Here is a 222,130-nt window from a genome sequence, read left to right as displayed (position 1 = left end):
ATCTGCGCGTGCGCCAGACCGACCCGAGCGGGTTCGAGGTCGGCCGGAACATGGCGGTCACACCCGGCGAGGTGGTGTTCCGCAACGACCTGATCGAGCTGATCCAGTACGCGCCCACCACCGACACCGTGCTGAAGCGCCCGTTCCTCATGGTACCGCCCTGGATCAACAAGTTCTACATTCTCGACCTCAACCCCCAGAAGAGCTTCTTCAAGTGGATGGTCGATCAGGGCTTGACGGTCTTCTGCATCTCCTGGGTGAACCCGGATTCGCGCCACGCCGACAAGGACTTCGAATCCTACATGCGTGAGGGGATCGAGGCGGCCATCGACGCGATCGGCGTCGCCACCGGCGAGACTGAGGTCACGGCGGCCGGCTACTGCGTGGGCGGCACGCTGCTCGCCGTGACGCTGGCCATGCAGGCGGCCACGGGCAACCGACGGATCAAGAGCGCGACGCTGCTCACCACCCAGGTCGACTTCACCCATGCGGGCGACCTGAAGGTCTTCGCCGACGAGGAGCAGATCCGCCAGATCGAGGCGCGCATGGCCGACCAGGGCTACCTGGACGGCGCCCGGATGGCCAACGCCTTCAACATGCTCCGGCCGAACGACCTGATCTGGCCCTACGTCGTGAACAACTACATCAAGGGCAAGACGCCCTCGGCCTTCGACCTGCTCTACTGGAATTCAGATGCCACCCGGATGCCGGCGGCCAATCATTCCTTCTACCTGCGCAACTGCTACCTCGACAACACGCTGGCGCAGGGCCGGATGGTGCTCGGAAATGTGCGCCTCGACCTCAAGAAGGTGCAGGTGCCGATCTTCAACCTCGCCACCCGCGAAGACCACATCGCGCCGGCCCTGTCGGTGTTCGAGGGCTCGAAGGCCTTTGGCGGCAAGGTCGACTTCGTGCTCGCGGGCTCGGGCCACATCGCCGGCGTAATCAACCCGCCGGCCAAGCCGAAATACGGCTACTGGACCGGCGGCCCGGTGAAGGGAACGCTGGAATCGTGGATCGCCGCCGCGGTCGAGACCAAGGGCTCGTGGTGGCCCTACTGGTTCCAGTGGATCGAGGCGCAGGCTCCCGAGCGTGTCCCAGCCCGGCAGCCGGGCGGCGACGCGCTGCAATCTCTGGGGCCGGCCCCGGGAACCTACGTCCGGATGCGTGCCTGAGGCGACGCGTTCCTGGGTCGGAACGGGATCAGCTCGGTCACCGCACCGTCATCGCGAGCGGAGCGAGGTGACCCAGGGCAGCGCGACTTCTGTCAGCGTGGCGCTGCCTCTGGATGGCTTCGCTGCGCTCGCAAGGACGACCGAAGCGAAGCGAAGCCATTAAGGCGAACGCCTCAGTACTTCCGCACCAGCGGTGCGGGGGCCGGGGGCGGCGGGGCGCCGAACACGTAGCGGAAGCCCACCGAGACGATGTCGGCGCTGGAATCGACCACGCCCGCGAAGGCGATGTTGCCGACGTTGTAATCGCGGCCGATGCCGGCCAGGATCCGCGACCGGTTCAGGAAAAAGTGCGAGTAGGCGACGTTGAGGGTCAGAGCCTGGCTCCAGCGGTAGCTGGCGCCGACCGAGACGTTGTAGCGGTCGCCGTCGGGCAGGCGCACCGACCGGTTCGTGAAGTCGATTGGCGACGTCTCGTAGGCGAAGCCGGTCCGCAATGTCAGGTTCGCGCTGGCGTCGTACTCGGCGCCGATCGAGTAGGTATAGCCGTCCTTGTAGTTGAGCGGCAGGGAGTTGACCGGCAGGCCCAGCGTCTTCGAGACGATGCCGATATTGCCGAGCCTCGACCAATTGTCCCACTCGAAGCCGAGATTCACGCGGGCCACCGGCGAGATCGCCTGGGTCAGGCCGACGCTCAGCTTCTCGGGCGTGTTCAGCCGCGCGCGGACCTGCCCGGCCAGCGGCGCCAGCGCGACCAGCGGCACGCCGATCGAGCCGTCGATGTCGTGATGCACCGAGGAGCGGTAGCCGATGCCCAGAACCGTCCCGTCGCGCGGCGTCAGCGTGGCGCCGGCGGTAAAGCCCGCCCCCCACGACTCACCCTTGAGGAAGGAACTCGGATAGACGGTCGGCTGGATCCCGGGGATCGGCAGAGCCTGGCGCAAGGTCAGGCGAAAATACTCGACGTTCGGGCCGGCCGCGACCGACAGCCACTCGTTGACCTTGAAGCCGAGCACCGGGTTGATCGCCAGCGAGAAGATCCGCGACGAGCGCCCGTAGACCTCGCCGGCCCACACCTGATGCGGCTTGGTGACGAGGCCGAAGGGGGCTCCGGTCGAGAGGCCGAGCCACAGGCGGTCGTTGAGCTGATAGGAGGTGGCGCCCGCCGGGACCACGGCGCCCTGGCCGATATCGCCCGAGCCGCCCAGCCGCGCGAAACCCGGATTGGTGCCGAAATCCGGACGGATCGTCGAGGACAGGCCGATATAGGTGAAGTTCTGCTCCGCGACGAAGCCCGGGTTCATCGTGATCGTCGCGGGATTCCAGAAGATCGATGAGACGCCGCCGGAGCCGGACGCCGCGCCCGCGAAGGCGAGGCCCTGTGCCTCGGTGCTCTGCTCCCGGATGCCGAAGGCTCCCGCTTGCGCTTCCCCGACGCCGAGGATCGCCACCGTGGCTGCGAGCATCGCCGCGCGCACTGTCCCGCCCATCTTGTCCCCCAGATCCTTGTTCTGCCCGGCGCCGATTGCTTGCCCGAGACCCGTTATCCGGCGCCGTTTCGTGCATGGTGCCGGTTTTACGGGCTGACTCGCAACGATCATCGTCCTATCCAGCGCCAAGACGAGGCGCGGAAGAACGACTGCGATAGACATCCGCGCACAAGCGCAGCGGGACGATCATCAATAGTCACGGCTTTAATCTTGAGTTGTCTCCGACATTCTTCGTTATGAACAATAGGTCCGGAAACGATCAGATCTGCACTTTTCCGCCGGCCTGTTGCGCCGTTGCGACACCCCGCGAGGGCCGGCGACCCGACCCGTGCGCTTGCGCCGGGCCGGGCACCCGGCCATGGTCCCGCCGTCCGGCGCAGACCGGCACCAGGGAAGGATAAGGATTGCGGCGATGAAGCTCTTCCGGCACGGCCCGAGCGGCGACGAGAAGCCCGGCCTCGTGGATGCGAATGGAGGGCTGCGCGACCTGTCGGGCATCGTCCGTGACATCGCCGGCCCGGCGCTGGCGCCCGAGTCGCTGGCGCGGCTGCGGGCCCTCGATCCCGAGACCCTGCCGAAGCTGCCGCCGGACGTGCGGCTCGGCCCCTGCGTTGGCGGCACCCGGAACGTCGTCGCCATCGGGCTGAACTTCGCCGACCACGCCGCCGAGACCGGCTCGCCGATCCCCGCCGAGCCGATCATCTTCAACAAGGCGCCGTCGAGCCTGTGCGGGCCGAACGATACGGTGATCATCCCCAAGAGCTCGCACAGCACCGATTGGGAGGTGGAGCTCGCCGTCGTGATCGGCCGGCGCGCCAGCTACGTTCACGCCAACGAGGCGCTGAGCTACGTGGCGGGCGCCTGCATCTGCAACGACGTCTCCGAGCGCGAGTGGCAGATGAACCGCGGTCCGACCTGGACCAAGGGCAAGAGTGCGCCGACCTTCGGGCCGCTCGGTCCCTGGCTGGTGACCCTCGACGAGATTCCCGACCTGAAGAATCTCGCCATGAGCCTCGACGTGAACGGCGAGCGCCGCCAGACCGGCTCCACCGCGACGATGATCTTCGACGTGCCCCAGCTCGTCGCCTACACGTCGCATTTCATGCTGCTGGAACCCGGCGACGTGATCACCACCGGCACCCCGCCGGGCGTCGGCCTCGGCATGAAGCCGCCGCGGTACCTCAAGGCGGGCGACGAGATGGTGCTGCGCATCGAGCGGCTCGGCGAGCAGCGCCAGAAGGTCATCGCCTTCGACGACTGGACCGCCAAGGTCTCGGCCGGCCAACCGACCGATTGAGCGGGCGCGCAGCCTCCGCGGGGCCCGCTTCGCGCGGAGACGCTTGATTTTTCGTCGCCGATCCCACTCAAGGGAACTATGAGCCAAGCCGCCGACCCGCACGCGACCGATATCCGCCACGACTGGAGCGTGGCCGAGATCCGCGCGATCCACGACCTTCCGCTGATGGACCTCGTCTTCCGGGCCGCGCAGCTGCACCGCCGGCACAACGACCCGGCCGACATCCAGCGCGCCGCGCTCCTGTCGATCAAGACCGGCGGATGCCCGGAGGATTGCGCCTACTGCCCGCAATCGGCGCATCACAAGGGCGCGGGGATCGCCCGCGAACGGCTGATGGCGGTGGAGACGGTTCTGGCCGAGGCCGCCGCCGCCAAGGCCGCCGGCGCCCAGCGCTTCTGCATGGGCGCCGCCTGGCGCCAGCCGAAGGACGGCCCGGAATTCGACGCGGTGCTGGCGATGGTGCGCGGCGTGCGCGGGCTGGGCATGGAAGCCTGCGTGACGCTCGGCATGCTCACACCCTCCCAGGCCGGCCGTCTCGCGGAGGCGGGGCTCACCTCGTACAACCACAATCTCGATACCGGCCCGGATTTCTACGGCGACATCATCTCGACGCGGACCTACGACGAGCGCCTCCAGACGCTGGAGAACGTCCGCGAAGCCGGGATCGGCGTCTGCTGCGGCGGGATCGTCGGGATGGGCGAGGGCATCACCGACCGCGCCGCGATGCTGCAGGTGCTGGCCAACCACGCGCCCCAGCCCGAGAGCGTGCCGATCAACGCGCTTGTTGCGGTGCCCGGCACGCCGCTCGAGGACCAGCCGGCGGTGGATCCGTTCGACCTCGTGCGCATGTGCGCCACGGCGCGGATCGTGATGCCGCGGTCCCGGGTGCGGCTGAGCGCCGGCCGCAAGAGCCTGACCCGCGAGGCGCAGGTTCTGTGCTTCCTCGCGGGCGCCAACTCGATCTTCTACGGCGAGCGCCTGCTCACCACCGCCAATAACGGCCAGGACGACGACGCGGCCCTGCTGGCCGATCTCGGCATCCGCGTCGGCGAGCCGGTTCGCGCCGCGGCCGAGTAGGGCTGCGGACGCGCCGCAGATCAGACATGGCGGTTCGCGCGCGCGCAAGCGAAGCGATGGACATCGCTATCAGATTGATCGTGCCCGCATCGCAACCATGACGGAGACTGGCGGCGCGGACCTTGGGAGCCTCACCGGCACCCGGATGTGGTGAAGCCGCCGTCATTGCGGGGCGCCGCAGGCGAGCCCGGAATGACGGCCCGGCAGATTCTGGGCTCAGCCCTCCGGCAGCGCGATCCGGAACCGCGCCCCCGGCTCACAGCCGTCGAGGCTGAGCGTGCCGCCGTTGATCCCGATCAGCTCGGCGGCGATCGGGAGGCCCAGCCCAGTGCCGCCCGAGCGCATGGATCCCTGGAACGGCGCGAACAGGTTCTCCCGCGCGCGTGCCGGCAGGCCCGGGCCGTTGTCCGCGACCAGGATGGTCACGCGGCCCGGCTCCTCGCGGCAGGCGGTGACCCGCACCTCCGCCCCCTCGACCGCGGCGCCGTCCAGGGCCTGCACGGCGTTGCGGACGAGATTGGCGAGCGCCCGGCTGAGCTGCTCCGGATCGGCCTGGACGCTCAGGCCGTCCGCCGCCACCTGAACGGCGACGGGATGTTCCGCCAGCGCCGCGAGATCCGGAAGCTCGGCGAAGAGCGGCGCCAGCGGTGTGCTGGTCAGGTGCGGCGCCCGCTCGGAGACGCGCCCGTAGGCGAGTGTCGCTTCGCAGAAGCGGATCGCCCGGGCCAGCGTTCCGACCAGACGGGGCGCCACCCGCTGGACGGTCGGATCTGCGGTACCCTCCAGGCGGTCGCCCAGGAGCTGGGCGCCGGTGAGCAGATTGCGCAGCTCGTGGCTGATCTTGCTGACAGCAAGACCCAGCTCGGCCAGCCGCCGCTTCTGGCGGAGCTGGTCGGCGAGGCTGCGCTGCATCCGCCCGAGGGCGAGCTCGGCCTGCCCGATCTCGTCGCTCCGGCGAGACGGGGCGATGATCCGGCCGGCATCCTCCGGATCGTCGGCGAAGGCCGTAATGCTATTTGCGAGCCGCCGGACCGGGCGCACGATCAGAACCTGCAGAACCACGAAGACGAGGCCCGCCGCCGACGCCGCGATGATCAGCGACGAGACCAACAATCGCAGGGCGTAGTCGATCATTGCGGTGCGCAGCGGCCCCTCGTCGAGGATGATCTCGACCCGGTCGAAGCCGATACCTCCCTCTCCGACCACGCGGATCGGTTCACGCACCGGGGCGACGAGCGTGCGCCACGCGCCGCGGATGGCGGACAGGGACGTCACATCCCGCAGATCGACGGTGTCGGCCACGGTTTCCGGCATCGGCTCGATGGCGAGCAGGCGCTGGGCTCCGCCGCCGCGGACCGCGATCGCCCGGGCGTTGACGCCGGCGAGCAGCCGGCTTTCCAGCGCCTCGGAGACCGGCTCGCCGGTCCTGCCGTCCAGGACCAGGGCCGCCACCTGGGCGGCGGCCAGGCGGTCGGACATCCACTCAATGCGGTAATTGGCGACCGCCGGCACGTAGGTCAGAACCTCGGCCACCACCACGAAGGCGACGGTGACGAGGAACAGGCGGCCGGACAGGCCGAGACGCGCCACGCGCCGCTCGAGCCCCTCGCGGGCGGAGGCCGTCCCCGGCGCCGACGGGGCCGCGACCGTGGTGTTGGACTCGAGGGACACGCCGTTCACGCTCCGCGCGGGCTTCGCAGATGGGGATCGGCGGAGTGGAAGTCGCAGGTGCTCGAGCCGGTTCCGGCCTTCGCGGAAAACATGTTCGCAAGCCACAGATTCGCAGGCGGGAATACAGACTCCCGACGGTGAGCACTATACGGCAACCCCCCACAGGCGGTTGCATGTGTTCTTAGACACAGGAACACATGAACCGCTTCGAAATGCGGCGCTCAACAGCGTCGGGCGCGCCGGCTCACCAGCAGGCTCGCCAGGGCGAAGATCGCGAGCAGGGCAAGCCCCGCCACCATTTTCGGCGTGACGAGCGCCCGCAGCGCCAGGGCATTGTCGCAGCCGCCCTCGCCCGCCGCGAGGCACGCCGCCTTGGCGGTCTCGTGAGCGGCAACCACGTCCTCGATCCCGGCACCCGTGGTCGCGTAGACGAGGGCGCCCGGCAGGAGACCGAGGAAGGTCGCGAGGACGAACACGCGCATCTTCACGCCGAACGCGGCCGGCGCGATGTTGGTCACCCAGAACGGGAACAGGGGCAGCAGTCGCAGGATCACGATGTAACCGAAGGCGTCGCGGCGGAAGCCCTCGGCGAGTCCGGCCAGGCGGGTCCCGCCGATCCGGCGGAGCAGATCGGCGCCCGGTCCGCGGCCGATGGCGAACACGATCGCGGCGCCCGTGGTCGCCGCACAGACCGCGGTGAGCGCCCCCGGCAGGATCCCGAACAGGAAGCCGCAGATCATGGTCAGGATCAGCGTGGCCGGCACCGACACCACGACAGCCCCGACATAGAGGCAGTAGGCTGCAACCAGCGCGCGCAGATAGCCGACTTCCACGAAGCCGCGCAGCCATGCGCGCGAGGCGAGGAGTCGATCGAGGCTGAGAAGATGCGCGGCCCCCGAGACGAGCGCGATCGCCGACACGCCCAGGAGCAGCACGAGCGGCAGCCAGCGCAACCACCGACGCCAGCGCCCCTGGGCGACGGGTGCGGGCGCGATGTCCCTCACCCGGGCTTGCGCATCCGCAGGATCTTGAAGAACCCGCCCGGGAAGGTCGGCTTCAGACCGATCACCTCGACGCCGTTGCGCCGGGCCCAGGCCTCGATCCGGGTAGCCTTGAAGTCCGAGGACCAGCCGATCTTGGTGCAGAGCGGTGCCACGATCTCCTCGACGCGGGCGACGGGGCCGTCGCTCTGGCCGAAATGGTTGGCCAGCACGATGCCGCCGCCCGGCCGCACCACGCGCAGGAACTCCGACAGCGCGGCCTCGGGATCGGGCACCAGGGTGATCAGGAACTGCGCCACCACGGCGTCGAAGCTCGCATCGGCATAGCCCAGGTGGCAGACATCCATCACCTGGAGGCCCTTCACGTGCGACAGATTCCGGCGCCGGACCTTGGCGCGGGCGCGCTTGAGCATGTCCTCGGACAGGTCGACGCCGCAGACGAAGCTCGCCTTCGGATAGTAGCCCAACGCCAACCCGGTGCCGACGCCGGCCTCCAGGATGCGCGGCCCGTGCTCGGCGGCGGCCTCGACGGCAGCGCGGGCCGCCGGCTCCGTGAGCTTGTCGTAGACCACGTCGTAGACTGGCGCCCAGCGGGCATAGGCCTTGCGCATCAGGGCCGTGCTCGGCCCGGCCATCTGCGGCTCGCTCAGCATCGTTCGCAATTTCCAGAGGTTGAGATCAGGCGGCCTCGCGGGGCCGGGCCGACAACGCGTCGACGCGCCGGATGGTGCCGCCGCCCAGCACCCGCGCCCGGGGGCCGTCATCCGCGTAGATCGCGCAGGCCTGGCCCGGCGACACGCCGTCCTCAGGCTCGGCGAGCACGATCTCGGCGGTGCCGTCGGGCCCGGCCGTGAGCGTCGCCGGGCGCGGCGGCCGGGTCGAGCGCACGCGCACCGCCACGGGGAGATCGCGCACGGCCTCGATCGGGCCCTCGCCAAGCCAGTTCAGGTCCGAGAGGCGGATGCGGGTCGTGGCCAGCGCGGTGCGCGGACCGACCACCACGCGGGCCAGATCCGGCTCCAGGCGCACCACGTAGAGCGGCTCGGGCCCCGACAGGCCGAGGCCCTTCCGCTGTCCCACCGTGTAGTGAACGATGCCATCGTGTCGGCCGAGCACGTGCCCCGCGAGGTCGACGATCTCGCCGGGCCGCGCCGCATCCGGGCGGAGGCGGGCGATCACGTCGCTGTACCGGCCCTGCGGCACGAAGCAGATGTCCTGGCTGTCAGGCTTCTCGGCGAGCGACAGGCCGAGCTCCTTCGCGAGCGCGCGGGTCTCGGTCTTCTCCAGCTCGCCCAGCGGGAAGCGCAGGAAGTCCAGCTGCTCGGCCGTGGTGGCGTAGAGGAAGTAGCTCTGGTCCCGCGCGGGATCGAGGGCGCGATGCAGTGCCCGCCCGCCGCCCGGCAGCGCGCGGCTCGCCACGTAGTGGCCGGTGGCGAGCGCGTCGGCGTTCAGGTCCCGGGCGAGGCCGAGCAGATCGCGGAACTTCACCGTGCGATTGCACTCGACGCAGGGGATCGGTGTCTCGCCCGCGAGATAGCTCTCGGCGAACTTCTCGATCACCGCGTCGCGGAACCGGTCCTCGTAATCCAGGACGTAGTGCGGGATGCCGAGATGCTCGGCTGCGGCCCGGGCGTCGTTGATGTCCTGGCCGGCGCAGCAGGCGCCCTTGCGATGCGTCGCCGCGCCGTGATCGTAGAGCTGAAGGGTCACGCCGACCACGTCGAAGCCCTGCCGCTTCAGCAGGCCTGCCACCACGGAGGAATCGACGCCGCCCGACATGGCGACGACGACGCGCGTCTCGTGGGGGGCTTTGGGAAGATCGAGGGCGTTCATCATGAAGGTCCGCAGCCGCCGGCTCGGAAGCTTCCAGGCTGCACGGTGCGTCTATAGCGGGACTTCGCCCTGCTTTCCAGGGCAGCCGGCGCGCCCATCCCTGACCGCTCGGCAGATCCTGCCGGGCGCACGGCAGCTTCGGCCTTGAGAGCGCGGCAGCCCGACAAGAGAAGCATCTATTTTTCAAAGACTTATCCGATCCGTTTGGTGGCGCGCGCCTTGCTGTGTGGGATGTCGAAAGGAGCCCGGCATGGCGAGCGGCACAGCGGATCGATTGGATGTCACCGCGTGGATTTCATCCGCGCGGACCGCCTCCACCACGCGTTCGGGCTGGGAAGCAGCGGGTGTCGCGTCCCGTGCCGGAGACTCATCGCAGGACCGGTTCGGCGCCGCCCTGAGCGCCGCCCAGGCCCGGGACGACGCGGTCGAGGTGCGCACCCGGACGGCCGCGCGGCAGGATCAGACCGACGCGGCGCGCGCCCGCCAGACGGCCCAGCGCGATCAGGCCGACGCAGCCCGGACGGCATCGGAGCGCGCGCGGAGTGCGAGCCTGCAGGCTGACGCCCGGGCCGTTGACAGGCGTACAAGCCTCGCCAAGCCGGCAAATGCCTCCGCTCAAGCTTCGGGCGCGTCGCGACTCGGAGACCCGGGCGCGTCGCGAAACCGGGACGAGGCCGCCTCGGCCGCCCCCTCGACGGAGGCGGGAAAAGCGGCCGCCACGACCCGAGCGGCGAGCGGCGATGCGGCTCCGGTCGCGCCGAAAGCCAGCGCGACACCAGCGCCCGCTGGGGAGACAAGCCAGCAAGCGCCCGAGGTGGCGCCCGATCAGGGACGCCAAGCGGAAGCGGCGGCGCAGCCGCCGCAGGCGAACGCCGTACCCCCGGCAGCGACCGCCGATCCCGCAGCCGCGCTGCTGACACTGCTCGCCACGCTGGCCGAGCGCGGCCCGGCCCGCGCGGCCGGCGCAACGGAGGCCGCGGACGGCTCCGAAGTGGCCGCGTCCGGCGCAGTAAAACCCGGACTGCCGGATTCCGGCTCGGTGGCAGGTGACGTCCAGAACGGCATCGTCGGAGCGGCGGGATCTGTCACAGGGGCAGCATCAGTCGCGACGTCGACAGCCTCCGGCAAGGCCGGCAAGAGCACCTCGCCGGTCGAGGTCGTGCAACCCGGTACCGGCGATCCGGCGGCCGCGCCGGTCGCCTCGGCTGGCGAGGGCAAGGATTTCCTCGCGGCTCTTGCCGAGGCCGGTCAGAGAAACGTCGCGGATACGGGTCAGGCCGCGGCCGGAGCGGTGCCGGCTGCGCCTCCGGCAAACGCCGGCGTTCCGCCTGGCGGGGCGTCCAGTGCGGCGCATGCCGCAACCGCTGCCGCGCAGACCGCCGCGCCTATCCACACGGACCCGGCGATCCCCATGGGTCAGGTGCCGATCGCCATCGGCCTGCGCTCGATGAACGGATCGAGCGAATTCCAGATCCGGCTCGACCCGGTCGAGCTTGGGCGGATCGACGTCAAGCTGGAGATCGACAAGGCGCGCGGCACGGTCACGACCCATTTGGTGGTCGACCGCCCCGAGACCCTGGCGATGCTTCAACGCGATGCGGGCCAGTTGCAGCAGGCCCTGTCTCAGGCGGGCCTCGATCCCTCGGCTGGGGGCCTGAACCTGTCGCTGCGCGGCGATGGCAGCGCGCAGAGCGGCGGCGGCGGCCAGCAGGGCGATGCGCCCCGCGGTGGACCGGCCACCTGGACCCGGGATCAGGCCGAGCCCCCGCAGGACATCGCACCGACGCGGTGGCTGCGCGGCTATGGCAGCGTCGACATCAGGATCTAGCCGGTCGCGGGGACCGACACGCAGACATCGTGCATCCGAGCCCAGCGCTCCGATGCGTCATCGGAGAGAACGGCATGACAAGCGGCATATCCAGCCTCACCAGCACGGCGTCCAACACGGGCACCTCGTCGAAGAGCAGCGGCAACGCCACCGAGATCGCCAGCAACTTCACGCAGTTCCTGACGCTGCTCACCACGCAGCTCAAGAACCAGAATCCCCTCGACCCGATGGACACCAACCAGTTCACGCAGCAACTGGTGCAGTTCGCCGGCGTCGAGCAGCAGCTCAAGACCAACGATCGCCTCGACAACATCCTGAGCGCGTCGCAATCGGCGAGCTCGGCCTCTGCCACCAGCTACATCGGCAAGACCATCACGGCCGATGGCAGTTTGGCGCAGCTCTCCAACGGCACGGCCTCTTGGACGCTTTCCCCCGCCCGCGCCGCCTCGAAGGCGGTGATCTCCATCCTGGATTCCAAGAACAACGTCGTGGCCACGCAGACCACCTCGCTGACTGCCGGCAGCCAGACCTACTCGTGGAACGGCAAGACCTCGGCCGGGCTCACTTCCACGGACGGCACCTACTCGATCAAGGTCTCGGCCACCGATGCCACCGGCTCCAGCGTCGCGGTCGACACGAGCCTGACCGGCACGGTGGACGAGGTTGATCTCAGCGGGACGACCCCGGTCCTGATGATCGGCTCGCAGAAGGTGCCGCTGTCCAGCGTGCAGACCATCGGGTTGTCCACAAGTGGCACTTAACGAATCACATCCGAGTGACTCGCTTCAACATCTCTTAAGCGGGCGCAAGTACCTTCAATGCTCGACAGGTCAGTCGAGTGTAGAGCGTATCATGACCGAACCGAGCCGCCCGAGAGTGAAGTACGTGATCGGGCCCGACGGCAGCCCCCTGACGATTGCGGATCTTCCGCCTCCGAGTACCCGCCGCTGGGTGATCCGGCGCAAGGCCGAGGTCGTGGCGGCCGTGCGCGGCGGTCTCCTCAGCCTGGAGGAGGCCTGCAAGCGCTATACCCTGACCACCGAGGAATTCCTTAGCTGGCAGTTCTCCATCGACCAGCACGGCCTCGCCGGCCTGCGCACCACCCGGATCCAGCATTACCGGCACTGAGTCAGGGAATATGCGTGGCGGTCCGTCGTTCCGGGGCGCCGCAGGCGAGCCCGAATCCAGATCCGGGAACGGTAACAGGCCTTGAGCCGCCTGCGTTTCCGGATGCCGGGCTCCGCGTCGCGGCTCCGGAATGACGGAGTGGCCGCAATCGCAAGCGCCCGATCGGGAGACCGCCGATGGCGTCCGCCCGCCGAAATCTTGCAAAGCCGCGTCCAGACCTCGGGCGCGGCTTTTCGGCTTTCCGTCGTGCTCAGACGCAGGCACGACAGGTCATTAACGGCCCGCTAACCATGGACCGGGCAATTTCTGCCGAGCGGGCCACGGCGGTCCGCCTCGCGTTCAGAGTGCAGCGATCCCTCCCGTGAAGCCGGTCCTCGATCTCGTCACGAAGCTCGGACCGGCCCGCATCGCCGCCATGGCGGCGGTGACGTTGACGCTCATCGGCTTCTTCGCCTTCATCATCCTGCGGGTCTCGCGGCCGGACATGGGGGTGCTGTTCTCGGACCTGTCGATGCAGGATTCCGCCACCGTGGTCCGTGAGCTCGACAGCCGCGGCATCCGCTACGAGACCCGGGGCGACGCCGGCCAGACCATTCTGGCGCCCCGTCCCGATCTGCCGAAGCTGCGCATGGACCTGGCTGGCAAGGGCCTGCCGACCCAGGCCGGCGTCGGATACGAGATCTTCGACAAGGGCGACGCGTTCTCGTCCACCAATTTCGTGCAGAACGTGAACCACCTGCGCGCCCTCGAGGGCGAGCTGGCCCGCTCGATCCGCGCCATCGGCCGGGTCCAGGCGGCCCGTGTCCATCTGGTCCTGCCCGAGCGCCGCCTGTTCGAGCGCGACCGCGAGAGCCCGAGCGCCGCCATCGTGCTGAAGCTGATGGGCGACCTCGATGCCGGTCAGGTGCGGGCGATCCGCCATCTCGCGGCCTCGGCGGTGGAAGGGCTGAAGCCCGAGCGGGTCTCGATCGTCGACGAGCGCGGCCGGCTCCTGGCGGACGGCGCCCGGGACGCAAACTCCGACGTCGCCAGCGGTTTCGAGGACCGGCAAGTCACCCTTGAGCGCCGCCTCCGCGGCCAGATCGAGGACGTTGTCGCCGGCATCGTGGGCCCCGGCCGGGCCCGGGTTCAGGTCAACGCGGAGCTCGACCTCAACCGCATCGAGAGCCGCTCCGAGACCTTCGATCCCGAGAGCCGCGTCGTGCGCTCCGCCCAGACCCGCACCGAATCGGCGCTGACCAGCAACGCCGACGGGCAGGTCAGCGTCGGCAACGAGCTTCCGGGCGCCAATGGCGGCGACAAGGCGCCCGCTCCGAAGGATGCGACCAACAAGAACGAGGAGACCACGAACTACGAGATCTCGCGCGTCACCAAGACCGAGATCGCCGAGGGTGGCCGGGTCAAGCGCCTGTCGGTGGCCGTCGTGGTCGACGGGGTCTACGCCACCGCGCCCGACGGCAAGCAGACCTACAGCCCCCGGCCACCCGCCGAGATCGAGCGGATCACCGCCCTGGTGCGCAGCGCGGTCGGGTTCGACAAGGCGCGCGGCGACCAGATCGAGGTGGTGAACCTGCGCTTCGCGGAGGCGCCGAGCGTGCCGCAATTCACCGAGCCGACGCTGATTGAGTCGCTGCTCGCCCCCACCAAGGAGGACGTGCTGCGCATGGCCGAGTTCGCCGTACTGGCCCTCCTGACGCTGGTCGTCCTCCTCACGGTCGTGCGCCCACTGGTGCGTCAGGTGCTCGCGCCGATTCCGGCGCCGCCGTCGCTCGCCGGGCCCGGGATGGGGATCGTCGGCGACGCATCCATGGTCACGGGTCCGGGCGCCACGGTCACGGTCATCGACCGCGACAATCCGACGGCGCGGCTGATGGAGTTTGCCAAGATCAACGGCCAAGTTCAGGCCGAGACGGTCCAGCGCGTGGTCGACATGGTCCGGGCGAGCCCCGCCGAGACCGTCGAGGTGCTGCGCACCTGGATCCAGGAAGAGTAACGCGTAGGGAGGCGAGAGCAGGTCGATGGCGGCAGGATTGGCGGCAGGTCTGGCAAACACCTTGGCAACGGCGGGGGGCGACACCTATGCGGCCATGCCCGGTCCGCAGCGCGCTGCCGCGCTCCTCCTGATGCTCGGCGAGGATGAAGGCGCGCCGATCTGGCAGATGCTCGAGGAGGAGGAGATCAAGAAGGTCAGCGCCGCGATGGTCCAGCTCGGTACGCTGGAGGCGACCACCGTCGACAAGCTGATCATCGAGTTCGTGACGAAGCTCGGCAACAGCGGCGGCATCTCGGCGAATTTCGAGCGGACCGAGGCCCTGCTCCTGAAGATCTTCCCGAGCGACCAGGTCTCGCTGATCATGGCCGAGATCAAGGGCGCCTCCGGCAAGCGCGTCTGGGCCTCGATCGCCCAGGTCGATCCGGAGATTCTCGCCTCGTTCCTGCGCAACGAGTACCCGCAGACCGTGGCGGTGGTGCTCTCGCGGGTGCGAGCCGACTACGCCGCCAAGGTGCTGACCATCCTGCCCGAGGACTTCGCCATCGACTGCCTCAACCGGATGCTGCGCATGGAGACCGTGCAGAAGGAGGCCCTGCGCCACATCGAGGAGACCCTGCGGGTCGAGTTCGTGTCGACCATCGCGCAGACCCAGCGCCGCGACGCGCACGAGATGATGGCCGACGTGTTCAACGCCTTCGACCGGCAGACGGAAGGCCGCTTCCTCGCAGCCCTGGACCAGGCCAACCGCGGCTCGGCCAAGCGCATCCGCGAGCTGATGTTCACCTTCGAGGATCTGCTGAAGCTCGACCCGGGCAGCGTCCAGACGCTGATGCGCTCGGTCGACAACGAAACCCTGTGCCGGGCGCTGAAGGGCGGCAACGAGCGGACCCGGGCCTTCTTCATGCAGCAGATGTCGACCCGCGCGGCCAAGAACCTCACGGACGAGATGGCCTCGCTCGGGCCGGTCCGTCTCAAGGAGGTCGATGAGGCGCAGGCGAAGATGACCGAGATCGCCAAGGACCTCGCCGAGAAGGGCGAGATCATGATCGCGAAGAATAGCGCCGAGGAGGAGCTGGTCTATTGAGCGCCCAATCCGCCCGGAGCGCCAAGCCGTTCCTGTTCGAGACCGATTTCCGCAGCGGCCGCCCGAGCGCCGAAACCCGGCGCGCCGCCGAGGCCACCGCCCACGCCGAGGCGGAGGCGCATGCCCGCGGCGTCCAGGAGGGACGGCTCCAGGCCGAGGCGCAGGTCCAGGGCCGGCTCGCCGACGCTATGACCCGCCTGGCGCTGGCCGCGGCGGGCCTGATCGCCCAGGCCGACGCGCGCGACGCCGAGCGCGAGGCGCAGGCGGTCGAGGTCGCCATGCTGATCGCCCGCAAGGTGGCGGGCGACGCCCTCGACGCCGCCCCGCTCGCCGGCATCGGCGAGGCCGCCCGGACGGCGCTCCAGCACCTGCGCGGCGTACCTCACCTCGTGGTGCGGGTGCACGACAGCCTCGTCGAGGAGGCCGAGGCCCTGGTGAAGCGCCTCGCGCGCGAGCGCGGCTACGAGGGCCGGCTCGTCGTTCTCGGCGATCCCGACATGGCGGCGGGCGACGCGCGCATCGAATGGGCCGACGGCGGCATCGTGCGGGAGCGCGCCCGCATCGAGGCGTGCGTCCTCGATGCCCTCGGCCTCACCCCGAGCCCCTGAAGGAACCCGGATGTCCGACGATTTCAGCCTGCCCCAGCTCGGCGAGCACGACACCGATTACGCGGCGGGTTCGATCCGCGACGCGCCCACCACCCCGAAGACGGCGGCCGACCTGGAGCAGCTCTTCGACGTGCCGGTGATGGTCTCGGCAGTTCTGGGCTCAGCCCGGATGCCGATCGGCGACCTGCTCCGGCTGGCGCCCGGCGCGGTGCTCGAACTCGACCGGAAGGTCGGCGAGGCGATCGACGTGTTCGTCAACAACCGGCTGGTGGCCCGCGGCGAGGTCGTCCTCGTCGAGGACCGGCTCGGCGTCACGATGACCGAGATCGTCAAGGGCGAGTAGCCCGGACGCGTGAGATTACGGCATGGGCGCCGGCGACGGCCGCCCGCCAGTACGGCGTGCAACCCGCGCCAGGATGTTTGAGAGGGACGAACCATGCGGCTCCTGATGATCGGGCGGCTCAACGGCGAGCTGATCACCGCCTCCAAGATCGCCATGCAGCGTGGCGCCTCCGTGACGCAGGCGGATGCCGTGCCGCAGGGCCTCAACGTCCTGCGCGCCCGCGGCGCCGATCTCATCATGATCGACGTTGGCCTGCCGATCCGCGAGCTCGTCACCGCGCTGGAAGGGGAGCGGATCCGCACGCCGGTGGTCGCCTGCGGCGTCTCGGCGGACGCCTCGGTCGCCGTGGCGGCGATCCGGGCCGGCGCCAAGGAATACATCCCGCTGCCGCCCGATCCCGAGATGATCGCCGCGGTGCTGGAAGCGGTTGCTACGGACCGTGCCGCCTTCATCTGGCGCGACCCGTCGATGGAGCGGGTGGTCAAGCTCGCCGAGCAGGTCGCCCGCTCCGAGGCCTCGGTGCTGATCACCGGCGAGAGCGGCACCGGCAAGGAGGTGCTGGCCCGCCACGTCCACCAGAAATCGAATCGGGCCGGCAAGCCGTTCGTGTCGGTGAACTGCGCGGCGATCCCCGAGGCTCTGCTCGAATCCGAATTGTTCGGGCACGAGAAGGGCGCATTCACCGGTGCGGTCGCCCGGCGCATCGGCCGGTTCGAGGAGGCCAACGGCGGCACCCTGCTCCTCGACGAGATTTCCGAGATGGATGTGCGCCTGCAATCGAAGCTGCTTCGGGCGCTGCAGGAGCGGGTGATCGATCGGGTCGGCGGCACGGCCCCCGTGCGGGTGGATATCCGCGTGCTCGCCACCTCGAACCGCAACCTCGTCGAGGAGGTCCGCAAGGGCACGTTCCGCGAGGACCTGTTCTACCGGCTCAATGTCGTCGCCCTGAAGCTGCCGCCTCTGCGCGAGCGGCCGGCCGATATCCTGGAGCTCGCCGCGCATTTCGCCAAGAAATATGCGGCGGTGAACGGCGTCCCGGCCCGTCAGCTCTCCGCGGAGGCGCGCGCGCTGGTGCTGAAGAATCCCTGGCGCGGCAATGTCCGTGAGCTGGAGAACACCCTGCACCGAGCCGTGCTTCTGGCCTCGGGCGACGCGATCGGCCCCGAGGCGATCCTGTCGCCGGAGGGCGAGGCGATCACCGCGCAGGGACCGGCGGCGCGGGCCGCGCAGGCTGCCGAAGCCGCCACCCGCGGCCTCGTCGGCCGAACCGTGGCTCAGGTCGAGTGCGACCTGATCCTCGACACGCTGGATCACTGCCTCGGCAATCGGACTCACGCGGCCAAGATCCTGGGGATCTCGATCCGGACCCTGCGCAACAAGCTTAACGAGTATGTCTCGTCGGGCCTGGACGTGGCCGAACCCGGGACCGTCCGGGCGAGCGTGGCCTGCGGCTGAGCGGATCCCGGGCCGCCGGACCGCGCGAGGCCCGTGGCCGAACGTGTTGCGCCGGGCAACGGGCCCCAAACGGAGATTGGTCGCCCGATCCATCCCCCTCAGCCTGCAGTGCGGCGAAGCCGCCTCGAGGGAGAGATTCAGGGATCGCGAGGCGGCTGGCAGCCTCCGCGGCGCTCCCCCCCCTCTCACGAGAAGAGCGAGGGGTGGATCGCCGGTGTGTCCCATGATGCAGCGCGATCGGGCGCGGCTCTAGCGGCGGCCGGCCTGGGATGTCTTGTCGGCCGCGTTCTGGGCCGCAAAGGCCGCCTCGAGCTTGCGCAGCGACGCGTAGCGGACGACATCGCCCTCCACGTCGCGGATCGTTTCCTCGACGAGATGACGCTGGAGCGCCACGCGCGGGTCGTCGGGCGGCAGCGCCTCCCGCTCCTGCAGGCGGAGCACGGCCTGCCGCACTACGGTATACACCGCCTCGCGCTCCTCCCGGGTCATCGAGGGCTGGATCGCCTTCGCGACGAGATCGGAGAAATCCGACATGGCCTGTTAGACTTCGCTCATTTCACCGGGGCGCCCGGATACCGGGCCGCCTCCCTCTACAGATCGCGCCGAGCGGGATCCAGAGCCGGACTGGGGCCACCTACATCCGCTGGTCGCGGATACCCGCGACCAGGAGCGAGCACGAACTCCAGACCACCAGGAAGCAGAAGAACGCCACGAGGACGGTATGGGCCCGCTCGGGGTAGAGGCTGTCCGTCGGCAGGACCGGGGGCACGAAAGTCGCCAGGAAGATGTGCTGCTTGCTGGCCGCGACGCGGGCGCGGTCGAGCATCCCGCTCGCCGATTCCTCGAGCTTCTCGGCGATCGTGCGTTCGACCAGGAGTCCCTCGTACTGGAGCAGCGCTTCCGTGAGGTTGGGAGCGCCGCCCGCCGCCGCGCCCGTGCTCGTCAACTCGTCCTGCAGCAGCTTCATCTGCTGGTCGATGGCCGTGCCGTTGGCAACCAGCGTCTGGATGGAGCGCGAACGCTCATCGAGGTTCGAGCTGCGCAAGATCTGCAGGTCGTTCTCGTTCTTCAGCTTGTCCTTCCGCAGGGTGTTCAGGGTGGTGAGCGTCCCCTCGGCCGACTTGATCGGGTCGATCACGCCCCATTGGTTGCGGAAGCTTTGCAGCGCGACATGCGCCGTGCGCAAACGTTCCTGCGCCGTCGCGGCGTCGGCCTGAGCCTGAGCGACCATGTCGGCCTGCGCGCGCTTCGAGATCGCGTTGATCAGGGTTTCGGACCGGGCCACCACCTCCCGGGCAATGGTCAAGGCATCTTCGGGGGTGAAGGCGCGCACCGTGAGCCGGATCACGCCCGAGATCGAGTCAATATGCGCTTCGACGTGCTTGCGCCAGTATTTGGTCAGATCCTCGACCGGGTCGCTCGGATCGAAGCGCGTCCAAAAATCGGCCTCGGGCCGCGAGAACATCTTGGAGAGACCGATGCTCTTCTCCAGCGCCTCGACCATGGTCTGGCTGCCGATGTAGTCGCGGACAATGAAGCTGTCCTGGCTGTTGTGCTTCTGAATCAGGTTCGTGTACTGGCCGAGCGAGATGTTCTCCATCGGCTCGACGTTACCGCGGACCGCGAACTGGGTCTCGGCGACGTACTGGTTGGAGGCGAACCCGAACAGGTAAAGCCCGATCACGAGCGTCGGCAGCAGGACGAACAGGCTGACCCGCCGGATGATCCGCGAACCGTAGGTGGACGTGTCCTCCTCGCGCCGGCCGAGGCCCGGCAGGCGCGTCCAGTCCAGGCGCTCGCGAACCGAGGCGATCAGAGCCCGGGCGTTGCGCTTCTCCGGAACCGGACGAATCGTTTCCGCGCTCCGCCGCAGCTCCGGCATGGCCGAGGCGGCGAACGTCACGATCTCGCCTTCGCGCGTGTCGTCCTTGACGTCGTCGAAGCTCATCCGCTCTGTGTTCCTGGGTCTGCGCCGGTTCCGCTGCCGCGGCGCCGGCCGAGGGGCGGCCCGTGCGCGGCTCCGGGATCCCGTTCTTTTAGGCCCTTTTTATGGCGCCTCCGGCTGCCGCACCGCGGCGTCGGGCGCCGTAGCCCAGTCCCCGTATCGGGTCTTAGAGTCTCCGGATGATGACAGAACCTCGTTTCGAGGGCGATGCGGATCGCCGCCCCGCCGGCCGCTCGGCCAAACCCCTGACCAAGCCTTCGACCAAGCCTCTGGCCAAGACTCTGGCCAAGACCAAGTTTACCGAAATCGTGGCGGTGTGCGGAAAATGTGCGAAGCGGCAGGGCCTGCGCCCGCGTGCCGTCCGCGCACTTCTGAAGCGGGCCGGGAAGCAGGCGGCCAAGGATGGGCGGACGGGCAGCCGGACGAAGCTCTGCATCGTGGAATCCGGATGTCTCGGCCCCTGCCCGAAGCGCGCGGTGGCCGTCGCGACGGGGGCAAGCGTCGCGGCCGGTCGCGTCGTTCTTATCGATCCCGCGGCGAGCCCGGAAGAGGCGCTCGCCGCCGTGCTCCAAGCCGGGAGGCCTCGTCCTTCGGCCCCCGAATTCGGCCCCAATACCGCTCTAGCGGCGATGGTTCCCGACGAATCGCCGCCGTCCCGTTGACCGGCCCAGACCTGGAGCTGCCGCTCTTGCCCCCTTCCCGACGCGCAACCCGCACGCCCCGACCGTGATCGGCGACCGCGTCTCCTGGAAGAGCCGGGCCGCCCGGGCCGTTCTGCGCCGCCTGCCCCTGTTCGGCACGCTGATCGGCCTCGGGCTCGCAATCTGGCTCGTGGCGACCAACGATCTCGGCGCCGTCGCCGCCGCGTTCGGGCGGATCGGGGTGGCGGGCTTCGCCGGCGTCACGCTGGTGCGGGCGCTCGTGATCGTGCTGTGCGGCATCGCCTGGGCGCGCATCCTCGACGGGCTGTCGCCCGCGCCGGCTGCGGCCTGCCTGATCCTGCGCTTCGTGCGCGAGGGCATCAACGTGCTGCTGCCCGTGGCCTCGGTCGGCGGCGAGGTCGTGGGCGCGCGCCTCCTCACCTTTTGGGGGATCGCGGGCTCTCTGGCGGCCGCCTCGGTGCTCGCCGACCTCCTGTTCCAGGTCGGAACGCTCGGCCTGTTCGCCGGCCTGGGGGCCGGGCTCCTGACCCGGGTCGAGGGCGCGCAGGCCGCCGAGTTGGCGAACTGGACGCTGCGGACGCTGGCCGTCGCAGGACTGGCGATCGCGGCTTTCTTCGCGCTCCAGCGCACCGGCGTTGTGCGGGTGATCGAGGATCGCGTCGCCGCCCTCGGACGGCGCTTCGTCCCGGAGACCGAGGCCCGGCCCGAGCCGAGCCAGCGCATTCAGGGTGCGCTGGACGCGATCTGGGCGGCGGGACGGCGCGGCCACCTGGCGCAGTCCTGCGCCCTGCACGCGCTGGCTTGGCTCCTCGGCGCGGCCGAGATCGCCGTCGTCCTGGCCTGCATCGGGATCGACCACGTCAGCCTCTCGGAGATCCTGGTGATCGAGGCGCTCAGCCAGGCGATCAAGGCCGCCGCCTTCGTGGTGCCGAGCGGCCTCGGCGTGCAGGAAGGCGGCCTCGTGCTGGTCTGCGGCCTGTTCGGGATCGATGCCGGCACCGCCATCGCCCTCTCGCTCGCCCGCCGTGTGCCCGACGTGGTGCTCGGCCTGCCCGCGCTGCTCGTATGGCAGAACCTCGAGGCCCGACGGGCCAACGTGCGCCCGGCGACACCGACCTGAGATTGCCCGTGACGCCGATGATCGACGTGCCGACCCGCCCGACCTCCACGCGCCCGAACCCGCGCCGCCGACACATCGCCCTGGCTGCCCTGACAGGGCTGGCCGGCGGTCTGCTCGCCGCGGGCCCGGCGCTCGCCCAGAGCGTCACCCTCGATCTGGGTGCCGGCGGCACGACCGAGCGCGCACTCCAGCTGGTCGCGCTGATCACCATCCTGGCGGTCGCGCCCTCCGTGCTGGTGATGGCTACGGCCTTCACGCGGATCGTGGTCGTGCTGTCGATCCTGCGCTCGGCGCTCGGCACACAGACGGCGCCGCCGACCGCGGTGCTCGTCAGCCTCGCGCTGTTCCTCACGGCCTTCGTAATGGCGCCGACCGGGCGGGCGGCCTACAGCGCCGGGATCGAGCCCCTGATCGCCGGACGGATCACGCAGGCTCAGGCCTTCGAGCGCGCATCGGCGCCGTTCAAGACCTTCATGCTGCGCAACGTGCGCGAGAAGGACCTCAAGCTGTTCCTCGACCTCGCGAAGATCCCGACGCCGAAGGGGCCCGAGGATGTCGGTCTCGAAATCGTGACCCCCGCTTTCATGATCTCGGAGTTGCGCCGCGCCTTCGAGATCGGCTTCCTGCTCTTCATTCCGTTCCTGATCATCGACCTCGTGGTCGCCTCGGTGCTGATGGCCATCGGCATGATGATGGTCCCGCCGGCCACAGTGTCCCTGCCGTTCAAGCTGATCTTCTTCGTGCTGGTCGACGGGTGGACCCTGGTGGCGGGCTCACTGGTGCAGAGCTACGGTGGATAACAACTATTAGACTTACCATTGGCGTCTTGAGGGTTTCTTTAACCGACATTTAGCACTCCCATGCAAACAAGGCGCATGTTTTCCATGCGCAGATTTGCTCACGATCGTGGAGGAGCCGCAGCCGTCGAGTTCGCCCTCGTCGCTGGACTATTCATCCTGGCTATCCTGTTTGTTATGACAGTAGCCACCATAATTTTTTTGAACCAATCTCTCGATTACGCCACGACACGTGCCTCGCGGCAGATCATGACCGGCGCTGCCCAGACCCAGGCCATGGATCAGGCCGGGTTCAGGGCAGCCTTGTGCGGCTACCTGCCCGCCGTGCTCAAATGCAGCAACGTCATGATCAACCTCTACGTTGTGCAGCCCGGGGGGTCGCCGAGCGGGTATTACAGCTTCGTCAAGTCGGACATGAGCGGCCTGGCGATCCCGACGCTGACACCGGGCTCAGGGCAGTACACGCTGGGTTCGCGCGGTGCCTATCAGTACCTGCTGGTGATCTACCCGATCACGTTCATGCCCGCGGCCTTCGCGTCGATCCTCGGCAGCAGCGCGACCTTCAATGGCGCGCCCGCCTACCTGACGGTCTCGACGGCGGCTTTCCGCAACGAATTGTACTGATGTCCGCCGGTCTGCCATCGCCGACGCGCGGCTTCATCGGCGACACCCGCGCGGTGTCGGCGACGGAGTTCGCGCTGATCTTCCCGGTTCTGCTGATCCTGATGCTCGCGGGGATCCAGCTCGTCACCTACATCAACGCCACCCGCAAGGTGGAGCTGATCGCGCAGTCGATCAGCCAGATGATCTCCCAGGCGCAGCCGCCGCAGAATTCCACAACGGCCACCGTCAACGCCACGGACCTGCATTTCAGCTTCGACTCGGCCCTCGTCCTGTTCCCCTACCTGATGAGGGACGCGCCCCGGCAGGGCCTGCAATGGTGGCAGGACATCGCGATCACCTTCGCGTCGATCAACTTCACGCAGACCACCTCCAATTGCACGGGCGGCACAGACCCGAGCACTTGCTACACCGCCAAGGTCGTCTGGACGAGCACGGGGACGAGCGGGGGGAACTACCGGCCCTGCACGCCCGCACAGCTCCCGGCCGACAACACGGCGGCGCCGAACCGCGCCACGCTGCCCCGCTCCGTCTTCGGTCCGGGTTCGCTGATCGCGGTCGACGTGGTCTTCACGTTCCGGCCGTCCTTCGGGGCGCGGTTCATCCCGGCCATGCGGATCGCCCGCTCGATGTACGTGCAACCGCGCTACGCCTCGCTCGTCGACCTCGACCCGACGGGCAACGACGGGATCGCCACGAAATGCCCCTGATCCGCAACCCAGCCCGCCGCCTCAGGGACCGGGCCGCGTCCCTGCGCGGCGCCCGATCCGGCAACGTGACGATCATGTTCGCCGTCAGCCTGATCCCGCTGATCGGCTTGGTCGGCTACGGGGTCGATTACGGCGTGGCGATCACCGACAAGGCGAAGGTCGATGCCGCCGCGGACGCGGCCGCCATCGCGGGTGTCGTCGCCACCAAAGCCTATTTCGCCACCAATCCAGGCCAGACCAACCTGAGCGTAAACGCGTTCGCAGCCGGGGCCGCCCAGGCGACCAACGCGTTCACGGTCAACACCGGCAACGTGCCATTCGCGCAGGTCCAGCTCCAGGCACCGCAGATCTCGCGCCAGGGCCAGACGATCACCGCGAAGATCACCTATACGGCCACGGTCAAGAACAACTTCGGCCAGATGTTCCGGACCCCGACCACGACCTTCGGCAACCTCGTCACGGCCACGGCGGACCTCCCGAGCTACCTCGACTTCTACCTCCTGCTCGACGTGTCTGGCTCCATGGGCCTGCCGGCGACGACCGACGGCATGGCGAAACTCGCATCCCAGAACACCGACAATTGGTCGGACTACAAGCAGGGCTGCCAGTTCGCCTGCCACTTCCCGGGCTTCAAGGGTTGGAGCCTCGCTTCGGGCAAGATCCAGCTGCGGTCGGACGCGCTGAACAGCGCGGTCTGCTCCCTCATCACCCGGGCCTCGAACCCGACGATGCAGAACCAGTACCGGGTCGGGCTCTATCCTTTCATCAACCAGATGGGTGTTCTGGCCGACATCAACAGCTCCATCGCGACGCTGAACGCGGCCGCCCAGTGCTCAGGCCAGCCGTGGCCCCTCGCGCTCACGAACCTGCTCGATACCGGCACCACGCAGCTCTACGCGAACAACGACCCGAGCACCGGCACGGGCGCCGGCGGCACGCATTTCGAGGTCGTCCTCCCGCAGATGCAGAGCACCATCACGGCGTCCGGCGGCTTCAACGACGGGTCCAGCGTAGCGGCGCGCAAGCCCTTCGTCTTCCTCGTAACCGACGGCATGCAGAACGGTCAGCACTACTCCATAAATAGCGGCGGCAAATACTATTACCCAGGCAATCCGTCGTCGTTCAGAGGCTACGCAGCCGGGAACTGGGACGGATCCCAGCCCGCTCAGATCGACCCGTCCCAGTGCGCGGCCCTGAAGAAGGCCGGCGCGACGGTCTCGGTCCTGTACATCCCGTACAACATCATCAATTTCACGGATTACGGCGGCGGCATCGCCTGGGAGAACAACCGGGTGAACGGGTTCAGCCCGACGCTGGCGACCCCTCTGCAGAGCTGCGCGTCGCCGGGCTTCTTCTTCACGGCCAATTCCCCGGCCGACATCACGTCCGCCCTCAACGCCATGTTCGACAAGGCCCTGCAGGTCGCCCACCTGACGCAGTAGGCGCGTGTCGGACCGGGTTTCCCGATCCCCAGCAGGTCCCGCAGATCCGCACCGGCGACGAAGTACCCCGTCATTCCGGGGCCGCGCAGCGCAGCCCGGAATCCAGACGCGCTGTCGGTGCAAGATCGTGATGCGCCGGCGGATCTGGTTTCCGGGCTCGCCTGCGGCGCCCGGGAATGACGGGGTGGAAGATCCAGAGCCCTTCGCATTTTGCCGACCGGCTGCCTGCGCGGCAGCGTGGCTTCCACAACCACGTGCGAACTTCCGGGCAACGCCAAGCTCCGCACGACTGGAGCTGGGGATCAGCATGCGTCCCTGCTGAGCCCCACCGCGCCGCTCAACCCGGCGGTGCGCTGGCGTCCGGCGCGGCGCTGCTCTGCTGCTCGGAGCCCGACGGCTCCTGGCCACCCGCGGCCTCCGGCCTGCCCCGGTCCGGCACCGCGTTGTCCGGGTAGCGCTTGCGGTACTCGGCCAGGAATGCCGACAACGTCTGGGCCTTGGTGGCGCGGGCCGCGATGGCGCGGAAGCCCGGGGTCTGGGTCGGGTTGGCGCCGGTGAGCAGCGCGAAGGTGCGCGCGTCCGGGCTCGCCGCCATGGCTTCCGAGAACTTCGCCTTCAGCCGCTCCAGGCCGATCGCCTCGCCCGCGAGATCGTATGCGATCGCGGCGCGCACGGCATCGGAGCGCGCCGTCTCGTCCAGGGGCTGGCCCGACCGCCAGGCCTCACCGAGGAGCCCCTCGTGCGCTTCGCCGGCCTCGCGCCACCGGCGGGCACCCCAGTAGATGTCCGCGCGCAGCCGCTCCATGTCGGGGCCGCTCTCGCCCTCGATCGTCTCCAGCGCGAGATCGGTGCGGCTGAGATCCGAGAGGGCGCGGGCACGGACCAGGCCGCGGGCGCGCTTCAGCTCGCGCGGGAGTTCCGGAAGGTCGGTGGCATCGAGGACCTGCAGCGCCTGCATGGGCTTGTCGTCCATCAGCCGCACCGTGGCGAGCCGCGCCGCGACGGCCGAGCGGGCCGGTCCGGTCAGCCGGTTGTCGATTTGGTACTTGAGGAGGTCGGCGGCCGCGTCCAGAAGGTCGAGCTCGACCAAGCGGTCGGCCAGCCGCCGCACCACCTCGTCGCCGCGTCGCCCGATCGGGCTCATCTCGCGGAAGTCGAAGAAGAGCGCGACGGCGTCGACACCCGAGAGGCTGTCGCCCCTCTCGGTAAGATACAGGCTCTCGAAGGCGGCCTGCGCGTCGCGCGAGAGGGCCTCCGAGGCGGGCGCATTCGGCGCGAGCACGTTCGCCCGGCGCACCGCCGTGAAGGCGTCGCGCCAGCGTCCGGCTGCGAGATAGAGGCGCGCGAGGCCGACCGTGATGCCGTCGTCGATCGGGCCGCGATGCCAAGTCAGGCCGAGGCGTTCCAGCCGCTCGATCGCGGCCTCGGGCGTGAGCTTGCCCGCCGCCCGGGCCAGGAGCGCGCCCCGCAGGCTCGCCTCGGCGGAGACCGGGCGCAATGCGGCGCCCTCCAGGCGGGCATAGGCGTCGAGCGCCGCCTCGGTCTGGCCGGTGGCTTCGGCGACGCGGGCGCGGACCAGGGCCAGCCGGTCGCGGATCCAGGGCTGCAGATCGCGCACATCCTCCGCACGGGCCGCCGCGGTCTCGGCATCGCCGGTCTCGATCGCCGATTCCGCCGCCGCGGCGCGGATCTGCTGGACGAGATCGGCAGGGTAGCCCGCGGCGAGCGGCAGGACCTTGAGGAAGCCGTTCTCGGCGGTCTTCCAGTCTCCCGATCCGGCCGCCGCCATGGCCCGCCACAGGGCGGCCTCGGGATCATCGGCGAGCGTCGGCAGGCTCAGCGCCTTCAGCGCCTCCGCGTTCCGCCCGATCCGGACGAGCGCGATGCCGCGCAGGACAGCGGTATCGCGCTGGGCGGCGAGGAGCGGATCGTCGGTCGCGGCCGTCTCGAGAGCCGCAAGGCCTTCGAGATCGAGACCGTTGGCGAGTTCGGCGCGCGCGAGCGCGAGGCGGGCGGGGCCGCGCTCCGAGGGCGTCGCGGCGGCGGCCGCGTTGGCCAATCCGCGCAGGGTCTGGCGCACGTTCCCGGCCTGCGCCCGCTCCCAGGCCTCCCGCGCGATGGCGAGCGTCCCCGCCTCGGCGAGAACCGGATCGACCTTCCGGGCGGTCGCGGAGGCGGCGAGGCCGCCTTCCCGTCCGATCGTCACGGCATCGAGTTCGGACCGCACCGCGAGGTCGTCGGCCCCGGCGAGCACCGCCAGCCCGTGCCGGCTCGGCAGGATCTCGAAATCGACGAAGCGGCGGTTCTTCGGATTGCCGACGGGCCGCTGTGCCGCGGAGGTGACCACCGCGATGCGCTCGCCGTCGAGATCGAGCCATGTCGCCGAGCCGGGCCGCGGCAGGCCGAGCGAGACGGTGACGCGGCCCGAGGCGTTGGGCTGGCGAACGGGATCGATGCTGTCGCTCGGGCTCAGCGTATCGCCCGCCGACAGCTCCCAGGCGAGACCTTTCCCCGTGGTGACGACGTTGAGGTCGACCAGACGCCCCTGCGGCACGGAGAAACGCAGCACCGTGAGCGGGCCCATCCGTGACGGCGCGCCCAGCGGGACCAGCCCCTGGGTGCTCGCCGGTACGGTAATCGGCTCAGGCGCCTCGAACGCCAGGGTGGCGATGCCGCCGCGTTCGAACAGGACCGCCGGCGGCAGGGACTGGAACGGAAAGACGAGACCGGTCCCCGCTTGGCGCCGGGGAGGCGCTTCGGCGGACGCGCTCGGGACCGCCGGCGCCTCGGTGCGTCTCGGCGTCGCCGCCGGGGGACCCGGCAGAGATGCGGCGGGACCCGGCGGAGCCGCGGCGGCCGGCCCGGGAACCTCGACGGCCGTCTTGGCCGGCTCGGGTGGCTTGCGCCGGACCACGTCGAGGATGAATGCCCCGTCGTCCCGATCCGTGCTGATTGTGGACCCGTCCTCGGGCGTGACCAGAAGGCTGGCCGAAGTCGCATCGGTCTCGGTCGCCAGCTTGGCGATCCCGGGCCGCGGACGTCCGCGGATCTCGCCGGGATCGATGGTCCAGGCTCCGACGACCCGCAGGCGCGTCACCGGACCCTCGCTGGTCACGGTCGTGACGGCATCCGCCGGGACGCGCATCGACAGGCGCGTCAGCGTCGGAAGCCGGGCGAGTTCGACGGACAGGGGCCTGCGCACCGGTTCGGGTATGCGCGCCCTGAGCGCCTCCTCGGCCGCCCTGGCCCGCCGCGCGAGCTCGGCGATGACCTCCGGCGGCAGCGGCGGCGGAAGGCCCGACCAGCCCTCCGGCAGCAGATCGACGAACACGCGCTCGCCAGCCGACTGCACGTTGACCCGATAGGGCCTCTGCAGGGCGACCCGCAGGCCGGTCCCATCGGGATCGCGCCGGACGCTGGACACGTATGCCGGCATCTCGTCGGCCAGATGTTCGGGCCCCTGCGCGACGCGCTCGCCATAGCCGACCAGCAGAACGCCGCCCGCGAGCTTGGCCTTGACCGAAACAGGCTTGTCGAAACTGAGCACGATCCGGCCATAGCCGCCGGAGCCGGTACCGGTCTCGGTGCCCTTGGCCCCGATCAGTCTGGCGGCCAGCGATGGATCCACCGAGGCCAGAAGGGCGAGCGCGGACAGCGCCATGCGCAGGAGCCGCATGACGAACCCTCGACCGATCCAGGGGCGCCCGCCCTCCGATCCCATTGCCTCGCCGATCCGATCCCGGCGCGCGGCACCGGCGGGGCCGCAGCGCGCGGCGCCACATCACGGCGCGATCCTGCAGCCGCCCGGCTAACGCTGCCTTAACCGTATCGGGAAAATCCGCCGGAGCGCCGCATCGGCCGCCGCGGTCTCTTCAGGGGCGCTGCAGGCGAGCCCGGAATGCGGGCTCGCCGATCCTCAGCCGCTCAGGGCGACAGCGCGGTCGAAGGCCTGGGAGAAGCCTTCGAGGGGAACCGTGATGGCGGCGGGATCGGCGCTTCCCGATTTCTGGCCGGTCACGATCAGCTTCTTGGCGGTCCGCATGCCGTCGAGGGCGAGCGACGGGAAGCTGATCGGCACGAAGCAGCCGTCCTGGCTGCAGGCCGTGTAGGGTGCACCCTTGCCGAGGGCCTGCTCGTCGAGCTTGAACGTCACGCCCGGTTCGATGGCGAGGCCGAATGGCATCAGCACGATGCCCTCAGACCGACCGTTCGCCGGCGTCTGGAGCTCGAAACCGAACTTGCGGCGCCCGGTCTGCGAGTCGCCCTGCGATTGCGCCACGATGCAGATCGCCTTCTCGCCGGGCCGCGTGCAGGTCATCGTCCAGTCTCCGTAGCTCTCGCTGACGGAGCTGGCACCCGTGGGCCAAGCGGCATGGGCCGGCGCTGCCGCTTGCGCCACAGCGGGTGCAGCGGTCTCGGCCGGAATGGACTTGGCCGGGGCCGACTTGGCCGCCGGCTTCGGCACGGGCTTGGGACGCGGCTTGGGACGGGCCTGCGCCGGTGCGTCGGCGGGCGGAGCCGACTCCGGCTCGGCATCCTGAGCACGCAGCGACAGGGTCGAGCCGGCCAGGGCCAGCGTCGCGAACAGGCTGACGCGCACCAGCGCGCGATGTGTCGACATGGAATCACGATCCCCCGTGGCCAGAGAGCGGCAGTGCCGCCTAATGCCCAAGCCGGGGGGACGCAATCGCCGAGGCACCCACGATGCGCGGCCGTGACGCTGTCAGAGCGGGTTCGGGCCGCCGACGGCGCGGGCCAGGGCACAGCGCCGGGCGAAGGCGGTCTCACTGCCGCTGCGGACGGCACGGGCGAGGGCAAAAACGAGGGTGAGGAAGCCGGGATCGCGGTCGGCGGACTCGGTGGCCGGACCGGGAATCCGAGAGGTGATGAGCGCGAGCATGACGGTCTCCGAAATCGAGATCTCGAGCGCTTCCGCGAACCCCACTTCTCGAGCCGTCTTGGCGGCCTTGCTGCATCGCAATATGAGACCCGCAGCTGACGCCTGCCATCTGATCAGACGCGCATGACGCATGCACCGAAATCATGCCGCGTTCTGAAATCATGAGAAGAAGCTTAACATTTCCTCGGGCGGTTCCCGGCGCGGCATCCCCTCTGACGGGCCCGCACCGCCGTGGGTCTACAGGTCGAATTCCGACCACGAGCCGAGGCCGCAGCGCGGTTGACCGTCGGCGGCTGAGCCGCCATTGAGCGCGCTTCCGGCGACTCGGCCCCAGGACCGTATCGGCGCCGCCTGCGCGGGCCTGTCGCCGCACTGTCACATGCGCGCCATAACCCGCCCGCCAGCCAGACCCCGCGGATTCACGATCTGTCCGCCCGACCGAGGACTTCCCGCATGACCGACCAGCCGACCCGTCACCCGATCCACGGCCGGATCACCGGCCCCATCGTGATGATCGGCTTCGGCTCGATCGGCCGCGGCACCCTGCCGCTCATCGAGCGGCACTTCGACTACGACCGCGCGCGCTTCACGGTGATCGACCCGGTCGACACCCACCGGGCGCTGGCCGAGAAGCACGGCCTGCGCTTCGAGACGGTTGCGCTGACCCAGGAGAACTACCGCGCCGTTCTGACCCCGCTCCTCACCGAGGGCGGCGGCCAGGGCTTCTGCGTCAATCTCTCGGTCGACACCTCGTCGCGCGCCATTATGGAGCTCTGCCGCGAGCTCGGCGCCCTCTATATCGACACCGTGGCCGAGCCCTGGCCGGGCTTCTATTTCGACAAGTCCAAGAGCCAGGGCGACCGGACCAACTACGCGCTCCGCCAGGACATTCTCGATGCCCGCGCCCAGAAGCCCGGCGGGACGACCGCGGTCTCCTGCTGCGGCGCCAATCCCGGCATGGTCTCGTGGTTCGTCAAGCAGGCGCTCCTGAACATCGCGCAGGATACCGGCCTGCAGCGGCCGGAGCCCAGGACCAAGGCCGAGTGGGCCGGCCTGATGAAGGATCTGGGCGTCAAAGGCGTCCACATCGCCGAGCGGGACACTCAACGCGCCAAGACCCCGAAGCCGCGCGGCGTCTTCGTCAACACCTGGTCGGTCGAGGGCTTCGTCTCGGAGGGCAACCAGCCGGCCGAGCTCGGCTGGGGAACGCACGAGACGTGGAAGCCCGCCAATGCCCGCGAGCAGGAGAAGGGCTCGCGCTGCGCGATCTACCTGCTGCAGCCGGGCGCCGACACGCGGGTGCGCACCTGGGTGCCCACCGCGGGCGCGCAGTTCGGCTTCCTGGTGACCCACAACGAAGCCGTCTCGATCGCCGACTACTACACGGTGCGCGACGGCGAGACGCCGGTGTTCCGGCCGACCTGCCACTACGCCTACCACCCGGCCGACGATGCGGTTCTGTCGCTCCACGAGATGTTCGGCAACGCCGCCAAGGTGCAGGAGCAGCACCACATCCTCGACGAGACCGAGATCGTCGACGGGATCGACGAGCTCGGCGTGCTCGTCTACGGCCACAAGAAGAACGCCTACTGGTACGGCTCGCAGCTCTCCATCGAGGAGACCCGCCGGATCGCACCGTACCAGAACGCCACGGGCCTGCAGGTGACCTCGGCGGTGCTGGCCGGCATGGTCTGGGCTTTAGAGAACCCGGAGGCGGGCATCGTCGAGGCGGACGAGATGGATTTCCGCCGCTGCCTGGAGGTTCAGAGCCCGTATCTCGGCCCGGTCGTGGGCGTCTACACCGACTGGACGCCGCTGACCGACCGCCCCGGCCTGTTCCCGGAGGACATCGACACCCGCGATCCCTGGCAGTTCCGCAACGTGCTGGTTCACGGCTGAGGACAGGCGCGGAACACCTCCGCGAGGGCCACGATGCGCGGACCAACAACCATCCCGTCTTCCCGGGGCCGCACAGCGGAGCCCGGGACCCAGAGCCGCCGAGGCGACTCGTTTTGGAAGCCGCGGTGCCTCTGGATTCCGGCACCCCGGAAAGACGACGCGGGGAGCAACCCGAACGGGCGCGCCTACTCGGCCTGACGCCGGGTCACTAGGATGCGGCCCGGCTCGACCTCGGCGGCATCCTGGCACGGCGGCACGATCGCCCGCAGCCAGCCGCGGATCTCGCGGCCGCCGGCGTTCTACGCGACGACGGCGCGGGTGAGATAAGCCCGCAGGTTCACCGGCCCGAGATTGTACCCGACGAGACCGCCCACCGCGATCTGCCCCGCGGACGGTAGCCGCCCGCGCGCGTCGAAAGATCGGCGGGACTGGAAGACGCCGGACGAAACTACGCGCCGCCGACGACGACGACGCGATCGGCCCGGTAGGTTGCCCCCTCAACCGGATTGGCCACCCAGCGGCACCGGCCGATCCACAGGTCGTGACCCGCGTGGAAATGGCCGGAGATCCATAGGTCCGGCCGTTCGCAATCGGCGAGGTCGTCGAGCGCCGTGGAGGCGTAGAAGGCCGGCACCCACCACGGGACCCCGGGCTCGGGCCGGAACCGATCGGCCGCCAGGGGGCTCGCCGGGTGATGGGTCACGACCACGGTCGGGCCGTCATGGCCGATCCGGAGCGCCGCGTGCAGAGCTGCCCGCTCGATCCGGTGGGCCGCCATCGCGTCTGCCGGCTGCCAGGGGGTGCCGTCGGCCTTGCGGATGGAGCCAAGATATTCCCGGGAGCCGGTGACCGGATCGGTCATGCGCGCGGCCGCGTAAGCCACCGGATCCTCGGGGCGATGGGGCGCATCGGGGCTGAGCCAGCGCCCGGCCAGGGTCCAGTCGCTCCACAAAGTGGTGCCGATGAAGCGCATGCCGTCGATGACGCAGCTCTGCGCGTTCTGAAGCAGGTGGATGCGCGCGCCGAGCCCGTTCACCCGGGCGACCTCCACCTCCAGGGCCGCCAGCAGCTCGGGCGCCGTGCGCGGGTCGCCGGTCGGGGCGTAGCGTTCGTGGTTGCCCGGCACCAGCACGATCGGCCGGCCCTGCGCGAGGTGCAGAAGCGCCGCGAGGCCCCGCTCGGGGTGGCCTTCGTGGAGGTCGCCCGGACAGGCCAGGATGTCGAAGGGCTCGGCCGGCGGCGCGATCAGGTCGAGCCGCCGCCGCTCCAGGTGCAGGTCGGAGATCGGGAAGATGCGCATGGGTGTCGTCATCCGGCGGCCCGGCGCTCGGCCGCCGCGGCCCGGAGGATGTCGGCGGCGGAATCCGCGTTGAGGATCGCGATCCCGGCCGCGGCGACGAGATCCGGCCAGGGCGAAGGGTGGAGGGCGGTCACCAGCCCGGCCGCGATGATCGCGAGGTTGGCGAAGGCGTCGTTGCGGGCCGAAAGATAGGCCGCCCGGGTCAGGCTGCCCGCGCCGGTGCGGTGCCGGGCCAGCATCAGCGCGCAGGCGAGGTTCACCGCCAGCGCCCCGAGGCCGGTGAGGGTCAGCGGCAGCGCCGCGGGAGCCACGAAGTCGGTAGACTTCGCGTAGGCCGCCCAGGCGCCCGCGAGCGCCGGCAGCAGCAGGATGCCCGCCATCGCGGTGCCGAGCCGCGCACGGTTGCGCGCGCTCCAGCCCAGGCCCGCGACGATCAGCAGGTTGATCGCCGCATCCTCCAGGAAGTCGAGGCTGTCGGCGATCAGCGCCACCGAGCCGATGGCGAGCGCCACGGCGATCTCGATGCCGAAATAGCCGAGATTGAGCGCCGCCACGCGGGCGACGATCGGACGGAGGGAGGGCGGCTCGGCCCGTTGCACATCTTCGGCGATCACGGCGCGCGTCTTCGCCGACGGCCGCCCGCCTGTCGAGGCCTGTTGAGAAATCTGCGCCCGCAGCTCAAGAAAGTTCGAGGCTCTTGCGCCTTTGTCCGGGTGGATTCGGCGGCGCGATCGTGCGAGGCGGATTGCAGAGGCCGGCCGCACCACACGGGCGACCGGACGGAACTGGAGGCCTGCCGAGCCATGCTGCCCGAATTGCGCGTGCTCTATTTCGAGGATCTCGAGGTCGGGCTGTCGGAGACTCTGTCGAAGACCATCGCCTCATCGGACGTGGTGGGATTTGCCGAGATCACCGGCGACCGCAACCCGATCCATCTCTCCGAGCACTTCGCGGCGCGCACGCCCTTCGGCACGCGTATCGCCCACGGCCTGTACACGGCGGGGTTGATCTCGGCGGTTCTCGGCACGCGCCTGCCGGGACCGGGGGCCGTCTACATCTCGCAGACCCTGAACTTCCGCGCGCCGGTGCGCATCGGCGACGTCGTCGAGGTCACCGTCACGGTCGCCGAGCTGATGCCCGAGCGGCGACGCGCGCGGCTCGCCTGCCGCTGCGCGGTGGCGGGCGAGACCGTCCTCGACGGCGAGGCGCTGGTGAAGGTGCCGACCAAGGCCGAGGCCGACCCGCTCGCGAGCCGGACCGAGCGCGCGCAGGGCTGAGGTGGCGGCGACCGCGACGGTCCCGGAGACGATCGCCGATCCGGGCGACCCGCGCCTCGACGCCTACGCACGGATGCGCGAGCGCGACCTCGTCGGCCGCGCCGGTCGCTTCATCGCCGAGGGCGAGGTGACCCTGCGCCTGCTCCTCGGCCGACGGAGCCGCTTCTGCGCGGAATCGATCCTGCTCGCGCCGGAGCGCTGGCCGGGACTGGCTGACGCCGTCGCCGCCTGCCCGGAACCGCCGCCGGTCTACTGTGCCGCCAAGGCCGTGATGAGCGCCGTCACGGGCTTTCCGATTCACCGCGGGGTGCTGGCAATCGGCCTGCGCGGGGCAGAGCCCGACGCGGCTACGATCGTGCCGCCGCCACCGGCTCCGGCCCTCGTGCTCGGCCTCTCGGGTCTGACCAACCACGACAATGTCGGATCCGCCTTCCGCAACGCCGCCGCGTTCGGGGCCGACGCGGTGCTCCTCGATGCGGGCAGCTGCGATCCGCTCTACCGCAAAAGCATCCGCGTCTCGGCCGGCGCGGCGCTGATCCAGCCTTTCGCACGCCTACAGGCAGGACGGGACTGGCTGGAGGTTGCGGACGCCCTCGGGCTCCAGGCGCTGGCGCTGAGCCCCGGCGCAGCCGAAACGCTCGAGGACGGCGCCGTACCGGCTCGGGCGCTCCTGATCCTCGGCACGGAAGGCCCGGGACTCGACGCGGCGACGCTCGCCCGGGCGCGCCCGATCCGAATCCCGATGATGGCCGGCTTCGACTCGCTCAACGTCGCCACCGCTGCGGGGATATCCCTGCACGCAATCGCCCGCGCCCAGGGTCGGCTCGACCGCGCGAAACGGGGTGCGAGGCCTCCATCAGGGATTGCCGCAGGGTCGGTCGGCACGCCGGCCGGGCCAGACCACCCGACAGATCCGCGTCTCGACCGCGAGATTGCCCAATCCTTCCGACCAAAGCTGCCGAATGATCTCTGAACAATCAATAGGATTTATGTTTTCGGCGAAAGACCGCTCGGCCTCACCGTCTCGGCCCTCTCGTCGTCCTATGTCCGTGGTGACGAGTCCAACCTGAACCGCAAGCGGAGGCCCTACCATCTGATCAATTGACGACGAAGTACGAAGCCACCAGGAACTTGGAGTTCTTCGGGCTGATCATCAACCTGACGAACAACCGCTACGCGACCTTCGGACGTTGGCGGAGACGGCGTCGGGTAACCTTCCGATCAACGATCCGCAGACCACGACCCTGGCGCAGCCGCGCCCGATCTATACCGGCCTGACCTACAGGTTCGGGGCCAATCCGGTACCGATGGTGCCGCAACCGACCATCCGGAAAGACTGACGCCGGACCGCGCGAGCGGAGACTGAGGCGCCGCGGACGCTGCAATTACTTTTTTTGTCGGGTCCGAATGCACGGGATGACGAGGTGCAGCGGAGTCCGGTGGCGGGATTCTTCCCTGCCGCCGCCCCATCGGCCACCGATCGACGGAGATCGATGTCTGGCCGAGGAAGCGCCCGACGTTTCTCGCGCAGTCGGAGGCGGGCTGCGGACAATCCAGTGCACCGCCTTGAGAGGGCGGCAACTTAATTCCCCCAAAACAATACGTAGATTTTTGGATTCGGCTTGGTCCAAGGATTTGTCTTTGCTACGGCGGACTAGACGTCGTTTTGAGCAAGGAATTTGAGAATGATGCGTACCATCACGGCCGCCGGCGCCGCTTTGATCGCGGCTCTGGCCTTCGTCGGGACTGCGGACGACGCGCGTGCCGGCTGCCACCGCTGCGGCCCGGTGTCGCCCGGCTACCGCGTCAGGACCGTGAATCAGGTCTCGAACCGGACGCAGTATCGGGACGTTCAGCGCACGCACTATGTTCAGAAGACGCGCCCCATCTACAACATCACGCGTGTCCGCCCGATCGTGCGCGTCCATACCGTCACGCGCGTCCATCATCATACGGTGCCGGTGATCCGCAACGTCAACGTGTACAGTGTGCAGCGGCTACCGGCACAGTACATCCAGACCAACAGCGTGCAGAACTACTATCACGGCTGCGGCTGCAACTGAGCCCAGCCTTTATCGGCGGCCTCGCGTCGCCGTGTCCGCGGCCGGCCGCTCAATCGCGGCTGGCCGTTTTCGCGCCCGGATTGAGGCACGCCTTCGGGCAGACGGGAGCGCGACCGAGGAAACGCCCCAGCGCCCCCTGCGTCCGCGCCGCGCACAGCTTGCCCAGGAAATCCTTGTCCTCGTCGCCGAAATCCGGGATCCGGCAGGACGCGACCATCGTGTGCTCGGCCTGCGCCCAGAGGGTCGAGACCGCAGCGGCCGTTCCCGGACGCTTCAGCGCTGCCCAGGCGGCCGGGTCGTTCTCGGCCGTCTCGATGTAGAGCGCGACGAAGCTCATCAGCGCCGCCAATCCATCCCGATGGTGCCGCTGGACGTCCGGATCGCGCCGATCCTTGAGCGCGATCGCGGTGTCGAGGTCGTGCGTGTAGGCGTTGAGTTCGTCGAGCAGGTAGCGGAAGTCGGCCGCCGACGTCGCGCCTTTCGGGCGCAGATACGTGTCCACGAACAGGCTGGATCGGAACTGCCGTGCGATCCGGCCCGGCGCGAACAGAGCCGCGTCCTCGGCCGGCCGCTGGACTGCCCCGCCACCGACGAGCGGGTAGGCGTCGCCGTCCTCGGTGATCAGGTGCACCGATTCGTGCACCGCCGTCGGCAAGCCGTACTGGGCATCGTCGCAATCGAGCCACGTGCGGAAGAACGCCTTGTCCTTGACGGTCCGGAACACGGCGTAGCCGTTCGTAGAAGCGGCTTTCAGAACATCGATGGCCTGGGCCCGGCAGTCGCCGGCAATTGCCGGTCCGACGCTCAGAGACGTCGCGGCCTGCAGGACGAACCCGCACAGGACGGCTCGAACGGTCTTGCGCATCGGCCCGCATCCTCGGAGATGCGGATCCTGTGGTCGGCAGGGTTAAAGAACGGTTCCGGTACTCTTTCCGACAACATCGACCGGTATCGGTCTTACTGTCGACGCATTCAGCCCGCTCTCAATCTTGAAATGGCCGAGCTTGCCTGTCCCGCCGGGGACCGACCGGCTCACACTGATCCGTACGGCCGACCGGTGGACGCGTGCGCGTAGACCCTTCGGCCCCCGAGACATGGGAAGTCCGGAACCATGCTGTTGAACGTTGCGAATGCCGGTGCCGGCGAAACGGACGAGCGCGCGCGGTTCCCCGGTGGCGCCGAGCAACTCAGCCGCCGATCGTTCCTGGTCGGCTCAGCGCTCGGCATCGGCGCGCTCGGGCTCGGCGGTTGCGGGACCTCCGACAGCCTGTTCCTCGCCGAGGCGCGGAACACCTACGGGCCGATGCCCGGCGAGAAATTCCCGATCCCGGCGGTCGATATCAGCAAGGTCGATCCGAAATACTATCGCCGGACCGTCAGCTACGCGACCAAGGAAGCGCCCGGCACGATCATCGTCGATCCGGCCAATTACTACGTCTACCGGGTGGAGGGCGACGGAGCCGCCACTCGGTACGGCGCCAATGTCGGCCGCCAGGGATTCCTGTGGAACGGGGACGCCTATGTCGGCCGCAAGTCCGAATGGGCGACCTGGACGCCCCCAGCAGAGATGATCCGGCGCCAGCCGGAGGCTGCGAAATACGCCCGCGGCATGCCGGGCGGGCTCGACAACCCGCTCGGCGCCCGGACCCTCCACCTGTACCAGAACGGCGCCTACACGCTGTACACGATCTACGCCAGCAGCGACGCCGAATCGATCGGGACGGGCATCACCAGCGGCTGCGTCGGCCTGCTCAGCCAGGACATGATCCATCTCTACGCTCGCACGCCGGTCAAGACGAAGGTCGTCGTCCTGCCCGCGTAGGAGGGCGGATCCGGCCGCCGAGAACAGGCTCCGGCCGGCTTCAGGGCCGGGTTTGCCGCCGGACGGCACCGGACCCGGCATCGGGCAGCGCCTCCCGCGTGCTCCAGCCGGAACGGTCGAACAAGAGCGGTCACATCGGCACGCTGGCACGAATCTCCCATTCACGTCCGCACGGTACGGATGCGTACGTGAGTCTGCGCGCGACAAAGGGCTGCAATTGCCGTGCGCGGATGCAAGGCTAGCTTGGCCGCAGGGGTGCGGAAATTCGGTGAGGAGTCGAGAGCGTTGCTTCAGTCTGGGGATGGGTTGCGGGCGTTGACCGGACGCCGGGTGGCTGTGGTCGGAGCCGGTCCGGGTGGACTGGCAGCGGCCCTGCTCCTGGCCCGCGCCGGCATCCACGTCACCGTGTTCGAGAAGGATTCGCAGGTCGGCGGCCGCACCAAGACCGTCGAGGCGCCGGGCGGCTATCGGTTCGACATCGGCCCGACCTTCTTCCTCTATCCCCAGATTCTCGCCGACATCTTCGCGAGCTGCGGCGAACGGCTTGAGGATCACATCAAGCTCGAACGGCTCGATCCGCAGTATCATCTCGTCTTCGAGGGGCAGGACGGTATCTCCGGCACGATCCGTGCCACCGGCGACATCGCTCGCATGGAGGCGGAGATCGCCCGGATGGCGCCGGACGACGCCCGCAACGTCCAGGCCTTCTTCACCGAGAACCGGACGAAGCTCGGCTACTTCAAGCCGATCCTGCAGCAGGCCTTCCACACCCTGCGCAGCATGGCGAGCCCGGCGATGCTGGCCGCCCTGCCCTACCTGCACCCCGGCCGGAGCGTCGACCGCGACCTCAAGCGCCACTTCGCCGACCCGCGGGTGCGCCTCGCCTTCTCGTTCCAGACCAAATACCTCGGCATGTCTCCGTTCCGGTGCCCGAGCCTGTTCACGATCCTGTCGTTTCTCGAATACGAGCATGGCGTCTATCACCCGGTGGGCGGCTGCGGCGCGGTCTCCGAGGCGATGGCGGGCTTGGCCACGCGGATCGGCATCGACCTGCGGCTCAACACCAAGGTCGAGAAGGTGCTGTTCGATGGCAAGCGCGCCAGCGGGCTGGTGGCGAACGGCGAGACCTTCAACGCCGACGCGGTGCTGATCAACGGTGACTTCGCCAAGGTCGTGCGGGCTCTGGTGCCGGAGCGGCAGCGCCCGCGCTGGCGCGACGCCAAGATCAAGAAGGCCCGCCTCTCCTGCTCGACCTTCATGCTCTATCTCGGCATCGAGGGGAAAATGCCCGACAGTCTCGGGCACCACACGATCCTCCTCGCCGACGGTTACGAGAAGAATATCCGCGAGATCACCGAGGGCACGCTGCCGATGCAGCCCTCCCTGTACGTGCAGCACGCGGGCTACACCGACGGCGGCATGGCGCCCCCCGGTCACACCGCCCTCTACGTGCTGGTACCGGTGCCGAACCTGAAGGCTGGGATCGACTGGAAGGCGATGCGGAAGACTTACCGCGCCCTGATCCTGGAGCGGCTGAAGATCCTGGGCCTGGGCGATCTCGAGTCCCGAATCCGCTACGAACGGATCATCGATCCCACGCAATGGGAGGAGGATTTCGCCGTCCACGAGGGCGCCACCTTCAACCTCGCCCACGACCTGTTGCAGATGCTGTATTTCCGGCCGCACAACCGCTTCGGGCCCGGCCTCTATATCGTCGGCGGCGGCACCCATCCGGGCTCCGGCCTGCCGGTGATCTACGAGGGCGCGCGCATCTCGGCACGGCTGCTGATCGAGGAGCTGGCCGGTGCCCGCGCGACCGCGGCGGCGGGGATTCCCGAGACCGCGCCGCTGGCGACGTCCGGCGAGGCTTCGTGATCGCCCTGCGCGACCGGATCGTCCTGATCGCGACACTCTGCGCGGCTGCCCTGCCTGCTTCGTCCGCGACCGTGCAGGTGGAGGTGGACGGGATCGAGCCGGGTGCCGGCCGGGTGCGCGTCGCCCTGTGCCAGGGTGGCCTCTCGGAAGCCGCCTGCGCCCGCGGTGACGACGGGGCGGCGGCCGCGGGTCGCGCCCTGTTCACCTTCCGGGATGTGGCGCCGGGCACCTATGCGGTGGCGGCCTACCAGGATTCCAACGGCAACGGCCGCCTGGATCGCACCGGCCTCGGCCTGCCGCTGGAACCGTACGGCTTCTCCGGTGCGGTGAGCCGCCGGGCGCGGCCGGATTTCGCCGAGGCCGCCTTCGCCCTGCGGGAGCCTGGCTCCGCCCTGCGGGTGCGCCTCGGCCGCGCCCTGCCGCAGCGGTGAACTGATGCAGGGTCCCCTCGTCCGGATCGAGGGCGTCGGCCTCGACCTGCGCGGACGCCGAGTGCTCGAGCAGGTCGACCTCGACCTTGAATCCGGCGAGACCCTGGCCTTGCTCGGGCCGAACGGAGCCGGCAAGTCCTCGTTAATGCGCCTCGTGGCGGGCCGCCTGAGGCCCGATGCCGGCTCCGTCCGTGTGGCGGGCGCGGACCCGTTCCGGGAGGGCGATGCCCGCCGCGCCATCGGCTGGGTGCCCCAGGAGATCGCCCTCTACCCGAAGCTGACCGTATCGGAGAATCTCGGCGTCTTCGGCCAGCTCGCGGGCGTGCCCCGGCGCGACCGGAAGGCCGCCGTCGAGGCGGCCCTGGACATGGCCGATCTCGCCGATGTTGCCCGTCGGCCGGTCGGCATCCTGTCCGGCGGCTACCGGCGGCGGGTCAACATCGCGGCGAGCCTGATGAACCGGCCCCGGCTGGTCCTCCTCGACGAGCCGACGAGCGGCGTCGACCTTGCCGCGCGGGCCGCGATCCACGCCGTGCTCGATCGGCTCAAGGCGGCCGGCACCGCGATCCTGATCGCGACCCATGATTTTGGAGAAGCGGAGCGCCTCGCCTCGCAGGTCGCCTTCCTGGCGCAGGGACGGATCGTGCGGGCCGGGCGGCTCGCCGATCTGCTGGCGCAACTGCGCACGGGCGCGCCGGAACGGGAGCTGAGCCTCACAGTCCCGGCGGATGGATCGGCGGAGGCGGTGCTGCGCCGCGCCGGCTTCGCGGTCGCCGAGCCCGGCGGCGTGCTCTGGCGTTCGGTGGAGCGCGGCGGCCTCGACGGCGCGGCCCTGCTCGGGAGCCTGCGGGCACAGGGCGTGCCGGTTGCCGAATTGCGGGTCCGCGCACCACGGCTGGAGGCGCTCTATCTCGACGCCCTTCGACCCCGCGGCATCGGCGACAACGATGCGTCACGGGCATCGACGTCGCTGCGGGCGGGAGCGGCCGGGTGATCGGCGCGGCGTTCCGGGTCATGGCGCTCAGCCTCCTGCGCGACCGCGCGGCGTTGGTCATGGCCTTCGTGCTGCCGACCGTGATCTTCTCGATCTTCGCGGCGATCTTCTCCGGGGCGACCGGCGACCGGATCCGCATCCATCTCGGGCTGGCCGATTTCGCTCAGACGGCGGCGACTGGGCGCCTGGTGGACGCGCTGGCCGCCGATCCCTCTCTGCGGGTGACGCGCCTGCCGGCGATGGACATCGAGGCCGTGGCCCAGGCCGTCCGATCGGGCGAAGTCGACGTGGCACTGGCTCTTCGCGGCGACCTGATCGCCACCCCGGCGGGCGACGCGCCCGGCCCAGCCGACCAGCCCGTTGTGCTGGTCGAGAATCCCGCCAAGGCGCTCGCCACCCCGATCGCCCTCGGCCAGTTGCAGCGGGTGCTGAACGAGGCCCTGCCCGACGTGGTGCTCTCCCGGATCGTCGCCGACGTGGAGCGCACCGGCAAGATCGGTCCCGACGAGCGGCGCTTCCTGGAAGACGCCTTCGCCGAGCAGCGGGCCAGGAAGGAGCCGTTCAGCTTCGCCTCCCTGGTCGAGCGGCGCAGCACGGCCGCCGGCACCGCCAATGCCCGCATCAGCTACTACGCCGGCGCGATCACCGCGGTGTTCCTGCTCTTCGCCGCCATGCAGGGGGCGATGTCGCTGGTCGAGGAGCGCGAGACCGGGCTGACCGAGCGGCTGATGGCCGGCCCCGGCGGCCTGCCGGTGGTGGTGCTCGGGAAATTCGGCTTCCTGACGCTCCAGGGTCTGGTCCAGGCCGGCCTGATCTTCCTGGCAGCCGCTCTGCTTTACGGTGTCGAGATCGGCCCGCACTGGCCGGCCTTCCTGGCCGCCTGCCTGCTGGTCTCCGCAATGGCGGCCGGCCTGGCGCTGGCGGCCTGTGCGCTCGCGGCCTCGCGCCAGCAGGCACATCTCGCGTCGACCTTCGGGGTACTGCTGCTCTCCGCAGTCGGCGGCTCGATGGTGCCCCGGTTCCTGATGCCGCCCTGGTTGCAGCAGGCGGGATGGCTCACGCCCAATGCCTGGGCGATCGAGGCCTATCAGAACGCGCTGGGCGAGGGGTTTGCCGCCGCAGCCCCGGCGCTCGCCGTGCTGGGCGCGCTGACGCTGTGCGGGCTCGGTTTCGCGCTCGCGCTGACGGCGCGTCGGACGGCGTAGGGCGGCAATCGCTCCGACCCGGCGCTAATCGACATACACCCCGGCCCCGATGAGCGCCTCCACCCCATCGACACGGGTCGCGCAGACATAGCTCCATTTCACGCTCGGGGCGGACTGGCCGGGCTTCGGGAACATGTAGTCGACCCAGCCGGACCCGGACCGGCTGACGACCTCCACGAAGTCCCGGTGGAACTGCTTCCCGTCGGCATCGCGCTCGTGGAGCAGGTCGCGTCCTTCCCGGTTCGGGTGGGCAGCGTTGAACAGGACGATCCCGCGCAGATCGACGACGAACAGGTAGACGTCCCCGTAGCGCCAGCTGCTGCCCTTGCGCCTGAACGCGTCGAACGCCCCGGTGCCCTGCTCTTCCAGCATCTCGGCCGCCTTGTTGACGAGGGCCTCGATTTCCGCCGCCTGATGCACGGGCGGAGGCGATCTTTTCGCAAAGGCCGGGATCGCCGTCCCCAGGACGAGCAGCACCGGCCATATCAGCAGGGCTCTCAACATGCCGTCGCCTCGCCGACTGAGCCTCGCCTCTGCGCAAGATCTCCGGATCGTGCCGCCGTCGATCGACCGCGGAGCGCACGAACCCGACCGCGCGGAGGCTGCGCGCGTCGGTCAGATCTGACCTTTGGCATCAACGCGCATCGTCCGCATCCAGCGATCCAGGCGCAACCCTCGCGCGTTGGTCAAGCGGGAGATGATGAAAGCGCGGGTGACCGATGCCGTTGTTCTACTTCCACCTGCGCGGCCCAAACGGGCTGGAGCGGGACGACGTGGGCCTAGAGCTTCCCTGCGTGGACGCCGCCTACCTTGGGGCCTGCCGAGCCGTTCCGGGGATGAGCGCGGACTTGGCTCGTGAGGAGACAAACCCGGCCCGTTACGCGTTCGAAATCACCGACGCCTGCGGCAACCTCCTGATGGACGTGCCCTTCACGGAGGTGCTGGACCGCGGGCACAAGCCCGCTGCGCCGGGATCAGGTGCACGCCGCGGCAAAGCTGCGGTCGAGATGGCGCGCACCGCGTCGCTGATCTTCTCGATCAGAGAGGAGCACGCGGCGCTGCAGGTCACCCTGACCGAGACAAGACGGCTGCTGGCCTTGTCCCGGAAGCTGGGTCGCACACCGCTCTGATGCCGGGCGGGGCGTAGTCCCCGGAGGCGGGCGCCAAGAGTCGGAGGGCGGCCACTAGGCCCCAGTCCCCACAAACCGTCCCTCATCGGTTGCGCGCTGACGCAGGAAAGGCCGCCACACCCGCTTCTGAGGGGCAGGCGGACTCACCGCGTTGGGCAGAGCCTCGAACGCCAGGCGGTTGCGGTGCCGCTCGATGATCCGGCTGAGATGCCGGAGCGCCGTGAGACCCTGGTTCGCCATCATGCGATGGCCCTCGCAGGCACCCTTCCGTCTCAGACGATCGAGGGTGCCTTCGGCGCGAGCCAGGATCTCCCGGGCCTCCGCGCAATAAAGCTCCATCTCAGCGAGATCTGGCATTCTGCCCTCCGCGCCGACCGTGTCTCAGAGTTCGACAGCGCATGGGTACCGCCACGGCCGGCCGCCGCACATCACCCATTTGGAGGTGTTGGGCAGCCTCGCGGGGTCGCATGCGCGGCCCGCGGCTCAGGGCAGGTCCGAGATCCGATGCAGCGGCGCGGAGGCCCGGCCTGCCGCGACGATCCGCGCCGTTCCTGCGGCATGCCGCGTACAGCCATACCGGCGTTGATCCGTCACGGCCCCGCTCACCGGAAACCCGAATGCTCCGCCTGCTTATCGCCGACGGCAACGATCGCGCCGCCCGCGAACGCCATGTCACGGCCACGGGCCGAACCTCGGCCGAATCCTACGCCGCGGTGGTGCAGGATCTCGCGCCGGAATCCGCCTGCCGGCACATCAACCCCGCCGATGCCGACGCCGCCCTGCCGGTGGGCCTCTCGGATTTCGACGGGTTGATCCTCACCGGATCGACGCTCAAGGTCTCCGAGGGCACGCCCGCGGTGACCCGGCAGCTCGACCTGATGCGCGCCGCCTTCGAGGCCGGGCTCGCCGTGTTCGGCTCGTGCTGGGGCGTGCAGGTCGCCGCCACGGTGGCGGGCGGCCACGCCGCCGCGAACCCGCGCGGACCGGAATACGGCTTCGCCCGGGCGATCACCCCGACCGAAGAGGGCCGGGCCCATCCGCTTCTCGCAGGCCGGCCGGCCACCTGGGACGCCCCCGCGATCCACTCCGACGCGGTCCTGGAGCCGCCCCCGGGTGCCCGCGTGCTCGCCGGCAACCGCATGCTCGGTATCCAGGCCATCGAGATCCGGCAGGGCAGCGGCTGGTTCTGGGGCACGCAGTACCATCCCGAACTCGACCTCGACGAACTCGCCGCCATGCTGCGGCTCTGCGGCCCGGGCATCGTGGAGGCGGGCCTTGCCGAGTCTTCACAGGCGGTGGCGGCCTATGCCGACGAGATCGCGGCCCTGCAGGGCGGCGACCCCGAGGCGGCGCGCCGCCTCGCCTGGCGCCACGGCATCGGCCCCGAGGTGCTCGAGGCGGATCTGCGGCGCCGGGAGATCGGCAACTTCCTGGCTCGCCTGTCCACAGGCGAGGCCTGACCGGCCGCCGCCGCGACCGGGTGGCGCGTTGACCCGCCCGGTCCCAGGTCTAGCTTCGCTCCTGCGGGCCACACCGTCTCGGGCCCGGGGAGCGACCCAGCAGGATGAGCCAGGATTCTACGGTCGCCGTCATCGGCAGCGGACTCGGCGGACTCGCGGCCGCGTGCGTCGCCGCCGCGCGGGGCCACCGCGTGACGGTCTACGACAAGAACGGCTGGCTCGGCGGCAAGGCGGCGGTGCTCCACGAAGGCGGCTTCCGCTTCGACATGGGCCCGACCATCCTGACGGTACCCCGGGTGCTGGAGCGGATTTTCTCCGAGGCCGGCCGCTCGGTCCACGACTACATGGACCTGCGTCGCCTCGATCCGCAATGGCGCTGCTTCTTCGACGACGGCACCCACATCGACCTGATGCAGGATGTCGAGCGCATGGCGGGCGACATGGAGCGCTTCGCCCCCGGCACCGGCGAGGGCTACAAGAAATTCATCTCTATCTCCGAGCATCTGCACGGCGTCTCAGAACGATTCTTCTTCTGGAAGCCGGTCGAGGACCTGTTCGACACGATCAACATCCGGGCCAACCTGAATCCCGGCACGCTGCGCGACGTGCTGTCGCTGCGCATGCACGCGTCCGTCGCCTCGACGATCCGCGGCAAGGTCAAGGATGCGCGGCTCGCGCAGATGCTCGACCACTTTGTGCAGTATGTCGGCTCCTCGCCCTACGGCGCGCCGGCGGTGCTCTGCGCCATCGCCCACATGCAGACCGCCGACGGGGTCTGGTACCCGATGGGCGGCACCCGCGCGGTGGCGGAGGGGCTGGCGAAGCTCGCCCAGGAACTCGGCGCCACCTGCAAGACCGACACCGAGGTGACCGGGATCGAGACCGCGAACGGCGCGGTGCGGGGCGTGCGCACCGCCGCGGGCGTCACGCCCTTCGACGCGGTGATCTCCAACATGGATTCGGTGCGCACCTACCGCGAGCTCGTCGGTGGCGAGGCCGCCAAGGTCTACGCCAAGAAGAACCCCGAGCCGGCCTGCTCGGGCGTGGTGCTCTATCTCGGGCTGAACAAGCGCTACGAGCACCTGAACCACCACGACTTCGTCTTCTCCCGCGACCCGGAAGAGGAGTTCGACTACATCTACAACAAGGGTGAGCCGGCCCCGGATCCGACCGCCTACCTCGCGGCCCCCTCCTCCACCGATCCGAGCGTGGCGCCTGACGGTGGCGAGGCGCTTTACGTCCTGGTGCACACGCCCTATCTGCGGCCGCACCATGACTGGCGCCCGGACGGGCCGCTGTTCCAGAACTATCGGCGAACGATCCTCGACAAGCTCAAGCGCACGGGCGGCATGCCGGACCTGGAGGAGCGCATCGTTGTCGAGCGCCACCTGACGCCGCAGGACATCCACGAGCGCTACAAGGTCCTGAACGGCGCGATCTACGGGCTCGCCTCGCACGGGCGGGTGATGGGGGCGTTCAAGCCCGGCAACCGCTCGCGCCAAGTGCGCGGCCTCTACCTGGCGGGTGGCGCCGCCCATCCGGGACCCGGCATGCCGATGGTGATGATGTCGGGCTGGATCGCCGCCGACGCGCACGACCAGGATGCGCGCGGCGCCTTGCGCGAGACGGCGTGAGGGCTGCTGAACCTCCCCCTCCTCCCTCTACGGCGGAGGGTGGCCCTTGCGTCAGTGAGGGGCGCGAGAGGGGAGCACCGGTTCCGGAGAGGTCATCCCGGGCGCCGGAGCCCGCACCGTCGCACCGCCCCTCTCCCCCCCTGCTGCGCAGGGTATCCTCCCCCGCAATGGGGGGAGCGAGAGATGCGCATCTCCCCCGCGTCTCCCTGCCAATCCGGAACTTCATGGTGGCGTGGTTCGAGCGCTACCTGCATCGCCATCTTGACGCCCTGCGCCTGCCGCTCTGGAGCGCGCCGCCGGCCCCGGACCATCGCGGCCCGATCGTCGTCTACTGCAACCATCCGGCTTGGTGGGATGCGGCCCTGATCATCGTGCTGGCCGGGCGCCTCTATCCGGAGCGGGTGAGCCGGGCACCGTTCGACGCCGCGATGCTGGCCCGTTACCGCATCTTCGAGCGGATCGGCGCCTTCGCGGTCGACCTCGACACGCCCCGCGGGGCCGCGCAGTTCCTGGCCGCCGCTCGCGCGATCCTGGCAGAGCCCGACGGCATGCTCTGGATCACCGCGCAGGGCCGCTTCGCCGATGCCCGCGCCCGCCCTCTGGCCCTGCGCCCAGGGGTGGCACGGCTGGCCGAGATCGCCCCCGACACCCTGTTCGTGCCGCTCGCGCTCGAATACGCGTTCTGGGACGAGCGCGGTGCCGAGGCTTTCGCGGCTTTCGGGACCGGGACCAGAGGCGTGGACCTCGCCGCCCTGCCCCGGGCGGAGCGGCTTGCCCGCCTGGAGGCCGACCTGACCGCGACCCTCGACCGGCTGAGCGCCGACGTGATCAGCCGCGAGCCGGCCCGCTTCCGCGCCCTCGTGTCGGGCCGCAAGGGCGTCGGCGGGGTCTACGATCTCTGGCGGCGGCTGGCGGCCCGGCTCACCGGGCGCCGCTTCGACCCAGCGCACCGTGCCCTGAACGGCAAGGATCGCGGGCCATGACCCCTTCCGCCCGATCCCGCCCGCATGCGATGCCGGGAGAGCGCCGCCTCCTACCCCGGCACGGACGATGACCGATTCGATCCTCACGGCCCTGGCCCTGGTTTCCCTGGCCGCGGCCCTCCTGCCCGCGGTGCTGGCGGCGGTGAACCTCGCGGTCCTGCGCCGGCCGGCGCCGGAGGCCGATCCCGGTCTGGTCTCGATCCTGATCCCGGCACGCAACGAGGCCGGCAACATCGCGGGCACCGTGCGGGCGGCTCTGGCCAGCACGACGGTGCCGGTGGAGGTGATCGTCGGCGACGATCATTCCACCGATGCGACCGCCGCGATCGTGCGCGCCATCGAAGATCCGCGCCTGCGCCTCGTCGCCGTCCCGGCGCTGCCCGAGGGCTGGACCGGCAAGAATCACGCCTGCAGCCATATGGCCGGCCTCGCGCGCGGCCGCCAGCTCCTGTTTATCGACGCCGATGTGCGCCTCGCACCCGAGGCCGCCGCATGCCTCGCCGCGCAGGCCCGCCGGACCGGCGCGACGCTCGTCAGTGGGGTGCCGCGCCAGCGCACGGAGACGCTCGGCGAGATGCTGACCGTCCCGATGATCGACTTCCTGCTCCTGGGCTACCTGCCGGTGCCGCTGATGCGCCGCCTGCCCGACCCGTCGCTCGGGGCGGCCTGCGGCCAGCTGATCCTCGCCGACCGCGCGGCCTATGATGCCACCGGCGGGCACAGCGCGATCCGAACCTCCCTGCACGACGGCGTGCGCCTGCCCCGACTGTTCCGCGCGGCGGGCTACCGGACCGACCTCGCGGCGGCCGCAAGCCTCGCCACCTGCCGGATGTATGACGGCTTCGCGCAAGCCTGGGCGGGCTTCTCCAAGAACGCCCATGAGGGCTTGGCCACGCCCCGTGCCCTGCCGGTCTGGACCCTGCTGCTCGGCTGCGGGCAGGTGCTGCCGCCGCTCCTCGTCCTTTTCGGCCTGCTCGGCCTGATCCCCGCCGCCGCCCTGGTACCGGCCGCAACGGCCTGGGCTCTATCCCTCGCCACTCGGTCGGCCATCACTCTGGCGACGCGGGCGCCGCTGGCGACGATCCTGCTTCATCCGGCCACCGTTCTGGTCGCGCTGGCGATCCAGTGGAACGTGCTCCTGCGCGGCGAGCGAGCCGGGGCCGCCACCTGGAAGGGCCGAAGCTACCCGGTGAGCGGGGCCTGAGGCCCGCTTCGCCGGAATCCGCTCTTCATCGCGATGCGGGCTGACACGGCTCGGTGGAGGGGGCTGCCGCCTCCGGCTTCTTCAGGGAAACGATGAGTTGCACGTTCGGCACGTCGCCGACCTGCCGGGTCAGGTGCCCGACATGCTTCTCCGGCCCCTGCGGTGTCGATCCCATATCGGCGTTGAACTGCACCTCGCCCGGCCCCTGCTCCAGCACGCTGCCGTCCGTCGCCTCGACCGACCAGCGGCCCGACAGGGTGATCACCCATTGCGGGCCGGGCGCCGCGTGCCATGCGCCGACATAGCCGACGGGCAGCACCGCGTAGCTGATCGATTTCACCTCGCCCGGGGGGATGCCGACGAATTGCGGCGCCGCCGGCGGCGCGTAACTCTTGAAGACAAAGTTTTTCAGGTCGCAATACTGAACATGACTCTGCCCCCGGTCGTCCGCGTAGAGGACGCCGTAGCGCAGGGCAGGCGGGTCGGCCGAGGCGAGGCCGGCCGGGCCGGAGGGCGCCGGCGCGATGGTCATCGGCGGCTCGCCGCCCGTGCCCTCGGCCCGCGCACCCGCGCCGCACGCGACCGAAGCCAGCACCAGCGCGGCCGCGCGACCTGCTTCCTTGGCGCGCATCATGGTCTCGGCCTCCCAACGCTTCGCCCTTGGCGAACGATTCCTCGGCATAGAGGCGCGGCGCCTGACCGGGCCCGGTGATCGGCCAACTCAGGAATGCGTGCCGCGTCTCGGCCTCGTCGATCAGGCGCCCTGATCGGCCGCCGAGACCGCGCCGCCGAGGCCGGTCTCCGTCAGGATCCAGGCCGCCGTATCGGCATCCGCGCCGGCGACCGGCAGGTGCAGGATGATCGGCGTGTCGTAGGGGTGACGGGCCTTGAGGGCGACCGACAGGGCGTCGGCGAGACCCGTGCGGCTCTTCAGGATCGCCGCGACCTCTTCGCCGTGCTCCACCGCGCCCTTCCAGCTGTAGACCGAGCGCATGCCGGGCAGGACGTTGATGCAGGCGATCAGGCGCTCGCGGACCAGGGCCTCCCCGATGTTGAGTGCCGAGGCGGCGTCGGGGAAGGTGGTGTAGACGAGGAGCGGACGCTCCATGCTATGCCTCCGGATGTGCGTGCGTCCGGAGAGTGAGGCGCCTGCAGGGTATGAACGTCAACCGGGCGGTTCGCTCATGAGACTGGAGCCGTGACGTGACACCCGACGCGACCCCGATCCAAACGACCGGCTGCGCCTGAGCCATGCCGCATTTCAAGAAGATCGCCTTCGTGGCGAGCCCGACCGGCCATGCCCGCGAGGCGGCCGCTGCCCTGATGCGGCGCTACGACCACGTCCCGCCCGAGGAAGCCGACGTCGTCGTCGCGCTCGGCGGCGACGGGCTGATGCTTCAGGTCCTGCACCGGTTCATGGACAACCCGAAGCCGATCTACGGGATGAACCGCGGGACGGTCGGATTCCTGATGAACGAGTTCCGGGACGACGATCTGCTGGAACACCTGGAGGCATCGGAGCGCAGCGTCATCCACCCGCTCGTGATGGACGTGCTCGACACCGAGGGCCGCTCGCACCGGGCGCGGGCGATCAACGAGGTCTACCTGCTGCGTCAGACCCACCAGACGGCCAAGCTCAAGATCGAGGTGGACGGACACGTGCGGCTCGACCTGCTGATCGCCGACGGCGTGCTGGTCGCCACGGCGGCGGGCTCCACCGCCTACAACCTGTCGGTCGGAGGCCCGATCCTGCCTCTGGACGCGAAGCTGCTGGCGCTGACCCCGATCTCGGCCTTCCGGCCTCGGCGCTGGCGCGGCGCGCTTCTGCCGGACTATGCCCGGATCCGGATCGACGTTCTCGACGCGCCTCACAGGCCGGTGGCCGCGGTGGCGGACCATATTGAGTTCCGCCGGGTCTGCACGGTGGAGACTTCCCTCGATCGCGCCACCGAACTGGTACTCCTCCACGATCCCGGCCACAGCCTCGACGAGCGCATCCTCCGGGAGCAGTTCGGGTGAGCCTGGAGATCAGACCGGCCCGCGCAGCCGATCGCACGGCGATCGCCCGCATCATCATGCCGACCATCCGCGCCGGCGAGACCTACGCGCTCGACCGCGACCTGAGCGAGGCCGACACCGTCGCCTACTGGACCGGCGCCGACCGCGAGACCTTCGTGGCCGAAGCGGACGGGGCGGTGCTCGGCACCTACTACCTGCGCGCCAACCAGGCGGGCGGGGGCGCCCATGTCGCCAATTGCGGCTTCATGACCGATGCGGCCGCAACGGGGCGTGGGGTCGCCCGCGCTATGGGCGCGCATGCCCTCGACCGGGCGCGAGCCCGCGGCTTCGCGGCGATGCAGTTCAATTTCGTGGTGAGCACCAACGTCCGGGCGGTTCGGCTCTGGGAGAGCCTCGGCTTCGCCGTCGTGGGCCGGCTCCCGGGCGCCTTCGCGCATCCGAGCCTCGGGCATGTCGACGCCCTGTTGATGTTCCGGACGCTCTGAGGGACGGACCGCCCCGAGAAGATCCCGTGCCGGTGTCCCAGCTCCAGCCTCTCCCTGAGGGGTCTGGCAAGAGAGACTCCCCCGGTTCAGGTGAAGCCGGGACGCGCCCCGATCAGCCGAGGGGTGCCTCTACCAAGTCGCTCTCGCGGATTGCCCGCTCCCCGGTCTGGGTGCGGATCCGGTAGCTGGGCTCGCCCGTCTGGTCCTCCGGCATCAGCCGCAGGACCTCGAACACCTCGCCGTCGCCCTTGTCGCCGGGGAGACCGATCCGGGGCCGGCACACGCGCTGGCCGATCTTGAACTTGTGGGACATGCCGGACTCCGGGAGCGAGGTGTCGATGCGGAAGCGCCTCAGCGGCGCTTCTGGGCCTTGGCCTTGCGGGCGAGGTAGCGCGCGTCGCGCTGGAGCTTCTGCTCGGCCTGCAGAGCCTTGGCACGCTCCTGGGCGGCGAGCTGCTCAGCGTGCTTACGCTCGATCTCGGCGAGGCGCTCGGCCTCAGCAAGCTTAGCGGCCTGCTCGATCTCGGCCTGCCGAAGAGCGGCACGCTCAGCCGCCCGGGCCTCGCGGGCATCGACCACCGCGCGGCGGGCGGACTGGCGGGCAAGGACGGTGGGATCGTCGGCCGACGGGCGTGCCCGGAACCGCGCCAGCATCTCGGACCGCGCCTTCGCGGCCGTCTCGAGGCGATCGACGACACCCTGCTTGTTCGGAAAGCTCACAGACGCTCCTGAGTCGGGCGCGGCAGAGACCGGCGCCCCAATGGGGGATTGCAAATGCGAAGAAGCCGCTCTGGAGGGAGCGGCTTCCAAAAGACGGGTCGAACGGCGATCAGGCCGTCTGGAGCTGGCCGGCGGACTGCTTGCCGCTGCGGCGGTCGGTCTCCAGCTCGTAGGTGACCTTCTGGCCCTCGTTCAGGCCACGCAGGCCGGCACGCTCGACAGCCGAGATATGAACGAACACATCCTTGCCGCCGTCATCCGGCTGGATGAAGCCGTAGCCCTTGGTCTCGTTGAACCACTTGACGGTTCCGGTGCTCATGGAAGTCCTTGATCTTCGCAGGCATAGTGAGAGATGGCACCCGCCTACAAGGCACGGAGCCGACATCGACCGATAGCGATAGGAAAGTCAGAACCGCCCTGCGAAGGCGTAACGGTCCAAGATATCCGGACACGTGCCGATAAGCGACGGATAAACCCTTCGGGGCTTCTTGGCAAGAGCGAGGAACTATTTGGCACGGCCACCGGGCCGGCCGATGGTCAGTTCTTACTGGAACAACGCGATCATCCGCGTGCGAACCGCCGCTTCATCGCAGGAGAGCGGAATTTACGCGCGCGGCGTCATTTGAAACCTGTGGTTTTCGTCGTGCCATTTGGCACGCGGTGGATCAGCGATCCGGTCAGGCGGGGACGAGACGCAGCACCCCCTCGCCGCGGCGATGCCCGATCACCGTTACGGCGACCTCCCGGGCGCCGGCATCGGCGACGAGAGCGGCGGCCAGCGCTGCGCCGAACGGGGCCGCCACCTCCAGCCCGTGCCCGATCACGTCCCCGAGGGCGCGCAGCCGCGCCTTGGGCGCGATGCGCCCGAGGGCGTCCCGCTCCTCGGCGGTGATCGGGGCCACGCCGGTCGCACCGGACAGGATGTGGTCGGGCGCCGCGATCCCAGCCTGCCGCCAGAGGCCGTCGAGGCTCGCCGCGACGCTGCCGGGTGCGCGCCGGGTCCGGTCGCTCGCCACGGCATCGAGCCGGGCGAGGGCCCGGGCGCCGCGGGCAGACGCATGGGCCGCCGATTCCAGCATCAGGAACGCCGCGCAGCTGCCGAGGATGAAGCCGCCGGTGTCGCCACGCTGGAAGACCGGGCTGAAGCTGTCGCGGGCGAGGTAGCCGCCCATCTCGTGGATCACCAGCACGTCCGGCCGCTCGGCACTGTACGAGCCGCCGACCAGGATCGCGTCGATCTGGCCCGAAGCGACCCGGGCCTGGGCGATCCGCAGGGCATCGACCCCGGCGGATTCCTCGCCCATGAAGGTGCGCGAGGCCCCCGTGACCCCGTGCACGATGGCGATGTTGCCGGCCAGCAGGTTCGAGAGCTGGGCGAGGAACAGCGTCGGGCGGAGGTCGTTCTGCAGCCGTTCGTTCAGGTAGGCGCCCGGATCGGCCGCCTCCCGCAGGCCCGTCAGGATCGTGCCATCGACCGCGTAGTCGCGCTCGCCGCCGCCCGCCGCCACGACGAGGTGGAGCGCCTGCTTGAAGCCGGCATCGTCCTTCACGCCCGCGGCGTCGAGGGCGAGGCCCGCGGCATAGACGCCGAGCCTCTGCCACGCCTCCATCTGGCGCTGATCGCTGCGCTTGGGGATCTGCCCGTCCCAGGCGATCGCAGGCGCGGGATGCACCGGGTAGGGCGTGAAGGTCTCGGTGTCGGTGTGGGGGGCCGCCTGCGCGTCGAGAGCCGCGAGATGGGCCGCAACCCCCTCGCCCGCACAGGAGACGAGGCCGAGCCCGGTGACGACGACGGCGCGGTTCATGGCGGGCTCACAACTGCGCGGGATCCGGAAACAGACCGATCGCCTGGGCCCGAGCGCGCATCGGCGCGTCGAGCCCGTCCGGGAACGGCATGGTGCGGAAGCGCAGCTCCGCGTCGCACAGCACCTTGCCGGCGTGGCTGATCGCCGCCTTGGTCACCGCGTAGCCCGAGCCGTCATGCTCGAGGCTCGCCGTGACGACCAGGTCCGCCCCCGGCCCGACGAACGAGCGGAAGCGTGCTTTGTCGACGCCGGTGAGGAACGGCATCCGGGCGAAATCCAGATGGGCGAGGACGAGATAGCCAGAGGCCTGCGCCATCGTCTCCGTAAGGAGGACGCCGGGCACCAGCGGATGGCCGGGGAAATGCCCCTCGAAGACGGGGCTCTCAAGCGGCACACGCGCGAGCGCCTCGATCCGCCCGGCGGCCCGGTCGAGGAGCCGCACGGAATCGATCATCTCGAAATATTCGAGGCGCATGGCAGGGCCGGCGTGGCGGGGCGAATCAGAGTGCGGGGGTCAGACCTTGGCAGCCTTCTCGGCCACCAGGCCGTCGATGCGCGCGCACAGGTTCTTGAGGACAAAGTACTCCTCGGCCGGGACCTTGCCCTCGTTGACCTCCTGGGTCCAGCGCTCCAGCGGCAGCTTGATCCCGAAGGCCTTGTCCACCGCGAAGGCGATGTCCAGGAAGGCGAGGCTGTCGATGCCGAGATCGTCGATGGCGTGACTCTCGGGCGTGATCTTGTCGCGCGGGATGTCGGCCGTCTCGGCAATGATGTCGGCCACGCGCTCGAAAGTGGCGCTGCCGTGGGAGGGCTCGTCGGACATGTCTTCTCGCGGGCTGTTCGAATTCCGGATCGGTCAGGCGGGAAGCCCCCTCGCCGCCGGGCAGCCCGGCGCTCACGCCCCGCGCGGCCACCCTACACGTCTTTGGGCCTCATACGCGGCCCCGTTCGGATGGCGGCGACCTCTACACGAGGGTGTCAGGGGCGGCAACCGCAACGGTTCCCCCGGCGTTTCAGCGCGTATCCACAAGCGCGCGTCGCTGCGGGTGAGGACGTGCGGACGCTCCGGCCGCGCGGGCCCCGGCTGACGCGCGCGACCGCGCGTTTCCAGGAGTCAGACGGATGCCACCGATCACCAAACCCGCCGCCCCGCCGGCGCGGATCGAGGCGACGCCGCCGGCGCCCCCGATGGCGCCCCACGAGCGGGCGCGCTCTCAGGGAGCAGCCCGCGTCCTTCTGGTCCTGGCACTCTCCGCGCTCGGCCTATGGATCCTGCACGGCTTCCTGCCGGCGCTGGCCTGGGCGCTCGTACTCGCCATCGCCCTGTGGCCGCTTTACACCCGCCTGGAGCACCGCTTCCCGCCGGGCAAGCACAACATCCTGCTGCCCTCCCTGATGACGGCCGCCGTGGCGCTGGTCTTCCTGGCCCCGCTGGCGATCCTCGGCGTGCAGGCGGCCCGCGAGGCCCACGACGTCGCCGACTTCGTGCGCAACGCGGAGGCCAACGGCATCCCGGCACCCGAATTCCTGCAGCACCTGCCCTACGGCGCCGCGCAGGCAACCGCGTGGTGGAACGACAATCTCGGCCACGCGCAGGCGGGCTCAGACCTGCTGCACCGGTTCGAGAACCATTCGGTGATCGGCGCGTCGCGGAATTTCGGGCGCGAGGTGGTGCACCGGATCGTGCTGTTCGGCTTCAGCCTCGTGGCGCTGTTCTTCCTGTTCCGCGATTGGCGCAGTGTGCGGGACCAGTCGCTGACGGCCTGCCACCGCCTGTTCGGTCCGCGCGGCGAGCGCGTCGCCCGCCAGATGGTCGCCTCCGTGCACGGCACTGTGGACGGACTCGTCCTCGTCGGCCTCGGCGAGGGCTTCCTGCTCGGGATCGTCTACTACTTCGCGGGCGTGCCACACCCGGTGCTGCTCGGCGCCTTCACGGCAGTGGCGGCGATGATCCCGTTCGGCGCTGCCCTCGCCATCGCGATCGCGGCACTCCTGCTGGTGGCGGCCGGCTCGGCGACGGCGGCGATCGTGGTGGCCGTCGCGGGCCTCGTCGTCACCTTCGTGGCCGACCACTTCGTGCGGCCTGCCCTGATCGGCGGTACCACGAAGCTGCCGTTCCTCTGGGTGCTGCTCGGCATCCTGGGCGGCGTCGAGACCTTCGGCCTGCTGGGCCTGTTCGTCGGCCCCGCCGTGATGGCGGCTCTCGTCCTGCTGTGGCGGGAATTCACCGAGGGGCACGACGAGACGGCCTGAGTTCCGTTCTCACCTGGAGCCGTGCCGGATCGATCCGCCATCCGGAACGGCTCCGGATCTCCGCGTTCACCCGCCCCGCCTTACGGAAGGGCGAGACGCCTCGGCGGAGAACACCCTAATCGACCGCGCTTGCCTCGATGCGCTGCCGATCCTGACGCCAGTCGGCCGGCTTCTCGAAGGTGCCGGCCCAGATGCCGCGGCGGGTGGCCCAGGCCTGGCCTTCCTGCCGGATATAGGCCGCCGTGACGTGACGGCTGGCCAAAGCGTGGCCTTGCGCCGCCATCCAGGCGGACAGGTCCTCGCCGTGGACGTGGCAGACGCCGGCGACACGGCCCGCGGCGCCGCCCTCGCGGCGCTCGCAGGTGACCACGCCGCCGCCGATCCGCGTGCGCAGGGCCTGCTCGGCCTGACGGCCGCAGCGATACTCCAGCCCGGACGCCGTCTCGCAGCTCTGCGCCATCTCGGGCGCGTCGATGCCGTAGAGATGGATGCGGGTCCCCTGCACCTCGATCGTGTCGCCGTCGATCACCGAAGCGGAGCCGCTGATCGTGCCCGCCGCCGCGGCGGGGCTGCCGAGGAGGAGCAGGGCGAGCATCGGTCTGATCATCGAGGGATTGTCCACGCGGAGGGCGGTCGAACTGGCGAAAGGGGGCTGGTGAAGCCGGGACGCTGCGCCGCCAATGTGGCGATTTTGCCGGGCGGCCCCGGCGCGGGGTTCGCCTTGAGGCGAAGGTTGCCGCTTCCGGGTTGCGAAAGTGTTCCACCCGACACCACGGGTGCGGCTGCCCGGAGGCGACCATCGTGCGCGATGGCGTTTCGCGAGACCCTGCAGGGCGCGGTGACCCTGTACGCGGCGCTCCTGCTCTGGGCCGCCGAGACGATCGGGCCGGAGCGGTCGGGTTTGAAACCGGCCTGAAGCCTCACGGCCGCGGCAGTGCTGGCCCGCGACGGCATGTCGCCGGACGGTCCGCTGGGTGATGGCCGCCTCGACCGGGCCGCCCTCGACAGGCTCCCCCACGCGGCCTCGGGTGAGCCCCCGGCGGCAGGTGCGGCCGAGAAGCCCGCCGGCTGACGGGCGTATCCCGGTCGCCGGGCCGCGCAGCCATTCCGTCATCCCGAAGGCGGCGCGGCGAGTTCGGGATCCGGACCGACCACCGCTCTTGGATTGTGCGTGTAGATCGGCTGCGTCAGGCCCGGTACTTGCCGTTGCGCTTCACCAACACGCGGGTCCCGACCGGCACCCGCTCGTAGAGATCGGCGATATCCTCGTTGAGCATCCGCACACAGCCCGACGACATCTGCTCGCCGATACTCCAAGGTTCGTTGGTGCCGTGAATTCGGAACAGGATGTCGCGGTTACCCTGGTAGAGATAGAGGGCGCGGGCGCCGAGTGGATTGTCGACGCCGCCCTTGCGAGTCCGCGGCAGGTCCGGGTTGAGCGAGACCATGGTGGCCGTCGGGCTCCAGTCCGGCCAAACGCCCTTCCGGCCGACCCGGGCCTCACCCTTCCAGGAAAAGCCCGCCTTGCCGACGCCGACGCCGTACTGCATCGCGGTTCCGTCGGCCTGCACCAGCAACAACTGGCGCTTGTCGATGTCGACCAGGATGGTGCCGGGCTGCTCGGGGCCGTTGTAGCTCACCTGCTGCCGCCGGTACTTCGGATCGAGCCGCCCGGTATCGACCAGGGGGATGTCGAAGGGCTTGTCGGGCTTCGCGCCGATGTACCAGGCCGCATCGTCGTCCTGCGCGAGCTGGGCCTGACGGGTCTGGCAGGCTGCGAGGGGCGCGATCGCAACGACGGCAAGGAGGAGGCGCGAGAGCAGGATCCGGCGGATTCGGGTCCAGGCCGAGGGGCGCGTCACGGTCATCGGTTCAATCATGCAGGCTAATGTCCTCAGGTCCTGCCTACCGTCTCCCCGCCGGTGACGATGTAGCTTTTCCGCCGCAGCCGGCCGCGTGCGGCCGGCTCCCGAGGCCACGGTTGCGCCCTAATTCACAATCGGAGCGGGGCTTCGTCGAGCCGCGCGCGGAGGCGAGTGATGCCTGAGACCGAGACACTGCCCGACGCGGCGGAGGTGCCGCCAGCCCTGGCGCTCAGCCCTGCGATCCACCTCGATCATTGCGTGATCCACATCAGCGACTGGACGCGGTCCAACGCCTTCTATCGCGACGTGGTCGGCGCCGAGGTGATCGAACGGGGGAACGGCTACGCCTACCGGTTCGGCGGCGTGCAGCTTAATTGCCACGGTCCCGGCGTGAAGGCGGAGCCCCTGGCGGCACACCCCGTGGAGCCCGGAAACAGCGATCTCTGCTTCCGATGGTCGGGACCGATCGCGGACGCGATCGCTCATCTCGAGGCCGCGGGCGTGCCGGTGGAACTCGGGCCTGTCGAGCGGCACGGCGCCGCTGGCGCCGGGATCAGCGTCTATTTCCGCGATCCGGACGGTTCGCTCCTCGAATTCATCACCTATCCGACAGGCTGATCAGCCCCGGCTCTCGGCAAGCGCTTGGTTGGTCTGCTCCAACCGCAACGCCAGCACACGCATCAGTGCGATGCTGATCTGTGGAAACTGTGCCAGGAGTTCCAGGAACACGCCGCGGTCGATGCGAAGCGCGGTCACGGCGGATTCGGCCGTCACGGTGGCCGATCTGGGCTGCTCGGCGAGGATGCCCATCTCGCCGACCAGGGCATCCTGGCCGAGCAGCGCCAGCCGCACCGGCCCGGCGGGACCATCGATGCTGACCTCCGCGGTGCCCTTCAGGATCACGTAGGCGGCATCGGCCACATCGCCGCGGGCGAAGAAGCGCTGCCCGGGCTCGAAATGCACCCGCTCGCTGGTGAAGGCGAGAAGCTTCAGGCGCGCCGGTTCGACTTCACGGAACAGCGGCACCTGTTTGAGAGAGGAAACCTCGGTGTCGAGGGTCATACGTGGGCTCCACGACGGGTCTCGGGGCGGGAACAGACGAGTCTGCGCATCCATGCGGTTCGTCAGGCACTTGTCCAGCCCTGCACCCGGCGCAGCCCAACTCTTCCCGCTCCGCAAGTTCGGCGTAGGCCTGACGCTCGCCACCCTGCTCGTTAGCGGACCGGCTTGCGCCCGGCTGACCCCGAGCGAACTCGCCCGCGTCGCGGTTGCGCCTCCGGAGGGAGCGCAGGCCCCTCTGGATCTCAACGTCACGGACGCTCTGACGGGTCAGGCCACGACACTGGGGCAGGCGCTGGCGGGACGTCCCACCCTGTTGCTGCCGGTGGATTACACCTGCGGCAATGTCTGCGACCCGATGGTGTCGATGTCGGCCGACGCCCTGGCGGCGACGGGACTCGCGCCAGACGACTCCGCATTGGTGCTTGTCGGCATCGACCCGCGCGATGATGCCGCGGCCGCGCGGCGCATGCTCGAGGACACCTTGGGCGAACGTGCCGCGTCGGTCCGACGCAAAGCGCTGATCGTCTCCGCGGCCGCGCTTGCCCGCTTGACCGGGACCCTCGGCTACACGGCCGTGTACGATCCGGGCACCGACAGCTTCGCCCATCCGGCCGCCGCCCTGCTGCTCGCAGGCGACGGACGGGTAGCGCGCGTGCTCTCACCCTTGGCGCTGACCGGGCGGGACCTCCGCTTCGCCCTCACGGAAGCCGGGGAAGGCCGCATCGGAGGATTGGCGGACCGCCTCGCCCTGCTCTGCTACGGCTACGACGCGGCCCGCGGCGTCTACACCCCGCTCGTTCGGCGCATCCTGACGGTGGCTGGCCTCGTGACGATCCTGGCGATCGGTCTCCTCATTCTCGGGCTGACCCGCCTCGCGCGGAGGCGGGCAGGCTGAACCCCGGGTCAGCGCCGCGTCGAAAGGCCGTGCTCGCCGGCCGCCGGGGTCTCGCGCTTCAGGCTGGCATTCAGATGGGGCGAGTCGACCGGCTCCTCACGGGTCGTCGGCGTGGCCGAATCTTCTGGGGCCGGCATCGGCGGCAGCGGCGGCGTGTTCGGCCTCACCTCGGGGCCACCACCGGCGGCATCCTTGACCATGTTACGGTTCGTCATACGCGATAAGCCTCCTGCATCCTGCGCGGTCCAACGCGCCGTTCTGGGCCCTGGGACCAGTTCGGCATGCGTTCCTCCGGGCAGATACGGGCGTCTACCCAGGTCGATCGACAACCAACGCCGCAAACAAGACCCCGGTTGCCGTCAAGCTTAGCTATACGAAGCTTGGCCAGGTCTCGGCACAGGAACCTTGGTTATTGCTGAAGGTTGTTGCGGGGTGAAGCGAAGCCTGAGGAGGAACTGATGGCATCCGGAAATTCGACCTCGAAGCGAGGCTTTGCCTCGATGAACCTGGAGCGGCAGCGCGAGATCGCCAGCAAGGGCGGCCGCAGCGTGCCCGCCGAGAAGCGCTCGTTCTCTCAGGATCGCGAACTTGCCTCGACCGCCGGGCGTAAGGGTGGCCAGTCCACGGGTACCGGCCGCGCCGAGTGAGGCAGGCGATCGATTGTGTCGCGTAACGGCGCCGTGTCCTCGAGACCGGCGCCGTCTTCGTCGTGATGATCCTCGCATAGCAAAAGGCCCCGCCGATCCGGTGGGGCCTTTTGCTATGCGGTCTGGCGGCGCGTTGGTATCAGGAGATGCAGCGACCCGGCGTCATCCGGCGTGCCTCCGGGCCGACCAGGGAGCTCAGAGCCGTCTCGCAGCCCTCGCGGACCATGCGACGCACCGGCGCCTTGAGCACCGGCTGGATGCCCATCTCCTGGGCCTCGCCGGCGACGGGAGCCCGGCCTTCGAGCCTCTGAACGCCCGCCACGCGGGTCGGACTGATCGCCAGCGAGACCGGCCGCATGCCCGGGAGGGGCATCTGAACACTCTGGGCCGTCAGCGTCGGGGGCGTCCAACGGTCTGCCGTGTCGCGCACCATCGGCTGGACCAGCACCGTGAGGAGGGCGGCAGGAGCACTCACGCCCAGTAGGAAACCAGACCGCAGCATCGCCCCGACCTCATCGCGAGAGCTTGACAGGATGTTCTGATAACGCGGCCTGCAATCGCAGGTTCCTAGACTGTGTCGCGTCTATGCGGCTTTAGTATTCGATGACGGCTCGGGCGTTGGTGCGGCGGCGCACCCGCGCCATCCACAGCCGCCCCCTGTTGCGCATAAGGTACACGCGCCGAAAAAGCGCATTTTCTGGAACCTCGCTGACCGGCGGCCGTTATTGCAACACCCGGCCACCTGGTCCTCCCCGCATTCCCCTTGTGCATCGGCCGGAACCTAATCGACGGGCTGGAGCTTTCTCCGGCCCGTTTTTTTGCGACTCGATGCTGATCACGCGGCAACAAAAAACCTCGGCCGAGGCCGAGGTTTTTCGCATCGATGGAGGTGCCGGAGACGCGTCAGAATTTCGGTCGCGGCACGAAACTCAGGCTGACTTGGCTTCCCGACGGCGGGCCGTCTGCTGGAAGAACAGTGCCTGGCTGATCACAGCGGAGACATTGGCAGGCTGGAACGGCTTGGCGATGAGGAAGGCCGGCTCGGGACGCTCACCCGTCAGGAAGCGCTCGGGATAGGCAGTGATGAAGATCACCGGCACCTCGAAGGATTTCAGCAGGTCGTTGACCGCGTCGAGCCCGGACGAGCCGTCGGCGAGCTGGATGTCGGCCAGGATCAGCCCCGGGCGCTTGCCCTCACCGGCGATCTTGACCGCCTCGGTACGGGTCCGTGCCACGCCGATCACGTTGTGACCGAGGCCCTCGACCAGCGCCTCGAGATCCATGGCGATGAGCGGCTCGTCCTCAATGATGAGGATCTCGGTCGCCATATCGGCGGCGAGTTCGCGGCCGGCCTCATCGACGAGATCGCGCACCTCGGAGACGTCGACGCCCAGGATGATGGCGGCGTCCTCCTCGGAGAAGCCCTCTAGGCAGGAGAGCAGGAAGGCCTGCCGCGGCAGCGGCGTGATCTGGCCGAGGCGCACCTCTGCGGGAAGATCGTGCTGGACCTGCTCACCGCGGCCGTTCACCGACAGCGAGTTCCAGATCCGCGTGAAGACGCGAAACAGATCCGCCTTGATGTTGGTGCTCCGGCCGAGCGTGTCCGGCTCGTTGACGAGGGTCTCCAGGGTAGCGGCCACGTAAGCGTCGCCCGCCACTTGGCTACCCGTGAGCGCGCGGGCGTAGCGGCGCAGGTACGGCAGGTGCTGTACCACGAGTTGCGATGTCGACATTCGATCCCCTGTGCCTCGCCGTGTTGCCCGGCCGCGATCGCCTCGATCCTTCAACCGAGGGCCTGCCGGGGCCGGCCTTCTGTCCTGCGCAGCCTACCGCCCAACGCGGAGGCCAGCACTCCGTTCCACCCCCCGGCGGAACCGATCCCGGCGGGCAGGCGTTGCCGGCGCAGCCATGGCGTATGTCGAGCCGCAGCACAATGCGGCCGAGCCGACTTCGGCAACAAGGGGCGTGTTGATGGTGGACCAGGGAGAGGAGGCGCGTCCGCGCGCGCTGCAACGGCGTGCAGGCAGCGCCACGGACGACGCGCCTGAGACCCAGCCCAGCGATGCCCGCGAACCCAGCGCGCTATCCTCTTCGACGATCGGTCGCACCGCATCCCGCACCGGATTGAGCGAACACACGCGCAACCGAATCGTCTCTCAATTGCGTACCATGTACGACACGATCGCTCAGCAACCGGTGCCGGACCGCTTCGCCGATCTCATCGCCAAGCTCGACAGCGGCGACCGCGAGAAGGCCTGACGGCCTCCATCCTTTAATCGGCCGGTCAGCCCCTTACGCCTGGCTCGGGCGCAGATGCCCGCCCACTGGACAAGCCGGGCCGATAAAAAGGGCTGCCGCGTCGCGCGGCAGCCCTTTCGATCTTACTTCACCGGCCTGAGACCATTCAGGCTGCTACAGTTATTCTCAAAGGGTCGGCGAGCGGCCCCGCATCAGGCCGACCACGGCCGAGATCGCGAACAGGACGATCGCCACGAAGAAGACGAGCTTCGCAGCTTCCATCGCGGTACCGGCAATGCCGCCGAAACCAAGCAGAGCCGCCACGAGGGCAACGACGAGAAAAGTTACGGCCCAACCGAGCATCGTTTGTATCCTTCAACAGTGCCAACGCGGGCGGGCCGCGCCGTTCTGAACACAAAAACGCCAAGGTTTCGCTCCGGTTCCGCCAACCTGACGGACTCCTGTGCGCAGATCGGGCGAGCTGATCTGGGCGCGACGATGGGTGACGGAACGGGACGAAGGCGCTAGCGTTCGAAGATAGGTCTTCAGGTTCGATCCGGGATCCGCGATGCCGCAATCTGCCAAGAGTGCCGTTCGATCAGAGGCTGCCGCGATGGCGAACCGCCTCGCCGAGGTTGCCAACAAGGCCGCCGACGCGTTGCGTGCCGCGCTTCTCGGCCTCGTCCTGTCGCCCGCTCCTGTGCCGGTCCGCGTGCGCGCTCGCCGCTCGGACCGGTTGCGCTGAGCAGCACCATCCCGTCTGGTCTGGGGCCGAGCGATGCAGTCGGCCTTACCTTCAGGCTGCGGCTTGGCCCGGATCGCATGGCAGAGCCGCCCCGTCTTGTGCGTCGTTGAAGCGACGACGCGCAGGGTGGCAGCCTAGGACTCCTGGACCCTGCAGAGTGGGGACCTCGCCGTACTGCGGGGCTTCGGCAGCCTCCCGATTGCGGATGCAGCCGAAAGTCGCTTTAGGAGCGGCCGACCATCTCGCCCGGGGAAAGCGATGGCCGATGCGGACGAGATCAGCCTGACCTTCGATCGATCCATGCCGCAGCCGGATCGGCTGGAAGCCGTGGCGCCGCTGATCCGGCGACGGATCGCGCCGAATGGCGGACCGTTCACGGCGAGCGGCACCTGCACGTACGTGGTTGGTCGCGACCGCGTCGCGGTCATCGATCCGGGACCCGACGACGCGGCCCACATCGATGCGCTGCTCCGAGATCTCACGGATGAGCGGGTTGTGGCCATCGTGGTCACTCACACGCACCGCGATCATTCTCCCGGGGCGCGACTCCTTGCCGCCCGCACCGGCGCACCGATTCTCGGGTGCGCGCCGCACAGGGCCGCTCGGGCACTGTCCGAGGCCGAGTTGCCGATGCTCGACGCGAGCGCCGACCGGGTCCATACGCCCGATCGCGTCATGGCGGAGAGTGATATCGTCTCAGGCCCGGGCTGGACGCTGGTGGCCGTGGAAACGCCCGGCCACACGATGAACCACCTCGCCTTCGCGTTGCCGGAGTCGCAGGCCTTGTTCTCGGGGGATCATGTCATGGCATGGTCCACGACGATCGTGGCCCCGCCGGACGGCTCGATGCGGTCCTACATGGCCTCCCTCGACAAGCTGCGGGGCCGCACCGAGACATTCTACTGGCCGGGCCACGGCGGTCCCGTCCGCGATCCGGCGCGGTTTCTCCGCGGCCTCGCGGGCCATCGACGGCAGCGCGAATCCGCGATTCGCGCGCGCTTGGCCGCCGGCGATACGCGGATCGCCGAGATCGTCGCGGCGATCTACCAGGGGCTCGATCCGCGCCTCAAAGGCGCCGCGGCCCTGTCGGTCTTCGCCCACCTGGAGGATCTGGTCGGGCGCGGCCTCGCCGCGTCCGAAGGCGCACCGCGGCTGGACGGAACCTACGCGCCCGCCTGAACGCGTTCGCGCCCGGCGGTCACTTCACCGCAAGGGCCAGGTTGGCGACATCGTCCAGGTAGGCGCGGATCCGGTCGGCGTTGCTGCCGAAGTCGCGTCCGCCGAGCCGTGAGGCTGAGCGCACGTCGATCCGCGCCCCGTCGGCACGGGGACGGATGCGCACGGTCACATCGTCGGGCAGGTTGAGGATCAGTCCCCGCGCCACCGCCTCGATCCGGCCGTTTCCGGTGCGGCCGCCCGGCCGGATCGCCTCCACGATCTGCCAGTGCCGATTGAGAGCGGCCTTGCGGGCCAGCTCGAACGCCTCGTCGGCGCCGATATCGAGGGTGAGTGGCGCGATCTGCGGATAGGCGCCGCGCTGGCGATCGCGGAGCGCCGGTCCCGGATCCGGCGGATAACGTCCGCCGCGGGCTGCGAAGGCGGCGCGCGAGCGCGAGAAGGCGGGCGGATTGTCGATGTCGGTGGTGATGTCCGGAACGGCGGGCAGGCGCAGACCGCGCAGGGCCAGGAAGGCGGGATAGCCCAAGACGACGAGCGACAGCATCAGCCCGGCGACAGCGGCGCCCAGGCCGCGCGCACCCTCGCGCCAAACCCGGGCGAAAGCGAACAATGCGGCAGCCGCCGCCGCCAGCGCGACACCGAACCCGGCTACCAGGGCGGCGAGCGCCGCATCGGTATCGGCACGCGGATCCCGCACCAGGATCAGGGCGAGCCCGGTCACGACGATGGCGAACAGCGCCAACCGCCGGGCCAGCGGCCCCGCACGGGTGACGGGTTCCTCGATGAGTAGGCGGCGCATGGGGATCATGGAGGCGTTCGGAGCCCGATCTTACAGCTTGGCCATGACCGACGCCATCGCGGTGCTACGGAGCATAGGCGCGGGCATTGCCGGGCAGGCCGAGCGTCGCCGGCTGCTTGAGGCTTTCGGGCAGCATCGCCTCGCCGGGCCGGCTCGCGGCTTCCGCGGCCTCGCCGTGCGCCAGGATCTGGACGGCCGGTGCGCTCCAGGGTCCCGATACCGCGAACAGCAGACCACGCGGCGGGGCGGACGCGGGTCGCAGGGCGAGATTGCCCCTGGCGTCGAGCCGCCGCTCCGGCAGCGAGACCTGACCATGCAGGGTCGCGCCGATGCTCGGCCCCATGAGTCCCGCTTCGGTGATCGCACCGACCCCGTCTGTGAAGCGCAAGGTGATTGCGGCGCGCTCGAACGCGGTCCGGCTGTTACGGCGCGCGAGCGCGCCAGGTGCGATGGCGCCGTTGCGGTGGATGACGTCGGCGAGATCGAGTCCGGCAATCGCGCCGCCCTCGACGGAGAAGGTCGCCCGTCCGCCGAGATGAGACACGAGGCTGGCGCTGTCGCGGGCGCTCGAGTCCAGGGAGAACTGCCCCTGCACGGGACCCATCACCCAGCGCGAGGCGCCCGTCTCACCGGACAGGCTCCCGAGATCGAGGTGGTCCACGCTTCCCTGCAGACGTATCTCGGTCTCGGCCGGGTCGGCCCCGCTCACCAGGGTCATCCGTCCCTTGAGGGTGCCCTCTTGAACGCGCGCGCGATTCACCGCGACCTCCATCGCGGCGTCGCGAACCAGGACGCTCGCCGCGAGGTCCTGGACGGGAACCGGACCGACCCGCCCCTCGGCCGCCGACACTCGCAGGTCGAGATCGCCCCGGGTGAACGGCGCCAAGGCCAGCGGCACGGATGGAGACTCGGACAGCCGCACGAGGTCCTCGACCAGCGGCGCGAGATCGAGCGTCTCGGCCGCCAGCGTTGCCTGGACCGACAGCCGCGGCGCATCGCCCGGACCGAGCGCGACGGCGCCCGCGCCCTCCAGGACGTTCTGGCCAAATCCGACCCGCAGGCTCGGCCAGGACACGGACCGTTCCGCCGTCTCGAAGCTGCCGGTGACCGAGACCGCGCCCGCCAGCGGCGAGAGCGGGACGTCCCCGCCGATCCACGACAAGGTCTCCGGCAGCGAGCGCGTCTCGAAACGCACCTGACCCACGAGATTGGGCAGCGCGGCCGCGCCCGGGGGAACCGCTACGGTCCCGTCCGCCGCCAGACTGCCGCCCGGCCAAGTCACGTCCGCGGTGAAAGGGCTTCGCTTGCCGAGAGCCAAGTCGGCAGGCCGGAGGTGCGTGAGCGCGACCTGCGTCGGCACACCCCGCCATGTCAGCTTCGCGCGACCTTCGGCCGATGCGCTCCAGAAGGGCCAAGCGATGTCCAGATCGAGATCCTGGACTTCCGCGCCCTCCGCGATCCGCGCGCCGGTAAGGATGATCCGGCGGGGCCGGGCCGCGACACCGGACCGGGCCTGCGCACCGAGGCGCGCCAGTGGCCCGCCCCAATCAGCGGCCTCTCCAGACAGGCGCGCGCCTTCGAGCCGCAGGCCGCCGATTGCCGCGTGCCCGCTGAGGAGGCCGAAAGGATCGAGGTCGATGCTCAGGCGGCCCTCCTCCGCCAGGGCCGGTCCTGCGGTCCCGGCCGCAATCCGCACACGGCCGAGGGTCAGGCGCGGCAGAGGCAGCACGGTCAGGCTCGCAGGCCCCTGTGCGCTGAGGGTCAGCCCGTAAGCGTCGAGGGTCTGGCCGGCGAAGGCCGTCGCCCGGACGCCGTCGATCGGCCAGTCGCGCAGACCGAGGCCGGCAACAATCAGGCTCCCGAGAGCGAGGACGAGGGTCGGGCGGCGCAGCGACATCATGCTCCAGACGGGCCGCGGCTGCGGCCGGAAGCCGGGTGCCGCGCCAGGCCCCCTCAAGCCGTCGCGGCCCGGCAGGGTCTGCACGTCGAGGGGGTGTTCTAGCGCCGTTCGCGGCGTTTGTCTGCCGGACCTGCGCGAAGCCGCCGATCCCTCCCCAGACCGTGGCGGTTACGGATCAACCCGGACCGCACCGGCTCAAGCGGCGCAGCACTGGATTTCGCCGGCGGAATCGGGAACAGCAGGCGCGACGAAACGCGCTTGCCAAAGTTTCGGCCGGTCAGGCCCGGCGGGAAAAGGACGGTTCGATGAAGAAGGTCTACACGGATGCCGCCGCAGCCTTGGCTGGGCTCCTGCGCGACGACATGATGGTGATGTGCGGCGGCTTCGGCCTCTGCGGCATCCCGGACGAACTGATCGAGGCGGTGCGCCTCTCGGGCGTCAAGGGCCTCACAATCGTCTCGAACAATGCCGGCATCGACGGCGTCGGCCTCGGCAAGCTCCTCGATACCCACCAGGTGCGGAAGATGATCTCGTCCTATGTCGGCGAGAACAAGGAATTCGCCCGGCAGTATCTCGGCGGCGAGCTGGAGATCGAGTTCAACCCGCAGGGCACGCTCGCCGAGCGGATCCGCGCCGGCGGTGCCGGCATCCCGGCCTTCTTCACCAAGACCGGCGTCGGCACCAAGGTCGCCGAGGGGAAGGAGGTCCGCGAGTTCGACGGCGAGCACTACGTGATGGAGCGCGGCCTGTTCGCCGACATCGCCCTGGTCCACGCCCATACCGGCGACACCGAGGGCAACCTCCGCTACCGGATGACCGCCCGCAACTTCAACCCGATGATGGCCACCGCGGCCAAGATGACGGTGGCGCAGGTCGAGCACCTCGTGAAGCCGGGCGAGATCGACCCGGACACGATCCACACGCCCGGCATCTTCGTGAAGCGCATCGTCGACGTGGGCGTGCGCGACAAGCGCATCGAGCAGCGCACCACGCGCAAGCGCGGCGACAGCACTCCGGCCGCCGCGGCCGGCGGCGGCACGCATTGATCAGATGCTTCTCTCCTCCCCCTTGCTGGGAGGAGCCGGAGGTGGGGGTGGCGCCGGATGAGGCTCCGCGGTGCCTTTTGCACCGCCCCCGCCCCTAACCCCTCCCCACAAGGGGGAGGGGAAAGCCAGATCCGGCCGCGCGTGAGCGCGCCACGCTATCAGGAGATCACCATGGCCTGGACCCGCGAGCAGATGGCGGCGCGTGCCGCGAAGGAGCTGGAGGACGGCTTCTACGTGAACCTCGGCATCGGCATCCCGACGCTGGTGTCGAACTACATCCCCGAGGGCATGTCGGTACAGCTCCAGTCGGAGAACGGCATGCTCGGCATGGGTCCCTTCCCCTACGAGGGCGAGGAAGACCCGGACCTGATCAACGCCGGCAAGCAGACCATCACCGCGCTGCCGACGACGAGCTATTTCTCCTCGGCCGATTCCTTCGGGATGATCCGCGGCGGGCACATCAACCTGTCGATCCTCGGTGCCATGCAGGTCGCCGGCAACGGCGACCTCGCCAACTGGATGATCCCCGGCAAGATGGTGAAGGGGATGGGCGGCGCCATGGACCTGGTGGCGGGCGTGAAGCGCGTCGTCGTGGTGATGGAGCACGTCGCCAGGAACAAGGACGGCACCGAGAGCCCGAAGCTCCTGAAAGCCTGTGACCTGCCGCTGACCGGGACCCAGGTGGTCGATCTCGTGATCACCGATCTCGGCGTGTTCACCATCGACAAGAAGGGCGACGGCGGCATGAAGCTGATCGAACTCGCCGACGGCGTCACCGAGGATGAGATCCGGTCGAAGACCGAGGCGGATTTCACCGTCGCCCTGAAGGGCTGACACGCGAATGCCCGGCCAGCCATCTCGCCGGGCAGCGCGCTGTAGGGCTCTTCGCCGCGCGCCCTCATCCTGAGGTGCTGCATAGCAGTCTCGAAGGAGAGCTCCAGGGATCGCGGCGAGTGCTGGAAGGCTCCTTCGAGGCCTCCGCTTCGCTCCGGCATTTCAGGATGAAGGCGCAAGCGGGATTTCCGGCGCTCTGTTGGAGCCATCCTCCGCAGAGCATCTCGGCCCGCCCGACGCAATCCGTCGGGCGAACCGTTTCGCGTTACATGGGCGGGGTCAGACCATCCTTGCCCACGGCCACCAGCTTCCCCTCAGCCTTGGCGCCATCCTTGGCGACCACGGCGAAGACCTTGGACCCCGGGGTCAGGATCGCCTTGTCGGCCGGCTCGAAGGCGACGATCGGCGCCGAGGACGGGACCACGATCTCCTTGGAGCCGTCCTTGCCGTAGCTCACCGTCAAGGTGCGCTCGCCACCGGAGGCCGCCTTGTCGGCCTTCACGGTGCCGTTGGTCATGGCACTCTTGACCTTTGGGGCGTTCGACGTCTCGGCCTTCACCGTGCCGTTGGTCATGGCGCTCTTCACCTTGGCGCCGGCCCCCGCGGTCTGGTCTGCGATCGAATCCCAGCCGTAATGGCCCTCGCCGGTGCCGCGCATCGACTCGGGGAACAGCACGACCTCCAGGGCGGTCATCGGGTTTTCGCCCTTGGTGGCAGTGCCGATGAAGACGCCGTCCTTGATCGCGTCGAGGCTCGACGGGACCACCCAGGCGAACTTGGCGCCGCTCACGTCGACGGTCTCGGACTTGCCGTCGTCGGTCTTGATCGTGAGCGTGCTGCCGTCGGCCTTATCCACCGTGCCGCGGACACGCTCGACCTGCGCGGCGAAGGCCACGCTCGACAGCAGGGCTGTCAGGCCGGCGGCAACGAGGGTCTTGTTGAGGTGCTTCATCGGGGTCCCATCCTGGCTTCAGGAGCCGGGTTATGGGGCGCCGCACGTGCCAAACAAGGTTGCGCGCAAACGAAACGGACGATCCGGAAAGTAAATAAGGCGACGCTCCCTTGAGCGCCGCCTCCTATCGTCCGAGCCACCCCGACGCCCGCTCGTCGCGCCGTCATTCCGGGACGCCGCAGGCGAGCCCGGAAACCAGAGCCACAATGGGTGCCCTGTCTGGCACCGCGGCGACTCTGGATCCGGGCTCCGCTGCGCGGCCCCGGGATGATGCGTTGGTTGCGATCTCCCTTGTGGGACGACCCGACCTGATCAGGCCGCGAGCGAGCGCAGCACGTAAGGAAGGATGCCGCCGTTGCGGAAGTACTCGAGCTCGTCGAGGGTATCGATCCGGCAGGTCAGCGGGACCTGCTTCACCGAACCATCGGCGGACTTGATCTCCGCGATCAGCGTCTGGCGCGGCTTCAGCTCGCCGGCCAGCCCCTTGATGGTGACGGTCTCGTCACCCTTCAGGCCCAGCGACTGCCAGGACGTGTCGCCCTGGAAGACCAGCGGCACCACGCCCATCCCGACGAGGTTGGAGCGGTGGATGCGCTCGAAGCTCTCGGCCACCACGGCGCGGACGCCCAGCAGCTTCGTGCCCTTCGCCGCCCAGTCGCGCGACGAGCCGGTGCCGTATTCCTTGCCGGCGAAGATCACCAGCGGCGTGCCCTGCTCGGCATATTTCTGCGCCGCGTCGTAGATGAACATCTTCTCGCCTGACGGCTGGAAGTGCGTCCACCCACCCTCGACCACGTTGCCCGTTTCGTCCCGCACCATCTGGTTCTTGATGCGGATATTGGCGAAGGTGCCCCGCATCATCACCTCGTGGTTGCCGCGCCGCGTACCGTACTGATTGAAGTCCTGCACGCGGACCTGATGCGACTGCAGATAGGCACCGGCCGGCGAGGCGGCACGGATGTTGCCCGCCGGCGAGATGTGGTCGGTGGTGATCGAGTCGAGGAACAGGCCGAGGATTCGTGCGTCCGCGATGTCCTCGACCGGCTTCGGGGTCTTCTCCATGCCGACGAAGTAGGGCGGGTTCTGCACGTAGGTGGAGCCCGGGTTCCACGCGAAGGTCTCGGCTTCGGTGACCTCGACGTCCTTCCAGTTCTGGTCGCCGCCGAACACGTCCGCGTAGCGCGACTTGAACAGGGCCGAGGTGATATTCTCCTCGATGAACTGCTGCACCTCGGCGGAGGACGGCCAGATGTCCTTCAGGTAGACCGGCTTGCCGTCGGCATCGTGGCCCAGCGGCTCGGTGGTGATGTCGATCTGCATCGAGCCGGCGAGCGCGTAGGCGACCACGAGTGGCGGCGAGGCGAGGTAGTTCGCCCGCACGTCGGGGTTCACGCGCCCCTCGAAATTGCGGTTGCCCGAGAGCACCGCCGCGGCGACGACGTCGTTGTCGTTGATCGCCTTGGAGATCGCCTCCGGCAGCGGGCCGGAATTGCCGATGCAGGTGGTGCAGCCGAAGCCCACCAGGTTGAAGCCCAGCGCGTCCAACGGCTCCTGCAGGCCCGACTTCTCCAGGTACTCGCCGACAACCTGCGATCCGGGCGCCAGCGAGGTCTTCACCCACGGCTTGGAGCGCAGGCCTCTGGCAACGGCGTTGCGGGCCAGCAGCCCGGCGCCGATCATCACCGAGGGGTTCGACGTGTTGGTGCAGCTCGTGATCGCGGCGATCACCACGTCACCGTGCCCGATGTCGAAGTTCGTGCCCTCGACGGGGTAGCGGCGCGCGATGTCGGCGGCCTTCTTGAACTCGGTCTCCATCGAGGCGGCGAAGCCCGGCTTGGCGCCGTCGAGCAGCACCCGGTCCTGCGGACGCTTCGGGCCGGCGAGCGAGGGCCGGACCTCGCCCATGTCGAGTTCCAGCGTGTCGGTGAAGACCGGGTCGGGGGTCTGGGCGTCGCGCCACATGCCCTGCGCCTTTGCGTAGGCCTCGACCAGGGCGATCCGGTCGTCGGCGCGGCCGGTGACCGTCAGGAAGTCGATGGTCTTCTGGTCGACCGGGAAGAAGCCGCAGGTCGCGCCGTATTCGGGGGCCATGTTGGAGATCGTGGCCCGGTCGGCAACAGCCATGTCGTCGAGGCCGGGGCCGTAGAACTCCACGAACTTGCCGACCACGCCCTTCTTGCGCAGCATCTGGGTGACGGTGAGCACGAGGTCGGTGGCGGTGGTGCCCTCGGGCAGCTTGCCCGACAGCTTGAAGCCCACGACCTCGGGGATCAGCATCGACAGCGGCTGGCCGAGCATGGCCGCCTCGGCCTCGATGCCGCCGACGCCCCAGCCCAGCACCGCCATGCCGTTGACCATGGTGGTGTGCGAATCGGTGCCGACCAGCGAATCGGGATACGCCACGTCGGAGCCGTTCTCGGACTTCGTCCAGACGGTCTGCGACAGGTATTCCAGGTTCACCTGGTGGCAGATTCCTGTGCCCGGCGGCACGACGGAGAAATTGTCGAAGGCCGACTGGCCCCATTTCAGGAAGGTGTAGCGCTCGCCGTTGCGCTGGTATTCGAGCGCAACGTTGTCGGCCAGCGCCTTCGGGGTGCCGAACTCGTCGACGATCACCGAGTGGTCGATGACGAGATCGACCGGCACGAGCGGGTTGATCTTCTGCGGATCGCCGCCGAGCGCCACCATGGCGTCGCGCATGGCAGCGAGGTCGACCACCGCCGGGACGCCGGTGAAGTCCTGCATCAGCACGCGGGCGGGGCGGAAGGCGATCTCGACCTCGGCCTTGCCCTTCTGCTCCAGCCAGCCGACGGCCGCCGCGATATCGGCCTTCTTGACCGAGCGGTCGTCCTCGTAGCGCAGCAGGTTCTCCAGGATCACCTTCATGGAGAAGGGCAGCGCGGCAGCGGACGCGAGGCCGTTCTTCTCGGCCTCGGGGATGGAATAATAGGTGTAGGTCTTGCCGCCGGCTTCGAGCGTCTGGCGGGCCTTGAAGCTGTCGAGTGAGGGCACGGCTGGTTCTATCCTCGCTGCGGGTTGTCGAACACGCGCAGGCAAGACCTGCGCTACGAAGTTGTGTTCGGCCTGTGTAGCGCCCGACGGGCGCGCGCCGCCCCGGGAGTGCCCGGGCAGGAGACGATGCGCGGGGGCGATTTGGACGCCCGTGATGCCGCGCGGCGCAGCCAGGGAACGATATAGAACTTTTCGAATCTGGCCGCTACCGGGTCGCGATGACAGGTGCGTTTTCCTGTCGGAGATGCGACGGACGAGCCGAGGCAGCCCGGCCGCGTCTGGTTGTGACGGACGTTCAGGTCTGCCGCGCCACCTCGGAGCCGCTTCAGCCCGTCTTCCCGGGGCCGTGCAGCGGAGCCCGGGATCTAGATCCGCCGCGTCGCCAAAACCCGGCACCGAAAGCGGTTCTGGGTTCCGGGCTCGCCCGGGGCGACCTGGAATGACGGGGCGGCTGTGGTCGATGGCTTGGCACCGCTCGCAACGACGATGCCGCCGAAGCAATCCAGCAGGCGCCATCGCGGCCCTAGCCGGGGACGCTTCCCCCCGACAACGCTTTGGACCGGTTCGGCTGGGCCGCGAGCTTGCGCAGGGACGTGACATTGGCGGCCGCCTCCTCGGGGCTCATGTCGCGGCGCAGGATCGCCTCGGCGTCGGCGAACCGGCCCTTGAGACCGAGCACCATGGCGAGGTTCGCCCGCACCCGCGCATCCGCGCCGGGCTGGTCGGCGGCGAGCCGCAGGGTCTGCTCGGCTTGGTCGAGATTGCGCGAGAGGGCGTAGGACAGGCCCAGATTGGACAGGAGCGAGGGCTCGTTCGGCCGGATCTTGAGGGCGGCCTCGTAGAAGCTCTGTGCACGGGCCTGCTCGCCGAGCTGCGCGGAGGCCGAGCCCTGCGCCGACAGGATACGCCAGTCGGGTGCGGCCGGCGAATGGGCGTTGGCGAGCACGTCGATCGCCTCCCGGAAGCGGCCGGCCTCGACCAGCGACTTCCCGTAGGCGCCGAGCAGAGCCGTGTCGCGCGGGTTGCGCAGGGCTGCCTGCTGTAGGACCGCGGAAGCCTGGCTGATCTGGTCGTTCGCCCGCAGGGCGCGGGCATAGGCGAGGGCCGCGCGGCTGTCGCCGGGATTGGCGTTGAAGCGCTCGGCCAGGGACGCGGTCTCCTGTCGCGCGGCCGACGGCCGTCCGGCGGGCTCGCCGATCGAGCCGGTGGTCTCGGGGGAACGCGTGTTGCAGCCGGCAAGGCCCAGGGCGACGAACAGCGCCAAGAGCGTCACCCGGCGTCCGGCGGATGCCGCGGGTCCCGGGACCCGGATCAGGGCCGTCATCATCGTGCGCTCCGCCGCCAGCTCAGCCGCGGGCTCTGGCGCATGCTTCACGCCCCCGGCCGGCCGGTGATAGAGCGTTAACCCTAATCACCGGTTAAGCCGCCGGACTCAGCGGCGCATGAGAGGCACATGACCCAGGCCGATACCCAGGCATCGACGCCCGCTCTGCTGCCCGGCGACACGCAGGCCGTGCCGGTCACCCTGGTGACCACGGCGAACTGGGCCGAGGCTGAGGCTGCCCTGGAGCCGATCCAGCGCAGCTTCGCGAACGCCGTCGGGTTCAAGCCGAAGGCGGGCAGCCTTGCCCTGCTGCCCGGCCCGGATGGCGACCTCACCCGGGTGCTGTTCGGCCTCGGCGATCCGGGGGCGGCGGCCTATGATCGGCTGCTCGCCGGCAAGCTGCCCGGCCTGCTGCCCGAAGGCACCTTTCGCTTGGAGGGCGCGCCCGAACCTGCCGAGGCCGCCCTCGCCTGGCTGATGGGCAGCTACCGGTTCGGCCGCTATCGCGCCGCGGGGGGGACCAAGGCTCGCCTCGCAGCACCGGCCGGGATCGATGCCGCCGAGGTGGAGCGGATCGCCGCCGCGGTGGCGATGGGCCGCGACCTCGTCAACACGCCGGCCAACGATCTCGGGCCCGACGAGATCGAGGCTGCGGCGCGGGCGCTCGCCGCGCGCCACGGCGCCGCCATCAGCGTCATGCGGGGCGATGTCCTGGAACGGGAGTTTCCCCTGATCCACGCGGTCGGGGCCGCCTCGCCGCGGGCGCCGCGTCTGATCGACCTGACCTGGGGACCGGCCGACGCGCCGCGCGTGACCCTGGTCGGCAAGGGCGTCGCCTTCGATACCGGCGGCCTCGACATCAAGCCCTCCGCCGCGATGCTGCTGATGAAGAAAGACATGGGTGGCGCCGCCGCGGCGCTGGCCGCCGCCGACATGGTGATGGGCGCGGGCCTGAACCTGCGCCTGCGCGTGCTGATCCCCGCCGTGGAGAACGCGGTCTCCGGGAACGCCTTCCGCCCCGGCGACGTGCTGCCGAGCCGGGCCGGGCTCAGCGTCGAGATCGGCAACACCGACGCGGAAGGCCGGCTGATCCTCGCCGACGCGCTGACCGTGGCGGACGCGGAGAGCCCGGAGCTGATCCTCGACTTCTCGACGCTCACGGGTGCTGCGCGCGTGGCGCTCGGGCCCGACCTGCCGGCCTTCTTCACCGAGGACGAGGCTTTGGCCGGGGCCGTCGTGGAGGCCGGTCTGCGGGCGATCGACCCTGTCTGGCGCATGCCGCTGCACGCGCCCTACGCGAGCCTGCTCGATTCCAAGGTGGCGGATCTCAACAACGTCTCGGGGGGCCCGTTCGCGGGTGCCATCACGGCCGCGCTGTTCCTGCGCCGCTTCGCGCCGAAGACCAGGGCCCACGGCCATTTCGACCTGTACGGCTGGAACCCGTCCACCAAGCCCGGTCGCCCCGAGGGCGGCGAGGTCCAGACCGCGCGGCTGACCTACGCGCTGCTGAAGGCGCGCTACGGCGGCTGATCGCCTCTCGTCTTTGCGAGCAAGGCAATCCTGTCAGCGCCACGCTGATAGAGGTTGCGCAGCCCGGGTCGCTTCGCGCGCGATGACGGTGCGGCTCAAGCGAGCCCCGCCTGCCGCAGGAGCACGCCCGCGCCTGCGCAGAGGGCCAGGGTCTGCAGCGTGCCGAGGCCGAAGCGGAACACCGCCAGGATGGCGGCGAGCGTCAGCACCAGGGCGGCTGGATCGAGGCTCGTCGGCACCGGTAGGTCGAGGCGCAGCGGCCCGAGCGGTACCGTTTCGACCTGGCGGAACAGCGTTCGCAGGCCGAACCAGACCGCGAGGTTGAGGATCACGCCGGCCACCGCGGCGGTGATCGCCGACAGGGCGCCCGACAGCCGGCGACTGCCGCGCAGGCGCCCGATCAGCGGCGCGCCAGCGAAGATCCACAGAAAGCACGGCACGAAGGTGACCCAGGTGGTGAGAAGCCCGGCGAGCGTCCCGGAGACGAGCGGCGGCAGGCTTCCCGGCGCCCGGAAGCCCGCCAGGAAGCCCACGAACTGGAGCACCATGATCAGCGGGCCGGGGGTGGTCTCGGCGAGCCCGAGCCCGTCGAGCATCTCACCGGGCTGCAGCCAGCCGTAATGCTCCACCGCCTGCTGAGCCACGTAGGCCAGGGCCGCGTAGGCGCCTCCGAAGGTGACCAGCGCCATCTTGGAGAAGAACAGGGCCACCTGGCCGAAGACCGGCGGCACGCCGGGCAGGACGAGCAGCGCCGCGACGGGCAGGAGCCAGATCGCGAGCCAGAGGGCAGCCACGCGCAGCGAGGCCGCGGCGCCGACGCGCTCCCGCGGCAGCGCCGCCTCGCCGATGATCGCGTCCGCCTCGTCCGCAGGCGCCGCGCCGGTCTCGGCGGCCGGGCGCCGGCCGCGGGCGAGGCCCAGCAGGCCGGCCGCGATGACCACCAGCGGGAACGGCACCGCCAGCGCGAAGATCGCCACGAAGGCCGCGAGGGCGACGAACCGGTCCGTCCGGTCGCGCAGGGCGCGGCCGCCGAGCCGCCAGAGGGCATGCAGCACGATCGCCAGCACCGCCGCCTTCAGCCCGAAGAACAGGCCGGCGACGACGTCGACATGGCCGTACAGCACGTAGAGCCAGCTCAGCGCCATTAGGGCGAGGAGCCCCGGCAGAACGAACAGCCCGCCCGCCACCAAGCCGCCCGCGGGCCCGTGCATCAGCCAGCCGATATAGGTCGCGAGCTGCTGCGCCTCCGGCCCGGGCAGGAGCGTGCAGAAGCCGAGCCCGTGCAGGAAGCGCCGTTCCGAGATCCAGCGCCGCTCCTCCACCAGGATGCGGTGCATCACGGCGATCTGCCCGGCCGGGCCGCCGAACGACAGGGCCGCCACCCGCAGCCAGACCGGGACGGCCTCGGCGAGGGTCGGCAGGCGTGTCAGGCCGTGAGCGGCAGCCCCGTCTCGATCAGGCGCGCCCACAGGGAAGCCCCGTACGGCGCGGCCGCGTCGTTGAAGTCGTAATGCGGGTGATGGAGTGAGGCACTGTCGCCGTTGCCGATGAACATGTAGGCGCCGGGGCGGCGCTCGAGCATGTAGGAGAAGTCCTCGGCGGTCATCATCGGCGCCACCGCGCGGTCGACGTTCTCCCCACCGACCACAGCCTCGGCGACGTCGGCCATGAAAACCGTCTCGGCCGGGTGGTTCTCGGTGACCGGGTAGCTGCCGCCGAACTCGGTGACGCCGGTCGCGCCGAAGCCCGCGGCGATCTCGGCCACCAGGGTCTCGATCCGCGCCCGGACCTGCGCGCGCACCGCCTGGGACAGGGTCCGGACGGTGCCCCGCAGGGTCACGGTCTGCGGCAGCACGTTGAAGGCCTCGCCGGCTTCCAGGGTACAGACCGAGACCACCGCGGACTGCACCGGGTCGAGGTTGCGCGACACGATGCTCTGCAAGGCGATGATCACGTGGCTCGACACCAGCACGCTGTCGACGGCGTTCTGCGGCAGGGCCGCGTGGCCACCCCGGCCCTCGATGGTGATGGTGAAGCGGTCGGTGGACGCCATGATCGGCCCCGGCCGGACCGCGAAAGTGCCGATCTTCATGCCGGGGATGTTGTGCATCCCGTAGACCGACTCGACGCCGAACCGCTCCATCAGCCCGTCCTCGACCATGGCCTCGCCGCCGCCGCCGCCCTCCTCGGCGGGCTGGAAAATCAGCACCGCGGCGCCGTCGAAGTCGCGGGTCTCGGCGAGGTACCTGGCGGCTCCGAGGAGCATGGTCGTGTGCCCGTCATGGCCGCAGGCATGCATCATGCCCGGCACCGTGGAGCGGTAGGGCAGGTCCCGCACCTCTTGGATGGGCAGGGCGTCCATGTCGGCGCGCAGGCCGATGGCGCGGTTGGAGCCGCGGCCCTTGCCGCGGATCACGCCCACCACCCCGGTTCGGCCGATGCCGGTCACCACCTCGTCGCAACCGAAGGACCGGAGTTTCTCGGCCACGAATCCGGCCGTCCGCTCCACGTCGTAGAGCAGTTCGGGATGGGCGTGCAGGTCGTGGCGCCACCCCTGCATCGTGTCGGCGAAGTCGCGGATCCGTTCGAGGACGGGCATCGTGTCGGGGCTCTCGTGGCCTTCGGGTCTCGGCCTCCAGCAAAGCCGGGGCCAGAGCCGGCGTCAACGGCCGCGCTTCGGGGCGGAACGCTGACGGACGGGCGAGCCGACGGCGGCCCGACGCGTCGGTGCACCTTGCCGGTCAGCTCGAACATGCCCCGGCCGAGGTCGAGCCCCGCCAGCGGACCGGCGAGAAGACCCGCGAACTGAAATGTCGTTACGGGTCCGAGGCCCCGAGACGGGACCGGGCCATTCAAAGTCGAGTACCGCTCGTCAAGGAGCAAACACCGAGCAGCAGGCGTGCGCCGGTGACGAACCCACGCTGCTCGGCGGCAATGCCGAGCAGCGCGATAAACGGCGCGCACCCACCGACAGCGAGAGCCGCGATGGCGAGCCTGTTCATATAGGTGGTCGTCAGCTTGGCACGCTCATCGGCGACGCGCTTGCGCCGGGCTTCCGGCTCGGAGGACGCGCTCAATGTGCTCACATCGAGCCTCATGCACGCCGGCGCTCCGACAACCCCCGGGCCCGTTGACGGCGCGCCTCCGGCGGCCGATCCGCCGCGGCGAGGTCGTCCAGGATCGGGCAGTCCGGCCGTTCGTCCCCGCAGCAGGCGCCCGCCAGATGCTCCAGCGCCCGCGCCATGCCCTCCAGCTCGGTGATGCGGCGGCGCAGGTCCGCGATCTGCTCCTGCGCGATCGCCTTCACGCTGGCGCTCGGCCGGTCCCGGTCACGCCAGAGCGCCAGCAGGTCGGCGATCGCGTCGACGCTGAAGCCGAGGTCGCGGGCGCGGCGGATGAAGCGCAGCGTGTGCAGGTCGGCCTCGCCGTAATGGCGGTAGCCGGAATCGGACCGCGCGGCCGGCGGCAGCAGGCCGGTCGCCTCGTACCAGCGGATCATCTTGGCCGAGACGCCGGTGCGCCGCGCCGCCTCGCCGATCGTCAGGATCGCCGCGCTCATGCAGCCCTCGGGGTCAATGCCGCCGCCTCGGCCGATGCCGGCCGGCCGCCGGCTCGGCGCAGCCGCAAAGCGTTGCCGAGGACGAAGACACTCGAGAACGCCATGGCGCCCGCGGCCAGGATCGGCGACAGGGCTGGGCCGCCGAACGGCACCAGCACGCCCGCCGCGACCGGGATCAGCGCGGCGTTGTAGGCGAAGGCCCAGAACAGGTTCTGGCGGATAGTGGCCATGACCGCCCGCGAGAGAGCCAGCGCCTCCACGAGGGAGTCCAGGCTCCCCGACATCAGCACCACGTCGGCGCTGTCCACCGCGATGTCGGTGCCGGTCCCGATCGCCAGCCCGACATCGGCCTCGGCGAGCGCCGGCGCGTCGTTGATGCCGTCGCCCACGAAGGCCACCGGCCCGTGCGCCGCCCGGAACCGCTGGACCGCCTCGACCTTGCCGCCGGGCAGAACCCCGGCGGCGACGTGGTCGATGCCGAGGCGTTCGGCGACGCCCGCAGCGGTGCGGGGATCGTCGCCCGTCACCATCGCGACGGTGAGGCCACGCGCCTTCAGCGCCGCCACCGCCTCGCGGGCGCCGGCCTTCACGGGATCGGCCAGGGCCAGCACGGCGGCATGGCGGCCGTCCAGAACGAGATGGACCGGGCTCCGTCCCGCCTCGGCCAGCCGTTCGGCGCGGCCGGCGAGCTTTGGATCCGGCACGATCCCGAGCCGGTCGAGATAGCGCGGCGCGCCGAGCGCCACGGCCCGGCCGGCCACGCGGCCAGCGACTCCGAACCCGTCCACCGCCTCGAAGCTGTCCGGTTCGGGCACCGGGAGGCCGCGCTCACGGGCGGCCGCCACGACGGCGCCGGCCAGCGGGTGTTCCGAGCGGGTCTCGAGGCCGGCCGCCAGGGCCAGAGCCTCGTCCGCCGCGACGCCTTCGGCCGGGGCGAAATCCGTGACCCGGGGACGCCCCTCCGTCAGGGTGCCGGTCTTGTCGAGGGCGACGACCCGCACGTCGCGCAGGCGCTGCAGCGCCGCGCCATCGCGGAACAGGACGCCGCGCGCCGCCGCGCGCCCGGTCCCGACCATGATGGCGGTCGGCGTCGCCAGGCCCATGGCGCAGGGGCAGGCGATGATCAGCACGGCCACCGCGTTGACCAGCGCCGTCCCCAGGGCGGGCGCCGGCGCGAGCAGCAGCCAGGCCAGAAAGGTCAACGCGGCGATCCCGATCACCGCCGGCACGAACCGCCCGGTGACCCGGTCGACCAGCGCCTGGATCGGCAGCTTGCCGCCCTGGGCCCGCTCGACCATGGCGGCGATCTGCGCGAGCACCGTGGCAGCCCCGACCGCATCGACGCGCAGATCGAGGCTGCCGCGGCCGTTGAGGGTGCCGCCGACCATCCGGTCGCCCGGCGCCTTGCGCACCGGCGCCGGTTCCCCGGTGATCATGCTCTCGTCGACGTGGCTGGTGCCGGAGGCCACGACACCGTCGGCGGCGACACGCTCGCCCGGGCGCACCCGGACCACGTCGCCGACGCGCAGAGCGGCGAGCGGCACCTCAGCCTCCGCGCCGTCCCGCACGACCCGGGCGGTCTTCGGCGCGAGGTCGATCAGCCGGCCGATGGCCTGCCCGGTTCGCCCCTTGGCGCGCGCCTCCAGGGTCCGGCCGAGCAGGATCAGCGTGACGATCAGCACGCTGGCCTCGAAGTAGAGATGAGCCGCGCCCGCCGGCAGCACGCCGGGCGCCAGCGTCGAGACCAGCGAGTAGAGGTAGGCGGCGCCGGCCCCGAGGGCGACGAGGGCGTTCATGTCGGGGTGGCCGCGCAGCAGCCCCGGGATCCCCTTGCGGAAGAACCGCCGGCCGGGCCCGGCGAGGACCAGGGTTGTCAGGACGGCTTGGACCAGGGCCGTGACCACGCCGCCATGCAGGTCGGGCAGAACGTGGCCGCCCATGTCGAGGATCACCACGGGTGCGGAGAGGAGCGCCGCGGCGATCAGGTCGCGGCGCAGGGCTCGGCCCTCGGCGTCATGCCGGGCCGCCGGGTCGATCGGCTGCGCCGCATCGACGGATCGCGCCGCGTAGCCCGCCGCCTCCACGGCCGCCACCAGATCGGCAACCGCCACGACGCCCTCGGGATGGCGCACCACGGCGCGCCCGGCGGCAAGGTTGACGCTGGCGCCGGTCACGCCCGGCACGGCGGCGAGCGCCCGCTCGACGCGGCCGACACAGCTCGCGCAGGACAGGCCCTCCAACGCCAGCAGGCTCTGCGTCTCGGGAACGGGATACCCGGCATCCGCCAGCGCCGCCGCGGCATCGGATGGTCGCGCGCCGCCCCCCAGGACGAGGCTGGCGCGGTTGGTGGCGAGGTTCACCGCCACGTCGCGGGCGCCGGGCAATGCCGCGAGGACGCGCTCGACGCGGCCGACGCAGGAGGCACAGGACATGCCCGCGACGGGGAGGGTCAGGGTGACGGGGTCCGACATGGCGGCGGTTCCGTTCGAAGCTTTCAGTCCCGGTGAGATGGGGGTTCCCATCATGGGAAGGTCAAGGGGCATCGCGGGCGGTTGGGCGGTGCGCAGCGACCACTCCGAGGCGACGGTTGTCGAATCGGACGTGGCCAGCCAGGGTCCCTCACCAACCTTGCGGAGGACAGGGATGACCGAGCCGCTCACGATCTACGGCGATCCGGGATCCGGGAATTGCCTCAAGGTCAAATGGGTCGCCGCCCATCTCGGCATTCCCGCGACGTGGCGCGATGTCGACGTGCCGGGCGGCGGGACGCGCACGCCCGAGTTCCTGGCGCTGAACCCGGCCGGGCGCGTGCCGGTCGTGGTCCTCCCCGACGGCGCGGTGCTGTCGGAATCGAACGCGATCATCGTTTACCTCGCGGAGGGCTCCCCGCTCATCCCGGAGGCGCCGCTCGACCGCGCCCGCATGCTGCAATGGATGTTCTGGGAGCAGTACAGCCACGAGCCCTACATCGCGGTCCGGCGCTACCAGCTCCGCTATCTCAAGCGCAGACCGGAGGATCTGGATCCGAAACTCGCCGAACGCGGCGCGGACGCGTTGCGGCTGATGGACGGGACGCTCGCGCGCTCCGCCTTCATGGCGGGCGACGCCCTGACGCTCGCCGACGTGGCGCTCGTCGCCTACACCCGCATGGCGCATGAGGGCGGCTTCGATCTCGGACCCTATCCGGCGGTCCGCGGCTGGATCGGGCGCGTCGAGGCGAAGCTGGGGATCGGCGCCTATGCCTGATCGGCCGCCGGCTGGAGCGGCGCGGCGGCACCGTATTCCGGCAGGCTGACCCGCACGATCGTCCCCTGCCCCATGGCGCTCTCGATGGCCAGACGGCCGCGATGGCGGTTGAGGCTGTGCTTGACGATGGCGAGCCCGAGCCCCGTGCCGCCCCGCGCCCGGCTCGACGCGACATCGACGCGGTAGAAGCGCTCGGTCAGGCGGGGAATGTGCTCGGGCGGGATGCCCGGCCCGTCATCGGCGACCGACAGGATGATGCGGCGGCCGAGCCGGGCATCCTCCTCCCGGGCCAGCCCGACGCTGACTTGACCGCCGCCGTATTTCACCGCGTTCTCGATCAGGTTCTCAATCACGCGGGCGAGTTCGTCGGCATCGCCGGGCACTGGGTAGGGACCGGCCCCGTCCTCGAACCGGATCGACGCGCCGCGGGCCTCGGCGGGCGGCCCCTGGGCGTCGACCATCTGCCGCGCGAGGGCCCCGAGATCGACCACCGTGGTCGGCGCCACGTGCTCGCGCAGCTCGATCCGCGACAGCGAGAGCAGGTCGTCGATCAGCCGCGTCATGCGCAGGGCCTGGACGCGCATGATCTCCAGGAAGCGCGCGCGCGCCTGCGCGTCGTCGCGGGCCGGCCCCTGCAGGGTCTCGATGAAGCCGATCAGGGTCGCGAGCGGCGTGCGCAGTTCGTGGCTGGCATTGGCGACGAAATCGACCCGCATCGCCTCCAGCCGGCGGGCCGAGGTCAGATCGCGCAGGAACAGCACGGCACTGACGCCCGACCCGTCGGGCATCGGCAAGGCGCCGATCTGAACCTCGAAGGTCCGCTCCAGGGGAATCCGGGTCGAGAAGGCGATGCGGCGGGGCATGCCGGAACTCAGCACCGCCTCCACGCCATCGAGGACCTCCGGGTCGCGCAGGGCGAAAGACAGCGGCCGGGCCTGGTGCAGGGCCGGCAGGAGCGCGCGGGCGGCGGGGTTTGCCTCCACCACCAGGGTGCGGCGGTCCACGAGGATCACCGGGTCCGGCACGTGGGCGAGCAGCGCCTCGGCGACCGCGCTGCGCGGCGCGGCCGCGGCGGGTCGCGGCGGTGACTGGGCCCGGTCGCGGCCGGCCAGCCAGCCGCCGACGCAGACCGCGCCGAGGCCCGCGAGGATCAGAGGCAGGTCAAGGTGCCCGGCCAGGGCGTCCGCGAGCCCGAATAGCCCGGCCGCGATCGCCGCGCCTGTCCAGGCCGGGGAACCGCGCAGATGCTCCGGCAGCGGGCGATCGGGCAGCGGGCGATCGGGCATGGCGGGCCGGCCGATCCGGTCAGCGGGGCCCGGACTCGTCGTGCCACGCCCGGCCGGACGGGCCGGCGGTGCCCTCCGGCGGTCCGGGGTCCCGCGCGCCGCCCGCGCGCTTGACGATCTCGTACAGGCCGAGCATCGCCAGGGCGATCACGAACGGAACCACGTAGTAGCAGCCCCGGAACAGGAGCAGCGAGGTCAGCACCTCGTTGCGCGGCAGGCTCGACAGGGCGAGCAGCACGGTGGCCTCGAACACACCGATGCCGCCGGGCGCGTTCGACGCGATGCCCAGCATCGCGGCAAGGACGTAGATCGCCAGGAAGGTGGTGAAGCCCAGCGTCGTCTCCTGCGGCAGCAGGACGTAGAGCACGGCCGCCGCCGCGCAGACGTCGCCGATCCCGACGATCATCTGGCCGATGGAGACCGAGGCGCCGGGCAGTTCCAGGCGCCAGTGCTTGACCGTGATGCTGCGCTTCTTGGCCGAGACCCAGGCGAGGTAGCCGAGCACCAGGGCGAGCGCCGCGAGCCCCACGCTCTGGTTGATCCGGATCGACGTGAAGGCGAGCCCGGCGAGCTGGCCCGCCTCGATGATCAGGCTCAGGCCCAGCACAACACCCATGCCCAGCCAGAAGGTGAATCCGGCGATCACCGTGAGCGCCGCGATCTTGGCGGTGGACAGGCCCTGCCGGGCGTAGATCCAGTAGCGGATGGTGCCGGCGGTCAGCAGGGGAAAGCCGAGGGTGAAGCTCACCGCGTAGCTCGTGAACGAGGCGAGCGCGGTGATTCGGTAGGGCACCTTGATCCGGAGCTGGCGCAGGGCCAGCGCGTCATAGCCGGTGAGGAACAGGTAGCTGATGCCGACGAACAGAAAGGCCAGGCCGAGCTGCTCGAACGTCGCCGCCTTGATGGCCGTCTGGACCTCGGCCCAGCTCACGCTCTGGACGAGCTTCCACAGCACGCCGAGGGAGACCGCGAAAAGCACGATGCTGGCGGCCGTGCCGATCCAGGCATAGCGGCTGCGCCGGCTTTTCCGCGGTGCGGCCGCGGGGTCGTGCTGGACCGGCTCGGCGTTCTCGGCCGCGCTCCGGTGCTGTCCCTGAAAATTCATGCCGTTCGGCGTCCGCCCTTCCGGCTGCGCGGCCCGGCCGCAGGACATCTGCCCGTGCCGGAGTCTCCCGGACCGCGGCCCGTTGCCCCGCATGTAGGCCGAACGGGCGCGCAAGGCCAGGGAAGGGACAGCCCGGACAGGCGTTCTATCCTCAACTGGCCGGCCGATCGAGGATTGCGGCGGCCTCTGCGAGGCCGCGCCGGATCCGAGCCGGGACGTCCGGCGCGGTGCAGAGATTGGTCGGGCTCGGGTGCGGCACCCGGATCACCGGCAGAGCCGGGCGATGGGCCGCGAGGGCCGGCGCCGCCTCGCCGGCGAAGCGGCCGGCCAGAACCGCCACGGCGAGGCGCGGCAGCAGGTCGAGGAGCGGGGCCAGATACGGTCCGGCCGCCGCGACCTCGGCCCGGCGGGGGGCGCGGTTGAGAGCGCCCGCTTCGTGGATCAGCCAGGGCACGACGTTCCAGATCAGCGTGTCGGCCCGGGCGATGCCAGCCTCGGCGAGGAAGCGGAACAGGTTGGCGGCGGTGCCGTTCGCGCTGTCGCGGGTGACGAAGCCGGTGCGCAGCACGGCCGGGCCGGGCGTCTCGAGAAGGAGGAGCATCCGCGCGCCGACGCCGCCATCCAAGGGATCCGGTACGGGGACCGGCGCACCGCGTTCCGCCGCGATCCGGTCCGCGAGCGCCCGGATCGGCGCGATGTGCGGCGCCCCGATCAGGGCGCGGCGCGCCGCGAGGGCGTCGGGATCGGCCAGCGCTTTCGGCGCCTGCGGCTCAGCCCTCATCGAGACCCGGGATCGCCGCATCGAGCCGGCCCGAGAGGCGGAAGCGCTCGAACCCCGCCTCGCGGGCCAGCCGCGCGTTCAGTCCGGCCTCGCCGCCGAACTGGAAGCCGATCTGGCTGGCATAGGCCGCGCAGGCCGCGCGCTTCCGGGCCTGCGCGTCCGCACTGAGGCGTATCCTCGGTTCGGCGAGGGCGGCGAACAGGCCGGCGAGGGGCGCCTTCGGCATGGCCTCCCGCACCGTGTAGGGGAAGTCGCGCCACCACAGGACCGGCGTCGGGACGGCGAGGCTGCGGAGCGCCCGGACCGCCTGCACGTGATCGACATGGCCGCCGATCGCCTGCGGGGCGAGGATGAGATCGGGACTCTCCGCGGCGATCAGACCCGCGAGCGCCGGGGCGAGCGCGGTCGCGACGCCGTCGTCGGCCCGGGTGTCGGAGAAGAGCTCCGGCGCAGAGCCATAGCCCCGGTGGGGCGCCTCCGGGAACGGCAGGTGCACGGGCGGCGCGATGCCGAGCGCGGCGGCGGCGCGGACATCCTCGTCCCGGCGCAGGGACATGTAGTCGATCTCCGGCGCCAAACCCTTGTCGAGCTGGCAGGCCAGCGCGAAGCCCCGCGGATCGGCGACGCTGCCGGTGAACAGGGTCGCCATCACCACGCGCCAGCCAGCCTGCCCCAGGCTCGCCAGGAGGCCGCCGCAGGAGAAAGCCGCATCGTCGAGATGGGGCGAGAGGGCGAGCGCGGTGGACATGGTTCAGGGCCTATCGGCGATTCAACATCCAACCCTCCGCCTCTTCCTGAGGTGCCGGAGCGTAGCGGAGGCCTCGAGGGGCGGCTCCAGGAGTCGCGCGACTGGCTGGAGCACTTTCGAGGCCCGCTCACGCGGGCACCTCGGCAAAGGCGGAGGGTTGGCTTTCCGGAATTTGGCTGATCCTCAGAGCAGATGCGGCTCGGCGCGGAACCGGCAGGTCGGATCGTCGGGCAGGTCCGTCGCGAAGTCGGTGGCCGGCCGGTCGCCAAGCACCCGGGCATAGACGTCCATGATCTGCCGCCCGACCGCATGCCAGGAATAGACCCGCCGGCATTCCTCCAGACCGGCGGTCGCCAGATTGCGGCGCAGGTCCGCATCCGTGATGATCCGGGTGAGCGCGGCAGCCTGCGCGGGCACGTCGCCCGGATCGACCAGCAGCCCGTTCTCGCCGTCGCGCAGGCAGTCCGAGACGCCGACCGCGTGGCACGACACCGTGGCGAGCCCGGCCGCCAGCGCCTCCAGGATAGTGTTGGAAAACCCCTCCGCGTAGGTCGGCGAGACGAACACGTCGGCGCGGCGGTAGAGATCCGGCACGGCGCCGTACTCGGCGTAGCCCGTGAAGGCGATCTCCCGCTCCGAGAAGGCCAGCTCGGCGGCAAGCGCCCGGGCCGGCTCCACGTCGGGCCCGATCCCCGAGATCGTGGCGGCGAACGGCGTGCCCTGCTCGCGCAAGATCGCCAAGGCGCTGATGAAGTCGAGCACGCCTTTCCGGCGGTCGACCCGGCCGTGATAAAACAGCCGCACCGGCCCGGCATGGGGCGCGGGCAGCCCGTCGGGCGTGCCTTGCGCGAACCGGTCGGTATCCACCGCGCCGGGCACGATGGTGAAGCGGGCGGGATCCGATCCCAGCCGCTCGCAGACCTCGTCCACGAAGGAGGCGCCGCCGATCAGCAGCGCGTTCGCGTGGGCCAGCACCTCGCACATGGCGACCCGGTGCGTTTCGCAGCAGGATCCCACCCAGTGACCGTCGCCGCCCTGAATCGAGACGACGCTCGGCACCCCGAGCTTGCGCGCGGCGAGGAGCACCGCCCAGCCGGTCGGATAGCCGTACTGCGCGTGCAGGATGTCGAACGGCTTTTGCGCGTGTTCCCGGCAGATGGCGTCCACCATCGTGTCGATGTCGCGCTCGAAATCGCCGGAGGTCTGCTCGCCGAGCTGCTCCAGGCCGATCACCCGCGCGCCCGGAACCGGCGGCGGCGGTCCGCCCCCGTAGACGCGGGTGCCGAAGGCGTCGCCACGGTATTGCGAGATCATCGTCACGTCGTGGCCGGCATCGACCAGCTCGTGCAGCAGGTTCTGCGCGTAGACGCTCATCCCTGAAATAGCCGGGAAGTAGCGGCGGCTGAGGAAGAGGATTCTCATATCCTTACGCCGCCCGGGGTCGCAATCGGATGGTCTCCCCGCCCCCTCGCGGGGAAAGGCAGGGGTGGGGGCGGCGCAGAAGGCCCCGCGGTGCTCGAGCCTGCACTACCCCCACCTCCGGCTCCTCCCCGCAAGCTTGAGCGATTCCGGGCAAGCCCGCGGTCGCCTGGGGAGGAGAGAAGCGAGTGCCCCCTCACTGCCATTGCCGCCGCGTCTCCTGCTTCCCGGCCAGCACCGGTCCGGGGCGCCGGCAGCCGCGCAGGTAGTCCAGCGCCTGCGGGATCATCACGTCGGCCCGGTGGCTCTCACGGGACAGCTCGACGCAGATCAGCTTGCCGAAGCCAATCTCCTCCAGCGCTTCCAGCACGCCGGGCACGTCCATGTCGCCCTCACCGAAGGGCAGGTGAACGTGGCTGCCGCGCGTCATGTCCTCGATCGCCACGGTGCCGATCCGGTCGGCGAATTCGCGCACCGCTGCTGCCGGCTCGCGCTCGCCCGTAACGAGGCAGTGGCCGGTATCGAGGGCGAGCTTCAGCCCCGGCACATCAAGGGCCGCATAGTCGTCCAGCGTCTCGATCAGCATGCCGGGCTCCGGCTCCAGGCAGGGCACGACCCCGGATTCGGTGGCGAAGGTCACGACCTCGTGCAGCCCCTCTTCCAGCCAGCGACGGGCCTCGTCGTGATCGACGCCGGGCTTCGGCACGCCGGCCCAGAACGAGACCGCCTCGGCGGAGAGCATCGCGCCGATCTCGACGGCCCGCTTGAGGAAACCGACCCGGCGGGCGCGGCCAGCGGCATCGGCCGTCACCAGCGTCGGCTCGTGCTTGGCGTTGGGATCGAGCAGGAACCGGGCGCCGGTCTCGATGACGCAGGTCAGCTCCAGCCTCTCCAGCAGGCTCGCCACCCGGCCGGCTTCGGCCGCCCAGGTCTCGGCGAACGGGTCGAGGTGGTGGATGTCCAGCGTGAGGGCCACACCGTCGTAGCCCGCCGCCTTGATCAGATGGAGCGCGTCGTCGAGGCGGTGGTTGGCCGCGCCGTTGGTATTGTAGGCGAACCGGAGCGTCATGCCGCCCTCCCCTGCCGCTGGGCGAGGCGGAACGGCGCGTGATGCGATTCCGGCTCGCGGTACAGCGGATAGTGCCGCCCGACGATCGTCTCCGCCAGGGCCGTGTCGAACAGCGGCTGGCCGCCGAACCGCTCCAGGGCCTCCGGCGTGAGACGCACCGGCCGCAGGGTCTCGCTCTCGGTGCCGAAGCGGATCAGCGGGTGATCGCGGTCGAGGAGCTTTTGTGTGTTGCGCTCGCCGATCCGGTAGTAGCTCATGGTCTCGACCTCGAGCCCCGGCACGATCGCCTTGACCACGCCGACCCGGCCGCCCGGCGGCGTGCAATCGACGTAGAGCACGTCGAACCCGGCCTCGATGAGCCGGTCGCAGGCGATCCTGCCCCGTGCATGGCCATCCGGGGCCGGGGTGGAGGGCAGCTCCGAGAACCGCTTGGTGCTCCGCTGCGAGTAGACGGTGTCGGCGAGGACGCCGCGCAGGTCGGCCGCGGGCATCTCGATCCATTCGAGCATCGCCTGCAGGGCGCGGCTCTCCTCCAGGTCCAGGCTGGGGAGCGCCTTCTGGATGAACGCATCGACGTAGCCGGGCGGCGTTACCGTGGCGGCCATGTCGAGGGGGCCGTGCCCGAAGGTCTTGCGCACCCGCGCCGCCTGGAACTCCAGCAGCGCCTTGCGGAGCGCCCGCTCCCGGTCCGGATCGCAGGCCTCGCCGCAGGCCGAGAGGGCGATCGGCGCCGGGGTGCGCGCCGGATCCTCGTCGTAGCCGACGACGTAGAGGTTGGTCAGCCCGAACTGGTCGGTGGCGAATTTCGGCAGGGCCCGGATTCCCAGCTCCTTCAGCCCGGCCAGCATCGCGGCGTTCTCCAGGCCGATGCCGTCGAGGTCGAGCATCACGCCCTGGTCCAGCGCTCGGAACAGCAGGCCGTTGCCGTCCCGCTGGAGCAGCTCCAGCACGCCGTGGCCCAGGGCGAAGGGCACGTCGGGCCCGGCGCCGAGACCGTTGGTAATCAGGTTGGTGAAGGGTTTGTAGCCCTCCGACAGCTCGAAATAGTCGGTGGCGGCGACGTCGAGCGGCATCAGCACGATCTCGCCGGTGGCGTGCCGGACGCTCGGCGTCCATTCCAGCACCGTGTCGCGACCGACCGGGGAGCCGGCCGGCAGGCACAGGGTCAGGGGGTCGGCGACGGATTTCGCGCCGTAGACGCGCACGAGGTCGGCGTAGCTCGCCCGCTCCTTGGCCCGCGGCAGCACCGCGAGCGACGGCATCAGGTTCTCGGCGATCTCCGCCACGGCACCGATCAGCGCCTCATCGTCAGTAGCGCCGTAGCCGATGCCCGACGGCATCGCGCCGACGAAGTACGGGTCGTCGAGGAACAGGGCCACGAACCAGACCGGGATGCCGGTGCGATCGAGGGGCGCCAGCGGGAAGCCGACGATGCGGCCCTCGGGCAGAACGTCGAGATAGGCCTTGACCGGGTCGGGCAGGGTCTCGGGCAGCCCCTCGATCAACCGCTTGGCGCCGAAGCGATAGGGGCGCGGTGCCTTGATCCGCTCGTGGCGGGCGCGGTCGTCCTGGTCGTGGAAGGCGTCTGCGTTGCTCACGTCGTGTTCCCGTCTGCCTCGAAACGCCTGCCCACCTTCGTCCGACACACCACCTCATTCTGAGGTGCCCGCTGGCGCGGGCACCTCAGAATGAGGGTGCGGCTTGGACTGAATCGGTTGCTGCTCGACGTTTGCTCATCCTGTCCTGCAGTCGCTAGCCCTGCCCGTAGGCGCGGGCGACGAGCCGCATCGTGTGAAGGTCTCGGGACGCCGAGTACGCCGCCCGCTCCTCGGGCCGGCGCAGGGCCGAGCCGAAGGCGCGCACCTGCGCGGTGAAGGGCGAGCTGTCGGCGTCGAAGGCGAGCGGTTCGGAGCGCCCGCTGGCGCCGTCGATGAAGGTCAGCGACCCGCCGGCCGTCTGGCCCATCGTGTTCTCGGCGATCAGCAAACCCTTCGTGCCGACCACCTCCAGGCGGCGGCGGGGCAACGCGTCGGGGTAATTGTAGGCGACGTGCAGGCTCACCAGGGCCCCGCCCGCGGTCTGCCCGATCAGCAGGGCGCCGTCGTCGACCGCGTAATCCTGGGCCTTGGTCTGGGTCAGGGCCGCGATGGTGGTGATCGGCTCGCCGAGCAGGAAGTCCACGAGGTCGAGCCCGTGCGGGGCGAGGTCCATCAGGGCGCCGCCCCCGGCCTGGGCGGCGTCGATCCGCCAGTTCGGCTGGCCGGCCTCCGACCAATCGCGCCCGAGCCAGCAGGCATAGACGATCCGCACCGCCGTCACGGTGCCGAGCCGCCCGGTTTCGATCTGCGCGCGGATCGCCCGGTGGGCCGGATGGTGCCGCTGGTCGAAGGCCGTCCCGTAGAAGATTTTTTGCGACTCGACGGCCTCGGTAATGGCCTCGGCGTCCTTGAGCGTCGCCGCCATGGGCTTCTCGCACAGGATGGCCTTGCCGGCCGCCGCCAGCGCTTCGACGGCGGCCCGGTGGAGATGGTTCGGCGTCGCCACGTAGACCGCCTCGACCTCGGGCTCGGCGATCAGGCCGGCGAGATCGGCGTGCCCGCCGGCGCCGGCCCGCTCGGCGGCCGCGCGGCTCTCCGGATTGGGATCGCAGACTGCAATCAGCCGGTGCCCGGCGGCACGGATGCCCGGCTCCATATAGTCACGGGCGACCCAGCCGTAACCGACGATGCCCCAGCCGACGACATCCATCACCACCGCTCCGGCAGGTCGACGAATTCGCGCACGCGGACGCGCTGGATCTCCGCCGCGTCGAGGCTTTCCGCGAAGGTCAGGGTTTCTGGGCCAGGCGAGCGCAGCGGATAGGTGGCGCGGGGGGCGTATTCCGCCTCGTAGCGCTCCGAAGGCCAGCGGATGACGTAGCGGGCTGCAGGCTCCGCACCCGTCCCTCCCCCCTCTGCGTCCACCGGCGCATAGAGCGGGTTGAGCCGCAGGACCGTCCCGGGCTTCGGCAGGGTCAGGCCATCGACCAGAGCGCGCGGCGCCGGGCGCATGCCGGGACCGCACACCACCGAGAACGCCTCGCAGCGCTGCAAGGCGGTGGGCTCCTGCGGCGCCGGCGCCCGGACCTCGACAAGCGCCCGGGTCAGCTCCGCGTCGTCGTAGACCAGGGCATCCGGAAACAGCTCGGCGATGTCCTCGGCGGACACCGCCCGGCCGGCCGAGAAGCCCGGGCAGTCGCGGTTGTGGATGTGGCTCAGCGCCAGCCAGCCGTCATCGCCCGCGTTCTGGCGCAGACAGTCGAGAAGTGCCGCCTTGTCGTCGAGGAAGTAGAAGGCGTCGTTGCAGACGACCAGATCGACCGGTGCGCCCGGAATCGGCCAATGGGCTGAGCCAGCGTCGAAGCAGACGAGCTGCGCCTTCTCGGCCACGACCCAGTGGCGCGCGACCCAGAGCTTGGCGAAGACGACGTCGGCGCCGGCGACCTTGCAACCGCGCCGCTGCAGCTCGCGCAAGTAGTGACCGATCCCGCAGGCGAACTCGAAGACGCAGATCGGCTCGTTCCAGTGCGCCTCCAGCAGCGACAGGCCGGCCAGAAAGGTCGGGTCGCTCCAGCGGTGCAGGAAATAGTCGCCGACGCGGCCCCAGCCGAGGAGCTCGACCGCGTCGCGCAGGGTCGCCTCACGGCGCGTCTTGATGAGCCGGATGATCCCGGCGGCATCGGCGGGCGGGCCGTTCCACCAATCATCCTGATCGACCAGAAGGGCGGCCAGCGCCTCGTCGGGCTCGCCGGCGTCGAGATGGGCGAGCACCCGCTCGATCAGCGCCTCGCGGTTGATCCGCAGATACGGGATGCCGTCGATCACAGGCCATCGCGCGCCGGTCTCCGCGTCGCGCAGGGCGTGCGGGCCGTCGGCCTTCAGCGGGTTGCCGGTATCCGGCGATGTGAGTTCGAACGGGATCATGGCTCTCGGCACCGCCCGGGCAGATGGGCGGATGGATCCGGCGATCAAGGGATGCGCATGTCGGCGAGGACACGGTCGTGGAAGCCCTTCACCGGGCCGGCATGGACCAGCTCCCACTCGTCGAGCACCATCCCCATCGTGGTCGAGGCCCCGCGCAGGTGCTGGGCGATCTGCAGGACCCGGTCGATGCAATCCGCCGCGTGGAAGGCGCGCCCCTCCGCGGTGGCGTCGTCCGGCAGGACCGCGCGGGCGCGCTCGACCTGACCCCGCAGGGGCTCGGCGAGTTCGGAGAGCGCCCAGGCGGTGGTGGTGGCCATGATCGGGCCGAGATGGTCGCCGAGCAGCATCTCGCCGGTGAAGCCGGCATCCGGCATCGCGGCGTTGTGGAAGTGGTGGGCCATCGCGGCCAGGAACACGGTGCCGGGATCGGCCCGGTAGAACGGGCTGAGGCAGACACCGTAGACCGCCACGATCAGGCAATGCTCGGCGTGGTTCTCCGGCGGCTCGAGCAGGATGCGGGCGCGGCCGGGACAGGTGACGCCCGCCCGCGGCTGCTGCGCCAGGGCCCCGACGAAGCCCGGCAGCGGCCCGGGCTGGCCCGCCGGACGCGGCGCGAGCCGGGCGCGCAGGCGAGCGCGGAGTTCCCGATCGAGGTCTAGGGTCACGGCGTCGAAGCCCGCCACCAGCACCGCCGAGGCGGCCTCGTCCGAGAGTCCCGCCGCAATGAGGAAGGCCGCGTCGAGGTCGCAGAGGCGCGTTGCAGCGAGCGTGGTGGCGGTGATGTCGAGGGCGACGTCGTCGGGCGCGGCGCCGCCGGTCAGCAGCCCCCAGCCCTGCGCGAACAGCCGCTCGGCGATCGACCCCTGGCGGCCGGCCGAGCGGACGCGCTTGAGATCGTTCATCTCAATCAGGAGGTCGCGCAAAGCCTCGGGCGCGGAAGCTCCGGATTGGGACGGGGGATTCTCGCTAGGCATCGTCTCTTTCGACCGGATGAGGCTCTGACGCCCTCACAGGCGCCTCGGACGGACTCAGCCCTCGTCCAGCGGGACGCGGGTTCCCTCCCCCGTACGAGAGAGGGACAGGGTGAGGGATCAGATCTGTCCGGATGGGCGCGCCGTGACCGTACGTCAATGGCGCGCCCGATCCCGAGCGCTCTCGTCCCCCCAACCCGCTCCCGCAGGCGAGAGGGGGCCGGTTCCGGCCCGTCATCGACGATGCGGCCGTACCGAGTTCATACCGTGCCCGTCGATGCGGGATGCCTCAGTGCACGCCCAGCCAGTCGTGGAGCATCTTCTCCTGCTTGCCAAAGGCGTGCTCCGGCCCGTGGCCGTTCTTGACCATCGGGGCCTTGAAGAAGGTCGAGAGCTGCTCCTGCACGCCGCCGTCGCCGCGCTTGTTCGCGAGGTCGAGGACGCGGGCGATCTCGATGACCAGCGGAGCGGCCAGGATGGAGTCCTTACAGAGGAAGTTCACCTTGATCTGCATCCGCTGGCCCATGAAGCCGGTGACGTCGATGTTGTCCCAGGCCTCCTTGTCGTCGCCGCGCGGGCGGTAATAGTGGATGTGCACGAGGTGGTCCTCGACCGGGTAGCCGAGGATCGAATCGAGCACCGTCCCCTTGGTGTTGAGCTTCGACTGCAGCGAGTTCGGGTCGTTCAGCGCGAGGCCGTCGCGGTTGCCGAGGATGTTGGTCGAGAACCAGCCGTCGACGTGCAGCGCGCGCGCCTTGAAGGCGGGCGCCAGCACCGTCTTCATCATGGTCTGGCCGGTCTTGCCGTCCTTGCCGGCCACCGGGACGTTCAGCTCCTTGGCGAGATCGAGGAGCGCCGGGACGTCCGCCGCCACGCTCGGGGTGAAATTGGCGTAGGGGATGCCGCTCTTGATCGCCGCGTAGGCGTAGAGCATGGCGGGCGAGATCGCCTCGTCGCTCGAATCCAGGCCCTTCTCGAAGGCGGCGGTCGAATTCAGGGTCGGGTCGTTCAGGTCGGGCCAGCGCTCGGTGGAGGCGAGGTTGACCACGACCACGTCGTCGAGGTTGCTCTCCTTCTGGAAGCGGCGAAGATCGTTGGCGATCACCGAGACCGCCTCGCGATGGTCCTTGGCGACGATGCGGTTCTGGCCGTCGATGTTCTTGCAGAACTTGGCGCTGCCCACCGCCGGCCAGGGGGTGATGCCCTTCAGGATCTGGGCACCGTTCTCGATATCGTCCTTCGAGAGCACGCCGTGGCCGCTCGCGGCGGCGCCGAGATCGTCACCGTTCAGGTCCCAGCCGCCGAAGACGAGATCCTTGTAATCGGCCAGGCCCGCCACGGAGAGGCCGGCGAGCGGCAGCCCGTCGAGACGGTTCGAGCCGGATTTGATCATCTCGATGCCGGCGATGGCGGTGGTGGCGACGGCGCCTCCCATGCCAACGAACGCGACACCGACGCGGCGACCGGACTGCATGCTCATTGGAAACTGATGTCCTTGTGGGGACGCGGGTGGCGTCTTGGGACGGAAAGTTCGGCCCCCCCGGGCGGTACCTAACTGGCTCGGACGTGCGGCGTTCCAAGCCGAATGCGACAACTTTGCGCCTCCAATCCTCAGAGCGCGGCGCGATCGCGGCGTTACGGCGGCCTTAAAAAGCAGGGTTAACCCTTCGTTGACCGTGCCACGCTTGGATCACGGAGCCGTCCCATTCTGGTCACGGCCGGCGTCGATACGGCCGCCGCTTCCAAGGACCCGGACGCCAGACGCCGGGCCGACAAAGGAAATTCTGAAGAGGACCAGTAATGGGGGTTTTCCCGGAGCCGGCGCGTTGCGCCGACGACGTGAGCCGACTCGCGCCGATCGTGAGCCAAAGTGAGGATGAAACCGTGGCGTGGCTGCCGCGGGCCGGACGCGGAACAGAGCGCCGGTCACTTCGCCGCAGAGGCCAAAACGGGATCCGCCGGCTCTCTGGAACGCTGGCCCTGGGCCTCATCGCCGGGTTCGGCCTGCCGCAAGCGGCCTTCGCACCGGCCTATTTCGCGCCCGCCGCGCAGGCTCACGACCGGGTGGATACCAGCCCGCGGGCCGCGCAGACGCTCGCCAGCTCTACGAGGGAAGCCGCGCCGATCGAGGCCGCCTCTTCCGAAGCCTATGCCGCCTGGAGCGGCCTGCCCGTTCCGGAGCAGGAGCCTGCCACCACGGCGCTGATCCAGGACAACCTCGCCGCCCTGCCGCGCGTGACCCAGGAGCAGGGCGAAGCCGCCGTCCAGTTCGGCGCGCGCAGCGTGCCGGGCAAGGTGGTCGACACGATCGTGAAGGCCTCCGACGAGGCCGGGGTCGATCCCGTCTACATGATGGCGCTGGCCGACAAAGAATCGAGCTTCGATACCGACGCGAAGGCCGCGACCTCGTCGGCGCAGGGCCTGTTTCAGTTCGTCGCCCGCACCTGGCTGGAGATGATCCGCACTTACGGCGCCCGCTACGGGCTCGCCGAGGAAGCCGCCGCCGTGAAGGGCCGCGGCTCCGCGATCACCGTGACGGCCGGCATGCGCAATCGGGTTCTCGGCCTGCGCAACGATCCGCGTGTGGCGGCGCTGATGGCGGCCGAACTCATCAAGCGCGACCGCGAGCGGATCGAGGCGCGGGTCGGCCGGGCCCTGTCCACCACCGAACTCTACCTCGCGCATTTCCTCGGCACGGCCAGCGCCGGACGTTTCCTGTCGCTCTCCTCTGAGAAGCCCGACGAAGTCGCAGGGCGGGAGTTCCGCAGCGCGGCGCGGGCCAATCGCAGCCTGTTCACCGAGAAGACCGGCGGCAAGCGACGCAGCCTGACCGTGGCCGAACTGCACGGGCGGATCGAGGACATGATCGACCGGCGCCTGACGCGCTACAAGGGCGTTGCGGCGGTGGCCGAGGCCCTGGACAAGGGGCCGGCTCAGACCGAAATCGCCGCCGAAGAGGCGGGCCAGGCTGCGGGTAGCCGCCGCGTGCAGGTCACCGAGGCGCTGCCGCCGGACGGGGTTTGAGGACCGGGTCTTCGTCCTGGCGCGAGCGGGTACCGTGAGGGAGGCATCGCAGGCATCACCCTGCCATCCCTCTGGGTTGCGGGCTCGCCTTCGGCGCCCCGGATTGACGGCGCGGATCGACGGGGGCCGAGGTATGGCCCTTTTCGTCAATGCCCTCCGGCCGGAGCCCCGCCGCCGAGCTTGACGCTCTTCAGGCTCAGCGCCAGCGGCACTGCGCAGGCGGCAACCATGCCCAGCACCCAGAACACGTCGATATAGGCCCAGTAGGCGACTTCCGTGCTCAGCACGCTGCCGATCCAGGCCGTCGCCTGTTTCTGGGCCTCGACGCCGACATAGCCGTGCTCGGAAAAGTACTGCGTCGCCTGCCGCATCGTCTCTTGGTAGGCGGGCTCGGCCGGGTTGATGTTCTCCACCAGCCGGCTCTGATGGAACTGGCTGCGATAGGCGAGAATGTTCTGGGCGAGCGCGACGCCCATCGAACCGCCGACGTTGCGGGCGACGTTGATCAGGGCCGAGGCCTGATCGGTCTGGTCCTTGCGGATGCCCTCGTAGGAGGCTGAGGTGATCGACAGGAACACCATCGGCAGGCCGATGCCGATCCAGACGCGCGACCACGCGAAGAACGCGAAGGTCGTCGTGCCGTTGAGCCGCGTCAGGTCGTACATCCCGAGCGCCACGATGGTCATGCCGGCGGCGATCAGCCATTTCGGCTGCACATGGGCCGAGACCCGGCCGGTGAGGAACATCATCACCACCGTGACGATGCCGCCCGGACCGAGGACGAGACCCGACAGGGTGGCGGTGTAGCCGTAATATTCCTGCGTGATCTGCGGGATGAACTGCGTGGTCGAGATCAGGATCGCGCCGGTGAACATCATCACCAGGAAGCACGAGCCGAACTGGCGATTGCCCAGCAGGCTCAGGTCCACGACCGGGTTCTTCCTGTTCAGGAGCCACGGGATCATGGCCACGAACGAGACCACCATCAGAACGCCGGACAGGTTCATCAGCGTCGAGGTGCCGAACCAGTCCTTCCGCTGGCCCTCGTCGAGGATCACCTCCAGGGAGCCGAGGAACAGGGCGACCAGAACGAAGCCGACGATGTCGAAGCGGATGCCCTTGCGCACCAGAGCGCGACGCTCCTTCTTGGCCGCCTTGCTGTCCTCGATCAGCCAGTACATCAGCCCCAGCGCGATCACGCCCACGGGGCCGTTGATCAGGAAGCACCAGTGCCAGGAGGCGTTGTCGGAGAGCCAGCCGCCGAGCGTCGGCCCGATCACCGGCGCCACGACGATGGCGACGCCGTAGAGCGCGAAAGCCTGGCCACGCTTCGCCGGCGGGAAGGAATCGGCCAGGATCGACTGGGCGAGCGGCGCCATGCCGCCGCCGCCGAGCCCCTGAAGCACGCGGAAAAACAGGAGCGATTCCAGGCTCCAGGCGAAGCCGCACAGGAGCGACGAGACAGTGAACAACGCCACCGACCACATGAAGAACGCCTTGCGGCCGTAGCGCTTGGCCAGGAAGCTCGAGGCCGTGAGCGTGATCGCGTTGGCCACGAGGTAGCTCGTCACCACCCAAGCTGCCTCGTCGGGCCCGACCGCGAGGCCGCCCGAGATGTAGCGGAGCGCCACGTTGGCGATGGTGGTGTCGAGCACCTCCATGAAGGTCGCCAGCGCCACCACGCCGGCGATCAGCCAGGGATTGTGGCCGCCTGGCGCCTTGCCCGAAGAAGGCTTGTCCGAAGAAGGCTTGTCCGAAGAAGGCTTGTCCGAAGAAGGCTTGCCCGAAGAAGGCTTGCCCGAAGAAGGCTTGCCCGAGGAACTGTTACCGGCGTTCGGCTTCCGCCCGGGTGCAGCCGACCCGCCCTTGGGGGCCATCGCGCTCACCGGACCGTGATGGTCGGGACGATCGACATGCCCGGGCCGATCGCGACGTCCGTCGGCCAGTCGTTGACGACGATCTTCACCGGGATGCGCTGCGTCACCTTCACGTAATTGCCGGTGGCGTTCTGCGCCGGCAGAAGGCTGAAGGCGGTGCCGGAGCCCGGCTGCACCGAGGCCAGCGTACCGTGGATCTTGCGGCCCGGGTAGGCGTCGATCGCGATGTCGACCGGCTGGCCCGGACGCATGTCGGTGATCTGCGTCTCCTTGTAATTCGCTGTCACCCAGATGTCGTCCGGCACGAAGGTCGCGAGAGTCTGGCCGGCCTGGGCCAGCTGGCCGATGCCGCCGGTTAACCGGACGAGGCGGCCGGACTGCACGGAACGGACCGTGGTGTAGCCGAGATTCAGCTCGGCCTGCTCGACCTGCGCCGTGTCGCGGGCGAGCTGCGCCTGCGTCGAGGCCTTCTGCGCCTGGAGCGAGCCGATCTGCTTCTGCGCGGCGACCACGCTGGCATTGGCGCTCTGCAGCGCGGCCTGCCGCTGCTGGAGCGTCGAGGTCGCCGATTGCGATTGCTGGATCGAGCCCGAGCCGCGCTCGGCGAGGTCCTTGTAGCGGGCCGCATCCTCCTGGGCGAATTTCAGGGCCGCCTCGGCGGTGGCGACCTGCGCTTTCGACACGTCGATGTTGGCGTATTGCGCCTGGATCTGGGCATCGATGTTCTTGATCGCCGCATCGTCGGCCGCGACCTGGGCTTTCGCCTGCTCCAGGGCGATCTGGTAGTCGCGCTGGTAGATCTGGAAGAGCACCTGCCCGGCCTCGACGTGCTGATTGTCGGTGACCGGAACGTCGACGAGGTAGCCGCCGACCTTGGGCTGGATCGAGATGCTGCGCGCGTCCACGAAGGCGTCGTCTGTGCTCTCGTACGGGTGCATGTACAGGAGCCAGTAGAAGAACACGCCGACGCACAGAGCGGCCACCGCGAGCGCACCCAGCAGGAACGCGAACGGATGGCGGCGCAGGATGTTGGGCCGCCGCTCCTCGCCCTCCTCCTCATCCGCACTCTCGTCGTTCTCCGCCTCCGGCGCGTCCTGATCCGCCTCCTGATCCTCGCTCTCCGACCCGGGCTTGCGCGCCGTCTCGCGCGCGTGGGCTGGCCGACCGAGATCCAGGACATCGCGATCGACGACATCGCGATCGACCGCATCGGCCCGGCCATCGCCCGGCCGCACGCGCGCCTCCGCCTCGGAGGCCTGCCGCTGATCGTCAAACATGGGAAATCGTCGCCCGGTGGGCCGGCCCCTGACGGTGGCCGGACAGTGCATATCGCCCGCCTCGCACTGCAAAAGCCGAGCGCTGGCCCAAGGTTCCATGATGCGGTCGCCGGCCCCAGGAACGCTTGCCGCACTGCGGCGTTCTGCGCCCGGAACCTCTGCCGCTAACGGCAATACGCTCTGGAGTTCCGCCATGACCAGCAGTCCGACACCCAATTCCGGCCCGACGGCCACGTCGCCATCCGGCGTCCCGCTCGTCGGAGCCGCGCGCCTCGATGCCATGAGCGCGGCGCTCGCCCGCAACTGGTGGCTCGTCGCCCTGCGCGGTGTCGTCGCGATCCTGTTCGGCGCCGTGGCCTTCATCGCGCCCGGCGCCTTCGTGCTGTCGCTGGTGCTGTTCTTCGCCGCCTACATGTTCGCCGACGGCGTCTTCGCCATCGTCGGCGCGGTTCGGGCGGCGCAGCGCCACGAGCGCTGGGGCTTCCTGCTGCTGGAAGGCCTCGTCGACATCATCGTGGGTGTCGCGGCGGTGCTGGTCCCGGCGGCCGCCGTCTGGGCCTTCGTGCTGCTGCTCGCCGTCTGGGCCCTGGTGACCGGCGGCCTGATGATTGCCGCCGCCTTCCGGCTGCACCTCCATTACGGCCGCTGGTGGCTCGTCCTCGGCGGCGTCGTGTCGATCCTGTTCGGGATCGCGCTGATCCTCGAGCCGGGCATGTCGGCCCTGGTGCTGACGTGGTGGATCGGCGCCTACACCTTCGCCTTCGGCGTGCTCCTGCTGATCTTGGCCTTCCAGCTTCGGAGCCGGCACGGGGCGAACGGGCCGTCCATCACCCCGACCGGGCGCTGATCCGGGCCGGATCCGTGGCGCGATCCACACGGCCGCGTCAGGATCGACCTCCGGGCCCGATCGCACCGCGGTGATTGCGGGACACGGGGCCGGAAGCAGCCTAGAAGACGTCCTCGACCGGAACGGCCGGTCCCGGACCCTGCAATGCGATGACGCCCGACGCGCCGGAGCGCGCCCCCGCCGACGGGCCGACACCGTCAGATCCGAAGGCCATGCGCGTGCCGGGGGCCGATGCCGCCGATCCGCGCCTGGCTGCCCGCGAGGCGCGGCGCGCTGCTCTCGACCTGTTGCGGCACCTGTGGGTCCTGCTCGCCGCGGGCGGACGCGGGATCGCGCGTTTCGGAGGCGTCGCATCCGCCCGCACTCGCGCGCTCCTGGCGCGCAAACCGGATCGTGTTCGGTCGGAGATCCGGCCCAGCGCACCGTCCGCCGCGGACCGACCTGACGCCGAGCCCGGGACGCTCCGGCGCGGACCGGCGCGGCGGCGGCCGATCCTTCTCGCTGCCGGTGCCGCGATCCTGCTGCCGGTCCTGGCGCTGACGCTCTATCTGCTCGTCGCGCTCCTGACCCTGCCGCCGCTCGGCGGGGCCGTGGTTGAGACCGGCCAGCGGGCAATCACCGTCGAGGCCGATGACGGGCGCGTCTTCGCCACGCGCGGCAGCTTCCGCGGCCAGAAGCTCACCGCCGCCGACCTGCCGCCCCATCTCGCGCAGGCGATCGTGGCGATCGAGGACCGGCGCTTTTACAGCCATTGGGGCCTCGACCTGCGCGGGCTCGCGCGGGCGGCGTGGCGCAACGTCACGGGCGGCGGCGTGCGCGAGGGCGGATCGACGATCACGCAGCAATATGCGCGCCTGACCTCCCTCAACCAGGAGAAGACGCTCTGGCGCAAGGTCCAGGAAGCCTTCCTGGCGCTGCGCGTCGAGGCGACGATGAGTAAGGACGAGATCCTGCTCGGCTATCTCGACACCGCCTATTTCGGCGCCGGCGCCTATGGGGCGGATGCGGCTGCGCGGCGATATTTCGGCAAGCCGGCCAAGGCCTTGAGTCTGCCCGAGGCGGCCATGCTGGCCGGCCTCGTGCGCGCCCCGTCGCAGCTCGCCCCGACCCGCAACCTCGGCGGCGCCAAGGAGCGGGCGGACGTGGTCCTCCAGGCCATGGTGGAGACCGGCGCGATCACCCAGGCTGAGGCTGATGCGGCCCGCCGGCAGAGCGTGACCCTGAAGACGCCGCCCGAGACGCCGCCCGGGACCAACTACTTCCTCGACATGATCGCCGGCGACGTGAAGCGCCTCGCCGGCAAGGACGGCGACGTCACGGTCCGCTCGACCCTGAACCTCGACCTCCAGAGCCTCGCCGAGGGCATCGTCGCCCGCCGCCTCGACAAGGACGGGCGGCGCCGCAAGGTCGGTCAGGCGGCGATGGTGGTGCTGTCGAAGGAGGGCGCGATCCTCGCCATGGTGGGCGGCCGCGACTACGAGGACAGCCAGTTCAACCGCGCCGTCCAGGCCAAGCGCCAGCCGGGCTCGCTGTTCAAGATGCTGGTCTACCTGACCGCCTACGAGAACGGCTACAGCCCCGAATCCGTCCTGGTCGATCGTCCGGTCCAGATCGGCAATTGGGAGCCCGAGAACGACGACGGTCGCTATCGCGGCCCGGTGCCGCTGCGGACCGCCTTCGCGCTCTCGATCAACACGGTGGCGGCCCAGCTCGGCCAGGAGGTCGGCATCCCGGCGGTGATCGCCACCGCGCGCCGGCTCGGCATCCAGTCTGACCTGCCGAACGTGCCGAGCCTCGTCCTGGGTTCCGGCGGCGTGAATCTCTTGGAGATGACCCGGGCCTACGGATCGGTCCTCTCGGGCCGGACCCCGCTGCAGGCCTACGGCATCCAGGCGATCCGCGCGGCGGCACCGCAGCCGCTCTACGTGCAGACCGATCCCGCACCCGGGGCGACGCTCGCGCAGGAGCCGCGCACGATGATGCTCGACTCGCTTCAGGCGGTGGTCGAGTCCGGGACCGGCCGGGCGGCGCGGGTGCCCGGCCAGATCATCGGCGGCAAGACCGGCACGAGCCAGGATTTCCGCGATGCCTGGTTCGTCGGCATGACGCCGGACCTCGTGGTCGGGGTCTGGATCGGGAACGACGACGACAGCCCGATGAGCCGGATGTTCGGCGGCGAGATGCCCGCCGGGATCTTCCACGATTTCGTCCAGCGGGCGTCGGAGAAGCTCGCCAAGGGCAAGCCGCGCCCTTCGGCGGAGCGGGCCGAGCCGCCCCGCGCGGTGGCGGCCGTGGCGGATCCGACCCCGGCCGGCGAGATCCGGGGCGTGCCGGAGGTGATCGATACCGGGACCCTGAACCTGCGCGGCCGCGTCGTGCGCCTCCTCGGGGTAGAGGGCGAGCGCGGCCACCTCGCCCGCCAGCTCGCGAGCTACCTGCGGCGGCGGGAGGTGGTCTGCACGGGCATCTCCGACGGCGCGAAGGCCCGCTGCCGCATCGAGGGCGACGATCTCGCCGGGCTGATTCTGACGGCCGGCGGCGCCCGCGCCTCGGAGGATGCGCCGCCGGACCTGCTCGGGGCCGAGGAGCAGGCGCGGGCCGAGCGGGTCGGCCTGTGGGGCCGGTAGGGCGTCAGACCCGGCCGAGCTTGGCGAGCGTCAGCGGGTCGGGCGAGCCGCCGAAATACTGCGTCAGCGCCTGGGCGAAGAGCGGCTCGTCCGGCGCGGCGGCGGCGAACAGCGTCATGCTGGAGCGGAACTTGACGTCGTCGGGGGCGCCGAAAATCGCGTGCGCCGACCGCCCGGCCACGGCGTTGACGGCCGCCGTGCAGGTGCGCAGCCGCGGTCCGAGCACCGGATGCGCGAGGTAGGCGCCGGCCTCGCCCAGGGATCCGATCGCGTAACGCTGCGCCTTCGGGCTGGACCCGAGGCCGGCGATCTGGGGAAAGATGAACCACATCCAGTGGCTGCGTTTCTCCCCGGCCTGCAGCTCCGCGAGGGCGCGCGTGTAGACGCCCTCCTGTGCCGCGACGAAACGGTCAAGATCGTAGGGCTCGGCCACGGGCTGCTCCTCGACACCTATCCCTGACGCATCGGCCGCCCTGGTGTATGCGGCCGCCATGCTCGAAAACCTCATCAGCTTCATGATCGCGAACCCGGCGGCGAGTCACGCGATGACGGCGGTTCTGGAGACCGCCGGGATGGCCGTGGCCCTGATCCTCCTGCGCACGCCCCGTCCCGAGGGCACCGCGGCGCTCCTGGTCTCGACCTACTATTACGGCCGCGAGGCCGGACAGCGCGAGCACGACATCAAGCATGCCGGCTGGGACGCGGTTCAGGCGCATCTCGGCGCCGAGTTCCTGTACGGCTGGTCCCTGCCGAACCTGCAGCAATGGATCGCACCGACCTGTGCGGCCTGGGCGGTGGCAGCCGCGCTCTTCCTGATCCGGTCGCGGGCATCGCGACTCCAAGTCGCCACGCCGGGACGCCGCTCCTAGAGCCGTTTCCGATCGTGTGGCAACGGTTTGCAGGAAGGCGACCCCGGTCGCGGCAGCCGCGCCATGCCCCCTCTCCCGTGCGGGCTACGGGCTCGACGCGTGAGACGATGGATCGGCCTGCCGATGGCCTGGGCGGGTTGAGCAATCCCGTCTTTCCGGGGCGCCGCAGGCGAGCCCGGATCCGGAGGGGCACGCCGGAGGCGGGCAATTCAGAACCGCCCCTAGCCCGCACGGGAGCGGGCCCCGCGATTCGTCCGGCTCGGGCACGTCCATCGCCTCCGGCCGAACCCGATCGGGAACGGCTCGCGTTTCCCCCGTCGGCGTAGCGAAACTCAGCCCCGCGTGAACGACCCGTCGGGCAGCCCGATCTTGCTGCAATCGCCGAGACGCCGCCGGCAAGAGGCGATGATCTGCCCCGTCTCCCGACTGCTGCACTGACGCCGGGCCGGCACCGCGAGGTCACGCAGGTGGTCGATCACCGGGCCGCGCTGCTTCTCGCCCCGGCCGATCACCGGCTCGACCCTGGCGGTCACCGTTCCGGCAACGGTGTCCCAGAAGTCGGCAGGGTTCTCATGGACTCCCCGATCGAAGGCTCGTGCATCGCTCGTCCCTTCCGGCTCACAGGCGGCTTGTCGGGCCATTCGGGAGGGGCCGCGTCGACCCATCTCGAAGGCCGGTCCGGGATCGCCCGTCCGCACCGCGCGGCTCACTGCATCGTCATCGCAGGGCGCGGCGGTGCGGAGTCGACGTTGGTCCCGACAGCCAGCAAGGTATCGGCATCCCCGCCATTTTGCCCGCTCACGAGCATTTGGCACGCGGGGACGCGCAGCCGCGAGATCCCCGGACAGCCGCCGCCTCTCGAGCGCCGAGGCCGTGCGCGGGCGCAGCGCCGGGAGCCTCGACACGCCGGCGCGGGGCCTATCTTGACGGGACCTGCTTCCTGACGGCGCGCCGCACCGCGGCCCGGACCTGCACTCGGAGATCAACGCATGCCGCAGATCACCATCGGCGGACTCTCGTTCCGGTACCTCCTCGAGGGACCCGAGGGGGCACCGGTCATCGCCTTCTCGAACTCGCTGGGTGCGACGCTGGAGATGTGGGACGCCCTGCTCCCGGCGCTCGGCGGACGGTACCGGACCCTCCGGTACGACACGCGGGGCCACGGCGGCACGGAGACCCGCGATGCGCCCACGGAGATCGCCACCCTGGCCCAGGACCTTGCAGGGCTGCTCGATGCCCTCGGCCTCGGCCGGGCCCATCTGGTGGGCCTGTCGCTCGGCGGCATGATTGTGCAGGCGCTCGCGAGCGCCGATCCCGCACGGCCGCTCAGCGCGACCCTCATGGCGACCGCCGCCCACATGCCGGGCGCTCAGACATGGAACGAGCGTGCCGAGACCGTGCGGACCCAGGGGACCGGAGCGGTCGTCGAGGCGACGCTGGGGCGCTGGTTCACCGCGGATTTCGCGCGGCGCGCGCCGATGACGGTTCAGGCGATCCGCGACCACTTCCTCGCCTGCGACCCGGCGGGTTACGCAGTCTGTTGCGGCGCGATCGGACGCATGGATCTGCGGCCGTCTCTCTCGGCGATCACGGCGCCGACCCTGGTGATCGCCGGACGCGACGACCCGTCGACGCCTCCGGCGATGGCCCAGGAGATCTGCGGCGGGATTCCCCAGGCCGAGCTCGTGGTTCTGCCGCGGGCCGCGCATCTGCTGGCGGTCGAGCGCGCCGAAGCCGCCGGCGGCTACCTCCGCGCCTTCCTCGACCGCAACACGTCAGGAGGCTGAACGGCTCGGGGGGATCTGCGCGAACAGGAGGGGGGACAAAGAGCATGCTGTGCATCCCCTCGCCCACAAAGGAGAGACGCGGATCCGTCGCGCGCGCTCTTCATCGCCCGCGGATTCATCCACCTCGATCCCGAAGCCGAATCTCAACCATTGAGTGTCAGTCTGGCGGCTGCGGGCCTGCGTAATCGGCTCGCGGAGCCCGCGTATCATGGCCCATACCGCAGCGCCCGGCGCCCCGGTCCCGTCCGGGATGACGGCCGGCATCCCGCTCCTGGCGGCCGTCGAGGGCTTGGCCAAGGCGCTGTTCGCGGCCTTCATCTTTTTCGCCTGCTTCGCCTTCTCCGAGACGTCGCCCTACGACGCCGTGGCGATCCCCACGATCGTGCTGTGGCTCTGCCTCGGCGTGCGCCTCCACCGCGGGACGGTGCCGCTGCTCGCGCTCCTGCTGCTCTATCTCGCGGCGATCGTCACGGCGCTGCTGCCGTACCTCAACGAGGATTTCCCGGTCACCTGGACGATCCAGCTGATCTACCTTTCGGTCACCTGCATCTTCTTCGCGATGTTCTTCGCCGACGACACCCACGCCCGAATGGAGCTGGCGCTCAAGGCCTACACCGCGAGCTGCGTGTTCTCTGCGGCGCTCGGCATCGTCGGCTACCTGCAATGGCTCGGAATCGAGGACCTGTTCTACAAGTACGACCGCGCCTCGGGGACATTCCAGGACCCGAACGTGTTCGGATCGTTCCTGACGCTGGGCGCCCTCTACCTGATGCACGGTCTGCTCACCGGCTCCACGCGGCGGCCGCTGATCTCCCTCGCCGGGCTCCTGATCATCGTCGCCGGCATCTTCCTGTCGTTCTCGCGCGGGTCTTGGGGCGGCAGCGTCGTGGCGGTGCTGCTGATGGTCGGGTCGGTCTACGCGGGCAGCGCCTCGCCCCGCCTGCGCCGGCGCATCGCGTTCCTGACGTTGGCGACGATCGTGCTCGGCACCGTGGCGGTGATCGCCCTGCTCTCGGTCGACCACGTCCACAAGATGTTCGAGACCCGCGCCGCCCTGACCCAGGACTACGATCAGGGCGAGACCGGCCGCTTCGGCAACCAGATCCGGGGCTTCGCCATGCTGCTGGAGCGGCCGTTCGGGATGGGCCCGATGCATTGGCGGCTGGTCTTCGGGCTGGAGCCGCACAATTCCTACATCGGATCCTTCGCCAATGGCGGCTGGCTCGGGGGCGCGGTCTTCATCGGTCTGGTCCTGACGACCAGCGTGGTCGGCTTCCGGCTCCTGATGCGGCCGTCGCCCGTCCGGGCGCACGCGCAGATCGTCTGGCCGGCGCTGCTGATGTTCTTCCTGCAGGCCTTCCAGATCGACATCGAGAAATGGCGGCACGTCTACATGATGCTCGGCATGGTCTGGGCGCTGGAGGCCGCGCGGGTGCGCGCGACCACGTCGCAGGCCGGGCGCGCTTGAAACGCGGGCGCGGCCGGGTCATCGCTGGCTTGCGGCCGAGCTGATCGCCGAGCGGCGCATCCGCACCGGGAGACGGTACGTGACGACACAGCCGGACACTGAGGCGGATCGGCTCGCCGCCCTGAACGCCCTGGGCATCCTGGGCACGCCGCCCGAGCCGCATTTCGACGCCGTCTGCCGCACGGCCCGCCGCCTGTTCGGCGTGCGCAGCGCCTTCGTGGCGCTGATCGACGACACGCATCAATGGCTGAAAACGCCGTGCGCCGACGTTCCGGTCCGGATGCCGCGCGCGGAGAGCTTCTGCCAGCATACGATCCGCGGCGATGCCGTGCTGGTCGTTCCCGACGCTCGGCTGGATCCCCGATTTCGCGATGCGGCGCTCGTCACCCGCGCGGGCGGAATCCGCTTCTACGCGGGCGTTCCGCTGAGCCTCGAGGAGGGGCTGCGGATCGGCACGTTCTGCCTCGCCGATCCCGAGCCCCGCGCCACCTTCTCGGAGGCCGACCAGGCGGCCCTGCGCGACCTCGCCGAGATCGTCGTCGCCCATCTGCGGCTGACGGAGGCCAATGCGCGCCGGGGCCGCGAGATCGAGCAGGGCGTCATCCGCGAGGCCCTGATCCGTGAGCAGCACCGCGAGATCAACGCCCGCGCCCGCGCCCAGGAGGCGGTGAACCACCAGCTCACGATGGCCGAGCAACTCGCCAGCATCGGCAACTGGCGCGTCGAGTTCGCGGACGGTCAGCAGGTCTGGTCGGCCAGCCTCCACGCGATCGCCGGTCGCGACCCCAAGACGCCGCCGCCCCGGCTCTCCGGCTTCGCGCAGATCTACCATGCCGACGACCGTGCCAGGATCGAGGCGATCGTCGCGGAGGCCGTCGCCCACCGCAGGAGCTTCGACTTCGAGGCGCGGCTGCTGCGGCCCGACGGGCAGACCCGCCACGTGGTCGTCCGTGGGATGGTCCGCGGGGACGGCGCGGTCGCGGGCCTCGTCGGGGTGCTGATCGACGTCACCGACCGTCGGCGCGCCGAGGACGAGGTCCGCCGCAGCGCGCTGCGCTACCGCAGCCTCGCCGAGACGCTGCCGCTCCTGGTCTGGACCATGCGGGTCGGCGACGGGCAGGCGACCTACGCCAACGCGCAGTTCCACAGCTACTATGGAGCGATCGGGCCGGAGCGGGCCGAGCGCCTCGTCCGCAACCATCCGGAGGATTCCGCCGCCATGGAGGCGGCCTGGAACCGGGCGGTCGAGACCGGCACGGGCTACAGCGGCCAATGGCGGATCCGGCGCCACGACGGCGCCTATCGCTGGCACAAGATCGCGCTGATCCCGATCCGGCTCGATCCCGCGAGCGGCGCGGTGGCGGAGTGGCTCGGGACCGCCCTCGACGTCGACGACATCGTCACGGCACGGCTGGCGGTCGAGGAGGCCCGCGGCCTTCTGGGGATCGCTCTGGACGCCGCGGGCGCCGGCACCTGGGACTGGGACATGCGCACGGGGATCGCCACCCTGAGTCCCGAGAGCGCGCGCATGCACGGCCTGTCCGATTTGGGTGAACCCCACGCGCTCGCCGCGGCGGACTGGACGGCGCTCCTCCATCCCGACGATGTCGGGGATGTCTGGGACGAGATCCGGCGGGCGGTGGAGACCTCCACCGCCTACGCGGCCGAGTTCCGGGTGGGCGAGCGCTGGCTCTATGCCCGCGGGCGGACCCTGTTCGGGCCCGAGGACCAGCCGCAGCGGATGGTCGGCCTGCATCTCGACATCACCGAACGCAAGGCCGCCGAGGCCGCCCTGCGCGCGGCGACCTGGGATGCGGAGGCTGCACGCGCAGAGGCCGAGCGGGCAAGCGCGGCCAAGAGCGAGTTCCTGGCTGCCATGAGCCACGAGATCCGCACGCCGCTGAACGGAATCCTCGGCTACGCCGATCTCCTCCTCGACGAGAGCACCATCCAGAACGAGGACCGGCGCCGTCTGGAGCTGATCCAGAGCTCGGGCGCGGCGCTGCTCACCGTCGTCAACGACATCCTCGACTTCTCGAAGATCGAGGCCGGGGAACTTACCCTCGATCCGGTCTCCTTCCCGCTGATCTCGATCGTGGACGGCACGGTCTCGATCGTCCGTGGCAGCGCGCTCCGGAGCGGCCTCGCCATCGAGGCCCGGATCGATCCGGCCCTCCCGAACTTCGTGGTCGGCGACCCCGGCCGCCTGCGGCAGGTCTTGCTGAACCTCCTCAACAACGCCGTGAAGTTCACTCCCGCCGGCTCCGTCACCGTGACCGTGCAGCGGGAGGGCGAGAGCCTCGCGCCGGACGGTACTCCCGGCGACGTCGTCCGGTTCGCCGTGACCGATACCGGCATCGGCATCGCGCCGGCGCAGCAGGACCGGCTGTTCAAGCGCTTCAGCCAGGTCGACGGTTCGATCAGCCGCCGCTTCGGCGGCACCGGCCTCGGACTGGCGATCTCGCGCCACCTCGTCACGCTCATGGGCGGCGAGATCGGGGTCGAGAGCCGAGAGGGAGAGGGATCGACCTTCTGGCTCCGACTCATCCTGCCGCGAAGCGCAGAAATCGCCGGCGCGGACGGCGTGCCCGCCGGCGGGGAGACGGCCGTAGCCCTGCGATCGCCGCCGGTCGTGGAGGCCGCAGCCCGCACGGCTCCGAAAGCCGCGCCGCTCCGCTTGCTCCTTGTGGAAGACGTGCCGCTCAACCAGGAACTCGCCTGCGCGGTTCTCGAATCCCAGGGCTACGCGGTGGATGTGGCCGGGGACGGAGCCGAGGCGATCACGGCGGTCGGGACATCCGTCGCCGCGGGCCGCGCCTACGACCTCGTCCTGATGGACGTCCAGATGCCCCGCGTCGACGGGCTGACCGCCACCCGCCGGATCCGAGCGCTCGCGCCGCCGGCCTGTGACATCCCGATCGTGGCGATGACCGCCAACGTCCTGCCGGCGCAGATCGAGGAGCTGCGCGAGGCCGGCATGGACGATCATGTCGGCAAGCCCTTCCGCCGGGCCGACCTCTTCGCCACGATCAGCCGCTGGACGGCACCGGGGGCGCGCCGTCCGGCACGGTCGGAGGAGCCGCGCCGCCGGGCGAAGATCGATTCCGCCATCCTCGACGCCGCGGTGCTCGGCGAGATGGAGGTGAGTTTCGGATCCGACCGCGTGGCAGCGCTTCTCGATCTCCTGGCGAATGAATTGTCGGAGCGTTTCCGGCCGAGCGAGACCGATCGGCTTCAAATTGCCCACGACGCGCACGCGCTCGTGGCGGCGGCGGGACTCCTGGGCTTCGTCGGCCTGTCCCGCCTGTGCCGCGAGGTCGAGGCCGCCGCCCATGCGGGCGCCGACCTGATGCCGCTGATCCGGCGCCTGGAGGTCCAGCGTGCGACCGCCCTGCGCGCCATTCGCCAGCTGCGCGCGGCGTGAGCCCGGATGCAGGATTGGGAGGCCGGTAAACCGTTCCCGGCCGACGGCGCCGCCCACATCGGCGGAGCAAAGCAATCCGGCCGTCACGACGCCGACCGGACGTCTCAGCCTGGATCGTCGGCGGGCTTCTCGCCGGACGGGGCGAACAGGTCCTCCGGCGCGATCACGGTGACGCGGCGCTGTGCCAGGTCGAGAACGGGCACGAAGGCCTTCGTGAAGGGAAGGAGCGCGGTGGCACCTCCGCCCGGGGGACGCAATTCCAGCAGGTCGCCGCTGCCGTAATTCGGTACCGCGACGATCACCCCGATGGGCGTCCCGGCCTCGTCCACCGCCGTGGCGCCGATCAGGTCGGCGGCATAGACCTCGTCGTCATCCTCGGGCGCGGCCAGACGGTCGCGCGGGACGAACAGGGCGACGCGGTTGAGCGCCTCCGCGGCGTTGCGGCCGGAGACGCCCTCGACGCGGGCGATCAGCATGTCGGGCGATGTACCGGGAGCGGGGCGCACTTCGGCAAGCGTCAGGGTCCTCCCGTCCGCCGTCTGCAGGGGGCCGTAGCCCGCGATCGCCCGTGGATCGCCGGTGTAGGATTTGAGCCGGACCTCGCCGGTGAGGCCGTGCGCCCGCCCGAACTCGCCCAGGAGGACGAGGTTCGGATCGGGCGGCACGGGCGGCGGCGCCGGCTTGGGGGCCGGTGCCTTGGGCGAAGTTGCGGCGCCCGGCGCAATCGCGCCGATCGCCGTGCTCGTGCGGCCACGGCGGCCGCCGTCGCGGGGCGTGGGACCTGCGGGGCGGCGCGCCATGACCGAGCGCCTTACGCGGCGGCGTCCTCGGCGGGCGCTGCGGCCTTCTCGGCGCGCTTGGCGGCACGCTCCTTGGCCTTCTCGCCCGGCTCGGCCTTCTGCGGGTTGTTGCGGGTCGGGCGCTTGGCGAGGCCCGCCTGATCGAGGAAGCGCAGGACGCGGTCGGTCGGCTGCGCGCCCTTGGCGAGCCAGCTCTGGATCTTCTCGTTGTCAAGGATGATGCGGGCCGGATCGTCCTTGGCCTTCATCGGGTCGTAGGCGCCGACCTTGTCGATGAAGCGGCCGTCGCGCGGGGCGCGGGCGTCGGCGACGACGATACGGTAGTAGGGGCGCTTCTTGGCGCCGCCGCGGGTGAGACGGATCTTGAGGGCCATGGTCTGACTACTTTCGCTGTTGCTCGATCTGGGACTCGTGGTCCGCCTTGATCGACTGGTGGTGCCGAATGACTTCCTTGACCACGAAGGCCAGAAACTTCTCGGCGAAGTCGGGGTCGAGCTTGGCGTCGACCGCGAGCTTGCGGAGCCGGGCGACCTGACGGGCCTCCCGGTCCGGATCGGAAGGGGGGATCCCCTTTCGGGCCTTGAGCTCGCCGACCCGCTGCGTGCAGCGGAAGCGTTCGGCGAGGAGATGGATCAGCGCCGCATCGAAATTGTCGATGCTGTCCCGCAAGCGCGCGAGTTCGGGATCGACGGCCTGCGCCGCGAGCACGTTCATTTCTTCTTCCCCGGCATGAACCCACCGAGACCCGGAAGTTTCGGGCCGCCGAGGCCCGGAAGCCCCGGAAGTTTGGGCATTCCGCCCCCGCCCAAGCCCGGCGGCATCGGCGGCAGCTTGCCGCCGAACTGCTTCTCGAGCTGCGCGATCTGCTCCGGGGTCGGCTCCGGCATGCCGGGTGGCAGGCCAGGCATGCCGCCGCCCATCCCACCGCCGCCGAGGCCGAACATCGAGCCGAGTGCCTGCCCGATCCCGCGCTTGCCCTGGCCCATCGCCTTCATCATGTCGGCCATGGTCCGGTGCATCTTCAGGAGCTTGTTGATCTCCGAGACGTCGACGCCCGAGCCCGCCGCGATGCGCTTCTTGCGGCTGTTCTTGAGCAGATCGGGGTTCTTGCGCTCCTGCAGGGTCATCGACGAGATGATCGCGCGCTGGCGCTTGAACATCTTCTCGTCGAGGTTGGCACCCTCGACCTGCTTCTTGATGGCGCCCATCCCGGGCAGCATGCCCATCAGGCCGCCGATGCCGCCCATCTTCTCCATCTGGGCGAGCTGCATGGACAGGTCTTCGAGATCGAACTTGCCCTTGCGCATCTTCTCCGCGGTGCGGAGCGCCTGCTCGTGGTCGATGGTCTCGGCCGCCTTCTCGACCAGCGAGACGATGTCGCCCATGCCGAGGATGCGGTTGGCGACGCGGGACGGATGGAATTCCTCCAGCGCGTCGACCTTCTCGCCGACGCCGACGAGCTTGATCGGCTTGCCGGTGACGGCCCGCATCGACAGAGCCGCGCCGCCGCGGGAATCGCCGTCCATGCGGGTCAGCACGATGCCGGTGACGCCGAGCCGCTCGTCGAAAGCGCGGGCGGTGTTGACCGCGTCCTGACCGGTGAGCGCGTCGGCGACCAGCAGCACCTCGTGCGGCCGGGTCGCGGCCTTCACCTCGGCGACCTCGGCCATGAGGCCCTCGTCCACCGTGGTGCGGCCGGCGGTGTCGAGCATCACCACGTCGAAGCCACCGAGACGGGCGGCGTCCATGGCGCGCTTGGCGATCTGCACCGCCGACTGGCCGGCGATGATCGGGAGGGATTCGACGCCGACCTGCTTGGCCAGGACCGCGAGCTGCTCCATGGCGGCCGGGCGGCGGGTGTCGAGGGAGGCGAGCAGCACCTTGCGCTTCTCGCGGTCCGAGAGGCGCCGGGCGATCTTGGCGGTGGTGGTGGTCTTGCCCGAGCCCTGCAGGCCGACCATCAGGATCGGCACCGGGGCGGGGGCGTTGAGGTCGACGGTCTCGGCGTCGGTGCCGAGCATCGCCACGAGCTCGTCGTTGACGATCTTCACGACCATCTGGCCGGGCGTCACCGACTTGAGCACGACGGCACCGACGGCCTTCTCCTTCACCCGGTCGGTGAAGCCGCGGACCACCTCGAGAGCGACGTCGGCCTCCAGCAGGGCCCGGCGCACCTCGCGCATGGCGGCGGTGACGTCGGCCTCGGTCAGGGCACCCCGGCGGGTCAGCCCGGAGAGGATGCCGGAGAGGCGGTCGGACAGGCCTTCGAACATGCGCTGGACCCGGGGTTACTGCTCGAGGCCGGCGCGCTCCACGCGGCGCGCCTGGAGGGCGGCCTCGAAGCTGCGCAGGGCGCTGGCGAATTTGTCCCGGCATCCCGGGTTGCAGAAGCCGACGACGGCACCGTTGTAGAGCGTCAGCGAGTCAGCCGAGATCGGCTTGCCCGACCACGGGCAGGTCTCGTTGATTGCGTCCTCGATCTTCAACGCTTCTTGATCTCGCGTCATGCGGGTGCCTCGGCCGGCGGACCCCGTCGCGGCGGATCAGGCCAACACCCATCGCGCCCGAGGGCGCAGACGCGCTGTCGGGCGTTGACCTCCGGCCTCGGGGGACCGGTCGGCTTGGCATCGGTCGATCTGCTACGGATCGGGAGGGCGGGGCGTAGCCGCGATGAGGCAGAAAGTCAATTTTTCGTCCCGCGGGCCGCCGGGGCGCGCCAGCGCGGCCCGAAACGGGGCGTCCGATCGCGATTAACTTTTACCGATCGTTAAGCATGTTCGGATTGTCATCGCTGGGTATTCGCTCAGGACGCCTCCCATGTCGGAACCCGCCCGCTCCACACCGCCGCTCGAGGCCGGCGGGCGCTCCGCGCCCGGCCCGCTCCGCGACTGGCTCGCTGCCATGAAGTCTCAGGCTCCGGCCGAGCTGCGCGGCGACGCGCGGACCGAGGAGCCGCATCCGGAGCCGAAAGCCGGTCGCTCGGCCGAGACTTGGGCGCCGCGGCTCGTGCAACCGGCCGAGGCGCCCCGCGCCGACGCCGAGGATGCCGACGTGTCCGAGCTGATGGCCGAGAACATGATGCTCAAGGCCAAGCTTCGCGTGGAGGCCGACCGCCAGGATGAGCTCCAGGGGATCCTGGCCGAGGAGATCCGCACGCTGCGCGAGCATATCCGCGAGGAGATCGGCTCGATGGAGGATCTGCGGGCCGAGCAGGAGGAGATCCGTGCGGAGCGCGACGAGTTCCGCCGGGAGCGCGAGCGGTTCCGCATCGAACGGGAAGAGATGCGGGCCGAGCGCGACCGGGCGATCACCGAGCGCGATGCGCTTCGGCTCGAGCGCCTCACCCTGGCGGGCGAGCGCGATGGCCTGCGCGAGGAACGCGATCTGTGGCGGGCCCGCACGGAGGCGCTGGCTCAGCCGCTGTTCCAGAGCCAGAAGCGCTGAGGCCGTCCGGACAGGCCCCTGAAAAGCCGAAGGGCCACCCGAGAGGGTGGCCCTTCCATTGCCGAACCGTCATGTCCGGCGGAACTGTCCCGAGATCGGGTCTCTGACGCGTCTTAGAGCGACGCGCCGGAGGCGACGGTCCAGGTCCGATGAGCCGAGACACACGGCTGATGACAATGAGACACTGGATCACCTCCTTTCGTTGGTTGCGGGTGAGGCGAAGTTAGGTGGGCGCACCCGGCTTGTGAAGCCCTGCCCCTGCGCCCGTTTGTCCTCCCCCGCGCCGGCGCTTTGCCGCCCGGGCGGCTGGGCGTATGACGGTCGGATCGCAGTCAGCCCGAACCCCATTGAACGCGCCCTTCACACATCCGCCGCGTCCCCCCGACGAGGCCGCGCTCGATCCCGACGCGATGCGCCAGCCGCTCGGCAACGCGTGGTACTGCGTCGGCCAGTCCCGGAGCCTGGGTAAGGCGGGGAGCCGGACCGGCCTCCGGGCCGTGGCGCTGAACGGCGAGCAGATCGTGATCGGCCGCGCCCCCGACGGCAGCCCCTTCGCGCTGCGTGACCGCTGCCCGCACCGCGGCATGGCCCTGTCGAAGGGCCGCTTCGACGGCGACACACTGATGTGTCCCTTCCACGGCTGGCGCTTCGGAACGGACGGTCGCTGCCGCGATGTCCCGACCCTGTCGGAGCACGATGCCGCCGACTTCTCCCGCATCCAGGTGCAGCGCTTCCCCGTCCGCGAGAGCGCCGGCTTCCTCTGGGTGAACCCGCATATCGGGGCCGCCGCTGGCGATGTGCCGGCCGTTCCGGAGCTGGATTTCGAGCCGGCGGGATCTCTCGTGGTCGAGCTCGTGGTCGAGGCCTCCTTCGATCTCACGACCTTGAGCCTCGTGGATCCGGGCCATGTCGCTTTCGTCCACGATTCCTGGTGGTTCCGGCCCTCCAAGCAGCTCCGCGAGAAGGTGAAGACCTTCCAGCCGGTCCCCCACGGCTTCGTCATGACGAGCCACGCCACCACGACGAGTTCGCCGGTCTATCGCCTGCTCGGCGGGGTGCCCGAGGTCGAGATCGAGTTCCGCCTGCCGGGCGTCCGCCTCGAGCGGATCCGCGCGGGCGCCAAGCGGGTGGCGAACTACACCTTCGCGACCCCGCTGACGCCGGACCGGACGCTGCTGACCAACGCCCTGTACTGGAGCATGCCGGCGCTGAACCTGCTCAAGCCCGTCGCGCGCCCGCTGATGCGCCAGTTCCTCACCCAGGACCAGCAGGTGCTCCAGCACGCGCAGGACGGGCTCGACCGCAAGCCGACCATGGTGCTGTTCGGCCAGGGCGACCTGCCGTCGCAATGGTATTTCCGCCTCAAGCGCGAGGCGCTCGAATCCGTGCGTGACGGGCGACCATTCACGAACCCTCTGGAGCGGCGGGAGCTGCGCTGGCGGTCCTGACGGCTGGGCCAAGCATCGATCCGCGTCTATCCGGCGATTTAAGATCCTATTAACCATACCAAGAGCAATCATTGCGGCGCTGTACATCTACTTGGGATGCCTCGCGCCGATGCCCCGCTTCTTCATCGACCTTCATGACGGCTTGCAGCCGATCCGCGACGAGGTCGGCTTCGATCTGCCGGACCTGCCGGCCGCGCGCGCCAAGGTCACACGGATCATGTCGGCGATCGCCCGCGACATGTTGCCGGATGTCGAGCGTCAGGATTACGTGGCCTGCGTCCGCGACGGCGTCGGCAAGGTGGTCTACCGGGCGCGCCTGTCGCTGGCCGCCGAGATGGTCGACTGAGCGATCCTGCGACGACCTCGCCCTGGGGCTCGCTGCCGCAAGACATGAGAACTTGACCGGGGCGCGAGATCGGCCATCTCCGATCCATGAAACGGCGCAGCCTGCTCACGGTCGCCAGCGCGGCCACGGTGATGACGCTCGGCGGTGTCGGCTATGCCGCGCACCGGCGCGGCAAGAACCCCTATTACGACGGACCGACCTCGGACCATTTCGATGGGCTGCGGTTCTTCTCGCCCGATCAGGCGACCGACAAGTCGCTGCCGGACGTGCTCCGCTGGCAGGCCAAGCGTCAGCGCGAGCGCTGGCCCAAATCGTTCCCGAGCCCGTTTCCGGCGGACCGCCCCCCCGAGCGGGTCTCCGGGTTGCGGGTCGTGCTGATCGGCCATGCGAGCTACCTCGTGCAGGTCGCCGGCCGCAACATCCTGATCGATCCGGTCTTCGCCAGGCGCGCCAGCCCGGTCCGCTTCGCAGGGCCGAAGCGCGTGAACCCGCCGGGAATCGCACTGGCCGACCTGCCGCCCATCGACGCGGTGCTGATCACCCACAACCACTACGACCATCTCGACGGGCCGAGCCTCGCCCGGATCTGGCAGGCGCATCAGCCGCTGATCGTGGCGCCGCTGGGCAACGATGCCATCCTGCGCGGCTACGATGACACGATGCATGTCGAGACGCGCGACTGGGGCCAGTCGGTCGATCTCGGCAACGGCCTGCAGGTCCACCTGACGCCCGCGAACCATTGGTCGGCCCGCGGCGTCAACGACCGGCGCATGGCGCTGTGGTGCGCCTTCGTGATCACCTCGCCCCGGGGCGTGCATTATCACGTCGGCGATACCGGGTTCGGCGACGGTGCGCTCTTCCGCGAGATCCGGGCTCTCTTCGGGCCGCCCCGGCTGGCGACCCTGCCGATCGGGGCCTACGAGCCGCGCTGGTTCATGCAGGCGCAGCACGTCAATCCGGCCGAGGCGGTCGCAGCCTTCACGCTGCTCGGCGCCGCGCAGGGGTTGGGTCACCACTGGGGCACGTTCCAGTTGACCGACGAGGGTGTCGCGCGGCCCGCCGAGGCGCTGACGGCGGCACTCGCCGAGGCGGACATCCCGCCAGAGCGGTTCGTGGCTCTGCGGCCCGGTCAGGTCTGGCAGGCCTGAACGCCGGCGAGCCGGCTGCCGCCGATTTAGGCATGATGCGTGCATCATTCTGTATGCAGCATGGATCAGCGGCGCCTGGATCGCCGCCGCGCGTCTGAACGGCGTGTGCCGCTCCATGCGGTGCAGCCGCTTTCAGCCGAGAGACACGATGGACCCGATCAAGCCGACACGCCGCTCATTGATGGCCGGAGGCGCGGCGCTCGCAGCCTTCGGGGCGGCGGGCCGGGCCGGCGCACAGGGCGCGGCCCCGGGCAGCCTGACCTACGGCATCTCGATGACCGACCTGCCGCTCACCACCGGGCAGCCCGACCGGGGCGCGGGCGGCTACCAGTTCACCGGCCTGACCCTGTACGACCCGCTGGTCGCCTGGGAGCTCGACGTCGCGAACCGGCCGGGCAAGATGGTCCCCGGGCTCGCCACCGCCTGGGAGAGCGATCCGGCCGATCCCAAGGTCTGGACCTTCCACCTGCGCGACGGCGTGGCGTTCCACGACGGCTCGGCCTTCGATGCCGACGCGGTGATCTGGAACTTCGACAAGGTGCTCAACAAGGAGGCGCCGCATTTCGACCAGCGCCAGGCCGCCCAGGTCCGCCCGCGGCTGCCCGGTGTGGCGAGCTACCGGAAACTCGACGCCAAGACCGTTCAGGTCACGACCAAGACCCCCGACAGCCTGTTCCCCTACCAGATGCTCTGGTTCCTGATCTCCTCGCCGGCGCAGTACGAGAAGGTGGGCCGGGACTGGGCGAAGTTCGCCTTCGAGCCCTCGGGCACGGGACCGTTCCGGATGGGCCAGCTGGTCCCGCGCGTGCGCCTCGAGCTCCTGCCGAACGCCGGCTACTGGAACCCCAAGCGGGTGCCGAAGCTGTCGAAACTCACGCTGACCTGCGTGCCGGAGGACCTCGCCCGTGTGAACGCGCTCCTGTCCGGCAATGTCGACCTGATCGAGTCGCCGGCGCCCGATGCCGTGCCGCGCCTGAAGGCCGCCGGCATGCGCGTCGTCGGCAACGACACGCCGCATGTCTGGAACTACCACCTCTCGATGCTGGAGGGCTCGCCCTGGCGCGACCTGCGCCTGCGCAAGGCCGCCAACCTCGCGATCGACCGCGCCGGGGTCGTCGAGCTGATGGGCGGTCTCGCCCAGCCCGCGATTGGGCAGGTACAGCAGTCGAGCCCGTGGTTCGGCAAGCCGGGCTTCCAGATCAAGACCGACGTCGAGGCGGCGCGCAAGCTCGTCGAGGAGGCGGGCTTCTCGGTCAAGAATCCGGTCAAGGCCACGATCCTGATCCCGACCGGCGGCACCGGCCAGATGCTGTCCCTGCCGATCAACGAGTTCCTGCAGCAGAGCTGGGCCGAGATCGGCATCCAGGTCGAATTCAAGACCGTGGAGCTGGAGGTGGCCTACACGGCCTGGCGCCAGGGGGCGGCGGATCCGAGCCTCAAGGGTGTGAGCGCCGGCAACATCGCCTACGTCACCTCGGACCCGTTCTACGCGATCCTGCGCTTCTATGATTCGAAGCAGATCGCTCCGAACGGGGTCAACTGGAGCCATTACCGCAATCCGGAAGTCGATGCCCTCTGCGACAAGGTCAAGGCGAGCCTCGATATGGACGAGCAGAACCGGTTGCTGGCGCGGATCCACGAGATCGTCGTCGATGATGCCGTCCAGGTCTGGGTGGTGCACGACACCAATCCCCACGCGCTCTCGCCGCGGGTGAAGAACTATGTCCAGGCGCAGCACTGGTTCCAGGATCTGGCCACGCTCGCCTGATCGGGCCGAGGCCGCGGGCCGGCCTCGTTCACGTCCATTCTCACGGGGCCGCGCAGCGGAGCCCGGGAGCCGGACCGGCGCACGCGGTCGGTTCTGATTCGCTCGTGCCTAGTACTACAGTTGCGGATTGATGGCTGATGTGTTCCGCTGAGCGTCTGCAAGAGCGGAGGCTTAGCGATGTCGGTGGCGTCCTGGTCTGGTTCGCTGTTGGCCTGGGAGCGTGAGCTCACAGCCCTGAAGGATCGCGTTGGGCTGTGCGTGCGGCGGCGCGAGTTGCGCATGTCGATCGGGCACTATCTCGACGGGCTCCTCTCCGGCGTCGAGCGCAAGACGGGCTGGCTCCTGGCCGAGCGTGCGGGTGAGGCACGGCCGCATCGGTTGCAGGCCGTGCTGGGACGGGGGCGGTGGGATGCGGATGCGGCACGCGATCTCGTGCGCGCCTACGCGGTCGAGGCCCTGGCCGACCCCGATGCGGTGCTCGTGGTCGACGAGACCGGCTTTCTGAAGAAGGGTACGCACTCCGTCGGCGTGGCGCGGCAGTACTCCGGCACGGCGGGGCGGATCGAGAACTGCCAGGTCGGTGTGTTCCTGGCCTATGCCAGTCGCTACGGCCAGGCGCTGATCGACAGGCAGCTGTTCCTGCCCGAGGCCTGGGCCGCCGATCAGGCGCGGCGCGCCAAGGCCGGCGTGCCCGAGGCGGTGGCGTTTGCCACCAAGCCCACGATCGCGCGCGCGTTGATCGCTGCCGCCCTTGACGCCGGGCTGCCCTGTGCCTTCGTGCTGGCCGATGCGCTGTACGGGTCGGACAAGCGGCTGCGGATGATGCTGGAGGCGCGCGAGCAGCCCTATGTGCTCGCGGTGCGCAGCAACGAGCGCTTGATGACGGTCGCGGATGGCTTCGCGACCCGCGACGCGTCCGCCATCGCCGACGCACTGCCGGCCTCCGCTTGGCACCGGCACGCCGCCGGCGAGGGCGCGAAGGGGCCGCGGCTCTACGACTGGGCGCGGGTGCGCCTGCTGCGCCTGCAGACGCCGCCTTGGGACCATTGGCTGCTGATCCGGCGCAGCCTGCGCGAACCGTTCGAGCGCGCCTACTACGTCGTGTTCGCGCCCATGGAGACCACGCTGTCCGAACTGGCCGGGGTGGCTGGGCTGCGCTGGACCATCGAGACCTGCTTTGGCACCGCCAAGGGCGAACTCGGCCTCGACCACTGCGAGGCGCGCTCCTGGGACGGGTGGCACCGTCACATGACACTGTGCATGGCCGCGCTCGCCTTCCTCGCGCGGTTGCGCGCTGAGTTGGTGCGCGCCGCAGCTGGCAAACCGAACGAAACGAGTCCGGTCGCCGCCGTCGAGGCCGCTTGAGGCGCCCTCCACCACCAAACCCGCCTGAGCACCTGCCACCGCTCTCTGTCCCGGAGATCAGGCACCTGCTCGCTCGCCTCGTCCTCGCTTTTGCCCCCATGCGCGCGCTGCTGCTTGCATGGTCCCTCTGGCGACGACGGCATCAGGCCGCGGCACGGGCAGCCCATCTCCGATCACGCCAAAAACTGCAACTGTAGTACTAGAGCCGGTCCGGATCGTGTTGCGACGGTTCGGAAGGGCGGCGATCCCGGTCGCGACAGCCGCGCCAGGGGCCCCCTGTACGGGCTACGGGCTCGACGCGTGAGACGATTGAAGGTCCTGACGATGGCATGGGCCTGTCAAGCTCCCGTCAGTCCGGCGCGCCGCAGGCGAGCCCGGACCCGGACAGGCACGCCGGAGGCGGGCAACCCAGAGCCGCTGTCAGCGCAAGGCCTTGCCGCGCCGGCGTGTCTGGATCCCTGGCTCCGCTGCGCGGCCCCGGGATGACGCGGAGACGCAGAAACCAAGATGGAGACATTGTCCCGAACGGGAGATGAAAATCACCCGCTTTGCCATCCTTGGCCCCGATGGGAGAGGGGACCTGCGCTTCGTGCGGCACGGGCTCGGCTATCGTACCCGTCCCAACCCGATCGCGAACGGCTCTAAGGGCTGCCTGCCGTCGGCGTGCCCCTCGTGGTCCAGGCTCATCTGCGGCCCCCCGGCATGACCGCCTGTCGCGAGTCGCGTTTGAACTTGGGCAGGCCGCTCCGGTACGAGCGGGTTCGTTCTGGCGATCGCCTCGGAAGGCGATCTCGTGGCAGGCGCAATCGATGCGTCGTCTGCCGCGGGGCCGGATACTGTTTCGGGCCGCCGCACTCCTTCCGATCACTCACCGTTTCTGAAAGCCCGGCACCGACTGGCCTTCCGTTGTCTATGCCGGCCCGCCCCGAGACATGGCAATCCGGGAGGAATCGGCAATCTCGCACTTGCAGCAAAGCCGGTTGCCAGCTAGGACGCTCGAGCAGACAAATTCGGGAGCATCTGGCAATGACCCTTCGGCTTATCAGTGGTTTCGCGGCGGTGACCCTCGCGCTGTCCGGCCTTTCGATCCCGGCCGCGATGGCCAAGCCGGCGACGGGTGCGAGCGCGGTCAAGATGATCGACACCGACAACGACGGCACCGTCGACCTGAAGGAAGTGGAGGCGGTTGCCTCGGCGACCTTCGACCGCCTGGAGAAGGACGCCGACGGAACCCTCGATGCCCGTGAGCTGAAGGGCCGCCTGAGCAAGGCCGGCGTGAAGCAGGCCGATCCGGACAACGACGGCACCCTCGACAAGAAGGAATACCTCGCTGCGGTCGGCGAGCGCTTCAAGCAGGCCGATCCGGACGGCGACGGCACCCTCGACGCCAAGGAGCTGAACTCCAAGGCCGGCAAGGCGCTGCTCGCCCTGATCAAGTAAGGCTGTCTTCGCGCTTCACGTCGCGTGCTGAGATGTCGAGGCTCCCGCGGATTCGTCCGCGGGAGCCTCGTCGTTTGGTGGATACGCGCGATTCGACGCGCCGCGCCTCAAACCCGGCAGCTCTCGAACCCGGCGCGGATCGCCGCCTCGTCGAGGTTGCGCCCGATGAACACCACGCGGGAGACTCGCGGCTCATTCGGCCCCCAATCGCCCTGGACGTCCCCGTCGAGGATCATGTGGACGCCCTGGAAGACGAAGCGCTTCGGCTCGTTCGGGAAGGCCACGATCCCCTTGCAGCGCAGGATGTCGGGTCCCTGGACCTGGGTGAGGTTCGAGATCCAGGGCATGAACTTCTCCGGATCCACCTCGCCCTCGATCTTCGCCGAGAGCGACCGGATATCGGAATCGTGGTGGTGGTGGTGCCCCTCCTCGAGGAAGTCGGGCTCCACGTCGAGGATCCGGTCGAGGTCGAAGGCATTGCGCTCCAGCACGGCGTCGAGCGGCACGGCGCAGTTCTGCGTGCGGTGGAGCTTCGCCAGCGGGTTGATGGTGCGGATCTCGGCCTCGACCCGGTCGAGGTCGGCGGGCGACACGAGATCGCTCTTGTTGAGCAGGATCACGTCCGCGAAGGCGATCTGGTTCTTCGCCTCCGGGGCGTCCTTCAGGCGGTCTGAGAGCCACTTGGCGTCGGCCACCGTCACCACGGCGTCGAGCCGGGCGGCGTCGCCCACATCCTGGTCGACGAAGAAGGTCTGCGCCACGGGCGCCGGGTCGGCGAGGCCGGTGGTCTCGACGATGATCGCGTCGAACTTGCCCCGGCGCTTCACCAAGCCATCCATGATCCGGATCAGGTCGCCGCGCACCGTGCAGCAGACGCAGCCGTTGTTCATCTCGAACACTTCCTCGTCAGCGCCGACGACGAGGTCGTTGTCGATGCCGATCTCGCCGAACTCGTTGACGATCACGGCGTAGCGCTTACCGTGGTTCTCGGTGAGGATCCGGTTGAGGAGCGTGGTCTTGCCCGCGCCGAGATAGCCGGTGAGCACGGTCACCGGGATCTTACCGGCGGCGGATCCGGCAGCAGATCCAGCTTGGGCGGAAACGGGGCTCGTGTCGGTCATGGCGGGTTCTTCGATGGGGTCAGCGGACGGGCGCGGAGCGCCCATGAGCGTTGTCATATTGTAACAAATCCCGTCAAAGGAAGACGGAGCCACACGGTTTCGCGACCACGGCTCCCGATCGATTGCGCGTCAGACAAGCTTTGCTCTAGGCATTTGAAGCCGCACGGACTCTTCCGCGCGGTCCGCCACAGAAAAGCACCGCCGATCGCATTGATGTGGGCTTCGTCCGGGCGCGAATCGTACACTTGTCAGTCAACCCGGTCTCTTCGCCCGGACCCGGAAGATCATTCGCATGGACGCCCGAAATCCGCTGGACCAGGATGAGGCGATCGCCGCACCCCGCCGCAAGCGCCGGGGGCCGGGGCTCCTCCTCATCCTCCTGCTGCTCGCGGCCGCGGCAGGGGCGGCGTTCGCCTTCTCCGACCGGGTTCGCGAAGGCACGTCGGGCCTTGTCGCCGCGCTGACCGGCCTGCTCGCACCGAGCAATCCGGATCCCGGGATCGATGCGGAGAAGGCCGGGGTCGTGGAGCGGATCTTCCGGCCCACCAAGGAGCAGCGGGCCGCCTTCGAGATCCTGCCGGTCGCCACACAGGTCTTCCGTCCGGAGGGCACCGCGGAGGGGCGCATCGCCCTCAACGAGGACGACAACGTCCCGGTCGTGTCGCCCTATGCGGGCCGGGTGACGAAGGTGCTGGCCCGCGCGGGCGACGACGTGAAGGCCGGCGACGTGCTGCTGACGCTCGAGGCCACCGACATGGTCCAGGCGCAGAACGATTATCAGGCGGCCCTGAACAATCTTCAGAAACAGCAGGCGCTTCTGAAGCTCGACCAGACCATCGCGCAGCGCCAGCAGGAACTGTTCCAGGCGCACGCGACGGCGCTGAAGGATTACCAATCCGCCCAGAACGACGTGATCGCCGCCCAGAGCGACCTGAAGACCGCGGAAGCCGCCCTCGACGCCGTCAAGAATCGCCTGCGGCTGCTGGGCAAGACCGATGCCGAGATCGTGGCCTTCGAGAAGAAGGGCTCAATGAGCCCCGAGACCCAGATCCGGGCACCGATCGCCGGCACGATCGTCCAGCGCAAGGTCGGCACCGGGCAGTATCTGTCGGCTTCCAGCGACCCGGTCTTCGTGATCGGCGACCTGTCGACCGTCTGGCTCATCGCCAATGTCCGCGAGAGCGAGATCCCGAAGATCCGCATCGGCCAGGAGGTCGAGGCGAAGGTGGCGGGCTTCGGCGCCCGGGTGTTCAAGGCCCGGGTCAACTACATGGCCTCCAGCCTCGACCCGGCGACGCGGCGGCTCGCGGTGCGCAGCGAGGTCGACAATCCCGACCGGGTGCTGCGCCCGGAGATGTTCGCCACCTACACGATCGTCACCGGCAAGGGCGAGCCGAGCCCGAGCGTGCCGGTGGGCGCCGTCGTGTACGAAGGCGACCGCACCCACGTCTGGGTGGCGCGGCCGGACGGAGCCGTGGAGGCACGGGACGTCAAGCTCGGACTGATCAACGGCGACAGTGCCCAGGTCATCGAGGGCCTGCACCCGGGCGAGCAGGTGGTGACCCGCGGCGCCCTGTTCATCGACCGCGCGGCGAGCGGCGAAAAGGCGTCCTGAGCGAGGATTCGGTCCGATGAACAGCCTGATCGTCTTCTCGCTCCGCCAGCGCGTGCTGGTGGTGCTGATGTTCGTGGTGATGCTGGGCATCGGCTACGGGGCCTATACGCAGCTCAACATCGAGGCCTACCCCGACCCGGTCCCGCCACTCGTCGACGTCATCACCCAGAATCCGGGCCAGTCGGCGGACGAGATCGAGCGCTACATCACGATCCCCCTCGAGGTGGCGCTGGCCGGCATTCCCAACGCCCAGGTGGTGCGCACGATCTCGCTGTTCGGCCTGTCCGACGTGAAGGTCCAGTTCAACTACGAGTACACGTACGAGCAGGCCCTGCAGCGGGTGCTCAACCGCCTGTCGCAGGCCCCGACGCTGCCCAACGGCGCCACGCCGCAGATCTCGCCGACGAGCCCGGTGGGCGAGATCATGCGCTACAAGCTGGTCGGCCCGGCCGGCTACTCGCCCATGGACATGAAGACCCTGCAGGACTGGGTGCTGCAGCGCCGGTTCAAGGCGATCCCCGGCGTGGTCGACGTGACGGCCTTCGGCGGCAAGGCCAAGGAATACGAGGTCGCGGTCGACCTCAACCGGCTCCAGGCCCAGGGCCTGACGCTGGTGCAGCTGACCAACGCGCTGAACAACGCCTCGATCAACGTCGGCGGCCAGACGCTGAATGTCGGCCAGCAATCGGCGGTGGTGCGCGGCATCGGGCTGATCCGCGACATGGACGACATCCGGGACACGATGATCAGCCTCGTCAACGGCACCCCGGTGCTGGTGCGGGACGTGGCGGAGGTGCGGGTGTCGAACGCGCCGCGCCTCGGCATCGTCGGCCACGACGACCAGCGCGACATCGTTGAGGGCATCGTGCTCATGACCCGCGGCGGCAAGAGCCTGCCGACGCTGGAGCGGGTCGAGGCCGAGATCGACAAGATCAACGGCTCCACGATCCTGCCGCCCGACGTGAAGATCGAGCGGATCTACGACCGCTCGGGCCTGATCCACACCACCACCCACACGGTGATGCACAACCTGGTCTTCGGCGTGGTGCTGGTCTTCGTGGTGCAGTGGCTGTTCCTCGGCTCGCTCACCAGCGCGATCATCGTGGCGGCGACGATCCCGTTCGCCCTCGGCTTCGCGATCCTGATCCTGGTGATCCGCGGCGACTCGGCCAACCTGCTGTCGCTCGGCGCCATCGATTTCGGCCTGATCGTCGACGCCACCGTGATCATGGTCGAGAACGTGTTCCGCCACATCGCCGAGCCCGACCACGTGAAGGGCGAGGTCCCGCCCGGCGGCCTGACCGGACGGCTCGGCACGATCGCGGTCGCGGGCCGCGAGGTGAACCGGGCGATCTTCTTCTCGGCGACGATCATCATCGTCGGCTTCCTGCCGCTGTTCACGATGACCGGCGTCGAGGGCCACATCTTCGGGCCGATGGCCAAGACCTACGCGTACGCGCTGCTCGGTGGCCTGCTCGCGACCTTCACGGTCTCGCCCGCGCTCTCCGCGCTGATGCTGCCCAAGAACCTGGAAGAGCGCGACACGCTGATCGTGCGGGTGCTGCGCGTCGGCCACGAGCGTGTGCTGGCCTTCGGCCTGCGCAACCGGGTCCTGGCGCTCGCCGTGATGCTGGCGGTGCTGCTGGTCTCGGGACTGACGGCCCGCAATCTCGGCCTGGAATTCCTGCCGCGGCTCGAGGAAGGCAACCTCTACGTGCGCGGGACGATGCCGTCCTCGATCTCGCTGGAGGCCGGCAATTCCTACGTCCAGCGCATGCGCAAGATCTTCCAGGAGGTTCCGGAGGTCACCACCGTCCTGTCGCACCAGGGCCGCCCGAACGACGGCACCGACGCCACCGGCTTCTTCAACGTCGAGTTCCTGGCGCCGCTCAAGCCCATCGACCAGTGGCGGAAGGGTCTCGACAAGGAGACGCTGATCCAGGACCTGAGCAAGAAGCTGGAATCCGAATTTCCCGGGATCGAGTTCAATTTCTCCCAGTATATCGAGGACAACGTCCAGGAGGCCGCCTCGGGCGTGAAGGGCGAGAACTCGGTCAAGATCTACGGTAACGACCTCGCGCAGCTCACCAAGACCGCCAATGCGGTGAAGGCGGCGCTGGCTACCGTTCAGGGCGTCACCGACCTGTCGGTGTTCGAATCCCTCGGCCAGCCGACGGTCCGGATCGACGTCGATCGCCACAAGGCCGCCCGCTACGGCCTGTCCATCGGCGACGTGAACACCACGATCCAGGCGGCGATCGGCGGCCAGACCGCGGGCGATCTCTACGAATACGGCTCGGACCGCCACTTCCCCATGCGGGTGCGGCTCGCCAAGGAGTACCGCTCGTCGCTGGCCGGCATCCGCAACATCGCCGTGGGGGCGCAGAACCCCAATGGCGGCGTGATCCAGGTGCCGCTCTCCGAGATCGCCGACGTCGACCTCGTCTCGGGCGCCTCGTTCATCTACCGCGAGGACCAGGAGCGCTACATCCCGGTGAAGTTCTCGGTGCGCGGCCGCGACCTCGGCAGCGCGGTCCTCGAAGCTCAGCGGAAGGTCGCCGATGCCGTGGACCTGCCGCCGGGCTACCGCCTGGAATGGGTCGGGCAGTTCACCAACCTGAAGGAGGCGGCGGCCCGGCTCAGCCTCGTGGTGCCGCTCACGCTGCTGCTGATCGCGCTGCTCCTGTACATCAACTTCTCGTCGGTGGCCGACATGCTGCTGACCCTGTCGGTGATCCCGATGGCGATGATCGGCGGCATCTTCGCCCTGTTCCTGACCGGCACGCCGTTCTCGATCTCGGCGGCGATCGGGTTCATCGCGCTGTTCGGCATCTCGACCATGGAGGGCGTGATCCTGCTCGCCTATTACAACCAGCTCCTCGACGAGGGCTGGAAGAAGCAGGAGGCCGTCTGGAACGCCGCCGTGGTGCGCATGCGCCCGGTGATGATGACCTGCGTGGCGGCCTGCGTCGGCCTGCTGCCGGCGGCGGTCTCCACCGGCATCGGCTCGCAGGTGCAGAAGCCGCTCGCGCTCGTGGTGGTCGGCGGCATCATCCTGGCGCCGAACCTGATCCTCGTGGTCGTGCCGGTGCTGATCTCGCTGTTCTCGCAGCGCCGCCCGAACCCGGACGCGCGGACGCGGACCGCGCATCAGGTCGCCGCGTGAACCGGCCCAGGACGGCCGCGCGGCGCGTTGCAGGGGCGCCACAACGCCCGCGCCGCGCGCGCGACCTGGGGACAGTTGCATTGACTTGGCTGCGCGCCGCGCCGCTCTACCAGGGTGAGGCTTTCGGGGGCGGAATGGTGAGCGTTGGGCCGAACAGGTGCGGACGGGCGGCCGCATGGCTGGCGGCCACGCTGGCCCTGTCGGCCTGCGCGGTCGGCCCGAACTTCGTTCCGCCGGAGGATCCGCCGGTCAGCCGCTATACCAAGGAGCCGCTGAAGAACCCGTCGGCCGCCGACAGAATCCGCACCCGGCAGGGCGGCTCGGCCGACCAGAGCTTCGTCTCGGGCGCCGACATCCCGGGCCAATGGTGGACCCTGTTCCACTCGAAGGCGCTGAACCGGGTCGTCGAGCAGGCGCTGGCCAACAACCCGACCCTGGAGGCGGCCCAGGCCTCCCTGCGGGTGGCGCAGCAGAACGTGCTCGCCCAGAAGGGCACCCTCTACCCGAGCCTGACCGCGACCCCGCAGATCCAGGGCGCGCTGGCACCCGGCCTCGACCTGCAATCGCCGCTCAACAACCAGACCAACTATCTCTACAGCCTCGCCACGCCGCAGGCAGTGGTCTCGTACAATCCGGACGTGTTCGGCGGGAACCGGCGCCAGATCGAGTCCCTGGAGGCCACCACCGAGAACCAGCGCTTCCAGCTGGAGGCGGCCTATCTGAGCCTGACCGCCAACGTCGTTGCCGCCGCCATCCAGGAGGCGGCCCTGCGGGCGCAGATCGACGCCACCCGCAAGGTGATCCAGGCCCAGACCGAGGTTCTGCAGCTCTACAACAAGCAGCTTTCCCTGGGGCAGATCGCCGGCGCCGACGTCATCCAGCAACAGGCCGCGCTGGCGCTGTCGCAGCAGCTGCTGCCGCCGCTGGAGAAGGCCCTCGCCCAGCAGCGCAACCTGCTCACCGCCCTGGCCGGACGGCTGCCCTCCGACGAGGTCAGCGAGACCTTCGACCTCGCCGCCCTGCGCCTGCCGACGAAGCTGCCGGTAAGCCTGCCCTCGCGGCTGGTGCAGCAGCGGCCCGACGTGAAGGCGGCCGAGGCGCTGGTGCAGGAGGCGAGCGCCAATGTCGGCGTCGCGGTGGCCAACCGCCTGCCGCAGTTCAGCCTCACGGCCACGGGCGGCTCCAGCGCGACGCGGATCGCGCAGGTGACCAATCCGGGCGCGGCGTTCTTCACGATCATCGGGCAGGCGACGGCCCCGATCTTCGATGCCGGCACCCTGTTCCGGCGCCAGCGGGCGTCGGAGGAGTCCCTGACGCAGGCCCAGGCGCAGTACAAGGCGACGGTGATCACCGCCTTCCAGAACGTCGCCGACGCCCTGCGGGCGCTCCAGGCCGATGCCAGGGCGGTGGCCGCGGCCGATGCCGCGGTGAGCGCCACCAACCAGAGCCTGGGGCTGATCCGCAAGCAGTACACCGCGGGCGCGATCACCTCCTCGCAGGTTCTGATCGCTCAGCAGGGCTACCTCTCGGCCCTGGTCACCTCGGCGGGCGCGCGCGCCACCCAGTACGCCGACACCGCGGCCCTGTTCGTGGCGTTGGGCGGCGGCTGGTGGAACCGCGCCGACGTGGCGCCGCCGCCGCCCGAGAAGGACCCGCTGAAGGTGCTGTGACGCGCGGCCGCGTCAGGCGTACATCGCGATGGCGTCCTGGAGCATCTGGTCGGCGGCGCTCATGACCTTGGTGTTGGCCGTGTAGGCCTGCTGTGTCTCGATCATCTTCGAGAACTGGTCGGTGATGCTGGCGGTCGACTGCTCCACGGCGCTGGCGGTCACGGTCGCGCCGTTGAGGCCGTAACTCGGCGTCCCGGACCGGCCGTTCGCCACGTAGGTCCCGCCGTCGAGCCCGGTCAAATTGTCCTGCGGGCCGAATTGCGCGAGCGTCAGGGCGCCCAGCGGCACGGCGCTGCCATCGGCGGCGGTGCCGGTCAGGGTGCCGGCGGGCGAGACGGCGAGGCTGGCCAGCGTGTTCGCGCCGGTGGGAACCGTGACGGGCGCCGTCGCGGATGGCCCGGCGAACAGGTAATAGCCCGCGCCGTTGACGAGGAAGCCGTTGGCATCCGGGGCGAAGTCGCCGCGCCGCGTATAGCCGGTCTCGCCGGTGAAGGTCGGGCTCTGATCCGTCCCGGTATTGTCGCGGACGATGAAGTAGCCGTTGCCCGAGATGGCGAGGTTGGTCGACACGCCGGTCGACTGCACCGTGCCCTGGATGGTGAGGCTGTTGCGCGTGCTCGCCGCCACGCCCCCGGCCTGTTGCGGCGCTTTCGCCGACTGCGCCAGCATGTCGGCGAAGCTGGTCTCCGTGGTCTTGAACCCCGCCGTCTGGGTGTTGGCGATGTTGCCGGAGATGTTGTTGAGCGCCAGCGACTGCGCCGAGGCGCCGGAAATCGAATTCGAGAGCGCGTCGTAGAGGCTCATCGGGGTCTCCGTCCGTGGGACCGGCAAGAACCGATCCGACGGAGAAGCATAAGCGCCCGCTATGGTTAACCGGCCGTGTGTGACGGAGTGTTGCGGGCTCGAGACCGTGTTCGAGCTCCGGCGCCGTCCCTGCAAGTGGAGCCAAGCAATCCAGCTGCGCCGCGCCTGCGGCGGGCGGGCCGACCTGGGTCGCTTCGCTGCGCGCGGCGACGGGACCGACCGGTCAGGCGCCGACAGCACTCAGCACGATCTCCCGCCGGTGCGGCCGGTCGCGGTGCTCGATCAGGTAGATTCCCTGCCACGTGCCCAGCGCGAGCCGTCCGTCGATCAGCGGGACGCTGAGGGCCGAATCCGTGACCATCGTGCGGATATGGGCGGGCATGTCGTCGGGCCCCTCGGCCCCGTGGACGTAGCCGGCGTTCCGCGGCGCAAACCCGTCCAGCGCGGTCATCAGGTCGGTCTGCACGTCCGGATCGGCGTTTTCCTGGATGGTGAGCGAGGCCGAGGTGTGCCGGCAGAACACCGTGACCAGGCCGTCGCGGATGCCGCTCCCGCGCACGAACTCCGCCACCGCGCCGGTAAAATCCGTGAACCCCTCCCCGGTGGTCGCGATGGTCAGGCGCCCGCTGGCGTGACGCTCCACCCGGCCGGAGGCCAGGAGCTCCACCGGACCGATCTTGCCCTGCCTCATGCGCTCTTCTCCAGCAGCGTCGCGCCCGGCGCGACCTCGCGCTCGCCGCGGGCCAGGATCCGTTCCAGCACGTCGATCCGGTCGGCCTCCGCGGGCGGCTTGTCCCAGCGGATGCGGCTGACCCGGGGGAAGCGCATCGCCACGCCCGACTTGTGCCGGGTCGAGCGCTGCACACCTTCGAACGCGATCTCCAGGACGAGCCCCGCCTCCCGCCCGTGGGCAACCTCGCGCACCGGGCCGAAGCGCTTGGTGGTGTTGTTGCGGACGTAGCGGTCCAGCTTGGCGAGCTCGGCGTCGGTGAAGCCGTGATAGGCCTTGCCCACCGGCACCAGCTCGTCGCCTCCCTCGGGCGCCTCGCGCCAGACGCCGAACGTGTAGTCCGAGTAGAAGGACGAGCGCTTCCCGTGCCCGCGCTGGGCGTACATCATCACCGCGTCGACGATGTGCGGCTCGCGCTTCCATTTCCACCACGGTCCCTTCGGCCGGCCCGGCAGGTAGGGGCTGTTGAGGCGCTTGAGCATCACGCCCTCGATGGCGTCGGCATCCTCGCCCGCGCCGACGGAACCCGGATCGGCCCGGGCGGCGGCCAGCGCTTCCCAATCGGCGAAGGGCACCAGCGGCGAGATGTCGATCCGCGCGTGATCGAGGCGGGTGACGAGGGCTTCCAGCTTCTCCCGGCGGGTTGCGAAGGGCTCGGCCCGCAGGTCGTCGCCGTCGAGGGTCAGGAGATCGTAGGCCCGCACATGGGCGGGAAACTCCTCCAGGAGCTTGGCCGTGACCGCCTTCCGGTTGAGGCGCTGCTGGAGCACGTTGAAGCTCTGCACCCGGCGCTCCCGCAGGATCAGGAGCTCGCCGTCGAGGGCGCCCGTGAAGGTGATCGCCTCGGCGAGATCCGGGAATGCCCCGGTGATGTCCTCGCCGGTGCGGGAATAGACCTTTCCGACCTGCTCGCCGGCCCGGTCGCGACCGCCCACGAGCTGGACGCGGATGCCGTCCCATTTCCACTCGGCCGAGAACGCCGCCGGCTCCAGCTTCGCGAGGTCGGCCTCCTCCTCGATCGGGTGCGACAGCATCGGCGGCCGGAACGGGGCCGGGTTGCGGGTCTCGGGCCGCTCGGCCCGGCCCTCGACCCAGGCGAACAGGGTCTCGAACGGCGGGGTCAGCCCGTGCCAGACCTCCTCCACCGCATCGGCGTCGTGGCCGCCCAGCGCGCCCACCGCGGTCTTGGCGAGACGCGCCGAGACGCCGACCCGCAGGTTGCCGGTGACGAGCTTCAGGAGCGCCCAGCGCCCGGTCTCGTCGAGGGCGTCGAGCCAGTCGGCGAGATGGCCGGGCAGGTCGCGCTTCGGAATGGTCGCCAGCGTCTCCACGACCTCGGCGAGGGTGGGGACGTGTGGTGGGGGATTGTTGTGGCCAATCCCTGCGCGCGCATCCCCTCCCCCCTCTGCGGGGGAGGGTGGCCCCCGCGTCAGCGGGGGTCGGGAGAGGGGAGCGACGCCTTCGGAGGAGGCACCGCCTTCATGAAGGCCAAGGCCGGCTTCTGCGCCGTCGCTCCCATCGACCCCCCTGCTGCGCAGGGTCCCCTCCCCCGCGGAGGGGGGAGGGAGAGGGGTGGCGGGCCAGATCAGCGCCGTGGTCTCGGCGAGATCGCCGACGTAATTGTGCGAGAGCCGGAACAGCACCGGGTCGATCCGCTCCTCCACCAGCCCGCGGATCAGCGCCGGCTTGGCTTCGCGAAAGCTCAGCGTGCCGGTCATGGCGCCGAGCGCGTAGCCGCGCTCCGGATCGGGCGTCCGGGCGAAGTAATCCTGGAGCATGCGCAGCTTCGCGTTGCGGCGCGGCTCGTAGGCGAGGCGGTCGAGGAGATGGGCGAAGTCGTTCACGCGGCCGCCTCCGCCTCGACCGCGGGCTCGGCCTCGCCGTCGTCGCCGTAGCCCAGCAGGTGCAGCGGCTTCGCCCGGATACCCTGCGTCCCGCACCAGTGGACCAGCGCGTCCTCCTGGCCGTGCGTGACCCAGACCTCCTCGGCGCCGGTGTCGCGGATGGTGCGGCACAGGTCCGGCCAGTCCGAATGGTCGGAGATGACCATCGGCAGCTCGACGCCCTTCTGGCGGGCGCGGGCGCGCACCCGCATCCAGCCCGAGGCGAAGCAGGTCACCGGGTCGGGGAACTTGCGCGACCACAGGTCCTGGATCGACGAGGGCGGGCAGATCACGATCGCGCCGTGCATGTCCTTGCGCTCGGCGGCCACCACCTTCGGCGTGTCGCCCAGCGGCACCCCCTCCTCCTTGTAGAGGGCGGTCAGTTTCTCCATGGCGCCGTGCAGGTGGATCGGCCGGTCCCAGCCCTCCTCGCGCAGGAGCGCCATCACCCGCTGCGCCTTGCCCAGCGCGTAGGCGCCGACGATGTGGGCGCGTTCCGGGAACAGCGCCACGGAGTCGAGGAGCTTGCGGACCTCGCCGCGCGTGTCGGGATGGGTGAAGACCGGCAGACCGAAGGTCGCCTCGGTGATGAACACGTCGCAGGGCACCACCTCGAAGGGCAGGCAGGTCGGGTCCGGCGCCCGCTTGTAGTCGCCCGAGACCACGACCCGAACCCCGTCCCGCTCGATGGCGATCTGCGCGGAGCCGAGCACATGTCCGGCCGGCGCGAAGCGCACGGTGACATCACCGATGCGGATCGGCTCGCCGAGCCTCGCCTCCTGCCGCTGGCGGCAGAAATCCGCGCCGTAGCGCACCGCCATGATCCGCAGGGTCTCGGGGGTCGCCAGGACGTGGCCGTGGCCCGACCGGGCGTGGTCGGCATGGCCGTGCGTGATCAGCGCGCGCTCCACCGGCCAGGTCGGATCGACGTGGAAACGCCCGAGCGGGCAATAGAGACCCTCGCGGGTCAGGGTGAGGAGATCGCTGGCGCGTATCGGCATCGGGCCCGTGCTACCGGTGGAGTCCGCCGGAAGCCCCGATATATAGGCGCCCCGGATCCGGCAGACGCATGGCCTCGCAGCTCAGTTCCGGCGATCTCCTCGCCGATCGCCGCTATCGTTACGCGGACGCCTGTCTGGCGGAGGGCGACCCTGCCGGAGCGGCGGATCTCGCCGAGCAGGTTCTGGAGATCGCCCCCCGCTACGCGGCCGCCTGGCTGCTCCTCGGCCGGGCCCGGGAAGCCTTGGCCGAGCCCGGCGGCGATCCGGACCTGCGGGCCGCGGCGGCCCGGGCCTATGCCCGCGCCCTTGCCATCGACCCGGACGACACCCTCGGTGTGCGGGCGCACCTCGTGCGCCTGGGCAGCAGCGATGGGCTTCCCGCCCTTTCGCCCTCCTATGTCAGGGCTCTGTTCGACGGCTACGCGCCGCGCTTCGAGCGCCATCTGGTGGAGGGCCTCGGCTATGTCGGCCCGGACCTCGTCCGGGACGCGCTTCCGAACGATCCCCCGCATTTCGCGACGGCGCTCGATCTCGGCTGCGGCACCGGCCTGATGGGCGCGGCGATTCGCGACCGGGCCGGCCATCTCGTCGGCGTCGATCTCTCGCCGGGCATGCTGGCCCTTGCCCGGGCCAAGCTCTGGAAGGAGCGGCCACTCTACGACCGCTTGGTCGCGGGCGAGTTGACCGCCTTTCTGGGCGATGAGCCGGCCGCCTCGGCCGATCTCTGCCTCGCCGCCGACGTCCTGATCTACGTGGCCGATCTCGGCCCCGTCCTGGCCGGGATGGGCCGCGTGCTGCGGCCGGGCGGCCTCGCCGCCTTCACGGTGCAGTCCCACGACGGTACGGGCGCCGCCCTGGGCCCGGACGGCCGCTACGCCCACGCCGATGCTCATATCGCGGCGGCAGTCGCGGGAGCCGGCCTTGAAACCCTGACATTGCGGCCCGCCGACGTCCGGCGGGAGGCCGGCCGGCCGGTCCCGGGGCGCGTCGTTGTGTTGCGCCGCACAGCAGCATGAAACCGCTTGGCCATTCGTCCATTGTCAGTCGGCTGCGACAGGCGCAGCCGCTGAATCGGGGGATCAGCATGGCGGATTACGGCAGCAGGACGGGGGGCGACGCGCCCGAGCGGAAGCCCGATCCGCCAGCGGACCGCTCCTTTCCGGCCGATCCGCGCACGCGCATTCCCTTCGCCATCGCGCTCGCCACCCTGGCGGGCTGCGCCGATTCCATCGGCTTCCTGGAATTCTCGCAGCTGTTCATGTCGTTCATGTCGGGCAACACCACGCGCTTCGGCGTCGCGGTGGCCAACGGCGACTGGGAGAACGTCACGCGCGTCGCCAGCACCATCAGCGTCTTCTGCTTCGGCGCCTTCCTGGGCACGCTGATCGCCGCCTGGGTCGGGCGCTGGCGCCTGGCCGTCCTCCTGACCCTGCAGGCGCTGCTGCTGGCCGGCGGGCTGCTGATGCCGTGGGGCACCTTCGCGTACCCGCTCCACGCCTACCCGATCGTGCTGGCTCTGGGACTCCAGAACGCCACACTCCAGGACGAGGGCGGCCGCTCCCTGGCGCTGACCTACGTCACCGGCGCGGTCGTGCGCTTCGGCACCGGCTGCGCCAACCTGCTGCTCGGCACGGTGGCACCCTCGTTCTGGATCCAGGCGCCGCTCTGGGCCGGCCTCAGCACCGGCGCAGTGCTGGGCGGTCTGCTCGACCTGCGCTACGGCGAATCGGCGTTCCTGTTCCCGGCGGCGCTCGCCGCCATCCTGGCCCTGATCGCCATCGCCCTCACCGTCGCGAAGCCGGGGAGCACCCTGGTGGCGGGCTCGGCGCCCGCGCCCGATGCCAGCCCGAAGGCCGAGGTGATCGACGCGATCCACTGAGCGGGGCCGCTCAGCCGTCCGAATCCCGAACGCTGCCCCGGCCCTGCTTGATCGTGGCGCGGTTCTTCTTGGCGCCGATGCGCCGCTCCTGCGAGCCCCGGGTGGGCTTCGTCGGCCGGCGGATCGGCGGCGGCGGCTTGGCGGCCTCCGCCACGAGCTCGACGAGGCGCTGCAGGACGTCCGCCCGGTTGCGCTCCTGCGTCCGGTGGCGCTGGCCCGCGAGGACGAGGACGCCGTCCTTGGTCATCCGCCGTCCGGCGAGGCGCACGAGGTTCGCCTTGACGCGGTCGTCCACCGACGGCGAGCCAAGGACCGGCCAGCGGAGCTGGACCGCAGTCTCGACCTTGTTGACGTTCTGGCCGCCGGCCCCGGACGCGCGCATGAAGGACAGCTCGATCTCGTCGTCGGCGATGGCGATCCGCGGCGTCACCTGCAGGGACATGGCGGCCTCCCCGGCACGCTGGCGAAGGCACGGCGCGCCTGCTCGTCGGGTGCAGGGCCGACGATCGGGCCGGTGCAGATCGTTGGCCGCGTCACCATATCGTCTCCGTGCCCCCCTCCGTCATCGCACGCGGCGAAGCGATCCAGTGTAGCGCACCGGCGAAATGCGTGGCTCCGACGGGATTGCTTCGCTGCGCTCGCAGAGAGGGTGAGCCCTGTCGGACCCGCGCCGCGCAGCGGAAGAAGGCGGACAGGCTCAGGTCGCCTCGGCGGGCGTGCGGGCCCGGAGCGCGAGGGCATGGAGGCCGCGCTTGAACGCATCCTCCAGAAGCGCGTTCACCAAGCGGTGCCGCTCGACGCGGCTCTTGCCCTCGAACGCCGACGCGACGATGTCGAGCCGGTAATGGGTCTCGCCCCCCGGCCGTGCTCCGGCATGGCCGGCATGCAGATGCGACTCGTCGATCACGTCGAGGCGCGCCGGCGCGAGTTGCTCGCGCAGCCGCGCCTCCATCCAGTCCCGCAGGGTGCCCCCCGCGCCCGCACCATCCGCCATCGTGCCCTCGCGTCGTGTTCGTGGGCCGCCGTCAAGCCCGATCCCGCGCATGCGTCATCAGGCCCGGTGCCCTTGTGTCTCAGGTCTGCCCCCTCATAATCGGCCCGCCATGGATCTCAACTCGCGCCTGTTCGACAGCATCCGGATCAAACCGTCCTGCGACGAGCCGAAGCCGGCGGCCGAGGGCGTCTGCGAGAGTCCGGGCTGCACGCAGCCGGGCCTGTACCGGGCGCCGAAGGGCCGCAAGGCGGAGGGCCAGTACTGGCGCTTCTGCATGGATCATGTCCGCGCCTACAACGCCACCTACAATTATTTCGACGGCATGAACGATGCCGCCGTGCAGGCCTATCAGAAGGACGCGATCATCGGACATCGCCCGACCTGGGCGATGGGCGTGAACCGGACCGGCGAGGCCAAGCCGGCGGACGAGCCGGTTCGGGACTGGGCCTATGTCGATCCGCTCGGCATCCTGCGCGGCGAGGGCGTCGGCGACGCGCGGCGGCGCGCCCGTCCGCCTGAGCCGGAGAAGCCCCGCCACTCGGCGAAGGTGCGCCGCGCCCTCGACGTGATGGGTCTTGAGGAGGGCGCCGACACAGCCGCCATCAAGGCGCAGTACAAGGTGCTGGTGAAGCGCTTCCACCCCGACGCCAACGGTGGCGACCGGTCCTTCGAGGAGCGGCTGCGCGACATCATCCGTGCCCACGACGTCCTGCGCGCGGCCGGACTCTGCTGAACGGCACGAAGGATGCACGCCGGTTCAATGCCAGGATAGGGAAAACCGCGCAGCGGAACCCTATATGGGATCCATGCCGGTCGGTGGCGCCCGAGCGCGCCGCCGTCTAAGGATGGCTCCGCCCCGCCGCGGAGGCCCGGCTCGACGTTCTTCCGCGCGGATGCTTCACTGTTTGGGAGTGGAGCGCCCGCGCCTCACGAGGTTCCGAATGCTCTCTGACGCCACGCCCGCCGCGCTGCCCGACCGCACCGTCTCCGTCCGCGATGTCTTCGGCATCGACCTCGACCTCAAGGTCCCGGCCTATGCCGAGTCCGAGGAGCATGTGCCGGATCTCGATCCGGACTACATCTTCGACCGGGAGACGACGCTGGCGATCCTGGCCGGGTTCGCCCGCAACCGCCGCGTGATGGTCACCGGCTATCACGGCACCGGCAAGTCGACCCATATCGAGCAGGTCGCCGCCCGGCTGAACTGGCCGTGCATCCGGATCAACCTCGACAGCCACGTCTCGCGCATCGACCTCGTCGGCAAGGACGCCATTGTCCTGCAGGACGGCAAGCAGGTCACCGCCTTCCAGGACGGCATCCTGCCCTGGGCGCTGCAGAACAACGTCGCGCTCGTGTTCGACGAGTATGATGCCGGCCGCCCGGACGTGATGTTCGTGATCCAGCGCGTGCTGGAGCTGTCGGGCCGGCTGACGCTTCTCGATCAGAAGCGCGTGATCCGCCCGCACCCGGCCTTCCGGCTGTTCGCCACCGCCAACACGGTGGGCCTCGGCGACACGTCGGGCCTCTATCACGGCACGCAGCAGATCAACCAGGGCCAGATGGACCGCTGGTCGATCGTCACCACGCTGAACTACCTGCCGCACGACCGCGAGGTCGACATCGTGCTCTCGAAGGCGGTCCATTACCGGGGCGACCAGGGCCGCGACATCGTCAACCGGATGGTGCGCGTGGCCGATCTCACCCGCAACGCCTTCATGAACGGCGATCTCTCCACCGTCATGAGCCCGCGCACGGTGATCACCTGGGCCGAGAACGCCGACATCTTCAAGGATATCGGCTTCGCCTTCCGGGTGACCTTCCTAAACAAGTGCGACGAGCTGGAGCGGACGCTGGTGGCCGAGTTCTACCAGCGCGCCTTCGGCAAGGAGCTGCCCGAGAGCGCGGTGAACGTCGCGCTGAGCTGACCCGCATGGAGGACGCGATGGCGCATCCGGCCCCGACACGCGAGGACGCCCCGGCGGCTCCGCAGGCCGCGGGACGGACGCGCTACGCGGACGACATCTATACCGGGGCCCAGGAGCAGGTGGCGCTGCCCCGCGGCGGCCGGGTGGACGCGCGCGACCTCGATAAGATCGCGGAGGAGCTGCGCGACGTGGGCCTGAGCGAGTCTCACCGGCTCCAGAAGGCGGTCGAGATCGCCGTCCTGCACATGCTGCAGTGGGACCATCAACCGACGCAGCGAAGCCGCAACTGGGCTCTCAGCATCGCCGGGCATCGGGAGCGCGCCCGCATCCAGATGCGGAGGAGCCCCGGCCTGAGGTCGAGCCTCGACGAGATTCGGCAAGACGCATTCCGTCTCGGCCGTCTCGGAGCGGTCCGGCAGATGAAGCGGTCGCCCAAAACCCTGCCCGCTGAGTGTCCCTACAGCTGGGACGAGATCCTGAACCGCCCCTTCGCGTTCGACGTCGACCGGTAGCCCGCATGTCCATCTCCAACCGCAAGCCCGGCGAGCGCCGCGAACCCGTGGCCGAGCCCCTGAAGCGCTCGGTGGCCGGGTGCCTGCGCGCCATCGCCCGGCGCTCCGAGGTCGAGGTCACCTATGCCACCGACCGGCCGGCGCTGACCGGCGACAAGGCCCGTCTGCCTGAACCCCCGCGCAAGCTCTCGGCGCAGGACGTCGCGGTGCTGCGCGGCAACGCCGACGCCATGGCTTTGCGCCTCGGCTGCCACGACGTCGCCTTGCATCGCCGCCTCGCCCCCGAGAACGCCGCCGCCCGTGCAGTCTACGACGCGGTGGAGCAGGCCCGGGTCGAGGCGATCGGCTCGCGCCGGATGGCGGGCGTGGCCAGCAACATCACGGCGATGCTGGAGGACCGCTACCATCGCGGCGGCAAGTACGAAAACATCACCGATCGGGCCGACGCCCCCATGGAGGATGCCGTCGCCCTGATGGTGCGTGAGCGCCTCACCGGCCAGCAGCCGCCGGAGGCCGCGGCCAAGATCGTCGAGTTGTGGCGCGCGCATATCGAGGCCAAGGCCGGCCCGAACCTCGACGGGCTGCTGGGCTCCATCGAGGACCAGCGCAAGTTCGCCCGCTCGGTACGCGACCTCCTCACCTCGCTGGACATGTCGGACGAGACGCCGTTCGACGCCGAGGACGACGAGAACGACGACGAGAACGACGCCCAGGACGACGAGCAGAACCCGAGCGAGGGCGATTCGGAGGAGAAGAGCCAGGGCGAGCGCGCCGAGATCGAGACCTCCGAGGAGGCCTCCGACGAGATCGAGGACGGCGCCCAGGAATCCGCCGACGCCCCATCGGGTGAGCTGCCCGAGGAATCCGACGATGCCGAGTCCGAAGAGGCCTCGGAGGCGTCGCACCCGCCGCAGCGGCAGGGCAACGAGGCGCGCGGGCCCGAATACCGGGTGTTCAACCCCCGGTTCGACGAGGTCATCCACGCCGAGGAGCTGTGCGACGCCGACGAGCTGTCGCGCCTGCGCTCCTATCTCGACAAGCAGCTCTCCCACCTGCAGGGCGTGGTCGGGCGCCTCGCCAACCGGCTGCAGCGGCGGCTGCTGGCCCAGCAGAATCGCGCCTGGGACTTCGACCTGGAGGAGGGTCAGCTCGATCCGGCGCGGCTCGTGCGCGTGGTCATCGACCCCTATCAGCCCCTCTCCTTCAAGCAGGAGAAGGACACCAATTTCCGCGATACGGTCGTCACGCTGCTGCTGGACAATTCGGGTTCGATGCGCGGCCGGCCGATCACCGTGGCGGCGACCTGCGCCGACATCCTGGCGCGGACGCTGGAGCGCTGCGGCGTGAAGGTGGAGATCCTGGGCTTCACCACCCGCGCCTGGAAGGGCGGCCAGAGCCGCGAGGCGTGGCTCGCCGCCGGCAAGCCGCCGAATCCGGGCCGCCTGAACGACCTGCGCCACATCGTCTACAAGTCGGCCGACGCACCGTGGCGGCGCGCGCGGAAGAACCTCGGGCTGATGATGCGTGAGGGCCTGCTCAAGGAGAACATCGACGGCGAGGCGCTCGACTGGGCGCACAAGCGCCTGCTGGGTCGGCCGGAGCAGCGCAAGATCCTGATGGTGATCTCCGACGGCGCGCCGGTGGATGATTCGACCCTGTCGGTGAATGCCGGCAATTACCTGGAGCGGCATCTGCGCTGGATGATCGAGGAGATCGAGACGCGCTCGCCCGTGGAGCTGCTGGCCATCGGCATCGGCCACGACGTGACCCGGTACTACCGCCGCGCTGTGACGATCATCGACGCCGAGGAGCTCGGCGGGGCGATGACCGAGAAGCTGGCCGAGCTGTTCGAGGAGGACGGCGCGTCCGCGCCGACAGGCCGGATGCTGCGGGCGGTTGGCGGCCGGCGCTGACGGTCCCCGCGGGCCTTCCCCGGTCCCAGGCCCCTTCGCTCCGGCACCTCAGGATGAGGTGCCGGAGCGAAGCGGAGCCCTCGAAGAAGCCCTCCACCCAGCCGCGCGATTCCTGGAGCCCTCCGTCGAGGCCTGCTGACGCGGGCATCTCAGGATGAGCGCGTGAACGGGCCCTCCCGATCAGTGCGCCTGACGCGCAAGCGGAAACCGCCGCGGCCTCCAGGGCCACGGCGGTTCAACCCGTCCGATATGGTGGGCGCGAAGCCCGAAGCCTCAGGCCGCGGCGGCCGGGGCCTCGGCGAGCTTCTTGTGGATCTCGCGCTTCAGGAGGCGGGCGGTCTGCGACAGGTCGCCCTCGCCGGCCTTGATCAGGAAGGCGTCGAGGCCGCCGCGGTGCTCCACCGAGCGCAGGGCGTGCGCGGTGACCCGCAGGCGGACGCGCTTGCCCAGCGCGTCGGACTGGAGGGTGACGTTGCACAGGTTCGGCAGGAACCGGCACTTGGTCTTGCGGTTCGAGTGGCTCACGAGGTGGCCGACCTGAACGGCCTTGCCGGTGAGTTCGCAGCGGCGTGCCATGATAAAAAACGATCCCGTCTCGTTCCGCCCGAATAGACCCGATCGCGACCGGCGCGATCATCGTCGCAGCGGGCGGCGCCCATTGCGTGTTCCAGGTCCGGCGGAGTCCTGTTGAAGGCGCGAGCCTATAGGCGACGAAGCGGCGCCGCGTCAAGGTGCCGTCGGCCGGGGACGGCGCCCCGGGCCGCCCAACGGTCTGTTAACCACGATGCCGGGATATAGCCTTCTTCCACCTGCAGGAAGGTGCCTCTCCCGGCTCCGGGCGTCGAGAGGATGCCGACGAGCGGGTGTGTTCGAGCGGGTGCCTTGGGCCGCCCGCCCTGGGATGCGATCCGGATCATGAGCGCCACGCCAATCCGTCGGATGATCAAGCCAGTGACGAAGCACGCTGTCGGGCGCCTCGCGGGCAGCCTCCTCGCGGTCGCGGCCCTCGCGGCCCCGGCCGATGCCGCCGCGCGCGGGTCACGCGGGAAACGGGTTGCGCCGGCCGCCGCGACCGTGGCGGTGGATTACGGCATCAATCTCGCCGGTCTGCCGATCGGCACGGCGCGTCTCGCCGGGTCCTTCGACCGCGACCGCTACGCGATGGACGTGTCGGCGGTGCTTACCGGCCTCGTCGGTGCGATCACCGGCGGCAAGGGTTCGGCTCGGGCCTCCGGGAGCTTCTCGGCCGCGCCGCAGCCCGGCGCCTTCGCGATCGCGACGCAGACGGCGAGTTCCGGCATCGCGGTGCGCATGGCCCTGGCGCATGGCAACGTGGTCCAGGCCGAGGTCACGCCGCCGCTCATCGACATGCAGGACCGCGTGCCGGTCACCCCGGCCAACAAGCGCGGCATCATCGACCCGGTGAGCGCCCTGCTGATGCCGACACAGGGGCGCGGCGAGCCCCTCGATCCGGACAATTGCAACCGGACGCTGCCGGTCTTCGACGGCGCGACCCGCTTCAATGTGGTGCTGAGCTATGCCGAGACCCGCCCGGTGCAGAAGCCCGGCTATGCCGGCCCCGTGCTGGTCTGCAACGCCCGCTATCAGGCGGTGGCCGGCCACCGGCCGGACCGGCCGGGGGTGAAGTTCATGGAGGACAACCGCGAGATGTCGGTCTGGCTCGCCCCCGTCGCGGGGACGCGCGTCCTGATCCCGCTGCGCATCTCCGTGCTCACCACGATCGGCACCAACATCATCGAGGCCACGCGCTGGAGCCAGGGCGGCAATCCGGCCACGACCGGGACGGCCGGCGCCGCCGGCAGCAGCGTCGCGCAGGCGAGCCTGCCGGGGCAGTAGCGGCGGTTTGACCGGCGCCGGCTTTCCCGGCACTCCCGCCCGGCGCGGTCGCCGCGCCAGGGAGGTCAGCCCGTGCCCAAAGGCTACATCATCGTCCGGATGACGGTCACCGACCCGGAGACCTACAAAGAATACGCCGCCATGGCCTCCGAGGCCATGCGCCAATACGGCTGCAAGCCCCTGGTTCGCGGTGGCCGCAGCGAAGCGCTGGAGGGCGAAGCCCGGCCGCGCAACGTCGTGCTGGAATTCGAATCCTACGAGGCGGCACGGACCTACTATTTCTCGCCCGAGTATCAGGCCGCGATCGAGAAGCGCCGGCCCGCGGGGATCGGTGAGGTGGTGCTGGTCGAAGGCGTGGATTGAGCCGCTTCCGGTCGAAGCCTTCGATTGCCGCTGCACCTCCGTCATCGCGGGCGCGGCGAAGCGACCCAGGGCGCCGCGGGACGGGTCGGCGTAGCGCTGCTGGATTGCTTCGTTCCGCTCGCAACGACGGCGGTCGTGGATGAAATCTTCACCGGCCGCGCGATAATCGGCGGATGCACCCGTTTGCTCTCCGAATCGCCCTCGCCCTGACCGTCCTCGCCGGCCCGGCCGCCGCGCAGCCGCTGACCGCCGGCACCGCGGCATCCGGTTGCGGCGGCGACGCCTACTCGTCCGCCGAGATCGTCGCGCATCGCCGCGGCCCCCTCGTGGCGATGCCCGACACGCTCTGCGCCGACCTTGCGCCCCAGCCCGGGACACCGACGACGCAGATCGACGTGTACCCGCTCGTCACGCCGCAGGGTGGACCTGTTGGACCTGGTGGGGGCGGCATCCCATATGGGGGATCATCGATCCGGCCGTATCGTCCCTGACGCGACCGGCCGCCCGAACCTCCCCCGCTCCGCGCCCTGCCGGCGCCGCGACGGCCTTCCCGTCCGAAGGAACCGCCGACCATCGACGCCCTGCTTCGCCCCTCGCCCAGCCGCTCGCTGCCCCGCGATGCCCGCGCCCGCGGCGTCACGGCGGTCCTCGGGCCGACAAACACCGGCAAGACGCATCTCGCCATCGAGCGGATGCTCGCGCACCCGACCGGGATGATCGGACTGCCGCTGCGGCTGCTCGCCCGGGAGGTCTACCTGCGCGTCGTCGCCAAGGTCGGCCCGGAAAAGGTCGCGCTGGTGACCGGGGAAGAGAAGATCAAGCCGGACCGGCCGCGCTACTGGATCTGCACCATCGAGGCGATGCCCCGGGACCTCGATGTGGCCTACGTCGCCATCGACGAGATCCAGCTCGCCGCCGACATGGATCGCGGCCACGTCTTCACCGACCGGCTGCTCTACGTCCGCGGCCGCGAGGAGACCCTGCTGATCGGCTCCTCGACCGTGCTGCCGCTGGTCCAGAGCCTGATCCCGAACGTCCACACCACCACCCGGCCGCGGCTGTCGCAGCTGACCTTCGCGGGCGAGAAGCGCCTCTCGCGCCTGCCCCGGCGCACGGCGATCGTCGCCTTCTCGGCCGAGGAGGTCTACGCCATCGCCGAGCTGATCCGCCGCCAGCGCGGCGGCGCCGCGGTGGTGCTGGGCGCGCTCTCGCCGCGGACCCGCAACGCCCAGGTCGAGATGTACCAGGCGGGCGACGTGGATTACCTCGTCGCCACCGACGCGGTCGGGATGGGCCTCAACCTCGACGTCGACCACGTCGCCTTCGCGGCGAACTGGAAATACGACGGCACCCGCTTCCGCAAGCTCACCCCCGCCGAGATGGGCCAGATCGCCGGCCGGGCCGGGCGCCACCTCGCGGACGGAACCTTCGGATCCACCGGCCGCTGCCCACCCTTCGAGCCCGAGCTGGTGGAGCGCCTCGAGAGTCACGATTTCGACCCCCTGCGCATCCTGCAATGGCGCAATCCGGATCTCGCATTCGCCAACCTGGAGGCGCTGCAGGCGAGCCTCGACGAGCACCCGCGCGAATCGGGCCTGACCCGCGCCCCGATGGGCGAGGACCAGCAGGCCCTCGAGATCCTGATGAAGGAGGAGGACATCCGCGACATGGCGCGGAGCGGCGCCACGGTCCGGCGGCTCTGGGACGTCTGCGGGGTGCCGGATTACCGCAAGGTCCACCCGCAGGTGCATGCCGACCTCGTAGCCCAGCTCTACCGATTCCTCATGAAGGGCATGGCCGGGCGGATCCCCGACACGTGGTTCGCCGAGCAGGTGGCGATGATCGACCGGACCGACGGCGACATCGACACGCTGTCCCGCCGGATCGCGCAGGGACGCACCTGGACCTTCGTGGCAAACCGTCCCGATTGGCTGCGCGACCCAGAACATTGGCAGGGCGAGACGCGTCGGGTAGAGGACAGGCTGTCCGACGCCCTGCACGAACGCCTCGCGAGCCGCTTCGTGGACAGGCGCACAAGCGTCCTGATGCGGCGCCTGAGAGAGAACACGATGCTCGAAGCCCAGATTACCGCCGACGGTGACGTCACCGTCGAGGGTCAGCATGTCGGCCACCTTCACGGATTCCTGTTCGTTCCCGATGCCAGCGCTGAGGGGCACGAGGCCAAGACCCTGAGGAGTGCAGCCGACAAGGCGCTTGCCGGCGAGATCGAGGCGCGGGCCGACCGGTTCGGCGCCACCGCCGATTCGACCCTCGTGCTCGCGCATGACGGCACGATCCGCTGGACCGGCGCACCCGTCGCCAAGCTCACGCCCGGCGAGAAGCTGTTCGCCCCGCAGATTCGTCTGCTGGCGGACGAGAGCCTGACCGGCGCCCATCGCGAGAAGGTCGAGGCGCGCCTCGACGCGTGGCTGAAGGCCTATATCGTGCGCCTGCTCGGCCCGCTCATGGAGATCGAGACCGCGGCCGACATCACCGGGCTCGCCAAGGGGATCGGCTACCAGGTGGTCGAGGCGCTGGGCGTGCTGGAGCGCTCGAAGGTGGCGCAGGAGATGCGCAGCCTCGACCAGGACGGCCGCGGGGCGCTGCGCCGCCACGGCGTCCGGTTCGGCGCCTACCACATCTTCCTGCCGGCCCTGCTGAAGCCGGCGCCCCGCACGCTCGCGGCGCAGCTCTGGGCCCTCCGGAACGGCGGCCTCGACCAGCGCGGCCTCGACGAGATCGCGCATCTGGCCGGGTCCGGCCGCACGTCGATCAAGGTCGATCGCGAGATCGCCAAGGGGCTCTACCGCGCCGCCGGCTTCCGGGTCAGCGGCGAGCGGGCGGTGCGCGTCGACATCCTGGAGCGGCTCGCCGACCTGATCCGCCCGGCGATCGCCTACCGGCCCGGCACCACGCCGGGTGCCCCGCCGGACGGCACCGCCGACGGCGACGGCTTCGTGGCCACCGTCGGCATGACCTCGCTGGTCGGCTGCTCGGGCGAGGATTTCGCCTCGATCCTGAAGTCGCTGGGCTACAATTCCGAGGCGCGCCCCGGCCCGGCCATCACCGTGCCGCTCGTCCCGGCCGCCGCCACCGCGCCGGCCGTGCCGGCAGCGGCCGCCGAGACCTCCGCCGACGAGGCGGTCGCCGCGCAGGCGGATGCCGCCGAACCGGCCGACGATGAGACCTCCGCGGGAACCGCCGAGCGCGGCGAAGACTCCGCCGAGGACGCCCACGCCTCCGCGGAGGACGTCTCAGCGGAAGGCGTCCCCACAAGCGGAGCCGAGGAGCCCCCCGCCGAGATCCCGGCTCCGGAACCCATGGCCGAGGCGGCCGCTGCGGAACCGGCAGCGGATACGACACGGGCCGCGGACTCCGCCGCCGGGGTGGATCAGCCGGCCGAAGCGCCCCGGGAGCCTGTCGCGGCCGAGAGCGAGCCAGATTCCGAGCCTTCCGAGCCTGAGCCGGCCGAAGCCAGCGCCGAAGGGGCCTCCGAAGGCGCTGGCGAGAGGGCGGCCGAGGCGGCCGCCGAAACCGCGACCCCGGACGGCGAGCCGACCGCGGAGGTGCCTCAGATCGAGGTGTGGCGTCTGCAGCGCCATCAGCGCCCGGCCCATCAGCGTCCACAGAACCGTCCCCGCGGGGCCGGTCGCGGCCGCGACGCCGGCCAGCAGGCCCAGCCTTCCGGACAGGGACGTCCCGAGGGCGGCCGGCCGGAGCATCGCCGGACAGCCGAGGGCGGAGAAGGCGGACCGCGTCCCGGACGGGATCGCGGCCCCCGTCGCGACCGCTTCGAGGGCGGCCGGCCGGAGCGCCGGGACGATCAGCGCGGCGCCGAGCAGCGCCATGCGGGTCCGCGGCCGGATCAGCGGCCGCCGCGTCGGGAACGAGCGCCGGATCCGGATTCGCCCTTCGCCAAGCTGGCCGCGCTCAAGGCCCAGCTCGAAGCCGGCGACGGCGGGAAGCGCTGATCCCCGCGTATGCGGGAGGACCGGCAGCGCCTCGACAAATGGCTGTGGTTCGCACGTTTCGCGCGGACCCGGTCCCTCGCCGCGCGGCTGGCTTCGGACGGTTTCGTGCGCGTGAACGGGACGCGCGCCGACAACCCGGCGAAGGGAATCGGCATCGGCGATGTGGTGACGGTCGCCGCGCCCCACGCCACGCTGGCCGTGCGGGTCCTCGGGCTCGGTGCGCGGCGGGGACCGGCCCCTGAGGCGCGGCTTCTCTACGACGATCTGTCGGGCGGTTCCGTCCACGCGGAAGCGACCGAGTGATGAGACGGGGCCACAACCGTCCGGAGAGCGATCGGTAGCGCAACATGCGGCGCCCGCGCGCTTGTCAGCCCGGGAGGCAGGGTCTAGAGCCGTGGCCTTCGAAGCCCGGCTCCGCGCCGGACCTCACCGGCGTCCCCTCGCAGCGCCACCCGGGCGTGCGGGCCGTCCCCAGGCTCCGCCCGGGCCAAGTCGTGTTTTAGGACGAAGACATCCGATGACCTACGTCGTCACCGACAATTGCATCAAGTGCAAGTACACGGACTGCGTCGAGGTCTGTCCGGTGGATTGCTTCTATGAAGGCGAGAACATGCTCGTCATCCACCCGGACGAGTGCATCGATTGCGGCGTGTGCGAGCCGGAATGCCCGGCCGAGGCGATCAAGCCCGATACCGAGTCGAACCTCGACACGTGGCTGAAGCTGAACGCCGACTACGCCAAGACCTGGCCCAACATCACGCAAAAGAAAGAAGCCCCCTCCGACGCCAAGGATTGGGACGGCAAGTCGGGGAAGTTCGAGGCGCACTTCTCGTCCAACCCCGGCTCCGGTGACTGAGCCGGGGGCGGCCTCGCAGGCTTGCCCGCCGAAACTCTGCCAGGCTCGCTGACCGAGGAAAGATTTGCCGGCAGACCACTGTGTGCGGTGGCGAAGCTGGGCCTGCGTCTTACGAAGCCCTGATCCGCGGCGGCGGCATTTCTGCCCGGCCGCGCCGGTGTAAAACTCTTCCGCGCCGCGCAGGGCATGCGTGTGCGTCTTCAGGTATGCTTTGATCTGCGCGCCGGATTGTGGTACACAATCTGTCTGCCGTCGCTTGCGCCTGACGTGCTTCCTCCAGCCGAAACACCTTCGATCTTCGTGGGTTAGGAGTGGTACGCAACCGACCGCTGAAGGCGACTTCGGCGGACGTTCCAGGCTTTTGCGCGGCCGCGCCGGGGAACGCCCGGGATCTCGCATCGCGCGAGCGTCCTGGGAGCGGCGAGGCAAACCGGGTGTCCCGCCCGGAAGAACACGGTTTCGCGCGGCATCGAAATGCTGCGCGCCAGTGGAGGCCCTTCTCGCATGACCACAGCCAAGAAGACGACGACCACAGGCCGGCAGGGCTTCAAGACCGGCGAGGCTGTCGTGTATCCGGCCCACGGCGTCGGTCGCATCACCGCGATCGAGGAGCAGGAGATCGCGGGTTACAAGCTTGAGCTGTTCGTGGTGTCGTTCGAGAAGGACAAGATGGTTCTGCGCGTCCCCACCGCGAAGGCCAACAGCGTCGGCATGCGCAAGCTGGCCGAGCCGGAGCTGGTGAAGAAGGCGCTGGACCTGCTGACCGGGCGCGCCCGGATCAAGCGCACCATGTGGTCGCGCCGCGCCCAGGAATACGAGGCCAAGATCAACTCGGGCGACCTGCTGGCCGTCACCGAAGTGGTGCGCGATCTGTTCCGCTCCGAGGCCCAGCCCGAGCAATCCTATTCCGAGCGTCAGCTCTACGAGGCCGCCCTTGATCGGATCGTGCGCGAAATCTCCTCGGTGAACCGCATCACCGAGACGGAGGCCCTCAAGCTCATCGAGCAGAGCCTCGCGAAGTCGCCGCGGCGGGCCAAGAGCGAGGCTGAGCCCGAGGCTGAAGCCGAGGGTGAAAGCGAAGGCGACGACATTCAGGAGGAGGCGGCCTGAGGCCGGCCACGCCCTGAGACAACAGCAGACCCGGCCCTTGTGGCCGGGTTTTTTTTGGGCTGCAGACGCCGCCGCTGCCGGCCGCCGGGGCATCTTCGCAGGATCGGGGACTGGACAGAGCGGCGGCCAAGCCCATGTCATCCCGACAGAACACGAAATCGTGGCCGGGCGGCTGTCGCATTCTGGGGCAACGCGGCGGAACTTTCGCGTTGAGCCTTCCGTTGTCGGTTGCCTGGCGTCGCCCCTCGGTGACGCCTGCGCGCCGGGCAGCAGGTCCGGCGCCGCAACAGCACTCGACAACAAGAGGCAGGCGGATGGCTGAGATCGCGGGAATTCGTCGGCAGTTCATACGGACTGCCATGGAGGCGCCCTTCCTGGCCCGGGAGGAAGAGCGCGGCCTCGCCGTCCGCTGGAAGGACGATCGTGACGAGCGCGCCCTGCACCGCCTGATCTCGGCCCATATGCGCCTCGTCATCGCCCTGGCGGGGCGTTTTCGTCATTACGGCCTGCCGATGGCCGATCTCGTGCAGGAGGGGCATGTCGGCCTGATGGAAGCGGCCGCCCGTTTCGAGCCCGAGCGGGACGTTCGCTTCTCGACCTACGCGACGTGGTGGATCCGGGCCTCGATCCAGGATTACATCCTGCGCAACTGGTCGATCGTACGCGGCGGCACGTCGTCGGCCCAGAAGGCCCTGTTCTTCAACCTGCGCCGGCTGCGCGCCCGGCTGATGCAATCGACCGAAGAGCATGTCGGTGACGAGATCCACCGCCGCATCGCCAGCGCCATCGGCGTCTCTCGCGATGACGTGGCTCTGATGGACGCGCGCCTGTCCGGTCCGGACATGTCGCTCAACGCCCCCGTGGGCGAGGACAACGACGCCTCCTCGGAGCGCATGGACTTTCTGGTCGACGGTGCGGCCCTGCCGGACGAGACCGTGAGCGCGACGGTCGATGGCGAGCGTCGCCTCAGCTGGCTGCAGCAGGCGCTGACCGTGCTGTCCGAGCGCGAGCTGCGCATCCTGCGCGAGCGTCGCCTCGCCGAGGATCAGGCGACCCTCGAAGCCCTCGGGCAGCGCCTCGGCATCTCGAAGGAGCGGGTCCGCCAGATCGAGAACCGCGCCCTGGAGAAGCTGCGCCGAGCCCTGGCCGATCGCTTCCCGGCCGCCACCGGCAGCCCGCATATCGGCTGATCGACACGAACGTCATTCCGAAGCCCGGCCTCGGCCGGGCTTTCGCATTTCCAGGGGCCCGCTGTTCGCGACGTCGCCGTCTGCGCGCGTCGCGAAGTGGCGCGCGAGGCCGGAGAGCGCAGCGCCGTCTGGAATGCTACGCTGCGCTCGCAGAGACGGGTCGATGCGAACCTTTGGATCGTGCTGCCGGCTCAAGCCCTCTGGACGGCGGCGCTGTGCCGTTCCCGCCGACGGCGACGGCGACCGGGTTCGGGGGTTGCGTCGAGCCAGATCACCAGCGCCAAGGCGACGAGCGCTGGTAATCCGAGGGCGAGGAATGCGCCGGTCCAGCCGACCATGCTGTACGCCAAGCCCCCGTACCAGCTCGACAGGGCGCCGCCGACGCCCTGCACCGCATTGACGCTGCCCAGCGCCGTCTGGGTCCGGCCTGAGCCCCAGGTCAGGTCGGCCACCACCACCGGCACGGCGACGCCGACGATGCCCGAGGCCACGCCGTCCAGCACCTCGGCGGCGATCAGCCAGACCGGATCGTCGATCAGGCCCGACATCAGCGCGCGGACCGGCAGGACCGCGAAAGCGACCATCAACATCTGGCGGCGGCCCCGCCTGTCGGCGAGCGATCCGGCGAACAGCGCCACCGGCACCATCACGAGTTGCGCAACCATCACGTAGCGGGCCGTCCAGGTGGTGGCGTCCGCGTTGCTGGCGACGAGCTTCTGGCCGAGCAGCGAGAGCATGCCGCCGTTACCGAGGTTGAACAGGGTCAGCGCCACGGTCAGCACCAGCAGCCGGCGGTTTCCGAGAACCTGCCGGATGCCGCTGCGCTCCGGCTCATCCGCGTCGTCCTCCTTCCAGCCGACGGCCCGGCGGCGACTCCAGGCGCCGGTCGGTGTGGTCAGCGTCGCGACGATCGCCGCGACCGCCATCCCACCCAGGACCCAGAACGCGATTGCGGGGCCGAAATAGCCCGTGCCGAGACTGATGCCGCCGGCTGCGATCAGGATGCCGAGGTGATTGAACGCTTGGTTGCGGCCCTGCTGCTTCGGGAAACGGTCCTTGCCGACGATGCCGAGGGTGAGGGCCGCGACGGCGGGCAGCAGCAGGGTGCCGCCCGCCGCCGCGAGAAGCTGTGCGCACAGCACGGCGGGGAAGCTGCGGGCCGGAAGCAGCAGCAGCGTGCCCGCCAGGATCGCCCCGCAGGCCAGGGCGATCAGGAGGCGCGGCGAGCGCGAGCGGTCGACCAGGGCGCCGAACGGGCCGCTGAGGAACAGAGTGCCGAACCCGACCAGGGTGATGACGAACCCCACCCGCGCGGGGCTCCAAGACCCTGCCTCCGCCAGCCAGGTTCCCAGGAACGGCCCGAGGCCGCCCTGGATATCCCCGATGAACAGGTTGATCAGGGCAAGGTTAGCGGTGGGAGCCATGCGATCCGGGAGCCGTTTCGGGCCCCGGACCTGGACTTGCCCCCGGTTACGGTCAAGCCCGGGCCGCCCGTCGCGTCACCAAACCGCGCACGGATGCCGCCGGACCTGTGGACCGCACGAATCCGCGTCGCGCGGTCAGGATTCGGAAGGTCCATACGTCATCAGGCCGTGACCGAAGGACCAGTTCTCGGGCGAGACCTCGACGAGGACGATGACGACTTCGGCCGGATCCAACCCGGGATCGCGGCCGAGATTGCCGGCGATGGCGGCGTAGAGGGCCCGCTTCTGTGCGGTGCTGCGGGTGGCGCTCGCGACGATCTGGACGATCACGAGATTCTCACCGTGGCGGATGCCGACATATTCCGGGCTGAAGATGAAATCCGCCGCCGCATGCTCGTGGATCACCGTGAACAGGTCGCCGTCCGGCACCGCATAGGTCTCGCGCATCGCGGCGTAGATGCCGGAGACGAGGGCGGCGCGATAAGCCTCCGTCGTGCCGGCGCGCAGGGAGATACGGGTCAGGGGCATCGAGACACTCCAAGGAAGCCGGGTGATCAGTGGCCGCGCGCCGCCGCGAGGCCGGGATGGGCGAGATGTGCGATCGCGACGGCGGGCGTACCGGCGAGCGGCTCAGACCGGAGCGTGAAGCGGGTCAGCCGCCAGACCTCGGGATCGAGGCCGGCCAATGTTCCGAGGATGCCTGTCTCGCCGGCGATGGCGCGGCCGCGCGACCGTTCGGCCTCGCTCAGACTGGCGAGATCCTCCTCGGGGGCAACGAGGCGCGTCTCCTCCGACAGAAAAAGGGCCGTGGTGGCAGGCCCGAAATCGACGGCCGCGGGCAGCCAGGTCTCGACGCGCGGCCGCCCGAAGCTGTCGACGACGGCCCGGAAAGCCGGAGCGGCCAGGAAGGCGGCGGCCGCGCGGGCATCCTGCCATAGGTAGAGTGAGCTGTAGGCGTTCGCCGCCCCCGCCCGTGCCTGCTCCTCGATCGTGACTGCCTTGAAGACCAGCCCCGGGATGGCGTCCCAGGCGGGCGCCCGCTCAGCGACGCGATCACGGATGCGCTTCATGTCGTAGTCGGCCGGCAGGCGGTGACGGTATCGGGCGATCAGCATCGGGCAAACCTCGTTGGGGTCGACAGGCTTGCACGGTCGTTTGATAACTGCGACATATCGCAGACGATATCTGTCATTTCACTTGCTTATGACTGTACCTCCCCTCGATCTCGACGGTGTCCTGACCTTCGTGCGTGTGGCCGATCTCGGCAGCTTCACGCGTGCGGCCGAGGCGCTTGCCACCTCGCAGGCGGCGATCAGCCTGCGGCTCAAGCGCCTGGAGGACAGGCTCGGCACGCGCCTTCTCGACCGGACACCGCGGCACGTCGCCCTGACCCGTCAGGGGGCACAGTTCCTGCCGGCGGCCCGGCGGCTTCTGGAGGCACATGACAGCGCGCTGGCGGAGGTCGCCGCGACGGTGCCGGCCCGGCTGAGCCTCGGCATCAGCGACCACGTCGCCGGGCCAAGCCTGCCCGCGCTGCTGAGGCGGCTCGGCCTCGACGGGGCCGGTCTCGTCACGGAGGTGCGGATCGTGCCTTCGCGGGATCTCGCGAGCGCCTTCGACACGCCCGGCGAGGGCGGCTACGACGCCGTGATCCTCCGTACGGAATCAGCCTCCGGGCACGACGGAACGGTGCTGGCGGAGGAGCGCCTGGGCTGGTTTGCCGCGCCGGACTTTCCCGCGCCGCGTGCGGGCGAGCCGCTGCGGCTCGCGGGTCTCGCCGGTCCGTGCAATGTCCGGGGTGCCGCGACGCGCGTCCTCGACGCGGCGGGCCTGCCCTGGACCGAGGTCTTCGTCGGCGGCGGGGTGCTGGCGGTCGGGGCAGCGGTCACGGCCGGCCTCGCGATCGCGGCCCTCGCGCCGAGCACCGCGCCCCCGGGCGCCGCGGAGGTCGGCGCGCGGCTCGGCCTGCCCGAATTGCCCCGGACCTGGATCGTGCTGCGCGCCCGCCGCCTCGACGGGAGCGCCGCCCAGGCCCTGCGCGCCCTGGCGGCGGCCTACCGCAACCCCGGCGGCCGCTGACGGGCCGCCGGTCGTGGGCCTCAGGAGGCGAGCGGGCCCTGGGCGCCCTGCTGCTCGATCACCTTCTGCCGGTAGAGACCGACGAAATCGATCGGGTCGATGTACAGGGGCGGGAAGCCCCCGTTGCGCACCGCCTCGGCCACGATCTGGCGGGCGAACGGGAAGAGCAGGCGCGGGCACTCGATCATCACGGCCGGATGGATCTGGTCGGCCGGGATGTTCAGCAGGCGGAACACCCCCGCGTAGGTCACCTCGAAGGCGAACAGCACCTCGTTCTGGACCTTGGCATCGCCCTCGAGCTTCAACTCGACCTCGAAATCGGTCTCGGAGAGCTGCTGCGCGTTGACGTTGACCTGAATGTTGATCTGCGGCCCCTGGCCCTCCTTCGGCTGCAGTGAGCGCGGCGCGTTCGGATTCTCGAAGGAGAGATCCTTCGTGTATTGCGCCAGGGCGTTGATGGTCGGCACGTCGCCCTGCGGCATGCCGCCGCCGTTGCCGTTCGCTGCCGGAGAATCGGCCATGCGGATCATCCTTCTCGATCAGCCGGCGCGGCCGGCGCGTGTTGGTGTCGCGGCGGGTGCCGCCGGATAAAGCCGCGGAACTGCCCAAACGGCAGGGCCGCTAACACGCGGACCATCCCTGGACAAGCGAGCTGGTGCGACGCTGGCGTTGCCGACCCGAGCGACCCATATCGGGATCGAGCCGCGCGAGCCGACACCGCACGTGTACAACCGGCTCGCTCCGGACGCGTTGGTCGGATATGAGTCGGCAGGATTTATGCGCGCCTCGACGGCGCCGCACCGCGTCTGACCTGAGCAACCGGCACAGGGTCTTGCCGCGGCCACCATCGGATCGGTGATGCAGGACAGTTTCGACGTTACGACCATCATCTTCCTCGCGCTCGCAGTCTTCGTGATCTGGCGTCTGCGCTCGGTGCTCGGCCAGAAGACCGGAGCGGAGCGCTCGCCGTTCAAGCCGGTCGACCGCAGCCGGACCGAGCCCCAGGCGCGGTCGGAGGGCGACAACGTGGTGCGCCTGCCGGGCGCCGACCGGGTTCAGCCCGCGCCGCCGCCGGCCGCGGCGCCTCGGGACTGGCGCGGGATCGCCGAGCCCGGCTCCGAGATCGCGCGCGGCCTCGAGGCCTGCGTCCAGGCTGAGCCCGGCTTCGATCCGCGCACCTTCCTGGAGGGCGCCAAATCGGCCTACGAGGCGATCATGATCGCCTTCGCAAAGGGCGACCGGAAGACCCTGCGCGGGCTCCTGTCCAAGGAGGTCGGCGAGGCGTTCGAGCGGGCGATCGTCGAGCGCGAGCGCAACCGGCAGACGCTGGAGACCACCTTCGTCTCGATCGACAAGGCCGAAATCGTCGCCGTGGAAGTGCGCAACCGTGTTGCGCAGGTGACGGTGCGCTTCCTGTCGAACCTCATCACGGCCACCCGCAACGCGGAGGGCAAGGTGGTCGACGGCAGCGCCGAGACCGTGGTCGAGGTGCCGGATGTCTGGACCTTCGCCCGCACCCTCGGCTCGCGCGACCCGAACTGGCAGCTCGTGGCCACCGAGGCCGGCGCCTGAACGCGTGGCAGCCCGGCCGTGCCGCTGCCAAGCCTCTCATCCGGCCTCTCATTCGGAACCGTTCCGGCCACCGTCGCCGCCGCGCTTATCCTGACCCCGCTTGTCCTGTCCCGTCCGGCCAGCGCCGCCCCGGAGAGGATCGGCGGCGCCGTCCTGACACCCGTGGCGATCGAGACCCTGCCGGGCTTTCCCGGCTCGGATCCCGGCGCCGCGCGCGACGCCTTCCGCCGGGTCTGCGCCGCGCCGCCGCCAGCCCTGCCGCAGCCCGCGGGCGTGGCGGGCGATCCCGAAGCCCTGGCCGAGGCCTGCGCGGCGTCCGTGGGCGACGTGCCGGATGCCGCCACGTTCTTCCGCGACCATTTCGACGCGTTCCGCGTGGAGCGGCCGGGAGCCGGGCAGCCCGGCTTCCTGACCGGCTATTTCGAGCCGGAACTCGATGGGTCCCTCGATGCCGCCGCCGAGTTCCCGACGCCGGTGCTCGCCCGCCCCGACGATCTCGTCTCCCTCGGCCCCGGCGAGACCCGCCCCGGCCTCGATCCGTCCCTGCGGGCCGCACGGGCCACCCCCGCCGGGTTCGTTCCCTACCCCGACCGCGCCGCCATCGAGGACGGGGCACTCGGCGCGCGCGCACGGCCGATCCTGTGGCTGCGCGACGCCGTCGATCTGCTCGTGCTGCAGGTGCAGGGCTCAGGGCGTGTCCGCCTGCCGGACGGGCGCGCGGTGCGGGTGCTGTATGACGGGCGCAACGGTCAGCCCTACACGGCGGTGGCCAAGCTGATCGTGCAGGCGGGGCACCTGCCCCTCGAAGGCCTGACGCTCGCCCGCTGGACCGGGTGGCTGCGCGACCATCCCGACGCCGGCCGGCGGCTGATCCGTGCGAACGCCTCCTACATCTTCTTCCGCCTCGCCGAGGTGGCGGATCCGGCTCTCGGTCCCCCGGGCGCCGCGAACGCGCCCTTGAGCCCCGGCTACAGCCTCGCGGTGGATGCCGGCCTGTGGCGTTACGGGCTGCCGTTCTGGCTCGCCGGAAAGCTGCCCGATCGAGCCGGAGGCGAGGCCGGGCGCCTCGTGATCGCCGCTGACACCGGATCGGCGATCGTCGGGCCGGCCCGCGGCGATCTCTTCGTCGGCACCGGTGCCAAGGCCGGCATCGTCGCCGGAAACCTGCGCGACGCCATCGGCTTGGTGGTCCTGCTGCCGAAGCGCAACCCGGCGCAGGAGCGGGCGCCGTGAGGCCGCCCCGCCGCGGGCGCCGCCTGAGCGCGGGCGAGGTCCGGCTGTGGGACGCGATCGCCAAGCTGGTGACCCCGCTGCCCGGACGCGCGCCGCCGATCCCCGATGCCGCCCCTGTCCCGGCGACGCCGGGTGCCACCATGCCGGCACTGTCGACCCCGATCCTGAAGCCGAGCGCGGCACCGGTCGCCAAGAAACCGCGTGCGAAGCCTCCGCCCAAGCCGGCAGCGTCACCGCTGCATCCTGTGACCGCCGCCCCCTATCAGGCGCCGCCGCAGCACAACACGCCGAGCGCGGGGCTGGAGCGGACCGCCAAGGTCGGCCTGCGCCGCGGGCGCCTCGCCATCGAGGCGCGGATCGACCTGCACGGGATGGTGCAGGCGGAGGCTCATGCCGCGCTCACGGGCTTCCTGCTGCGGGCGCGGGCCGCCGGACATGGCTACGTGCTGGTCGTCACCGGCAAGGGCGGACCGGGCTATTCCGAGGCCTTCGCCGAGCGCGGAGTCCTGCGCCGCAGCGTGCCGCACTGGCTTCGGGGGCCGGACTTGCGCGGAATCGTCCTCGGCTTCGAGGAGGCCGCCCGCCACCACGGTGGCGGCGGCGCGCTGTATGTGCGCCTGCGGCGCCGATAGGGCATCGCGCTGCGTTCCGGCTTGGATCGTCCAACGGGGGCAGGGCCTTCGGCCTCCCCCGCCCCGAGGCGCCTTCTGGCCGTCTTGCTCGACCCAATGGGGCGTCAAACCGCGCGGGGCCATGCTGTTGCGGCAGGGCCCGTTCGCGCCGATATCGACACACGGCGCACGCGGCGCCGTGCACACAGCCGTTCGAGAGATGCCGGAGCTTCCCGAAGTCGAGACGGTGCGCCGGGGCCTGGCGCCCGCCCTGGTCGGCGCGCGTTTCAGCCGCGTCACCCTGCGCCGGGCCAACCTGCGCTTCCCGTTCCCGGAGCGCTTCGCCGCCCGGTTGGAGGGGCGCGCCGTCACGCATCTCGCGCGCCGGGCCAAGTACCTGACCGCCGACCTCGATTCCGGCGAGACGCTGATCATGCATCTCGGCATGAGCGGGCGGTTCGACGTGGCGCTGCCCGACGGCCGCAACCTGTCGCCGGGAGATTTCTACCTCGAAGGGGCCCAGGGCACCCCCAAGCACGACCACGTGGTGATGGCGATGAGCAGCGGCGCCACGGTCACCTACAACGATGCCCGCCGCTTCGGCTTCATGGATCTCGTCCCGAGCGCGGATCTCGCCGCCTGCCGCCACTTCGCCCGGATGGGCGTCGAGCCCCTGGACGGGCTCACGGGGGCGGTGATCGCGCGGCTGTTCCGCCACAAGTCGGCGCCGCTGAAGGCCGCGCTCCTCGACCAGCGGCTGATCGCGGGCCTCGGCAACATCTATGTCTGCGAGGCGCTGCACCGGGCGCGCCTGCATCCGGAAGCGCCGGCCGGGAGCCTCGCCAAGCCCGACGGTCGCCCGACGGCCAAGGCCAACGCCCTGGCGAAGGCGATCGTGACGGTCCTGGAGGCGGCGGTCGAGGCCGGTGGCTCGACCCTGCGCGACTACGCGCAGACCGATGGTCGTTCGGGCGCCTTCCAGCACGCCTTCCGGGTCTACGACCGGGTCGGCCTGCCCTGCAGCCGGCCGGGCTGCGGCGGCGCGATCACCCGCATCGTGCAGGCCAACCGCTCGACCTTCTTCTGCACCGCCTGTCAGCCCCCCGACTGAGGGCATCGATCCGTCGCCTCTCGCGCCGCAAAACGGCATTTTCGCCACAAACACGGCTAGGGTCGGAGCCCTCGACGTGCGCACCCGGTTGCGGGCAGCCGATCCCGGCCCGCGACGCGTCACGGGTCGCGCGGGCCCAGACAGGATCCCGATGTTCTTCCGCCGCTCAAAGCCCCCCGCGCCCGAGACCACCGCGCTGGATCCGACGGACGGGCCGGCCCTGCCGCAGCGGCTCTCGCCGCGCTCGCCCGGCGAGGCGATCAAGCCGACCGCCGCCCCGCCGCCGCCGGAGAAGCCCGAGCGCGAGCGGAGCGGGCTCGTGGGCATCATCAGCGGGGCGCTGACCTTCGCGGTGGTCCTCGCCATCGCCGCGATGATCGGGATCACGCTGTTCCAAAGGCAGGTGCGCGAGCCGGGGCCGCTCGCGGCCGACAAGGTCGTGGTGATCCCGACCCACAGCGGGACGGGCGAGATTGCCGACACGCTGAAGCGCGAGGGCGTGATCGACCATACCGGCCTGTTCGAGTTCGCCGCCCGGTTCGGCGGCAGGCCCGCGCTCCGGGCCGGCGAGTACGTGTTCAGGGCGCATGCGAGCATCGCCGACACGCTCGATACGATCGCCACCGGCCGGCAGGTCCAGCACGCCATCACGTTCCCGGAGGGCCTGACCTCCGAGCAGATCGTGACCCGCCTCAACGACAACGACGTGCTCGCGGGGGAGATCGGCGACATCCCGGCGGAAGGCTCGCTCCTGCCCGACACCTACAAGTTCGAGCGCGGCGCCACCCGCCAGCAGATCGTCAACCTGATGAAGGCCAAGCAGCGCGAGGTGCTGAACCAGATCTGGCTCCGGCGCAGCGCCGACGTGCCGGTCCGGACCCCGGCCGAGATGGTCACCCTGGCGTCGATCGTCGAGAAGGAGACCGGCCGGGCCGACGAGCGGCCGCGGGTGGCCGGCGTGTTCATCAACCGCCTGAACAAGCGGATGAAGCTGCAATCCGATCCGACGATCGTCTACGGGCTCGTGGGCGGCCGCGGCACCCTCGGCCGCGGGATCATGCGGTCCGAAATCGACCGGCCGACGCCGTACAACACCTACGTGATCGAGGGCCTGCCGCCGGGGCCGATCGCCAATCCCGGCCGGGCCGCCCTGGAGGCGGTCGCCAACCCCTCGCGGACCAAGGACCTCTTCTTCGTGGCGGACGGAAGCGGCGGGCACGCCTTCGCCGATTCGCTCGAAGCGCATCAGCGCAACGTCGCACGCTGGCGCGCGGTGGAGAAGAACCGGCAGGCGCCGCCGGATGCGGTCGACAAGGTCGAGCCCGGCCCCGATCCGGCGACGCCGGGCCGCGCCTCGGCCTACGCGCCGGGCGGCGCGCCCGCGGCCAACGGGACCAACACGAACGCGGCCTTCCTCGAGACCGGGGCGCCGAGTTCGCGGGCGTTCGACGCCTCCGAGGGCACGCGACTCGATCCGCTGAAGAACCGCAGCTACGATCTGGGCTCGCCGAAGACCGTCCCGGCCCTCGCCGAGCCGGCACCGGCACAGCGCGGCCGGCGCTGACGGCCGGGGCCGGATCGCGGTCCGGCCGTTTTCGAGATACGCGGCCCGACCTTGAGCCGCCTGCCGCGGGAGGAAGCGCCGCATGTCCCGGATGATCTTCGTGAACCTGCCCGTCGCCGACGTCGAGCGGGCGGCCGGCTTCTACGCGGCCCTCGGGGCGGAGCGGGACGCCCGCTTCTCCCAGCCAGGCACGGCCGCCGCGATGGTGTTCTCCGACGCGATCGTGGTGATGCTGCTCAGCCACGCGCATTTCGCCAGCTTCGCGCCGCGCCCGATCGCCGACGCCCGCGCCGCCACCGAGGTGCTGATCTGCCTGTCCGAGGAGAGCCGGGCCGCGGTCGATGCGCGCGTCGCGCGGGCGGTCGACGCCGGCGGACGCGCCGACCTCAGGGCCCCGCAGGCGATGGGCGAGATCATGTACGGCCGCACCCTCGAGGATCTCGACGGCCACGTGATCGAGCTGATGTGGATGGATGCGGCGGCGGTCACGCAGGGTCAGCCGGGCGCGTGATCCCGCCGCGCCGCTCTCCTCCGAAGCCCGCGCCGACGCCGACGAACCGACCGACCTCTTCCCCACCCACAGATCCGTGCTACAGGCCCCGATCTTCGAGGGGGGATGGGGGTCGCCATGGCCCAGATCGCGAGCATGACCGGCTTCGCCCGCGCGGCGGGCACCACCGGGCCGGTGCAATGGGTCTGGGAGGTCCGCAGCGTCAACGGGCGCGGCCTCGACGTGCGCGTCCGCGTGCCGACCGGCCATGACGGCGTCGGCGAGACCGCCCGCACGGCCCTCCAGAAGACCCTCACCCGCGGCCAGTGCCAGTTGACGCTGGCCCTCACCCGGCCGGAGGCGACGTCGCGGGTCCGGATCAACGAGGCCCTTCTGGCCAGCCTGGCGCAAGCCGTGGCCCGGGTGCCGGTCCCCGAGGGCGTGGCGCCCGCCACCCTGGACGGGCTGCTCGGCATCCGCGGCGTGATCGAGACGGAAGACGAGGCGACGGACCTCGAGGCGCTCACCCGGGATCTCGCCGAGGGCGTCGTCCGGTTGGTCGCGGATCTCGTCGAGGCGCGCCGCGCCGAGGGCCGGCAGCTGGAGCAGGTCGTCGGCGCCCAGGTCGCCCGGATCGCCGCGCTGACGCAGGCTGCGGAGGACAACCCGGCGCGCCAGCCCGAGGCGGTGCGCGCGCGCCTGGCCGCCGCCGTGGCGGCGCTGGGCGGCAGCAGCCTCGATCCCGACCGTCTGCATCAGGAGGCCATGCTGCTCGCCGGGAAGGCGGATGTGCGCGAGGAGCTGGACCGCCTCCGGGCGCACGTTGCCAGCGCCCAGGAGCTGCTGGCCGCCGGCGGCGCCATCGGCCGCCGCCTCGACTTTCTGGCCCAGGAATTCGGACGCGAGGCCAACACCCTGTGCGCGAAGGCCAACGACATCACCCTGTCGCGGATCGGGCTCGACCTGAAGGCGGTGGTCGAGCAGTTCCGCGAGCAGGTCCAGAACATCGAATGACGGGTCGAGACGTGAGGATATGGATGCCCAACCCCGCGGAGCCACGCGCATGACCGAGCCGGCCGGCGGCGCCGCCAACCCCATCGCGCGGCGTGGGCTGATCCTGATTCTGTCGTCGCCCTCCGGGGCGGGCAAGACCACCCTGACGCGGGCGATCGCGCAGGATCCGGCCTGGGCGCTCGACCTGTCGATCTCCGTGACCACGCGCTCCCGCCGCCCGTCCGAGATCGACGGGCGCCATTATCACTTCATCGATCGCGAGGCGTTCGAGGACCTGCGCAGCCGCGACGACCTGCTCGAATGGGCCGAGGTCCACGGCAATTACTACGGGACGCCCCGCCGGCCGGTGGAGAAAGTGCTCGGGGCCGGCCGGGACATGATCTTCGACATCGATTACCAGGGCACGCGGCAGGTGCGCGCGAAGCTGGCCCAGGATGTCGTGACCGCCTTCATCCTGCCGCCCAGCATGGCCGAGTTGCGCCAGCGTCTCGAGCGCCGGGCCGAGGATTCGGCGGACACCATCGAGAAGCGTCTCGCCAACGCCCGGACCGAGATCCAGCGCTGGGTCGAGTACGATTACGTCATCGTCAACGACGACCTGCAGAACGCCTTCAAGGCTCTCCAGGGGATCCTGGCGGCCGAGCGGCTCAAGCGCGCACGCCGCACCGGGCTGGCGCAGTTCGTCGACGGCTTGCTGGCCGAGACGCCGTAGAGAGCCCGCCGCGCTTCCTATGGGCGGATCAGCACGACGCCGCCGATCAGGAGCCCGACCCCGATCAGCCGCGGGAGATCGACGGATCGCTGCGCCAAGCCGAGCAGGCCGAACTGATCGAACAGGATCGAGGCGAGCATCTGCCCCGTCACCAAAAGGGCGAAGAAGGTCGCGGCGCCGAGCTTCGGGACGAGCAGGATCGCCAGCCCGATGAAGAGCGCACCGAACAGGCCGCCGGTCCAGGTCCACCACGGAATGCGCCCCGCCACGCTCGCCGTGGGCACGGGATCGCGCAGGGCTGCGGCCAGGAGCGCCATGCAGCCGAGGCCGACCGCGTAGCTGGCAAAGCCCGCCCACGACGCCGAGGCGAGCCCGGCGCGCAGGTTCGCGTTCAGGATCTGCTGCAGGACGAGGCCGGCTCCTGCCAGGACAGCGAGCAAGGCGGGAAGCGCGAAGACGAGCATCGGTGAGCGGGCCTGTTCGACGGGATTGATCCACCCGCAGTGACAGCCGTTCCGATGCAGGCCGTCAAATGCCGGGCCTGCTGGCTTACATGGGAAGCCCGCACGCCCGCTGGCCGTATCTGCGGCGCTCAGTGGCCGGCTGTACCCTCGGGCGCGGGATTCAGCCAGGCGCGCATCGCCGCGAAGGTGGCGATTGCGGCACCGGTCAGCTCCGCTTCCGCCACCGGATCGTCCGCGAAGATCTCGAGCCGCGCCCGGAGGGCCGCCCACATCGACCCGGCGGCCGCGCCATGCGCCCGGTAATAGGCGAGCCCGGCCCCGGAGAGGCCATGCAGGTTGGCGATGTGCCGGCCGATCACCTTGCCGCCCAGGGTCGAGCCCTCCAGCACGTATAGCGCCCCCGTGGCCGCGGCGGGTCCCCGAAGCACGGGCCCGTCGCGATCGTTGAGCTCCGGCAGCGGCAGGGCGGCCACCGCGTCCGGACCCAGCCCGAGATGGTGGAGGTCCGCGGCCAGCAGCGCAAGGCGGCGGCGCGGTGCGAGAAAGGCCTCGTCGGCGAGTGCCGCGCCGATCACAGGCTCCCAGGCCGCATGGAAGCCGTGGAGCCGTGCCAGCAGGGTGCGATAGCCCGGCAGCGTCGCGACGCGCGCCCGCCAGTCGAGGGAATCCTCCAGGGCTTGGTGGGCCGGTCCCGTCGCCGCCCGAAGCCTGGCATGCAGGCTGTCGCGGACCATCGCTGCGGCGGCGCTCACGCGGTGATCGTGAAGCAGGCGCCGGGATTGTTGGCGACGTCGAGCCGGGCATTGATCTGGTCCAGCATGGCCCGGATCAGCTTCATGCCCAGCCCCGAGCCCTTGCCGCGGGCCTTGGCGTCGGCCCAGTCGTCGGGGAGGCCGGCGCCGTCGTCGCAGACCCGGAGCTGGATCTCGCCGGGACCGGAGGCCGAGACCTTCACCTCGACGCGACCGCCGCCGGCCGGGTTCGCGGCATATTTGAAGGCATTGGTCACGAGTTCCGTGGCGATCAGCGAGAGCGCGACCGCCTTGCGGTAGGGCACCATCAGGCCAGGCTCCGCGGACAGATCCACGGCGTGCCCGTCGCCGGCGAGCCCCGCGAGATCGTTGCACAGGCTCTCGATGGTCTGGCCGAGATCGACCTCGTCGAAGCGTTCGGCCTGGTACAGGCTGTCATGCACCCGCGCGACGCTCATCACCCGGGCGGAGGTATCGGCGAAGGCCTGCCGGGCCTCGCCGTCGGCGATCTGCCGCCGCTGCATCTGCAGGAAGGCGGAGACGATCTGCAGGGAATTCTTCACCCGGTGGTCGATCTCGCGGGTCAGCAAATCCTTCTGCTCGAGCAGGCGCTCCTTCTCGGCCAGAAGGCTGGTCAGTTCGTCGATCTTGCGGCGCTGGCGCAGCACGACACCCTCCACGGCCTCGGTCAGCGAGGCCGCGAGCTGGAGCTGCCATTCCGCCCAGGGACTCGCGAAACCGGTGCGCTCCTCCACCCAGCGCTCGAAGGAGCGGCGCGGCAGCACGGCGACAGGGCCGCTTCCGGCGAGAACAGGCTTGCGCGGGTCGCCGCCCCACGTGACCGTGCTGGGCACTTCGGGACGGAACCAGAGCAGCAGGTTCTCGCGCGATTCGTCCACGAAGGCGGCCAGCAGGCCGCTGGCGATCTCGCGGTGGGGCGCCGCCGCGAGGTACTCGGTGGTGAAAGCGTTGCTGCCGTAGACGCTCTCCCCCGACGGAACGCGTTCCCGCAGCCAGTCGGCGATCCGCGCCATCATGTCGGGCGGCGGCGTCCGGCCGATCTGCGTGACCCGCTCGCCCGAGACGATGGCGGCGCCCGAGGCGTTGAACAGATCGAGGAGCGTGGTCGCGCCGCCGGTCAGGGCCGCCACGAAATCGTCGGAGCGGGTCAGCCCACGCACGAGGCGCCCCTCGACATCGAGATGGGCCTGCCGCTCGTCCCAGAGCCGGCGGGACTCGATCTCCTGCACCCGCATGGCGAAGGCGTCGGTGAGCACCGCCGCGGCTGAGCGGGTCTCCGGGGTGACGTAGTGTGGACGGCGGTGATGGCCGATCATCAGGCCCCAGAGCCGTCCCTCGACCATGATCGAAATCGACATCGACCCGTTCACGCCGAGGTTGCGCTGGTACTCCAGGTGGATCGGCGACAGCGTCCGGTGCTGCGCGAAGGTGAGGTCGATCGGGCCGTTTCCGGCGCCCGGCGCCGTGACCAGACCGACCGGCACGCTGTCGCGGTCGATCACGAAGCGGCTCTTGGCCTTGGTGTAGAGGGCACGCGCCTGAGCGGGGATGTCGGAGGCGGGAAAGCGCAGGCCGAGCAGGCTCCGCGACCAATCGGGTGTCTTGTCCTCAGCCACCGCCTCGCCGTTCCAGTCCGTGTCGAACCGGTAGACCAGCACCGCCTCGAAGCCGGTCAGTGCGCGGATCTCGAGGGCGGCGATCCGGGCGGCATCCGCCAGGGTCGCGGCCTCACGCAGGCGGCCGACCGCAAGTTCGACGTCGACCTGACTGGCGGTTGCAAAATCGTCGACCGAGTCCGGCTCCAGCTCGAGTTCGACGATGAGCCGGCCGGCATGGGCATGGGCGACGGCATGGTAAGGCGTGCTCCGGCCCGGAAGGAGCAGCCGGCGACGTACCGAGCGGCCGTCATCCAGGGTTCCGCCCGCCAGACGCGCCTGGACCGCCTCGATGAACGCCACCGGCAGGACATCGGCGAGCGGGCGGCCCGCCAGCGGCGGCTCGGCCGGATCGACGATCTCGAACACGTTGGCCGAATAGGCGAGGATCAGCAGGCTCACCGTATCGGCGGCGAGCATCACGGCATTGGGCTGGATCGAGCCGGGGATGTGGATCGGCTCACGCTCGCAGATGCTGGCATCCACCGGCTCGGCCCGAACGCGCTGCCCGATCGCCGTCATCACGGCCTCGCGCGACTGGCCGGCCCCAAGGCTCTCGAGCGGATCGATGGTCAGCCACGTCACCGCGCGACCCTTAGCAGCCCTTCCGTGACGCATATGGACCCGGGCGCGCAGCGGCTGGGGCAGCCGGCCGAAGACATGGTCGAAGCTCTCGTCCAGGGCGCCGCGGCGCGCGCCGGCGAGGAAGCGGCCCCGGAAGCTCGGGACGTTGGTGCCCGGCATCACGTCGCGGAAGAAGTTGCGCCCCAGGACGGCGTCGCGTGCCAGGCCCGAGATCGCGCTCGCGCCTTCGCTGAACGCCACGACGGCTCCGGCCGCGTCGAGACCGATGACGCCCTGGTCCAGGCGGTCGATCGCGTCGGGCGCGAGTACGTCGAGGTCGACGCCGATGTCGGGGGCCTGGCTCGGCGGCATCAGGAACGAAACCAGCTCATTCAGTCGGATATGACGGCGCAATCGGTTAAGCGCAACGATTGTGGTCGCGACAAGATCAACACTCGTACATCTTTTGTTTGAGGTCGGATAACGCGCTCATAAGTCCTTCCTCAACTGTAGGATGATATGCCGGATGCTCGCACAGGCTCCGAACCGTGCGGCCTTCGGCAAGAACATAGATCAACAAATGCGCAAGGTGCTCCGCGGCGGGGCCCAGCATCTCTCCGCCGAGCAGTCGGCCGTTCCGATCAGCCCAGAGACGGATGCCCCCGCGGTTCAGGCCCTCGACGCGGGCCCGCCCCTGACCGGAAAAGTCCATTCCGCCAACGACGCGGTCCTGCGCCGTGGGATCGTGAGGCGCTCCGACAACTGCAACCTGCGGGTGTGTGAACACGAGGGCGAAGCCTGGCAGGGGCGCAGGCGCCTCGACGGCAAGGCCCGCCGCCAGGGCGGCCGCATTGGCTCCGGCGATCGCGCCCTGTCGACTCGCCTCGTGCAGCACCGGCCGCCAGGCATCCGCGTCACCCGCGATCAGGATGGGCGCCCCCGAGCAGACGAGGCTGCGATGGTCGAAATCCGGCACCCCACCTTCGCCGACGCGCAGGCCGGCGGCCGCGAGATCGAGATCAGCGAGATTGGGGGACCGTCCCGCTGCGGCGAGAATGCGGGCCGCCCGGGTGACCTGCGGTTGTCCGGCACGATCAGTCCAGGCGACGCGCACGCCGTCGCCGTCCGGCGCGGCCTCCCGAATACGGGCGCCGAGGTGCAACGCGAACTCCGCACCGAGAATCTCGATCGCCTGCCGGTTGAGGTCAGGCTCGGACAGACCGGCGACGGTGTCCCCGGCATCGATGACCGTCACCGCGACGCCGAGCCGCGCCATCGCCTGGGCGATCTCGATCCCGACGGCGCCGGCGCCGAGGATGGCCAGCGAGCTGGGCAGGTCGGGGATCTCGAACAGGGTATCGGTGGTCAGGAGGCGCTCGCCCAATCCCTTGAGCGGGTCCGGCACGACCGGGCTCGATCCCGTGGCGATGACAGCCGTGCGGAACCGGATCTCCGCCTGATCCTGGACGATCAGGGTGCGCGCGTCGATGAAGCGGGCATTGCCTGCAATCCGGGTGTCGTCCGGCAGCGCGTCGAGCCCCTCGAAGACGCTGGCGACGAAACGATCGCGCTCGGCGCGGAGGCGTTTCAACACCGCCGGGCCGTCCACGGTGACGCCCGCGACCCGGATGCCGAACAGATCGGTGCTGCGGGCTGCGTGGGCGGCGGCACCGGCAGCGATCAGCAGCTTGGAGGGCATGCAGCCGACCCGCGCGCAGGTGGTCCCACCCGGTCCGCGCTCGATCAGCACCGCGCGGGCACCCGCAGCCGTGGCGGCGCGATGCGCGGCGAGGCCGGCCGTTCCGGCCCCGATCACCGCCACATCGACATCGCGTTCGCGCATCACCACCCCGGACATTTCGCCGGGGCCAAAGTCTCACGGCCCAGGTTCGTTCCGCCTGCGCGCTCGCGCCTCAGCCCGATCCGAACCGGCCGGAACCCCGCACCCGCCGTCGCCGGCGGCGCGGGGTCACCGAGTCAGGCGCTGCGGCCGGGGGCCGTGCCGCCGAGGTGGAACACCCGGTGCGGCACCAGCTCGCCGCGCTCGACATCCCCGACGGCGACCAGGATTCCGGCGCAGGTCGCGAACGCCTTGCCCTCGACTGGGGCGTCGCGGCCCCGGAGGATCACCGGTTGGCCGCGCATGAGGCGCAGGCCCAGATCGCGCGAGACCGCGACTTCGGGGATCGCATCGAGAGCCGTCTCGACGGGACGCAGATAGGCCAGCGCGGCTTCAGGGGTGCCCTCCGAGAGCACGGAGACCGGGCAGGCCTCGGCCTCCGAGAAGGGGCCGACGCGGGTCCGGCGCAGGGCCGAAACATGGCCGTAGCAGCCGAGCATGCGACCGAGATCGCGGGCGAGCGCCCGCACGTAGGTGCCCTTGCCGCATTCGGCCTCGATCACCGTTTGCTCGCCGTCATGCTCGACGACCGCGAGCCGATCGATCTGCACCGGGCGGGCGACGAGTTCGACGACCTCGCCCTCGCGGGCGAGATCGTAGGCGCGCTCGCCCTGGATCTTGATCGCCGAGTAACGCGGCGGAACCTGCTCGATCGCCCCCACGAAGGCCGGCAGCGCCGCCTCGACCGCCGCGCGGTCGGGTCGCGCGTCGCTGGTCGCCACGGGTCGCCCCTCGGCATCGTCGGTGTCGGTTTCGATGCCCCACTGCACGGTGAAGCGGTAGGCCTTGCGGCCATCCATCACGAATGGGACGGTCTTGGTCGCCTCGCCGAGCGCGATCGGCAGGATGCCGGAGGCCAGCGGGTCGAGGGTGCCGGCATGGCCGGCCTTCTTCGCGTTGAAGGCGCGCTTCACCACCGCGACGGCATGGGTCGAGGTCATGCCGACATGCTTGTCGAGGATCACCCAGCCCGAGACGTCCCGGCGCTTCGGCCGGTCCGGTCGGGGGCCGCGCTGCGGGCGCCGCCCCTCCGGGCTCCGGCGCTCCGCGCCCGGAGCTGGAGCGGCGCGCTCGGCCGGCGGCTGATCTTCCATGGAAACCGTCATGTCCGCGTGTCCCCGGGGTCGACGCCCCGTCCCTTTCTGCTCGGTGACGGCACTCAAAGCCCCGTCCCGGTCTCCGGTTCGTCGTCGCGCCCGGTCTCGAGGTCGCGCTGCACGCGCTCGTCCCGCAGCAACTTATCGATGCGGGCCGCCTCATCGAATGTCTCGTCGCGGCGGAAGCGCAGTTCCGGCGCGAATTTCAGGTTCACGCGTCGCGCCACCTCTTGGCGCAGCACTTTCCGGTGCCGTTCCAGCGCAGCGATCACCGGCGCCTCGTCGAGGCCGCCGAGCGGCATGACGTAGGCGGTGGCGAGCTTGAGATCGGGCGACATCCGAACCTCCGGCACGGTCACGACATGCGTGCCGAGCACCGGATCCTGGATGTCACCGCGCTGGAGCACCTCGGCGAGCGCGTGGCGCACGAGTTCGGCCACGCGCTGCTGGCGCTGCGAGGGGCCGGTGGAAGTCGGTTTCTGGGCCATTCTGTCTCGGGCCGGCGCCGCTGGGGTGGCCGGCTCACGTTCTGAAAAAAAGAAAAGACGGCCGCGGCAGGTGCCGCGGCCGCCCTGTCCGGACCGGTCCGGACTATCAGAGCGTGCGGCGGATCTCTTCGACCCGGTAGCACTCGATCACGTCGCCCGCGCGCATGTTCTCGAAGTTCTCGAAGGCCATGCCGCACTCCTGGCCGGAGGTGACTTCCTTCGCGTCGTCCTTGAAGCGCTTGAGCGTCTTCAGCTTGCCCTCGTGGATCACGACGCTGTCGCGGATCAGGCGGACATGGGCGCCGCGCTCCACGGTACCGTCGGTGACGCGGCAACCCGCAACCTTGCCGACCTTCGAGACCTCGAACACCTCCTGGATCGTCGCCTCGCCGAGGCGATCCTCCCGCAGGGTCGGCGGCAGCATCCCGGACAGCGTGGCTTTGATGTCGTCCACAAGGTCGTAGATGATGTTGTAATACCGGATCTCGATGCCGGCCCGCTCGGCGGCCTCGCGGGCCTCCTTGAGGGCGCGCACGTTGAAGCCGATGATCACCGCCTTCGAGGCCTGCGCCAGGGTGATGTCGGACTCGGTGATGCCGCCGACACCCGACAGGAGGATGCGGGCCGCGACCTCGTCGTTGCCGAGCTTCTCGAGCGCGCCCGAGATCGCCTCGACCGAGCCCTGCACGTCACCCTTGATGACGACCGGCAGCTCCTTGCGGCCGGCGCCTTCCTTGAGGTCGCGCATCATGTCGACCAGCGAGCGGTTGGCACCGCCGGTCCGGGCGTTCTGACGCTCGCGCTTCTGGCGGGCGCGGTACTCGGTGACCTCGCGGGCGCGGGCCTCGCTCGGCACCACGGTGACGCGGTCGCCGGCATCGGGCGTGCCGTTGAAGCCCAGCACCTCCACCGGCACCGAGGGGCCGGCATACTGGACGTTCTCGCCGAGGTCGTCGATCAGGGCGCGCACGCGGCCCCACTCGGCGCCCGCCACGACGATGTCGCCGGTGAACAGGGTGCCGCGCTGGACCAGAACCGTGGCCACGGGGCCGCGACCGCGGTCGAGCTGCGCCTCGATGACCGTGCCCTCGCCGTCGCGCTTCTCGTTGGCGCGCAGGTTCATGATCTCGGCCTGGATCTGGATACCCTCCAGGAGCTCCGGGACGCCGGCGCCGGTCTTGGCCGAGACCTCGAACTCGAGGGTCTCACCGCCCATCGACTCGACCTGGATGTCGTGCTGCAGCAGTTCCGTGCGGACCCGCTCCGGCTTCGCATCCGGCTTGTCGATCTTGTTGACCGCGATGATCATCGGGACGCCCGCCGCCTTGGCGTGCTGGATGGCCTCGATGGTCTGGGGCATGACGCCGTCATCGGCCGCCACCACGATCACCACGATGTCGGTGACCTTGGCGCCGCGGGCGCGCATCGACGTAAACGCCGCGTGGCCCGGGGTGTCGATGAAGGTGATCATGTCGCCGGATGGCGCCGCGACCTGATAGGCGCCGATATGCTGGGTGATGCCGCCGGCCTCGCCCTCAACCACGTTGGCCTTGCGGATCGCGTCGAGCAGCGACGTCTTGCCGTGATCGACATGGCCCATGATGGTGACCACCGGCGGACGGGGATCGAGATCCTCCTCCAGATCCGGCTCGTCGGAGGACAGGCCCTCCTCGACGTCCGACTCGGCGACGCGCCGCACCGTGTGGCCGAGTTCCTCGGCGATGAGCTGGGCTGAATCCGAGTCGATCACGTCGGTGATCTTGTGGATCTCGCCCTGCTTCATCAGCATGCGGATCACGTCCACGGCCCGCTCCGACATGCGGTTGGCGAGTTCCTGGATGGTGATCGTCTCGGGGATCGTCACCTCGCGGGACAGCTTCTCTTTCTGCTCGACATGGCCACGGCCGCTCATCCGCTGCTGGCGGCGGCGGAACGAGGCGACGGAGCGCGTGCGCTCGTCCTCACCCGACGTGGCGGTGGCGATGGTCAGACGGCCGCGGTTGCGATCGCCACCCGGAGACTTCGGCGTCTTGGGCGGCGTGATGATCTTGAGCGGCATGCCCGGCCGGCGGATGACCCGCTTGGTCTCGGACTCGTCGTCGTTGGTCTGGGCTCCGCGTCCGGCCGGACGCGCCGCCGCACCCGCACCGGCAGGGCGCGCCGCGGTCGCCGGCGTCGCGCTCTTCTCCGGCTCGGGCGCCGGGGCCGGACGGGCCATGAAGTTGAGGTCGCGCGGCTTGCGCGAATCAGCCGTGATGGTCTTGCGCGGCTCACCCGTGGACGGACGGGGCGTCAGCGGCGGGCGCGGAGCAGCCGGCGAAGCGGCGGCAGGCGCGGGCCGCGCGCCGGTCGGGCGGGCCGTGTCGGGCTGGCGGGCCGGCGCGGCCGCACGGGCCTGGGCCGCAGCAGCCGGGCGGGCCGGCGCAGCGGCGGGCTGCGCGGGAGCCTGAGCCGGGCGGGTCGGCGCGGCAGCCGGCGCCTCGTCGGCGGGTGCAGCAGCAGGGGTCGGTGCCGCCGGTGCGGGCGGGGGTGCCGCTGCGGCCGCCTTGGCGGCTTCCGCCGCCTCGGCCGCTGCGGCCGCAGCCGCGGCCTTGCGCTCTTCTTCCTCGCGACGGCGGGCCTCGGCGGCCTCGCGCTCGCGGCGGGCCTGCTCCTCGGCCTCGCGGCGGCGCGCCGCCGCTTCGGCCTCCGCCCGCTGGCGCGCTTCGGCTTCGCGACGCTGCGCGTCGGCCAGGGCGGCGGCACGGGCCGCGCTCTCCTGCTCGCTCAGCGTGCGCAGGACGACGCCCGAGGCGGCGCGCTGCGCCGGACGCGGGGGCGGCGTCGTCGGCGCAGGGGCTGCCGGACGCGGAGCGGGGGCAGGCTCACGGGCAGGGGCGGCCGGTGCCGCGCCGATGACGCGGCGCTTCACCGTCTCGACCACGACCTGCTTGGAGCGGCCATGGGAGAAGCTCTGACGCACGGTGCCCGCCTCGATCGGCCGCTTGAGGGAAAGCGGCTTCGGGGAAGTCCGATTCAGAGTCTTGTCGCCCGGGTTATTCGTATCGCTCATTCAGCCTGAACCCTGAGGGTTTCCATCGTCCCGTGAACCGACGCCCGGTGGCGCCGGCCAAATCCATCCTGCGTCGTCAACGTGAGGCTTCGTCGATCCCGCCGATTCGGGCTGGATCGGGCTCCCCGGTCGCCGCGGCGGCGCCCTCGAAGGAGCGTAGCCGACGCCAACGCGACAGGCAGCCGGCGGCTCCGGCTCCTGCGACGAGCGCAGCGTGTATCACATGATCCCGACCTAAGGCCATGTCCAATTCGTCTTCGGACAGGTCATCGATGATCGGGATCCTTGACATGGCCCCACCGTGACGCCGGTGCAAGGCCGACGCGATCTTCCGCCGGCCGTCCGGGCTCGCCTCGGCGGCGTGAATCACCGCGATGGCGCCTGGCTGGCCGCCGATCGCCGCCTCGACCTTCGAGAAGCCCGCCACGATGCAGCCCGCCTTGTTGGCGAGCGCGATCGCCTGCCGTAGATCGGCCCGGAGCGCCGCGGCGATCCGGTCCGGCAGGTCGGGGGCGGCAGGGGTCGGCCCCTTGAAGGCCCGCGAGAACAGGTTCTTGCGCACCGCCGTGGCGACGACCTCGCGCTGGGCACTGACCCAGGCGCCGCGGCCCGGCAGCTTGGCACGCAGGTCGGGCACGACGCTGCCGTCGGGCCCGCGCACGAACCGGATCATCGCCTCCGGCGCCTGGGCGACGCGCGTGACGATGCAGGTCCGCTCAGGCGCGCGGCGGCCGGGGCCGGCATCGAGCCCCCCGGCAACCAGCCCGTCCTCGGGCGGGGTCGTGTCGACCGCGACCATCGCGCCTCCGCGCCGCCTCTCGCTCAGGCCTCGGCCTGTGCGGGAGCGGCCTCATCACCCTCATTGCCGTCGGCGGCTTCCGCGCCGTCCTGGCCTTCCGGCTCCGGCAGGGCCTCGATCCAGCCGGCCTTCAGGCGGGCGGCCATGATCAGGGCCTCAGCCTCGGCGCGGGACAGGTCGAATCCGTCGAGATAACCGGCATGGCGCACGGCCTCGGGGCCGCGGCCCTCCGTGTAGCCGACAAGGTCATCGGTGGCGCAGCCCGCCAGATCCTCGATGGTCTTCACGTCGTTCTCGCCCAGCGCCACCATCATGGGCGTGGTGATGCCCTCGATCTCGCGCAGCTCGTCGGCGACGCCGAGTTCGGTGCGGCGCGCATCGTGCGCCTGCTCGATCCGGGCGAGATGATCCTGCGCGCGGGCCTGGATCTCGGTGCCGGTCTCCTCGTCGAGACCCTGGATGCCGGACAGCTCCTGGATGTCGACGTAGGCGATCTCCTCGACGTTGCGGAAGCCTTCCGCCGCGAGCAGCTGGCCGACGGTCTCGTCGACGTCGAGCGCCTCCATGAACTCCTGGGTCCGCTCGGCGAATTCCTTCTGGCGGCGCTCCGATTCCTCGGCCTCGGTGAGGATGTCGATGTCCCAGCCGGTGAGCTGCGAGGCGAGGCGCACGTTCTGGCCGCGGCGGCCGATCGCCAGCGACAGCTGGTCGTCCGGCACCACCACCTCGATGCGGTCGGCCTCCTCGTCGAGCACCACCTTCACCACCTCGGCGGGCTGGAGAGCGTTGACGATGAAGGTCGCCTCGTCCTCCGACCACGGGATGATGTCGATCTTCTCGCCCTGGAGTTCGCCGACCACGGCCTGCACGCGCGATCCGCGCATGCCGACGCAGGCGCCGACCGGGTCGATGCTGCCGTCGCGGGAGATCACCGCGATCTTGGCGCGGGAGCCCGGATCGCGGGCGACCGCCTTCACCTCGACGATGCCGTCGTAGATCTCGGGCACTTCCTGGCCGAAAAGCTTGGCCATGAACTGGGGATGCGAGCGCGACAGGAAGATCTGCGGGCCGCGGACCTCCGAGCGCACGTCGAACAGGTAGGAGCGGATCCGGTCGCCGGGCCGGAAGGTCTCGCGCGGGATCATCTCGTCCCGGCGCACGATGCCCTCGCCGCGGCCGAGGTCGACGATCACGTTACCGTACTCGACGCGCTTGACGATGCCGTTGAGGATCTCGCCGATGCGGTCCTTGTACTCGTCGAACTGGCGGGCGCGCTCGGCGTCGCGCACCTTCTGAACGATGACCTGCTTGGCCGACTGGGCGGCCACGCGGCCGAAATCGAAGGGCGGCAGGGTGTCGGAGATGACGTCGCCGACCAACGCACCCGGATTGTAGCGGCGGGCCTGATCCAGGGTGATCTCGCGGGCGTCGTTCTCGACCTGATCGACAACCAGGAGGTGACGCGACAGGCGCAGCGCCCCGGTCTTGTTGTCGATCTCGGCGTGAACGTCGGTCTCCGCGCCGTAACGGGAGCGGGCGGCCTTGGCGATCGCCTCCTCCATCGCGTCGATCACGATGGAGCGGTCGATCACCTTCTCGCGGGCGACCGCGTCGGCGATCTGGAGGAGTTCGAGCCTGTTGGCGCTGACGACGGCCATCGGTGTCGGTCCTTCTCTTCCGTCAAATCTTCGGGCCGGCCGCGGGGCGGCCGACGCTGGGGTCTCAGTGCAGGGAGTCGCGGTCCTTGAGCCGGGACGCCTTGGTCACGACCGGCTTCTTCGGACCGGTCCGGGCCGGATGCTTGGGCTTCGGCGCGGGACTGGCCTTCTTCGGCCCCTGCGGGCGGAACGGGCTTCGGACCGGCGGCGACGCGCTCTCCTCGGCGAATTCCTCGTCCGTGTCCTCGTCCGCCTCATCCTCGGCGGGCGGGCCGCCGCGGCGAAGCGACTCGCGGACCAGCTCGTCGGTAAGGACGAGGTGGGCCTCGGCGAGGTTCTTGAGGGGCAGGTCGATGCGGCTCGGCAGCCCTTCCTTGACGTCGGGCAGATCGATCGGGACCGTCAGCCCAGCCGGATCCGGGGCGCCGAGAATCCCGCGGAAGCGCTTGCGCCCGTCGAGCGGCGGGCTCAGCTCGACCTTGGCCTCGTAGCCGACCCAGCGGGCGAAGTCCGAGACCCGCACCAGCGGCCGGTCGATCCCGGGCGAGGAGACCTCCAGGTTGTAGGCGCCGCCCACCGGATCGTCGACGTCGAGGATCGGCGAGATCGTGCGGCTCACCGCTTCGCAATCCGCGATCGTGAAGGTCCCGTCCGGCCGCTCCGCCATGATCTGCACGGTGCAGCCGTTGATGTTGTTGACCTTCACCCGCACCAGCCGGAAGCCGAGACCCTGGAGGGGGCCCTCGATCGCCTGCGCGACGCGCGCGGCGACGCCGGCCTCGCGGACGAGGCGCTTCTCGGACAGATCCGCTTCGATCTCGGACGACATGGGTTTGAGCGCGCAACCTTCGCGGCGTTCTGCGTGGCCCGTCCGCAGCGTGCGGCCTCTGCGGCGAGAGGATGTGCGGCGAAAAAAAAGAGCGGACCCGGTGGGGCCCACTCCCGAACCGCAGCCTCGCGACTGCCATCAGAACTGTTGAGAGCTAGATAGCGAGCCTCAGTCGGAAGTGCAAGGTGGATCCGCGACACCGCGCGGCCGGGTTCTGCCAATTCTCGCCCGCATCCTGAGGGGCCGGAGCGCAGCGGAGGCCTCGAAGGAGCCCTCCAGTGGCCGCGGCGAACCCGGGAGCCCGCGTCCGAGCCTCGCTGCGCCCGCACCTCAGGTCAGGTGATCGGCTGCTCTCAAGCGGCTTCAGCCGCTCCGCGGCACCCGTCCCTCCAGCGGATAGGCCGGATCGTTGTAGCCCGGCGTCGTCGGGTGGCCGGCGGCGACGAAGCCGTCGACCAGCGCCTCGTCCTCGGGGGTGAAGGCATAGTCGAGGGCGCCGAGATATTCCTGCCACTGGGCCTCCGTCCGCGGGCCGGCGATGACGCCGGTGACGAGGCGGTTGTTCAGCACCCAGGCGGTGGCGAACTGGCCGGCCGTGATGCCCCGGGCCTCGGCGTGCTCCTTGAGCGCCCGGGCGATGCGCAGCGATTCGGGCCGCCACTCGGTCTGCATCATGCGCGTATCCTGGCGGCCGGCACGGGATTCGGCCGGCGGCGGCGCGTCAGGATCGTACTTGCCGGTGAGCACGCCGCGAGCGAGCGGCGAGTACGGCACGACGCCGAGCCCGAAATGCGCGCAGGCCGGCAGGTGCTCGGTCTCGGGCATGCGGTTGAAGGCGTTGTAATAGGGCTGGCTCACCACCGGCCGGTCGATCCCGATCTCGTCGCACAGGCGGCAGATCTCGGCGACCCGCCAGGAGCGGTGGTTGGAGACGCCGAAATGCCGGATCTTGCCGGCGCGCACGAGGTCGGCCATCGCCCGGACCGTCTCGGCCAGCGGCGTGTCGTGGTCCTCCTTGTGGAGGTAGTAGATGTCGACGAAGTCGGTGCCGAGCCGGCGCAGGCTGTCCTCGGCGGCCTTCATCACGTGGACCCGCGAGAGGCCGCGATCGTTGACGCCCTGCCCGGTCGGGTTGGCGACCTTGGTGGCCAGGATCCAGGCGTCGCGCTCGGCCTTGATTGCCCGGCCGGTGATCTCCTCCGAGCGGCCTTCCGTGTAGACGTTGGCCGTGTCGATGAAGTTGATCCCCGCCTCGCGGGCGCTGCCGACGATGCGGCCGGCCGTCGCCTCGTCGGTCGGGCCGCCGAACATCATCGTGCCGAGGCAGATCGGTGAGACCTTGAGGCCGGAGCGGCCGAGTTTGCGGTACTGCATGGGATCCATCCGGTGTCCGTCACCACGCTAATTCGCCGCGGCGACGCTGAGGTCAACCACCACGTGTAACCTGACTGTGACCGCGGCGAACCGACCCGTGCCGGCACCGATGCTGCAGGGCGATCGTTCTCGCCCGGGGCAAACCGCCGCCCGCCTCCCTCACGAGCGCCATGTTCGAGACCATGATCGACCGCTTGGCCGTCCCCCTCCCCTGGCTCGACCGGGCCGGCCGAATCTCCTGGCTGAAGCTCGCGGTGTTCCTCGCCTGCATTGCGCCGGCCCTGTATCTCGCCGCCGCCTATCGGCTCGATGCGCTCGGCGCGAAGCCGATCACGGCGCTGATCCACGCCACCGGCGAGTGGGCGGTGCGCTTCCTGCTGTTCTCCCTGGCGATCTCGCCGCTGCGCCGCATCGCCGACTGGTCGAAGGTCCTGGTCGTCCGGCGGATGCTCGGCATCACCGTGATGGCCTACGCGGTGGCCCATCTCACCCTCTACGCGGTCGACCAGAACCTGATCCTGACCAAGGTCGTCTCGGAGATCGCGCTCCGGCTCTACCTGACGATCGGCTTCGTGGCGCTGATCGGGCTGATCGCCCTGGGCCTGACCTCCACGGACGCGGCGATCCGCAACCTGGGCCCGAACTGGAACCGGCTGCACCGGCTCGTCTACACGATCGCCGTGCTGGCCTTGGTCCACTACTTCCTGCAGTCGAAGATCGACGTCACCGATCCGGTCTTCTCCGCCGGGCTGTTCCTGCTGCTGATGGGCTGGCGGGTGATGCGGCGCTTCCGATGGCCGGAGCGGCCCTGGTCGCTGCTCCTGCTCGCGGTCCTCGCCGCGCTCGCGACCGCAGGGCTGGAGGCGGCGTGGTACGGTCTCGCCAGCGGCGTCCCGGCGAACCTCGTGCTCGCGGCCAACCTGGACTTCTCCGGTCCGATCCGGCCGGCTTGGTGGGTGCTGGCGGTCGGGCTGTCGCTGCCGGCCGTGGCGCTGGTGCGGGGCCCGAGACCGCGCGCCGAAGGGCAGGCGCCGGGCAGACGGCCGGCCGCCCCGCCCCGCCGGGTGCCCGCGCGCGAAGCCGCGGCAGAGCCCTTGTCGCCGCGGGCCTGATGCCGCAGAACCCGCTCCCGGTCCTCCGCCGCCGGCGGCCGCGGGCCCAGCGGAGCTTCCAGGACGCCATGCGCGGCACGCTTCTTCTGATCGCGGGCTTGCTCGCGCCGACCGCTGCCCTCGCGGCCCCGGCCGCGAAGCCGGCTGCCAAGGCGGCGCCCGCTGCGACGGCGCAGACGGCCCCCGCGCCGGCCGCCACATCCTGCACGCCGCCCGAGCCGCCGCCGGCCGCCGCCCGGCCGGCCAAACCGGCGCTGCCGGCCAAGCCCGCCTGCCTCGAGACCAAGGAGGGCTGCCCGGGCTGGGAGGCCTACAGCTACAACGACGCGATCAAGGCCTACAATCTGCAGGCGCAGGCCTTCCGGCCGATCGCCGAGGCCTACCTGCAGAAGCTCAATGCCTACGTGAAGGCGAGTTCGGAATACGCGCAGTGCGAGGTCAACGCGCTGCAGAACTAGCCGGCTGAACGGCAGCCGACATCGCCCCGCGGGGGCGGTTCAGGCAGTCCGGCGCAATCTCCGGTGATGAGGGCCGCGATCCCCGCGCGCTCGATCAAGCCGAGGCCGCCGTGCCCGCTCGTCGTCTCCTCGTACGCACCGGATTCTGCGCCCTGCTCCTCGCCGCCGGCCCGACGCTGGCCGCCGATTTCGACGGACCCTATCCGCCGCGCGACGATGGCGGCCTCGCTCAGGAGGACGAACCCGAGCGCCGGCCGCCTCCGCCGCCACCCCGGCCGGAACCGGAATTCCGAGGGCCCCGCTTCACCGCGGCGCCCCCAGAAGCGTGCCGGGAATTCGTACGCCGTCGGTTCGATCCGGATGGCGCGCCGGTGCTGCGCCGGGTGCGGGTTTGCGACGAGCCGGTCGTCGACCGCGGGCCGCCGCCTCTGCCCCCGGAGGACATCCCGCCCCGTCGCTGGGGTGGGCCCCGCTGGTAGGCCCCGCCTGCTCCCGTCCGCGGCTCATGCTCCGGCATCGCCGACGGTGCGCGCGGAGCTTGGCAAGTCAGCGGCGCGACGAGAGCCGCGGTCGCGCCATCCTGGATAACCGCGCCCCGCCCATCGGGAGGGAGCGCGATGCCTCAACCGACGGGCTCGATTCGAAGCCGGCTCAGATGCGGACCGGCGCCTTCTTGAGCGCGGCCGCGAAGGCTTTGAGCTGGCGGTTCAGATCCGCCAGTTCGTTCAGCGCGATGGTCTTGTGGCCGTCGCGGACCGCGCGCTCGATATCCTCGACCTGCAGGTCGACGAGGCGGCGGATGGCGGTGGCGACTTGTTGTCGGGTCATCGATTCGAGCGTCTCGTCCGAGCGTCCTGGCGGGCCTCAACGGACGGCCGTTTCGCGGCCGTCGACACGTTTCGGTGATAGGCCGGTAGGCTTAACCGTTGGTGTCCGCGGCCCCGCCGTGCACAGGGGATCAGGTCTCGGCCGAGGCCCTAACGGCGCTCGCGCATCTCGGTCCGGCGCATCGGCATCGCGTCGATCGTGGCGAACAGCCGCTGCGGCGCGATCGGCGCCGCTTCGGTGATCTTGGCGCCCCCGTCCTTGCCGATCAGGACCGCGCGGAAGCTGTCCGCGGGGAGGCCGAGGCGCTCGCGCAGGGCCCGCGCCTCCGCCCCGGAACCGACCGCTTCCAGCACCACGAGGTCGCGCTCGGCGACGCCGGCGCGGACCGAGGCCAGCGCGGCCCGTTGCGCCCGGAACTGCGCGTCCCCGGCATCAGGCGCCGACAGGACCAGAACGCGCGCGCGATCCCGGTAGGCGTCGAGCGGGCCCGCGGAGGCCGCCCCCGCTGCGAGGACCGTCAGTCCGAGACCCAGGGCCGTCCGCCGCATGCCACCGCTCCGCGCTCCAGAGCCGGGACAACGCGCAATCCTGGCATGAGATCACGCCGACGCCTTTGCCGCCGGGGCCGGGCGCCCCAGATCGGGGGCAGCCAGTCTCCGGGAGTCCGTCATGACCACCGCCATGAACCGCCGCATCGTCCTGGCCTCGCGCCCGCACGGCGAGCCGCGGCCCGAGAATTTCCGCCTCGAGGAGGTGCCGGTGCCGCAGCCCGGACCCGGCCAAGTCCTCCTGCGCACCCGCTGGCTGTCCCTGGATCCCTACATGCGCGGCCGGATGAGCGACGCGAAATCGTACGCGGCCCCCGTGGAGATCGGCGCGCCGATCACCGCCGAGACGGTGGGCGAGGTCGTCGCATCGCACCATCCGGACCACGCCGTGGGCGACCTGCTGACCGCCTTCGCGGGCTGGCAGGACTATGTCGTCACGGACGGCAAGGGCTCGCGCAGGATCGATCCTGCCGCGGCCCCGCCCTCGACGGCGCTCGGCGTCCTGGGGATGCCGGGCATGACCGCCTATACGGGCCTGCTCAACATCGGCCAGCCGAAGGCCGGTGAGACGGTCGTGGTGGCCGCGGCCGCCGGCCCGGTTGGGTCGCTCGTCGGACAGATCGCCAAGCTGAAGGGGGCCCGCGCCGTCGGGATCGCCGGCGGTCCGGACAAATGCCGCTACCTCACCGAGGAGCTCGGCTTCGACGCCGCCGTCGACCACCGCGGCGCCGATCTGCCCGGGGCGCTCGCGGCCGCCTGCCCCAAGGGTATCGATGTCTATTTCGAGAATGTCGGCGGCGCCGTCTTCGCCGCGGTGATGCCGCTGCTCAACCCCTTCGCGCGGATCCCGGTCTGCGGCCTCGTCTCGGCCTACAACGCCACCGAGATCCCGCCCGGCCCCGACCGCCTGCCCGGCCTGATGCGCTCGGTTCTGACCAACCGGCTGCACATCCAGGGCTTCATCGTCTGGGATTTTGCCGCGCAGGCGGAGACGTTCCGCCAGGAGGTCGGCGCCTGGATCCAGGAGGGGCGCGTCCGCTACCGCGAGGACGTGGTCGAGGGGCTGGAGAACGCTCCGGAGGCGTTCATCGGCCTGTTGAAAGGCCGGAATTTCGGCAAGCTGGTCGTGCGCGTGTCATAGCCGTATCTTGCTGGCGGATTGGAACGGATGTAGAACAAATAAATCCCGCGGCACTGCGGAAAGCGGGCACAAGCCCGTCCCGCCGGTTGCCGCTCCGGAGGCCCGGGCGCATGGTTCGCGCGCCGCCGGGCAGATGCCCTGTGAGATCCGTACGGTCAGGAGAGAGCGATGGCGGGCAGCGTCAACAAGGTGATTCTGGTGGGCAATCTCGGGCGCGACCCCGAGATGCGCCGCCTCGGTTCGGGCGATCCGGTGTGCAACCTGCGGCTCGCCACCTCCGAGTCGTGGAAGGACAAGGCGACTGGGGAGCGCAAGGAGAAGACCGAGTGGCACTCGGTCGTGATCTACAACGACAACCTCGCCCGCGTCGCCGAGCAGTACCTGCGCAAGGGCTCGAAGGTCTATATCGAAGGCCAGCTCCAGACCCGGAAGTGGACCGATAATTCCGGCGTCGAGAAGTACACGACCGAGGTGGTGCTCCAGCGCTTCCGCGGCGAGATGACGATCCTCGACGGGCGCGGCGGCGGCGGAGACGTCGCCGGCGAGGACGAGGGCGGCGGCCAGATCAGCCGCGGCGGCGATCGCGGTGGTGACCGGGGCGGCGATTTCGGCGGCGGCCGTGCCCAGGGCGGCGAACGGCGTCCGGCTCCGGCCTCCTCGGGCGGCGGCGGCAACCGCGGCTACGACCTCGACGACGACATCCCGTTCTAGGCGCGTCGCCGGACCCCGAAACCCGCCGCCCTGCGCGGCGGGTTTTTTGTTTGGGCCGATCCAGCACCGGGCCGGTGTCGAGACCGTGCAGATGCGGGTCAACCTCCCGCTCATGCGCGGCACTATCGGCCGCGCCGGCGCCGGGATCTCGCGGCCGATGCGCTGGTCGACGCTCCAGACCGACAGCCTCCTGCGTCAGGCCCTGATCGACAACGGGCTGCGTCAGGCAGCCCCCCGCATCGCCCACCTGATCTGCGAGGTGCGCGCCCGCCTGCAGGCCGTGGACGAACCCGTCGCGCCCGGCTTCGATTGGCCGCTGACCCAGGACGACCTCGCCGACGTGACCGGGATGACGCCCGTCCATGCCAACCGCTCCCTGCGGATTCTGTGCGACATCGGCCTGACCATGCTGGACCGGCGTCGGGTGCACGTTCCCGATCCCGACCACCTGGCGGCCTTTTGCGAGTTCCGGCCCGACTATCTGCATCGCGCCCACGCCCCCTCGGATCCGGTGCGCTGAGGCCATGCCGCTGTTGTTCTTCCACCTGCGTCCCCCCGCGGTCGCGAGCGCGACGCGTTCGGCCTCGACCGGCCGAGTCCGGAGGTGGCCTATCTGGAAGCCTGTCGGACGATTCCGGACCTGTGCGTCGATCGGCTGAACGCGGGCACGGCGGAGCTCGCCGGCGCGTTCCTGATCTGCGATGCGGACGGCACGGACCCGATCGAGGTACCGTTCAACGAGCAGCTGAACGACGGGCGCAGGCCTGGAAGGCCCAACCCGGTCCCCGAAGCCCTCGCCTGCCTGGCGGAGGTTCGGAAGGGGCGGCGGCTGGTCGCCGAGATGCGAGCCCAGATCGCCGAGATGCGCGCGAGCGCAGCCGCGATGCGGGCTACGGCACAGCTGGCCATTGCAAGGACCGAGGCGGCGGGTCCGGGCGGGGTCTAGCGGCTTGGCCCACACGCCGCAGGGACGATGCAGGCCAATACTTGTGAATGACCGCCTCAAACACGGCTTGACGCCGGAACGGCGATCCGGCCGGCACGTTGACCGGCGCCATCCGCATGCGGTCACCCCGTCTCATACATCCTGTCAGAGCGAATCGGGTCACGAATGGTTGGTCAGCCACCAGGGTTCGGAACGGCTGAGCCGCTGGACGACGGTCCGGAGGGGAGAGGTGGAACAGGTGCGACGCCGGGAACCCCGGAGGCGGCGGCCGTGAGCGCGAGCTTCAAGCGGTTCGCCGATGTCGTTCCCCTGATGATGTGGCGCTCCGACGAGAACGGCCACGCGATCCACCACAACGAGTGCTGGCTGGAATTCACCGGGCGGCCCCTCGAAGAGGAACTCGGCCTCGGCTGGCGCAGCGGACTGCATCCCGAGGATTTCGAGCGGCATGCCAAGGTCGTCGCGGCCGCCTTCCAGGCGCAGCAGCCCTTCACCGTGGAGTTCCGGCTACGCCGGCACGACGGCGAGTACCGCTGGCTGCTCGACACCGCCCGCCCCCTCATGGAGGACGGCCGGTTCCAGGGCTATCTGGGTTCCTGCTTCGACATCACCGACCGCAAGCACGCGGAGGAGCATATCGAGCACGCGCTGGCCGAGAAGGAGGCGCTCCTCGCCGAGGTCTACCATCGCGTCCGCAACAATCTGCAGGTGATGGTCAGCCTGATCGGCCTCTACGGCCGGGCGGCGCCGGATGCCTGCCGCGGCAGCTTCGAGGCCCTGGGCCAGCGGGTCCGGGCGATCGCGCTGGTGCAGCAGCACCTGCACGAGGCGCCGCACATCGCGTCGATCGATCTCAAGGACTATCTGCACCGCCTCGCCTCAGGGCTCGGGCAGCTCCGGCGGGCCGGGCGGATCAGCGTCCAGGTCGGTGGGTCGGGGAACGGGCTGGTCGAGCCGCGCATCGCCAACGCCCTCGGTATGATCGTCGCGGAGATCGTGGCCGAATGCCTCGACGCCACCGCCGAGCATGTCGCCTGCTCGATCACCATCGACATGGAGGCTGCGGGCAACGAGCCCCTGCGCCTAGGGATCGTCTCCGGCGTGAGCGAGATGGCCGCCTCGGGCCGGCCGAACGTGCCGAAACTCGGGCCACGCCTGATCGCTGCCTACGCGGCCCAGGCCGAAATCGCTGTCCAGGGCGATGCCAGCCCGGCCGATCCCCTGCGCCTGACTTTGCCGACGTCGGGTCAAGTCGCGCAATGAACACCCGCGGCGCGGGGCCCTGTCGCCACACCGGCGCGGGCGGCCTATAGCGGCGCAGATCACTCTGGATCCGGCCGAGCATGCTTCCCCCGATCGACACCATCATCGAGAATTTCGAGATCGTCGAGGACGACGACATGCGGCTCGAGTACCTGATCGAGCTCGGCCGCACCCTGCCGCCCATGCCCGAGGATGAGCGGACCGAGAATAACCGTGTCCACGGCTGCGAGAGCCAGGTCTGGATCGACACGAAGGCGGAGCCGTCCGGCGGGACCCCTCGACTGGTCCTGCACGGCTTCAGCGACTCGTTCATCGTCCGCGGCTTCGTCGCGCTGATGGTGGCGCTCTACACCGGCAAGACCCCGCAGGAAGCCGCCAAAATGGACGGCCTGGACCTGTTCCGGCAGTTGCGCTTCGGCGCCCACGTGACCTCGAAGCGCTCGAACGGCGTTCGGGCCATGGCCGAGCGCATCCATCGCGACGCGGTCCGGCTTGCCGCGGAGACCTGAGAAACCGCCCCCGTCCTCGCGGGCGCAGCGCGGCGGCTCCCTATCGGCGACCGTGGCCCCGATAGGGCCCGCTCACCCCCGCCACAACCGCATTCGCCCGCGCTTCGGACCGGTGGCCTCCCGCTCCAGGCCGTAATGCTCGGCGAGCCGCCCGAGGGCGATGCGGGCCACGACCTTTGCCGACCGGGCCGGCCAGCGCCGCTCCGCCTCGATCCGCTCCAAACCCTTCAGGAAACCGCACAGGTCGATCAGCAGACCCGACAGGTCGCTTCCGACCGCGTCGAGGGCGCCGCGCACCCGCTGCCGGGCCGCGATCACGTGATCCGCCGCGGAGGCCGGGTCGCGCGGGCCGCCGCCGTCGACGCGCGCGGCACCGAACTCGCTTCCCATGCGCGGCAGCAATGCCGCCGCGGTCATGTCCCGGCGCAACCGCTCGCCCGCCTCGAAGGAGGCCGCGTCGATCAGCGGCGTTCCATCCCGGTCCCGTCGGCGCACCATCCAGGACAGGGGATTCTCCGACGCGTTGCGCAACACCGGCTCCGGACTTCCTTCAACCACGGTGAGGTCCTGGTGCTGCGCGGCGAAAGCCATGTCGCCTGGCATGGCCTGCCGCCGCAGCCGCGCCCGACCGGCGGCCGTGATCGTCAGCTGTGTGCCGGCGGCATTCCACGCCGCCAGATCTTCGGCCGCCAGGACTCGGCCCGACGCCGTCGCGAAGCGCCCGCTGCCGACCGAGATCCCCTCGCCCCCGCGCCGAGCCACCAGGGCATTCTCGACGAGCGGATCGGGCCGCGCGTAAGCGCCGGCCTCACCGAGCCGCGCCAGCAGGCGTGCCGCCTCGGCCGGCAGGTTGCTCGAAGGGGTGCGACGGCGATGCGACGATACGGCCCTGGCAAGCTTGTGGTCGTTCAGTTTGTTCATGATTTGTTCCAGCGACAACGAGCCGGGAACGCGACGGCCCTATCCTCTCAGAAAGTTTTCAGCCGTCAAGGTATATTTACCTACAACTCACAGCTATCTTGAGCTGGTCTGCGGGCGCCCCGTCGGCGGCTGATGCAGGACGTCGGCGATCTCGTCTTCCGATTTGCCCCGAACTGCGTAGCCCATCGCCTCAAGGCGATCGATCAGCGCCGCGCTGGTCGTCGCGGAACGCGCCGCCCATTCTGCGAGAAGGTTGTTCACCCGCTCCAGATCCGCTTCGGGGTGATCGTCCTGCGAGTCTGGGGTCGCGACCATATCGGCACCTCGGCGTCGAACCGGCAGCTGTGATCGCCGCCACAGCCCGCGGTTCAACGCCCGAGGTTGTCACCGGCTCCCGATGCGCGACCGCCACTGTCTTTCCGGGGCGGCGCAGGCCGCTCGGGAGCCGGGAACAGCGAACGGGCCTGGATTGCCCGCGTCAACGGTTCCAGGTTCCTCTGGACGGCCATGGACTGACCGGCGGATCGGCACGGAACCTCGCGCCCCCCACTTCCGCCAGACGCGCGCTGCGGGCCCCAGGCCTGCGCCCTGACCGCCTTGCATCGCGGCGCCCGTCGGGACACATCCCCTGACCCGGATGTGTGGGGATCTGACGGAGAGACGATGACGGAGATCGGCCACGGCTTGCACGCTCAATCCATCGGCGCGCCGGTCGCCGAAGCCCGGCCGCGGCGCTTCAGCGTCCATGGGCAGGAAGTCATCGACTCCTACGCGTGGCTGAAGGCCGAGAACTGGCAGACCGTCCTCAAGGACCCGGCTGCCCTCCCGGAGGACATCGCCGCCTACCTCAAGGCCGAGAACGCCTTCTCCGAAGCGGCGCTCGCCGGGACCGCGGAGCTGCGCCAGCGGCTGGTTGCCGAGATGCGCGGGCGGATCCAGGAGGACGAGAGCGGCGTGCCCGATCCGGACGGGCCGTTCGCCTACTACACCCGACACCGGGAGGGCGGGCAGCACCCGCTCGTCTGCCGCCGGCCGGCGGCCGCACCGGACGTACCCGAATCCGGGCCGGATCCGGACGAGACCATCCTCATCGATGGCGATCGCGAGGGCGAAGGCCTGCCCTTCTTCGAAATCGCCGCCGCGGTGCATTCCGACGATCACACCCGGCTCGCGTGGAGCGTCGACACCAAGGGGTCCGAACTCTACACGATCCGGGTGCGCGACATCGCCACCGGCCTCGACACCGACGACCGCGTCGAGGCGACCTCCGGCGAGGCGGTCTGGGCCGCGGACGGGGAAAGCTTCTGGTACGTGGCGGTGGACGCCAACCATCGGCCTGCCAAGGTCATGCGCCACCGCTTGGGCACCGCGCAGTCGGAAGACGAGACGGTCTACACGGAGGCCGATGCCGGCTACTTCGTTCATATCGGCAAGACCCAGTCCGGCGCGTTCCTCGACGTGACGGCGAGCGACCATGAGACTTCCGAGGTCCGGCTGCTCGACCGCCACGCGGAAGGCGCACGTTTACGCCTCGTCGAGCCGCGCACGCCGCTGCTGATCTACGGGGTTGAGCATCGCGGCGACCGGCTGTTCATCCGCACCAACGCCGACGGCGCCGAGGACTTCAAGATCGTCACCGCCCCCCTCGACGATCCGGGCCGCGCCAACTGGACCGACCTCGTACCGCACCGTACCGGTGTGATGATCCGGCACCTGCATCTGCTCGCCGACCACCTGATCCGGCTGGAGGTCGAGAACGCTCGGCCGCGGATCGTCGTGCGCGCCCTCGCCGACGACACCGAGCACACGGTTGCGTTCGACGAGGAGGCCTATTCCCTCGGCCTGCGCGCCGGGCTCGCCTTCGACACGGCGATGATCCGCTTCGTCTACTCGTCGATGACGACGCCGTCGGAGACCTGGGATTACGATTGCGGCAGCCGGACACGGACCTTGCGCAAGCGGCAGAGAATGCCGAGCGGGCACGATCCGGCCGCCTACGTGACCCGGCGGCTCTTCGCCACCGCGCCCGACGGCGAGCAGGTTCCGATCTCGCTGCTGCACCGGCGGGATCTCGCCCTCGACGGCAGCGCGCCGCTGCTGCTCTACGGCTACGGCTCCTACGGCACGCTGATGCCGGCGGCGTTCCGCACGAACCTGCTGAGCCTCGTCGACCGCGGCTTCGTCTACGCGATCGCCCATATTCGCGGCGGCACCGAGAAGGGGTGGCGCTGGTACCTCGACGGCAAGCGCGAGAAGAAGCCCAACACCTTCACGGACTTCATCGCCTGCGCGCGGGCGCTGATCGAGGGCCGCTACACGTCCGAGAAGCGCATCGTCGCCCATGGCGGATCGGCGGGCGGGATGCTGATGGGTGCGGTGGCCAACCTCGCACCGGAGCTGTTCGCCGGGATCGTCGCCGACGTGCCCTTCGTCGATGTGCTCAACACGATGCTGGACGCGGAGCTTCCACTGACCCCGCCGGAATGGCCCGAATGGGGCAACCCCGGCGAGAGCGAGGCCGACTTCCGGACGATTCTTTCGTACTCGCCCTACGACAACGTCGCCGCCAAGGAGTACCCGGCGATCCTGGCGCTCGGCGGGCTCACCGACCCGCGGGTGACCTACTGGGAACCGGCCAAGTGGGTCGCCCGGCTGCGGGCCACCATGACGGGCGGCGGACCGGTTCTGCTGCGGATCAACATGGAGGCCGGCCATGGCGGAGCCGCCGGCCGGTTCGACCGGCTGGAGGAGGTCGCGTTGATCTACGCCTTCGCGCTCATGGCGGTCGGTAAGGCGTAGAGGTCGAACGCAACGCCTGCGCCGTTCAGACGTCTCTGAGCCGGGGCGCGGCACGCCCTCTGTCCCGTAGTGCCAGGCCGATTCGAACCGAACCGCCAGGCGCGTACGATGCGCAGAATGAGCCCGTTGCCTCCTGCCTCCGTTCGGCACGGTGGCGGACCTTCGCACCCGAGAACCTTGACCCGACCCATCAGAACGCATCGCGCGACCCAGTTCGAGAGCCTTGACGGAGCAGGGACCGGACCCACCCGGGAAACCCCTCGGGTCTCCGGTGTTCCCGTAGTGCCGGCCCCGGCGCAGGAGGCCGCCTGTTTTCCTTCGGAGAATCCGTTCTTGCCCGAGGCGACCTATCCACCCCTCGACGTGCTCAAGCCCGTCGCCGACGGCCTCTGGATCGTGGACAGCGGCCCGCTGCGCGCCCTCGGGATCCCGCTCCCCGTCCGGATGACCGTGATCCGGCTCCGCGACGGCTCGATCTGGCTGCACTCGCCCACGCGCTACGACCCGCGGCTGCACCAGGACATTGCCGCGCTGGGACCCATCCGCCACATGGTCGCGCCGAACATCGCCCACTGGACCTTCCTGAAGGAGTGGCAGACGCAGTGTCCGGACGCCCTGACCTGGGCGGCCCCGAACCTGCGCCAGCGCGGGCAGGTCCGCCGCTCGGGCCTGCGCATCGATCGGGTACTCGATGACGCGCCGCCCCCGGAATGGGCCGCGGATTTGCGCCAGGTTGTGGTACCGGGCGGCCTCTCCTTCCGGGAGGTCGCGTTCTTCCACGGGGCGAGCCGCACCCTGATCCTGACCGACCTCGTCCTCAACCTGGAACCGGCCAAGATGCCGGCGCTCGTGCGCCCGCTCCTGCGCCTCGCCCGCATGACCGCGCCGGACGGGCAGCCGCCGCCCTATTTGCGCCTCGTGATCAGGCTGCGGCGCCGCGCGGCCGCGCAGGCCGTCTCGGAACTCCTCGCGTTGAAGCCCGAGCGCGTCGTGTTCGCTCACGGTCTGTGGTTCATGCGGGACGGCGCCGCCCATCTGCGGCGATCCCTGCGCTGGCTCGGCGCGTTCGGCTGAGCGCGCCGGCGCGGTTCCGCATCCGGCTCAGGGGCCGGCGGCGCGCGGCCGGATGATCCAGAAGCCGCACGGCACCCGCGTCGGCGACCCGTGAGCACGACGCGGCATTCGACGCGCGCGCAGAGCCCTGCACCGGGCGACGGGCGGATCCATCCCGACCGCGCCCTCCGCCCGGTTCAGGGCGCTGACCCGCGGGCCGCGAAGCCCTGGGTTCTGCTGCTCGAGGGCGTCCAGCACGGCATTGACGGCACCGATGATGGCGCCGGGCGAGCCGCCCGGGATCTCCGGCCGGATCGCCTCGACGAGGCGCGTCCGGAATGTCTGCTCGACCTGCGGGTGCTCGGTCCCTTGCGCCTCGGGCCAATAGGCGGCGTGAACGTTCTCGGCGATCGTGCGGGCCGTCCGATCGACCCCTGGGGTACCCTACTCCATCGCTAGCCTGCCTCGATCCCGATGCTGAGAGACGGAGAAGGGTGGCCCTCGGCGCAGCGCGTTCAAGGTCCCCCGGGCTCCGGGGCCGGGTCGACGCCGTCGAGGGACTTGGCGAGCTCTGTCAGCACCTCCTCCACCATGGGCGGCCAGGGCGCGTTCGCCTCGTCCATCAGGCGCGCGGCGCTGACCAGGGCGGCGATCTGCCCCTCGTAGATCGGTCGCCCGACGAGCTGCGCGTAGCGGACCCGGGCCGCGAGGGCCGTCGCGAGGCGCTGGACCTCCGCGATCTTCGCTTTCGGCGCTCCGGTGCCCTCGCCGTTGGTCATCCACCCACCCCCGTTGGCAGCCCGCAGCCTGTCTTAAGCCATGACCGATATGCCGTCAGGAGGCAGCGCGGTCGAGCGCGGGAACTTCCGCCGCTCGGATGCGTCGATTTCATGCAGGCAGACGCATGCCGTGTTGGGAGGTTCACATGCGCAGATCGACGATCCTCACGCTGGCCGCGGCCTTTGTCCTCGGCGCTGCACCGGCCTTCGCTCAGCCTATCAGCCAGACCGGCACCGGCGGCGGCCCCACATCGGCGGCGAAGGCGCCGCACACCGCAGCGACCGGCCAGACGGTGCCGAATCCAGGCGCGCTCAATGCCAACGAGACCGGAAGCATCGAGCGCCGGGACGCCACCGAACAGCGCAACGACGCCATCACCCGCGGCATCTGCATCGGCTGCTCCCGCTAGGTTCGATCCCGACGGGCCCGCGACCAGACGCGGCGCAGCCCCGACGACCGTTCAAGACCGCGCCCCGAGGCTCCGCCGAGGCCTTGAAGGCGCGCGCGCCTTCGACCAAATCAATTACCCCACTCACCATGAACAGGAGCTACAGCGTGGCGAACGAGGCTGTCGAACAGGCGCCCGGCAAGACCTATTTCGGTCTCACACTTTCACAGCATGCGGAGCGCATCAGGAAATTGGCGACAGAACGCGGCCTGACAGGCGAGGTCTTCGACCGTGTGACCGCGAAGGCTGTCGAGATGATCCCGACCATCCGGTTGAACGACGGCGCCCAGCGCTGACGCTGGACCGGGCCGGCTACCGCTCGGCCCGTAAGCTCTTGACGATGCGGCTGGCGATCTTGCGCACGGCCGCATCATCCCGCGCCTCGCCCTCGACCTTGTCCCAGAGGTGGTCGAGGCTTCCCTCCAGCTCGTCCAGCAGTTCCGGATGGCGCTGAGCCAGGAAGCGGATCGTCCCGAACAGCAGATGCTCGGTGGCCATCTCGCGGCGTCGCGCTTCGACGATGGGATCCCGGTGCGGCGTAGGGGTCGGGTCAGTCATGATCGCCCAACGATCCACTGACGCCGCGGTTCGGCACGTCCGGCGCGGTGTGACGCCGCGGCGACTGGCCGCTCTCCCGGGTTTGGCCTGAGCCTAGGCGCGAACAGGAACGGCATCCTCCCGCTCAGACTGAATCATGTCGAGGAACGACACCTCAGGAGGGAGAGGACGATGGGCGATACCGACCCTGCCAAACCGGGCGACGAGGCTCCTCCGGGCACTTCCGGAGCCGGCGAGAACCTGTGCCGCGCTTGCGGCGGCTCCGGCACGATCGCCGACAAGACCAGTGCCGAGTGACAGGGCACCGGCAAGGTCACCACCGGCATCGGCGGCGCCTGACCGGCCGCGCGGCCAGCTGTTCGCATCCGGACATGACGGGATCCTTCCCATCGTCCTGGGTCTCAAGGCGCGGACGTGATGATTGCGGCAGCCGGTCCTGTCCGCGCGCGCGTGCCCGGATCGCGGCCTCCGCTGAGCGGCCCGCGCCGGCAGGACTTTCGGCTTCGACCCAAGGTTCGTCGCGGTGCGTCCTCAGCTCGGAACGCGTCCGGACCGGCACGATTGTCTTGGAGAAACCGGGAGGATCCTGATGGCCGATGTTGCGCAGATCCAAGAACATGCCGAGGTGGTCGGCTCTGATGGCGTTCACGTCGGGACCGTCGACCATGTCGACAAAGGCGAGATCAAGCTGACGAAGCGCGATGCCGCGGCGGGCGGCCTGCACCACTATATTCCGCTCGACTTCGTGCAGTCCGTCACCGACGGCAAGGTTCATCTGGACCGGCCGGCCGACGAGGTGAAGCGCGAGTGGTCGACGTCGTGACCAGACGGCTGGTCCGGAGGGCCGCGGCGCTCAGCGCCGCAGCGTACCGAACCAGGCTGTCAGCGGCTCCACGAAGGCCGCCCAGGTGCGCGCCCAGACCGTTCCGCTGCGGCCATCCTCGGCACCGCGACCCGACATAAGGGCTGCGACCAGCGCATCCTCGCGGGGCTTGCACTCGTCGAGGGCGTTCCGCTCGTCGCCGGCACGGCCCTGCCCTGACGGCTGGTGGGCGGAAGCCTCGCGCAGGCAGCGATGCCAAGCCTGTTCCAGCGCACGCGGATCGGCCGAATTGGCCGCCGGTGTCGCGACTGCCGGAGCGGCGGTCAGGAGGAGCATCGCGGACAGGCTGAGCACCGGCATGCGCATGCCTTCCCTATGCCCTATCATCGGGCCAGCCGGATAGAACGTATCGGCAACAGTACGGCCTGCTCGGTGCGCCGCGGGCTCAGTCGGCCCGGTGCGATCGGGCTGCCCGGCAGCTGTGATCCATCAGATCCTCGGCACTGGCGTCCGGCATCCTGTAGGCCAGGACGATCATACCGGCTTGCGGGCTCTCGGGGTCGGCCGCGACCGCCGCGAAGCTGGCGTCATGCAGCTTCCCTTGCCAGCCCGATACGCGCGCGAGCGCCGCGAACGGATTGAAACCCTCCACCCTATCGGCCGGAACCCGGAGGGCGAGGTACTGTGTCTCTCCAAACGGGATCGGAAACGGCGCCCAGGTCTCGCCGACCGCAGGTCCGTGCGCCTTCAGGGCAGCCATGACGCTCCGGCGCATGCAGTCGAGGTGGATATGCAGCTGATCCTGGCTGCGGCCGCCCACCGAGTTCACCTCAAGGCCAACCGCCGCGATGGGCAGCCGGCCCTGCAGCGCGTCCGACACCGCGTGCCGGGCTTCGAGCGCCGCCCGCCAGTAGGCCACACCGTGGGGCCCCTGGAGCACGGGTGCCTCGATGCCCGACACGTTGTCGGTCGGCATGACGACCGTATGGGTCGCCTGGCCCGGCGCGCGCAGCACCGCCGTTCCCGGACGCTCTCCGTCGCCAAGATCGACGGACAGGCACGGGAAGCTCCGGCCGGCCGCCTTCTTGGCGAGCACACAACCCTGAAGCGCGACCCACAGCACGTCGCGCGTGGGGTTGGCCGCGATGGCAGCCGGGATCGACGCGAAGGCGAGCAGGGTGGCAACGATCAGCAGCCGGCGCATGATCAGGTCTTCCGGTCCTCGGCAACCAATATGCTACAAGCCGCGGTCGATGATCACTGTAGGCTCATGCTGTCAGTGCAATGTTACGGAGCTTCGATGCCGAGATCGGACATGCAGCGGCTGAGCCTCGTTCGGGCCGCGACCTGGATCCTGGTCGCCCTCATCGCTACCGTCACCCTCGTGCCGCTCGGGTTCCGGCCGGTGGTGACGGCCGATCCCAGCGTCGAGCGGGCTGCGGCCTATGCCCTGGCCGGATTGCTCATGATGGTGAGCTATCCGAAGCACTGGCGCCGGATCCTGATCGGCAGCATCCTCCTGGCCGGCGGCCTCGAGGCGGCGCAGACCCTGACCAGCACCCGCCATGGCCGGTTCGACGACTTCCTCGTGAAGGCCGGTGCCGCGCTGGCGGGTGCGGTCGCGGGCCTCGCGCTCGCAGGTTTGGCGAGCCGCCGCCTGACCGCTCGGGCGGGCGGATGAGTCCGGTCCGGCGCCGGCCCGTTTGAAGCGGCCGGCCCGCGTCTGGACTGGGAAACTGCCGCGCTTTCCGAGCGTTGCTCACGCGGGGCTCACACGCGAGGTGTGGCATGTTCGGCGCAGGCAAGCTCACGGGACGGTTCTGGTTTCGCAAGACGTGGACGGGCAAGCTGGTCCTGCTCGTCGAGGAAGAGAGGCCGCGCTGGTTCGGTCGCGGCGGCCTGACCAAGCTTCGGTGGCGAGACGCGCGCCTGCTCGACTTGGCGGAGGCGCCCATGCGGACGCTGATGACCCTGGAGCGGACCTACCGGGCAGAATACGGGACTGGTCCGACACGGGTTCTTCAGGCTGTCGTTCCGTCCAGCAAGCGGGGCGCCGTCGCCACGCCGCTCGGAGATGCCGCCAGCGCCTGAGGGCGGGCGAAGGCGCGGGTCGAGCCTCAGGGGGCAGAGCTCGACCCGCCTGCCGTTCGGCTTCTGTCCCCAAAGTCGGAGCGGCCTCCCCACAGACCACGGCAGGGTAAACGCAGCGTAAATTTCCGCCCGCTCTTTGGTCCATCCTGCCCGACACGCTCGTGCGCGAAAAACGGTCCGCGTAGCGCTCTGTAACTCATTTTATCTGCGCACAGCAGGACCCTTGATCTATGTTGGTATTCCCCCGTAGTTACGGTAGATAACGGCGATTATCGGTTATCTTCTTGCAGATAAGCACTTGACTGCGGAGAAGATACTCCACGTTCATGGCACACTCCCGCGTGAGAGGCGCCAATGGACGACAGCACTTCACTCCCGAACCAAGACCAGATCGATTTGGTCGAACTGACCGCCGACATCGTTTCGGCTTACGTGGCCAACAACTCCGTTCCGGTCCCCGATCTGCCGACGCTTCTATCCGGCGTTCATGCTGCCCTGACCGGTCTTGGCCAGACCTCCGCTCCGGCTGAGCCGGAGCTCAAGAAGGCGACGCCCGCACAGATCAAGAAGTCGGTCACGCCGGACGCGCTGATCAGCTTCATCGACGGCAAGCCCTACAAGACACTCAAGCGTCACCTGACCGGCAACGGCATGACCATCGAGCAGTACCGGCAGCGCTACGGTCTTCCGCCGGACTATCCGACCACGGCTTCGGCATATTCGGCGATGCGCGCCGAGTTCGCCCGCAATGCCGGCCTCGGCCACAAGCGCCGGGGTCCGGCCGCGAAGCGTGCGGATCTGTCCGAAACCGCCCCGGCGGCGTCGGAGGCGGCCGGTCGGGGCACGAAGACCGCGAAGGGCCGCAAGCCCAAGAAGGCCAACGCCGAGGCGTGAGCGTTCCGGCCCGGTCTCTCGCGAGTCGAGGCCGGAACGCCGCCCGCCGGCACGTTCGGCCCCGCCTTGCGCTCGATCGTCCGGATCTCGAGGTCGTGGGGCATGCGGCCTGCCGTCGATGCCTCTCGGGTTCGTCACCCCCGCCGGCAGTTGTGGCGGATGCCCGGCGGACCGCAGGAGCGGGATACTGTGCCCGGAACGAGGCGGGCGGGCAGCCGTTGCCCCGCTTGAACCCCAGGGAGCCACGCTTGAACCGATCGATCCCCGCCCTTCTTCTCGCCGCCGCGACGGTGCTCGGCCTCCCGGCAACGGTCGGGGCGCAGGACAGGACCAGCCCCAGGCAGGCACCGCCGGCCGAAATCGCCGGCAAGCCCGCTGCCGACACGCAGGACCCGGGCAAGACCGCCACGGAGGCCGTGACCCATCCCTCCGCGGTGCCGCCTACCGAAGGCGCCATCGGCACGGGCAAGCCGCCGACGAGCGGAGAAGCGCCGGCCTCGGGCCGCTAGATCGCCCGGGTCAGTGCGGACGGATCCGAAGCGTCCGCGCGCGAACCAACGCGGCCTTCGGAAGTCTCCCTGTCGCGGCCAAGCATCGGCTGCGTCGGGCGAGCTGGACCCGATCATGCGTCAAGACGGGGTCGTTCAGGCCCGCCGCGAGCCCGCCATGCCTGATCGAGCCGGCCCCGGGCTCCGGAGCCTGCGCCGGCACACCTCCGGGATCGCAGCCCCCGATCCCCGCCTCTGGGCGCTCGTCCTCGTCATCCTCGGGATCGATGCCGTCTGGATGCGGATGGCCCGGATCGCTGCCGAACCCGCGGGTTTCGCGCTCGCGGCGGTGGCCGTCGCGGTCCTCCTGGTCGCTGCGGCCTGCCTGGGCACGCTGAAGTCGGACCCGTCCTTGCGCGGCATGGCCCTGGCGAGCGGGTTCCTGGTCGTCTTCACGGTCCCGGTGGCGGTCCTGCACTTCCTCGCGGCGGGGCTCGCGCTGCCCTTCGTCGACGGCGCGCTGGCCCGGTCCGAGGCCGGCCTCGGCTTCGACTGGACCGGCTATGTGGCTTTCTTGGCCCGGCATCCGACCCTGTCGTGGTGGCTGGCGCTCGCCTACCATTCCAGCGGACCGCAGGTCGGCCTCGTGGTGATCGCGTTGAGCGCCACCCGCCGGCTCGGGCGATTATGGACCTACATCCGGCTGTTTTCCGTCACGCTCCTCTGCGTGGTGCTCTTTGCCGCGCTGCTGCCGGCGCTGGGGCCCTACGCGTATTATGCGCCGCGGATCGTCCCGGCGGAGCACCTGGAGACGGTCGGGGCGCTCTGGCACCTGGAGCCGGTGGCGCGCCTGCGGACCGGCACGCTGGAGACGCTCGCGCTTGGCGACCTGCGCGGCCTCGCGACATTTCCGTCCTTCCACGTCTGCCTGGCGATCCTGACGGGCTGGGCGCTGGCACCGGTCCCGGTGCTCGGCCCCCTCGCGATCCTGCTCAACGCCGCCGTGATCGTCGCGACGATCGGCGCGGGCGGCCACTATCTGCCGGACGTGCTGGCCGGGGCGCTGCTCGCGGCCGCGGCCCTCGCGTGTCGGACCGATGCGGCGAAGGCCGAGCGCGCGATGACATCGATCCGGCAACGACACCCCGGCGCCCGGCTCGCATCCCAGACCCTCGACACGGCGCGCCTCGCCTCCGTGCGGGCCTTCGGCGAGCGGTGGCAATCCGAGGGCCGGCCGATCGATATCCTGTTGCTCAACGCCGGCATCGCTACCGTGCCGAACCGCGAGGAGACCGAGGACGGGTTCGAGCGCCAGCTGAGCACGAACTATCTCGGCCATTTCGCCCTGACCGGCCTGCTCCTGCCCTTCGTCCGACGGGATGCGGCCTCGCGGATCGTCGAGGTCGCGAGCCTCGCCCACAGGCCCGGGCGGATCCATTTCGACGATCTTCAGCTTTCGCGCTCCTACGGCCCGCAGCGCGCCTATCGGCAGTCGAAGCTCGCGATGCTGATGTTTGGCCTCGAACTCGACCGGCGGCTCAAGAAGGCCGGCCTGCCGATCCGGTCGGTCCCGGCCCATCCCGGCGCGGCCCGCACGGATGTCTTCCGGCGCGGTGACCGGGCCGGGCCGGTCCAGCAGCTCGCCGGCCACGCGATCTTCTCGGTGATCGGCCAGTCCGCCGCGCAGGGCGCGCTGCCGCTGCTCTTCGCCGCGACGGCGCCAGAGGCGGAGGGCGGCGCCTATTATGGGCCGGACGGGGTCTGGGAGCTGAAGGGCTCTCCGGCCCGCGCCGACATCGCCGCGCACGCCCGGGACAAGGCCGCGGCGGAGCGGCTCTGGTCGGTCTCCGAGTCGCTCACCGGGATCCGCTGCGCTGTCTGACCCCGCACCCGCCGTGCGGCTCCGCTTGCCCGCCCGTCACTCCTTTCATAGATGCCGACGATGACAGCCCTCCCCTTCGACAACAGCTACGTCCGCCTGCCCGAGCGCTTCTACGCCCGCCGCGCGCCGACGCCCGTGGCGGCGCCCCGCCTGATCCGGCTGAACCGGGCGCTGGCCGAGACGCTCGGCCTCGACCCGGACTGGCTGTCGGGCCCTGAGGGCGTGGCGGCGCTCGCCGGGAACGGCGTGCCGGAGGGCGCCGACCCGATCGCGGCGGCCTATGCCGGGCACCAGTTCGGCAACTTCGTGCCGCAGCTCGGCGACGGCCGCGCGATCCTGCTCGGCGAGGTGGTCGATCGGCTGGGACAGCGCCGCGACATCCAACTCAAGGGCTCGGGCCCGACGCCGTTCTCCCGGCGCGGCGACGGCCGCGCGGCGCTCGGGCCGGTGCTGCGCGAATACGTTGTCAGCGAGGCGATGGTGGCACTCGGCATTCCGACGACGCGGGCGCTCGCCGCTGTGGCAACGGGCGAGGCTGTCGTTCGCGAGACCTTGCTGCCCGGCGCGGTCCTGACCCGCGTGGCCGCGAGCCACATCCGGGTCGGCACCTTCCAGTTCTTCGCGGCACGGGGCGACGTCGAGGGCGTGCGGGCGCTCGCCGACCACGTCGTGGCCCGGCACTATCCGGACGCCGCGCAGGCCGCGAACCCTTACCAGGCGCTGCTGGAGGCCGTCATCGCCCGGCAGGCCGAACTCGTGGCGCGCTGGCTGCTCGTGGGCTTCGTTCACGGCGTGATGAACACCGACAACATGTCGGTCGCCGGCGAAACGATCGATTACGGCCCCTGTGCCTTCCTCGATGCCTACGATCCCCGAACGGTCTACAGCTCCATCGACCGGAACGGGCGCTACGCTTACGGCGAGCAGCCGCGCATCGCGCTGTGGAACCTGACGCGGCTGGCCGAGACCCTGCTGCCGCTGCTCGCAGACGACGAGACCGCTTCGGTCGCCGAGGCGGAAGCGGCGCTCGCCGGCTACGCGGCGCGCTTCGAGGCCGCCTATCACGGCGGCCTCTCCCGCAAGCTCGGTCTGGACGAGAGTCACGAGGGCGATTCTGCGCTGGCGGGCGACCTCCTCAAGCGGATGGCCGAGAACCAGGCCGACTTCACCCTGACCTTCCGAAACCTGTGCGCGGCGGCAGAGCGGCCGGAGGCCGACGCGGCGGTGCGCGACCTGTTCGTCGACCCCACGGCCTTCGATGGCTGGGCGGTCCGCTGGCGCGAGCGGCTGGCCCTGGAGGTCCGCGACCCAGCCGCCACCGCCGCCGCGATGCGGGCGGTCAACCCGGCCTTCATCCCGCGCAACCACCGCATCGAGGCGATGATCGAGGCCGCCGTGGAACGGAGTGACTTCGCGCCTTTCGAGGCGCTTCTGAGCGTGCTGTCCCGGCCCTACGCAGACCAGCCGGACAACGCGCCCTACGCCGAGGCCCCCGCGGGGGGCGGCGTCGGCTACCGGACGTTCTGCGGCACCTGATCCAGGGCTGAGGCGCGGCTCAGAGCACCCTCAGGCCTCAGGCCAGGTATAGATCTCGTGCACGCTGCCGTCGGACCGGAACCAGTGCACGCGGGTGGCGGGATTGAATCCATGATCCCGATACGAGGTGGCGATCACCGACACGAGCACCGCCGCCGCCGAACGATCATGGATGTCATAGGCCAGGAGTTGCGGTGAGCGCCCATCCATCCGGACGCGATCACGAACGAAGATCGAATATGACATACGCCTCACTCGGCTCGATCTTAAAACAACCTGTGCGAGTATAAATCAAACAGATCGAAGGCGTTCACTGCAGGCTCATGTAAAGGTTAATGGATTTTAACAGGATTTCGAAGATTTGATCGAATCTTTCTCGACAGAGATGCCGCGAAGTTCGCGTGAAGCGTGGGCGTTGAGGCCGGCATGTTCGCCAGCCGTTTCGGGCTCGCACACCGATGGTCGCTTGACGCGATCACGCCCTGCAAGCGCCCTGCCCTCCTCCCGAAGCGCCAGCGTCACCGCGAGAACCCGAGGGGAATCGGCTCCCAGGCGAGCTGCGCCCGGATCTCAGGACGCGCGCGCGGATGGACGCGTTTCGTGCTCCTTCAGCTCGGAAGCGGCCGATTGAAGCAGCGTCAGCATCAGCTTCATCGCCGCCGCGGCGGCCTCGACGCATTCGGCCTCGCTGTCGAGCCGGTCCAGCAATGCCCCGGCATCGGCATCCGGCACCAGATGGCTCATGGCGCCGCCACCGAAGGCCGGCTCGAGCACGGGACCGCACTCGACCACCTCGATTCCGGTGTGGCGCAGGTCGCAGCAGATCCGGTCGAAGATCGCCTCCACGGCCGGGGACGGCCCTTCCAGGGCCTGCACGAAGTGCAGGCGGGCGAAGAGCAGCGCACCGGTGACGCCGGCCCCGGCATTCCGATCCCGGGACGTCGCCACCATGGCGTCGACGACACGCTGCACCTCCGCAGGATTGCCCGCGATCGCGCTGCGGCTCCGGTAGACCAGCCGGAACAGATCGGAGCGGTCCAGAGGAGTCATGCGGCCTCGCGCGCGTCGACGAACGACAGGAACTCCGCTTCCGGCAGCGGCCGGCTGACGTGATAGCCCTGCACCTGGTGGCAGCCCGAAGCGGCCGTGAAGGCGAATTGCTCCGCGGTTTCGACGCCTTCGACCGTGATGGTCATGCCGAGGCACGCCCCCATGGTGATGATCGCCCGGACGATGGCGGCACTTTCCGGGTCGCCCGGAAGCTGCCGCACGAACGATCGGTCGACCTTGATCTTGTCGAAGGGAAAGCGGCGCAGGTAGCTCAGCGAGGAATAGCCGGTTCCGAAATCATCCATCGAGATGCTGACGCCCGCCGCCCGCAAGCGGGTCATGGTGGCGAGGGTGCGGTCCTCGTCGGCCAGCAGCACGCCCTCGGTGATCTCCAGCTCAAGGCGATCCGCGGCGAGGCCGGAGGCCGTGAGCGCCGCCTTCACGGTCTCGGCGAGGCGGAGATCCCGGAACTGGGTCGGCGAAAGATTGACGGCGACCCGGATGTGCGACGGCCAGCGGGCCGCCTGGGTGCAGGCCGTGCGCAGGACCCATTGTCCCAGCGGTCCGATCAGGCCCGTCTCCTCGGCCAGCGGGATGAAATCGGCGGGCGGGATGAGGCCGCGCTCCGGATGGCGCCAGCGCACCAGCGCCTCCGCCGCGGTGATCCGGCCTGAGCGCGCATCGACGAGGGGCTGATAGTGCAGCTCGAATTCCTGCACCGCGATCGCGCGGCGCAGATCCGCCTCCAGGCTGCGCCGGGCCTGGACGCGCGCATCCAGCGTGGGATCGAACCGGCGGAACATGCCCTTGCCATCCGCCTTGGCCTTGTACAGCGCGAGGTCGGCGTTGCGCAGCAGCGTGCCGGGCTCGCCGCCATCCGCCGGCGCGAGCGCGGCGCCGACCGAGACACCGACATTGACGAGTTGGCCGTCGATCAGGAACGGGCGGTCGATCAGCTCGATGATGCGCGCGGCCAGAGCGTGCACCGCCTCGGGACCGTCCGGGGCAGCCTGCAGGACCGCGAACTCGTCGCCGCCCAGCCGCGCGACCACGTCCTGCCCGCCCAGCGCCGCCGTGAGGCGCTGGGCCGTCTTGCGGAGCAGCGTGTCGCCGAGACCGTGCCCGAGCGTGTCGTTCACGAGTTTGAACCGGTCGAGATCGAGGACGACGACCGCGAAGGGTTGGTTGCGTTCGCCGCAGGACGCGGCGTGGCGGGCGAGCAGGTCGTGGAAATGGGCGCGATTGGGCAGGCCGGTCAGCGCGTCCGAATAGGCCAGCATGCGCATCTGCGATTCGGTCTGCAGGCGCTCCCGCTGATCGCGGACGGCCAGCACGGTCTGGAGCCCGCTCCCGAGCGGAACCTCGCTGCGCAGGACGCGCACCGGCACGCTCTGGCCGTCGGCGCCGACCAGCTCCGCCTCCCGTTCCTCGCGCTCGGGCAGCGCCGAGACGACGAGGCCGGGCAGGACATCCGAGAGGCGGCGGCCGTTCAGCGCGCCGGCGCCGAGACCCGACATCTGCTCCAGGCTCCGGTTGGCGATCTTGATGGTCTCGCCCTCGCAGACGGCGAGACCTTCGACGGCGAGGTTGGCGAGCTCGCGCAGGCGCTCTTGGTCCCGCCGGGCCTGCGCCCGGGCGTTCAGGGTCAGGCGCAGCCCGATGATGGCGAGGGTCAGGAGCCCGAAGGAGACGCACGCGACGATCGGGGCCACAATCTCCGGCGGGACGGCCTCGCGCGGCAGCGGTCGCTCCGGATCGAAGGTCAGCGTCATCGCCGCCATGCCGCCGAGATGAAGGATTCCGATCCCCGCGAGCAGCAGCGGCGCCGCCGCCCGGCGCCACGGACGCCGCCGCTCTCCGGCGACCATCAGGGCCGTGCCGAACATCAGCAGGCTCGCCGACAACGAGACGGCGACGAGGATCGGATCCCAGGTCACGGTCCCGGCGACGAGGTAGGAAGCCTCGCCGAGATAGTGCAGCGCCGCGATGCTGATCCCGAGGGCGAGGCCGGCCGCGAACCGGCGCGACCGATCCCGCTGCCCGATCACGAGCCCGATGCTGATCCCGATGCCCGCGATGGCGATGAGGAGCGAGAGGGCCGTGAGGGTCGGCTCGAAGCCGGCGGGCATGCCGGGCCTGAAGGCGAGCAGCGCGACCATGTGTGTGGCCCAGGCGGTGCAGCCTGACGCCACGATGGCGGCAGCACCCCAGGTCCAGGCAGCTCGCCCCGCCGAGCGCGCCGCCTGAGCCGCCACGGAGAACGAGCCGTAGACGCCGGTGACGCAGATGCCCGCGGCGAGGAGGATGAGGCGGTGATCATGTGCCTCTGTGAGGCACGTGTAGACGGATCGCATGGCAAGCTCCGAAGCTCCCGGCCTAAGCGCGACCCGTTAATCAAACTCCCTATCTCGAAGGCCATATTCTTCCGCAGCCTCGGAAAAGATCAGTTTTCATCCGTTATACGCTAATCTGTGTTATGTTTCGGACTGTTGCATAGAAAGAAACAGACCATGCGCTGTATTCGACGTCCGAGGGTGCGGCACTCCGCGCCAGGCCGTCCGTCCTGGACCTGCGTCTCCGCCCTATCGCGACGCGCGGCACTTCGCGCTTGACGGCCTCCTCGCCGGGGCCGGTCCTAAGTTCCGCGGCAAAACGCGCTATGGATGATCGGATGGCGCAGACGGGATGTCTCACACGATGACGACGCGGCTCCTGGTGGGACTCCTCGCGCTGCTTCTGGCGGCAGCCGGTGCGCAGGCGGCCGGCATCGTCGTGTCGTCCAAGCTCGATACGGAGGGCGGCGTCCTCGGGAACATCATCCTGCAGGCCCTGAAGGCCAAGGGCCTGCCGACCGTCGACAAGATCGAACTCGGCGCCACGCCGATCGTGCGCCAGGCCCTGCTCGAGGGCCAGATCGACATCTACCCGGAATATACCGGCAACGCGGCGTTCTTCTTCGGGAAGGCCGACCTTCCGGTCTGGAAGGACCCGAAGGCCGCCTACGAGACCGCCAGGAACCTCGATCTCCAGGCCAACGGCCTCGCCTGGCTCGATCCGGCCTCGGCCGACAACACCTGGGCGATCGCGGTCCGCGCGGACATCGCCCAGGCCAACGGCCTGAGGACGATGAGCGATTTCGGCCGCTACGTGGCCGGCGGCGGAGCGATCAAGCTCGCCGCGTCCTCGGAATTCGTGTCGACGCCGGCCGCGCTCCCGGCCTTCGGCAAGGCCTATGGCTTCGCGCTCAGGCCGGACCAGCTCGTCATCCTGTCGGGCGGCGACACCGCCGGCACGATCGCCGCGGCGATGCGGGGCACCTCCGGCACCAACGCCGCCATGGTGTTCGGCACCGACGGCAGCCTCACCGTCGCCCGGCTCGTCGTCATGGCGGACGACAAGCGCATCCAGCCGGTCTACCAGCCGGCGCCCGTTGTCCGCGGGCCGGTTCTCAAGGCGCATCCGGAGATCGCCACGGTGCTCGATCCGATCTTCCGCAGGCTCGACCTGGCCACGCTGCAGGAGCTCAACGGCCGCGTGCAACTCGGCGGCGAGCCGGCCTCGTCCGTCGCGGCGGATTTCCTCAGGCGGAACGGCTTCGTGCCCGAGGCACCGGCAGCCGCAGCCGGGTCTCAGGGACGCCCCGGATTGCAAGGCGGCCGGAAACCGCTCTAGTGCAGGCCCATTACGGCCGCGCTCGGAGCATCGGATGGGCGGACACAGGGCGACCCGGGCGCCCGTCAGTTTCCGCCCGGCTCGGCCGGCGTTCGACCCGCTGGGTTCGGTCTTCGCCGCCCTCCTCGGACTCGGCCTCCTCGCCCTGCCGCTGGTGACGGCGCGCCCCAACCGGATCGCGCTGGGCACGCCCCTGACGGCGTGGTCGGCCCTGCCCCTGGGCCAAGCCCTCGCGCTCGGCGCCGTCCTGGGATGTGCCGCGCCGCTGCTCGCGCTGCGGATCGCACCGGGCCTGCGCCTTGCCGCCGGGTCTGCCGCGCTCACGATGCTCTGCCTCGCAGCCGGCTGGGCGGCCGATCATCTGACGCCCTCCGGCGACCGCTACGGCCGGATCTCTCCGGATGCGGGCTGGTGGCTGGCCTTCGCGGCCGCCGGCCTGGCGGCCGGCGACGGGCTGGCGCGGCTGCGGCCGAGCCCCGTTCTGCGGATCGGCGCGCTGGCGCTCGTCGCCGCCCTGGCGGGGCTCATCCTGCGCTCCGGCTTATGGGACAACCTCTCGGTGCTGCGGGAATATGTGAGCCGTTCCGACACGTTCGGCCGCGAGGTCCGGACCCAGGCCGGCCTCGCTTTGGCCTCGGTGGCCGCCGCCGCCCTGGTCGGAATCCCGGCAGCGATCCTGGCGCGCCCGGTTCCCGCCCTGCGGGCGGCGCTGCTCTCGGTCCTCAACGTCGTGCAGACGATCCCGTCGATGGCCCTGTTCGGGATGCTGATCGCCCCCCTCGCCTGGATCGGCCGGACGGTCCCAGGCGCGGCGGATCTCGGCATCGCCGGGATCGGCGCCGCGCCGGCCTTCGTGGCGCTGTTCGCCTACGCGCTCCTGCCGGTGACCGCCGCGACCGTCGCCGGCCTCGACGCCGTGCCCGACCCGGTGCGCGACGCGGCGCGGGGCGTCGGCATGACCGACCGGCAGCGCCTGGCGCAGGTCGAGCTGCCGCTCGCCCTCCCCGCCATCCTCACCGGGATCCGCATCGTGCTCGTCCAGAATATCGGGCTCGCGGTGATCGCCGGGCTCGTCGGCGGCGGCGGACTCGGCGTGTATGTCTTCCAGGGCATCAGCCAGAATGCGGGCGACCTCGTGCTGCTCGGCGCGCTGCCGACGGTGGTCATGGCGAGCGGCGCGGCGGTGCTGCTCGATGCGGTCATCGACCTCAGCCGCGGCCGGGCAGCGGACCGGACGCCATGATCGAACTCATGCATGTCAGCCGCGTCGTCGATGGCCGCACGATCGTGGCGGATGTCAGCCTGCAGATCGCTTCCGGGACGATCCTGACGGTGGTCGGCACCTCGGGATCCGGCAAGACGACCCTGCTGCGGCTGATCAACCGCCTCGTCGAGCCGAGCGCCGGCACGATCCGGGTGGCGGGCCGGGACGTCCGGACCGTGCCGCCCGACGCGCTGCGCCGCGGGATCGGCTACGCCATCCAGGGGCACGGGCTGTTTCCCCACCGCACCGTCGCGGAGAATATCGGCGTGGTGCCCAAGCTCCTCGGCTGGGACCGGAACCGAATCGCCGCGCGGGTCGACGAGCTCCTCGCCCTGTTCCGCCTCGAACCGGCGCTCTACCGGGACCGCCTTCCGGCGGCGCTCTCCGGCGGCGAGCAGCAGCGGATCGGCGTCGCCCGCGCGCTCGCCGCCGAGCCGCCGATCCTGCTGATGGACGAGCCCTTCGGCGCCCTCGATCCGATCATTCGCGGCCAGGCTCAGGACGACCTGAAGGCGATCCAGAAGCGCTACGGCACCACCATCGTTCTGGTGACCCACGACATGAACGAGGCCCTGCGCCTCGGCGACCGGATCGCCGTAATGGACCGGGGGCGCCTCGTGCAGGAGGCCGACCCGACGGCTCTGGTCGGCGCGCCGGCGACGGACTTCGTCGGTGCCTTGCTCGGCCGCGGCGACCGTGCCTTCCAGCTCATGGCCCTGCGGATCGTGGACGATCTCGTCGAGCCCGGCCCGGCCCCGGGCGCACCGATCATGGCCGGCACCTCGGTGCGCGACGCCCTGGCGGAGAGCCTCTGGTCGCAGCGCCCGGCCCTGCCGGTCAGCCGCGACGGCGTCATCCTGGGCCGGGTGACGCGGGCGACCCTCGAGGCGCAGGGTGCGTGTCCGTGAGCCGGGCGTCGATCCCGAAGGCCGCACTCCTCGTCCTGCTGGTCGCGTTCCTGGCGGCGCCGGATGCGTTCGCGGGGCTGTTCCGGCCGCTCGCGCCCGCCGGCACCCCGCCGATCTACGCGCAGACCCCGCTCCTGACGCTGGCCGTCAACCACCTGCTGCTGGTCGCCGCCGCGACCCTGGCGGCCAGCCTGCTCGCCCTGGGCTCCGCGATCGCGGCGACCCGGCCGGCCGGGCGCGACGTCCTGCCCTTCGCCCGCGCGCTCGCCAATCTCGGCCAGACCTTCCCGCCCGTGGCCGTCCTGGCGCTGGCGGTGCCGATCTTCGGGTTCGGCACGGTCCCGACGCTGATCGCCCTCGTCCTGTACGGATTGCTGCCGATCTTCGAGACGGCCCTGACCGGCCTGGAGAGCCTCGATCCGGCGCTCCTGGAGGCGGCACGCGGCATGGGGATGACCGACCGCCAGAGGCTCGTGCGGGTGGAGTTGCCCCTCGCGCTGCCGATGATCCTCTCGGGGATCCGGCTCTCGGCGGTCATCGGCCTCGCGACGGCGACGATCGGATCGACCGTCGCGGCCAGCACCCTCGGCGAGGTTATCGTCTCCGGCCTCCTCACCGGAAACACCGCCTACGTCCTGCAGGGCGGCCTCGTGGTCTCGGCGCTGGCGATCCTGATCGACGCCGGCCTGCGCGCGCTCGAAGCCGTCGCGACGCGCCGGGCCGGGTCTCATGCCTAGGGGCGATCGAACGTCCTGGAGGGGGCCGGCACACGCGTACCGGCCCCGCACCGTTCACCCGATCACCATCCGCGGTGCCAAGCTGCGTGACGCCAGCCGCCATGATGGTGCCAGCCCCAGGGGCGGTGCCAACCGACGTGGCGCCAGGCCCAGGGACGGTGCCAGCCGTAGACCACCGGCCGTGCGTAATAGACCGGGCGGTAGGCGTAGGGGCGCCAATTGGGCTTGCACCAGCCGGAGAAGCCCCTGTGGAACCCGGGGCCGCAGCCCTGCGCGGCGTCCGCCGTGCCCATTGTGGCGGTCAGGGTGCCGAGCGCGAGGAGTGCTGCGCCTGCAATCTTCATTCGCATGTCTACCTCCTTTCAACCGCAAGCAATATCATCCTCCGGCGACGGCCCGATCGAGACGTCGCCTGATGATGTCCGGCCGTTTGCGAAAGGCCGAGAGTGCATCCGAAACAACCAGACAGAGGAAGCGTTTCTTCACGAATGTGTGCTCGGCCCGGATCCAGATCCGGCGCGACTCTCTGCCGGATAGCCGGCCCGTGGCCTGGGTAAGGTCTTCCGGTTGCCATCCTGTGCTTTCGAGCACCGGCCGCGGACGTCACCGGGGTGCAGCCGGTTCACCGGTCGCGCAGTGAGGCCCTCCGGCCGGTCCGCGTCGGCCGGACCGGCGGCGCACCGCCATGCCGACACGGGTGCGGCCCAGGATCGGGGCGACTGGGCAGCAGGCTCTCCAGGTCCCGAACCGAACGGAGCACCGCGCCCGTCGCGGCAGCGGGCGATGAATCCAATGCGTCCGGATGCCGACGTCTGCGGATGTTGGCGCACAGCCCGCGCCACCCTTGGCCATGAGCCGCGGCGGCTCGCGACGAGCGGCCCCCGGCCGTGCAGCTCGGCGGGCAAGCGAGCCGACGTCACCGCGGGCCGCACCATCTCCTGGACACGAATTCGGATCGCTACGTACTCGGATGAACAATATAAAATATCATTCACATAAAACTATTGAATATTTATTTCATCGGCAGCACTCTCCAAATGGCGCAACCGATTCGGATGGCCAGATCTCGGCAGACCGATCAATGCCGAACGGCCTTCTCTGCGCCTGACAGGGAGGTCATCGTGAAAAGAAAAGACATCCAAGCCATGTCGCTCGTCACGGGTCCGGCCGTGACACTCGGAGTTCTGCTTCTGAGTTCCGTACCGTCGACTGCGGAGGACATGCCGCGGCAGGGTGAGTTCCGGATCACCTACACATCGACGCTTCCGGCCGCACCGAAACCTGTGATGATCGGCGAGAACCGCATGGCCTCCGCCACGATCAACATGATGACGGCTGTCAACGAGACCGGCGGCAAGCTCCTGCACAACATGGCCGGCCGCTGCACCTCCGCGCCGCTGATCGACAACAACAGCAAGATGTTCGAGAACCACGGGTACTGCGACTACGTCGATGCCGACGGCGACCACGTCTTCGAGAAGTGGGACTACCCGGTGCAGCCTCTTGGGGCGGCGAACGAGGGCACGGGCGAGTGGATCGGCGGCACGGGCAAGTTCGCCGGCCTGTCCGGCACGATGAAGATCCGCTCCCGCCGGCTGAACACGCTCACCGACGGCGCCGTGCAGGTGGTCGGCGAGAAGCTCGGCAGCTACAGCTTCACCAACACTGTGGCGAGCGCGAAGCCGAACTGAGGGCGCAACCGAGGGGCCCGGGACCGCGCGTCGATCCCGGGCCCCGGCCGGTCTCGGTCGGACGCCGCGTCCTCGGGATGCGCAGCGGGACAGATCGACGGGCTTGGCGGTATGACGTCGGCCATGAAGTCCGTCATGACGCCTGCGGACCGGGATCGGTTCGAGAAATGCCTCGTGCTCGCCGAGCACGGCGCCACGGCCGGCGAACGGACGGCCGCCCGCGCGGCCGCCGAACGCATCGCCCGCGGCGCCGGCCTGACGCTGGCCGAGGCGATCCGGGCGTTCGGGCAAAGGCGAGAGGCACCGCGCGCCGAAGCCAGGCCCTCGCCCTCAGCCCGCCGTCCCTATGCCTGGGCGCAGCCGAAGGAGCCGGTCAGGCCCATCACCGTCGAGGAGTTGGCGCGCCAGAAGGCCGAGACCGAAGCGTGGCGGAAGCGGGCTGCGGCCGCCGCCGACCGCCAGCGGAAGCGGGAGCGCGCGGAACAGGACGCCTACGCGGCCGAGGAGCGGGCCCGGCAGGCGGAGCGCGACCGGGATTGGGCGCGCACCCGCGCAGCGGCCCCGTCGGGCGAGCACTAGACCCGCCGGTCCTGCACGTCCGTTCAGCGGTGCCGGAGGATCGCCGTCCTGCGATGCCCGCGCTTACCGTGATGGCGGTGGCGGACGCGCGGCCTCGGCACGACTTGCGGAGCCACGTTCGGAGGCGGGGCCGCGGCGACGCCGTCATGAGCCGCGATCACGCGGCGTGCCTCCTCGACGCTCATGTCGCAGGCGCTGGTCATGCCTTGCAAGGCGCCCAGCGCCCGATTGTATTCCGGCAGGTTGGTGCATCCGGGAACACCCCATGCCCGGGCCGCAGCCGGCGCTCCGACCAACGCCGCGGCCACGACGGCGGCAAAACCCATCCTGAACGACAAAGCCCGCCCTCCCGCGGTCGAGGCCCGAGACCCGGCCCAAGCCCAGGGTCAACACGCGACAGCCCACGATGGGTGCGCGGCGGGCTCAGGCACCGCCGCACATGTGCTGCGAATCCGGCAACGTCCAGGAGTCCAGAGTCCGCAGGTTGGTGGTGGTGTACATCTTCCCGCGATCGTCGCCCTTCGGGCAGCCTGTCGGCAGGGCGACGAGGCAGGTGATCGCGCGGTCGCCGACCCGCGACCGCGCGATGGCTTCGACATACGCGTAGGAAATCCCGTAGACGCCGTTCTTCAGATCGACGCTGGTCCCCTCGTCGATACCGCCGGCCTGCGGCTTCACCAGCCGGTCGCTGAACCGCGTCCCGATCCGCGTGATCGTGGTGGCGATGCAGGTGCCGATCCGCGCCGGCACCTGGGCCTGCACCGCGCCTGACCTAAGGCCGGTTCCGGCCGCGACCCCGCACACGACGATGGCCGCACCGGCCCGAACGCGCGCGGCCTTGCGGCGTCGCCCGCGCAAACCCGCCATCAGGCGGCTTCGAGGAGGAAGTTGGCGCGGCGGAACATCAGCTCGCGGCGGTAGAAGTAGACGCCGCGGTGGCGCATGGCCTCATGTGCCGCGTCGACGTCGAACCCGAAGGGCCGATCCCGCGACGTGTCGATGCAGCTCACATACATCCACTGCACGCCGTCGATCATCTGCGGGATCGGCTGATCCTGCCGGATGGCACAGAACTGCCGGTCGTCGGCCGCCTTGACGAAGATGTAGTAGGTCTTCCGCGCGCACATCCGAACCTCCAGGGTCCTGGGCGGTGTATCCGCAACGCAACGGTCAAGCTATAATGTGATTCGAGCCTTATTGTCAAGCTTTCGACACATTGTCGCCACGGATGTGGCCGGCCTTCTGAAGCGGCCGGCTCATTCTGCGGCCTCCTGAAGCGGCCGGCCCTTGTCGACGACGTAGACCGACAGGATCTTCAGGGTCCTGTCGCCGACCACCGTGTAGCCGGCATGGGGGACGCCGCGCTTGTTGATCCCGCGCTCGCCCGTGGGCCGCTCCTTCGGTTCCTGGCCGGGCATCTGCGCCGAGCCGCCCTCGATGACGTAGAAGGCCTCCTCGCCGTTATGGACGTGCCGCCGCGAGGTCGCCCCTGGCGGAACCTCGACCAGTTGCATGACGATCTCCCGGCTATCATCGCCGGAGACCGGCATGCGGCCGAGTTCGGTCCGCTTGACCTCCTGCGCCGCCGCGGCGCCCGCGAGGCTCAGGGTGCCCGCCACACAGAAGCCCGCCAGAGCAAGGCCGCGCCCGCATCTCATGTCATCCTCCCGGTTTCGGTCAGAATGACACGGCCCCGCTCGCCCAGGAACGCCCGGACGGCAGCCGGCCGTTACAGCCTGGCTGGTTGACTCGCCCGCAGACGCCCGCGCCGCGATCCTCCGCCCCTGAGGGCAGAAGCGCGCGACCCCGTCAGGGGGCAAGGACAAATCCCGCCCCCGAGAGATCGATGATATCTCAGACTTTTCAAGCGGAACCCCTCTACTCGTAGCGATGTCCGCTATCGGTATTTGAAATTATGAATTTCAGAACCAGAGCTTAGACCGAGCCTCACGCTCTGTTGACAGCCAATAATGTCCGAGTATTGCATCTGCCGACGCAAACCGGAGACGTTGACCATGAAGGCGGTCGAGCCGAGCGGGCAGGATCAAAATCTAGGTCGCGTGATGCGCCAGGCGGCGGTGCGCCTCGTCGCGGCGTATCTGTCCAACAACGCGATACCGCGCACCAGCCTGCCCCCCCTCCTGGAAAGCGTGCATGCGGCATTGTTTGCCCTCGCGGATTCGACCGATACGGTGCGTCCCGAGCGCAGGGAGGCCGAGCCGAGCCAGGTTCGCCAGTCCATTCAGCGTGACGGCCTGATCAGCTTCATCGACGGCCGATCGTACAAGACGCTGAAGCGCCACCTCACCGCGCACGGGCTCACCCCGGAGCGCTACCGGGCGCAATACGGACTGCCGGCCGATTACCCGATGGTCGCTCCGGGCTACGCCGAGCAGCGCTCGCAGATCGCCAAGGCCATCCAGCTCGGCCGCAAGGCGGCTTGACGAACACACGCGCCGCGAATGCTTGCCGGCGTCGCGTGCGATTTCCTCACGTGACGCGTGACGACTTGATGGATTGTTCGGTCAGGGGCCACGCATTATCGTCCCACCACAATCCGCGCCCCGCTGCCCCTGGGGACGGCGATCGGATCCGAACGGATCATCGGGTCGAGCGGAGCGCATCAAGCCTGACGACGTGTCCAGGCAGCGGGTGGTGCTGGCAACCTGCGCCCGTTGGGATCAGTGACGGAAGCTGGATCCGAGCCTCACCCGCCGGCTGAACCGATGCGCGTGGATGCGCCCGACGAATCGGCTCGGCACATGATCTGACGGGAGACACGCGCGCCATGGCGGGCGACATCACCATTCGGTCTGGCCGATGCCATTGCGGCGCCGTGCGATTCGAGGCGCGGCTCACGGACGACCTCGCCTCGGCCCGCCGCTGCACATGCTCCTATTGCCGGATGCGCGGGGCCGTCGTCGTCATGGCCGAGAAGGGCGGGATCAGGATCGTCCACGGCGCGGACACGTTGACGAGCTACCGCTTCCACACCGGAGCGGCGCAGCACTTCTTCTGCTCCCGATGCGGGATCTACACGCATCATCAGCGCCGTTCGAACCAAGACCTCTACGCCGTCAACGCGGCGTGCCTGGACGGGGTCAGCCCGTTCGATTTCCCGGAGGTGCCGGTGATGGACGGGGTCAACCACACGAACGATACCGGCAAGCCGACGCGCCGCGCCGGCACGTTGTGCTTCATCCCGGCCGAGTGACGCGCCGCGATCAGGGGCGGAGCCTGATCAGGCGGCCGCGTTCGCCGGCGCCGCTTCGGCCCAGTCGGCCCCCCAATCCTGAACGATGTGGCCGGGCCCGACCTCCCGGTAGAGGCGCTCCGGCGCCACGTAGTCGGGGGCCCGGATCGGGCTGCGGATCTCGTCGTCCGGCAGGGCGTGCCGCGCGCCCCGCCGGGCCGGATCCGGGACCGGCACGGCGGCCAGCAGCTTCTTGGTGTAAGGGTGCTGCGGGTTTCCGAAGATCGCGGCCCGGGGGCCGATCTCCACGATCTCGCCGAGATACATCACCGCCACCCGGTGGCTCACCCGTTCGACCACCGCCATGTCGTGCGAGATGAACAGGTAGGCGAGGCCGAACTCCGCCTGGAGATCGAGCATCAGGTTCACGACCTGCGCCTTCACCGAGACGTCGAGCGCCGAGACCGCCTCGTCGGCGACGATCAGGCGGGGGTTCAGGGCGAGCGCCCGGGCGATGCAGATGCGCTGGCGCTGGCCGCCGGAGAACTCGTGCGGGAAGCGCTTGGCGGTCTCGGGAGGCAGCCCGACCCGCGCCAGCAGGTCCTCGGCCCGCCGGCGCGCCTCGCGGGCGGTCGCGAGGCGGTTGATCAGCAGGGGCTCCGCCACCGCCGCGCCGACACTCATGCGCGGGTCGAGGCTGGCGAACGGGTCCTGGAAGATCATCTGCATGCGCTGGCGGCGGGTGCGCAGGGTCTTCGGGTCGAGGCCGATGATGTCCTCGCCGTCGAGCAGGACCGAACCCGACAGCGGCTCGACGAGGCGCAGGATCGACCGGCCGGTGGTGGACTTGCCGCAGCCGGATTCGCCGACGAGCGCCAGGGTCTCGCCGGCCGCGAGGCTGAAGGAGACCCGCTCCACCGCGTGGACGCGGCCGGTCACGCGGCCGAGAAACCCGGAGCGGATGTCGAACCGGGTGGTCAGGTCGCGCACCTCCAGCACCGGGCGCTCGGCGGCCCTGACGGTGTCGGGCGTCTCGGGCGTCGGCGCCGCCAGGCCGGTGGCCCGGTCGACCACCGGGAAGCGCATCGGGCGGGGCCGGCCCGCCATGGTCCCGAGCCGCGGGACCGCGGCCAGCAGCGCCCGCGTGTAGGGCTCGGCCGGGGCGCCGAAGATCCGCGCGGTCGGTCCGGCCTCCACGGCGCGGCCCCGGTACATCACCACGGTGCGGTCGGCGATCTCGGCGACCACGCCCATGTCGTGGGTGATGAACAGGACCGACATGCCCTCCTCGTCCTGCAGGCTCTTGATGAGGTCGAGGATCTGGGCCTGGATCGTGACGTCCAGCGCCGTGGTCGGCTCGTCGGCGATGAGGAGCTTCGGCCGGCAGGCGAGCGCCATGGCGATCATCACCCGCTGGCGCATGCCGCCGGAAAAGCGGTGCGGGTACTCGTGCAGGCGCGACCGGGCGGCCGGGATCCGGACCTTGTCGAGGAGCCGGAGCGCCTCCGCCTCGGCGGCGGACCGCGATAGGCCCCGGTGCCGGATCAGCGCCTCGGCGATCTGGAAGCCGATGGTCAGGACCGGGTTCAGGGAGGTCATCGGCTCCTGAAAGATCATGGCGATGGAATCGCCGCGCACCCGCCGCATCTCGGCCTCGGGGGCATTGAGCAGCTCGCGGCCTTCGAAGCGCACGCTGCCGCCGATGCGGCTCGCGTCCCGCGGCAGGAGGCGCAGGATCGACAGGGCGCTGACGCTCTTGCCGGAGCCGGATTCGCCGACGAGCGCCACGGTCTCGCGGGGCCCGACATCGAAGGAGACGCCGTGCACGACCTCGCGCCAGCGCCCGTCCGAGCGGAAGGACACGGTGAGGTCGCGGACGGAGAGGATCGGGTCCACCAGGTCAGCCATCGCTAGAGAACACGCCGCGGGTCGAGGGCGTCGCGCAGGCCGTCGCCGATGAAGTTGATCGACAGCACCGTCAGGAAGATCGCGCCCCCCGGGAACAGCGCCCAGTGCGGCGCAACGTCGAGATGATCCTTGGCGTCGAACAACAGGCGCCCCCAGGTCGGAATGTCGGGCGGGAAGCCGAGCCCCAGGAAGGACAGGGTCGATTCCGCGATGATCGCCGACGAGACCTCGATCGAGGCCGCCACGATCACCGGCCCCAGCGCGTTCGGCAGGATGTGGCGTCGCACGAGGTGCCCAGTCGTCGCCCCTTGCGAGCGGGCCGCCTCCACGAACTCCTTCTCGCGCAAGCTCAGGAACTGCGCCCGCACCAGCCGAGCGACCGGCATCCAGCGCAGGCCGCCGATCACCACGACGATCATCAGGAAAACGCCGCCCTGCGTGCCGAACACGGCCTTCAGGCTGTCGCGGAACAGGTAGATCACAAGGAGCAACAGCGGCAGCTGCGGCAGCGACAGGAACAGGTCTGTCAGCCACATCAGCACCGGGTCGAGGAGGCGCCGCGACATGCCGGCGAGCGCGCCGACCAGCACCCCGATCAGGCTCGCCACCGCCATGGCGGCGAAGCCCACGGCGAGCGAGATCCGGCCGCCGTAGATCATCCGGGCGAGCAGGTCCTGGCCGAGATCGTCGGTGCCGAACGGGTGATCCCAGGACGGACCCTGGAGCTGGGCCGCGAAGTCGATGTCGTCGATGGCGACCGGCCAGAGCAGGCCGCCGAACACCACGCCGGCGACGAGCAGTGCCAGCACGCCGACGCTGGCGAGCGCCAGCCGGTGCCGCCGGAAGCGCCGCCACGTCTCCCGCCCCGGCGAGGCCGGCGCGCGGGCGACGGGCACCGCCTCATCGGAGGGCGATGCGAGGGTCGAGCCAGCCATAGAGCAGGTCCGCGACGAGGTTGAACAGGATGACGAGGCCGGCGAACACGAAGGTCACGGCCATCACCACCGGCGTGTCGTTGGCCAGCATGGCGTCGATCAGCAGCGAGCCGATGCCGGGGATCCGGAAGATCTGCTCGGTGACGATGGCGCCGCCGAACACCGCCGGGATCTGGAGGGCGACGAGCGTCACCACCGGGATCAGCGCGTTGCGGGCGATGTGCCGGCGGGTCACCGTGCCCTCGGTCAGGCCCTTGGCGCGGGCCGTGGTGACGTAGTCGAGGCGGGCGACGTCCAGCGCCGAGGCGCGCACGTACCGGGTGTAGGACGCGGCCTGGAAGAAGCCCAGCACCGCCACCGGCATGATCGCCTGCCGGACATTCGCCCAGATCCAGGGCAGGCCGGATCCCGGCAGGTCGGCCTGGTAGACGAAGGGCAGCCAGCCGAGCTTGATCGAGAACAGCAGGATGAACAGCAGCCCGGTGAAGAAGGTCGGCAGCGAGAAACCCACGAAGGCCAAAGTGTTGGCGACCTGGTCGGCCAGCGAGTAGGGCCGGCGCGCCGCATAGAGGCCTACCGGCACGGCGATCAGGAGCGCCAGCACCTGCGAGGAGCCGACCACGAACAGGGTCGTGGGCAGCCGCTGCAGGATCAGCGCGTCGACGTTCACCCGGCTGGCGAAGGAGAAGCCCCAGTCGCCCTGCAGCATGGCGGTAAGCCAGTGCAGGTAGCGGGTGAAGATCGGGTCATCGAGGCCGAACTTGACGCGGAGCGCCGCGCGCACCTCCGGGGGCACATTCGGGTTGCTGGCGAGCTCGCCGAACGGGTCGCCCGGCGCGAGCGCCAGGACGGTGAACAGGATCAGGCTGATGCCGAGCAGGCTCGGGATCGCGATCAGGAGGCGTCGCAGGATGTAGGCGCCCATGGCCCGCGCTCCCGCTCAGGCCTCCCGGTACCAGTCGGGCAGGAACGACAGGTCGTTGTCCCAGCCGCTGCGGGGCGCCGTGAGCGTCGCGCCCACCGCCGAGACCTCGGCGCGGTGGATCAGCGGCAGCACGTTCTCGGAGACCGCGAGGTCGTTGCAGGTGATCAGGAGTGCAGCCCGCTTGACCGGGTCGAGCTCGCTCTGGGCGGCGTTGTAGGCCTTGTCGTAGGCGTCGTTGCGCCAGCGCACGACGTTGCGGCCCTGCCACTTGTTGGCCTTCTGGGCCACCTCCCAGGAGGCGTACATGAGCAGCCAGATCGCCGGATCGGCCTGCGTCATGCTGTAGGCGTACATCTCCATGTCGGCGTAGAAATGCGTGCAGGTGTCGGGGTTGGCCGGGTCGGAGGAGAAGAACACCGAGCCGGTCACCGATTTCAGCTCGATCTCGATGCCGGCCTTCGCGGCCGCCTGCTTGATGATCGCCTGGGTCTTCTGGCGCGGGGCGTTGATCGAGGTCTGGAACAGCAGCTTGAGCTTCTTGCCGTCCTTGGCGCGGATGCCGTCGGAGCCCTTCTTCCAGCCGGCCTCGTCGAGGAGCGCGTTGGCCTTGGCCGGGTCGAAGGCGAAGCGCGTGTTCTGCGAGACGAAGCGCTCCGGGCCGTTGACCGTGTTGGCGGTGGGCTTGCCGGTGCGGCCGTAGATGTAGGTCTGGATCGACTTGCGGTCGACCAAGAGGTTCATCGCCTGGCACACCTTGGGGTCGGAGAAGGCGGGGTGCTTGGTGGCGATCGAGGCGCGCTCGCCGTCGACCTCGACGTTCGGGTCGGTGGCGTTGAGCAGCAGGAACTCGAGCTTGCCGCCGTAGACCACGTCGACCCGGCCCTTGCCGCCGGTCTCCAGGCGCTTCAGCACCTCGTCCTCGATCAGCATGTTCCAGGCGTAGTCGTACTCGCCGGTCTGGAGCACGGCCCGGGCGGCCGAGACCGCGTCGCCGCCGCCCTTCATCTCGACCGTGTCGAAATACGGCCGGTTCGGCAGGTGGTACTCGGGATTGCGCTCGCCGCGGACGATGTCGCCGGGCCGGAACTCCACGAACCGGTACGGGCCGGTGCCCACGGGGGCGAGGTTCTGCGGCGCGTCCCGGGACTTGGCGCCGCTGTAGGGTCCGAACAGGTGCTTCGGCAGCACCATCCCGACGATGCCCACGAAGGCGTCGCACCAGTAGGGCGTCGGCTTGTCGAACAGCACCCGGACGCTGAGGTCGTCGATCTTCTCGACCTTGCAATCCTTGTAGGAGCCGGCCGTCACCGCCGCGGTGGCGGGGTCGCGGGCGTATTCCCAGGTGAACACGAGGTCGTCGGCGGTGAGCGGCTTGCCGTCGTGCCACGTCACGCCGGGCTTGAGCGTCCAGACCACCGAGCGGCCGTCGGCGGCGAGCGCCCCGTTCTCCTTCGACGGGATCGTGGCGGCCAGCACCGGCACGAGGTTGCCGTCCGGGTCCCAGGCGGCGAGCGGCTCGTAGAAGATCCGCGAGGCGTCCTGGTCCTTGGTGCCGATGGCGAAATGCGGGTTGATCAGCGTCGGCGCCTGCCACCAGAGCAGCTTCAGGGCACCGCCGCCGCCGGCCTTGGTCGGCTTGTAGCCGGCCCGGATATCGGCCGCCATCGCAACCCCGTTCCCGGCCAGCATCAGACCGGCGATAGGCGCGGTGAGGCCGACAGCCACCATCCGCTGCACGAAGGCGCGCCGCGACAGGCGGCCGTCCTTCACCCGCCCGATGAGGCCGCGCAGATCCCGCTCGTCCATGTACGCATCCCGTTGACCGCCACGCGCGGCACAGCAACATTCCGGTGGCGGCCTTGGCAAGGGGCGGGCCAGTGACGGTTCAACTGAAACGTGTTGAGGAAGGTTCGCTTCGTGCACAGCATGGCCCCGGCCCTGCATGCCAGTCCCTCTCCTGCCGCACCGAGCCGAGCAGCGCGACGCCGCCGTCTTTGCGAGCGCAGCGAAGCAATCCCGCAGCGCCACGTCCCCTGACCGCGCGCAGCCCTGGGTCGCTTCGCTGCCCTCGCGATGACGGCGCAGAGCCCGCTATGATGGCGCGAACGCGACGCGCGACCTTCCGGGAGACGACAAATGGACAACCGCAACACCGTGTGGCGCCACGTCGACGCGCAGACGGAGCGGCTGATCGCCCTGTCCGACCGGGTCTGGGGCATGCCGGAGGTCTGCTACACGGAAACGCGGTCCTGCGCCGAGCACGTCGCCGAGCTGCGCCACCAGGGTTTCCGCGTAACCGAGCAGGTCGCCGGCATCCCCACCGCCGTGATGGGAGAGGCCGGTGAAGGCGGGCCGGTCATCGCCTTCCTCGGCGAGTACGACGCCCTGCCGGGCCTGTCGCAGGAGGCGGGCGTCGCCGAGCACCGGCCGGTGGAGGCGGGCGGCCACGGCCACGGCTGCGGCCACAACCTCCTCGGCTCGGCGGCCCTGCTGGCCGCTACCGCCGTAAAGGACTGGCTCGCCGAGACCGGCACCCCCGGCCGCGTGCGCTACTACGGCTGTCCCGCCGAGGAGGGCGGCGCCGCCAAGGCGTTCATGGTCCGCGCCGGCGCCTTCGCGGATGCCGACATCGCGATCTCCTGGCACCCGGGCAGCTTCTGGGAGGTGGCGCCGCCGGTGGCGCTCGCCAACACCCGGGCGGATTTCGTCTTCACCGGGCGCACCGCTCACGCGGCGGCCGCGCCCCATCTCGGGCGCTCGGCGCTGGACGCCGTCGAGCTGATGAGCGTCGGCGTGAACTACATGCGCGAGCACATGCCCTCCGACGCGCGGGTCCACTACGCCTATCTCGACGCCGGCGGCATCGCCCCGAACGTCGTCCAGGCCGGCGCGACGGTGCGCTACTCGATCCGGGCCCGCGATCTCCCCGGCATGCTGGCGCTGGTGGAGCGGGTGAAGAAGATCGCGCAGGGCGCCGCCCTGATGACCGAAACCGCGGTCGAGGTGCGGATCGTCAGCGCGGTGTCGAACCTCCTGGGCAACACGCCGCTGGAGCAAGCGCTCCACGGCGTGATGGAGGAGCTCGGGCCGCCGCATTTCGACGAGGCCGACCGGGACTTCGCGGGCAAGATCCGATCGACGCTGACCGACGGCGACATCGACGCCGTGTTCCGCGCCATCGGCATGCCGCGCAACGAGGCACCGCTGGCCGATTTCCTCGTGCCCCTCGACGCGCCGCGCAACCCGGCGGTCGGCTCCACCGATGTCGGCGACGTGAGCTGGGTGGTGCCGACCGTCCAGGCCCACGCACCCACGGTGGCGATCGGCACGCCGTTCCATACCTGGCAGGTGGTGGCGCAGGGAAAGACGCCCGCGGCCCACAAGGCGATGGTGCAGGTGGCCAAGGCGATGGCCGCCACCGGCGCCCGGGCGCTCACCGACGCGGCTCTGCGCGACGCCGCCAAGGCGGACCTCGCCCGCCGGGTCGGCGCCGCCGGCTACGTCTCGCCGCTGCCGACGGAGGTCGAGCCGCCGCTGCGCATGTCGCTCGGATCTTGACCCGCGCGATCGGCGGATCGTTCCGCCGGGCGGCCGTCGATCCGGACCTGATCGAGGAAGCGTTCGACCAGCGGCTGCCGCGGCCGGGTCCATAGCGCGTAGACGTCGGCGCGGATGTGTGGTCCGGCGATGGGCTTGTAGACGACGTCGACATGCGCCAGCCGGGCGACGAATTCCGGGATGATCGCCACGCCGAGCCCGGCCGCGACGAGGCTGGTCAGGGACGCCGCCTCGACGGTCTGGTGCGTGATCCGCGGGACGAACCCGGCCGCGACGCAGCAATCCCAGAGGGACTGGGCGAACAGCGAGTCGGTGAGCCGCAGGAACACGAAGGTCTCGTCCCGCAGATCCGTGAGGCTCACCGGCGCTGTCGCGAGGCGGTGATCCTTGGGCAGGACGAGACTGACGGTCTCCCGCCACGCGAGTTCGCTCACAAGGTCGGCATCGTGCGGCGGGCACCGCAGGAAGCTGACGTCGGTCTGACCGGATTTCAGCATCGCGATCTGCCGGTCCGGCGACATCTCGTGGATGCGCAGATCGACGCCGGGATAGGCGTTCGCGTAGCCCCTTATCGCCCGGCCGAGGGGTCCGGCGAGCATCGAGCCCGTGAGCCCGACATTGAGGATCCCGGCCGTGCCGGCGCCGATGGCGCGGGCCCGGTCGACGGCCTCGCCGGCCTTCTCCAGGATGGCCGACGCCTGCGCCTGGAAGTCCAGTCCGGCCCGCGTCAGCGCCACGCGGCGCGTGGTCCGCTCGAACAGGGCTGTGCCGATCTCCGCCTCGAGATCGCGGATTTGCTGGCTCAGCGGCGGTTGCGCCACGCCGAGGCTGTCCGCGGCCGCGGTGAAGCTCAGATGCTTGGCCACGGCCAAGAAGTAGCGCAGGTGCCGAAGTTCCATATTGATATGAAATACATATGATTTTAGACGAAAGATATATTTGACGTCTCAATTCACCGGAAGGATTGTGCTGAGCGTAGAGTCGACACGTCTCCGCCCGGCACAACGCCACTGATCGGCCGCGGCACGC

General features: G+C 70.2%; 218 protein-coding genes and 3 pseudogenes (1 of these 221 running past the window's edge). 118 read left to right on the top strand and 103 right to left on the bottom strand.

The genetic code is table 11. The features are described 5' to 3' along the window. Window positions 1-1,175 carry the 3' portion of a PHA/PHB synthase family protein gene (locus JOE48_RS19895; RefSeq protein WP_409518642.1) on the top strand. The gene continues 574 nt to the left of window position 1, outside the view, so 1,175 of the gene's 1,749 nt are visible here — the last part of the coding sequence; the start codon falls outside the window, past its left edge; the stop codon is at window positions 1,173-1,175. Between the two features lie 173 nt (window positions 1,176-1,348). Here JOE48_RS19895 and JOE48_RS19890 read toward each other — a convergent pair whose 3' ends face one another. Then, on the bottom strand, window positions 1,349-2,662 hold the full coding sequence (locus JOE48_RS19890; RefSeq protein WP_210032350.1) for an OmpP1/FadL family transporter: 1,314 nt from the start codon (window positions 2,660-2,662) through the stop codon (window positions 1,349-1,351). Between the two features lie 412 nt (window positions 2,663-3,074). Here JOE48_RS19890 and JOE48_RS19885 point away from each other — a divergent pair, with 412 nt between their 5' ends. Further along, window positions 3,075-3,959, top strand: coding sequence for a fumarylacetoacetate hydrolase family protein (locus JOE48_RS19885; RefSeq protein WP_210032348.1), 885 nt, complete (start codon window positions 3,075-3,077; stop codon window positions 3,957-3,959). Between the two features lie 78 nt (window positions 3,960-4,037). After that, the gene (gene bioB, locus JOE48_RS19880; RefSeq protein WP_210032346.1) at window positions 4,038-5,036 is read left to right on the top strand and encodes a biotin synthase BioB; all 999 of its coding nucleotides are present in this window, start codon (window positions 4,038-4,040) and stop codon (window positions 5,034-5,036) included. A gap of 216 nt (window positions 5,037-5,252) precedes the next feature. Here the strand turns inward: bioB and JOE48_RS19875 are convergent, their stop codons facing one another. The 4 genes from JOE48_RS19875 to mnmA all read right to left on the bottom strand — a co-directional run bounded on the left by JOE48_RS19875 (window position 5,253) and on the right by mnmA (window position 9,541). After that, window positions 5,253-6,707 (bottom strand): HAMP domain-containing sensor histidine kinase, encoded by a 1,455-nt coding sequence (locus tag JOE48_RS19875; RefSeq protein ID WP_312893305.1) that lies wholly within the window; start codon window positions 6,705-6,707, stop codon window positions 5,253-5,255. A 221-nt stretch (window positions 6,708-6,928) separates the two neighbouring features. Beyond that, a complete protein-coding gene (locus JOE48_RS19870; RefSeq protein WP_210032344.1) occupies window positions 6,929-7,711 on the bottom strand; it encodes a TVP38/TMEM64 family protein in 783 nt (260 codons plus the stop codon). Further along, entirely contained in the window at window positions 7,708-8,361 is a 654-nt protein-coding gene (locus JOE48_RS19865) for a class I SAM-dependent methyltransferase (protein ID WP_210032342.1), read from the bottom strand. The genes JOE48_RS19870 and JOE48_RS19865 overlap by 4 nt, the downstream gene beginning before the upstream one ends. A gap of 25 nt (window positions 8,362-8,386) precedes the next feature. Continuing rightward, on the bottom strand, window positions 8,387-9,541 hold the full coding sequence (mnmA, locus tag JOE48_RS19860) for a tRNA 2-thiouridine(34) synthase MnmA (protein ID WP_210035923.1): 1,155 nt from the start codon (window positions 9,539-9,541) through the stop codon (window positions 8,387-8,389). Window positions 9,542-9,791: 250 nt separating this feature from the next. Between mnmA and JOE48_RS19855 the strand changes: the two genes are divergently transcribed. The 8 genes from JOE48_RS19855 to JOE48_RS19820 all read left to right on the top strand — a co-directional run bounded on the left by JOE48_RS19855 (window position 9,792) and on the right by JOE48_RS19820 (window position 17,980). Further along, entirely contained in the window at window positions 9,792-11,369 is a 1,578-nt protein-coding gene (locus JOE48_RS19855; protein WP_210032340.1) for a flagellar hook-length control protein FliK, read from the top strand. Window positions 11,370-11,443: 74 nt separating this feature from the next. Continuing rightward, window positions 11,444-12,130, top strand: a complete 687-nt coding sequence (locus JOE48_RS19850) for a flagellar hook assembly protein FlgD (protein WP_210032339.1) — start codon at window positions 11,444-11,446, stop codon at window positions 12,128-12,130. Between the two features lie 91 nt (window positions 12,131-12,221). After that, window positions 12,222-12,497, top strand: coding sequence for a DUF1153 domain-containing protein (locus JOE48_RS19845; protein ID WP_007569077.1), 276 nt, complete (start codon window positions 12,222-12,224; stop codon window positions 12,495-12,497). A gap of 361 nt (window positions 12,498-12,858) precedes the next feature. Continuing rightward, window positions 12,859-14,490, top strand: a complete 1,632-nt coding sequence (gene fliF / locus JOE48_RS19840; RefSeq protein WP_210032338.1) for a flagellar basal-body MS-ring/collar protein FliF — start codon at window positions 12,859-12,861, stop codon at window positions 14,488-14,490. A 25-nt stretch (window positions 14,491-14,515) separates the two neighbouring features. Then, the gene (locus JOE48_RS19835; RefSeq protein WP_210032337.1) at window positions 14,516-15,574 is read left to right on the top strand and encodes a flagellar motor switch protein FliG; all 1,059 of its coding nucleotides are present in this window, start codon (window positions 14,516-14,518) and stop codon (window positions 15,572-15,574) included. After that, window positions 15,571-16,182 (top strand): FliH/SctL family protein, encoded by a 612-nt coding sequence (locus JOE48_RS19830; RefSeq protein ID WP_210032336.1) that lies wholly within the window; start codon window positions 15,571-15,573, stop codon window positions 16,180-16,182. Before JOE48_RS19835 ends, JOE48_RS19830 begins: the two co-directional genes overlap by 4 nt. A 10-nt stretch (window positions 16,183-16,192) precedes the next feature. Then, window positions 16,193-16,525 (top strand): flagellar motor switch protein FliN, encoded by a 333-nt coding sequence (gene fliN / locus JOE48_RS19825; RefSeq protein WP_012321962.1) that lies wholly within the window; start codon window positions 16,193-16,195, stop codon window positions 16,523-16,525. A gap of 93 nt (window positions 16,526-16,618) precedes the next feature. After that, window positions 16,619-17,980 carry a sigma-54 dependent transcriptional regulator gene (locus JOE48_RS19820; RefSeq protein WP_210032335.1) on the top strand — a complete coding sequence of 454 codons (1,362 nt, stop codon included), beginning with the start codon at window positions 16,619-16,621 and terminating at the stop codon, window positions 17,978-17,980. A gap of 249 nt (window positions 17,981-18,229) precedes the next feature. On the opposite strand, the gene JOE48_RS19815 is transcribed toward JOE48_RS19820, so the two are convergent. After that, window positions 18,230-18,514, bottom strand: coding sequence for a hypothetical protein (locus JOE48_RS19815; protein ID WP_210032334.1), 285 nt, complete (start codon window positions 18,512-18,514; stop codon window positions 18,230-18,232). A gap of 100 nt (window positions 18,515-18,614) precedes the next feature. Continuing rightward, window positions 18,615-19,928: a capsule biosynthesis protein gene (locus JOE48_RS19810; protein WP_210032333.1), complete on the bottom strand. Its 1,314-nt coding sequence runs from the start codon at window positions 19,926-19,928 to the stop codon at window positions 18,615-18,617. 176 nt (window positions 19,929-20,104) lie between these two features. On the opposite strand from JOE48_RS19810, the gene JOE48_RS19805 reads away from it, so the two are divergent. The 6 genes from JOE48_RS19805 to JOE48_RS19780 all read left to right on the top strand — a co-directional run bounded on the left by JOE48_RS19805 (window position 20,105) and on the right by JOE48_RS19780 (window position 25,277). Further along, on the top strand, window positions 20,105-20,587 hold the full coding sequence (locus JOE48_RS19805) for a hypothetical protein (protein ID WP_210032330.1): 483 nt from the start codon (window positions 20,105-20,107) through the stop codon (window positions 20,585-20,587). 64 nt (window positions 20,588-20,651) lie between these two features. Beyond that, a complete protein-coding gene (locus JOE48_RS19800; protein ID WP_210032328.1) occupies window positions 20,652-21,707 on the top strand; it encodes a flippase-like domain-containing protein in 1,056 nt (351 codons plus the stop codon). A gap of 17 nt (window positions 21,708-21,724) precedes the next feature. Then, window positions 21,725-22,507 (top strand): flagellar type III secretion system pore protein FliP, encoded by a 783-nt coding sequence (gene fliP / locus JOE48_RS19795; RefSeq protein WP_210035921.1) that lies wholly within the window; start codon window positions 21,725-21,727, stop codon window positions 22,505-22,507. Window positions 22,508-22,567: 60 nt separating this feature from the next. Further along, entirely contained in the window at window positions 22,568-23,128 is a 561-nt protein-coding gene (locus tag JOE48_RS19790) for a TadE/TadG family type IV pilus assembly protein (RefSeq protein ID WP_312893303.1), read from the top strand. Continuing rightward, window positions 23,128-23,835, top strand: coding sequence for a TadE/TadG family type IV pilus assembly protein (locus tag JOE48_RS19785; protein WP_210032326.1), 708 nt, complete (start codon window positions 23,128-23,130; stop codon window positions 23,833-23,835). The genes JOE48_RS19790 and JOE48_RS19785 overlap by 1 nt, the downstream gene beginning before the upstream one ends. Beyond that, window positions 23,826-25,277 (top strand): TadE/TadG family type IV pilus assembly protein, encoded by a 1,452-nt coding sequence (locus tag JOE48_RS19780; RefSeq protein ID WP_210032323.1) that lies wholly within the window; start codon window positions 23,826-23,828, stop codon window positions 25,275-25,277. The genes JOE48_RS19785 and JOE48_RS19780 overlap by 10 nt, the downstream gene beginning before the upstream one ends. A gap of 337 nt (window positions 25,278-25,614) precedes the next feature. Here JOE48_RS19780 and JOE48_RS19775 read toward each other — a convergent pair whose 3' ends face one another. The 3 genes from JOE48_RS19775 to JOE48_RS19765 form a co-directional block, all read right to left on the bottom strand. Next, window positions 25,615-28,953, bottom strand: a complete 3,339-nt coding sequence (locus JOE48_RS19775; protein ID WP_245252888.1) for a hypothetical protein — start codon at window positions 28,951-28,953, stop codon at window positions 25,615-25,617. A 240-nt stretch (window positions 28,954-29,193) separates the two neighbouring features. Further along, window positions 29,194-29,898: an invasion associated locus B family protein gene (locus JOE48_RS19770; protein ID WP_210032320.1), complete on the bottom strand. Its 705-nt coding sequence runs from the start codon at window positions 29,896-29,898 to the stop codon at window positions 29,194-29,196. Between the two features lie 102 nt (window positions 29,899-30,000). Beyond that, window positions 30,001-30,177: a hypothetical protein gene (locus JOE48_RS19765; RefSeq protein WP_210032319.1), complete on the bottom strand. Its 177-nt coding sequence runs from the start codon at window positions 30,175-30,177 to the stop codon at window positions 30,001-30,003. Window positions 30,178-30,630: 453 nt separating this feature from the next. On the opposite strand from JOE48_RS19765, the gene JOE48_RS19760 reads away from it, so the two are divergent. Continuing rightward, window positions 30,631-32,076 (top strand): homospermidine synthase, encoded by a 1,446-nt coding sequence (locus JOE48_RS19760; RefSeq protein WP_210032318.1) that lies wholly within the window; start codon window positions 30,631-30,633, stop codon window positions 32,074-32,076. A 448-nt stretch (window positions 32,077-32,524) separates the two neighbouring features. Here the strand turns inward: JOE48_RS19760 and JOE48_RS19755 are convergent, their stop codons facing one another. Together JOE48_RS19755 and JOE48_RS19750 are read right to left on the bottom strand one after the other, a co-directional pair. Then, window positions 32,525-33,376, bottom strand: a complete 852-nt coding sequence (locus tag JOE48_RS19755) for a metallophosphoesterase (RefSeq protein WP_210032317.1) — start codon at window positions 33,374-33,376, stop codon at window positions 32,525-32,527. Window positions 33,377-33,384: 8 nt separating this feature from the next. Then, window positions 33,385-33,990 (bottom strand): cation transporter, encoded by a 606-nt coding sequence (locus JOE48_RS19750; RefSeq protein WP_210032316.1) that lies wholly within the window; start codon window positions 33,988-33,990, stop codon window positions 33,385-33,387. A 189-nt stretch (window positions 33,991-34,179) separates the two neighbouring features. On the opposite strand from JOE48_RS19750, the gene croR reads away from it, so the two are divergent. The 4 genes and pseudogenes from croR to JOE48_RS19730 all read left to right on the top strand — a co-directional run bounded on the left by croR (window position 34,180) and on the right by JOE48_RS19730 (window position 36,716). Next, window positions 34,180-34,653: a 3-hydroxybutyryl-CoA dehydratase gene (croR, locus tag JOE48_RS19745; RefSeq protein WP_192706403.1), complete on the top strand. Its 474-nt coding sequence runs from the start codon at window positions 34,180-34,182 to the stop codon at window positions 34,651-34,653. Between the two features lie 73 nt (window positions 34,654-34,726). Then, window positions 34,727-35,464 (top strand): annotated as a pseudogene (locus tag JOE48_RS19740) (TrmH family RNA methyltransferase); the annotation flags it as partial. 379 nt (window positions 35,465-35,843) lie between these two features. Then, entirely contained in the window at window positions 35,844-35,993 is a 150-nt protein-coding gene (locus JOE48_RS30410) for a hypothetical protein (RefSeq protein WP_245252887.1), read from the top strand. A 345-nt stretch (window positions 35,994-36,338) separates the two neighbouring features. Then, window positions 36,339-36,716, top strand: a complete 378-nt coding sequence (locus tag JOE48_RS19730; protein WP_210032315.1) for a hypothetical protein — start codon at window positions 36,339-36,341, stop codon at window positions 36,714-36,716. Between the two features lie 49 nt (window positions 36,717-36,765). On the opposite strand, the gene JOE48_RS19725 is transcribed toward JOE48_RS19730, so the two are convergent. Continuing rightward, on the bottom strand, window positions 36,766-37,581 hold the full coding sequence (locus tag JOE48_RS19725) for a hypothetical protein (protein WP_210032314.1): 816 nt from the start codon (window positions 37,579-37,581) through the stop codon (window positions 36,766-36,768). A 246-nt stretch (window positions 37,582-37,827) separates the two neighbouring features. On the opposite strand from JOE48_RS19725, the gene JOE48_RS19720 reads away from it, so the two are divergent. The 5 genes from JOE48_RS19720 (at window position 37,828) to JOE48_RS19700 (ending at window position 43,043) form a co-directional block, all read left to right on the top strand. Continuing rightward, complete coding sequence (locus tag JOE48_RS19720; RefSeq protein ID WP_210032313.1) at window positions 37,828-38,538, top strand: L,D-transpeptidase; 711 nt, start codon at window positions 37,828-37,830, stop codon at window positions 38,536-38,538. Window positions 38,539-38,823: 285 nt separating this feature from the next. Continuing rightward, window positions 38,824-40,413 (top strand): NAD(P)/FAD-dependent oxidoreductase, encoded by a 1,590-nt coding sequence (locus JOE48_RS19715; protein WP_210032312.1) that lies wholly within the window; start codon window positions 38,824-38,826, stop codon window positions 40,411-40,413. Further along, window positions 40,410-40,844 (top strand): DUF2141 domain-containing protein, encoded by a 435-nt coding sequence (locus JOE48_RS19710; protein WP_409518600.1) that lies wholly within the window; start codon window positions 40,410-40,412, stop codon window positions 40,842-40,844. The genes JOE48_RS19715 and JOE48_RS19710 overlap by 4 nt, the downstream gene beginning before the upstream one ends. Window positions 40,845-40,848: 4 nt before the next feature. Next, on the top strand, window positions 40,849-41,838 hold the full coding sequence (locus JOE48_RS19705; protein ID WP_210032311.1) for an ABC transporter ATP-binding protein: 990 nt from the start codon (window positions 40,849-40,851) through the stop codon (window positions 41,836-41,838). After that, a complete protein-coding gene (locus JOE48_RS19700) occupies window positions 41,835-43,043 on the top strand; it encodes an ABC transporter permease (protein ID WP_210032310.1) in 1,209 nt (402 codons plus the stop codon). Before JOE48_RS19705 ends, JOE48_RS19700 begins: the two co-directional genes overlap by 4 nt. Before the next feature lie 24 nt (window positions 43,044-43,067). Here JOE48_RS19700 and JOE48_RS19695 read toward each other — a convergent pair whose 3' ends face one another. Next, entirely contained in the window at window positions 43,068-43,547 is a 480-nt protein-coding gene (locus JOE48_RS19695; RefSeq protein WP_210032309.1) for a cache domain-containing protein, read from the bottom strand. Between the two features lie 215 nt (window positions 43,548-43,762). Between JOE48_RS19695 and JOE48_RS19690 the strand changes: the two genes are divergently transcribed. After that, entirely contained in the window at window positions 43,763-44,173 is a 411-nt protein-coding gene (locus tag JOE48_RS19690) for a DUF6894 family protein (RefSeq protein ID WP_210032308.1), read from the top strand. A 54-nt stretch (window positions 44,174-44,227) separates the two neighbouring features. Here the strand turns inward: JOE48_RS19690 and JOE48_RS19685 are convergent, their stop codons facing one another. Beyond that, complete coding sequence (locus JOE48_RS19685) at window positions 44,228-44,530, bottom strand: hypothetical protein (protein ID WP_210032306.1); 303 nt, start codon at window positions 44,528-44,530, stop codon at window positions 44,228-44,230. A gap of 260 nt (window positions 44,531-44,790) precedes the next feature. Between JOE48_RS19685 and JOE48_RS19680 the strand changes: the two genes are divergently transcribed. The 4 genes from JOE48_RS19680 (at window position 44,791) to JOE48_RS19665 (ending at window position 49,454) form a co-directional block, all read left to right on the top strand. Further along, entirely contained in the window at window positions 44,791-45,633 is an 843-nt protein-coding gene (locus JOE48_RS19680; protein WP_210032305.1) for a type 1 glutamine amidotransferase, read from the top strand. Between the two features lie 104 nt (window positions 45,634-45,737). Beyond that, on the top strand, window positions 45,738-47,267 hold the full coding sequence (locus JOE48_RS19675) for a phytoene desaturase family protein (RefSeq protein ID WP_210032304.1): 1,530 nt from the start codon (window positions 45,738-45,740) through the stop codon (window positions 47,265-47,267). 224 nt (window positions 47,268-47,491) lie between these two features. Then, window positions 47,492-48,250, top strand: coding sequence for a lysophospholipid acyltransferase family protein (locus JOE48_RS19670; protein ID WP_210032303.1), 759 nt, complete (start codon window positions 47,492-47,494; stop codon window positions 48,248-48,250). A 67-nt stretch (window positions 48,251-48,317) separates the two neighbouring features. Beyond that, window positions 48,318-49,454, top strand: coding sequence for a glycosyltransferase (locus JOE48_RS19665; RefSeq protein ID WP_210032302.1), 1,137 nt, complete (start codon window positions 48,318-48,320; stop codon window positions 49,452-49,454). 25 nt (window positions 49,455-49,479) lie between these two features. Here JOE48_RS19665 and JOE48_RS19660 read toward each other — a convergent pair whose 3' ends face one another. Both JOE48_RS19660 and cutA read right to left on the bottom strand, forming a co-directional pair. Further along, window positions 49,480-50,088 carry a hypothetical protein gene (locus JOE48_RS19660; RefSeq protein ID WP_245252886.1) on the bottom strand — a complete coding sequence of 203 codons (609 nt, stop codon included), beginning with the start codon at window positions 50,086-50,088 and terminating at the stop codon, window positions 49,480-49,482. Window positions 50,089-50,208: 120 nt separating this feature from the next. Next, window positions 50,209-50,562 carry a divalent-cation tolerance protein CutA gene (cutA, locus tag JOE48_RS19655; RefSeq protein ID WP_210032301.1) on the bottom strand — a complete coding sequence of 118 codons (354 nt, stop codon included), beginning with the start codon at window positions 50,560-50,562 and terminating at the stop codon, window positions 50,209-50,211. A gap of 143 nt (window positions 50,563-50,705) precedes the next feature. On the opposite strand from cutA, the gene JOE48_RS19650 reads away from it, so the two are divergent. Then, a complete protein-coding gene (locus JOE48_RS19650; protein WP_210032299.1) occupies window positions 50,706-51,473 on the top strand; it encodes an NAD kinase in 768 nt (255 codons plus the stop codon). Window positions 51,474-51,475: 2 nt separating this feature from the next. Then, window positions 51,476-51,958 (top strand): GNAT family N-acetyltransferase, encoded by a 483-nt coding sequence (locus JOE48_RS19645; protein ID WP_210035911.1) that lies wholly within the window; start codon window positions 51,476-51,478, stop codon window positions 51,956-51,958. 112 nt (window positions 51,959-52,070) lie between these two features. On the opposite strand, the gene JOE48_RS19640 is transcribed toward JOE48_RS19645, so the two are convergent. The 6 genes from JOE48_RS19640 to JOE48_RS19615 all read right to left on the bottom strand — a co-directional run bounded on the left by JOE48_RS19640 (window position 52,071) and on the right by JOE48_RS19615 (window position 55,306). Continuing rightward, window positions 52,071-52,271 carry a hypothetical protein gene (locus tag JOE48_RS19640; protein ID WP_210032297.1) on the bottom strand — a complete coding sequence of 67 codons (201 nt, stop codon included), beginning with the start codon at window positions 52,269-52,271 and terminating at the stop codon, window positions 52,071-52,073. A gap of 38 nt (window positions 52,272-52,309) precedes the next feature. After that, a complete protein-coding gene (locus JOE48_RS19635; RefSeq protein ID WP_210032295.1) occupies window positions 52,310-52,678 on the bottom strand; it encodes a DUF6481 family protein in 369 nt (122 codons plus the stop codon). 109 nt (window positions 52,679-52,787) lie between these two features. Further along, window positions 52,788-52,997, bottom strand: coding sequence for a cold-shock protein (locus tag JOE48_RS19630; protein WP_020090869.1), 210 nt, complete (start codon window positions 52,995-52,997; stop codon window positions 52,788-52,790). A 358-nt stretch (window positions 52,998-53,355) separates the two neighbouring features. Then, on the bottom strand, window positions 53,356-54,483 hold the full coding sequence (locus tag JOE48_RS19625; RefSeq protein WP_210032293.1) for a beta-ketoacyl-ACP synthase: 1,128 nt from the start codon (window positions 54,481-54,483) through the stop codon (window positions 53,356-53,358). 7 nt (window positions 54,484-54,490) lie between these two features. After that, window positions 54,491-54,958 carry a 3-hydroxyacyl-ACP dehydratase FabZ family protein gene (locus tag JOE48_RS19620; RefSeq protein ID WP_210032291.1) on the bottom strand — a complete coding sequence of 156 codons (468 nt, stop codon included), beginning with the start codon at window positions 54,956-54,958 and terminating at the stop codon, window positions 54,491-54,493. Window positions 54,959-54,997: 39 nt separating this feature from the next. Further along, a complete protein-coding gene (locus JOE48_RS19615; protein ID WP_210032290.1) occupies window positions 54,998-55,306 on the bottom strand; it encodes an acyl carrier protein in 309 nt (102 codons plus the stop codon). Window positions 55,307-55,605: 299 nt separating this feature from the next. Here JOE48_RS19615 and JOE48_RS19610 point away from each other — a divergent pair, with 299 nt between their 5' ends. Then, complete coding sequence (locus tag JOE48_RS19610) at window positions 55,606-56,736, top strand: AI-2E family transporter (protein WP_210032289.1); 1,131 nt, start codon at window positions 55,606-55,608, stop codon at window positions 56,734-56,736. A gap of 115 nt (window positions 56,737-56,851) precedes the next feature. Here the strand turns inward: JOE48_RS19610 and JOE48_RS19605 are convergent, their stop codons facing one another. Further along, window positions 56,852-57,343: a thermonuclease family protein gene (locus JOE48_RS19605; protein WP_210032288.1), complete on the bottom strand. Its 492-nt coding sequence runs from the start codon at window positions 57,341-57,343 to the stop codon at window positions 56,852-56,854. 327 nt (window positions 57,344-57,670) lie between these two features. On the opposite strand from JOE48_RS19605, the gene JOE48_RS30405 reads away from it, so the two are divergent. Continuing rightward, window positions 57,671-57,808 carry a hypothetical protein gene (locus tag JOE48_RS30405; protein ID WP_245252885.1) on the top strand — a complete coding sequence of 46 codons (138 nt, stop codon included), beginning with the start codon at window positions 57,671-57,673 and terminating at the stop codon, window positions 57,806-57,808. Between the two features lie 115 nt (window positions 57,809-57,923). Here JOE48_RS30405 and JOE48_RS19595 read toward each other — a convergent pair whose 3' ends face one another. After that, window positions 57,924-58,616, bottom strand: a complete 693-nt coding sequence (locus tag JOE48_RS19595; protein ID WP_409518599.1) for a L,D-transpeptidase — start codon at window positions 58,614-58,616, stop codon at window positions 57,924-57,926. 159 nt (window positions 58,617-58,775) lie between these two features. Here JOE48_RS19595 and JOE48_RS19590 point away from each other — a divergent pair, with 159 nt between their 5' ends. Then, a complete protein-coding gene (locus tag JOE48_RS19590) occupies window positions 58,776-59,219 on the top strand; it encodes a VOC family protein (protein WP_210032287.1) in 444 nt (147 codons plus the stop codon). Here the strand turns inward: JOE48_RS19590 and JOE48_RS19585 are convergent, their stop codons facing one another. Next, a complete protein-coding gene (locus JOE48_RS19585) occupies window positions 59,220-59,663 on the bottom strand; it encodes a cyclic nucleotide-binding domain-containing protein (protein ID WP_192706379.1) in 444 nt (147 codons plus the stop codon). It lies immediately after the preceding gene. Between the two features lie 52 nt (window positions 59,664-59,715). Between JOE48_RS19585 and JOE48_RS19580 the strand changes: the two genes are divergently transcribed. Beyond that, the gene (locus JOE48_RS19580; RefSeq protein ID WP_210032286.1) at window positions 59,716-60,558 is read left to right on the top strand and encodes an electron transporter; all 843 of its coding nucleotides are present in this window, start codon (window positions 59,716-59,718) and stop codon (window positions 60,556-60,558) included. 8 nt (window positions 60,559-60,566) lie between these two features. Here JOE48_RS19580 and JOE48_RS19575 read toward each other — a convergent pair whose 3' ends face one another. Further along, entirely contained in the window at window positions 60,567-60,773 is a 207-nt protein-coding gene (locus JOE48_RS19575) for a hypothetical protein (RefSeq protein ID WP_210032285.1), read from the bottom strand. Between the two features lie 243 nt (window positions 60,774-61,016). On the opposite strand from JOE48_RS19575, the gene JOE48_RS19570 reads away from it, so the two are divergent. Further along, on the top strand, window positions 61,017-61,205 hold the full coding sequence (locus JOE48_RS19570; RefSeq protein ID WP_210032283.1) for a general stress protein: 189 nt from the start codon (window positions 61,017-61,019) through the stop codon (window positions 61,203-61,205). Window positions 61,206-61,344: 139 nt separating this feature from the next. Here the strand turns inward: JOE48_RS19570 and JOE48_RS19565 are convergent, their stop codons facing one another. Together JOE48_RS19565 and JOE48_RS19560 are read right to left on the bottom strand one after the other, a co-directional pair. Further along, window positions 61,345-61,707 carry a hypothetical protein gene (locus JOE48_RS19565; RefSeq protein ID WP_210032281.1) on the bottom strand — a complete coding sequence of 121 codons (363 nt, stop codon included), beginning with the start codon at window positions 61,705-61,707 and terminating at the stop codon, window positions 61,345-61,347. Window positions 61,708-62,134: 427 nt separating this feature from the next. After that, window positions 62,135-62,938, bottom strand: a complete 804-nt coding sequence (locus JOE48_RS19560) for a response regulator (RefSeq protein ID WP_210032280.1) — start codon at window positions 62,936-62,938, stop codon at window positions 62,135-62,137. Between the two features lie 175 nt (window positions 62,939-63,113). On the opposite strand from JOE48_RS19560, the gene JOE48_RS19555 reads away from it, so the two are divergent. Then, on the top strand, window positions 63,114-63,464 hold the full coding sequence (locus tag JOE48_RS19555; protein WP_245252884.1) for a NepR family anti-sigma factor: 351 nt from the start codon (window positions 63,114-63,116) through the stop codon (window positions 63,462-63,464). 165 nt (window positions 63,465-63,629) lie between these two features. Here JOE48_RS19555 and JOE48_RS19550 read toward each other — a convergent pair whose 3' ends face one another. Beyond that, on the bottom strand, window positions 63,630-63,806 hold the full coding sequence (locus tag JOE48_RS19550) for a DUF1328 domain-containing protein (protein ID WP_007568853.1): 177 nt from the start codon (window positions 63,804-63,806) through the stop codon (window positions 63,630-63,632). Between the two features lie 250 nt (window positions 63,807-64,056). Here JOE48_RS19550 and JOE48_RS30860 point away from each other — a divergent pair, with 250 nt between their 5' ends. Next, on the top strand, window positions 64,057-64,188 hold the full coding sequence (locus JOE48_RS30860) for a hypothetical protein (protein ID WP_280921327.1): 132 nt from the start codon (window positions 64,057-64,059) through the stop codon (window positions 64,186-64,188). Between the two features lie 258 nt (window positions 64,189-64,446). Further along, the gene (locus JOE48_RS19545; RefSeq protein ID WP_210032279.1) at window positions 64,447-65,367 is read left to right on the top strand and encodes an MBL fold metallo-hydrolase; all 921 of its coding nucleotides are present in this window, start codon (window positions 64,447-64,449) and stop codon (window positions 65,365-65,367) included. A gap of 19 nt (window positions 65,368-65,386) precedes the next feature. On the opposite strand, the gene JOE48_RS19540 is transcribed toward JOE48_RS19545, so the two are convergent. Further along, a complete protein-coding gene (locus JOE48_RS19540; protein WP_210032278.1) occupies window positions 65,387-66,166 on the bottom strand; it encodes a DUF1499 domain-containing protein in 780 nt (259 codons plus the stop codon). A gap of 64 nt (window positions 66,167-66,230) precedes the next feature. Continuing rightward, window positions 66,231-68,066 (bottom strand): AsmA-like C-terminal region-containing protein, encoded by a 1,836-nt coding sequence (locus JOE48_RS19535; RefSeq protein ID WP_245252883.1) that lies wholly within the window; start codon window positions 68,064-68,066, stop codon window positions 66,231-66,233. Between the two features lie 305 nt (window positions 68,067-68,371). Between JOE48_RS19535 and JOE48_RS19530 the strand changes: the two genes are divergently transcribed. Both JOE48_RS19530 and JOE48_RS19525 read left to right on the top strand, forming a co-directional pair. Further along, on the top strand, window positions 68,372-69,112 hold the full coding sequence (locus tag JOE48_RS19530) for a CoA transferase subunit A (protein WP_210032277.1): 741 nt from the start codon (window positions 68,372-68,374) through the stop codon (window positions 69,110-69,112). Window positions 69,113-69,283: 171 nt separating this feature from the next. Next, the gene (locus JOE48_RS19525; RefSeq protein WP_210035903.1) at window positions 69,284-69,946 is read left to right on the top strand and encodes a 3-oxoacid CoA-transferase subunit B; all 663 of its coding nucleotides are present in this window, start codon (window positions 69,284-69,286) and stop codon (window positions 69,944-69,946) included. A gap of 265 nt (window positions 69,947-70,211) precedes the next feature. On the opposite strand, the gene JOE48_RS19520 is transcribed toward JOE48_RS19525, so the two are convergent. From JOE48_RS19520 to JOE48_RS19510, 3 genes are all read right to left on the bottom strand, one after another. After that, entirely contained in the window at window positions 70,212-70,898 is a 687-nt protein-coding gene (locus tag JOE48_RS19520) for a metal ABC transporter permease (protein ID WP_210032276.1), read from the bottom strand. 312 nt (window positions 70,899-71,210) lie between these two features. After that, a complete protein-coding gene (gene acnA / locus JOE48_RS19515; protein ID WP_210032275.1) occupies window positions 71,211-73,910 on the bottom strand; it encodes an aconitate hydratase AcnA in 2,700 nt (899 codons plus the stop codon). 523 nt (window positions 73,911-74,433) lie between these two features. Next, a complete protein-coding gene (locus tag JOE48_RS19510; protein ID WP_210032273.1) occupies window positions 74,434-75,237 on the bottom strand; it encodes a tetratricopeptide repeat protein in 804 nt (267 codons plus the stop codon). Between the two features lie 126 nt (window positions 75,238-75,363). On the opposite strand from JOE48_RS19510, the gene JOE48_RS19505 reads away from it, so the two are divergent. Further along, window positions 75,364-76,764 carry a leucyl aminopeptidase family protein gene (locus JOE48_RS19505; RefSeq protein ID WP_210032271.1) on the top strand — a complete coding sequence of 467 codons (1,401 nt, stop codon included), beginning with the start codon at window positions 75,364-75,366 and terminating at the stop codon, window positions 76,762-76,764. 95 nt (window positions 76,765-76,859) lie between these two features. Here the strand turns inward: JOE48_RS19505 and chrA are convergent, their stop codons facing one another. The 5 genes from chrA to JOE48_RS19480 all read right to left on the bottom strand — a co-directional run bounded on the left by chrA (window position 76,860) and on the right by JOE48_RS19480 (window position 82,794). Continuing rightward, on the bottom strand, window positions 76,860-78,233 hold the full coding sequence (chrA, locus tag JOE48_RS19500) for a chromate efflux transporter (RefSeq protein WP_210032269.1): 1,374 nt from the start codon (window positions 78,231-78,233) through the stop codon (window positions 76,860-76,862). Next, a complete protein-coding gene (locus tag JOE48_RS19495; RefSeq protein ID WP_210032267.1) occupies window positions 78,191-79,363 on the bottom strand; it encodes a M20 aminoacylase family protein in 1,173 nt (390 codons plus the stop codon). The genes chrA and JOE48_RS19495 overlap by 43 nt, the downstream gene beginning before the upstream one ends. Window positions 79,364-79,616: 253 nt before the next feature. Further along, a complete protein-coding gene (locus tag JOE48_RS19490) occupies window positions 79,617-79,862 on the bottom strand; it encodes a hypothetical protein (RefSeq protein ID WP_210032265.1) in 246 nt (81 codons plus the stop codon). Beyond that, complete coding sequence (cueR, locus tag JOE48_RS19485) at window positions 79,859-80,323, bottom strand: Cu(I)-responsive transcriptional regulator (protein ID WP_210032263.1); 465 nt, start codon at window positions 80,321-80,323, stop codon at window positions 79,859-79,861. Before cueR ends, JOE48_RS19490 begins: the two co-directional genes overlap by 4 nt. Next, window positions 80,320-82,794, bottom strand: coding sequence for a heavy metal translocating P-type ATPase (locus JOE48_RS19480; RefSeq protein WP_210032261.1), 2,475 nt, complete (start codon window positions 82,792-82,794; stop codon window positions 80,320-80,322). Before JOE48_RS19480 ends, cueR begins: the two co-directional genes overlap by 4 nt. Before the next feature lie 172 nt (window positions 82,795-82,966). On the opposite strand from JOE48_RS19480, the gene JOE48_RS19475 reads away from it, so the two are divergent. Continuing rightward, window positions 82,967-83,569 carry a glutathione S-transferase family protein gene (locus JOE48_RS19475; RefSeq protein ID WP_210032259.1) on the top strand — a complete coding sequence of 201 codons (603 nt, stop codon included), beginning with the start codon at window positions 82,967-82,969 and terminating at the stop codon, window positions 83,567-83,569. On the opposite strand, the gene JOE48_RS19470 is transcribed toward JOE48_RS19475, so the two are convergent. The 11 genes from JOE48_RS19470 to JOE48_RS19420 all read right to left on the bottom strand — a co-directional run bounded on the left by JOE48_RS19470 (window position 83,560) and on the right by JOE48_RS19420 (window position 96,390). Beyond that, window positions 83,560-84,855 (bottom strand): ATP-binding protein, encoded by a 1,296-nt coding sequence (locus JOE48_RS19470; RefSeq protein ID WP_210032257.1) that lies wholly within the window; start codon window positions 84,853-84,855, stop codon window positions 83,560-83,562. The two genes, JOE48_RS19475 and JOE48_RS19470, sit on opposite strands and share 10 nt — an antisense overlap. 19 nt (window positions 84,856-84,874) lie before the next feature. Further along, complete coding sequence (locus JOE48_RS19465; protein ID WP_210032256.1) at window positions 84,875-85,960, bottom strand: lysylphosphatidylglycerol synthase domain-containing protein; 1,086 nt, start codon at window positions 85,958-85,960, stop codon at window positions 84,875-84,877. Between the two features lie 151 nt (window positions 85,961-86,111). Continuing rightward, window positions 86,112-86,741, bottom strand: a complete 630-nt coding sequence (locus JOE48_RS19460; protein ID WP_210032253.1) for a uracil-DNA glycosylase — start codon at window positions 86,739-86,741, stop codon at window positions 86,112-86,114. Continuing rightward, a complete protein-coding gene (locus tag JOE48_RS19455; RefSeq protein ID WP_210032251.1) occupies window positions 86,731-87,489 on the bottom strand; it encodes a PIG-L deacetylase family protein in 759 nt (252 codons plus the stop codon). Before JOE48_RS19455 ends, JOE48_RS19460 begins: the two co-directional genes overlap by 11 nt. A gap of 183 nt (window positions 87,490-87,672) precedes the next feature. After that, window positions 87,673-88,911 (bottom strand): glycosyltransferase family 4 protein, encoded by a 1,239-nt coding sequence (locus tag JOE48_RS19450; protein WP_210032249.1) that lies wholly within the window; start codon window positions 88,909-88,911, stop codon window positions 87,673-87,675. Between the two features lie 193 nt (window positions 88,912-89,104). After that, window positions 89,105-89,977: a sugar phosphate isomerase/epimerase gene (locus JOE48_RS19445; protein ID WP_210032247.1), complete on the bottom strand. Its 873-nt coding sequence runs from the start codon at window positions 89,975-89,977 to the stop codon at window positions 89,105-89,107. Then, window positions 89,974-91,575 carry a YcaO-like family protein gene (locus tag JOE48_RS19440; RefSeq protein ID WP_210032245.1) on the bottom strand — a complete coding sequence of 534 codons (1,602 nt, stop codon included), beginning with the start codon at window positions 91,573-91,575 and terminating at the stop codon, window positions 89,974-89,976. The genes JOE48_RS19445 and JOE48_RS19440 overlap by 4 nt, the downstream gene beginning before the upstream one ends. Window positions 91,576-91,729: 154 nt before the next feature. Next, a complete protein-coding gene (locus tag JOE48_RS19435) occupies window positions 91,730-92,725 on the bottom strand; it encodes a Gfo/Idh/MocA family protein (RefSeq protein WP_210032243.1) in 996 nt (331 codons plus the stop codon). Beyond that, the gene (locus tag JOE48_RS19430) at window positions 92,725-93,939 is read right to left on the bottom strand and encodes a class I SAM-dependent methyltransferase (protein ID WP_210032241.1); all 1,215 of its coding nucleotides are present in this window, start codon (window positions 93,937-93,939) and stop codon (window positions 92,725-92,727) included. The genes JOE48_RS19435 and JOE48_RS19430 overlap by 1 nt, the downstream gene beginning before the upstream one ends. 44 nt (window positions 93,940-93,983) lie before the next feature. Then, window positions 93,984-94,913 (bottom strand): hypothetical protein, encoded by a 930-nt coding sequence (locus tag JOE48_RS19425; protein ID WP_210032239.1) that lies wholly within the window; start codon window positions 94,911-94,913, stop codon window positions 93,984-93,986. A 286-nt stretch (window positions 94,914-95,199) separates the two neighbouring features. After that, window positions 95,200-96,390, bottom strand: coding sequence for an inositol-3-phosphate synthase (locus JOE48_RS19420; RefSeq protein ID WP_210032238.1), 1,191 nt, complete (start codon window positions 96,388-96,390; stop codon window positions 95,200-95,202). Window positions 96,391-96,710: 320 nt separating this feature from the next. Between JOE48_RS19420 and JOE48_RS19415 the strand changes: the two genes are divergently transcribed. Further along, the gene (locus JOE48_RS19415) at window positions 96,711-97,934 is read left to right on the top strand and encodes a transglycosylase SLT domain-containing protein (protein WP_210032237.1); all 1,224 of its coding nucleotides are present in this window, start codon (window positions 96,711-96,713) and stop codon (window positions 97,932-97,934) included. 146 nt (window positions 97,935-98,080) lie between these two features. On the opposite strand, the gene JOE48_RS19410 is transcribed toward JOE48_RS19415, so the two are convergent. After that, window positions 98,081-99,595 carry a DHA2 family efflux MFS transporter permease subunit gene (locus JOE48_RS19410; RefSeq protein ID WP_245253403.1) on the bottom strand — a complete coding sequence of 505 codons (1,515 nt, stop codon included), beginning with the start codon at window positions 99,593-99,595 and terminating at the stop codon, window positions 98,081-98,083. On the opposite strand from JOE48_RS19410, the gene JOE48_RS30400 reads away from it, so the two are divergent. Continuing rightward, entirely contained in the window at window positions 99,594-99,830 is a 237-nt protein-coding gene (locus tag JOE48_RS30400; protein ID WP_245252881.1) for a hypothetical protein, read from the top strand. The two genes, JOE48_RS19410 and JOE48_RS30400, sit on opposite strands and share 2 nt — an antisense overlap. On the opposite strand, the gene JOE48_RS19405 is transcribed toward JOE48_RS30400, so the two are convergent. Beyond that, window positions 99,817-101,088: an HlyD family secretion protein gene (locus JOE48_RS19405; RefSeq protein ID WP_210032235.1), complete on the bottom strand. Its 1,272-nt coding sequence runs from the start codon at window positions 101,086-101,088 to the stop codon at window positions 99,817-99,819. The genes JOE48_RS30400 and JOE48_RS19405 overlap by 14 nt on opposite strands. Before the next feature lie 193 nt (window positions 101,089-101,281). On the opposite strand from JOE48_RS19405, the gene JOE48_RS19400 reads away from it, so the two are divergent. Continuing rightward, window positions 101,282-101,935, top strand: a complete 654-nt coding sequence (locus JOE48_RS19400; RefSeq protein ID WP_210032234.1) for an HdeD family acid-resistance protein — start codon at window positions 101,282-101,284, stop codon at window positions 101,933-101,935. Window positions 101,936-102,084: 149 nt separating this feature from the next. Next, window positions 102,085-104,562, top strand: coding sequence for a PBP1A family penicillin-binding protein (locus JOE48_RS19395; RefSeq protein WP_210032233.1), 2,478 nt, complete (start codon window positions 102,085-102,087; stop codon window positions 104,560-104,562). Window positions 104,563-104,566: 4 nt separating this feature from the next. On the opposite strand, the gene JOE48_RS19390 is transcribed toward JOE48_RS19395, so the two are convergent. After that, window positions 104,567-104,995, bottom strand: a complete 429-nt coding sequence (locus JOE48_RS19390; protein WP_210032231.1) for a DUF1810 domain-containing protein — start codon at window positions 104,993-104,995, stop codon at window positions 104,567-104,569. 58 nt (window positions 104,996-105,053) lie between these two features. Here JOE48_RS19390 and JOE48_RS19385 point away from each other — a divergent pair, with 58 nt between their 5' ends. Further along, the gene (locus JOE48_RS19385) at window positions 105,054-105,431 is read left to right on the top strand and encodes a hypothetical protein (protein WP_210032229.1); all 378 of its coding nucleotides are present in this window, start codon (window positions 105,054-105,056) and stop codon (window positions 105,429-105,431) included. Between the two features lie 332 nt (window positions 105,432-105,763). On the opposite strand, the gene JOE48_RS19380 is transcribed toward JOE48_RS19385, so the two are convergent. Continuing rightward, the gene (locus tag JOE48_RS19380; protein ID WP_210032227.1) at window positions 105,764-105,964 is read right to left on the bottom strand and encodes a hypothetical protein; all 201 of its coding nucleotides are present in this window, start codon (window positions 105,962-105,964) and stop codon (window positions 105,764-105,766) included. A gap of 456 nt (window positions 105,965-106,420) precedes the next feature. Here JOE48_RS19380 and pcaD point away from each other — a divergent pair, with 456 nt between their 5' ends. The 3 genes from pcaD (at window position 106,421) to JOE48_RS19365 (ending at window position 112,110) form a co-directional block, all read left to right on the top strand. Then, window positions 106,421-107,218 carry a 3-oxoadipate enol-lactonase gene (gene pcaD, locus JOE48_RS19375; RefSeq protein ID WP_210032225.1) on the top strand — a complete coding sequence of 266 codons (798 nt, stop codon included), beginning with the start codon at window positions 106,421-106,423 and terminating at the stop codon, window positions 107,216-107,218. Between the two features lie 208 nt (window positions 107,219-107,426). Then, entirely contained in the window at window positions 107,427-108,686 is a 1,260-nt protein-coding gene (locus JOE48_RS19370; protein ID WP_210032223.1) for an O-antigen ligase, read from the top strand. A gap of 79 nt (window positions 108,687-108,765) precedes the next feature. After that, window positions 108,766-112,110, top strand: coding sequence for a GAF domain-containing hybrid sensor histidine kinase/response regulator (locus JOE48_RS19365; RefSeq protein ID WP_210032221.1), 3,345 nt, complete (start codon window positions 108,766-108,768; stop codon window positions 112,108-112,110). Window positions 112,111-112,214: 104 nt separating this feature from the next. Here JOE48_RS19365 and rimM read toward each other — a convergent pair whose 3' ends face one another. The 5 genes from rimM to JOE48_RS19340 are packed head-to-tail and all read right to left on the bottom strand — an operon-like array spanning window position 112,215 to window position 115,417. Next, entirely contained in the window at window positions 112,215-112,910 is a 696-nt protein-coding gene (rimM, locus tag JOE48_RS19360) for a ribosome maturation factor RimM (protein WP_210032219.1), read from the bottom strand. An 11-nt stretch (window positions 112,911-112,921) separates the two neighbouring features. Beyond that, complete coding sequence (rpsP, locus tag JOE48_RS19355) at window positions 112,922-113,284, bottom strand: 30S ribosomal protein S16 (protein ID WP_192706308.1); 363 nt, start codon at window positions 113,282-113,284, stop codon at window positions 112,922-112,924. Between the two features lie 7 nt (window positions 113,285-113,291). After that, entirely contained in the window at window positions 113,292-113,624 is a 333-nt protein-coding gene (locus tag JOE48_RS19350; protein ID WP_210032217.1) for a chorismate mutase, read from the bottom strand. After that, entirely contained in the window at window positions 113,621-115,183 is a 1,563-nt protein-coding gene (gene ffh / locus JOE48_RS19345; RefSeq protein ID WP_210032215.1) for a signal recognition particle protein, read from the bottom strand. The genes JOE48_RS19350 and ffh overlap by 4 nt, the downstream gene beginning before the upstream one ends. 15 nt (window positions 115,184-115,198) lie before the next feature. After that, the gene (locus JOE48_RS19340) at window positions 115,199-115,417 is read right to left on the bottom strand and encodes a glutathione S-transferase (protein ID WP_210032213.1); all 219 of its coding nucleotides are present in this window, start codon (window positions 115,415-115,417) and stop codon (window positions 115,199-115,201) included. A 310-nt stretch (window positions 115,418-115,727) separates the two neighbouring features. Here JOE48_RS19340 and JOE48_RS19335 point away from each other — a divergent pair, with 310 nt between their 5' ends. From JOE48_RS19335 to JOE48_RS19305, 7 genes and pseudogenes are all read left to right on the top strand, one after another. Beyond that, window positions 115,728-116,354, top strand: a complete 627-nt coding sequence (locus JOE48_RS19335; RefSeq protein WP_210032211.1) for an ATPase — start codon at window positions 115,728-115,730, stop codon at window positions 116,352-116,354. A 410-nt stretch (window positions 116,355-116,764) separates the two neighbouring features. Further along, a complete protein-coding gene (locus JOE48_RS19330) occupies window positions 116,765-117,802 on the top strand; it encodes an aromatic ring-hydroxylating oxygenase subunit alpha (RefSeq protein WP_210035901.1) in 1,038 nt (345 codons plus the stop codon). 109 nt (window positions 117,803-117,911) lie between these two features. Beyond that, window positions 117,912-118,148: a DUF6894 family protein gene (locus JOE48_RS19325; protein WP_210032209.1), complete on the top strand. Its 237-nt coding sequence runs from the start codon at window positions 117,912-117,914 to the stop codon at window positions 118,146-118,148. Between the two features lie 86 nt (window positions 118,149-118,234). Continuing rightward, entirely contained in the window at window positions 118,235-119,296 is a 1,062-nt protein-coding gene (locus JOE48_RS19320) for an MBL fold metallo-hydrolase (protein WP_210032206.1), read from the top strand. Window positions 119,297-119,444: 148 nt separating this feature from the next. Then, complete coding sequence (locus JOE48_RS19315) at window positions 119,445-121,064, top strand: ABC transporter substrate-binding protein (RefSeq protein WP_210032204.1); 1,620 nt, start codon at window positions 119,445-119,447, stop codon at window positions 121,062-121,064. Window positions 121,065-121,241: 177 nt separating this feature from the next. Further along, window positions 121,242-122,626 (top strand): annotated as a pseudogene (locus JOE48_RS19310) (IS701 family transposase). 829 nt (window positions 122,627-123,455) lie between these two features. Beyond that, window positions 123,456-123,869, top strand: a complete 414-nt coding sequence (locus JOE48_RS19305) for an EF-hand domain-containing protein (RefSeq protein ID WP_210032200.1) — start codon at window positions 123,456-123,458, stop codon at window positions 123,867-123,869. A 107-nt stretch (window positions 123,870-123,976) separates the two neighbouring features. Here the strand turns inward: JOE48_RS19305 and JOE48_RS19300 are convergent, their stop codons facing one another. Beyond that, the gene (locus JOE48_RS19300; RefSeq protein ID WP_210032198.1) at window positions 123,977-124,990 is read right to left on the bottom strand and encodes a CobW family GTP-binding protein; all 1,014 of its coding nucleotides are present in this window, start codon (window positions 124,988-124,990) and stop codon (window positions 123,977-123,979) included. 292 nt (window positions 124,991-125,282) lie between these two features. Here JOE48_RS19300 and JOE48_RS19295 point away from each other — a divergent pair, with 292 nt between their 5' ends. From JOE48_RS19295 to JOE48_RS19285, 3 genes are all read left to right on the top strand, one after another. Further along, window positions 125,283-126,605, top strand: a complete 1,323-nt coding sequence (locus tag JOE48_RS19295; protein ID WP_210032196.1) for an efflux RND transporter periplasmic adaptor subunit — start codon at window positions 125,283-125,285, stop codon at window positions 126,603-126,605. Window positions 126,606-126,621: 16 nt separating this feature from the next. After that, complete coding sequence (locus tag JOE48_RS19290; RefSeq protein ID WP_210032194.1) at window positions 126,622-129,771, top strand: efflux RND transporter permease subunit; 3,150 nt, start codon at window positions 126,622-126,624, stop codon at window positions 129,769-129,771. A 134-nt stretch (window positions 129,772-129,905) separates the two neighbouring features. Beyond that, complete coding sequence (locus JOE48_RS19285; RefSeq protein ID WP_210035899.1) at window positions 129,906-131,441, top strand: efflux transporter outer membrane subunit; 1,536 nt, start codon at window positions 129,906-129,908, stop codon at window positions 131,439-131,441. Between the two features lie 12 nt (window positions 131,442-131,453). Here JOE48_RS19285 and JOE48_RS19280 read toward each other — a convergent pair whose 3' ends face one another. The 4 genes from JOE48_RS19280 to JOE48_RS19265 all read right to left on the bottom strand — a co-directional run bounded on the left by JOE48_RS19280 (window position 131,454) and on the right by JOE48_RS19265 (window position 135,859). After that, complete coding sequence (locus JOE48_RS19280; protein ID WP_210032192.1) at window positions 131,454-132,245, bottom strand: flagellar hook basal-body protein; 792 nt, start codon at window positions 132,243-132,245, stop codon at window positions 131,454-131,456. A gap of 223 nt (window positions 132,246-132,468) precedes the next feature. After that, window positions 132,469-132,936 carry a secondary thiamine-phosphate synthase enzyme YjbQ gene (locus JOE48_RS19275; protein WP_210032190.1) on the bottom strand — a complete coding sequence of 156 codons (468 nt, stop codon included), beginning with the start codon at window positions 132,934-132,936 and terminating at the stop codon, window positions 132,469-132,471. Beyond that, a complete protein-coding gene (locus JOE48_RS19270) occupies window positions 132,933-134,819 on the bottom strand; it encodes a cisplatin damage response ATP-dependent DNA ligase (protein ID WP_210032188.1) in 1,887 nt (628 codons plus the stop codon). Before JOE48_RS19270 ends, JOE48_RS19275 begins: the two co-directional genes overlap by 4 nt. Beyond that, window positions 134,816-135,859 carry a ligase-associated DNA damage response exonuclease gene (locus tag JOE48_RS19265; protein WP_210032186.1) on the bottom strand — a complete coding sequence of 348 codons (1,044 nt, stop codon included), beginning with the start codon at window positions 135,857-135,859 and terminating at the stop codon, window positions 134,816-134,818. Before JOE48_RS19265 ends, JOE48_RS19270 begins: the two co-directional genes overlap by 4 nt. A gap of 68 nt (window positions 135,860-135,927) precedes the next feature. On the opposite strand from JOE48_RS19265, the gene JOE48_RS19260 reads away from it, so the two are divergent. Continuing rightward, window positions 135,928-136,875, top strand: coding sequence for a class I SAM-dependent DNA methyltransferase (locus JOE48_RS19260; RefSeq protein WP_210032185.1), 948 nt, complete (start codon window positions 135,928-135,930; stop codon window positions 136,873-136,875). 68 nt (window positions 136,876-136,943) lie between these two features. After that, on the top strand, window positions 136,944-137,738 hold the full coding sequence (locus JOE48_RS19255; protein ID WP_210032184.1) for a YoaK family protein: 795 nt from the start codon (window positions 136,944-136,946) through the stop codon (window positions 137,736-137,738). Between the two features lie 10 nt (window positions 137,739-137,748). Here JOE48_RS19255 and arfB read toward each other — a convergent pair whose 3' ends face one another. Both arfB and JOE48_RS19245 read right to left on the bottom strand, forming a co-directional pair. Beyond that, on the bottom strand, window positions 137,749-138,180 hold the full coding sequence (arfB, locus tag JOE48_RS19250; RefSeq protein ID WP_210032183.1) for an alternative ribosome rescue aminoacyl-tRNA hydrolase ArfB: 432 nt from the start codon (window positions 138,178-138,180) through the stop codon (window positions 137,749-137,751). A gap of 255 nt (window positions 138,181-138,435) precedes the next feature. Then, window positions 138,436-138,732 carry a BolA family protein gene (locus JOE48_RS19245; RefSeq protein ID WP_210032182.1) on the bottom strand — a complete coding sequence of 99 codons (297 nt, stop codon included), beginning with the start codon at window positions 138,730-138,732 and terminating at the stop codon, window positions 138,436-138,438. Between the two features lie 109 nt (window positions 138,733-138,841). Between JOE48_RS19245 and JOE48_RS19240 the strand changes: the two genes are divergently transcribed. From JOE48_RS19240 to cobT, 4 genes are all read left to right on the top strand, one after another. Next, window positions 138,842-139,465 carry a J domain-containing protein gene (locus JOE48_RS19240; RefSeq protein WP_210032181.1) on the top strand — a complete coding sequence of 208 codons (624 nt, stop codon included), beginning with the start codon at window positions 138,842-138,844 and terminating at the stop codon, window positions 139,463-139,465. Between the two features lie 208 nt (window positions 139,466-139,673). Then, window positions 139,674-140,657 (top strand): cobaltochelatase subunit CobS, encoded by a 984-nt coding sequence (gene cobS, locus JOE48_RS19235; RefSeq protein WP_210032180.1) that lies wholly within the window; start codon window positions 139,674-139,676, stop codon window positions 140,655-140,657. Between the two features lie 17 nt (window positions 140,658-140,674). Then, on the top strand, window positions 140,675-141,169 hold the full coding sequence (locus JOE48_RS19230; RefSeq protein WP_210032179.1) for a DUF29 domain-containing protein: 495 nt from the start codon (window positions 140,675-140,677) through the stop codon (window positions 141,167-141,169). 5 nt (window positions 141,170-141,174) lie between these two features. Further along, window positions 141,175-143,082, top strand: a complete 1,908-nt coding sequence (gene cobT, locus JOE48_RS19225) for a cobaltochelatase subunit CobT (protein WP_210032177.1) — start codon at window positions 141,175-141,177, stop codon at window positions 143,080-143,082. Between the two features lie 273 nt (window positions 143,083-143,355). On the opposite strand, the gene rpmB is transcribed toward cobT, so the two are convergent. Then, a complete protein-coding gene (gene rpmB, locus JOE48_RS19220; protein WP_091778228.1) occupies window positions 143,356-143,658 on the bottom strand; it encodes a 50S ribosomal protein L28 in 303 nt (100 codons plus the stop codon). A 363-nt stretch (window positions 143,659-144,021) separates the two neighbouring features. On the opposite strand from rpmB, the gene JOE48_RS19215 reads away from it, so the two are divergent. The 8 genes from JOE48_RS19215 to JOE48_RS19180 all read left to right on the top strand — a co-directional run bounded on the left by JOE48_RS19215 (window position 144,022) and on the right by JOE48_RS19180 (window position 152,429). Next, a complete protein-coding gene (locus tag JOE48_RS19215; protein WP_210035898.1) occupies window positions 144,022-144,939 on the top strand; it encodes a DUF3108 domain-containing protein in 918 nt (305 codons plus the stop codon). A 72-nt stretch (window positions 144,940-145,011) separates the two neighbouring features. Beyond that, the gene (locus JOE48_RS19210) at window positions 145,012-145,302 is read left to right on the top strand and encodes a DUF1330 domain-containing protein (protein WP_210032176.1); all 291 of its coding nucleotides are present in this window, start codon (window positions 145,012-145,014) and stop codon (window positions 145,300-145,302) included. Between the two features lie 173 nt (window positions 145,303-145,475). Beyond that, window positions 145,476-145,793, top strand: coding sequence for a hypothetical protein (locus JOE48_RS19205; RefSeq protein WP_210032175.1), 318 nt, complete (start codon window positions 145,476-145,478; stop codon window positions 145,791-145,793). 90 nt (window positions 145,794-145,883) lie between these two features. Continuing rightward, a complete protein-coding gene (locus JOE48_RS19200; RefSeq protein ID WP_409518641.1) occupies window positions 145,884-149,273 on the top strand; it encodes a helicase-related protein in 3,390 nt (1,129 codons plus the stop codon). 9 nt (window positions 149,274-149,282) lie between these two features. Next, window positions 149,283-149,576, top strand: a complete 294-nt coding sequence (locus JOE48_RS19195; RefSeq protein WP_210032173.1) for an RNA-binding S4 domain-containing protein — start codon at window positions 149,283-149,285, stop codon at window positions 149,574-149,576. A gap of 214 nt (window positions 149,577-149,790) precedes the next feature. Continuing rightward, a complete protein-coding gene (gene fdxA, locus JOE48_RS19190) occupies window positions 149,791-150,129 on the top strand; it encodes a ferredoxin FdxA (RefSeq protein ID WP_210032172.1) in 339 nt (112 codons plus the stop codon). A 504-nt stretch (window positions 150,130-150,633) separates the two neighbouring features. Then, window positions 150,634-151,239: a CarD family transcriptional regulator gene (locus JOE48_RS19185; protein WP_210032171.1), complete on the top strand. Its 606-nt coding sequence runs from the start codon at window positions 150,634-150,636 to the stop codon at window positions 151,237-151,239. 314 nt (window positions 151,240-151,553) lie between these two features. Next, a complete protein-coding gene (locus JOE48_RS19180) occupies window positions 151,554-152,429 on the top strand; it encodes an RNA polymerase factor sigma-32 (RefSeq protein WP_210032170.1) in 876 nt (291 codons plus the stop codon). Between the two features lie 191 nt (window positions 152,430-152,620). Here the strand turns inward: JOE48_RS19180 and JOE48_RS19175 are convergent, their stop codons facing one another. The 3 genes from JOE48_RS19175 to JOE48_RS19165 all read right to left on the bottom strand — a co-directional run bounded on the left by JOE48_RS19175 (window position 152,621) and on the right by JOE48_RS19165 (window position 154,968). Then, on the bottom strand, window positions 152,621-153,853 hold the full coding sequence (locus tag JOE48_RS19175) for an MFS transporter (RefSeq protein WP_210032168.1): 1,233 nt from the start codon (window positions 153,851-153,853) through the stop codon (window positions 152,621-152,623). Between the two features lie 135 nt (window positions 153,854-153,988). Continuing rightward, a complete protein-coding gene (locus JOE48_RS19170) occupies window positions 153,989-154,381 on the bottom strand; it encodes a tautomerase family protein (RefSeq protein WP_210032166.1) in 393 nt (130 codons plus the stop codon). A 26-nt stretch (window positions 154,382-154,407) separates the two neighbouring features. Beyond that, the gene (locus JOE48_RS19165) at window positions 154,408-154,968 is read right to left on the bottom strand and encodes a DUF4865 family protein (RefSeq protein WP_210032164.1); all 561 of its coding nucleotides are present in this window, start codon (window positions 154,966-154,968) and stop codon (window positions 154,408-154,410) included. A gap of 88 nt (window positions 154,969-155,056) precedes the next feature. On the opposite strand from JOE48_RS19165, the gene JOE48_RS19160 reads away from it, so the two are divergent. Next, window positions 155,057-155,932: a LysR family transcriptional regulator gene (locus JOE48_RS19160; RefSeq protein WP_210032163.1), complete on the top strand. Its 876-nt coding sequence runs from the start codon at window positions 155,057-155,059 to the stop codon at window positions 155,930-155,932. Between the two features lie 20 nt (window positions 155,933-155,952). Here JOE48_RS19160 and secB read toward each other — a convergent pair whose 3' ends face one another. Next, window positions 155,953-156,453 (bottom strand): protein-export chaperone SecB, encoded by a 501-nt coding sequence (gene secB / locus JOE48_RS19155; protein ID WP_210032162.1) that lies wholly within the window; start codon window positions 156,451-156,453, stop codon window positions 155,953-155,955. Window positions 156,454-156,790: 337 nt separating this feature from the next. Here secB and JOE48_RS19150 point away from each other — a divergent pair, with 337 nt between their 5' ends. The 8 genes from JOE48_RS19150 to gmk all read left to right on the top strand — a co-directional run bounded on the left by JOE48_RS19150 (window position 156,791) and on the right by gmk (window position 164,239). Further along, window positions 156,791-157,504 carry a Tim44/TimA family putative adaptor protein gene (locus JOE48_RS19150; RefSeq protein WP_210032161.1) on the top strand — a complete coding sequence of 238 codons (714 nt, stop codon included), beginning with the start codon at window positions 156,791-156,793 and terminating at the stop codon, window positions 157,502-157,504. A gap of 18 nt (window positions 157,505-157,522) precedes the next feature. Further along, on the top strand, window positions 157,523-158,737 hold the full coding sequence (locus JOE48_RS19145; protein WP_409518598.1) for a murein transglycosylase A: 1,215 nt from the start codon (window positions 157,523-157,525) through the stop codon (window positions 158,735-158,737). After that, the gene (locus tag JOE48_RS19140) at window positions 158,734-159,369 is read left to right on the top strand and encodes a Smr/MutS family protein (RefSeq protein ID WP_210032160.1); all 636 of its coding nucleotides are present in this window, start codon (window positions 158,734-158,736) and stop codon (window positions 159,367-159,369) included. Before JOE48_RS19145 ends, JOE48_RS19140 begins: the two co-directional genes overlap by 4 nt. A 199-nt stretch (window positions 159,370-159,568) precedes the next feature. Beyond that, window positions 159,569-160,459 (top strand): bifunctional DNA-formamidopyrimidine glycosylase/DNA-(apurinic or apyrimidinic site) lyase, encoded by an 891-nt coding sequence (gene mutM / locus JOE48_RS19135; protein ID WP_210032159.1) that lies wholly within the window; start codon window positions 159,569-159,571, stop codon window positions 160,457-160,459. Window positions 160,460-160,610: 151 nt separating this feature from the next. Next, the gene (mltG, locus tag JOE48_RS19130; RefSeq protein WP_210032158.1) at window positions 160,611-162,023 is read left to right on the top strand and encodes an endolytic transglycosylase MltG; all 1,413 of its coding nucleotides are present in this window, start codon (window positions 160,611-160,613) and stop codon (window positions 162,021-162,023) included. Window positions 162,024-162,105: 82 nt separating this feature from the next. Further along, window positions 162,106-162,534, top strand: coding sequence for a VOC family protein (locus JOE48_RS19125; RefSeq protein ID WP_210032156.1), 429 nt, complete (start codon window positions 162,106-162,108; stop codon window positions 162,532-162,534). A 117-nt stretch (window positions 162,535-162,651) separates the two neighbouring features. Beyond that, window positions 162,652-163,527 (top strand): YicC/YloC family endoribonuclease, encoded by an 876-nt coding sequence (locus JOE48_RS19120; protein ID WP_210032154.1) that lies wholly within the window; start codon window positions 162,652-162,654, stop codon window positions 163,525-163,527. A gap of 49 nt (window positions 163,528-163,576) precedes the next feature. Further along, window positions 163,577-164,239 (top strand): guanylate kinase, encoded by a 663-nt coding sequence (gmk, locus tag JOE48_RS19115; protein WP_210032151.1) that lies wholly within the window; start codon window positions 163,577-163,579, stop codon window positions 164,237-164,239. A 17-nt stretch (window positions 164,240-164,256) separates the two neighbouring features. Here gmk and JOE48_RS19110 read toward each other — a convergent pair whose 3' ends face one another. The 11 genes from JOE48_RS19110 to JOE48_RS19060 form a co-directional block, all read right to left on the bottom strand. Continuing rightward, window positions 164,257-164,703, bottom strand: coding sequence for a DMT family transporter (locus tag JOE48_RS19110; protein ID WP_210032150.1), 447 nt, complete (start codon window positions 164,701-164,703; stop codon window positions 164,257-164,259). A gap of 128 nt (window positions 164,704-164,831) precedes the next feature. Further along, on the bottom strand, window positions 164,832-165,437 hold the full coding sequence (locus tag JOE48_RS19105; protein WP_210035896.1) for a biliverdin-producing heme oxygenase: 606 nt from the start codon (window positions 165,435-165,437) through the stop codon (window positions 164,832-164,834). A 14-nt stretch (window positions 165,438-165,451) separates the two neighbouring features. Then, window positions 165,452-168,067, bottom strand: a complete 2,616-nt coding sequence (locus JOE48_RS19100) for a histidine kinase dimerization/phosphoacceptor domain -containing protein (protein ID WP_210032148.1) — start codon at window positions 168,065-168,067, stop codon at window positions 165,452-165,454. Between the two features lie 76 nt (window positions 168,068-168,143). Then, on the bottom strand, window positions 168,144-169,538 hold the full coding sequence (locus JOE48_RS19095) for a dihydrolipoyl dehydrogenase (RefSeq protein WP_210032146.1): 1,395 nt from the start codon (window positions 169,536-169,538) through the stop codon (window positions 168,144-168,146). Between the two features lie 134 nt (window positions 169,539-169,672). Then, window positions 169,673-170,701: a tRNA pseudouridine(55) synthase TruB gene (truB, locus tag JOE48_RS19090; RefSeq protein WP_409518596.1), complete on the bottom strand. Its 1,029-nt coding sequence runs from the start codon at window positions 170,699-170,701 to the stop codon at window positions 169,673-169,675. A gap of 53 nt (window positions 170,702-170,754) precedes the next feature. Beyond that, window positions 170,755-171,180, bottom strand: coding sequence for a 30S ribosome-binding factor RbfA (rbfA, locus tag JOE48_RS19085; RefSeq protein ID WP_210032144.1), 426 nt, complete (start codon window positions 171,178-171,180; stop codon window positions 170,755-170,757). Window positions 171,181-171,286: 106 nt separating this feature from the next. Beyond that, window positions 171,287-174,232, bottom strand: a complete 2,946-nt coding sequence (gene infB, locus JOE48_RS19080; protein WP_210032142.1) for a translation initiation factor IF-2 — start codon at window positions 174,230-174,232, stop codon at window positions 171,287-171,289. 76 nt (window positions 174,233-174,308) lie between these two features. Then, window positions 174,309-175,031 carry an RNA-binding protein gene (locus JOE48_RS19075; RefSeq protein WP_210032141.1) on the bottom strand — a complete coding sequence of 241 codons (723 nt, stop codon included), beginning with the start codon at window positions 175,029-175,031 and terminating at the stop codon, window positions 174,309-174,311. A 23-nt stretch (window positions 175,032-175,054) separates the two neighbouring features. Beyond that, window positions 175,055-176,689 carry a transcription termination factor NusA gene (nusA, locus tag JOE48_RS19070; RefSeq protein ID WP_210032140.1) on the bottom strand — a complete coding sequence of 545 codons (1,635 nt, stop codon included), beginning with the start codon at window positions 176,687-176,689 and terminating at the stop codon, window positions 175,055-175,057. A gap of 64 nt (window positions 176,690-176,753) precedes the next feature. Beyond that, the gene (gene rimP / locus JOE48_RS19065) at window positions 176,754-177,518 is read right to left on the bottom strand and encodes a ribosome maturation factor RimP (protein WP_210032139.1); all 765 of its coding nucleotides are present in this window, start codon (window positions 177,516-177,518) and stop codon (window positions 176,754-176,756) included. A gap of 363 nt (window positions 177,519-177,881) precedes the next feature. Beyond that, window positions 177,882-178,892 (bottom strand): aldo/keto reductase, encoded by a 1,011-nt coding sequence (locus JOE48_RS19060; protein WP_210032138.1) that lies wholly within the window; start codon window positions 178,890-178,892, stop codon window positions 177,882-177,884. Between the two features lie 182 nt (window positions 178,893-179,074). On the opposite strand from JOE48_RS19060, the gene JOE48_RS19055 reads away from it, so the two are divergent. From JOE48_RS19055 to JOE48_RS19045, 3 genes are all read left to right on the top strand, one after another. Beyond that, complete coding sequence (locus JOE48_RS19055; protein ID WP_210035893.1) at window positions 179,075-180,004, top strand: protein-methionine-sulfoxide reductase heme-binding subunit MsrQ; 930 nt, start codon at window positions 179,075-179,077, stop codon at window positions 180,002-180,004. Window positions 180,005-180,072: 68 nt separating this feature from the next. After that, entirely contained in the window at window positions 180,073-180,462 is a 390-nt protein-coding gene (locus tag JOE48_RS19050; RefSeq protein ID WP_210032137.1) for a hypothetical protein, read from the top strand. A gap of 110 nt (window positions 180,463-180,572) precedes the next feature. Beyond that, entirely contained in the window at window positions 180,573-180,941 is a 369-nt protein-coding gene (locus tag JOE48_RS19045; protein ID WP_210032135.1) for a hypothetical protein, read from the top strand. A 172-nt stretch (window positions 180,942-181,113) separates the two neighbouring features. On the opposite strand, the gene JOE48_RS19040 is transcribed toward JOE48_RS19045, so the two are convergent. Then, a complete protein-coding gene (locus JOE48_RS19040) occupies window positions 181,114-181,290 on the bottom strand; it encodes a hypothetical protein (protein ID WP_192706253.1) in 177 nt (58 codons plus the stop codon). 149 nt (window positions 181,291-181,439) lie between these two features. Continuing rightward, a complete protein-coding gene (locus JOE48_RS19035; RefSeq protein ID WP_210032134.1) occupies window positions 181,440-181,838 on the bottom strand; it encodes a DUF4174 domain-containing protein in 399 nt (132 codons plus the stop codon). A gap of 121 nt (window positions 181,839-181,959) precedes the next feature. Here JOE48_RS19035 and JOE48_RS19030 point away from each other — a divergent pair, with 121 nt between their 5' ends. The 6 genes from JOE48_RS19030 to JOE48_RS19005 all read left to right on the top strand — a co-directional run bounded on the left by JOE48_RS19030 (window position 181,960) and on the right by JOE48_RS19005 (window position 186,408). Then, complete coding sequence (locus JOE48_RS19030; RefSeq protein WP_210032133.1) at window positions 181,960-182,979, top strand: NADP-dependent oxidoreductase; 1,020 nt, start codon at window positions 181,960-181,962, stop codon at window positions 182,977-182,979. Window positions 182,980-183,147: 168 nt separating this feature from the next. Then, window positions 183,148-183,690 (top strand): single-stranded DNA-binding protein, encoded by a 543-nt coding sequence (ssb, locus tag JOE48_RS19025; RefSeq protein WP_210032132.1) that lies wholly within the window; start codon window positions 183,148-183,150, stop codon window positions 183,688-183,690. A 46-nt stretch (window positions 183,691-183,736) separates the two neighbouring features. Then, complete coding sequence (locus tag JOE48_RS19020; RefSeq protein WP_210032131.1) at window positions 183,737-184,210, top strand: Crp/Fnr family transcriptional regulator; 474 nt, start codon at window positions 183,737-183,739, stop codon at window positions 184,208-184,210. Window positions 184,211-184,294: 84 nt separating this feature from the next. Continuing rightward, window positions 184,295-184,636, top strand: a complete 342-nt coding sequence (locus JOE48_RS19015) for a hypothetical protein (RefSeq protein WP_210032130.1) — start codon at window positions 184,295-184,297, stop codon at window positions 184,634-184,636. 165 nt (window positions 184,637-184,801) lie between these two features. Further along, window positions 184,802-185,899 carry a PAS domain S-box protein gene (locus JOE48_RS19010; RefSeq protein ID WP_280921326.1) on the top strand — a complete coding sequence of 366 codons (1,098 nt, stop codon included), beginning with the start codon at window positions 184,802-184,804 and terminating at the stop codon, window positions 185,897-185,899. 80 nt (window positions 185,900-185,979) lie between these two features. After that, the gene (locus tag JOE48_RS19005; protein ID WP_210032128.1) at window positions 185,980-186,408 is read left to right on the top strand and encodes a SufE family protein; all 429 of its coding nucleotides are present in this window, start codon (window positions 185,980-185,982) and stop codon (window positions 186,406-186,408) included. A 72-nt stretch (window positions 186,409-186,480) separates the two neighbouring features. Here the strand turns inward: JOE48_RS19005 and JOE48_RS19000 are convergent, their stop codons facing one another. After that, a complete protein-coding gene (locus JOE48_RS19000; protein ID WP_210032127.1) occupies window positions 186,481-187,329 on the bottom strand; it encodes a DUF6456 domain-containing protein in 849 nt (282 codons plus the stop codon). Window positions 187,330-187,422: 93 nt separating this feature from the next. After that, window positions 187,423-187,644, bottom strand: coding sequence for a hypothetical protein (locus JOE48_RS18995; protein WP_210032126.1), 222 nt, complete (start codon window positions 187,642-187,644; stop codon window positions 187,423-187,425). A 348-nt stretch (window positions 187,645-187,992) separates the two neighbouring features. On the opposite strand from JOE48_RS18995, the gene JOE48_RS18990 reads away from it, so the two are divergent. The 3 genes from JOE48_RS18990 (at window position 187,993) to JOE48_RS18980 (ending at window position 191,640) form a co-directional block, all read left to right on the top strand. Then, window positions 187,993-190,128 (top strand): S9 family peptidase, encoded by a 2,136-nt coding sequence (locus tag JOE48_RS18990; protein WP_210032125.1) that lies wholly within the window; start codon window positions 187,993-187,995, stop codon window positions 190,126-190,128. Window positions 190,129-190,461: 333 nt separating this feature from the next. Then, complete coding sequence (locus JOE48_RS18985; RefSeq protein WP_210032124.1) at window positions 190,462-191,202, top strand: DUF4336 domain-containing protein; 741 nt, start codon at window positions 190,462-190,464, stop codon at window positions 191,200-191,202. A 90-nt stretch (window positions 191,203-191,292) separates the two neighbouring features. Beyond that, window positions 191,293-191,640: a hypothetical protein gene (locus JOE48_RS18980; RefSeq protein ID WP_210032123.1), complete on the top strand. Its 348-nt coding sequence runs from the start codon at window positions 191,293-191,295 to the stop codon at window positions 191,638-191,640. Window positions 191,641-191,696: 56 nt separating this feature from the next. Here JOE48_RS18980 and JOE48_RS18975 read toward each other — a convergent pair whose 3' ends face one another. After that, window positions 191,697-191,960 carry a hypothetical protein gene (locus JOE48_RS18975; protein WP_210032122.1) on the bottom strand — a complete coding sequence of 88 codons (264 nt, stop codon included), beginning with the start codon at window positions 191,958-191,960 and terminating at the stop codon, window positions 191,697-191,699. A gap of 146 nt (window positions 191,961-192,106) precedes the next feature. Here JOE48_RS18975 and JOE48_RS18970 point away from each other — a divergent pair, with 146 nt between their 5' ends. Then, window positions 192,107-192,370: a hypothetical protein gene (locus tag JOE48_RS18970; RefSeq protein ID WP_210032121.1), complete on the top strand. Its 264-nt coding sequence runs from the start codon at window positions 192,107-192,109 to the stop codon at window positions 192,368-192,370. Between the two features lie 146 nt (window positions 192,371-192,516). Further along, window positions 192,517-192,705 (top strand): hypothetical protein, encoded by a 189-nt coding sequence (locus JOE48_RS18965; RefSeq protein ID WP_210032120.1) that lies wholly within the window; start codon window positions 192,517-192,519, stop codon window positions 192,703-192,705. A 16-nt stretch (window positions 192,706-192,721) separates the two neighbouring features. On the opposite strand, the gene JOE48_RS18960 is transcribed toward JOE48_RS18965, so the two are convergent. Further along, window positions 192,722-192,967: a hypothetical protein gene (locus JOE48_RS18960; RefSeq protein ID WP_210032118.1), complete on the bottom strand. Its 246-nt coding sequence runs from the start codon at window positions 192,965-192,967 to the stop codon at window positions 192,722-192,724. Window positions 192,968-193,138: 171 nt separating this feature from the next. Here JOE48_RS18960 and JOE48_RS30855 point away from each other — a divergent pair, with 171 nt between their 5' ends. Together JOE48_RS30855 and JOE48_RS18955 are read left to right on the top strand one after the other, a co-directional pair. Next, window positions 193,139-193,264 (top strand): hypothetical protein, encoded by a 126-nt coding sequence (locus JOE48_RS30855; protein ID WP_280921325.1) that lies wholly within the window; start codon window positions 193,139-193,141, stop codon window positions 193,262-193,264. A 292-nt stretch (window positions 193,265-193,556) separates the two neighbouring features. After that, window positions 193,557-193,790, top strand: coding sequence for a DUF2171 domain-containing protein (locus JOE48_RS18955; RefSeq protein ID WP_210032117.1), 234 nt, complete (start codon window positions 193,557-193,559; stop codon window positions 193,788-193,790). A 30-nt stretch (window positions 193,791-193,820) separates the two neighbouring features. On the opposite strand, the gene JOE48_RS18950 is transcribed toward JOE48_RS18955, so the two are convergent. Together JOE48_RS18950 and JOE48_RS18945 are read right to left on the bottom strand one after the other, a co-directional pair. Further along, window positions 193,821-194,150 (bottom strand): hypothetical protein, encoded by a 330-nt coding sequence (locus JOE48_RS18950; RefSeq protein ID WP_245252878.1) that lies wholly within the window; start codon window positions 194,148-194,150, stop codon window positions 193,821-193,823. 85 nt (window positions 194,151-194,235) lie between these two features. Continuing rightward, window positions 194,236-194,994 (bottom strand): CDP-diacylglycerol diphosphatase, encoded by a 759-nt coding sequence (locus JOE48_RS18945; protein ID WP_210032115.1) that lies wholly within the window; start codon window positions 194,992-194,994, stop codon window positions 194,236-194,238. A 96-nt stretch (window positions 194,995-195,090) separates the two neighbouring features. Between JOE48_RS18945 and JOE48_RS18940 the strand changes: the two genes are divergently transcribed. From JOE48_RS18940 to JOE48_RS18915, 6 genes are all read left to right on the top strand, one after another. Next, window positions 195,091-195,471: a hypothetical protein gene (locus JOE48_RS18940; protein WP_245252877.1), complete on the top strand. Its 381-nt coding sequence runs from the start codon at window positions 195,091-195,093 to the stop codon at window positions 195,469-195,471. Between the two features lie 107 nt (window positions 195,472-195,578). Then, complete coding sequence (locus tag JOE48_RS18935; RefSeq protein ID WP_210032114.1) at window positions 195,579-195,881, top strand: hypothetical protein; 303 nt, start codon at window positions 195,579-195,581, stop codon at window positions 195,879-195,881. Window positions 195,882-196,235: 354 nt separating this feature from the next. After that, entirely contained in the window at window positions 196,236-196,775 is a 540-nt protein-coding gene (locus tag JOE48_RS18930) for a MucR family transcriptional regulator (RefSeq protein WP_210032113.1), read from the top strand. A gap of 248 nt (window positions 196,776-197,023) precedes the next feature. Next, window positions 197,024-197,284 carry a hypothetical protein gene (locus JOE48_RS18925; RefSeq protein ID WP_210032112.1) on the top strand — a complete coding sequence of 87 codons (261 nt, stop codon included), beginning with the start codon at window positions 197,024-197,026 and terminating at the stop codon, window positions 197,282-197,284. 115 nt (window positions 197,285-197,399) lie between these two features. Beyond that, a complete protein-coding gene (locus JOE48_RS18920; RefSeq protein ID WP_210032110.1) occupies window positions 197,400-199,145 on the top strand; it encodes an SDR family NAD(P)-dependent oxidoreductase in 1,746 nt (581 codons plus the stop codon). 60 nt (window positions 199,146-199,205) lie between these two features. Next, complete coding sequence (locus tag JOE48_RS18915; RefSeq protein ID WP_210032108.1) at window positions 199,206-200,681, top strand: protein adenylyltransferase SelO; 1,476 nt, start codon at window positions 199,206-199,208, stop codon at window positions 200,679-200,681. A 30-nt stretch (window positions 200,682-200,711) separates the two neighbouring features. On the opposite strand, the gene JOE48_RS18910 is transcribed toward JOE48_RS18915, so the two are convergent. The 3 genes from JOE48_RS18910 to JOE48_RS18900 form a co-directional block, all read right to left on the bottom strand. Continuing rightward, window positions 200,712-200,891, bottom strand: coding sequence for a hypothetical protein (locus JOE48_RS18910; protein ID WP_245252876.1), 180 nt, complete (start codon window positions 200,889-200,891; stop codon window positions 200,712-200,714). A 360-nt stretch (window positions 200,892-201,251) separates the two neighbouring features. Continuing rightward, window positions 201,252-201,731, bottom strand: coding sequence for a BLUF domain-containing protein (locus JOE48_RS18905; RefSeq protein WP_210032104.1), 480 nt, complete (start codon window positions 201,729-201,731; stop codon window positions 201,252-201,254). Next, window positions 201,728-204,085: a putative bifunctional diguanylate cyclase/phosphodiesterase gene (locus JOE48_RS18900; protein WP_210032102.1), complete on the bottom strand. Its 2,358-nt coding sequence runs from the start codon at window positions 204,083-204,085 to the stop codon at window positions 201,728-201,730. The genes JOE48_RS18905 and JOE48_RS18900 overlap by 4 nt, the downstream gene beginning before the upstream one ends. Before the next feature lie 331 nt (window positions 204,086-204,416). Between JOE48_RS18900 and JOE48_RS18895 the strand changes: the two are divergent. The 4 genes and pseudogenes from JOE48_RS18895 to JOE48_RS18880 form a co-directional block, all read left to right on the top strand. Then, a pseudogene (locus JOE48_RS18895) lies at window positions 204,417-205,331 on the top strand (ABC transporter substrate-binding protein); the annotation flags it as partial. 106 nt (window positions 205,332-205,437) lie between these two features. Further along, complete coding sequence (locus JOE48_RS18890) at window positions 205,438-206,646, top strand: ABC transporter permease (protein ID WP_210032099.1); 1,209 nt, start codon at window positions 205,438-205,440, stop codon at window positions 206,644-206,646. After that, entirely contained in the window at window positions 206,643-207,575 is a 933-nt protein-coding gene (locus JOE48_RS18885) for an ABC transporter ATP-binding protein (RefSeq protein ID WP_210032098.1), read from the top strand. The genes JOE48_RS18890 and JOE48_RS18885 overlap by 4 nt, the downstream gene beginning before the upstream one ends. After that, window positions 207,566-208,312, top strand: a complete 747-nt coding sequence (locus JOE48_RS18880) for an ABC transporter permease (RefSeq protein ID WP_210032097.1) — start codon at window positions 207,566-207,568, stop codon at window positions 208,310-208,312. Before JOE48_RS18885 ends, JOE48_RS18880 begins: the two co-directional genes overlap by 10 nt. Window positions 208,313-208,374: 62 nt before the next feature. Here JOE48_RS18880 and JOE48_RS18875 read toward each other — a convergent pair whose 3' ends face one another. Beyond that, the gene (locus JOE48_RS18875) at window positions 208,375-208,662 is read right to left on the bottom strand and encodes a GCG_CRPN prefix-to-repeats domain-containing protein (protein WP_210032096.1); all 288 of its coding nucleotides are present in this window, start codon (window positions 208,660-208,662) and stop codon (window positions 208,375-208,377) included. Between the two features lie 795 nt (window positions 208,663-209,457). Between JOE48_RS18875 and JOE48_RS18870 the strand changes: the two genes are divergently transcribed. Next, window positions 209,458-210,003, top strand: a complete 546-nt coding sequence (locus JOE48_RS18870) for a hypothetical protein (RefSeq protein ID WP_210032095.1) — start codon at window positions 209,458-209,460, stop codon at window positions 210,001-210,003. 123 nt (window positions 210,004-210,126) lie between these two features. Then, entirely contained in the window at window positions 210,127-210,582 is a 456-nt protein-coding gene (locus JOE48_RS18865) for a hypothetical protein (RefSeq protein ID WP_245252875.1), read from the top strand. A gap of 423 nt (window positions 210,583-211,005) precedes the next feature. On the opposite strand, the gene JOE48_RS18860 is transcribed toward JOE48_RS18865, so the two are convergent. From JOE48_RS18860 to JOE48_RS18850, 3 genes are all read right to left on the bottom strand, one after another. Next, entirely contained in the window at window positions 211,006-211,449 is a 444-nt protein-coding gene (locus JOE48_RS18860) for a hypothetical protein (protein WP_210032094.1), read from the bottom strand. Continuing rightward, the gene (locus JOE48_RS18855) at window positions 211,449-211,709 is read right to left on the bottom strand and encodes a hypothetical protein (RefSeq protein ID WP_210032092.1); all 261 of its coding nucleotides are present in this window, start codon (window positions 211,707-211,709) and stop codon (window positions 211,449-211,451) included. Before JOE48_RS18855 ends, JOE48_RS18860 begins: the two co-directional genes overlap by 1 nt. A gap of 129 nt (window positions 211,710-211,838) precedes the next feature. Then, a complete protein-coding gene (locus JOE48_RS18850) occupies window positions 211,839-212,240 on the bottom strand; it encodes a cupin domain-containing protein (RefSeq protein WP_210032090.1) in 402 nt (133 codons plus the stop codon). Window positions 212,241-212,597: 357 nt separating this feature from the next. On the opposite strand from JOE48_RS18850, the gene JOE48_RS18845 reads away from it, so the two are divergent. Then, a complete protein-coding gene (locus JOE48_RS18845; protein WP_210032089.1) occupies window positions 212,598-213,026 on the top strand; it encodes a MucR family transcriptional regulator in 429 nt (142 codons plus the stop codon). Between the two features lie 344 nt (window positions 213,027-213,370). Then, window positions 213,371-213,796 carry a GFA family protein gene (locus tag JOE48_RS18840; protein WP_210032088.1) on the top strand — a complete coding sequence of 142 codons (426 nt, stop codon included), beginning with the start codon at window positions 213,371-213,373 and terminating at the stop codon, window positions 213,794-213,796. 27 nt (window positions 213,797-213,823) lie between these two features. Here the strand turns inward: JOE48_RS18840 and JOE48_RS18835 are convergent, their stop codons facing one another. Genes JOE48_RS18835 through JOE48_RS18820 form a run of 4 tightly spaced genes read right to left on the bottom strand, consistent with a single transcriptional unit; the run spans window position 213,824 to window position 219,349 of the window. Continuing rightward, entirely contained in the window at window positions 213,824-215,683 is a 1,860-nt protein-coding gene (locus tag JOE48_RS18835; RefSeq protein ID WP_210032087.1) for an ABC transporter ATP-binding protein, read from the bottom strand. Window positions 215,684-215,685: 2 nt separating this feature from the next. Then, entirely contained in the window at window positions 215,686-216,618 is a 933-nt protein-coding gene (locus tag JOE48_RS18830; protein ID WP_210032086.1) for an ABC transporter permease, read from the bottom strand. Continuing rightward, window positions 216,584-217,543, bottom strand: coding sequence for an ABC transporter permease (locus JOE48_RS18825; RefSeq protein WP_210032085.1), 960 nt, complete (start codon window positions 217,541-217,543; stop codon window positions 216,584-216,586). Before JOE48_RS18825 ends, JOE48_RS18830 begins: the two co-directional genes overlap by 35 nt. 15 nt (window positions 217,544-217,558) lie before the next feature. Next, window positions 217,559-219,349: a peptide ABC transporter substrate-binding protein gene (locus tag JOE48_RS18820; RefSeq protein WP_210032084.1), complete on the bottom strand. Its 1,791-nt coding sequence runs from the start codon at window positions 219,347-219,349 to the stop codon at window positions 217,559-217,561. A 330-nt stretch (window positions 219,350-219,679) separates the two neighbouring features. Here JOE48_RS18820 and JOE48_RS18815 point away from each other — a divergent pair, with 330 nt between their 5' ends. Continuing rightward, on the top strand, window positions 219,680-221,101 hold the full coding sequence (locus JOE48_RS18815) for a M20 family metallopeptidase (protein WP_210032083.1): 1,422 nt from the start codon (window positions 219,680-219,682) through the stop codon (window positions 221,099-221,101). Here JOE48_RS18815 and JOE48_RS18810 read toward each other — a convergent pair. After that, window positions 221,041-222,000, bottom strand: coding sequence for a LysR family transcriptional regulator (locus tag JOE48_RS18810; RefSeq protein ID WP_210032082.1), 960 nt, complete (start codon window positions 221,998-222,000; stop codon window positions 221,041-221,043). The genes JOE48_RS18815 and JOE48_RS18810 overlap by 61 nt on opposite strands. Between the last annotated feature and the right edge of the window lie 130 nt (window positions 222,001-222,130).

This window comes from Methylobacterium sp. PvR107 (assembly GCF_017833295.1).
GTDB lineage: Bacteria > Pseudomonadota > Alphaproteobacteria > Rhizobiales > Beijerinckiaceae > Methylobacterium.
This window is presented reverse-complemented; position numbering and strand designations above follow the sequence as displayed.

Excerpts from the sequence above, each read along its gene's own strand:
- JOE48_RS19555 (WP_245252884.1), top strand. The coding sequence starts at position 63,114 with ATGGCGTATGTCGAGCCGCAGCACAATGCGGCCGAGCCGACTTCGGCA.
- JOE48_RS19470 (WP_210032257.1), bottom strand. The coding sequence starts at position 84,855 with ATGCCCGATCGCCCGCTGCCCGATCGCCCGCTGCCGGAGCATCTGCGC.
- JOE48_RS19290 (WP_210032194.1), top strand. The coding sequence starts at position 126,622 with ATGAACAGCCTGATCGTCTTCTCGCTCCGCCAGCGCGTGCTGGTGGTG.
- JOE48_RS18840 (WP_210032088.1), top strand. The coding sequence starts at position 213,371 with ATGGCGGGCGACATCACCATTCGGTCTGGCCGATGCCATTGCGGCGCC.
- JOE48_RS19770 (WP_210032320.1), bottom strand. The coding sequence starts at position 29,898 with ATGTCGACACATCGCGCGCTGGTGCGCGTCAGCCTGTTCGCGACGCTG.
- JOE48_RS19385 (WP_210032229.1), top strand. The coding sequence starts at position 105,054 with ATGCTCGAAAACCTCATCAGCTTCATGATCGCGAACCCGGCGGCGAGT.
- JOE48_RS19265 (WP_210032186.1), bottom strand. The coding sequence starts at position 135,859 with ATGCCGATACGCGCCAGCGATCTCCTCACCCTGACCCGCGAGGGTCTC.
- JOE48_RS19285 (WP_210035899.1), top strand. The coding sequence starts at position 129,906 with ATGGTGAGCGTTGGGCCGAACAGGTGCGGACGGGCGGCCGCATGGCTG.
- JOE48_RS19835 (WP_210032337.1), top strand. The coding sequence starts at position 14,516 with ATGGCGGCAGGATTGGCGGCAGGTCTGGCAAACACCTTGGCAACGGCG.
- JOE48_RS18870 (WP_210032095.1), top strand. The coding sequence starts at position 209,458 with ATGTCGCTCGTCACGGGTCCGGCCGTGACACTCGGAGTTCTGCTTCTG.
- cobS (WP_210032180.1), top strand. The coding sequence starts at position 139,674 with ATGCTCTCTGACGCCACGCCCGCCGCGCTGCCCGACCGCACCGTCTCC.
- JOE48_RS19545 (WP_210032279.1), top strand. The coding sequence starts at position 64,447 with ATGGCCGATGCGGACGAGATCAGCCTGACCTTCGATCGATCCATGCCG.
- JOE48_RS19525 (WP_210035903.1), top strand. The coding sequence starts at position 69,284 with ATGGCCTGGACCCGCGAGCAGATGGCGGCGCGTGCCGCGAAGGAGCTG.
- JOE48_RS19790 (WP_312893303.1), top strand. The coding sequence starts at position 22,568 with ATGCAAACAAGGCGCATGTTTTCCATGCGCAGATTTGCTCACGATCGT.
- JOE48_RS19450 (WP_210032249.1), bottom strand. The coding sequence starts at position 88,911 with ATGAGAATCCTCTTCCTCAGCCGCCGCTACTTCCCGGCTATTTCAGGG.
- secB (WP_210032162.1), bottom strand. The coding sequence starts at position 156,453 with ATGGCCGATTCTCCGGCAGCGAACGGCAACGGCGGCGGCATGCCGCAG.
- JOE48_RS19765 (WP_210032319.1), bottom strand. The coding sequence starts at position 30,177 with ATGCTCGCGCTCATCACCTCTCGGATTCCCGGTCCGGCCACCGAGTCC.
- JOE48_RS19705 (WP_210032311.1), top strand. The coding sequence starts at position 40,849 with ATGCAGGGTCCCCTCGTCCGGATCGAGGGCGTCGGCCTCGACCTGCGC.
- JOE48_RS19890 (WP_210032350.1), bottom strand. The coding sequence starts at position 2,662 with ATGGGCGGGACAGTGCGCGCGGCGATGCTCGCAGCCACGGTGGCGATC.
- JOE48_RS19460 (WP_210032253.1), bottom strand. The coding sequence starts at position 86,741 with ATGAGGGCTGAGCCGCAGGCGCCGAAAGCGCTGGCCGATCCCGACGCC.
- JOE48_RS19325 (WP_210032209.1), top strand. The coding sequence starts at position 117,912 with ATGCCCCGCTTCTTCATCGACCTTCATGACGGCTTGCAGCCGATCCGC.
- rimM (WP_210032219.1), bottom strand. The coding sequence starts at position 112,910 with ATGGCGCGCCGCCCCGCAGGTCCCACGCCCCGCGACGGCGGCCGCCGT.
- mutM (WP_210032159.1), top strand. The coding sequence starts at position 159,569 with ATGCCGGAGCTTCCCGAAGTCGAGACGGTGCGCCGGGGCCTGGCGCCC.
- JOE48_RS19280 (WP_210032192.1), bottom strand. The coding sequence starts at position 132,245 with ATGAGCCTCTACGACGCGCTCTCGAATTCGATTTCCGGCGCCTCGGCG.
- JOE48_RS18955 (WP_210032117.1), top strand. The coding sequence starts at position 193,557 with ATGGCCGATGTTGCGCAGATCCAAGAACATGCCGAGGTGGTCGGCTCT.
- truB (WP_409518596.1), bottom strand. The coding sequence starts at position 170,701 with ATGACGGTTTCCATGGAAGATCAGCCGCCGGCCGAGCGCGCCGCTCCA.
- JOE48_RS19570 (WP_210032283.1), top strand. The coding sequence starts at position 61,017 with ATGGCATCCGGAAATTCGACCTCGAAGCGAGGCTTTGCCTCGATGAAC.
- JOE48_RS19855 (WP_210032340.1), top strand. The coding sequence starts at position 9,792 with ATGGCGAGCGGCACAGCGGATCGATTGGATGTCACCGCGTGGATTTCA.
- JOE48_RS18920 (WP_210032110.1), top strand. The coding sequence starts at position 197,400 with ATGCGTCAAGACGGGGTCGTTCAGGCCCGCCGCGAGCCCGCCATGCCT.
- JOE48_RS19685 (WP_210032306.1), bottom strand. The coding sequence starts at position 44,530 with ATGCCAGATCTCGCTGAGATGGAGCTTTATTGCGCGGAGGCCCGGGAG.
- JOE48_RS19650 (WP_210032299.1), top strand. The coding sequence starts at position 50,706 with ATGCCGCATTTCAAGAAGATCGCCTTCGTGGCGAGCCCGACCGGCCAT.
- JOE48_RS18815 (WP_210032083.1), top strand. The coding sequence starts at position 219,680 with ATGGACAACCGCAACACCGTGTGGCGCCACGTCGACGCGCAGACGGAG.
- JOE48_RS19215 (WP_210035898.1), top strand. The coding sequence starts at position 144,022 with ATGATCAAGCCAGTGACGAAGCACGCTGTCGGGCGCCTCGCGGGCAGC.
- JOE48_RS19030 (WP_210032133.1), top strand. The coding sequence starts at position 181,960 with ATGACCACCGCCATGAACCGCCGCATCGTCCTGGCCTCGCGCCCGCAC.
- JOE48_RS19040 (WP_192706253.1), bottom strand. The coding sequence starts at position 181,290 with ATGACCCGACAACAAGTCGCCACCGCCATCCGCCGCCTCGTCGACCTG.
- JOE48_RS19475 (WP_210032259.1), top strand. The coding sequence starts at position 82,967 with ATGACCGAGCCGCTCACGATCTACGGCGATCCGGGATCCGGGAATTGC.
- JOE48_RS18900 (WP_210032102.1), bottom strand. The coding sequence starts at position 204,085 with ATGCGATCCGTCTACACGTGCCTCACAGAGGCACATGATCACCGCCTC.
- JOE48_RS19850 (WP_210032339.1), top strand. The coding sequence starts at position 11,444 with ATGACAAGCGGCATATCCAGCCTCACCAGCACGGCGTCCAACACGGGC.
- JOE48_RS18875 (WP_210032096.1), bottom strand. The coding sequence starts at position 208,662 with ATGCGAATGAAGATTGCAGGCGCAGCACTCCTCGCGCTCGGCACCCTG.
- JOE48_RS30860 (WP_280921327.1), top strand. The coding sequence starts at position 64,057 with ATGGCGAACCGCCTCGCCGAGGTTGCCAACAAGGCCGCCGACGCGTTG.
- JOE48_RS18940 (WP_245252877.1), top strand. The coding sequence starts at position 195,091 with ATGCCGAGATCGGACATGCAGCGGCTGAGCCTCGTTCGGGCCGCGACC.
- JOE48_RS19565 (WP_210032281.1), bottom strand. The coding sequence starts at position 61,707 with ATGCTGCGGTCTGGTTTCCTACTGGGCGTGAGTGCTCCTGCCGCCCTC.
- JOE48_RS19665 (WP_210032302.1), top strand. The coding sequence starts at position 48,318 with ATGACCGATTCGATCCTCACGGCCCTGGCCCTGGTTTCCCTGGCCGCG.
- JOE48_RS18860 (WP_210032094.1), bottom strand. The coding sequence starts at position 211,449 with ATGGCGGGTTTGCGCGGGCGACGCCGCAAGGCCGCGCGCGTTCGGGCC.
- JOE48_RS19490 (WP_210032265.1), bottom strand. The coding sequence starts at position 79,862 with ATGAGGCTCGATGTGAGCACATTGAGCGCGTCCTCCGAGCCGGAAGCC.
- JOE48_RS19530 (WP_210032277.1), top strand. The coding sequence starts at position 68,372 with ATGAAGAAGGTCTACACGGATGCCGCCGCAGCCTTGGCTGGGCTCCTG.
- JOE48_RS19845 (WP_007569077.1), top strand. The coding sequence starts at position 12,222 with ATGACCGAACCGAGCCGCCCGAGAGTGAAGTACGTGATCGGGCCCGAC.
- JOE48_RS19350 (WP_210032217.1), bottom strand. The coding sequence starts at position 113,624 with ATGAACGTGCTCGCGGCGCAGGCCGTCGATCCCGAACTCGCGCGCTTG.
- fliN (WP_012321962.1), top strand. The coding sequence starts at position 16,193 with ATGTCCGACGATTTCAGCCTGCCCCAGCTCGGCGAGCACGACACCGAT.
- JOE48_RS19760 (WP_210032318.1), top strand. The coding sequence starts at position 30,631 with ATGACCGACCAGCCGACCCGTCACCCGATCCACGGCCGGATCACCGGC.
- JOE48_RS19340 (WP_210032213.1), bottom strand. The coding sequence starts at position 115,417 with ATGACGCGAGATCAAGAAGCGTTGAAGATCGAGGACGCAATCAACGAG.
- JOE48_RS19560 (WP_210032280.1), bottom strand. The coding sequence starts at position 62,938 with ATGTCGACATCGCAACTCGTGGTACAGCACCTGCCGTACCTGCGCCGC.
- JOE48_RS19105 (WP_210035896.1), bottom strand. The coding sequence starts at position 165,437 with ATGGTCCGCGACAGCCTGCATGCCAGGCTTCGGGCGGCGACGGGACCG.
- JOE48_RS18970 (WP_210032121.1), top strand. The coding sequence starts at position 192,107 with ATGCGCAGATCGACGATCCTCACGCTGGCCGCGGCCTTTGTCCTCGGC.
- JOE48_RS19725 (WP_210032314.1), bottom strand. The coding sequence starts at position 37,581 with ATGCGCAAGACCGTTCGAGCCGTCCTGTGCGGGTTCGTCCTGCAGGCC.
- JOE48_RS19180 (WP_210032170.1), top strand. The coding sequence starts at position 151,554 with ATGGCTGAGATCGCGGGAATTCGTCGGCAGTTCATACGGACTGCCATG.
- JOE48_RS19605 (WP_210032288.1), bottom strand. The coding sequence starts at position 57,343 with ATGATCAGACCGATGCTCGCCCTGCTCCTCCTCGGCAGCCCCGCCGCG.
- JOE48_RS19400 (WP_210032234.1), top strand. The coding sequence starts at position 101,282 with ATGACCAGCAGTCCGACACCCAATTCCGGCCCGACGGCCACGTCGCCA.
- JOE48_RS19520 (WP_210032276.1), bottom strand. The coding sequence starts at position 70,898 with ATGAAGCACCTCAACAAGACCCTCGTTGCCGCCGGCCTGACAGCCCTG.
- JOE48_RS19330 (WP_210035901.1), top strand. The coding sequence starts at position 116,765 with ATGCGCCAGCCGCTCGGCAACGCGTGGTACTGCGTCGGCCAGTCCCGG.
- JOE48_RS19425 (WP_210032239.1), bottom strand. The coding sequence starts at position 94,913 with ATGCCTAGCGAGAATCCCCCGTCCCAATCCGGAGCTTCCGCGCCCGAG.
- JOE48_RS19240 (WP_210032181.1), top strand. The coding sequence starts at position 138,842 with ATGGATCTCAACTCGCGCCTGTTCGACAGCATCCGGATCAAACCGTCC.
- JOE48_RS19815 (WP_210032334.1), bottom strand. The coding sequence starts at position 18,514 with ATGTCGGATTTCTCCGATCTCGTCGCGAAGGCGATCCAGCCCTCGATG.
- JOE48_RS19575 (WP_210032285.1), bottom strand. The coding sequence starts at position 60,773 with ATGACGAACCGTAACATGGTCAAGGATGCCGCCGGTGGTGGCCCCGAG.
- JOE48_RS18945 (WP_210032115.1), bottom strand. The coding sequence starts at position 194,994 with ATGCGCCGGCTGCTGATCGTTGCCACCCTGCTCGCCTTCGCGTCGATC.
- JOE48_RS19120 (WP_210032154.1), top strand. The coding sequence starts at position 162,652 with ATGGCCCAGATCGCGAGCATGACCGGCTTCGCCCGCGCGGCGGGCACC.
- JOE48_RS19540 (WP_210032278.1), bottom strand. The coding sequence starts at position 66,166 with ATGCGCCGCCTACTCATCGAGGAACCCGTCACCCGTGCGGGGCCGCTG.
- JOE48_RS19620 (WP_210032291.1), bottom strand. The coding sequence starts at position 54,958 with ATGCGCCTCGAATATTTCGAGATGATCGATTCCGTGCGGCTCCTCGAC.
- arfB (WP_210032183.1), bottom strand. The coding sequence starts at position 138,180 with ATGTCCCTGCAGGTGACGCCGCGGATCGCCATCGCCGACGACGAGATC.
- rpmB (WP_091778228.1), bottom strand. The coding sequence starts at position 143,658 with ATGGCACGCCGCTGCGAACTCACCGGCAAGGCCGTTCAGGTCGGCCAC.
- JOE48_RS19320 (WP_210032206.1), top strand. The coding sequence starts at position 118,235 with ATGAAACGGCGCAGCCTGCTCACGGTCGCCAGCGCGGCCACGGTGATG.
- JOE48_RS19000 (WP_210032127.1), bottom strand. The coding sequence starts at position 187,329 with ATGAACAAACTGAACGACCACAAGCTTGCCAGGGCCGTATCGTCGCAT.
- JOE48_RS19585 (WP_192706379.1), bottom strand. The coding sequence starts at position 59,663 with ATGACCCTCGACACCGAGGTTTCCTCTCTCAAACAGGTGCCGCTGTTC.
- JOE48_RS19810 (WP_210032333.1), bottom strand. The coding sequence starts at position 19,928 with ATGAGCTTCGACGACGTCAAGGACGACACGCGCGAAGGCGAGATCGTG.
- JOE48_RS18930 (WP_210032113.1), top strand. The coding sequence starts at position 196,236 with ATGGACGACAGCACTTCACTCCCGAACCAAGACCAGATCGATTTGGTC.
- JOE48_RS19660 (WP_245252886.1), bottom strand. The coding sequence starts at position 50,088 with ATGATGCGCGCCAAGGAAGCAGGTCGCGCGGCCGCGCTGGTGCTGGCT.
- rpsP (WP_192706308.1), bottom strand. The coding sequence starts at position 113,284 with ATGGCCCTCAAGATCCGTCTCACCCGCGGCGGCGCCAAGAAGCGCCCC.
- JOE48_RS30400 (WP_245252881.1), top strand. The coding sequence starts at position 99,594 with ATGAAGGTCGCCAGCGCCACCACGCCGGCGATCAGCCAGGGATTGTGG.
- JOE48_RS19185 (WP_210032171.1), top strand. The coding sequence starts at position 150,634 with ATGACCACAGCCAAGAAGACGACGACCACAGGCCGGCAGGGCTTCAAG.
- JOE48_RS19335 (WP_210032211.1), top strand. The coding sequence starts at position 115,728 with ATGTCGGAACCCGCCCGCTCCACACCGCCGCTCGAGGCCGGCGGGCGC.
- JOE48_RS18960 (WP_210032118.1), bottom strand. The coding sequence starts at position 192,967 with ATGACTGACCCGACCCCTACGCCGCACCGGGATCCCATCGTCGAAGCG.
- JOE48_RS19510 (WP_210032273.1), bottom strand. The coding sequence starts at position 75,237 with ATGATGACGGCCCTGATCCGGGTCCCGGGACCCGCGGCATCCGCCGGA.
- JOE48_RS19035 (WP_210032134.1), bottom strand. The coding sequence starts at position 181,838 with ATGCGGCGGACGGCCCTGGGTCTCGGACTGACGGTCCTCGCAGCGGGG.
- JOE48_RS19370 (WP_210032223.1), top strand. The coding sequence starts at position 107,427 with ATGGCCCATACCGCAGCGCCCGGCGCCCCGGTCCCGTCCGGGATGACG.
- fdxA (WP_210032172.1), top strand. The coding sequence starts at position 149,791 with ATGACCTACGTCGTCACCGACAATTGCATCAAGTGCAAGTACACGGAC.
- JOE48_RS19590 (WP_210032287.1), top strand. The coding sequence starts at position 58,776 with ATGCCTGAGACCGAGACACTGCCCGACGCGGCGGAGGTGCCGCCAGCC.
- fliP (WP_210035921.1), top strand. The coding sequence starts at position 21,725 with ATGATCGACGTGCCGACCCGCCCGACCTCCACGCGCCCGAACCCGCGC.
- JOE48_RS19630 (WP_020090869.1), bottom strand. The coding sequence starts at position 52,997 with ATGAGCACCGGAACCGTCAAGTGGTTCAACGAGACCAAGGGCTACGGC.
- mnmA (WP_210035923.1), bottom strand. The coding sequence starts at position 9,541 with ATGAACGCCCTCGATCTTCCCAAAGCCCCCCACGAGACGCGCGTCGTC.
- JOE48_RS19150 (WP_210032161.1), top strand. The coding sequence starts at position 156,791 with ATGCAGGACAGTTTCGACGTTACGACCATCATCTTCCTCGCGCTCGCA.
- JOE48_RS18825 (WP_210032085.1), bottom strand. The coding sequence starts at position 217,543 with ATGGGCGCCTACATCCTGCGACGCCTCCTGATCGCGATCCCGAGCCTG.
- JOE48_RS19495 (WP_210032267.1), bottom strand. The coding sequence starts at position 79,363 with ATGCCCGTCCTCGAACGGATCCGCGACTTCGCCGACACGATGCAGGGG.
- JOE48_RS19415 (WP_210032237.1), top strand. The coding sequence starts at position 96,711 with ATGGGGGTTTTCCCGGAGCCGGCGCGTTGCGCCGACGACGTGAGCCGA.
- JOE48_RS19095 (WP_210032146.1), bottom strand. The coding sequence starts at position 169,538 with ATGCGCGAACGCGATGTCGATGTGGCGGTGATCGGGGCCGGAACGGCC.
- cueR (WP_210032263.1), bottom strand. The coding sequence starts at position 80,323 with ATGAGCGCGGCGATCCTGACGATCGGCGAGGCGGCGCGGCGCACCGGC.
- JOE48_RS19690 (WP_210032308.1), top strand. The coding sequence starts at position 43,763 with ATGCCGTTGTTCTACTTCCACCTGCGCGGCCCAAACGGGCTGGAGCGG.
- JOE48_RS19110 (WP_210032150.1), bottom strand. The coding sequence starts at position 164,703 with ATGCTCGTCTTCGCGCTTCCCGCCTTGCTCGCTGTCCTGGCAGGAGCC.
- JOE48_RS18890 (WP_210032099.1), top strand. The coding sequence starts at position 205,438 with ATGGGCGGACACAGGGCGACCCGGGCGCCCGTCAGTTTCCGCCCGGCT.
- JOE48_RS19730 (WP_210032315.1), top strand. The coding sequence starts at position 36,339 with ATGATGCGTACCATCACGGCCGCCGGCGCCGCTTTGATCGCGGCTCTG.
- JOE48_RS19865 (WP_210032342.1), bottom strand. The coding sequence starts at position 8,361 with ATGCTGAGCGAGCCGCAGATGGCCGGGCCGAGCACGGCCCTGATGCGC.
- JOE48_RS19075 (WP_210032141.1), bottom strand. The coding sequence starts at position 175,031 with ATGGTCGCGGTCGACACGACCCCGCCCGAGGACGGGCTGGTTGCCGGG.
- JOE48_RS19550 (WP_007568853.1), bottom strand. The coding sequence starts at position 63,806 with ATGCTCGGTTGGGCCGTAACTTTTCTCGTCGTTGCCCTCGTGGCGGCT.
- JOE48_RS19615 (WP_210032290.1), bottom strand. The coding sequence starts at position 55,306 with ATGTCCGACGAGCCCTCCCACGGCAGCGCCACTTTCGAGCGCGTGGCC.
- gmk (WP_210032151.1), top strand. The coding sequence starts at position 163,577 with ATGACCGAGCCGGCCGGCGGCGCCGCCAACCCCATCGCGCGGCGTGGG.
- JOE48_RS18975 (WP_210032122.1), bottom strand. The coding sequence starts at position 191,960 with ATGACCAACGGCGAGGGCACCGGAGCGCCGAAAGCGAAGATCGCGGAG.
- mltG (WP_210032158.1), top strand. The coding sequence starts at position 160,611 with ATGTTCTTCCGCCGCTCAAAGCCCCCCGCGCCCGAGACCACCGCGCTG.
- JOE48_RS18820 (WP_210032084.1), bottom strand. The coding sequence starts at position 219,349 with ATGGACGAGCGGGATCTGCGCGGCCTCATCGGGCGGGTGAAGGACGGC.
- JOE48_RS19160 (WP_210032163.1), top strand. The coding sequence starts at position 155,057 with ATGACTGTACCTCCCCTCGATCTCGACGGTGTCCTGACCTTCGTGCGT.
- JOE48_RS18830 (WP_210032086.1), bottom strand. The coding sequence starts at position 216,618 with ATGGCTGGCTCGACCCTCGCATCGCCCTCCGATGAGGCGGTGCCCGTC.
- JOE48_RS19275 (WP_210032190.1), bottom strand. The coding sequence starts at position 132,936 with ATGAGGCAGGGCAAGATCGGTCCGGTGGAGCTCCTGGCCTCCGGCCGG.
- JOE48_RS19455 (WP_210032251.1), bottom strand. The coding sequence starts at position 87,489 with ATGTCCACCGCGCTCGCCCTCTCGCCCCATCTCGACGATGCGGCTTTC.
- JOE48_RS18855 (WP_210032092.1), bottom strand. The coding sequence starts at position 211,709 with ATGTGCGCGCGGAAGACCTACTACATCTTCGTCAAGGCGGCCGACGAC.
- rbfA (WP_210032144.1), bottom strand. The coding sequence starts at position 171,180 with ATGGCCCAGAAACCGACTTCCACCGGCCCCTCGCAGCGCCAGCAGCGC.
- JOE48_RS19420 (WP_210032238.1), bottom strand. The coding sequence starts at position 96,390 with ATGAGCATGCAGTCCGGTCGCCGCGTCGGTGTCGCGTTCGTTGGCATG.
- bioB (WP_210032346.1), top strand. The coding sequence starts at position 4,038 with ATGAGCCAAGCCGCCGACCCGCACGCGACCGATATCCGCCACGACTGG.
- JOE48_RS19060 (WP_210032138.1), bottom strand. The coding sequence starts at position 178,892 with ATGCAGTACCGCAAACTCGGCCGCTCCGGCCTCAAGGTCTCACCGATC.
- JOE48_RS19125 (WP_210032156.1), top strand. The coding sequence starts at position 162,106 with ATGTCCCGGATGATCTTCGTGAACCTGCCCGTCGCCGACGTCGAGCGG.
- croR (WP_192706403.1), top strand. The coding sequence starts at position 34,180 with ATGCTGCCCGAATTGCGCGTGCTCTATTTCGAGGATCTCGAGGTCGGG.
- JOE48_RS19535 (WP_245252883.1), bottom strand. The coding sequence starts at position 68,066 with ATGATGTCGCTGCGCCGCCCGACCCTCGTCCTCGCTCTCGGGAGCCTG.
- JOE48_RS19205 (WP_210032175.1), top strand. The coding sequence starts at position 145,476 with ATGCACCCGTTTGCTCTCCGAATCGCCCTCGCCCTGACCGTCCTCGCC.
- ffh (WP_210032215.1), bottom strand. The coding sequence starts at position 115,183 with ATGTTCGAAGGCCTGTCCGACCGCCTCTCCGGCATCCTCTCCGGGCTG.
- JOE48_RS18835 (WP_210032087.1), bottom strand. The coding sequence starts at position 215,683 with ATGGCTGACCTGGTGGACCCGATCCTCTCCGTCCGCGACCTCACCGTG.
- JOE48_RS18915 (WP_210032108.1), top strand. The coding sequence starts at position 199,206 with ATGACAGCCCTCCCCTTCGACAACAGCTACGTCCGCCTGCCCGAGCGC.
- nusA (WP_210032140.1), bottom strand. The coding sequence starts at position 176,689 with ATGGCCGTCGTCAGCGCCAACAGGCTCGAACTCCTCCAGATCGCCGAC.
- JOE48_RS19680 (WP_210032305.1), top strand. The coding sequence starts at position 44,791 with ATGCTCCGCCTGCTTATCGCCGACGGCAACGATCGCGCCGCCCGCGAA.
- JOE48_RS19695 (WP_210032309.1), bottom strand. The coding sequence starts at position 43,547 with ATGTTGAGAGCCCTGCTGATATGGCCGGTGCTGCTCGTCCTGGGGACG.
- JOE48_RS18995 (WP_210032126.1), bottom strand. The coding sequence starts at position 187,644 with ATGGTCGCGACCCCAGACTCGCAGGACGATCACCCCGAAGCGGATCTG.
- pcaD (WP_210032225.1), top strand. The coding sequence starts at position 106,421 with ATGCCGCAGATCACCATCGGCGGACTCTCGTTCCGGTACCTCCTCGAG.
- cutA (WP_210032301.1), bottom strand. The coding sequence starts at position 50,562 with ATGGAGCGTCCGCTCCTCGTCTACACCACCTTCCCCGACGCCGCCTCG.
- JOE48_RS19100 (WP_210032148.1), bottom strand. The coding sequence starts at position 168,067 with ATGCCGCCGAGCCAGGCCCCCGACATCGGCGTCGACCTCGACGTACTC.
- JOE48_RS19165 (WP_210032164.1), bottom strand. The coding sequence starts at position 154,968 with ATGCTGATCGCCCGATACCGTCACCGCCTGCCGGCCGACTACGACATG.
- JOE48_RS19245 (WP_210032182.1), bottom strand. The coding sequence starts at position 138,732 with ATGGCGGATGGTGCGGGCGCGGGGGGCACCCTGCGGGACTGGATGGAG.
- JOE48_RS18990 (WP_210032125.1), top strand. The coding sequence starts at position 187,993 with ATGACGGAGATCGGCCACGGCTTGCACGCTCAATCCATCGGCGCGCCG.
- JOE48_RS18845 (WP_210032089.1), top strand. The coding sequence starts at position 212,598 with ATGAAGGCGGTCGAGCCGAGCGGGCAGGATCAAAATCTAGGTCGCGTG.
- JOE48_RS18910 (WP_245252876.1), bottom strand. The coding sequence starts at position 200,891 with ATGGATGGGCGCTCACCGCAACTCCTGGCCTATGACATCCATGATCGT.
- JOE48_RS18950 (WP_245252878.1), bottom strand. The coding sequence starts at position 194,150 with ATGCCGGTGCTCAGCCTGTCCGCGATGCTCCTCCTGACCGCCGCTCCG.
- JOE48_RS19780 (WP_210032323.1), top strand. The coding sequence starts at position 23,826 with ATGCCCCTGATCCGCAACCCAGCCCGCCGCCTCAGGGACCGGGCCGCG.
- cobT (WP_210032177.1), top strand. The coding sequence starts at position 141,175 with ATGTCCATCTCCAACCGCAAGCCCGGCGAGCGCCGCGAACCCGTGGCC.
- JOE48_RS19670 (WP_210032303.1), top strand. The coding sequence starts at position 47,492 with ATGGTGGCGTGGTTCGAGCGCTACCTGCATCGCCATCTTGACGCCCTG.
- JOE48_RS19395 (WP_210032233.1), top strand. The coding sequence starts at position 102,085 with ATGACGCCCGACGCGCCGGAGCGCGCCCCCGCCGACGGGCCGACACCG.
- JOE48_RS19785 (WP_210032326.1), top strand. The coding sequence starts at position 23,128 with ATGTCCGCCGGTCTGCCATCGCCGACGCGCGGCTTCATCGGCGACACC.
- JOE48_RS19675 (WP_210032304.1), top strand. The coding sequence starts at position 45,738 with ATGAGCCAGGATTCTACGGTCGCCGTCATCGGCAGCGGACTCGGCGGA.
- JOE48_RS19820 (WP_210032335.1), top strand. The coding sequence starts at position 16,619 with ATGCGGCTCCTGATGATCGGGCGGCTCAACGGCGAGCTGATCACCGCC.
- JOE48_RS18850 (WP_210032090.1), bottom strand. The coding sequence starts at position 212,240 with ATGAGATGCGGGCGCGGCCTTGCTCTGGCGGGCTTCTGTGTGGCGGGC.
- JOE48_RS19625 (WP_210032293.1), bottom strand. The coding sequence starts at position 54,483 with ATGAACCGCGCCGTCGTCGTCACCGGGCTCGGCCTCGTCTCCTGTGCG.
- JOE48_RS19255 (WP_210032184.1), top strand. The coding sequence starts at position 136,944 with ATGGCGGATTACGGCAGCAGGACGGGGGGCGACGCGCCCGAGCGGAAG.
- JOE48_RS18905 (WP_210032104.1), bottom strand. The coding sequence starts at position 201,731 with ATGACTCCTCTGGACCGCTCCGATCTGTTCCGGCTGGTCTACCGGAGC.
- JOE48_RS19580 (WP_210032286.1), top strand. The coding sequence starts at position 59,716 with ATGCGGTTCGTCAGGCACTTGTCCAGCCCTGCACCCGGCGCAGCCCAA.
- JOE48_RS18865 (WP_245252875.1), top strand. The coding sequence starts at position 210,127 with ATGAAGTCCGTCATGACGCCTGCGGACCGGGATCGGTTCGAGAAATGC.
- JOE48_RS19885 (WP_210032348.1), top strand. The coding sequence starts at position 3,075 with ATGAAGCTCTTCCGGCACGGCCCGAGCGGCGACGAGAAGCCCGGCCTC.
- JOE48_RS19480 (WP_210032261.1), bottom strand. The coding sequence starts at position 82,794 with ATGTCGGACCCCGTCACCCTGACCCTCCCCGTCGCGGGCATGTCCTGT.
- JOE48_RS19305 (WP_210032200.1), top strand. The coding sequence starts at position 123,456 with ATGACCCTTCGGCTTATCAGTGGTTTCGCGGCGGTGACCCTCGCGCTG.
- infB (WP_210032142.1), bottom strand. The coding sequence starts at position 174,232 with ATGAGCGATACGAATAACCCGGGCGACAAGACTCTGAATCGGACTTCC.
- JOE48_RS19300 (WP_210032198.1), bottom strand. The coding sequence starts at position 124,990 with ATGACCGACACGAGCCCCGTTTCCGCCCAAGCTGGATCTGCTGCCGGA.
- JOE48_RS19430 (WP_210032241.1), bottom strand. The coding sequence starts at position 93,939 with ATGATCCCGTTCGAACTCACATCGCCGGATACCGGCAACCCGCTGAAG.
- JOE48_RS19230 (WP_210032179.1), top strand. The coding sequence starts at position 140,675 with ATGGCGCATCCGGCCCCGACACGCGAGGACGCCCCGGCGGCTCCGCAG.
- JOE48_RS19170 (WP_210032166.1), bottom strand. The coding sequence starts at position 154,381 with ATGCCCCTGACCCGTATCTCCCTGCGCGCCGGCACGACGGAGGCTTAT.
- JOE48_RS19050 (WP_210032137.1), top strand. The coding sequence starts at position 180,073 with ATGCGCGGCACGCTTCTTCTGATCGCGGGCTTGCTCGCGCCGACCGCT.
- JOE48_RS19405 (WP_210032235.1), bottom strand. The coding sequence starts at position 101,088 with ATGTTTGACGATCAGCGGCAGGCCTCCGAGGCGGAGGCGCGCGTGCGG.
- JOE48_RS19315 (WP_210032204.1), top strand. The coding sequence starts at position 119,445 with ATGGACCCGATCAAGCCGACACGCCGCTCATTGATGGCCGGAGGCGCG.
- JOE48_RS19610 (WP_210032289.1), top strand. The coding sequence starts at position 55,606 with ATGCCACCGATCACCAAACCCGCCGCCCCGCCGGCGCGGATCGAGGCG.
- JOE48_RS19295 (WP_210032196.1), top strand. The coding sequence starts at position 125,283 with ATGGACGCCCGAAATCCGCTGGACCAGGATGAGGCGATCGCCGCACCC.
- JOE48_RS19465 (WP_210032256.1), bottom strand. The coding sequence starts at position 85,960 with ATGAATTTTCAGGGACAGCACCGGAGCGCGGCCGAGAACGCCGAGCCG.
- JOE48_RS19775 (WP_245252888.1), bottom strand. The coding sequence starts at position 28,953 with ATGCGGCTCCTGCGCATGGCGCTGTCCGCGCTCGCCCTTCTGGCCTCG.
- JOE48_RS19445 (WP_210032247.1), bottom strand. The coding sequence starts at position 89,977 with ATGACGCTCCGGTTCGCCTACAATACCAACGGCGCGGCCAACCACCGC.
- JOE48_RS19260 (WP_210032185.1), top strand. The coding sequence starts at position 135,928 with ATGGCCTCGCAGCTCAGTTCCGGCGATCTCCTCGCCGATCGCCGCTAT.
- JOE48_RS19640 (WP_210032297.1), bottom strand. The coding sequence starts at position 52,271 with ATGTCCCACAAGTTCAAGATCGGCCAGCGCGTGTGCCGGCCCCGGATC.
- JOE48_RS18885 (WP_210032098.1), top strand. The coding sequence starts at position 206,643 with ATGATCGAACTCATGCATGTCAGCCGCGTCGTCGATGGCCGCACGATC.
- JOE48_RS19720 (WP_210032313.1), top strand. The coding sequence starts at position 37,828 with ATGCTGTTGAACGTTGCGAATGCCGGTGCCGGCGAAACGGACGAGCGC.
- JOE48_RS19175 (WP_210032168.1), bottom strand. The coding sequence starts at position 153,853 with ATGGCTCCCACCGCTAACCTTGCCCTGATCAACCTGTTCATCGGGGAT.
- ssb (WP_210032132.1), top strand. The coding sequence starts at position 183,148 with ATGGCGGGCAGCGTCAACAAGGTGATTCTGGTGGGCAATCTCGGGCGC.
- rimP (WP_210032139.1), bottom strand. The coding sequence starts at position 177,518 with ATGTCGTCCGAGATCGAAGCGGATCTGTCCGAGAAGCGCCTCGTCCGC.
- JOE48_RS30855 (WP_280921325.1), top strand. The coding sequence starts at position 193,139 with ATGGGCGATACCGACCCTGCCAAACCGGGCGACGAGGCTCCTCCGGGC.
- JOE48_RS19755 (WP_210032317.1), bottom strand. The coding sequence starts at position 33,376 with ATGCGCATCTTCCCGATCTCCGACCTGCACCTGGAGCGGCGGCGGCTC.
- JOE48_RS19195 (WP_210032173.1), top strand. The coding sequence starts at position 149,283 with ATGCGGGAGGACCGGCAGCGCCTCGACAAATGGCTGTGGTTCGCACGT.
- JOE48_RS18935 (WP_210032114.1), top strand. The coding sequence starts at position 195,579 with ATGTTCGGCGCAGGCAAGCTCACGGGACGGTTCTGGTTTCGCAAGACG.
- JOE48_RS19595 (WP_409518599.1), bottom strand. The coding sequence starts at position 58,616 with ATGATTGAACCGATGACCGTGACGCGCCCCTCGGCCTGGACCCGAATC.
- JOE48_RS18810 (WP_210032082.1), bottom strand. The coding sequence starts at position 222,000 with ATGGAACTTCGGCACCTGCGCTACTTCTTGGCCGTGGCCAAGCATCTG.
- JOE48_RS19010 (WP_280921326.1), top strand. The coding sequence starts at position 184,802 with ATGGTTGGTCAGCCACCAGGGTTCGGAACGGCTGAGCCGCTGGACGAC.
- JOE48_RS19435 (WP_210032243.1), bottom strand. The coding sequence starts at position 92,725 with ATGGATGTCGTCGGCTGGGGCATCGTCGGTTACGGCTGGGTCGCCCGT.
- JOE48_RS19805 (WP_210032330.1), top strand. The coding sequence starts at position 20,105 with ATGATGACAGAACCTCGTTTCGAGGGCGATGCGGATCGCCGCCCCGCC.
- JOE48_RS19055 (WP_210035893.1), top strand. The coding sequence starts at position 179,075 with ATGATCGACCGCTTGGCCGTCCCCCTCCCCTGGCTCGACCGGGCCGGC.
- JOE48_RS19005 (WP_210032128.1), top strand. The coding sequence starts at position 185,980 with ATGCTTCCCCCGATCGACACCATCATCGAGAATTTCGAGATCGTCGAG.
- JOE48_RS19505 (WP_210032271.1), top strand. The coding sequence starts at position 75,364 with ATGACCCAGGCCGATACCCAGGCATCGACGCCCGCTCTGCTGCCCGGC.
- JOE48_RS19410 (WP_245253403.1), bottom strand. The coding sequence starts at position 99,595 with ATGGAGGTGCTCGACACCACCATCGCCAACGTGGCGCTCCGCTACATC.